This is a genomic window from Streptococcus sp. CCH8-H5 (genome assembly GCF_001556505.1).
Classification (GTDB): Bacteria; Bacillota; Bacilli; order Lactobacillales; family Streptococcaceae; genus Streptococcus.
This window is the reverse complement of sequence record NZ_LSIZ01000032.1, coordinates 115,343-325,831: the sequence shown is the minus strand read 5'-3', so window position 1 is coordinate 325,831 and position 210,489 is coordinate 115,343. Positions and strand designations below refer to the sequence as shown.

The window sequence follows — 210,489 nt, the reverse complement described above, 5'->3', positions numbered from 1 at the left end:
ACCAACGCATGAGGGAGTCAAAGTCCCTTGCCTTACCGCTTGGCTATACCCCAAAAGACTCTTATTATTCTACAGAAAAACTAGTTGGCTGTCAACACTTTTTTTAACTTTTTTCAAAAAAAGCAACCGGAAATACCGATTGCTAGGAGTTAGGAGATTTCATCATCTAAGCGAACTTAGATAGATGATATGAGGTCGCTTCAACCTCATATGAAAAAAGAAAAGTTTTAGGATGATTTCATTATATGTTTTGCTAGAAATAAAGTCAAAAGATTTGACTTGCAAAATCCGAGTAAGGGGTAAGAATTATGATAACTCTCCCTAGCCTCTAAATAACAAGGTTAGTTGATAACTTTATTCATCATCCTGTGAAACCAAATGATGTCTAAAGGCATAAACGACTGCCTGAGTACGGTCATCAACATTGAGTTTTCCTAGGATATTAGACACGTGGGTTTTAACGGTTTTCAATGAAATGAATAGCTCGTTAGCAATGGTCTGATTATCGTAACCCTTAGCCAAAAGTGCCAGGATATCACGTTCACGTGCCGTCAAGTCGTCGTGTAGGTCCGGATGGCTATCATGGTATTTAATCTTATTGTCCACCTCTGTTTCGATAGCTTCTTCACCACGGTAAACCTTACGGATACTATTGAGAATCTCTGCTGCACTGCTAGTTTTAAGCATATAACCTTTAGCACCAGCTTCAATGACTGGATAAATTTTTTCATTGTCCAAATAGCTAGTCAAAACCAAAATCTTGGCTTCTGGCCATTCTTTGAGCAATTCCAAAGTCGCTTGAACACCATCTAATTCAGGCATGACAAGGTCCATTACGACGACATCTGGACGAAGTTCCAGGGCAAGGTCAACACCTTCTCGGCCATTGCTCGCTTCTCCAACCACTTCGACATCTCCTTGGAGATTCAGGAAACTCTTAAGGCCCAAACGGACCATCTCATGGTCATCGACCAAAATCACATTTATCTTATTCGACATTGTCTTCTCCTCTTAATATCGGCACACGAACATCAATAGATGTTCCTTTACCTGTAGCAGATAGGAACTGCACAGTTCCCGCCATTTCATCGACACGCTCCTGGATATTTTTCAGTCCATAACTCATCTCGTCAGTCGACGCATTTAAATCATAACCAACACCATTATCCAACATTTTCAATTGAATTTCCTGACTATTTTGATAGAGATAAACCTCTATCTGGCTAGCCTTGGCGTGTTTAAGAGTATTAGAGATAAACTCTTGGGCAATCCTAAAAAGATTATTTTCAATACGCTTAGGCACTTTCTTAACCATATCCTTGTAGACGACATGGATATTGGATTTATCGGTTAATTCCTTAAGAATCATCTGCAAGCCTTCTTGCAAGGTCTTGTTCTCAAGCTCTGTCGGACGAAGATGCAAAAGCAAGACACGCATATCATTTTGAGCGTCCGTCAGCATGGCCTCAACCGCCTGAATTTGATTATGCAAATCTTCTTTACTTAGCTGGTCCGCCATCTGAGAGACACCAGAAAGAATCATACTAGCCGCAAAAAGCTCCTGACTAACGGTATCGTGAAGGTCACGAGCAATACGTCCTCGCTCCTTCTTAATAATATCACGGCTTTGAAGAGCTTGGGCATTCTCAGTTTTCTGCAAGTCCTTAGTCAATTTACGCATCTTATGAGATAAGCGCATCATATTCTTGTCTAACTCAATATCTCCCTGACGTTTGACTGGTTGATTATTGATAATGCGGCGCAAATCCTGATTGACTGATCGCATACTGTTATCATTGGCAATGGCCCAAAGAATATAAAGCAAAATGAGCAAACTCAGAACCACAAAAAACATGTTAAAAAGGAAATGGAAGACCTGAGACAGATTACCAAAAACCAATGAAAAGTTAAGGTTAAAGCTATCCATAACCACTAGGGTAACGCCAACCAGAACAACAACTGAATAAATCAGAATCAAAAATAGGTACTGTTTCTTCATTTGCGACGTACCTCCACTGGTCCAGCTCCCACATTGAGAATCAATTTCACTGTTCGATGAGCATGTTCATACTCCGCCCCCTGCAAGGTCAATCTTTCGTAACGGAGGTCGTACTCATCTTCATTGAAGAAGGTGACAGAGCTATAAATCGCTGATATATTGAGCTTGACGGAAACATCAATTGGTACCAAGATAGTCGTCGGACCATAAAGTTTCTGCAAAATCACAACATTATCTCGCCCCGAGACGATAACCTGGGTCAAATCAATCACATCTGTCCCAAAGAAACGGATGATATTGATATCATCAAAGTCATAGCGATCACTGACAGGTTCCATCCGAGTTCCAATCCACTGATTTCGCACAGCCTGAGGATCCAAGTCGTCTTCCTTGAATTGAATAAGAGCGTAGCGATTCTTTTTCTTGACCTGTGAAAAATGGTTAATCATGACATAGGCCACACCCACCAAAATCGCAAGCACCACATAGATATTCCACATGGAAACCAGAAAAAGTGAGATCAAACAGATGGTCAAGACAAAGTCACTTTTGGATTCCTTATTAAAAAAGCGAACCGCTAACAAGGTCAAAACCAGAATGAAAATAAAACTGGTAATATCATTATTAAAAATGGTAATCAGGCCCAGAGTCAAAAGCAGGGCTTCCACCACTAAGAAAAAATTAAATTTGGTCATAAGGACCTCTCAAATAAAAGTATACAGGCTTCATTCTATCAAATTTTAAGGCAATTGACAAAAAGACCCAGTTTGAGCATTGAGTAATCAAGATAGAAAAGGGGCAGAAGAAAGCAAAAAAGTGCCTCCATTACAGGAAACACAGTCTTTCATTCAAAAATCTTAATCGTCAGTATCGTCCATTTTGCTTCTTATCATTAGCACTGTACTTCTGATTTCCTCCAGTATGACACGCTGCTCTGCTAATTCTTTCTTAAGCTCGGCTAATTTTCGTTCAGTCTGACGACCTGACCGCACAAAAATATTATTAAGAGAGCTAGTTAACAACCCTAGAGTGGCAATCCCACTAAACATGAGAATAACAGCGACTGCCTTACCTACAAGCGTTTTAGGGACGATATCTCCATAACCAACCGTAGTCACCGTTGCTACAGACCACCAAATAGCATCTATAAAATTATGGTGTTCTACTCGGGCAATAACAGCACTACTGATAAGAATGATAATACTATTAACCGAAAGTAGAAAATAAAAGCCATTTCTGCGATTGATACGATTGGAAATATGCTTGAGCTTGCTACTCAAACCAATTAAACGTGAGAGTTTGGCCAACCTGGCAAAGCGTCCCACTCTTGAAAAACGGAGGAAGGTAAAGACTTCATTATAGGGAATAATAGCCAACAAGTCCAACACATGTGTTTTCACAAAGATTCGCTTACGAGGTGCTAAGGAGAAACGAATCGCATAATCAATGGCAAATATGAGCGTTATAGACTGATCTATCACTCTAAAAGGTCGCCTTCCAATTGAAATTAAGCCAACTAAATCAAAGATAACCAAGCCAATGGAAATCAAGGCCAGGACTGTTATGACAATATCGTAGGTAATGATATACCTTCTCAGTTTTCTACGGTTTCTCATAGCGTCTCTCCTATATGTGATGTCTTCATTATAAAAGAATCTCTGACCTCTGGCAAGCAGGCTTTTTAGGCTATCGACAAGATCTCTAGGTAGCAAAAAAGAGAGATTAAATAACCTCTCTTCATTATGTCTAAGTTTTTTAATCTATTGTAGTTCTGTGTGAGTAGCCTCTGTCGAGGTTTCAGTGCTTGAAGTTGTACTGTCAGTACTTGAGCTCGTTGATGACGAATGTGTCGTACTACTTGAGCTTGACTGAAGGTTTGAACTTGCTGTTGCAACCGAAACATAGAGAATCACTGTACCATCAACACTTGTACCAGCTTGTGGATCTTGATAAAGGACCTCCGTACTGCTAGGAACCTTATCCTTATCTAATTTGGCACCAGTATTATAGTCGTGGTACTCGATGCTACTACTTGAGATATTCTTACGATTCAAGGTTTGAATCGCTGTTGAAACCGTCAAACCAGTCACATCAGGCATGGTAACTGTCTTAGGAGTTGCCACACGGAACTTAATCTTAGCCTTACTATCCTTAGGATTGAAAGACTTGTTTTTCCCTGGACTTTGAGATAGGATTTCTCCCTCTTCAGCACTGTCGTCTTCGACATGCTGAATATCAATTTGGTCCTCAGAAACACCATAATTCGAAGTTAAGTCCTCAATGGCATCCTTATAGTTTTTACCCTTGTAGTCTTTCAAAGCGAAACCTTTACTACCAGAAGAAACATAGACATCAATGCTTGATCCTTCTTTTCGTGTGGTTCCAGCTGTAGGATCTGTCTTGATGACCTTACCCGTATCGACAGAGTCATCTTCCACTTCTTTGACTTCTCCTACCTTAAATCCAGCACCCTCAATTTTAGTCTGAGCTGTGGACAACTCCTGACCGACCACATTAGGTACTTGGACATTATCAGGATTGGTAAAGACTAAATAAGCAAAGATGATAATACCAATAAAGACAAGTCCTAGGAAAACCTTGAGTAAGGTTGAGAAGAAGTTCTTCTTTTTCTTCTTAGCTGGTGTCGTTTTTTTCCTTGGTTGTTTACTTGGAGCAGGTGTAGGCTCTGATGGTTCAGCAGCAACGGCTTTTTTCTCAGGACTTGCTGATGGAACTGGATCAACCTTCGGCAAGGTCTTGGTATCCGTCATATCATCAAAGACTATCTTGGCATCGCGTCGATGACTAGGATGCAAACTCGTTACCAAGTCACGACTCATTTCCAAAGTACTATTGTAACGATTTTCTAGTTTTTTGGCTGTTGCTCGAATAACCACGTTTTCCAAAGCTTGGGGAACGTTACGGTTCTCTGCCAAAATCGATGGTAGTGGTTTTTGGAAATGTTGGAGTGCAATGGTTACTGCACTATCGCCATCATAAGGAATATGACCTGTCAACATTTCAAAAAGCATAATACCCATAGCATAGATGTCACTTTGGATAGTCGCTTTAGATCCACGAGCCTGCTCTGGTGAGAGGTAGTGGACAGAACCCAACATAGAGTTTGTTTGAGTTAGACTAGTCTCTGCAAAGGCAACCGCAATTCCGAAGTCTGTGACCTTGGCTGTACCGTCCTTAGTTAAAAGAACGTTTTGCGGCTTAAGGTCACGGTGGATAATGCCCTTTTGATGGGCAAGAGTCATGGCGGAAAGGACCTCCCCCATGATACGCACAACATCTTGGTTAGAAAGTGGCGCATGGTCTTGAATGTATTTCTTCAAGTCCGAACCGTCCACATACTCCATCACCAAGAACTGCTGGCCGTCTTCTTCGCCAATATCTCGGATAGCAACGATATTAGGATGACTGAGTTCTGCCATGGCACGCGCTTCACGTTGGAAACGGGCCACAGCCACCTGATCAGTTTGGTAATTGGTACGAAGTACCTTAATAGCCACTTTTTCATTATCCAGAATCAGGTCATTAGCCAGATAAACATCCGCCATACCACCACGTCCGATAGATTTAAGGATTCGATAACGTCCAGCAAACAATTTGCCAACTTGGATCATTATCCTTCCTCACTTTCTACCTTAATGAGAGCAACGGTAATATTATCAAGACCACCTGCCTCATTGGCTGCAGCTACCAAACGACTCGTTTTTTCCTCGACGAAACCAGGACTGTTGACAATATGAACAATCTGTTCAATTGAAATCATATTAGTCAATCCATCTGAATTGGCCAAAATATAGTCTCCTGGTTCCAATTGTTGGACACCAAGGTCAGCCTCAATCGGAGCAGCTTGCCCAATAGATTGCGTAATGATATTACGTTGTGGGTGAGCCGCTGCTTCTTCTTCGGTCAACTGACCAGCCTTGATAAGAGCATTGACCAAAGAGTGGTCATTCGTCAATTGCTTATACTCACCATTACGGATAAGGGCAATACGTGAATCCCCAACATGGGCGAAAATCACAGCATTATCAACAAAGGCAAGAACCTCGATAGTTGTTCCCATTCCCTTATATTCTTCGTTTTGGCCAAGCTCATAGATTTTACGATTTTCTGCATCAATGGCAGCAATCATCCAATCACGAATTTGACTCAACTCACGAAAATCAGTGTTAATCCAGTCACGACCAAGGTCAGTCACTGACATCTCACTGGCAATATTTCCAGCACGGTGTCCACCCATTCCATCTGCAACAACGACAAGGGTAACACCAGCTTGGTTGACAAATTTATTAACAAAATCTTGGTTGTTTGACCGTTTTTGGCCAATGTCCGTTAATAATGATATTTCCATAGTTTTCTTTCTGACTTGCGTCAGCATTTCCTCCTCTGTAACCCTAAGCTTTTTTACGCAACTGTGCGATGAAAAAACCATCAGTTAGATACTGTTCGGGGGTAATTGCCAAACAGCCATTGACCACGATGTCTTTACATGGATGGTCTAAGGCAACTTGCTCAAAATCAGGATGGCTCTCAAGAAAGGCTTGAATCACCTCTTGATTTTCTTCTGCTATGATGGTGCAAGTACTATATGTTATTATACCACCTTTTCGTAGGGTTTGACAAACGCTGGATAGGATATCCAACTGCACAGCCTTAAGGGACTCAAAGTCTTGGAGATCCTTGTTATATTTGATATCGGGTTTCCGACGAATGAGCCCAATTCCCGAACAAGGTGCATCCACTAATATCTTGTCAAAACTATCAGCGGCGAAGACTTGATGCACCTGACTAGCATCCAGTTTCTGAGTCTTAACCTTATCAGCTAAGCCAAGACGTTGTGCATTTCCTTCGATAAGAGCAAGCTTATGATTATAGAGGTCAAGCGCCGTCACATGTCCACTCGTCAAATATGAGGCCATATGTACCGTCTTACCTCCAGGTGCCGCACAGGCATCCAGGATTTCTTCCTCACCTTGAATCCCTAAAGTTGGCGCAACCAGTTGACTGGTCTCATCCTGAATGGTCAACAAGCCCTCTTTAAAATAATCTGTCCCAGCAAAGTAACCTGAAGACTTAACAAGCCCGACTGGGGATAATACTGAACACTCAGCCCCAGTGGCCTCCGCAATCTCTTCCAAACGTGACGCATCCGTTACACGCACACTAGCCTTGTTTCTCACAAAAAGGCTTTGGAAAATAGCAAGGGCACGATCCTCTCCATACTGGTCGATAAGTTTTTTAACCAACCATACAGGTAGAGAATACTGAACAGAATAGCGTTTATTGACACGTTTGATTGTGCTTGGATCTGGCAAAGGCTGGCTAGATAGTTTACGAAGAACCGCATTCACCAGCTTCTCAGCCCCCTTTTTATTGCCACGATTTTTAGCAATAGAAACGGCATCATTAACCACCGCATGGGCTGGAATCTTATCTAAATAGGCCAACTGATAGAGGCTCAAAAGCAATAAGTCATAGACCCAAGGTTCAAGCTTGTCACGGTCCTCGATGACATGGGCTAGGACCCACTCCAACGTAATCTTACGAGCCACGGTCCCATAGACAATTTCCGTCACCAAGGCCTTGTCCTTGTCTGTCAGATGCGACTTACTCAGATGGGCATTGAGAGCAATATTTGAGTAAGCTCCTTCCTGGAAGACTTCTTCTAAGACTTCAAGTGCCTGTCCACGGGATGTTTTTTTCCAATCATTGGCCAAATGCATCACCTACTTCAAGATTGCGTCCGACCCCATTAAGGAAATCAGCAATAGCCATACGGGGTTTTCCTGCAGGCTGAACTGTCTTAAGTGAAATGGCTCCTTGACCAGTCGCAACTACCAAACTCTTCTTGGTCTTTTCAATGATATGACCAGCCTGTCCTTGACCTTCTGCCAAGTCCGCCTCATAAATTTTGAAACGTTTACCGTCAAGCAAGGTATGTGCCACAGGCCATGGGTACATGCCACGGATTTGATTGAAGATGTCACGAGCCGATTTATTCCAATCAAGACGCTCCTCTTCTGGGCTAATATTTGGCGAAAACGTTACCTGACTGGCATCTTGAGAAACAGGTTTGATTTCTCCAGCAATATAGGCAGGCAAGGTCTCAAGCAAAAGGTCGCGACCCAAGACGGCCAATTTTTCAAACATGGTACCAACATTATCCTCGTCAAGAATTGGCAAGGCCTTTTGGCTAACCATGTCACCAGCGTCCATTTCCTTAACCATTTCCATAATAGTCACACCAGCTTCTGCATCCCCATTGATAATAGCATAATGAATAGGTGCCCCACCACGGTATTTGGGCAAGAGAGAAGCGTGGACATTCACCGCAAAATCCATGCTATTAAGCAACTTGCTTGGTAAAAATTGTCCATAAGCTGCAGTAACAATCCCATCAGCACCAAGTGCCATCAATTGCGCCATTTCTTCTGACCCTGACAATTTTTCCGGTTGATAAATTGGCAAGTCATGCGCCAAGGCTACTTCCTTGACCGGTGTCATGCGAATTTCTTTTTTACGGCCGACAGCACGGTCTGGTTGCGTCACCACAGCAACAATATCGTAACGCTCATCTGTCAAAAGTCCTTCCAGCACAGTCGCTGAAAAGGCAGGCGTTCCCATAAATACTAATTTTGTCATATTCTTCCTTTTCTAGATTAGGTAAAATTCTGAGGTTCGTGATCGATAATCAAACGCAGGTCCTTGTTTTCAGGTTCCTGAGTCATGTCAAGGACCCTATTAAGCGTTTCTTCCAAGTTATCCTCAAAACGGTATTTGATAATAATCTGATAATGATAAAGGTTATGTGTTCGGGCAATAGGCTTAGGCGTTGGCCCTAGGAAGGTCACCTTGTCTGACAAGTGCTCTCTTAAATAAGCCATAACCTCATAGCTCTTGCGGACGACAAACTCTTCATCCTTGTGAGAAAGCGTGATTCCTACCGTATAAAAATATGGCGGATAGGCCAACTGACGTCGAATCCCCATCTCATAGGCATAGAAAGCTTCATAATCCTGTTGTTGCGCAAACCGAATGGCATAATGACTAGGATTATAGGTTTGAATAATAACTTCCCCTTCCTTGTCAGCACGACCAGCACGACCAGCCACCTGAGTCAAAAGCTGGAAGGTACGCTCAGCCGAACGAAAATCTGGTAAATTAAGCGATGTATCTGCATTCAAGACCCCTACCAAGGTGACATTGGGAAAATCCAAGCCCTTGGCAATCATCTGAGTCCCAAGCAAAATGTCAGCCTTGCCACTTCCAAAAGTCTCTAAGAGCTTCTCGTGAGCACCTTTCTTACGTGTCGTATCAACATCCATACGAATCACTCTGGCTTCTGGCAAAAGTTCCGTTAACTGGTCATAAGCCTTCTGTGTCCCAGTCCCATAATAGCGAATCTGACGACTCTGACAGTTAGGACAGACATGTGGTATTGCTTTTTGAAAATCACAATAGTGGCAATTCATGGTCTTGGTATCCATGTGCAAGGTCAGTGAAATATCACAATTTGGACAATCATCCACATAGCCACAGTCACGACACATGACAAAAGAAGAATACCCACGACGATTCAACATCAATACGACTTGTTCCTTACGTGCCAAACGTTCCCTGATTTTTTTCAAAAGAGGTGGTGTAAAATCACTCGCCTCTTGACGGCCCACAAAATCCTTGAAGTCCACCACTTCCACCTGAGGAATTTTAGCATTAGGATTAGCCCTTTGTGTCAACTCAAGAAAATGGTAAACCCCTTTCTGAGCTCTCGCCCGTGTCTCAATAGAGGGTGTTGCTGACCCAAGGACAAGCACAGCTCCATGACTCTTAGCCCTAAGCAAGGCAACATCTCTAGCATGATAGCGAGGATTGGATTCCTGCTTATAGGTCGCCTCATGTTCCTCATCGATAATGATAGCTCCGATATTGTCCAAAGGAGCAAAGATAGCCGAACGCGCTCCCACCACAACCTTAGCCTGACCAGATTTAACCTTACGCCACTCGTCAAATTTCTCACCGTCTGACAAGCCTGAATGCATAATCGCCACCAAGTCCCCAAAACGTGAAATGAAACGATTGGTCATTTGAGGTGTTAGGGAAATCTCTGGCACCAAGACAATGGCGGTTTTTTCCATAGCCAGGGTCCTCTCGATAAGATGCAGGTAGACCTCGGTCTTACCTGATCCCGTCACTCCTTCCAATAAGAAAGGTTTGCCACCTTGTCCAATTTGGTGCGTCATTTTTTCAACAGCATGTGCCTGTTGAGCATTGAGCTCGAGGAATTCCGTCTTCTCTACCTTTTCAAAGTAGCTATCGGCACGATTGACCTCAACTTCGGTGATGACCAAGGCACCAGCATCAATGAAAAACTTAACCACATCTCGTGAAAAAAGCTTGTGGAGATCCGTCAACTTTCCAGACCCACTCTTTTCTAGCAAGAAGTCTCGCAACTCCAATCGTTTCTTAGCCCTTTGCGAAATAGCCAAAGTCTCGAGAATACCCTTTTGAACACTATAGTGCTTCTCAGTCTTGATATTCTGCTTATCTTTAGCCAGGTAATCAACCGTTACACGCCCAGACTGGACCAGACGAGGAATGGCTTGACGTTGTACCTCTGACAACTGCGAGAAAAGAATATGATTCTGCCCTTGAAGGAGAGTCTCTTTTTCCTCTTCACCCAGTTTATCAGTTGCCATGATAACCTTATCGTACTGCGAATTAAGGAGACCAGGTAGCATTGACTTCAAGATGGAAATCTTATAAGAAAAGACCGTATGTCGCATCTGATCAGCCAAATCCAGCTGTTCCTGATTAAGCACTGGCTCATAATCTAAAAGCTCAGCGATGGGTTTTAGTTCAGGAAAATCTCTTAAATTTTCCTGCTCTTCCAAGCCAATAATAAAACCTTGAAGTAAACGATTTCCTTTACCAAAAGGCACATGAACCCGCATACCGATGGCGATTTGTTCTTGCATGGCTTCCGGTACCAGGTAACTATAAGGTCTGTCCGTCTGCATCAGAGGAACGTCGACAATAATATGTGCTACTAAAACCATAAATTTCCTCCTGTCACTTCCTTAAGACCAGTATCTTCCAAGCTCAAGAAAATATGAGCTGCCTATTATCGTCATAAAGAAGGAAGCTGAGACACTATGCCTCAGCTCCCCTCTCCTCATAAACCAAAGCAAGACTTTGATTTTAGATTTTATCGCCTTCTTCTTTTTCTTTAGCGATTTGTTCTTTGATTTTACGTTCTTCTTCCTCAGCAGCAAGACGTGCTTGAATCACTTTCAAACGTGCCAATTCACGTTTAGATTCTGGATCTGGGTGGATAGTCACATTACCAGATTCAATCTCTTCAAGGGCTTGAAGGGTTGGTTTTACTGACGTAAACTCTTGAGTTGGTTCAGCACCAGCGGCTAATTCATGGGCACGTTTGGCTTGCAAAATAACCAATGAATATTTTGAAGGCACTTTATCCAAAAGTTTGTCAATAGAGGGTTTCAACATCATAATTCTATACCTATTTCTAATTTATTTATCTGATAATTTCTTTTCTGAAATCATATTACGATAGCGACCAATCACACGGTCAACTCGGAAGTGTTCTGCTTCAATAACACGTTTGACACGCTCAGCAGCCAAAGGCACTTCGTCATTAACAATGGCATAATCGTATTCGCTCATAAGAGCAATTTCTTCACGCGCACGCTCGATACGTTGAGCAATAACTTCCTCAGAATCTGTCCCACGACCAACCAAACGTTCTTGAAGCTCGTTCAAATCCGGTGGTGTCAAAAAGATGAAGACAGCATCTGGGACCTTTTTCTTAACCTGAAGGGCACCTTGAACCTCGATTTCAAGGAAAACATCAATACCTTTATCCAAGGTTTCATTAACATAAGTCAAAGGTGTTCCGTAGTAGTTACCCACATACTCAGCATATTCCAACATTTGACCATTACGAATAAGCTCTTCAAATTCCTCACGCGAACGGAAGAAATAATCCTTTCCATCAACTTCACCAGGACGTTGAGCACGTGTGGTCATTGATACTGAGTATTCAAATTTGTGGTCAGGTGTTGAAAAAATCTCCTGACGAACAGTTCCTTTTCCGACACCAGAAGGCCCTGAAAAAACAATCAAAAGTCCACGTTCAGACATGTCTTCTCCTTAAACTAAGATTAAAAATCTTCTTATGACTCACCTTAAAAAAGAGAAAACAATCATCTCTTTTTTTGGCTTAGGGGTTGTTCAGTGATTAAGTTACAGCTCACTTTTCAGAGCATGCGTTTTTCCTTACTATTTTACCAATAAAAGCGACTTTTTTCAAGGTGAGGACACCATTAAAAAGAGTGAATTCCTTTTCTCAGTACTCACTCTTTTTTAAATACTCTTTTAAACCAAACCAGTCAAGAGACCTTGCATGAATTCTTCTGAATGGAACTCACCAATATCATCAATTTTCTCACCAAAACCAATTAACTTAACTGGAATATCCAACTCTTGGCGAATGGCTAGAACCACCCCACCCTTGGCACTACCATCCAACTTAGTCAAGACAAGACCTGTAAGAGGTGTAATTTTTGAAAATTCCTTAGCCTGACTAAGGGCATTTTGACCTGTTGAGGCATCCAAGGCCAAGAGGGTTTCATGAGGTGCTTCTGGAACCACACGTTTGATAATACGACCAATCTTTTCAAGCTCTGCCATAAGATTGTCTTTATTTTGCAAACGACCCGCAGTATCAATCATAAGGACGTCAACTCCCTCAGCAAGAGCCTTTTCCATACCGTCAAAGACCACTGAAGCTGGGTCAGCCTTCTCAGCACCAGTCACTACTGGCACATCAACACGACGCCCCCACTCAACCAACTGAGCGACAGCTCCCGCACGGAAGGTATCGGCAGCAACAAGCATAACTTTTTTGCCTGCTTCTTTGTATTTATGTGCCAACTTACCGATAGACGTTGTCTTACCAACACCGTTGACACCAACAAAAAGCATGACTGTCAAACCATCTTGGAAATTAATCTGCTCCTTGTAGACATCATCCTTCTCGTAGATATCCACAAGTTTTTCAATAATCAAGCGTTGCAAGTCCTCAGTCTTTTTGACATTCTCAAGCCGAGCTTCGTAGCGCAAGTCTTCCGTTAATTGCGTTGCAACATTAACACCAACGTCAGAAAGAATCAGCATTTCTTCCAATTCTTCGAAGAACTCCTCATCAACACGACGGAAATTCGCAAAGAATTCATTCAGGCGAGCAGCAAAACCAGTACGCGTCTTCTTGAGGGTACGGTTATATTTCTCTTGTTCTGTTTCAGTTTTTGAAGCCTGAACTTCTTCAGGTTTTTCCTCAACTTTACGGGTTTGAACGGCTTCAAAAGTGACAGTTTCACCTTTTTCTGCAGCAGCAGCTACTTGAGCCTTCTTAGCATAGTAATCAGCCATGACATCCGCAAAGTGGTTATCCACAGCAACTTGACTTTCTTCTGACTCTGAAACACCTTCTGCTTCGCTTGAAGCCTGATTATCAACAGAAAGTTCTTCGTCAGAAGACGCTACTTCACTTCCTTCTGTCACAGTAGAATCACTTGATTCAACAGATTCTGTGGATGAAATCTCTTCTACTTGAGTCTCTGACTCACTGAGCTGTTCTGTTTGACTCTCGCTTATCCCTTCACTTGTCGACAAGTCTTGATTATCAAGAGCCTCAGTTTCTGAAATTTCCTGATTTGCTACAGTTTTCTGTGACTGGTTTTCCTCTTGTCCAAATAATCGATCAAATAGACCCATTTGGTTCTCCTTATTTCTCTAGAATATATTTGTGGATGGCCTCAGCCACTCCAGATTCCTCATTAGTTTTTGTCGTTACTGCCTTAGCAACAGCCTTGACCTTGGGAACAGCATTCGCCATAGCCACGCCAAAACCAGCCCACTCCAGCATTGTCAAGTCGTTTTCCTCGTCTCCCATAGCCATGACCTGACTTTTATCCAGAGCAAGGTAATCAGTCAAGAGTCTCAAACCTACAGCCTTATGAACACCTTTAGGCATGACCTCTAGGATAATTTCACGAGACTTAAAGACCTCAAACGCTTGGTATAACTGGTCAGGTATTTTTTGAATTTGAGCATCCAAAAACGCTTCTTCACAGACCGTAACTACTTTATTATAGACGATATTTTCAGGAATGTCATCAATACTCTCCACATCAACGAAGGTCAAGGTAGGATTAGCCTGACGATAGAGAGAATGATTGCCTTTACTTGGCACACCATAGACAATGCCATCACTGATAACATCCATCGGGAGCTCCAGAGGCTCAAAAACAGCATAAATCTGCTTTAAATCTTCTCGACTCATCTCTTTCTTTATGAGGATATCCCCATTATTACGCTGAACCAAGCCACCATTGAAGGTCACACTATAGTGCTTATCATCCAACAAGCCCAAATCTTCCAAGATATGAGTAATAGCTGGCAGAGGACGACCAGTCGTAATGACCACATGACCCCCCTTAGCTTCTGCCGCCTTAAGAGCAGCTCTATTTTCAGCTGTTACTTGCTTATCCTTAGTAAAGAGGGTCCCATCTAGGTCCAAGGCCAACAATTTAATCTCAGACATCCGAACCTACCAATCCTTCCATGAAGTCAAAGACTGCACCATCATTATGGTGACCAATCACTTCGTCAGCCACTGCCTTAATCTCATCGCGGGCATTTTCCGTAGCAACCGCATGCCCAGCAAAGGTCAACATCTCCATATCATTGAGATTATCACCAAAGGCTACAACATCTGAAGCTTGACGCCCCAACTCTTGACAAAGATGGTAAAGACCAAAGCCCTTGTCCACACCTTTAAGGATAATATCCATAGAATCAAAGCCAGTTGTCACAGCTGTCATATCCTCAAAAATCGTGTTGAGGTAGTCACCACGTTCCATAATGGTATCCCCTTGGAACTTGGCAGTTACCTTGAAAATATCATCTGTGACCGCTTCAAGGTCTGTTACCATGACATTTTCATAGTAACGTTCCATGGCCTTAAGATAGGCTGGATCTGCATCGTTTGGTGCATAGGCACCTCGACGTCCAGACAAGAGAACCCCTTCACAAGTTGGCAAGGCTAAAGTCGTGTCTGCAATTTCTAAATAATCTTTAGGTTCTAGCTTGGACTCAAACAGGACTTCGCCCTTGTACTGAACCAAGGCCCCATTCTCCGCAATAATAGCAATGCGGTTCACAAAACCATCAAAAAGCTCCTCCAAGGCCAAGAGAGCTCGGCCAGAAGCTACTGTAAAAACGTAATCTTTAGCTTCACACGCATCCAAAAGGTTTTCCAAACGTGCCTTATCATAGGCACCAAGATGGTCTAGAAAGGTACCATCCATATCTGTTGCTAAAATTTTCAAAATAATCTCCCTTCAGGTCGAATATACTTACCCCTATTGTACCAAAAATAGGAATATAAGTTTGGGAAAAGCCAGAGAAATTAGAGAAAATATGGCATTTTACTTGCAAATTCAGTATTTTAGTTGTATCATTATGATAGTACAAAAATAATACTGTTATACTTTTAGAAAGGAGTCTCTTATGGCTTGGACATTTGATGAAAAATCGCCAATTTATCTCCAAATCGCCTATCGCGTCAAACTGAAGATAACTTCCAAGGAATTGAGTATGGGACAACAACTCCTACCCGTTAGAGAATTTGCTCAGGAAGCTGGGGTCAATCCTAACACTGTACAAAGAGCCTTCCAAGAACTTGAAAAAGAGGGGTTGGTCTACTCTGCCCGTACCTCTGGTCGCTTTGTTACCGAAGATGAGAAACTCATTGATCAAAAACGACACGAGATTGCCCAAAGTCTCATGAAAAACTTTGTCACTGAGATGACAGCCATTGGTTTTAGCTCACCTGAAATCAAGACCATCATCACTGACTACATCGAACAAACAGGAAAGGACTTATAGACCAATGACTGATATTGTAACTCTAACAAATCTCACCAAGACCTATAGTGGTATTCCAGCCCTTAGAGATGTGACCATGTCCATCCCGTCTGGTAAAATCATTGGTCTCTTAGGACCAAACGGTAGTGGTAAAACCACTCTCATCAAAATTTTGAACGGCCTCCTTCAACCGACTTCAGGTTTAGCAACTATTAATGGATTTCAGCCGTCACCTATCACTAAGGCACAAGTGGCTTATTTGCCTGACACAACCTATTTAGATGAAAGTAAGACAATACAGTACTACTTGGATTTCTTCCAAGATTTCTATGCTGACTTCCGTTATCCTCTTGCCTTGCAACTCTTGCAGGATTTAAAGCTCCAGCCTGATTTGCGCCTTAAGGACCTCTCAAAAGGTAACAAAGAAAAAGTTCAGTTGATTTTGGTTATGAGTCGTGAAGCTAAACTCTATCTCCTCGATGAACCTATCGGTGGAGTCGATCCTGCGTCACGTGACTACATTCTTAAAACCATCATCAACCAATACTCTGAAGATGCTTCTGTTATCATTTCAACCCATTTGATTGCAGATATTGAATCCGTCCTAGATGAAGTTGTCTTCTTAAAATACGGTCAGATTGAACTTCAGGGTGATGCTGATAATATCCGTCAAGCCCATGGCAAATCTATCGACAAACTCTTTAGAGAGATGTTCCACAACTAGGAGGTATGAGCATGTTTTGGAAATTAGTTAAATATGAATTACAATCGGTCCGTAAATGGTATCTTGGCATCTATGGTATTGCCATCCTACTCTCTATCCCCTTGGGTTTAATGCTTCGAAAATCTATTTTTGTAACTGAACAGAGCCACCAAGAACCTAGTCTACTCTTCTTTGCTTTCTTCACACTGATGGTTTTTGCTACCATTATCGTATGGGGAACCATTTATATAGCGACAATAGTCCTCATTGTCAGACGCTTTGCAAAGACTGTCTTTGGGAGAGAAGGTTATCTAACCAATACGCTCCCAGTTTCTGCCCACCAATTGATTTTATCTAAACTCTTGGTAGCCTTTATTTTAGATATCATTTCATCACTCGTTATACTCCTTTCGATTGGAATTATAGCTGCTTTCTGCCTTGATATGAAAGATATCCTACTAGCTACCAGCTACTTTGGCCAGATCCTAAAAGAGATAGGCGCTTTCTACCTCTTCATCCCTTCTACAATCTTGTCAATGATTGCTGGTATCCTTTTCTATTACCTCTGTATTAGTATCGGAAATCTCTTCAACACTAACAAAGTTCTTATGGGATTTGTCGCCTTTTTCGCCATTCAAGCTATCCTATTCTTTATTGGTTTCTTCTTTGGACTCGGTGCAGCCTTGACCGGAGATGCAACATATACTGCAATTAATAACTCGTCATATATCATTAGTCTAGTTCAATCTCTCATTCTCATCGCAGCAAGTTACTTTGGTACCTACTATATCATGACCAAACGCTTAAATTTAGACTAAAGAAAAACCGTGTTCCTTCTGGAACACGATTTTTTTTTTGCATTGAAAAGACTTATTTACTTTGTTCTTTACGATAAGTCTCGATTTCGGCCTTGTTACCCCAAACGAAGTGTCCTGGACGTACTTCAACCATTTCTGGTTTATCAACCGAATAGTCGTGTTGGTTTGGATCATAAACCTTCAAGACTTTCTTACGTTCCAAGATTGGGTCTGGAATAGGAACAGCAGACAAGAGTGACTTGGTGTAAGGGTGGATAGGATTGTTGTAGAGTTCTTCTGTCTCAGCAACTTCCACGATTGTCCCCTTATAGATAACAGCGATACGGTCAGAAATGAAACGGACCACTGACAAGTCATGAGCGATAAAGAGGTAGGTCAATCCCAACTCTTTTTGGAATTTCTTAAGCAAGTTCAAAACTTGGGCACGAACTGACACATCAAGGGCTGAGATGGGTTCGTCAGCGATAACCAAATCAGGCTGCATGACCAAGGAACGTGCAATCCCAATACGTTGACGTTGTCCCCCAGAAAATTCGTGAGGGTAACGTGTCAAGTGCTCCTCAAGAAGTCCCACTTCTTTGATGATTTCCTTGATTTTAGCTTTACGATCTTCCTCATCCTTATAGAGATGGAAGTTATGCAAACCCTCAGACAAGATATAATCAACTGTTGCACGTTCATTCAAACTAGCCGCAGGGTCTTGGAAAATCATCTGGATACGACGGATAAGGTCGTTTTTCTCAGAGTGAGACAAGTGTCCATTGATTTTCTTACCGTCAAAAATAATCTCACCATTACTTGTATCATTTAGACCAATAATGGCACGCCCGATAGTGGTTTTACCACTACCAGACTCACCAACGAGGGAAAAGGTTTCACCCTTGTTGATGAAAAAATTAGCATTGTGGACAGCAACGAATTTCTTGCTTCCTTCACCGAAGGAAATCTCCACATCTTTTACTTCAACTAACTTCTCAGGCATTGCCTTCCTCCTCATCTCCTAAATGTGCAAATCCCATATTAGCACGGATTTTTTCATGTAGATTTTGGATAACCGCAGGTTTTTCAACTTTTGGTGCATCCTCATGTAAGAGCCAGGTCTTAGCCCAGTGAGTATCTGAAACTTGGAATTGTGGTGCTTTTTCCTCGAAGTCAATCTGCATAGCATAGTCTGAACGCAAGGCAAAGGCATCCCCAACAACCGGTGTATAAAGTGATGGTGGTGTCCCTGGAATTGAGAAAAGCTCACCCTTATCATCAGCCAACTGTGGCAAGCTTGAAAGCAAGCTCCACGTGTATGGATGACAAGGCTCATAGAAAATTTCCTCAACAGTTGCGTATTCAATGATTTCACCAGCATACATAACAGCAACCTTATCAGCGATACTTGCTACCACACCAAGGTCATGGGTAATGAAAATCACTGAGAAACCGTACTCCTCTTTGAGTGATTTCAAGAGGTCGATGATTTGAGCTTGAATGGTCACATCAAGGGCAGTTGTTGGTTCGTCACAGATAAGGACATCCGGATGACAAGCCAAGGCAATGGCAATAACGATACGTTGACGCATCCCACCAGAGTATTGGAAAGGATACTCATTGAAACGTTTTTCAGCATCAGGAATACCAACCTTGTCCATGTAGTCAATGGCCATTTTTTTAGCTTCTTTGGCTGATTTTCCTTGGTGCTTGACAATGACTTCAACAATTTGGCTACCGATAGTCTTAATTGGGTCAAGACTGGTCATAGGATCTTGGAAGATAGTCGCAATCTTAGCCCCACGAATAGGTGCCCAATCTTGGTGACTCTTAAGTTTGGTCAAATCTTGGCCACGATAATCAATCGAACCGCTAGCTACACGACCATTTTCTTCAAGCATCCCTGTGAAAGTCTTAGTCAATACTGATTTACCTGAACCAGACTCACCAACCAAGGCTAAAACTTCACCTTCAACCAAATCAAGGGAAACTCCTCGAATGGCTGTCAAAACACGGTCACGAACGTCAAATTCCACGACGATATCGCGAGCCGATAATATTACATTTTTATTTTCTGTCATATTGGACTCCTATCTATGCGTACGTGGGTCGCTGGCATCCGCCAAGTTTTGACCGACAATAAAGAGAGCAAGGGAAACGAGAATCAAGGTAGTCAATGGAATCCAGAAGAGATAAGCATTGACTGTAACGTTCTGTGCATAGTCTGAAATCAAACGACCAAGACTAGGCGTCGTAACGGGAAGCCCCAAACCAAAGTATGAAAGGAAGGCTTCGTAAGAGATAAATCCTGGCAAAAGCTGACTAGCCATAGTTACGATAACTGACACAAGTTGTGGCATGATATTTTTAACCACAATCTTAGCAGTTGGCGTTCCCAGTGTACGAGAAGCCAAGTTGTACTCCAAATCACGGTAACGCATGATTTGAATACGAATGGTATAAGCAATACCAATCCAACCTGTGACAGTCATGGCAAAGATCATATTCCAGAAACCAGCACCCAATGAGTAAGTCAAGACGATAACTACAAGGAGGGCAGGAATATTTGAGATGATGTTGTAGATTTCCATCATAATCATATCGAAGGTCTTAGAAATCCCCCAAACAGCACCTACAAGCAAACCAATGACAACATTAAGGAAGGTAGCGATAACAGCAATAAGGATAGAATTACGAGCTCCAAACCAAACACTATCAAAGAGGGACTTACCATTACTGTCTGTACCGAACCAGTATTGAGCGTTTGGATGTACATAACGCAAACTGAAATCATTTACTTTTGAGACATCATTGAAGTCAAATTTAGAGAACATTGGATAGATGAAACTCATCAAAACGATGGCAATCAAGATACCCAACATTACTACTGTTGATTTCTTCTTGAAGAACTGACGCATCACCGATTTCCAGTAAGAATAGGCTGGTGCATCAATTGTTTCAGAGGCAAAATCATCGCGCTTTACAAATTGGAACTTACTTTTATCAATTGAAGCCATTATTTACCTCCTTTAGATGTCAATTTGATACGTGGGTCAATAATAGTCATAAGGATATCACCCACAAGCAATGAGAAGATGGTGAGGGCTGTGAAAATAAATACAAGACCCACAACCATAGCGTTATTTGAAGCACGGACAGAGTCAATCAACATTTTACCCATACCAGGGAAAGCGAAGATTGTTTCTGTCAAGGTTGCACCTGTGATAACTCCAACAATAGATGCTGGAACTCCTGAAATCAAGGAAACCATAGCATTCTTGAAAATGTGTTTGTTCGAAATTTCTTGTTCTGACAAACCTTTGGCACGTGCAAAACGAACGAAGTCTTGTGATTGCAAGTCAATCATGTAACGACGAATCCAAATCGCAAGACCTGGTGTTGACAAGAGACCGAGAATAACAGATGGCAAGACGTATGAACGCCAGTCACCCGCACCCAAGATAGGGAAGGAATCTGGAAGACCAATCTCAGAACCAATCAAACGAATGATATAAACCAAGGCGATGGTTGGTAGTGAAAGCAAGAAAGTCAAGACACCTGTTGATACACTATCAAAGAGGCTATTTTTAAAGCGTGCCATGTATGATCCCAATGGAATTGCCAAAGCATAAGACAAGACCAAACCAATCAAACCTGCAATGGCAGAACTTGTCACCATTGATGGGTATTGGTAGCGACTCTTGGTCGCTGTGTATGGGTCATTTCCATAGTAAGAACGATCTCTAGCATCAGCCTGACTTGGTGATTTATAAGTACGAGAGTAGATATCTACTGAAGATACCTTCTTACCAGTAGGGAAGTTGACCTCAGAACTTTGTGTTTGTCCTTGACCTTGGGTAATAACATCAAGAACACCTTGCTCAGCATAAGTTGGGTAAGATGTACCAAGGTTCATCTTAACAAAGTTTTGGTGAACAAATGGGAACTGACCGTTAAAGTAAAGCAAGTATTTATGCTTAGTCCCTGAACCAACAACTGACCAACCGATAGCTGGGTCATTTTCAATACGGATATAACGCTTCAAGTTTGGATTTGTTTTATCTTTAACCCATCCAGTATTGTCAAATTCAAAGAGGTGCGTATAGAAGCCAAACACACGTTCAAGTACTGGCACATCACGTGTCGCATAGAATTGTTTGCTTTGCTTGAACTGATGTAAACGCCAGCCACGTCCTAAACTATCCACATATTTTTGGTAGATAGCCTTATTTTCTTTTGTTGGCTTAGTGGTTACTGACTTATCAAGGGAGCTAGCTTTCTCCTGCAACTCCTTGGTGTCATAGTAATCAATATAACCCATACGTTCATAGATTGTATTTTCATAGTTAGCCTTAGAATCAGCTGTCTTAGCAATCTTGTTGTAGTTAGGGTCCTGTCTGAAAATCAGACGCCTCGGCACCATGGTATAGATAATCGTGTAGGTCAAGGCCGTCACGACAAATATTGACAATAGAGAACGGAGGGTTCTCAATAAAATATATTTTTTCATGTCTCTTCCTTTAATTCCAAAAGAACTTTCCCAATCTAATGAGAAAGTTCCATCGTCCTTTTATTTAACGTGTTTCTCAAGGTCTTTTTGAGCTTTTTCGTTGGACTTAGACTTTTCTTTAAGCCAGCTTTCGCGAGCTTTATCATAGTTTTTCTTAGTGACAACATCTTTTTGAGGTTCAAGGTACTTGAAGTATCTGTCAGAACCCTTAGGTCCTACTTGAGAGTAAGCACCTGAGAATGGTGTCAAACGAGCTACCATTGGAGCAGCGCCCTTGTTAACCATAAGTGGCATGAAGAGTGAGCTATCTTCCAACCAGGCTTGTGCCTCTGCATAACGTTCATAACGTACGTTGAGGTCGCTTGTTTCCTTAGCTGCATTATCAACCAAAGCATCAAAGTCTTTAAGACCTACTTGAGCTGCTGCTGCATTATTAGGATCGTCAAATCCCATGTAAGTTTTTGTGTTCTCACTAGCTGTTGTCTTGAAGATATCAAGGAATGTTGATGGGTCTTCGTAGTCAGGCGCCCAAGCAACTGAAATATTGATATCCCAGTCTTCTGCTGCTGCGTTAGCTGCATACAATGTGCTATTTAGAAGATCATCTTGAGACATTTGATGAATATCTACCACGACATTTTCTTTGCCAAGTGTCTTTTCAACAGATTGTTTCAAAGATTGTGCACGTGCAACCGTTGTTTTAGCCGCTTGGTCAACAGGAAGGTCCAAGTGAATTGGGAATTGAACACCATCTGCTTGAAGGGCTTCCTTGGCCTTATTAAATTCAGTCTTAGCCTTATCAGCGTTGAAGATACCATCTTGACTGTCTTTAAGGTTGACACCTGACCACTCATCACCATATGAAGCCATCTTTTCAGTTACCAAATCGCCAAATGACTTGTCACCAGCATAAACGAAGTCAGGTTTTACGAGTAGGTTACGAATCGCAAGGGCCGCACCCTTCTTACCATTAAGTTGTGCTGAATAAGCTGTACGGTCAATAGCGAAGTTAACTGATTGACGGAAGTCCTTGTTAAGAAGAGCCTTCTTAGTTGAGTCCTTCTCAGCATCTGTCTTCTTAGATGTATGGTTGTAAGACTGACGGTCAATGTTAACACCAGCACCAAGAACATCTGCAGAAGGTTGTGTATAGAAGATATTATCTTTATATTGTTTTTCTACTGAATCAAAGTTTGAGCTTGTTGGATATAGACGTGCTTGACTATAAGCTCCGTCAGTGAAATTACGGACAAGCGATTCTTGGTCAGAAGCGTCGTAGAAAGATAGTTTAACGCCGTCAAAGTGAACATTTTTCTTATCCCAATAGTTTTCATTTTTAGCCAACTCGATAGATGATTTAGCTGTCAATGACTTAAGGATATATGGACCATTATAAAGGATAGATGATGGATCTGTTGATTTACCAAAGCTATCCCCTTTTGACTTAAGAAACTCTTCATTTACAGGCCAGAAGAGAGAATAAGTCATCTTAGAATTCCAGTAAGGTTCTGGTTGTTTAAGTGTGTACTGAAGAGTGTAATCATCAAGAGCTTTAACGCCAACTTTAGAGAAGTCTTTATCAGTACCATTGAAATAATCAGCAAGACCTACTACAGAATCTTTTGCCAAGTAAATTGACTCTGTCTTTTTATCAGCAGCATGCTTAAGACCTGTTACGAAGTCTTTAGCTGTTACTTCTGCATACTCTTCACCATCTGAAGTGTACCATTTAACTCCCTTACGAAGTTTGTAAGTATAAGTCAAACCATCAGCTGAAACAGTCCAGTCCTTGGCAATAGAAGGTACCAAGTTACCATATTTATCATTTTCCAAAAGGCCATCGACACCATTTGTCACAGCATCAGTCGTTGAACCTTTATTGGAAATAAGGTAGTCCAATGTTTCAGGATCAGCAGTATAAACATAGTTATAAGTATTGCTTGAAGTGTTTGATTTTGATGAACAAGCCACTAAAACCCCAACACTTAGGAGGGAAACACCCGCAAGGGCCAACCATTTACTTTTTTTCATAAGCATTCTCCAAAAAATCTTTTTTTATATGCCTACATTATACCATAAAAAATAAGATGAGTACAATTTTCAGAATATTTTGTCTTATGCTGGCTTTCTCACAATTATACCCCTTATGAACACTAGGAATTAGCCCTTTTTTGACAAAAGGAAAAGGCAAACTGCCTTTTCCTCAAGATTATTATTTAACGTGTTTCTCAAGATCATTTTGAGCTTTTTCGTTAGATGCTTTCTTTTCTTTAAGCCATTTTTCACGACTTTGTTCATATTCTTTCTTAGTAACTACTTTTTCCTGTGGTTTCACATATTTGAAGTAGTCTGATGAGTTCTTATCACCCACCTGCATGCTAGCACCCGTAAATGGTGTCAAACGTGAGATAACTGGTGCTGCACCGTTACCAACAGTCAATGGAATGACAAGAGAGCTATCTTCCAACCAAGCTTGGGCTTGAGCATAACGGTCGTAACGAGCGTTGAGGTCTGTTGTTTCTGAAGCTGCTGAATCAAGCAAGGCGTCATAATCTTTAAGACCTACTTGAGCTGCGGCAGCATTGTTTGGATCATCATACCCCATGAAAGTCTTGGTATTTTCACTTGAAGTTGTCTTAAAGATATCAAGGTAAGTTGATGGGTCTTGATAGTCTGGACCCCAAATGACACCGTTTGAAATATCCCAGTCTTCTGCCGCTGCATTAGCCGCGTTAAGGGTTGCATTTTGTATGTCATCAGATGATAATTGGTTAACATCGATAACCACATTATCGCTACCCAATGATTGCTCAATGGTTTGTTTCAAAGATTGGGCCTGAGCAACATTGATTTTAGAACTTTGGTCAACAGGAAGGTCCAAGTGAATTGGGAATTGAACACCATCTGCTTGGAGAGTTTCCTTAGCTTTGGCAAACTCAGTCTTAGCTTTTTCAGCATTGTAGAGGCCATCTTGACCATCAGTAAAGTTGACACCTGACCATTCATCACCATAAGAGGACATTTTCTCTGTTACAAGATCTCCAAAGGTCTTATCACCTGCACTGACAAAATCAGAAGGAACAAAAAGGTTACGAAGAGCTAGAGCTGCACCATCTTTACCATTCATTTGTGATTGATAAGCCGTACGATCAATTGCGAAGTTGATTGATTGACGGAAGTCTTTGTTTAGAAGAGCCTTCTTAGTTGATGTCTTTTCAGCATCCGTCTTCTTGGCTGAGAATTTATAGCTTTGGCGGTCGATATTAACACCAATGGCTGATGTAGACGCACCTGGTGCAGTGTAATAAATGTTATCTTTATATTTCTTCTCTACAGAAGAATAGTTAGAACTCGTTGGGTAGACACGTGCAATGCTGAGACCGCCGTCAGAGAAACTACGTTCTTGTGATTCTTGATCCGATCCATCATAATATGACAATTTGATAGAGTCAAAATGCACGTTTTTCTTATCCCAATAATTCTCATTCTTAGTCAACTCGATAGATGATTTAGCTGTCAAAGATTTAAGAAGGAAAGGACCGTTATAGAGGATAGAGGTTGGGTCCGTTGACTTACCAAAATCTTTCCCTTTGTTCTTAAGAAAGTCTTCGTTAACTGGGAAGAGCAAACCATAGGTTGTCTTAGAGTTCCAGTATGGTTCCGGTTTTTTAAGTGTGTATTGCAGAGTGTAATCGTCGATTGCTTTAACGCCAACATTTGAGAAATCTTTATTGGCACCAGAAAGGTAGTCAGACAATCCAGCAATAGAATCTTGTACCAAATAGAGGGCTCCAGCTTTGGCATCAGCCGCATGCTTAAGACCAGTCACAAAGTCCTTAGCAGTCACATCAGCATACTCTTCACCATCTGAAGTATACCATTTAACACCCTTACGGATTTTATAAGTATAAGTCAAACCATCTTGAGACACAGACCAATCTTCAGCTACTGAAGGAACAAGGTTCCCATATTTATCAGCTTCCATAAGACCATCTACACCATTAGTTACAGCAGTCTTAGTTGGTCCAGTATTTGATGTAATATAATCCAAGGATTCTGGATCTGAGTTATAAATATAACTATAAGTCGTTCCACTAGTACTTGACTTAGAAGAACAAGCCGCTAAGGCACCAACACTTAGAAGGGCGACACCCGCAAGGGCTAACCATTTGCTTTTTTTCATAAGATTTCTCCAAAAAATAAAATTTTACTCTTTCATTATAGCATAAATAATCAAGAAAAACAGTCACTATCAGAATATTTTGCACAAGCAAAGTACATAATGAAACACGGCAAACTCAACAGTCCATTGTATTTCCTGGATTTCTAGCTACTTTAATCGATTTATTTTTAATCACCAGTCATGCATAAAACAAAAAGGCCTAACCCCTTGGTTAAACCTCTGTTTCTAAGTTAAAATTAGCCATTAAGAGCTTGAGCAGCTGTGATAATCGCCAAATTGTAAATATCTTCAGCACTAGCACCACGAGAAAGATCGTTTACTGGTTTATTAAGACCTTGTAAGATTGGTCCGATAGCTTCGAACATTCCCAAACGTTGGGCAATCTTATAGCCGATATTACCAGCCTGCAAGCCAGGGAAGACAAAGACATTAGCATGTCCTGCTACGTCACTATCTGGAGCCTTAATAGCTGCTGTTGCTGGAACAAATGCTGCATCGAACTGCAACTCCCCATCAATAGCCAAGTCAGGACGCATTTCTTTAGCAATATTTGTTGCTTGAACAACCCTGTCAACTTTTGGCGATTTAGCAGAACCTTTTGTTGAGAAGCTAAGCATGGCCACTTTAGGATCAATACCAAAAACTTTAGCTGTTTCAGCAGTATTAATTGCAATTTCTGCCAATTCTTGAGCATTTGGTTCAATATTGATAGCACAGTCAGCAAACATCAAGCGATGATCGGTATTTTCACGGTTCATAAGGAAGACACCTGATGTACGAGAAATACCAGGTTTTGTTTTGATAATTTGAAGGGCCGGACGTACCGTATCCGCTGTTGAGTGAATAGCACCTGAAACCATCCCATCAGCAAGACCAAGTTTAACTAGCATAACACCGAAATAGTTGACATCATGAAGCAACTTTTCCGCATCTTCCATTGTCGCTTTCCCTTTACGGATTTCAACAAATTTTTCCTTCATTTCCTCGAAATCTTCATAGGTTTCAGGATTAATAATTGTATAGTTAAAGTCTGCAAAACCAAGATCGTTCAAGATTTTGTGAACCTCTGCTGGGTCTCCCAAAATAATAGGATCAACCAATCCTTCAAATTTCAAACGGGCTGCTGCACGAACCACACGGTCGTCGTTACCCTCAGGGAAAACAATCTTAACACCTTTCCCTGAAATATGTTCACGAAGTTCACCAAATAGACTACGCATAAAAAAATTCCTCAATCAATCTTTTTTAGTTTGTAAGTTCATGATAACGGTTTCAAAATCATCTGTCAAGGAAGATGCATGGACCATCTCTTTTTTGGTAAAAGGATCAACAAATGCAAGACGGTGACAATGCAAGGCCTGGCGCTCAATACCATAGTCTAGAGAACCACCATAAAGATCATCTCCCAAAAGGGGAAGGCCTAAGTGGGCAAAGTGGACGCGAATCTGGTGAGTACGCCCAGTATGCAAATTGATATCAACCAGTTTAACCCTACCATAATCACCTACCAAACGATAACTAGTGTGGGCATATTTCCCCGACTTATGGACTCGACGTGTGATAATGGAATCGACATCACGCGCAATCGGGGCAATGATTTCTCCCTGCTTCTCAAGTTTGGTGTCACCTTCAACCAAGGCATAGTAATGTTTCTTGATAGACTTCTGTTGTAACTGTTTATCCATACGAGCATGGGCGTAACCATGCTTAGCAAACAGCATGAGACCAGAGGTATCCTTATCCAAACGTGTCACAATATGCACACGCTGGTTGGGATAATTATTGCTGACAAAATGATGTTTGACAAAATTAGCCATGGTATTATCGTGGTTAACACTTGGAATACTAGCATAGCCATAGGGTTTATTAATCACCAAGAAGTTATCATCCTCATAGACGATATCCAAGTCAAAAGGAATTGGCTTCAAGGTTTCATGCGGTGCCTCGTCAGGGATTTCAATGGCAACCACATCTCCTTCATGGACAGGATAAGTCGCAAACTGCTCCTCGCCATTGACCCAAATATGACCACCTTCAAACTTAATCTTGGCCAGAAGTCCTTTTGAAATATCATGCTCCTTCAAAAAAGTCTTAACTCGACAGGAACGCCCTACTGTAAACTCATATCTCATTCTTCCATGTCTCCAATAAAGGATTCACGTACGCGTTCCCAGAAACTTGTGTGGCTAGCACTAGCAACAAAAGAAATCTTTCGTTGGTCAATCGAAAATTCTACCTTTTTCACATTACGGTTGGTATAGGTTTTATTATCAACGGATAGAGTGTAGCTTCCCATTCGGGTAGGATAAACGGTAATCTTCTCGTGCTTGGGCACAATAAGGGGACTTCCTAAGGTCCGGTACACACGATTATTAAGACTGGCAATCTCTGTCAGTTGCAAGGCTTCAATAGTGGGATGAAGGACCGCACCACCCAAGGATTTATTGTAGGCCGTTGATCCTGTAGGCGTCGACACTGACAACCCATCTCCACGGAAGCTCTCAAACAAGACATCATTAAGGCAAACATCTGCTGCCATGGTTTTCTCATTACGCTTGATGGCTGCTTCATTGAGGGCAATCGACGTAAAAGAACGACCATCAGCCAGGGTCAATTTGACATTCAAAAGAGGGTAAGAAATCTTTGCACCACTATCTTTTCGAAGCGTCTCGATTAATTGATCCACTTCACTGTCCAAATAATCCGTATAAAAGCCTAAATGACCCGTGTGAATCCCTACAAAACGCACACGCGCAAGATCTTTTTCATACATATGAAAGGCCGATAGCAACATGCCATCACCACCAATTGAGATGACCACATCTGGATTTTTCTTGGTCAAATAAAAATCAGGATCATCTCGAAAGGCATTAAAAAGTTTCGAGGCAACACGCCTACTTTGGGGTTTGCCATTGGCAATAATAGCTACCTTCATCTCATCCGAAGAGGTCTTCATCTGTGTCATCACTATTTCCTACACTATCCTTCAAAGTTCTATTAATTGGATCAAAGAGCAACTGGGCTTCTCTAATATCATCACGTATCTTCCGCATTTCTTCGTCAAGCTCATAAGCCATGCGGGCCGTAGTTTCCAAGCGAAGTTTAATCTCCTCAGGAAAATTCCCCTGATACTTGTAATTAAGGGAATGTTCAATGGTGGCCCAAAAGTTCATGGCCAAAGTCCTAATCTGAATCTCTGCAAGAATCTCCTTACGACCATCTATGGTATCAACGGGATAAGAGATAATAACATGATAAGAGCGATAACCCGAATTTTTACGGTTTCTGATATAGTCTCGCTCTGAAACAATAGTCATATCACTACGATGACGAAGCAAAGCCAAAACCTCATCCACATCATCGACAAATTGGACCATGACTCGGAGACCAGCGATATCCTGCATATCTTGAGCCAAATTTTCAATCGAAAGGCCACGAAGGGCGATTTTCTCCTCAATAGAAGCCACTGACTTCACTCGTCCCGTCACAAACTCAATAGGCGAGTGACGATTTTGCTTACGAAATTGTTTACGAATGCCTCGGAGCTTGATTTTGAGCTCACCTACGGCCTGAATATAGGGGTCTAGAAATTCTTCCCAATCCATGGTCAAGATAGGACTCCTCCTTGTCAAAAGCTTTAGTTTTTTATAAAATAAATACAATCTGTTATATTATACCACATTTGAAAGCACAAGGGAGGACACACATGAACCATTTAGAGATAGAGTACAAGACTCTACTCACCAAAGACGAGTACAATCGTTTAGCGATGCTTTTCTCCCATGTGACACCTGTTACGCAAACAAACTACTACATCGACACTCCTCAGAGTGACATGAGAAATAAAAAGTTGTCTTTGCGTATTAGGACACTTCCCACTCATGGTGAGCTGACCTTGAAAATCCCTGAAAAAGTCGGGAACATGGAGTACAACGTTACCATGGATTGTGCGGATGCTAAGGCTTTGACTAAGTCGCTGGACTTTCCTGATTGTCAAATCAAATCCATTCTTTTAGAACGTGGGGTTAAACTAGAGGACCTAACCATCCTCGGACATTTGACCACAACTCGTCGTGAGTACCAGACCAACATCGGCCTCATGGCTCTTGATGTCAATGTCTATGCTGACAAGAAAGACTACGAGCTTGAACTAGAAGTTTCAGATGCTGAGAAAGGTAAAGACGACTTTGATGCCTTTCTTAAAGAAAATAACATTGACTTTAAGTATGCCAAGAGTAAGGTTGCACGCTTTGTAGCTACCCTCAAACGAGACAAAGACTAAAATTTAGACAAGGAGTTGGCTCCTTGTTTTTTATTTTAAACACATGTAGCTTCAAATACCACAAGTATTTAGAACTCCAGAGGGTAATAGATTTCTCTAAAAACGCATACATAGGAATTTTATCTAACAAAGGTTCGGTATTTTTCACTAATATCACACTTTGAAGGCTGAAATTTCTGCTTCTTTTTGCTAAAATAGAACTATCTTTAGTTTTATTACAATAGCCCTAACTGGGCTTAGCATCTTATTTTTTTAAAGGAGTCACCATCGTCATGGTACATCAAAAAGCAAACCCACAATTGAAATTGTTCTCGCTCAGCTCAAACCCAGAAATTGCTGAAAAAATTGCTGAGGCTACTGGATTGCCACTTGGTAAAGTATCTTCACGTCAATTTTCTGACGGTGAAATCATGATCAACATTGAAGAGTCTGTTCGTGGGGACGATATCTATATCATCCAATCTACTAGCAACCCTGTTAACGACCACCTTTGGGAATTGCTCATCATGATTGATGCCTGCAAACGTGCCAGTGCTAACTCTGTCAACGTTGTTATGCCTTACTTTGGTTATGCACGTCAAGACCGTATCGCTGCGTCACGTGAACCAATCACTGCTAAATTGATTGCCAATATGCTAGTTAAAGCTGGTGTCAATCGTCTCTTGACGCTTGACCTTCACGCTGTCCAAGTTCAAGGATTCTTCGATATCCCAGTAGATAACCTCTTCACAATGCCTTTGTTTGCTGAATACTACAACAAAAAAGGATTCACAGGAAGTGATGTTGTCGTTGTTAGCCCTAAAAACTCGGGTGTTAAACGTGCTCGTAGCTTGGCGGACTACCTTGATGCACCAATCGCTATCATTGACTACGCTCAAGATGATTCAGAACGTGAAGAAGGCTACATCATCGGTGAGGTTGAAGGAAAAACAGCAATCTTGGTTGATGATATCCTTAACACTGGTAAAACGTTTGCTGAAGCTGCTAAAATCCTTGAACGTGGTGGCGTTAAAGACATCTATGCAGTAGCTAGTCACGGTCTCTTTGCAGGAGGTGCTGCTGAAGTCCTCAACGCTGCTCCAATTAAAGAAATCTTGGTGACAGATTCAGTTGCAACTAAAGAAAATGTTCCTACAAATGTTAAATACATTTCAGCAAGTAAGCTAATCGCTAACGCTACTACTCGTATTTTCGAACGTCAACCACTTAGCCCACTCTTTGCTTACACTGCAAACGAGGACTAAGCTATGGTTTATTTGGACAATGCGGCAACAACTCCTTTAAATACTGCTGCTATTTCAGCTATGACACATGTCATGACTGAAACCTTTGGGAATCCATCCAGCCTCCATGCTTACGGTCGACAGGCTTCTAAGGAACTTCGTGAAGCCCGTGAAGAAATGGCCAAACACTTTGGAGTCCCTGCTCGTAAGCTTATTTTCACTTCTGGTGGGACTGAAGGAAACAATACAGCTATCAAAGGTTACGCCCTAGCCAATCAAGCTAAAGGTAAGCACCTGATTACAACTGCTATTGAACACCACTCTGTCCTTCACACCATGGCCTACTTGGAAGAGCGTTTTGGTTTTGAAGTAACCTATATTCAACCAGAAAACCAAGTCATTACTGCCCAACAAATCGCTGATGCCTTACGTGACGATACCATTCTGGTTTCTGTTATGTATGCCAATAATGAGACTGGCCAATTACTTCCTATTAAGGAAATTGGTGACTTGCTTGCCAATCACCAAGCTGCCTTCCACGTCGATGCCGTTCAGGTAGCAGGAAAACTTCCTATTCACCCAGAGGAACTTGGAGCCGATTTTCTCTCTATTAGTGCCCATAAATTCCACGGACCTAAAGGTGTCGGCTTGCTCTATCATAACGATTTGCATTTTGACAACCTACTCCACGGTGGTGAGCAAGAAGAAAAACGCCGTGCTAGCACTGAAAACCTGGTCGGGATTGCAGGTATGACCGCAGCTTACAAACAAGCTAGCGACCACTACCAAGACAATTACCAGCATGTTGAAACGATTCGTCAGGCCTTTCTAGATTCCCTTACCATTCCTTATGAAATCAATGGTGGAGGACCTAGCCTACCTCACGTCATCAACATCAGTTTTCCTGATAAGGAAAACGGCCCTCTCTTAACCTTGTTAGACCTAGCTGGCTTTGCTGTCTCAACAGGTTCTGCTTGTACTGCTGGAACTGTTGACCCTAGCCACGTCATCCAGGCCCTCTATGGCAAGGATTCTGACAAGCTAAAAACAGCCATTCGCATTAGTTTATCAGAGAAAAATACCGCTGAAGAACTCCAAGCCCTAGCAGAAAAACTTAATCAAATCATAGGAGACTAACATGGCATTTGAAAAAAGCATTCATTTGACTGACTGTAAGTACCGTTACACCATCAGTCCTAATGTCAAAAAATTCACTCTACGTGATACGACTTTTGTGCAAAATAAAATCGGAAACTACGAGTTGCACCGCCTTCTCGAAAAAGTGCCTAACTCAGGCGAAGGTTTCCCACTCAAAATCACTATTAACAAAGACTTGACCGGCTTCAAATTGTCTATCACAGACAAATCTGGCCTTCGTAACGTTAATATCTTTAAAAATGAAGATCACCACATCTTGCAAGAGAAATTCTACTTCTTGATGCAGAGTTTGGTTGATCGTAACGTTTTCGAGCAAGAAGAAGTCTAAATTTTTTCTTACTACATAGAAATAGCCTATCCATGTGATAGGTTTTTTATATCGCCTCATCTACACTATTTTGTTGCAATCTTCACAAACTTTTCTTAAAATATAAGAGAATTATACTAATTAAAGAAAGGAAAGCGATCAATGACATTTGAGAAAAACATCCCAAACGCCACTGCCAAACGTCTCTCTCTCTACTATCGTATTTTCAAACGATTCCATCGTGAAAATATCGACAAAGCAAGCTCTAAACAAATTGCTGAAGCGATTGGGATTGATCCTGCTACTGTTCGTCGTGACTTCTCCTATTTTGGTGAGCTAGGTCGCCGTGGTTTTGGTTATGACGTAAACAAACTGATGACATTTTTCGCTGAACTCCTTAATGACAATGCGACAACCAAGGTACTCCTCGTAGGTGTTGGCAATGTCGGGCGTGCCCTCCTCCACTACCGTTTTCAAGAGCGTAACCGCATGCAGCTGGTCATGGCTTTTGATACAGACGATAACGAATTGGTTGGAACTCAAACCGAGGACAAGATTCCTATCTATGGGATTTCCCAGATTAAGGACAAGATTGCCCAAGAAGATATCAAAACAGCCATCCTGACAGTGCCATCAGTTAAGGCCCAGGAGGTGGCTGATCTTTTGGTTGATGCTGGAATTGAAGGCATTCTCTGTTTCTCTCCGGTCAACCTCAATCTTCCACGCCATGTGGTAGTCCAATACGTAGACTTGACTAGCGAACTACAAACCCTACTCTATTTCATGAAAGAAGAAGAAAAATCAAGGAGAAACAATGACTAAACCAATTATCGGAATCACTGCCAATGTAAGGCCTAATCCAGCCCATGAAGACATCAACTGGTCCTATGCCCCATCTGGCTTTGTAGAAGGAGTTCAAAGAGCCGGTGGCCTAGCAATCCTACTACCAGTATCCGATCCTTCGGAAGCCAAGACCTACATCTCCATGATTGATAAGCTTATCCTGATCGGTGGACAAAACGTTGACCCTAAATTCTACAACGAAGAGAACCATGCCAGTGAAGATGACTTCTTCCTCGAACGAGATATCTTTGAAATGGCACTCATCGAGGAAGCCACTAAGCAGAAGAAACCCATCTTTTCAATCTGTCGCGGTACCCAACTCATGAATGTCGCACTAGGTGGTAGCCTCCATCAAGATATTGAAAATCACTGGCAAGACAAACCTTCTGATTACCTCTACCATGAGATGATTGTTGATGAGAACAGTAAGTTAGCAGAAATCTACGGACGTGGAACCTCTATCAACTCCTTCCACCATCAAAGTATCAAACACTTGGCCTCTGACCTTCGTGTCATTGCGCGTGATCCTGAGGACAACACAGTCGAAGCTGTTGAGTCAAATAGTCCAGACCTTCGCTTTCTTGGTGTACAATGGCACCCAGAGCTTCTCCTAGACAAACGTGAAGAAGACCTCAAACTCTTTGAATACGTCGTTAACGAACTTTAAAAGCAACTGAGACTACACTCAGTTGCTTTTCTCTTGTCTTTATCACATAGGTTCAACCTAAAGATCAAAATCCTCCCTCTCCTCACGAAAAGAATAATAGGTCGATTTGCCAACAATCAGATGATCAAGCAGACAAATTCCTAAATCATCACAGGAACGCTTAATCTTTTGTGTAAAATCAATATCATTTCGACTAGGATAGGCTTCCCCCGAAGGATGATTGTGAACCACAATCAAAGACGTTGCCATCAGATGACAGGCATAATGTAAAATCTCACGCGGCTCAGCAATCGAACGACGGACCCCACCAATAAAGACCGTCTTTTGCTGAATAATACGGTTCTGCGTATCCAAATAGATAGCCACCAGATGCTCCTGAGGCTTGTCCCCAATATCCAACATCATACGACGAGCCACCTGCTGACTGGACATAATCTGCTCAGAACGAGACAACTCAGCCTTCTCAATCCGCTTAGCCAACTCCACCATAGCCTTCAGTTCAATGGATTTCACACGCCCAATACCAGGAATCTCCTGAAGCTCATTCAAGGACAAACGAGACAAATCCGCCAAACTCGTCATCCCTTTTAAAATACGGTTAGCCATAGATAGGACCGACTCAGACCTAGTCCCAGTTCGCAGCACTATCGCCAACAGCTCTTGGTCAGACAACACCTCTGCTCCCTTCTGTAAGAGTCGTTCACGAGGCAAAAGCCCCGACTCCTCAGCTACAATACTATACATAAGAAAAAAACCTCCTACTTACTTATTCGTAAGTGGGAGGGGAAGTTAAACAGCTGAAGATTTTTTTAAACCTAATTTCTTTAACAAGGCTTTTCGATATGATGAAAATTTTTTCTTTAACGTCAGTGGTTCTGCTACCTGCGACATTTCAATAAGATGGAGCTTATAACGTTCTGCAAAAGATATTTTTTCAGAAGAAATAATTCGATAATCAATTCCTAGATCCCAAGCTTTTCGATAGAAAAGATAAAAAAGGGTATCCTCATCAAAGTCATAGAAAGCTTGCTTATCCTTAAGAATAATGTTTTTCAGAAAATCTTTTGACAGCCACATAAAACCTTGAAAAACATGAAGCGAATGATTGATTACTTTTCGACATTCGTTAGTTAATTTAACTGTCTGTTCTTGATTTAAAGTATCAATTGCATCCGTCCAATAGAGTTCTTTTGACAAATCAGCAAAAATAAGTCCAACCTCTGGAAAATGGTCAAAGATTGATACTACCTTCTCTTCATCTGATAGCATATCCACAAGAGCATGTCTTGTAGTTTCATCAACAAGTTTACCTTCATTTCCAAAGGCTTCTGTGTGGAAATGCCCAACAAAGTCATAATCACAAAGCTTAGAAGCCAAGGAAACCAAGGCATGATAATGATTATCAAACCGTTGTGAGATTATATGAAATCTATCTTTATCAAAACTATTTAATAAGGTATTCTCAACTTCATTTTTATCTAAATGACTTGATAAAGTGAAAAAATAGAAAGCAGATAACTTACTATCAAAAAATACTTTCAGTCTCTCAAGGTCGCTAATGTGCACATGGATAGCTATACGATACTTATGCTTGCTTAAGGTTTTAAAAGAAGGGCCAATAATTTTCTCATCTAAAATGACTAAACTGTCAGGGGAATGGTAACGATTTAGATGTGACTTAATTAGTGCTACTGGATATGTTGATAGGTTAGCAAGATAGTCTAAAAGTAACCTTCCCTTTTTTTCATTGTCGGTAAAAGCTTTTAGTTTAATGAATGGTACCTTATGCTCAAGGGTACTTATTGGTCTGTAGTAAGAAAAGTCAGGATGAATTAGATCTTCCGCCTCTGATTCAATGGTATTAAAGACAGCATCATAACGATAACCCGCCTCAGTAAGAACACTGGTAACCCTAGTTTCGTAATTGTCAATAACATCTTGAACATCAGTAAAAGTCTTTATAGAAGTCCAAAATTTCTGAAAGACTTCCGAAGCGACAACATGATTTTTGAAAGATATAAAATAACTTTGCAAATGCTCTTCGAAATATTTGGTCTTTCTAAAGTTCGTCATCCCCCAAAAGTCAACACTCTGTCGTTGTTCAAAGTCTTCAACTAGGTCAGACATATCCCAAAGAGGACCAAAGCAAGTGTCATTCATGAGTGTAACCGAATCAAAATCTGCTAACCGTTCGAATCCAACATGAGTCATACCATCTCTCCAGGCTGCAAAATCAAAGCCTAAATTCTCTCTCTGAATAACTTCAGCTATGCCAAGCTCTTTGAGAGTTAATTTTGCCGATTCCGTTAGTTGACTATTTGAAATCACAATAAGTTTAGAAAAAAGTGGTCGAAGTTGCTCCAATTGGTAGAGCACATGACCACTTAATTCGTCGTACTTATTATAATGAACATACAATAAGAGACGTTTCATTTATTCTTGAATCTCCCATTTTCCATTTCTCTGAACCATACCAGTTGCAGAATCTTTAGCAGACTTATCATCATCCTCGATATCTGTTCGATTTAAGAGAATAACTGGTGAGTTATCCGAATCAGCAAAAGCAATCATCTGGTCCTCATTATCTCTGACAGAAACCTGAAGCTTCAGCTTGATATTATTAAGATGAGCTAGGCTACACTTATAAGTGAGTGTCTTTCTTCCAGCACCACTTGTCTTATTGTCCATAGAATTGTCATTGTAAATCCAGATTCCACGGTCAATATCTGTCAATGAAAAGGCAATATAGGTCTCAATATCCTCATTGACATCATATGAAATCTCAAATGAAATATCTTGGTCAGGACTGATAATATTATCATTCAAGAGTTTCACTTGTAAATCAGTGATTTTAGGGTTTTCAACAACAACGTCGTCGTTTGAAACCTTTTGACCAGCAGCATTATCAAAACTATATTGGTTAGCAACTTCATCTGGATCACCAACCACTTTGACCAAACCATGTTCGATCAAAACTGCTTTATTACAGTACTTCTTAACCGCAGACATATCATGGGTAACCAAGATGGTTGTCTTACCAGATTGCTTACGTTCCATGAAATAATCATTACACTTACGCTGGAAAGCCTCGTCACCTACAGCTAAGACTTCATCCAAGATAAGGATATCCCCTTGAGCCTTGATAGCAACTGAGAAAGCCAAACGAACCTGCATACCACTTGAGTAGTTCTTCAACTTTTGATTCATGAAATCATGAAGTTCAGCAAAGTCAACAATGTCATCATACATGGCATCTACTTCTTCTGTTGAAAAACCAAGCATTGCACCATTCATATAGACATTCTCACGACCAGTTAGTTCTGGATTAAACCCAACCCCAAGCTCAATGAAAGATACCAACTTACCATCAATGGTAACCTTACCTTTTTCAGGAACATAAATCTCAGAAATAATTTTTAGAAGTGTTGATTTCCCAGAACCATTACGTCCAACAATTCCATAAAAATCACCTTTTCCAACTTCAAAAGAAATATCTTTCAAGACATGTTGTTCAGTATACCCTTTAATCCCTTTAAAGCGATTGACTAAAGTTGTTCTCAAACTCTGACTCGCCTCAGTTGGTAATTTAAAATACTTACTTACATGATCTACTTTTACAGCAATATTATTTGACATTATAGAATCTCCGCAAATCGTTTAGCATTTCGATTAAAGACAAGGAAACCAATGATAAAAATCACTACAGGAATCGCATAAGGAACAAAAGCAATCAATTTATTATTAATAATATCCCATCCTCTTGGATTAACTGGGTCAATGATAAAATGACGCATATCCTGTAAAATCTGAGCAATCGGATTAAGCATCATAATCTTTGCAACAAACTCTTGATTTCTTTGAAGAAGATAAGTGATTGAGTAGATAATTGGGCTCGCATACATACCAGCTTGAAGTACTACTTCCCAAACTGGACCAATATCACGATATTTAACAAAGAGTGCTGATAAAATAAAAGCAACTCCCATTGCCATCAATAGCACCTCAATGAATAGAGGAATGATAACCAATGTATTAAAACCAATCGGAACATGATTAATTAAAGCAAAAACGAAGACAACCACAAGGTTAATCAAAAAGTTAATCGCAGCTCCTAGCACAGATGAGATAACGATTGTTTGCTTTGGAAAGTTAAGCTTACGTAATAGGTCTCCTCGTGAAACAATGGAAAGCATCCCCATATTGGTAGCCTCCGTAAAAAAGCCCCAGAAGATCATAGCCAAAAGCAAGCCTACTGCATAGTGTGGTGTCCCATCATCAAATCTCAAGAAACGAACAAAGACAAGGTACATAATTGTAAACATCATCAAAGGTTTCAAAATAGACCAAAGATAACCGATGAAAGAACCTTGATAACGCAATTTAAAATCCGTTTTAATCAGTTCCTTAAGTAAAATCCTATTTTTCTGACTAAAGAAATTCATTTAGTCCTCCTTATACATGAATTTTGTCAAAATCAAACTCGTAAATACAATGGTATGAAAAGCCCTGTTTTTACGATAACCATATGTTTTCAAACGACGATAACGCTCTCTGAATCCTTGGTCCATAATGGTCACAAAGTTTTCAACCAACTCTCTATTTTCAGTATTCAATGGCAAAGAAAGAAGATTTTCCGCCTGATTCTGACTAGCCTTAATCAACTTCCAATATTTGTTGAACAAGGTCTGAGGGCGAATCCAATTCTGCATACGTTTTCGAAGTGTTCTAGCTCCCAAGACATTATCCGCATGCTGACGGTAAAGCTCTGTCGGCTGATCAATATAAACGAGATTACCAAATGCTGATGCTAATAAACCTAAGTACCAGTCATGCATCAGAAGCTCATTCATTTCCTCACCAGTCCATAATTCAGCCAGGGCATGATTGATTAAAGACACACCACCTGTAACAGTGTTTTCTGTCATTTCTTGAACCAATTCCGTATTGGCATGATCAGACTGAGTACGAATCATACTCTCATGAAGTACCTCTAAATCTTGATTCACAACCTTTAAATCCGTATATACCAAAAGGGGTTTATCAGATGGGTAGTGACTTGCTTTCTCAAGTTGAAGAGATAGCTTCTCAGGTAACCAAGTATCATCCTGGTCTGAGAAAAGATAGTAGTCAGATTCTTGATACTTCAGAAGCGTAAAGAAACTCTTTATTACACCTAAATTTTCAGTTTGATCAGGATTGATGAAAGTAATGCGATCATCTTCTAAAGCGAAACGTTTGATAATCTCTCTCGTTTTATCTTTAGAACCATCATCACGAATTAACAAGGTCCAATCAGTATAAGTTTGCTGCTGAATACTTTCAATTTGCTCCGCTAAAAAGTTCTCGCCATTATAAGTAGACATGAGAATAGTTACTTTCATGATAAAAATAGCTCCTCGTATTCACCCACGATTTTTTCCCAGGTGTAATTTTCTTTCATATTTGCTTTAGCAGCATTTCCCAAGTCCTCAAATGACACTTGACCATCTACAGAATCGATAAGCTGAGACAAATTCCCATCCTCTTTATTCCAATACAAGGCAGTCTCTTGAGCAACCTGATGGTTAAAGTCTACATTATAAATAAGGTTGAGGTCCGTTTGAGCCAAGGCCTCTAATAAGCCTGGATTCGTTCCACCTACTTCGTGTCCATGAATATAAGCAAAGGCTTGGTTGCGAATATACTTAAGCAAATCCTGATCATAGACAGTACCCACAAACTTCACACGTTTATCTTTATCAAATCCTGTAATCTGTCGTAGTTCATCAAAGTAAGCATTTCCTTCATGATTACAGATGATAACAAGATCACGCTCTGTAGAGGACTTCATAAATTCACGAATCGCAGTTTCGTAATTGTTTTCAGGAACAAATCGACCCAATATCAAATAGTAATCTTTTTCTTGAGTCTGCCATTTCTGATACCAATCTCGAACAGGGTCATCCTCAGCAGTTAAAGTCGTCTTAGATAAATCAGTTCCATAAGCAATGAAAGTCGTTCTAGCCCACGGATAGGTGTTTTGAATATAGGTCTCAATACCTCGGTTATCAGAAATAATCAAGTTCGCATACTTTGTCATCTCTTTTTCAGAGTATTTGAGATAGCTTTGAACAGGCTTAGACCACTTAGCACGTTTCCATTCCAAACCGTCAGGATTGACTAACAAAATCCCACCAACGGACTGAATTTTCTTGGCAAAATGAACAATGAAGGCACCAATGGTATTTCCTAAAATATAGAAAATTGGGGATTGAATTCCCTCTTTTTTAATAAGTTTCAAGCTATAATTGATAGCCATCATATCGTAAGCTATGACACGCGCAGGACCTAGCTTTGGAGGATTGACCGTAAAACAATCCGCACCTTTATAGTCAAAATGGTTGCCAGTACTTTCGTCAGATAAGCAAGCCACGTGATAACGTATAGCAGGTGATACCTTATAAGAAATCAATTTTTCAACAAATGTCTCGAAACCACCATATTGAGCAGGCAAACCTCTACTACCTATGATAAAAATATCCTTCAAAGTTTACCTCCATTCGTCACATCTCTCAAATACACAGAATTATACATAGTAGCTTTTATTATACCATTTTGGAAGGTATTTTGCATGATTGGACAGAAAGAGTAAAGCAAAAAGGCCCTTCGAAAATGGCCTTTTCATTCTTAATCATAGATAACGAGATTTTACCTTAATTCATCTTTTTAAGCTGAAATAATTTTTTTACAGCAGATTTCACACTCTTCGTTAGTGCTTTTCGGCTGTTGAGAAAATCTACATCTTTCTGATTTACTTTCTTATAACGCAATTCATCATCCTCAAGTTTTTCAGTAATATTAGCATAAACACTCTCCAGAGAGTATCTCTCTTTCAAACTAGGAACAGCTTGTACTGCTTCAAGTTTCTCTTGGTCAAATCCACCAAGGACCTCTGAAATCATGCTAGTTAAGGTATCCAAGTCACCCAAAGGGTAGATATGACCTTGCTCATTCATATACTCGAAGGCTGATTTATGTCCCGCATTATCTGATAAAATCGTTGGAATACCATTTAAAACAGATTCAACATAAACGAGACCAAATGTTTCCATACTAGATGGGAAAACAGCTAAATCCTTATCAGTAATCTCTGACCAAGGATCATCTAAATATCCCAAAAATGAAACATTTTTCAAATCGTGCTCTGCGATATAATCATCACAGAGTTGTTTATAATCCTCATCCCATGCGCCTAAAAATACAAGTTCAATTCCTGTTAGATTAAGCATATTATAAGCTTTAATCAACTCAAGCTGATTCTTTCTCTGAGTCAAGCGACCAACTGAAACGATACGATGGTGGTCGTTGGATTCAGTTCCCAGCCCTTCTTTAGGTTCAATTTGAGTATAAGGTGCAAAGGAATAAATCTTCCTATTTGGAAAATACTTTTGTAAATCCTCTGTCAACGCTCCTGTTACAGCAAAAATCTCATCAGAAAACTTGTCTATAAAGTCAAGTTTTTCTTTATAGTAACCAAATTCTCCCTCAGGAAATTCATGAATCAACCAAAAATGTTTGACCTTCTCATAAGTGGTAGCAAGTGCACCTTGAAAAACATTGACTGTATTACTAATAACAAGGTCTACCTTGTTATCTACAATAATATTTCGAATATCTTTGACATTCTTATTATAAGAATTCACTCGCAAAAAATGATTGCCCGGTGAACCACCTGGTGCTTCTTCCCACCACCATTTGACAGCCGAAAGACCATAGGTCTCAATTCCTGCTTTCTGAAGTTCTGCTTGATACTCCTCTTGAGATGGCACCTTGTAATCAGGGAAAACGTTTAACACACGATAACCTTTTTCCACAAGAAATTTCATAAGATTGACTATCGAAATTTCGGCACCATTATCCAGGGTTCCTGTCGGAGAAATAAATAAAATTGTTCTAGTCATAAATTATGCAAATACCCCCCAGTAATGGAAAAGAATCAAATACATAGCGACCAAGAAATTAGCAATTAAAGTCAGGGTTGCTATCTTCATTTTTTTCTGTCGAGATAAATCAATCTTAGCTGTGTTGGCGACTAGTGGCAACAAAAGAATGATAAATGGCGTGAAGTAACGACCTTGAGCACCAACAGATATATTAGCTCCCTGACCAAGAACAACTGGTGTCCACTGCATATACATTACTGTAACAGCAGCTAGAACCTCTAGTAGGAAGAGAATCCAGGATGCATTAGCAAAGTCTTTAGTAAAGAAATCCTTCTTACTTGACAAGAATAAAATTGTAAGAACGATGATATCAATAAAAATTAACCACAGTGGCATTTGTAAAGTAAGGTTACCAAGATAACCGAACATTCCAAGTGACAAGATACCATTCAAATTGTCATTCAACTCAGGATTAAAGAGCGTATTACGCAAAACTTCGCCATAATGACGTAGACCGCCCTGATTCTTCATTAAGAATTGCAGAACCACCACGACACCTACTACAAAGAGAAGGTAGAAGACTACTTTATATTTTGAAATAAAGGTCTTAATAGCTTGCACTGGACGATTTAGAAAGTCTAAGACACCTTCAAACTCAAAAGGAACAAACGGAATCAATCCCAACAATAAAACATTATTTGGCTTGGTTGCTAGAAGCAAAATCGCTAGACCTATCACCTGTATAAAATTACGATTGGTAAAACATTTAGAATAGGCAAGATTGGTGATAAAACCAAGAGCTAACATCACTTCCAAATAGTTCATCACATCATAAGAAAGTGATGAAGCTTGCTGAACCATAATAGGTAGCAACGAAATAAACATTAGGGCTGTTTTCCCATACTTAAAATAACGTATTAAAAAGTAAATTCCTAGTATATAGGCCAGTGCATTAAAGATACGCCCCATATAGATAATCATTCCAACTGTGGGACTAATCCAACTTCCAATCGTCATCCCTATCAACTGTGGAATAAAGGAGATTGTTTTTAAACTCACACCAAATTGAAAAGGTTCTTTACTCATATCAATCTTTTGAGCAAAAATCTGTTTATATTCCGCTAACTTAACCTTATCATTACTTGGAATCTCATCCATCCACTTAAAAGACGTTTTGGTTGGTTTATGGAAGGTCTCCCAAGTCATACGCGCGTGGTTTGTTTCATCTGGCACACGATTAATTGGAAATACAAACATAAATGAGAAAATAAAAATCGTCGCTAAGATGAAAAATAAATTTTCAACTTTTATTTGTTTAATTCTGTTCAAAATAAGTCACCATATCATCTTTCTTGCTTAAGGTACAGTTTTCAAGAACAGCCCGATAAGCAGCATCTGCAATTTTCTGTCTTAATTCTGGAGATAAAACCAAGGCTTCAAGCTTGTCAAACCACTCTTCATCGGTAGCCAACAATCCTGTTTCACCGTCAACAATGGCATCTGAGAAAGCTCCTATCTTGCTCGCAACTGTTGGTACCTTCACCAAGGCAGCTTCAATCCACTTAATCTCTGACTTCGCACGGTTAAAGATTGAATCCACAAGCGGTGCTAGATTAATATCAACCTCACTAATCAAGGCAGGCAGTTTGTCCCAGTCCACATAATCGTGAGTGACAATTTGATTTTCAAAGGGCTTCATATCTTCTGGAATATCAAGAATCCCGACAATATGTAATTGTACATTGCTATATTTTTTAAGCAATTGCTTAATAGCTGGCTTAATCAATTCAAAATTCTCATTATGACTAATTGAACCAGAGAAATAACCAATCTTAACAATGTCAGATGTTTGAGAGTAATCTTTAATATATTGACTACTAATAGCGATTAAGTCATCAGAAGCCAAGTTGCGATTAAGTAAAACCTTACTTTGGTACTTATACAACTCCTCCTGCAACTGATTAGTCGAAGTAATGGCACCATCACAGTTTTCTAGCATATAGCCATAATTTCGAACACCTGCATCATAGTTTCCTTTTTCAACCGAATTCAACCCTTGCGTATAACTTAATTGGTCTGTATAAACCGTATCAAAGACTAAATCATCAATATCAAAGAAGACAGGTTTTCCATATTCCTTAGCCAAATGACAGAGACGCAAAAGTTCAGGTGAGATTGGTGAACGGTAGATAATGATGTGACTAGCGTTTTGAGCCATCGATAGTTGGAAATCAGATAGGTTAACAACTTTGACTGCAAAACCATGCTTACGTAATTGTTCTGCCTTGTTCAAGACACGGTAACGGGTACATTGCGGAATAATATTTTCAACCCCATCGATCAATAGAATATATTGATCACGTGGAACCGCCTTAAATTTATTTACAATATCTTCCAAGATTGACACTGGGTAATCCGTTTCTTCTGCGACAAACTCTAACAAGTCAGGGACTTCCGAATCACGATCCAGACCTTGCCACAAGAACTGGTCTTCATCATAATTTTTCAGAGCCGTGTATTTCACCAAAGGACTACCTGCTTTGAGCATCTTAAGCGGGTGGATATACATGGCAGAATCTTCGTATTCTTGCACAACCGCATCATAACGATAACCTAAGTCAGCAAAATGCTTGGTAAAACGTGTCTCATGTCGACCAATAGCTTTATCACGAGAATCTGTATCCGTCAAGTGTGTCCAGTACTCATAAAAGTCATCATCGTTTAGCATGAGCTTTTCAATAACTAGGAAATAAGATTGAAGATGCTTAGGAATGTAGCCATAAGGATTCTCCTTAGTAACATCTTCTTGCTCTTCTCCAAAAGAAATTCCCCAGAAATCTAGCTGCTTGTCAGCCATTTTCTGGAATACTTGAGACAAATCTCTCATCGGACCAATGTTAGTATCATTCACCAAGAGGAGCTGGTCGTAATCTTTAAGCTTGTCTTTACCAAAGGCAAAAATCCCTTCTCTAAAGGCCGCAGTATCATATCCCTTGTTATCACGAGTCAAAACCTTACCGTAGGCCTCAAGGGTATTAATATCATCATCGTGAAGCTGTCCATTGACAACGACAATAACATCACCTACCAATGGAGCCAAGGCTTGTAAGAAACGTAATTTGTATTCTTGAAGACGAGCTTCAGACTCAAAAATAACATAAACCAACGCTTTCTTACCATTATGTGACAAGGCGGAGCGTTGACTATTTCTGAGACGTCGTAACTGGCGAACCTTAAGAGGTGTCATTCGACGACGTAACTGTATCACTTTGACTTTTAAAGCTCTCAAATAATTTTTAATAGCCTTTGGATTCTTCGCAATTACTCCTGCTGTCTTTATAGGTGTAATAAGGGCGTTACCTAAACGATATGACAGTGAACTTCGGATAAGCTCCATTTCTTTATGGGCATCCTTCAATTGCTTAGATTGTGTATACTTTCTTCGTTCAAGTTGATCACGTTCTTTTTTCAAGCGATTAACATAGTCTGTCACATCATCGTGATGTTTAAGCAAGCTATCCAACCGCTCTTCCAAAACCATGAGGTTCTCACAAACTGCCTTGTAAATTTCATGAGGAAGCTTATCAAGGTACTTCTCAAGAATGTCAAGATAGATTTCATAATGGTAGCGAACGGAGTCACGTCCAGAAATTGATCCTGTTTCAAAGACACGATAATTAAGCTTAGTGCTGGATTGATATACAGCTTTAGCACCGTTATTAATGATTAAGTTCAATAAAAAGTCATAATCTTCAAGCTTTTTACGATTTAACATCTCATCATAACGAGCATTTCCAATAATACTTCTACGAATCAAAGAACAGTTATCAATAAAACTAGCATTTAGAAAGGCAGTTAGGTCAAATTCACGGCTTTTAAGGTAGAACTCTTCTTTTTCTGGATTAAAAAGATCACAGTACGCAATATCAGCATTTGTTTCCGTCAACTTACTGTACAACTGTTCCACATAATCCGCATCGAGGTAGTTATCACTATCTACAAATAGCAAATAGTCACCTCTAATAAGCTCGAGTCCTAAATTTCGATTCTCTACTACCCCAAGATTTTCATGAGTTTCAAATCTCGTCTCACAAGGTGAATCCTTCAAAACCTCTTGGATAATTTGAGTTGAACTATCCGTCGAACCATCATCCAAAACGATTAATTCGATATTAGTATAGGTCTGATTAAAAACACTTCGCAGACACTGCTCAATATACTTTTCATGATTGTAACAAGTCACAACCACTGAGATTAAATTATTCATTTTTCCATCCATTTTGTTTAACAAAACATCAATTAGTACCTGAAAATTACTAATATTACTAAGCTTCAAAGATTGACTAAAGTAATAATCTTTGAAAGTGCATACCACTTTAATTATACTATAGTTTGGACAAAAAATCCCCCTACTACAGACAAAGAAAAAAGCAGAATTACTCTGCTTTGTGAGGATAAATACTACCCTTTACAATAGAACTTTGAAAATAATGTGACCAATTTCAAATGTTCTATCAGCCTAAATATCACAACATAAATCTTAGTCTGGATTCTCTCTCCCCTTACTGATTTTGAAAATGGTGTTAGTTTTGATCTAAAATTTTCTTTACGAATCCAATCCTGTATTCTCCTATGTTGTTCAACAAATTGCTTACTTGATGCAGCTTTCCCAGAAAAGAGTAAATACCAAATATAATATCGTTTGACATAATATTTTATATATTCAGAATCTCCTGCAACCTCTTTTAAACAACTTAAAAAATAAATTATATCAATTTCAGGGTTAAAACCTCTTTGCGAAGTATTTGAAATACTTCGTTCATTAAAGAACCAATTATACCCATTGTAATCAATTACCTTTATTTTATCAGTTAAATTATAGGCAGTTAAAGTAAAGATAACATCTTCACCAATTGGATAATCAAAAAACTGAATATTATTTTCCCTTAAAAATGAAGTGCGATAGATACGTGCCCAAGGTGCCACCACTATATATTTTGACCAATCAGTCTGAGATAGATCTTGTTGGAAAAGAATTTTATGTTCTTTGTTAACACGTTTATAGCCACCAATAACAATATCTAATTTTTCCTTTTCTATCGCCTTATAAAAACACTCTAAGTAATCTGGAGCAATAAAATCATCATTATCAATAAAGACTATGTATTCACCCTTTGCAAGGGCTATCCCTCGATTTCTAGTCTTAGCTACACCCTCATTTTCCTTATCTACAACCCTAATACCATCATTTTTTGAAGCATAGTTTTGAATTACTTCCAAAGAGTTGTCGGTAGAGCCATCATTTAAAATAATAATTTCATAATCCGAAAATGTTTGATCTAAAAGTGAATCAATACACTGACCGAGTCCTTCTTGTGCATTATAAACCGGAATAATTACTGAAATAGCTGGTTTAGACATTAATACTCCTCTTAAAATTTTACTATTACATTGTTTTATATATTCTCAATAGCTTTGGTAATAAAATGATTGATAATCTTAGACCTAATAATCTTGTAATCTTACCGGTTAAATTAAACGAACTATTCTTTATTTCATTTGAAAATTTCAAAAGATACTTGTATTTTTTTAACAGATACATAATCTCAGAATTTGAAATATATTGACTTACATATGGTAAGACTGAGATATATGAAATTGCAAAGTAAATATTTATCGCTTTACGAACATTATTCTTACATTCTCCAATATTCGTTAAACCTATATCTATACTTTTTAATATGTCATATACATTTTTTTCTTTAACCACATTAGTAATACTTCCAATTCGATTCTGCCTGTACTTATAAGATTCTATATTCAAAATAGAATATTTCGCAGTTAGTTTTAAAAGATATGAACAATATAAGCAATCCTCTGATAGGAATCCAACAGGAAAATCTAAAGTTTCCTCAACAAATAAATTTCTTCTGATACATTTGTTCCATGCTGGAGCCGTTAAAACACTATTCCTAACCAAGTCAATAACGTTTTCTTCAATATTTCCTGACTCTGGAACAGAGTTAAAATCAATTCTAGCACTCTCATCTTTTCCATAATACTTATCATAAGAAAAAATTACTACATCGCTTTTATAGGTATCAATATTTCTAGATAAGTTATCAAGGAACTCTAGATTACTCCAAAAATCATCACCATCAACAAAGAGTATAAACTCACCTTTAGAGTGTTTAATTCCAGTATTTCTAGCTGCAGATAATCCCCCATTGTCTTGATGAATTGTCCTTACCATTTTGTATTTAGAAGCTAACTTATCGCAAAGTTCTCCTGTCACGCCATCTGTAGAACCATCATCAATAATAAGGATTTCATAGTCTGATGCTTGAAATTTCTGATTTGCTAAGCTAGTAATACACTCTGATAAGTAATCTGCAACATTATAAGCAGCTACCACAATTGAAAATTTCATATTATTTTTTCTTTCTAAAAATAGTATAAGGACTCGTAATAAAATAAATTACTAACGATACAATTAACCATGAAATCATAGCACACAAAAAGGATAGTGAGGCACCCAATATTTCATATTTCAACACAAGTGTTCTTGCAGTCATTATCGAAACCAAGTAACCAACTACAAAAGAAATGATTAAATAGTGTTGTTTTCTAAATACTGTTAGAATGTTATCACACACAGTTGAGAAGGTACTAGCAACACCACCCATCAATAAAATTAAAAAGCTACTTTGATACTGTTTCAAATCTGTTCCATAAACTATATCTAATGCTGGAATAGCAATGAAAGCTCCAACTATATAGATGAGTGTACATGTACCTAATAAAATACGAAATAGATTATTTTTATACGTAATAAAATGAGAAATTTTCTTTTCTTCAAGAAACACTGCAAGTTGTGTAATCATTGGTCTTAGAAAAATAATCATTAAATTCATTGCAAATATCGGCGTAAATAAAATACTAAAGTCTCTTTGAACACCATTACCAATTAATCCCTTATTATAAATATCATTTAAAGCATACTTTGGTTGATTGTAAATTGAAACTAATAGAAATGCATTAATAAACAATGGTAGACAATCTTTAAATACATTAACAACTTTGCGCGGTTTTACATTTCTGAAATTTAAGATATGGAATAACCTTGAATTAGTATAATCAAATAAAGCAATAAAAAGAAATGAGCTTATTGTTTGCAATATTACTGACCACAAGAGATTTTTTGAAACAAGTAGAACTATAGCAAATACAACAGTAGAGATTGTATTTCTCAAAAACAATGATTTACCTGCAATATCTAATCGTTCTCTTTGTTGAAATAATCCTTGAAAAACGTCTGATAGAGCTTCACTCACTCGGAAAAAAGACACCCAAAATATTATACCTATATTTGCATGTGTATTAGGATTTAAAATGATATAACCAATCAAAAGTAGAACCATTAAAATATTTGAAACTATCCTAGCAATCAAGTAAGTATCAAAAGAATACTTTTCTTTGATATCTGTCGCCTGAAAATCTCTTACTTGAAAACTAGCTACAATCACAAATAAATTAGCAATAGCATATGCAAAACTATAGATATCTGCTGAAGCACTATCTAAAACACGAGTAACAATAAAAAGAAGGATTACGGAAACAGCTGCGGAAGACATACTACCAAGGATATTCCAGAAAAAAACTTTTTGGGGAGTTACATTTTTCAAGTACTTTACTCTCTTTCGATTAACAATATTCCACTTATTATATCATAAGATTTTTAGAGGAATGGAAAACATAATTACTTATAATATCTCTCTTTAAGTAGCATTTTAAGCTTCTAAGATATTACTACTGATTAGTCATTAGAATTTTGTGCTTTTACATACTGCCTCATTATTAATCGTGCTATCCATTTAGGCCAGAAAATTTCAAACGTCTCTAAATCTTCTTTCGAACGAGTGTTATCACTAATTGTTTTAGAAGTCTCTGATTCTTGATGAATACGATGACACATTAGCTCCTTCGGAACAAAAGAGAAGTAACCATTCATACTACCAATTTTATACCAAGCAACCCAATCCAAATTCCCTTTTAAATTCTCATCAAATTGGAAACCTTTGAGTTTATCAAGATTGTAGGTTACAGCAGGACAACATATAGCATTTCCAAATGCTAGAATTCGTCTTCTCCAAATTTTATTTGAGGATAATATATTTATTGCTTTCAACATGAAGGTTTTGATTTTCAAATTTGTTGTTTTAGCAATTTTTTGTCCATCTTTTTCCTCAAAGTAATCAGAATAAATAATTAGAGAATCTGGTACTTTACTTGCCTTCTCCATAATTTCTAGGGAGTAAGTAGGAAGATAGTAATCGTCTTGATGAGCAATAGTAGCATACTTCGTTTTAACGAAGGAAAGTGCATTGTTCCAATCTTTCCCTATTCCCCCTCCTACTTTAGAGTGGTAAGGAATATTATATTTCAAGCACAAGTTTTCAATATAATCACTAGGAGTCGACGTATACAAAATCACCTGAGATTTCAACTCTTGATTTACTAATGATAAAATACATTCCTCTAGGAATGGGCTATCTCCATAAGCACATATAACAAATGTATGTTGATTTTCTGAAGTCATTTGTCTCCTTTTTTATTTAAATAGTCATTAAGATATTTCATCCCTAACTAAAACGACTGTATAATCTCTTTTACTTATCTTTCCCTCTCAAGGCAATTGTTTGTACTAAGTTTTTGAACTTTGTATCAAGTTTAGATAAGCGAACTGTTAATTGATATTGATTAATCAGTAGAAGGAAAATGATAAAGAGGAAAATAAAGTTTACCGCCGAAACAATTCCTAATGCTCTCGCAATTATCTCAGCTAATTTTGGAAAGACACTAAATACAAGTAAAACTAGTGAAAAGAAAATCCAAAATAGTGAGTCATTAATTTGGACTTGAGATTTTCGAATCCCTCTAAGAATAAAGGTAACGGTTGCTAGAGATACAAAAATTAGAACAATTTGAAACCAAATAGTCATGGAGTCTAGCCTCTCTTTCTAAAGTTTTGAATAAGTAGGATTGACACAAACATATGAGTCATATATTTAATCGAACGAGAGAGAGTCAAATAACTTTCTCCCGCTTGTCTATCTTCCATTCTAACTTGTGCTTCCGCAACTTTTACACCATTACGGATGAGATAAGAAACGGTATCTGGCTCTGGACCATAGTTAATATTAAGTGCAAACTCTTTAATTAAATCTTCTGAGAACATTCTCATTCCTGAAGTTGGATCCTTGATTGTTTTACCAGTGGTAAGTTTGATGGCTGAACTTATCAAGATATTTCCTAACATTCGTAAAGAATTTGGTCGTTTCTCTGTAACAAATCTAGAACCAATAACTAAATCAAAGCCATCATTGATTTTCTCTTCCAAACTTTGAATATATTCAGGTAAGTGTTGACCATCAGCATCAAATTGCACCGCTTTTTTATAACCATGCTCATATGCATATCTTAAACCTGTTTGAAAAGCCCCAGCAAGACCGAGATTCACTGGCAAATCAACAATATTGTAATGATTCTCATGGCAAATTTGTGAAGTTTTATCACGGGAACCGTCATTGATAATAACGTAGTCATATTGAGGATAGTTTTGAATGATGTTGTTAACAACATTTTCAATTGAGCCTTCTTCGTTATAGGCTGGGATAATAATGAGTAAATCTGACATTTTTATACGTAGTTTCTCCTGAAAACTCTATTGAAAAAGGGCAGCCAAATATATTTCAGATTAATTCAACTGACCTTGGTTTTTATTTCACTTCTTGTTTGTAAAACTCTTTCAAAGCATCTTGCCATGTTGGGATGACAAATCCAGTAGCCTTAGCCTTAGCCAAACTCATTGTTGAGTTAAGAGGGCGTTTAGCTTTAGCTGGGAATTGACTTGAATCTACAGGCTTCACTTCAACATCAGTCTCTTTGAGGATTTCAACCGCAAAGTCGTACCAAGTTGTATCTTCTGCTGCATCATTTGACAGGTGATAGTAACCGTATTCCTTCCGGTTTTCAGCCAAATAAGTCATAAACTCTGCCAATGTACGTGTCCAAGTTGGACGACCATGTTGGTCATTAACAACTGTAAGTGTCTTGTGAGTCTTGGCAAGATTTTGCATGGTGAAGACAAAGTTCTTACCATAGTTACCGAACACCCAAGCTGTACGGATAATGTAGTAGCTTGAAACATGTTTTTCAACTAACTCTTCACCCATACGTTTTGTACGACCGTACTCTGTCTGTGGATCTGGTTTGTCATCAACTTCCCACTCTTGACCGACTGGTTTTTCACCATCGAAAACGTAGTCTGTTGAAATATAAACTAGCGTTGCACCATGTTTTTCAGCAGCCTTAGCGACATTTTCAGTACCTGTCACGTTGATAGCATAGTCAAGCTCTTTACCTTCATCTTCAGCAGCATCAACAGCTGTGTAAGCAGCACAGTGATAAACCAAGGTTGGTTTTACTTCCGCAAAAACTTCATCTACTTTGGCAGCATCTGTGATGTCCATTTCTGCCACATCTACTGCTACATATTCTTCGTTACGTTCGTCAAGAAGGTGACGAAGCTCAGTTCCGAGTTGACCATTTGCACCTGTTACTAGAATCATATTTTTCTCCTTGTAGTTTCCAATAATGTCAGTTTCATTTTAACAAAAAAAGCAGAAAAAATCTGCTTTCATCCTTAGTTTTTCCACGCAGGTGTAATCCCTAAGATAAATCCTCTATAGACAATTGTAATTAAATATAATATTAAAACACTGGATGTTGAAAAAATAGCAATATAATACTTAGCTTTTGGGGATATTTTAAAATTCATTTTCATTCCTAACCAGGACATCAATGGTATAAGAAAAATAATGTATGCATGTAAATATCTACCTGTCAGATCATCAAAAGAAAAATGTTCAGGATGTGAGCTATAAAAGCCTAAAAATATACCAAACCAATTTAATAGATAAACTATTAGACCAGCTAGAGCAGTAGGTAGTCTGTATCCACTCTTTTGAGTTGACATCATTACTAATACTAAACAAACAATCCAACAGATATTCACTATATCCGGAAGATTATCCTGAACTACAGAGAATAATGTTGCACCCCTCCCACCCATAGTTGCAACATTAAAGTAATTATTGAAAAATACTTTTATCAAATCGGGAATATTATAGACTCTGTGAACAAATAAAACAACTGTTAAGAATAATAAACTAGTTACAATTGCTAATAACACTCTTGATATTCTAGAACAACGTTTAAGTGCTGATAATATAGGATTATATACTATTGGAATCCCCAATAATACTGGTAAAGCAAAAATATAGTTAAGTTTTGTTAACAAAATCAATGCTATAGTCATTACTGTATAAACAACATCTTCTTTCCTTACATCTGATACTTTTTTTAACTGACTCAAATACAAGAAATTTGTCCCAAAGGCTGCTACAGCAAGAAACGCAAAGATATCATATGATGGACTAGCTATTTTTTGCATAAAAGGAACAGTAAATATCATCAAGAAAATCAGATGATCAAACTTAGCCCTTCTAAAAATTAGATACATTCCTCCCAAAAAGAAGATTAAATTAAATAATCTAGCAGAAAATAGCATTACACCATAACTTGGATAAACTATCCTTCCTATAAGTAAACCAATTGCGGGGATAAAATGCCCAACATCTATTTTTGATGTTAGATTTTGATCGGTTAAAACATTAAATTTAATTCCATCATTGGCAACACTTTTAATCTTTTCACCATAAAATTTTCTTATAGAAATTTGTTTAGGTTGGCTAATAGCAATAAGTTCAATTTCTCTTAATTTTTTTTCCGAGGTCTCCCTAGGAAATGTCTCGGAAAACATAGAATAACTTTTTGCCATATGGAAGCCTTCATCCCCATTTGAAAGAGGATAAGCTGCAAACAATGATATTAGACCAAACAAAAGAACAATTAACATAAAGGCGTTAATTGTTTTCTTTTTTTCACTCATTCCTTCACCCTTTTTCTTTAATAACATACACTGGCCGTTTCTTGGTTTCTAGGAAAATCTTTGAAATGTAGTTCCCGATGATTCCCAAGGCTAAGAGTTGGATTCCTCCGATAAAGAGGATGATTGAGACGAGGCTTGCCCAGCCTGCAACACTCCCACCTATAGTTAGTTTTCGGATAACGACAAAGACAATTCCAACCAAAGAGATTAAGAATGAGAAGGTTCCTGCCCATGTGGCAAGCTTCAACGGTACTTCTGAGAAGTTGATAAAGCCATCAAGTGAATAGCTCAATAGGCTCCAGAAAGACCATGAGGTTTCTCCTGCTACACGTTCACGATTTTCATAAGAGACGTAGGCCACATCAAAGCCGACCCAAGAAAAGAGCCCTTTTGAAAAGCGGTTCACTTCCTTGAGCTCAAGGATGGCATCAACGACTTGACGAGTCATCAAGCGGAAATCACGCGCCCCGTCTACCATTTCTGTGTCAGAAACTTTATTAATCAACCAATAAAAGGCCTTAGCAAAGAGTGAACGAATAGGTGGCTCACCCTTGCGGTCAGCACGTCGTGTCCCGACAACGTCGTAACCTTCTTGGATTTTGGCATACATCTCGATGAGAAGTTCAGGTGGATCCTGAAGATCGGCATCCATAACTGTGACGTAGTCGCCTTCAGCTGCTTCAAGGCCTGCAAGTAAGCCTGCTTCCTTCCCGAAATTACGAGAGAAAGAGAGATAGTGAACATTTTCAAATTGTTTTGAAACCTGTCTCAGAACTTCTAAGGTGCGATCTTTTGAACCGTCATTGACAAAATAATAGTTGAAAGTCAACTGATTGGTCATTTGTCGTTCAACTGCCTGACAAGCCTCTAAAAAAGGATGGATGGTCTCTTCCTCGTTATAACAAGGAACAACGATAGCCAGTGTTTTCATAAGCCTTCTCCTAACGAATACCTAGGGCGATACGGGCATAACGGCTCATTTTTTCGATAGTCCATGCTGGTGTCCAGACCAACTTGACCTCAGTCTTAGTGACTTCAGGCACTTCTTTCATAGCGTCATAAATTTGGTCTGTCAAAAGATCTGCCAAAGGACAGCCCATAGTCGTCAAGGTCATGTCGATTTCAGTATAGCCATCTTGCTGGAAACGAATATCGTAAATAAGGCCAAGATTGACAATATCAATCCCCAACTCTGGGTCAATGACCATTTCTAAGGCTTCCAAGATACGGTCTTTGATTTTTTCAATTTCTTCTTCAGTGTATTTTACTTCAGACATAGCTTTTCCTCCAAAATCAGGACCTAATAATCAGGCCCCTTCCATTTACTATCTTAGTCTTCAATAAAGTCTTTAAGTTGTTTACTACGGCTTGGGTGGCGCAATTTACGAAGGGCTTTAGCTTCAATCTGACGAATACGTTCACGAGTAACGTTGAAGACTTTACCAACATCTTCCAAAGTACGCATCTTCCCATCGTCAAGACCAAAACGGAGACGTAGAACGTTTTCTTCACGGTCTGTAAGGGTATCAAGCACTTCATCCAATTGTTCACGAAGAACCACACGAGTTGTGTAATCTACTGGATTTTCGATAACTTCATCCTCGATAAAGTCACCCAAATGGCTATCATCTTCTTCACCGATAGGTGTTTCAAGAGAAACTGGCTCTTGAGCAATCTTAAGGATTTCACGAACCTTATCTGGAGTCATATCCATACGTTCTGCAATTTGTTCAGGTGTTGGGTCTTGTCCCAACTCTTGCAAGAGGTTACGTTGTTCACGGACCAATTTATTGATAGTTTCAACCATGTGAACTGGGATACGGATGGTACGTGCTTGGTCTGCGATGGCACGAGTGATTGCTTGACGAATCCACCATGTCGCATAAGTTGAGAATTTGAAACCTTTAGAGTAGTCAAATTTATCAACGGCTTTCATAAGCCCCATATTACCTTCTTGAATCAAGTCCAAGAACTGCATACCACGTCCCACATAACGTTTAGCAATTGAGACTACCAAACGAAGGTTAGCTTCTGCCAAACGTTGTTTCGCTTCCAAGTCACCATTTTCAACAGCGATAGCCAATTCTTTTTCCTCTTCGTTACTCAAGAGAGGAACTACCCCAATCTCTTTGAGGTACATACGAACAGGGTCATTGACCTTAGCTGAGTTTGAACCAAGAAGCTCCTCGTCTGTCAATTCTTCTGGTTTTGGGGCTTCAACAACATATTTAGATGAAGGATTTCCGTCCTTATCAGTGATAGAGATACCACCGTCTGTCAAACGTTCCAAAAGGTCATCAATCCCATCAGCATCAAGAACAAATGGGATAACTAGTTTCTCTGTGACTTCATCATCAATTGCTGTACCAGCCTTTTTGTGGTTACGGATGAAATCAGCGACTTGAACGTTAAATGCTGTATTTTGTTTTTTCTTTGCCATGTGTTACTCCATATCTCGTTTTTGGTCGATGAGCATTTGCAGCGCTTCTACCGCTGCATCCACATCACCGTGGTTACTTGATTCTCTTATTTGTTTACTTTGCCTACGGAAGTCCTGTTCCCTCAGAAAATGATTTCTACGCTCTTCAATAGCCTGGACTTCCTCTAAACTGGTTTCAGGTGGCAAAATCTCCTCTAAAACCTGATAATAGGCTGTTTGCACCTCTTGAGAAAGTACAGACAAGGCCACCGTATCGATTTGACCATCTTGCTTCAGAATATGATAGAGCTCCTCTAACTCAGGTGTTTGGAAGAAAAACTCCTCTCTCATGCGATAGTCATTCAAAATCATCGGATGATTTAACATGCGATGGAAGAGTTGGTTTTCCGCTCGACGAAGGCCTGTAATCTTAGGTGTAGAAGGTAGTTTGACCGTCCCTCTGAATCCTGACGCTGAAGACTCATAAGCACTATTACTAGCAGCCGATAATTGAGCCGTCTGCTGATTCCTCATAGTCAATCGTTCGTTATTGACCGCTTGCTCGACTTGGAAAAAATCAAAGTCTGGCAGAAGGTCAGCCACCTTGGAAATGTAGGAATTTTGTGCCGTTACAGAAGGTGACTTGGCAATAATCTTAGCAATCTGCTCGACATAGGCAATCTCTGCTTGAAGATTGTCTACATTGGCAGGCTTGAGCTGTCCTATCCAAAATTCCACATCTGAAATGCGGGATTCGACCAAGAGTTTACCCAAAGCCTCTTCAGATGTTTTCTGTAGATATTCATCAGGGTCCATATTATCTGGAATTTTAACAATATCGACTTGAAAATCCGATAAAAGCTCAAGAGACTTGGCAATCGCATTTTGCCCAGCCTTATCACCATCATAGGTAAGAACAATTTTCTTGGTTAACTTACGAAGACGATTGACATGCTCAGGAGTCAAAGCCGTTCCCATAGAAGCCACTGCATTAACATGCCCAGCTCTATAGGCCGCAATAACATCCATGAACCCTTCCATCAGATAGACCTCATGGGTTTTCTGTATCACTGGCTTAGCCTGATTGAGGTGGTAGAGTTCATAGGACTTATTGAAAATACGAGTAGCCCTTGTATTTTTGTACTTGGCTTGTCCTTTTTCAATATCTTCCTTAGTCCAAACACGCCCTGAAAAACCGATGGTCTTTCCAAACTCATTTTTAAGCGGGAACATGATTCGATTTTTAAAGGTATCGAAAAGACGATTACTTTCAGAAAGATTAAAAAGACCTGATTCTGTCAGTACCTCTTCGTCATATTTTTTTGATACAGACTGATAGAGGTAATCTGGTTCGTCAGGGGCTAGACCAATCTGGAAGGTCTTAAGTAAATCGTCAGTCATGCCACGTTCATAGAGGTAGGCACGCGCTGCTTCTCCTATCTTAGTCGTCATCAAGACTGCGTGATAAAACTTCAGCGCATCCTCATGAAGATCATAGAAAGCTTGATTAGGAGAATTCTGCTGCTGAGCCTGTCTTGGTGCATCTATCGTAACTGCAATACCTAAGCGGTCTGCCAGAACCTTGACACTTTCTTGGAAAGAAATCTGACGATATTCTTCTAAAAATTTGAAGACATCGCCAGACTTGCCACAACCAAAGCAATGGTAAAACTGCCTATCCTCAATAACGTTGAATGAGGGAGTTTTTTCCTTATGGAAGGGGCATAAGCCAAGGTAATTACGACCTGCGCGATTAAGACTGACAACTTCACCAATCACGTCGACGATATTGGTACTACTCTTAATATCTTCTATTAAAGCTTTATCAATTACCATCTAATCGCCCCCTATCTTACCATAATTGCATTACCTCTAATTATAACACGATGAAAAATGAAAGTAAAATAAAATCGATTTTTTCATGAGCAAATCTCTTGTCAAGATTTACAAAATCAGATAAACTATTAGAAGTAAATAAAAGAAAGGATTCATTGTCAAAATGATTAAAGAACTTAAAGACTTTTTGTTCAAGGGTAACGTCCTTGACCTCGCTGTAGCCGTTGTTATGGGGGCTGCTTTCAACGCTATTATCACTTCACTTGTTGGTGATATCATCACACCACTTATCCTTAACCCAGTTGTTAAGGCCGCTAACGTTGAGAACCTTTCTAAATTGTCATGGAACGGTATCGCATACGGTAGCTTCTTGAGCGCAGTTATCAACTTCATCATCGTTGGTACTACTCTCTTCTTCGTTGTTAAAGCTGCTAGCAAAGCAACAGCTCTTAGCAAAAAAGAAGCTGAGGATGCTGCTGAAGCAGCAGGTCCATCACAAGAAGAATTGCTTGCTGAAATCCGCGATCTTCTTGCAAACAAATAATTTTTATTTGTTCAACTAAAGACATATGAAACTCAAGACGTCTGAAATCTCAGTCGTCTTATTTTTTGTATCTCAGGACTACTAACTGACTTGTTTATTCGATGAAAAGAAAAAAACTTGAGAAGACTCAAGCTTTTTTCTGTTAATTTCATTCTTAATTAGAATTTTTTACGTTTGCGAGCTGCCTCTGATTTACGTTTACGTTTTACAGAAGGTTTTTCGTAATGTTCACGTTTACGAGCCTCTTGAAGAGTACCAGCTTTAGTCACAGAACGTTTGAAACGACGAAGAGCGTCGTCAAGTGATTCGTTTTTACGTACTACTGTTTTTGACATTGAATTCACCTCCTCAAGATAATGTAACATTTTACACGTTCTATTCAAGTATACAAGACTCGTCTTTTTCTGTCAAGAAATATATTTTAAGTTTGAGTATTTTTGATATCAAGGCTATTTTCTAAATCTTATTGGAGACTATCTGAGGCTTTGCCATACAAAAAAACTAGAGGAATCATCCTCTAGCTTATCTTTTACTCAACTGCTGTGTATTTAGAAGCATCCTTGATGTACTCGTCGTAAGTACCGTTGGCTTTCATTTTCTTGATGACTTTGTTGACTGCTTCTTTCAATTTGTCATTGCCTTTAGCCATTGCAACTGCTTTAGCATCACCATCGTCAACTTTGAGGGCAACACTTGCCAAAGCCAAATCTGGATTTTGTGCCACGTAACCTTCTGCTACTGGTTTTTCAAGGTCAACAGCATCAACTTGGCCAGATTTAACCTCGTTAATGGCTTCACCCATTGCTGTAAGTGATACAACTGTTGAATCCTTCAATTGTTTCTTAGTAAGTCCTTCTTCGATAGTACCTTTTTGAACAGCTACTTTTTTACCTTTAAAAGCATCAAGGCTTGAGTAGGTAGATTCTTGATCTTTACGAACGATGATAGCATTTTGTGTTTCGTAGTAAGGATCTGAGAAATCGAAGGTTTTCTTACGTTCATCAGTCACTGAGATACCAGAGATGGCAATATCAGCCTTACCAGCTTGAAGGCTAGAAAGGACATTGTCAAAGCTCATTGTTGTCACTTCAAGTTTAACCCCAAGTTCATCAGCGATAGCTTGTGCCAATTTGATGTCTGAACCGACAACTTGGTCTTTACCGTCTACCAAAGTTTTGAACTCAAATGGTGCATAGTCTGGACTGACAGCCACGACAAGTTTTTTATTTTCTTTAATAGATTCGTAAGCGTCTTTTTTTGACCCACATGCTACCAAGGTAACAGCAGCAAGGAGAGCCATGGCTCCAAGGAATAGTTTTTTCATAAGAAACTCCTGTATAAATATAATTTTTGCTCGTTTATTTTACTTAAAATTAGTGGTATTGTCAACATTTATTAAGAAATTGCGACAGTTTTTCTAAGCCCTTTTGAAGGACTTCCTTATCACAACAATAACCGATGCGGACATGGGACTCCTTGTCAAAACGGTTCCCTGGAACCACAAGCACACCATAGTCCTGAAGAAGCTCTAAGGCAAAATCTTCGATAGGACGATTCACATCTAATTTGACGAAGGAAGTTGACACACTAGCAGGCCTAACCCAAGACGCCTTAGGCTCTTTGGCAATCCAGGCATCCATAAGGGCGAGATTTTCCTCTACAATCTGACGGTTGCGTTTCAAGATGGCCTCTTTATTTTCCAAGACAAGGGTAGCCACCATATCATCAAAGACTCCGGCACAAATCATCGTGTAGTCGCGGTAATCACGTAGAATGTCCGCCACCTCAGTGTTAGAAGCTACCCAACCCACACGAATACCGGGAATGGAATAGGTCTTTGAAAGACTGTTGACGGCAATGCCCTTTTCATACAAATCCACAATAGAAGGTGCAGGTTGGTCAAAACTGCGATAGACCTCATCTGAGAAGATATAGGCGTCTACTTCTTTAGCGATAGTCACAAGCTCCTCAAGGTAAGCAGTATCCATAAGGGCACCAGTAGGATTGTTGGCGTTGTTAATACAGATCATCTTGGTATTAGGACGAATCAGACGACGGAGTTGGTCCAAATCAGGCAACCAGCCCTTGTCTTCTTCAACCTCCCAGAGATCCACGTCTGCCCCTAGCGACTTAGGAATGTCATAGAGCTGCTGATAAGTTGGATACATGGAGATGACATGGTCCTCAGGCTCAATAAGCGCATAAAGAGCTAGCATCGTCGCTCCTGTAGCCCCATTAGTTTGGAGGATATTATCAACCGGCATGTCCTTGTATAAGCTAGACACTTGAGTTTTGAACTCTGGTGCCCCTTCAATCCAGCCGTAATCCATCTTTTTCTTTAGTAGTTGAGCAAAAAAGGCTTCCTTATCAAGGCCTGATAAGTCAAATAATTCTTCCATTGTGAGGGCCTTAATTGAAACTCCTGCGATATCATATATGGCAGACTTTTCATGGACATTCAGCCATTCTTCAACACCAAAACGTGGTAGCTTCATAGTTTCTCCTTGCTTTTCTTAAGCACTCTATACGATGTCATTTGTCTATTTTGACAGACTTACCTACTTTGATAATAACTGTTTTTAGCAGAGAATTCAATAAAAAATGGGGTATTCCCCCATTTAGATTTAAGAATTTTTGACGACTCCCCTTGAGTGAGCAAAGCCAACACCAAACGAGACTTTCCGCCGTTGATGAAAGCACCTGAAATTGACTCGTTTCAGGTGCTCAGAAGTTTTAAATTTACTTACTTTGTTTGTAGGTTGATGCTTCTTTTAACCATTGGTCAAATTTTCCAGAGTCTTTAGTCTCTTTGATGACGGCATTGATTTCTTTAAGCAAGTCATCTGACCCCTTACGTGTTGCGACTGCATAAGCATCTGAACCGTCTGACTTGAGGTTAAAGTTGGCAAGGGTTAAATCATCATTTTGAGCGATATAACCTTCTGCAATGGCCTTCTCAAGTACAACTGCTTGAAGCTGTCCTGACTTGAGTTCATTAATCATTTCGCCATTTGAAGTCAGTGATACTACACTTGCCTTAGAAATTTGTTTCTTAGCAACGGTTTCTTGAACAGAGCCTTTTTGCGTACCGACAGTTTGTTTTGCGAGACTATCAGTGCTTGTATAGTCATTTACCTTGTCTTTTTTGACAATCACTACATTTTCTGACGTATAGTAGCTGTCTGAAAAATCATAAACCTTCTTACGTTCGTCTGTCACCGAAATCCCTGCAATGGCAATATCGGCTTTACCACTTTGCACGTTAGCAAGAACATTATCAAAAGACATCACGGAAAATTCAACCTTTACACCGAGTTTTTCACCGATAGCTTTGGCCAACTCGATGTCTGCTCCAACTAGCGTATCTTTGCCGTTAACCAATGATTTGAACTCAAATGGTGCAAATTCTGATTCTGTTGCCACGACAATTTTCTTCTTTTCCTTAATCGTTTTGGGATTTACTCCCTGACTTCCGCTACAAGCAACTAGAAAGCAGGTAGCGACTAGAGCTGTAAGGATAAACCAAAATTTCTTCATATAATAACTCCTTATTTGCTAGAACTCTTAAGTGAAAGAGTGTAGGCATCTTGAACATAGCTGTCAATCTTACCTTCTTTTTTGAGTTTAGCGATAACCTTATTAACCTTTTCTTTTAGCTTATCGCTTCCTTTAGGCATCGCTACAGCATAGGCATCTTTTGAATCAGACTTGAGCGTGATGTCTGACACAGCTAGGTCGCTGTTTTGGTCTACATAACCTTTTGCAATGGCCTTTTCAAGAACTACTCCTTCAACTTGACCAGACTTCAATTCATTGATGGCTTCGCCAGGTTGCGCCAAGGATACCACATTAGCATCTGACAAGTTGGCTTTGGCGATATTTTCTTGAATAGAACCTTTTTGAACAGCTACAGATTTTTTAGCAAAATCACCTGTTTCTTTGTAAGTTCCTGTCGCATCTTTCTTGACAACAAGAACCGTTTCAGACTCATAGTAGGTATCTGAGAAATCAAAGATTTTCTGACGTTCCTTAGTGGCAGATATTCCGGAAATGGCGATGTCTGCTTTACCAGATTGAACATTTGCTAAGACATTATCAAAAGACATTTCAGAGAATTTGACTTTTACGCCAAGCTCATCTGCAATTGCCTTAGCAATTTCGACATCTGCCCCAACAATCGTATCCTTACCATTTTGAATTGTCTTAAATTCAAAAGGAGCAAAGTGAGGATTAAGAGCAACTGTCAATGTCCCTTTATCTTGTACCTTTTCCAAAGAGTCCTTCGACGAAGAACAAGCTGCTAAAGCTGTCAAAGCGAAAATCCCTGCAAATCCCAACAAAAGTTTTTTCCATGTTTTCATAATCAATCTCTTTTCTATATTTATTAACTTATGTAAGTATAATAATGTATTATTATGCATTTGTCAACGAAAAAATGGACTTTTATTGATTATAATTTTATTTTTATTAATATTGGCATTGCTATAAATCTTGTAATTCGTTTATTTTAAAGCCTTCTATCTGATTTTAAGACAAAAAAACTATTCATTCATTTGAATAAATAGTTCATTTTATTACCAAAATTCTCGGACGAAGTCATCTTCAAGGCGCTCCCGATAGAAAAGTTCTGAGAGATTGTCTTCTTCAAAGACACGTAGCAGATTGAGCATGTCATAAGCCAAGTCCATCTTAGGCACATCCTCCCTGGCAACCCAGCGAACTTCGCCCTCCTCTGTTGAATGGATTTCTCTTTCAAAATCTGAGGTCCTATAGAGGAAAACCAAGTACCGTTCGTTATCTGTCGTGTAAAAATGCTTCATACCAACTAATTTAGGGTTTTTGATGGTCAAGCCAGTTTCTTCTTTAACCTCACGGATAACTGATTCTACCAGACCTTCATGTGCTTCGATATGGCCACCGGGTAGGGCTGCTCCCGACCAGTAATAACGCTTTGGATCGCGGATTTGCATGACAATATTTCCACGGCCATCTTCGATGAGACACATATTAGTTAAAATAGTTGCTTGTGAACGTGACATATATTTCCTTTCTTACTTATATTGCCTAAGTGATGTAACTAGCCTTAATCCATACTCTTCAGCTCAAGAACCATATCACGGATTTGAGCCGCCAACTCGAAGTCAAGCAGTTCTGCCGCTTCGTGCATTTGCTTTTGAAGTTTCTTGATGGCTTCTTGGCGTTCTTTCTTGTTCATGGCACTGTAGTCCACAGTATCTTCTGCCACTTCTGCTTCATTAGCCTTGGTAATAGAAATAAGGTCACGAATTTCTTTCTTAATCGTTTGTGGAACAATGCCATGCTCCTTATTATAGGCCATCTGGATTTCACGACGACGAGCTGTTTCATCCATGGCCTTCTGCATAGACTCTGTAATCTTATCCGCATACATGATAACGTGCCCCTCACTATTTCGGGCAGCACGTCCGATTGTTTGGATAAGTCCACGTTCATTACGAAGGAAGCCTTCCTTATCAGCATCCAAAATAGCAACCAGACTAACTTCAGGAACGTCAATCCCCTCACGGAGAAGGTTAATACCGATAAGAACATCAAAGACACCCAAACGTAGGTCACGGATAATCTCAGTACGCTCTAGAGTCTTAATGTCAGAGTGCATGTATTTGACCTTGACACCCATTTCCTTGAGATAGTCAGTCAAGTCTTCAGCCATCTTCTTAGTCAAAGTGGTTACAAAGACACGCTCGCCTTTTTCAGTACGAGCATTGATTTCACCGAGGAGGTCATCCATTTGTCCCATGGTTGGACGAACTTCGACTTCTGGATCAAGAAGCCCTGTCGGACGGATAATTTGCTCAACGACAGTCTCAGTTTGCTCCATCTCATAGTCACCTGGAGTAGCAGACACATAGACAATCTGATGAACATGACTCTCAAATTCTTCACGTCGAAGGGGACGGTTATCAAGCGCCGATGGCAAACGGAAACCGTAATCAACCAACATCTTCTTACGAGCTTGGTCCCCGTTATACATTCCCTTAATCTGACCCATTGTCATGTGACTTTCATCAATCATGATGAGGAAATCTTCTGGGAAGAAATCAAGCAAGGTGAACGGTGGCTCGCCCTCTTTTCGCCCATCCATGTGTCGTGAGTAGTTTTCAACACCATTTGTGTAGCCCATCTCACGAAGCATTTCAACATCGTATTCTGTCCTTTGGCGGATACGTTGAGCCTCGATGAGCTTACCCTCAGCTTCAAATTGCTTAACCTGAGCTTCCATCTCTTCCATAATATTCTTGATGGCCTCTTCCATATGCTCTTCATTAGTCATAAAGTGAGTCGCCGGGAAAAGAACAAGGTGCTCGACTTCACCGAGATTGCGTCCTGTCAAACTCTCAATCTCACAAATGCGGTCAATCTCATCACCGAAAAATTCGACACGAAAGGCGTGCTCATCACGGCTGGCAGGAAAAATTTCGACCACATCGCCACGCACACGGAATTTCCCACGTTGGAAATCAATATCGTTTCGCTCAAACTGGATATCAACTAGGTCATTTAGCAGCTTGTCTCGAGAAATTTCTTGGCCTGGACGAAGACTAACTGCTGAATCAGCATATTCTTTAGGCGAACCCAAACCGTAAATACAAGAAACAGAAGCCACAACGATAACATCATTACGCTCAAGGAGGGCCGACGTTGCTGAGTGTCGTAGCTTATCAATTTCATCGTTTACAGAGCTATCTTTTTCGATATAGGTATCTGATGATGGTACATAGGCCTCTGGCTGATAGAAATCATAGTAGGAAACGAAGTATTCTACAGCATTGTCTGGGAAAAACTCCTTGAATTCTCCGTAAAGCTGACCTGCCAAAGTTTTATTGTGGGCGATAACCAAGGTTGGTTTATTCACGCGCTGGATGACCTGACTCATGGTATAGGTCTTACCTGTCCCTGTCGCTCCCTTTAGGATTTGAGCCTTCTCCCCACCTTCGATATTATCAACCAAGGTTTCGATGGCCTGAGGTTGGTCCCCAGAAGGTTCATATTTAGAAACCAAATGAAATTGGTTGTCTTCTTTTCTATCTATCATTGTTTTTCCTTTCATTTATGTAATCATTCATCTCTTGGTCGGAGAAAAATTCTCCACTACTGATGGGAATATGTATCATTCGTGTCTCAGCAACGTATTTGCGCTTTCTTCGTGTCTGATAACCGAGTTTTTTATCATATTTCAAGGCCGTTTTACTATCTTTGAAAAAAATGTATAAAACTCTATACCTCTTCCTTTCCCAAGACCTTATATTCCCGAAATCATAGATACGTTTTAGGATATAGTATATAGCTGATGAGTGTTTTGCATCATCCATTGGCGTTGACCAGTCCTTCATAACCAAGTCAATTTCAGACAGCGGAATCTCAAAGGTTACTCGTCCACATAACCTTCCATAATAAATAAAGGTATCATTGTTAATTTCCAATATTTTTTTATGACCTTTAAGTCTCACAATACCATCAACTAAGTTAGTCAGAGCATGAAGAAATATTAGTAAAACGAGGAAGGCAACACAGTTATCCACAAAATTCCCAAAACGATAATCATCTATAAGAAAACAACAGAATAAACCGATGGAAGCGATAAGAAGTATAAGTCCATAGACAATCTGTACCCAAATCATACCTCGCTCAATCTTAACTATCATCTCTTCCTCTTTTACAAACTTTACTTCTATTTTAACATAGAAGTAAAAAGACCGAGTCTTTAGAACTCAGCCTTAAAAGTTTTCTTTCTTTAATTGTAATCGAAGAATGATGATACCTACCACCAGAACCACACAGGTAACGATATTCCCTTCTAGGCCAAAGGTCCCACCTGACAACCAATCAGGTACACCTGACCTGGCCTGAAAGTGCAATAAGCTGCCACCCGCATTCTGTCCACTAACTGACACGCCAACTAGATTTCCTTGCGCAAAGTTCCAAGCACCGTGAAGGGCAGCGACCCCCCAAATATTATCTGTCTTGAGCATGTAAAGGGCCATGAGAACCCCTACTAAAACAATACTGATGAGAGACAAGGCGGTAACTCCTTGATTTCCCAAGTGTAGCATTGAAAAGAGAGAACTTGAAATAGCAATTCCCCAAGAAAGGTTCAATCTATTAGTCACCGTCTGAAGCAACCAACCACGTGTCACCAGTTCCTCGGTTCCACCTTGGATAAACCAGAAAGGTATTAGAGATAGTATGTATAAGAGGGTTTTCTGCGAAAAGTCTACCTTCACAAATTCTAAACCGCCTAGTAAATAAGTCCCAAGGAAACTAACTAACAAGAGTAAAGTCCCAAATCCCCAACCCTTAAGCAAGTTCAACCAAATATGACCCTTGAAAAATCCAAGTGTACGAATGGGACGTTTTTCAACAACTTTAACCCAGAAAAAGATAGCTAAGGCAGTAAAGGCAAAGGCTCCCAACTGAAAATACAAGGTTGAAAATATTTTATAGTAAATCGAATGTGTATCCTGGAACTGAATGTTGCCATTTAATACTAAGAACGAAAGAACAATAGCCATTGGAATTCCCACAACAATCCCTGATAGAAATCCACTTATAAGGAAATAACCAAAGGCAATAAAACAGGACAGCATAATCATAAGCCAACTTGGGACTTTATCATATAGGCTAGTATATTTCTCAAGCATACGTTTCTTCATTTTTTTAGCTCCTGTAACAAATCTTACATGTATTCGATTACAGTGTAACTAATTGACACAAGCTTGTCAAATTCTTCTAAAACTCTTCTCATATCTAACAAACTTTGTTATATTTCCTAACATCAAACTCTAAGAAGTTTGATAACAAGACCTTTTTTTGATAGAATAGGAAGGTATTTTATAAAGGAGACTTTTTATAATGAAGAAAAAACTTCTGACACTCTTCTTGAGTGTCATGTCAGTTTTCTTTGTTTTCGGAGCTAAGGTATCTGCCGAGACTATCTCAGTCGTTTCAGATACAGCCTATGCCCCATTTGAATTCAAAGATTCTGATCAGACCTACAAGGGTATCGACGTTGATATCATCAACGAAGTTGCCAAACGTAAAAATTGGGACGTTAACCAAACCTTCCCTGGTTTCGATGCAGCTGTCAATGCTGTTCAATCAGGCCAAGCTGACGCCCTTATGGCCGGTACTACTGTTACCGACGCACGTAAGAAGGTCTTTACTTTCTCAGACACTTATTACGACACCTCAATTGTTATCTACACACGTAGTAGCGATAAAGTCAGCGACTACAAACAATTGAAGGGTAAAACAGTCGGTGTTAAAAACGGTACCGCTTCTCAAACTTGGCTTGATAAAAATGCTAGCAAATATGGTTTCACTGTTAAAACTTTTGACACTAGCGACTTGATGAACAACAGCTTGGATTCTGGTTCTGTTGATGCAGCTATGGACGACACACCAGTTGTTAAATACGCTATTGGTCAAGGAAAAGACTACGCTATCAACATTAAGCCTGAATCTATCGGTAGCTTCGCTTTCGCTGTTAAAAAAGGTGGAAAACACGAAGATCTTATCAAAGATTTCAACGAAGCTCTTAAGGAAATGAAGAATGACGGCACCTACGACAAAATCATGAACAAATGGTTGGGTGACTCATCAAAATCTTCTTCATCAAAACCTTCAGCAGATCTTAAATTGACTGGTGATGCCAACGCAAAAGCCACTCCTGCTAAGGAAACCTACACTATCTCAATGGACTCATCTTTTGCTCCATTCGAATACCAAAATGGTTCAGGTAAATATGTAGGTATCGATGTCGATATCATCAATGCCATTGCTAAAAACCAAGGTTTCAATGTCAAATTGACAAACCCTGGTTTCGATGCATCACTTAATGCTGTACAATCTAGCCAAGCTGATGCCGTATTGGCTGGTATGACCATCACTGATGCTCGTAAACAAATCTTTGACTTCTCTGATCCTTACTACACATCAAACATTCGTTTGGCTGTAGCTAAAGGAAGTAAGGTTAAATCTTACAAGGATCTCAAAGGTAAGACTGTAGGAGCTAAAAATGGTACGTCATCTTACTCATGGTTGGAAGACCACGCTGGTGAATATGGCTTTACTGTTCGTGCTTACGATGAAGCTTCTACTATGTACGACAGCTTGAACTCTGGTTCAATCGATGCTCTTATGGATGATGAAGCCGTTCTTCTATACGCTATCCAACAAGGGCGTAACTTTACAACACCAATTGAAGGTATTGCTACTGGTGAAGTCGGCTTTGCTGTTAAAAAAGGTGCTAATCCTGAGTTGATTGAAATGTTCAACAATGGTTTGGCTGCTATCGTGAAAGATGGTACTTACGATAAGATTATCAATAAATACCTCGATAGCAACAAATCAAAAGAAGGAAGCACAAAAAAAGCTACCGATGAAACAACCATCGTAGGCTTGATTAAAAACAACTACAAACAACTTCTCCAAGGTCTTGGAATTACCCTTGGTTTGACCCTTCTTTCATTTGCTATTGCTATGATTATCGGTGTTATCTTCGGTATGATGGCAGTTGCACCAAACAAGACACTTCGTGTGATTTCACAAGTCTTTGTTGACGTGGTTCGTGGTATCCCATTGATGATCGTTGCAGCCTTCATCTATTGGGGTATTCCTAACTTGATTGAAAACATCACTGGTCACCAGTCACCAATCAATGACTTCGTGGCAGCAACAATCGCCCTCTCACTTAACGGTGGTGCTTACATTGCCGAAATTGTGCGTGGTGGTATCGAAGCTGTCCCAATTGGTCAGATGGAAGCTAGCCGAAGCTTGGGTGTCCCTTACAATACAACAATGCGTAAGGTTATCTTGCCACAGGCGGTTCGCTTGATGTTGCCAAACTTCATCAACCAATTTGTTATCTCATTGAAAGATACGACTATCGTATCAGCTATCGGTTTGGTTGAACTCTTCCAAACTGGTAAAATCATCATTGCTCGTAACTACCAATCATTCCGTATGTATGCGATCTTGGCCATCCTTTACTTGGTCATCATCACATGCTTGACGAAATTGGCTAAACGACTAGAAAAGAGACTTAAATAATGGCTGAATTGAAAATCGATGTGCAGGACTTGCACAAATCATACGGCGACAATGAAGTCCTTAAAGGCATTGACGCCAAATTCTACGAAGGTGACGTTGTATGTATCATCGGTCCTTCAGGTTCAGGTAAATCAACCTTCCTTCGTACCCTTAACCTACTTGAGACAGTGACATCTGGTAAAGTAGTCGTTGATGGCTATGAATTATCAGATCCTAAGACAGACCTTGACAAAGCCCGTGAAAATATCGGGATGGTCTTCCAACATTTCAACCTCTTCCCACACATGACAGTCCTTGAAAACGTAACATTTGCGCCTGTTGAACTTGGACGTATGAACAAGGAAGAAGCTGATAAATTAGCTATGGATCTTCTTGATCGTGTTGGACTTGCTGACAAAGCCGATGCTACACCTGATAGCTTGTCAGGTGGACAAAAACAACGTGTGGCAATTGCACGTGGTTTGGCAATGAATCCTGATATCATGCTCTTTGACGAACCTACTTCTGCCCTTGACCCCGAAATGGTCGGAGACGTTCTTAACGTTATGAAAGAATTGGCAGAGCAAGGTATGACCATGATTATCGTTACTCACGAAATGGGATTTGCCCGTCAGGTAGCCAACCGAGTAATCTTTACTGCGGACGGTGAGTTCCTCGAAGATGGTACGCCAGATCAAATCTTCGATAACCCACAACACCCACGTTTGAAAGATTTCTTGGACAAGGTTCTAAACGCTTAATCATCACAACAGTTACTCTTGCTAGAGTAGCTGTTTTTGATTACCAATTTGGATAAGAAAAAAACAGAGCAAGTGCTAGACTTGCTCTGTTTCTTCATTTAATTCAGGGTGTTTTGCTACTTCTTCCCTTGCCAAACGTTCACGCTCAAGACGGAGTTTTCGGTTAGGATTTAAGCGCGTAAAGAGTTCTTCAAGTTTCTTTGGATTCCAAACATCGGCCGCAGAAACAAAGTTCCCATCTTTATCCCTGAAGGATATCGGTTTATCTCCCATTGTAAACCTCTTATTTCAATATTTTTATATTTCACCGACTTTACGCAGTTAGTGAGGTTGATAGACAATCCGCCATAGCGGCTACCGTAGACTATCAAATGCTTGGCACTTAGAGAGTCTTTCATGGTCACGACACGAAGGAAAGTCGGTCGATTATACCGACTTTGCGCAGTTAGTGAGGTTGATAGGCAGATCGCCATAGCGGCTGCCGTAGACTATCAAGCGCTTGGCACTTGGAGAGTCTTTCAACGTCAATCCACAAACTCAAATTCGAAGTTCCCAATACGAACGATGTCGCCATCCTTAGCACCACGTTCACGAAGCGCTTCATCAACTCCCATACCACGCAATTGACGTGCAAATTTCATGATAGATTCGTCACGTTCCATGTTGGTCATAACAAAGAGTTTTTCAAGTTTCTCACCAGAAAGTACCCATGAGGCATCGTCATCACGGCTAATTTCAAATGGACGTTCATCCTCGTTAAAGCCGTAGTAAACTTCTTCTTGTTCCATATCATCTTCGCTATAAAGCAAGAATTCGTCTGTTTCATCAAGCAATTTTGCAGTAGCTTCTAAGAGATTTTCCAAACCTTGGTGAGCCAAACTTGAAATTGGGAAAATTTGTGGCAACTCATCGAATTCATCGTAGTTAGCAGCCAATTTTTCCTTAAACTCTTTCAAGTTTTCCTCAGCCTCAGGCATGTCCATCTTATTAGCCACAATAATTTGTGGGCGTTCCATCAAGCGTAAGTTGTAAGTTTCCAACTCTTTATTGATCTGAAGATAATCCTCGTAAGGATCACGCCCTTCACTCGCTGACATATCAATCACATGAAGGATAACACGTGTACGCTCAATGTGGCGAAGGAACTGCGTTCCCAAACCAACACCCTGACTAGCCCCCTCAATCAATCCTGGAAGGTCAGCCATAGCAAAGCTCTCACCTGACTTAGTACGGACCATTCCCAAGTTAGGAACAATTGTCGTAAAATGATAGGCACCAATCTTTGGTTTTGCTGCCGTTACCACACTGAGAATCGTTGATTTACCAACAGATGGGAAACCAACCAAACCAACATCAGCCAAAATCTTCAATTCCAATTGAAGTTCACGTTCTTCACCTGGTTCACCATTTTCAGCAATTTCAGGAGCGGGGTTACGAGGTGTTGCAAAACGGATATTTCCTCGGCCACCACGTCCACCATGAGCAATGACAAACTCTTGGCCATCTTCAACCAAATCAGTAATAACTTTGCCGGTCTCAGCATCACGAACTGTCGTACCTGGCGGGATGCTAACGATGAGGTCTTCAGCACCTCGACCGTGCATTCCCTTGGTCATCCCTTTTTCGCCATTCTTAGCCTTGAATTTACGGTTATAACGGAAATCCATAAGGGTACGCAGACCTTCGTCAACCTTGAAAATGACTGTGCCACCCTTACCACCGTCACCGCCCCAAGGACCGCCATTGGGTACATATTTCTCACGACGGAAAGCGACCATCCCGTCACCACCACGACCAGCTTTGACACTAATCTTGGCTGTATCTAAAAACATACTCATCTCTATATCTCTCTTTCTGATTCATGTGTCCTATATCAAGACATTCTCATATGAGACAATTTCTGACAGACACAAAAAAACGCTTGATAGCGTCTTAAAGGACAGCTGCGACTGCTTGGAAAATCAATGCCCCAACTGTTACTAATAGCATAATCAAAACGACCAATACTGTTAGACGTTCAAAAAATGATTTCTTACGTGGTCCGTTATCTCCAAATGCCACTTGAATTTACCTCGTTTTTTCTTCTATTATTTCACAATAATAGTAACAAAAATCTGCCCATTTCGCAACTCTTAACTAGCTTAAGCCAAAGGAATTCCAAAAACAGCTAAAGCTTCCAACTCCTCCTCGGTTAAACGTCGCCAAGCACCAAGTTCTAAATCATCTGGCAGACTTAAAGGCCCCATACTCATACGTTGTAACTCTGTCACTTCCTTACCACAAGCAGCTACCATACGCTTAACCTGATGGAATTTCCCCTCAGCAATGGTAATCTGAACCAAGCTAGTCCCAGCATCCCTATCTACGGATACAATCTCTAGTTTAGCTGGTTGGCAAGTGTGGTCTTTGAGTTCAATCCCTTTTTCAAAAGCTAGGATATCCTCCTGATCCATGATACCATCCACCTTGGCTTGATAAATCTTGTCCACATGTTTCTTTGGAGATAGCATGGCGTGAGCTAAGTCGCCATTATTGGTCAAAAGCAGGAGGCCGTGAGTATCAATATCCAAACGACCAACAGGAAAGACCTGCTTATGTCTTGCTGTGTCATCGAGTAAATCGAGCACTGTCTTGTGACAGGTATCCTCTGTTGCTGAAATGACCCCCTGAGGCTTATTTAAAAGATAGTAAACAAAGGTCTCATGTGTCAGCTCCTGACCCAAGTAAGCAATTCGGTCTTTATTCTCATCAATCTGAGCCTTAGGTGATGTCTCCACTTGACCATTTACAGTCACTTGCTTCTTTTTTAGAAAGGTCTTGACCTGACTACGACTCCCGACCCCACAGTCTACCAAAAACTTATCCAGACGCATCTAAACTTCCTCCTTTATTGGAATCCAAACTTCCATCTCATAGTCTTCAGCCTGACGATTTCCTGGGAGATAGACCTCTACAGTGGGCTGGTCAATCATTTCAAAATGGTTCTTAGCATAGTGAAAACTCTCCCAAACAGCTGCCATTGCAGGCCCTCTAAGTTTAAATACCGCATAAGTAGCTGGTGCTAGAGCAATCATTTCCATACTATCATCCTCACCAGCCAAGGCTGTTACATAAGTCTTGCGACCGCCATCATTGATCCGAATGCCATAGGTAGGAACAGCCAAATCATCTTGTTCTGCTAAAAAAGGTACCCAAAGGAAGTCTGTTGGCTTACCTAATTCCTCTCCTTCAAAAGCCATCCCTGAAAAACTCAAAAATCCCTTCCGAACAACCCTCACATCATAACGAACGGTTACTAAATCCAACTTTTGAATCACCTTTTTCAGTTTTGTCAGCTCAACTGGAACCTCGTCCGCTAGGACATAGGAAATCTTTTCTACAAATGCTTCTTTTTCGGCATTACCAGAGCCTATAGGAACCAAGACCCAATCTTCTGCTGTGACACTCTGATCTTCACAAAGATAGGTAAAGTGCTTGCCTCCTTCGTTAAAAGACACATCAGCTAAACGAAAAAGAGGTTCAGGCAAATCGACAACCACCATCTCAAGCCCCTTTGCCTTAAACAAGAGCTCTTGATCCCTTAAACGCACTTTCATAGCCAAGCTATCACTATCAATAGAAAAGCTGTTATCCAAGTCCATTACAGACTGAAAGAAGGCCTGGTGTAACCCTGAAAAAGTCCAGACAGCATGCCAACGACACATCATCTCATAATCATCAATGGTCACAAGAAGAGAGAGTTCCTGCTGATCTGACGCATAAGAATAGGCTTGAACGCTCAATTGGTCTGGTGTCAGGTAGTCATTAACAAAGACCGCAAAGTCATCCATGGTTTGAAAATCTGACATAAACGCTCCTTTTCTATTCCTCGACCGAGCCTGTCACATACATAGTAAATGTAGCCCTTGTAAGAATTTTCTCTTCCTGATTAGTAATGACAACTTCCACCACCTTAGTCGTCTTACCATTATGAACACACAATCCCTCAATCTTGAGTTGGTCAGACAAATGCCCTGCCTTGAGATAATTGATATTAGACTGAAGTGTCACCGCATAGTCACCTGTTGAAATGGCCACGAGCCCTGCGACCTGGTCACAAAGCGTAAACAGATATCCCCCATGAGCATTACCAAAATAATTCAGGGACTTCTCGACTACCTTAGTTGTCACGATAACATGTCCCGTTTCAAATAGTTCTTCTTGAAAATTCTCAAATACACGGATCTCATGTAGTTTGTCTTCCATAGCAAGCCCTCCTATCGTTGCTCATTCCACACCTAGTGAAATGACACGTCTTTATCTACTAGTATAACACGAAGTTCATAAAGGATAATAAGCTTATTTGGCTAAGCTAATATCAACCTTAATATCTTCACGAAAAAGCTTCTTCACTCGACAATAATTATCCACAAAAGCCAAGAGTTCTTGTTCATTTTCCAAAATCAGATCCTCAGGTAAATGAATGGCAAGTGTGAAATGCCCTTCTTCATAGTTGGAATCAACCTGAATAGCAAGCTCCTCAATTCCCTGATACTTGGCAAAATAACTCTGTAGACACATGGTCACACAAGAAGCCAAAGCAATATTCACCAGGCTCATAGGTGTTTCCCCATCTTCCGTATAGCCAAAAAGTTCCACAGGTGCTCCATACCCCTCTGAAAGTGAATGGAATCGTTTGTCACCTTTAATTGTTGTTTGATACATCATATCACCTCAATCTATTTTTTATTATTATAACAAAGAGAGGGCTAAGGACCGAGCTGAACGATTTGAAATATCTATCAAAAAAAACAGAAAGCGTAAGGGTTTTTAACTCTTATTTTCCAATAGATTAGTCTTGTACAACACTGAGATTACCAAGGAGTTACAGTTGAGTAAAAACGACTGGAAGCGCTTTTAAAATTTTATTTTTTCATTTAAAATGAATTTACTAAGAAAAAAGGGAGACTATTATGAAAACATTTTCTAAATTAACTTTAGCCTCTGTCTCAGTTCTTGCCTTGTTGACCTTAGCAGCATGTGGCAACTCTAAAGACAAAACTGACTCATCATCTTCAGCACCATCATCAAGCAAGGTGACCAAAGAATCTTCTTCAACTGATTCAAGTGCTTCAGTAAAAGTCAACAAAGATGGATCAACTGAAGTCAGCGACGGAAACGCTAACTCAGCAAAAACAAACGGCAATAACACTGTAGAAGCTAACGATAGCGAAGGTAACAGCGCAACAGTTGGTCAAGATGGTTCAGTCGATGTTAATAGCCAAGACGGTACAAACGTCAAAGTCGGATCAGACGGAACTGTCTCAATTGGTAACTAAATAAGATAAAAAAGGCTAGCTATTCTGCTAGTCTATTTTTTTAGATTTAGATTGATGTAAACGCTTCCTGAAAGTGTTATAATAGGCGTGGAAATCCAAATTCAGGAGGTGAGACAATGAAAAATAAAATCGTCTTGGGATGTTTGGCTGCAGCGACTTGTGAGATTCTCTTTGGGCTCAGTTTTATCTTTACCAAATCTATTACAGCACAGGTCAGTGACCTGGCTTTAATCTCTTGGCGTTTTGTCACAGCCTTCCTTTTTATTAACCTCTATTTTCTCATCAGTCGACGTCGGATAACAATTAACGGTAGAATTCTTAAACCTCTGACACGTATTGCCATCCTCAATCCGATTATCTATTTTATCTGTGAAACGATTGGCATTCGTATGACGACGGCTTCTGAAAGTGGAGCCTTTCTCGCCTGCATCCCAGTCGTTGCCCTTATCATGTCTAGCCTTATTTTAAAAGAATGGCCCAGCCGTTGGCAGGTGGTCGGTGTCATCACCACCCTCGTCGGTATCATCATGGCTGTCTTTGCTGCTGGCGGTTCTACCGACTTCTCCCTGGTGGGCTACTTGATTCTAGGTCTAGCAGTTGTCTCCTACGCCCTGTATTGCGTTGATGTTGAAAGGGCTAGTCAATTCAGTAGTCTTGAGATTACTTATTTTATGCTTGCCAGTGGTTGCCTGACATTTGGACTCTTTGCACTCAGCCAAGGCTTTCTAGCAGGCGATTTGAAAGAGCTCTTGCTACTCCCTGTGATCAATCCAAAATTCACTATCACCATCCTTTATCAAGGCTTGGGATGCAGTGTTCTGGGCTATCTTCTATCAAATTTTGCCATCGCAAATATCGGGGTTAACCGAACAGCATCCTTTATTGGGATTTCGACAATTATCTCAATTCTAGCGGCTGTCGTCGTCTTAGGAGAACCCTTCTCGTATTTACAAATTTTTGCAGGAATTTTAGTCGTCTTGGGCGTCTATGTGGCCAATAAAACCTAAAACTCTCGGGAATTAATCTTCCGAGAGTTTTTAGTCTTAATCAAGCTCTGTTTGGATTAACACGACGAGTTCTTCCTCATTAGGAATGCTGCTTACCGCAGTCGGCTCAGGTAAAGCCTTACCTCCATACCCCTTAATAATATGTGATAAGAACACAGACGCTTTTGTCATGGCAAGAGGTAAAGAATCTACCCTAATGCTACGACCAAAATCAGGAAAACTAATTTGATAACCTTCCTCAATCGTGTGAAAAATCGCTGGATATTCGTATAACATGTCTCTTCCCCCATTTCAATACTATACTCCTCTATGATAAGATGCGTTTGAAGAGAAGTCAACCAAAAATCGTTATAATAAAGGTATTGAAACCATTCGAAACAATACAGCTCTAAAACAAAGATAATCAAGTATGCATTTCAGCGGTAGTTTTGAAACCATTCGAAACAATACAGCAAAGTTAAAATAAGGCTTAGTCCGTATTCAACTTGAGAAAGTGGCACCGATTCGGTGCTTTTTTGATGCCCAAAAAGCCCATTGGAATAATCCAACGGACTCTTTTTATAGCTACTATTTCTTAACCCCATCCAAAATCTCAATCACCTTATACAAATCTGGTTCTGTGATTTGGTAAGGCGCTTGTTCACGGACAATTGGTTTAGCACAAAAGGCGATGCCGATGCCAGCTGCCTTAATCATAGGCAAATCATTAGCACCGTCACCCATAGCAATGGTTTGCGAGAGTTCGAGATCATTTTCTGCTGCCCAATCTTTGAGTTTGGCTACCTTGACATCTTTGGTGACAATGTCACCATAGACCTTACCAGTTAAGACACCGTCAACCACCTCTAGGTGATTAGCCTTAACATAATCGATTCCTGCTTCAACTGCTAGTCTATCCACAGTCTCATGGAAACCTCCAGAAACCAAGCCTACCTTAAAGCCACGGGCGTGGAGTTCATCTATAAGTTCCTTGGCCCCCTTGTTGAAATGAATACGGGCGTAGACCTTGTCAAATATACTCTCTGGCAATCCCTTGAGGGTCGCCACACGCTCATTCAAGGCCTGTCTAAAATCCAATTCTCCACGCATGGCACGCTCTGTGATTTCAGCAACCTTTTGACCAACGCCTGCTTCTTCTCCCAATAAATCAATAACTTCTTCTTGGACTAGCGTAGAATCTACGTCCATAACTAATAAACCTTTAACTTCTGACATAATTACCTCGATTCTTCGATGTCTATATAAGCCTTCACTAGATTTAATTCAAATATGAAATGAAAAACGAACCTTACAAAAAATTCTGGACCGTAGTCCAGAATCTTTCTCTTACATACGAATTTGTTCGCGTGTCTTCTCGTAAGATGATACAAAACGATCTGTCACACCTGGTTCAACTGTTTCCAAGGCATAAGAGATTTCTTCCAAAGATGCATCATAATCATGATCAACCTCAAACAATTTAAGTGCATGCTCAAAGCTACTTTGAACAGCAGGTTCGAACGAACGGTAGCGGTTTGAGTATTGCAAGAGTTGCTCAGTCAAGGTTGCATTTTGAACAACCAAGTAAGCAGTCTCTTCCAAATGATCAATGGCGTTTTTAGATGTTTCTGTCAAACGCATTACCGCATCAATATTAATACGGCCACGGCTGAGTTCGTCCATAAGGGCCTCAATTTGAGCACTAGTTGAGAAGAATACACTCAAGAAGGATTGAGGAATACCTGGCAGGTTACGTTTTTCCATGTAACGCTTGATAACATGCAATTTATTAACATAAACATCAAGCTCTTCACGTGCTTTAGCTTCGTTTATCTCAATAGCCTGAAGATTTTCAAAGACCTCAACCTGACCATTTTCAACAGCTGACAAGGTATTAAGACTCTTTTCAAAGATTTTCTCAAGTTCTGAGAATGGTTTCACCTGAGTTTCAAAGTTTTCAAGGGTTGGAAGAACAGCTGTCTCCACACCTGAAATATCAGATGCAAAGCTACGAACATCTGCCGCATATGTTTCATCGAAGATGTAAGTCAACATGAGACGCTCAAGCTCTTCTTGAAGTTTCTTGTTGTTTTCTTTAGCATGCTTGAGATAATCTGGCAAAATTTTCTTTTGACGCATAACAACCTTGTATGAGGCAATTTCACGTTCAAAAATGCTATACAAGTTGTCAATTTTTTCTTGAATCTCAGCGTTTTCTTCTTCCGCACGGTCTAAATCAAGAGAAACCAACTCACTTGAGTTTGAACGGATAGCTTCACGAATTTCTTGGAAGCGACGTTCGATATTTTTTTCAGGGAAGTGATAATTTTGCTCAATCAACTTGCGATAGCCAGATTCCAAATCATCCAACTGATCTGGGAAATCATCTTCCAACTTAGCTACAATAGCAGGAATCTTCTCTGAAATTTGACCCAATGCAATAGTGTGCTCTTCTGCACGATCCAAGATAGTAGATGCTTCAACAGGGTCACCTGATGAGTTAAGAGTCACGAATTCTGCAAACTCAGCTTCAATGTTTTTAAGCTGCTTATTGATTTCGGTCATGGTAGAACCGAAATTATCAGAGTTTTCCTCGATTGAGTTTTGCAACTCTTCATACAAGTCTAATGCATGCTTAACGCGAGCACTGTTCTTTTCTTCTTGTTCTTTCAAGGTTGAGAGCGCCTCACGGATAGACTTGATGTCTTCTTCCACAAGATCTAACTGACTCTCAATGTTATTGATTTCACCACTAGCCTTGAAGAAATGGAAGGTATCATTCATATTTTCAGCTTCGAAAATATGATTTTCAATATCTGCGAATGAATTTGTCGAGATATCAATCCATTTCTGATGCCATTCACGGAATGTTGTTTGACTTTGTCCAATCAAGTGAAGCTTTTTAACTTCTTCAATTTCTTCGTTAATTGGCAAGTCAAACAATTTTTGCTTGCGTTCTTCAAGCTGTGCAATCCGCGAATCATTTCGTTTTCTAATAAGAATACCGACTAAGTAAGCGATAATTACGAGCATAACTACCACTACAATCAGTAAAACAATTCCGCTAGACATAGTTTCTCCTTAATCGTCTATTATGTTCATAAATGTAGAATAACATTACGATTATATCATAGTTATTCTAGCATTGCACCCTTTTCTAAAAGAATATTAGATATCTAGAGTACTGTAAACGGCATTTTCTTCGATAAATTCGCGACGAGGTTCAACCTTGTCTCCCATCAGCATATCGAAAATCTTATCGGCCTCTGCAGCATCATCCACAGAAACACGTGCCATCAAACGATTTTCAGGGTCCATGGTAGTTTCCCAAAGTTGGTGGTCATCCATTTCACCCAAACCTTTATAACGTTGTACTGTAGGTTTTGAACGTCCCACACTGTAGTTTTCAAGAGCAGCACGCAATTTGTCTTCTTGATCGACACCAGGTTGGATGTATTCTTTAATCTCAGAACCAACCTTAACCCCATAAATTGGTGGTTGAGCAATGTAGACATAGCCTGCTTCCAAGACTGGACGCATAAAGCGGTAAATCAAAGTCAGAAGCAAAGTACGGATGTGGGCCCCATCGACATCGGCATCGGTCATGATTACCAACTTGTGGTAACGAGCCTTGCTGACATCAAATTCAGCTCCAAAACCTGTTCCCATAGCTGTGAAGAGAGAACGAATTTCTTCATTGGCTAGAATCTTATCCATGCTAGCCTTTTCAACGTTCAAAATCTTACCTCGAATTGGAAGAATAGCTTGGAATTCACGGTTACGACCTGATTTAGCAGATCCACCGGCTGAGTCCCCTTCGACAATGAAAAGTTCATTCATTTCAGCATTATTCGATGAACAGTCTGCCAACTTCCCTGGAAGGTTAGAAATTTCAAGACCTGACTTCTTACGTGTCACTTCACGGGCACGCTTAGCGGCGATACGGGCCTTAGAAGCCAAAATCCCTTTTTCAACAATCTTCTTAGCGATAGCAGGATTTTCCAAGAGGAAGCGACTCAAAGCTTCACTGAAGAGACGATTGGTAATCTTAACCACTTCAGAGTTTCCAAGCTTGGTTTTGGTTTGACCTTCAAACTGTGGGTTTGGATGTTTAACAGAGATGATAGCAGTCAAACCTTCACGAACATCATCCCCTGTCAAATTATCATCTTTTTCTTTGAGAATCTTATTCTGACGTGCATAGTCATTAATGACACGCGTTAAGGCTGTTCGGAAACCTTGTTCGTGAGTACCACCCTCATGGGTGTGAATGTTGTTAGCAAAACTCATTACCGTTTCATGATAGCCAGTCGTGTATTGCATAGCAACTTCAACCGAAATACCATCCATCTCACCATCAGTGTAGATAGGTTCATCAAAGATAACATCCTTGTTTTCATTGATGTATTTCACATAGGATGTGATACCACCTTCGTAGTGATAATGTTTCTCTTGTTTGAGACCTTCACGCTTATCTGTGATAGAGATACGGAGCCCCTTGTTCAAAAAGGCTAATTCTTGGATGCGTTTAGCCAATTTTCCAAAATCAAACTCGGTTGTCTCTTGGAAAATTTCTGGGTCTGGCGTAAAGTGAACAGTCGTACCATGTTTCTCTGTTTCACCAATTACTGCCAAATCTGCTACCACTACCCCACGTTTATACTCTTGGAAGTGGATATGGCCATTTTTATAAACCTTAACATCAAGTTGTGTTGAGAGGGCATTAACGACCGAAGAACCAACCCCATGCAAACCACCAGAGACCTTATAACCGCCTCCGCCGAATTTACCACCAGCGTGAAGTACTGTAAAGACAGTTTCTACCGCAGGACGGCCAGTTTTTTCTTGGATATCAACTGGAATACCACGACCATCATCGACAACCGTAATAGAATTGTCCGGCTCAATAAAGACTTGAATATGAGTGGCGAAACCAGCCAAGGCCTCATCGATTGAGTTATCGACAATCTCCCATACCAAATGATGCAACCCCTCTTTTGAGGTTGAGCCAATATACATACCTGGGCGCATACGTACCGCTTCAAGTCCCTCTAAGACTTGAATCTGGCTGGCATCATATTCTTGCGCTTTTTCTTCAAGATTTTTTAATTCATCAGTCATCTATGTCACAATCTCCAATAATGATTTATGGCCATCAACAAGCAAGGTATCCAGACCCGCTGCTTTTCCTGCCTCTATATCTATCTGGCGGTCACCAATGACCAAGCCGTGTTTAATATCGTATTTTTTAATTAAATAAAGGAAACTATCTGGACTCGGCTTTCTAGCAAAACCATTTTCAGAAGTTACAACCTCTGTAAAATAAGAGGCAATTTCTGCTTTATCAAGGATGTCTAGCACCAAGTGATTACGGTGGCTAACCAAAAAATTACGCCCACCCTCGGTCACAATCTTAGCTAGGACAGCCCTAGCACCTTCAAAAAGAACAGGTTCCTGTAAATGCTTGGCTTCCTCCTGCTTATATAGGGTTCGAAAATCAGCTATATCAGGCGCAAACATAGCAATGGCAGTGCTCGTTGATACCTTAAGGGCATCATAGACTGCTTGAGGTTCTGCTGTACGCTCAAACTGTTCTAAAGTTGCTAGAAAGGCTTGGGTTGATACCTGGTAATTATCCAATAAGGTACCACCCAAATCCCAGATATAATCTCCATAATTCATAACCTTAATTATAACATAAAAGGTCAGATTTTGCTTGCTTTTCACAGCTAAAAAGGCTTGGAAAACCTATCCAAACCTTAATTTTTTATTTCAGAATCAAACTCGCCACAATAGGACTAATAAAGACATATAGAATCCCTGTTACAGCGATTGAGAGACCACCCATGGCACCTGCAACCTGACCATATCTGAAGGCAGTTCCTGTACCTACAGCGTGTCCGGTTCCTCCTAGTGAAAGTCCGATAGCGACCGGGTCTTTAATCCCAATCATTTTTAGAAAGACAGGACCTAAGACAGAGGTTAAGATACCCGTAATAACAACTACAACCAAGGTTACCGTCGTAATCCCCTGCATTTTTTCCGAAATTCCCACAGCCATGGCAGTCGTAACAGACTTAGGAAAGAGCGAAATAGCCAAAAAATAATCCATTCCAAAAAGCTTAGCAATCAAGGCCGTGTATGTCGTATTTAGAACACAAGCAACCGTTGATCCAATTAGAATACTCTTATAGTGATGGCGCATGAGGTGTAGATTTTTATAAAAAGGAACTGCTAGCGCGACTGTTGAAGGAATAATCAAACTGTTAAGATAAGAGCCACCGACATAGTAATCCTTGTAGGAAATTCCTGTATAGTGCAAAATGACGATAATCAGGGCAGTCGATACAAGAAGAGGTGTCGTCAAAGGATTAGGGAAACGGCGATAAATCAATAGCCCTAATGTGTAAGCTAGTACAGAAAGTGTTAGCCCAAACAAGGGTGTGTTAAAAAAATTAGCCACGTTTAACCTCCTCGTAATCACCTTCAAAATGTTTTTTGATGAAACCGACGACTACTGCAATCACTACAATATTAAGAACCAAAGCTCCCATAATAATCAAAATAATAGGGACAATATTCGCTGAAATAGCATTCCAACGTTCCATAATACCGACACCTGCTGGCAAAAATAGAATAGTCATATTGGCAATTAAAAATTCTGCCACAGCATGTATATGACGTAGACGAATCCACTTAAGCTGAAGAGCAATCAGAAGCAAGAATAAGCCAATAATGCTTCCAGGAATAGGTAATTTGAAGAATGTTGACAGAGCTTCACCAATAACGGCAAACAAACAAATCAACATGAATTGAACGTAGTATTTCACAACTTGCCTCCTAGGTTTAATCACCTATTAGTCTACTCCTTTTTTTTTGAATATCAAGAGTTTTCAGTAAATTCTTTTGAAAATTTGAGAGCCATAAATCAGCCCCTTTGAATATAAAAAAATCCAACCTAAAGGCTGGACTCTATCACAGATGCCACCACCGAGAATTGAACTCGGAACGGAGCATTACCATTGCTCTATTATACCATTTAACTATAGCGGCAACTGTTTTAATCTTACCATATTTCTATTTACTGTGGCAAGATTTTTTGCTTATTTTTTATAAATTTAAGTCTTGATAAGGCGTACGGTAACCAACCTGTAAAACCTTACCATCTTTAATCAAGATAGGACGTTTAATCAACATACCATCTGAAGCTAAGAGTTCAACAGCTTCATCAAGAGATAGCGTTGGTAGCTTATCCTTTAATCCTAGAGATCGGTAGGATTGTCCACTCGTATTAAAGAATTTCTTAAGTTCTAAATCTGACCCTGCCAGAAGCTCTTTTAAAAACTGAGCCGAAGGTGGGTTTTCCTTAATATTAATAGATTTAACATCTAAACCTAATTGATTGAGTTCCGCCTTTGCCTTACGACAAGTGCTACATTTGGGATATTCATAAAAAGTGTACATGTTTTTCTCCTTTTTTCTAGCATAAAATATCTGTCTAAGACTTGTCAAACCTAATGCCTTCTAAATGAAGTAAAAAACGCTTAGCCTCTTCTCCTGCTGCATATTTTCCTATATGACCACTACTAGGAAGAACCCGATGACAAGGGACGAGAACCAACCATGGATTCTTACCAACAGCAGTTCCTACGGCCTGTGCCGATTGACATGAAATCACTTTCCCAATCTGACTATAGGTTCTACTCTGCCCCGCAGGAATGTCCTGTAAAGCTGACCAAACCTTTAACTGGAAGGAGGTCCCTCTATCTGCTAGAGGGAGGGTATCTGGACTTGGATTATTACCTTTAAAATAAGCCTCTAACCAAGCCCTCGTCATTTTCAAGATAGGATTTGAGGTGTCTACTAATTCCTCTTCCTTAATACCTGCCTGAAAATGCTTTTGTCCCTCCAACCAAATGCCATAAAGCGCTTGATCACTTGCCACCAAACACAAGCGTCCAATAGGAGATAAATAATACTGACGATAAAACATATATTTATTATAACAAAAAGACAGGAATTCCTTGTTCCTGTCAATTAACTCTTATTATTTACCTTTAATCAAACGCACACGAACGATATTGTCGCTAGCCTCAAACTTAGCAACCAATTCATCAATCTTAGACTTGTCTGTTTCATCAAGGTCAAGAAGTGTATAGGCATAGTCTCCCTTAGAACGGTTGATGATATTATCAATATTGATATTAAAATCAGAAACCGCTGTAGAGATACGAGCCACAATATTAGGCACGTTTTTATTAATCAAGGTGATACGGTATGGGGCACTCAAGGCCTGTTGCACACGTGGGAAGTTAACAGAGTTAACAATCTCACCTGTTTCCATGAAACGACGAATGGTTTGACCGGCCATAATCGCACAGTTAAGTTCTGCTTCACCTGTTGATCCTCCAACGTGTGGGAAGACAGTCACATGAGGTTTATTAAGTAGCTCTTCTGTACCAAAGTCGGTGATATAACGTTTAACCACACCTGTTTCCAAAGCATCAAAGAGGGCATCGTTATCTACCAACTCTGCACGGGCAAAGTTAATGATAGTTGTCCCTTTTTGCATAAGGTTAAAGGCATCCGCATTGAAAGTTCCTTTTGTGTCAGGTGTCAATGGAACGTGAACAGTGATATAATCACAGTTTTCAAAAATCTCTTTGAGATCAGAAACACGTCTTACATGGTGAGAAATATTCCAAGCTGCTTCAATAGAAACGTATGGATCGTAACCATAGACCTTCATACCCAAACGGTAAGCATCATTGGCAATACGTGCACCAATAGCACCAAGCCCGATAACACCAAGGGTCTTACCAGCAATCTCGCTACCAGCAAACTGTTTCTTCCCTGCTTCAATTTGTTTAGGAACATCGTCACCACTAAGTGTGTTAACCCAAGCATTGGCCGCAATATAGTCACGTGCTGAGAGTAAGATAGAGGCCAGAACAGCTTCTTTAACAGCGTTAGCATTGGCACCTGGAGTATTGAAGACAACAATTCCTTTTTCAGTTGCTTCGTCAACTGGAATATTGTTAGTTCCTGCACCAGCACGCGCAATAGCTTTCAAGTTGTCAGGGAAGACGGTATTATGGAGATTTTGACTACGAATGATGTAGGCATCTGGATTTTCCGCTAAATCACCATCAATTTGGAAATGATTTCCAAGTTCCTTCAAACCAATCTGGTTAATATTGTTATATGTTTTTACACTAAATACCATAATTTTATTCCTCTTAAATCAATGTATCCCGTGGTGAGCTGCTTCATCAACTTCTTGATAAAAGGCTTTCTCACGCTTGGTTTTGATTTTCTGATAAGCAAGACGTTCACCATCAATAGGGACCTTGCCACAATAGACATAGCCAAGTTTCTCCAAAATATGCTGCATGATAAGATTATTTTCATGCGTGTCGCAACGAAAATCATGAGCATCAGTTCCCTCAATAAGACCTTGAATAAAGGTTTGAGCGACTCTTTGACCCGTAACCTCAGTCAAAACAGCAACCCTATGGAAAGTAATGTAGCGCTTATTGTGATGTTTCCAGTCTCCATCATAGATTTTGTCGTAAGCAGGGTCTCCATCAGTAACCACCGCAGCATAAGAAACAATTTGACCATCAATGAGTCCTACATAGGCCTGTCCCTTAAGGACATCGTCGAAGATTGTTTCTTCAGTAGGGTAACCATCAGCTCCTTGCCATTGGGTGCTACCAGCTTCTACTAAAGCAGTTCTAGCACTCTCAATGACAGTCATAATAGCCCCAATTTCATTTGGAAAGGCTTGTCTAATTTCCATCTCTTTACCTAATTATTTATTTTCGGCTTCAAATTTCTTCATGAAGTCAATCAAATCAAGCACACCTTGACGTGGGAAAGCATTATAAACACTAGCACGCATACCACCTACTGAACGGTGTCCTTTGATATTCTTGAAACCAAGAGCATCTGCTTCTGCTACAAACTTAGCATCCGACTCTTTACTTGGTGTGACGAATGGAATGTTGCAGACAGATCGATCCTTGGCATCTTTGACAGGGTTTGTGTAGAAATCAGATGACTCAATGTAATCGTAGAGAAGACCTGATTTTTCGCGTTGAATTTCAGCCATCTTGTCTACGCCACCAATTTCATTTTTAACCCAGTCAAAGACGAGTTTTGAAATATAGATGTTGAAACATGGTGGTGTATTGTAAAGTGATCCTGCCTCAGCTTGAATACGGTAATCCAACATGGCAGACAATTGTGGCTGGTCATTTAGGAAGTCCTCACGAACGATAACTACTGTTACACCAGCTGGTCCAATATTTTTTTGAGCTCCAGCGTAGATAAGGGCAAAGTCCTCAACATTGTAGCGAGCAGCCAAAATATTTGAAGACATATCAGCTACAATTGGCACACCGTTAGTATCAGGCAAATCGTAGATAGCTGTACCCTCAATGGTATTATTCGTTGTCAAGTGAACATAGGCAGCTTCTGGATCAATTGTTGCTGGGTCAAAACTTGGGATGTGATCGTAAACAGTTTCTTCTGAAGAGGCCAAAAGAATTGGTTCGAAAGGAATGGTTTTTGAAAGTTTAACAGCTTCTGTATAAGCTTTTTTACCCCATGAACCACCTACAAGGTAGTAAGCTTTCTTACCTTGAGCGAGGTTAAGTGGGACCATTGTAAATTGTGTTGAAGCACCACCTTGCAAGAAAATAACCTTATAGTTATCAGGAATGGCCATGAGCTCACGAAGTGTCGCTTCCGCATCTTTAACGATCTTGTCAAATTCTGGAGAACGGTGGGACATTTCTAGCACGGACATACCGGAATCTTGATAGTTAAGCAATTCAGCCTGCGCTTTTTCAAGCACTGGTTTTGGTAATGTAGCAGGTCCTGCTGAGAAATTATAAATTGTCATAAAGACACCTCCAAAATTTTAATGGTCCCATTATAGCGAATTTTCTGAATATTGTAAAGTCCTAACAGTAAAAAACGAACGGAATTAACCGTTCATCTTTAAAAAGTTAGGTATTTTATGTATATTTTTATCAGCATTTGATTTTAGTATCCGTTTATTTCTGCTTAAGAAAATAAGCTGCTCCAATCAGATTAGCTCCATTATGATGATGACAGGCCACAATCTTCGGACGTTTAATAATTTTACCAATAAAGTCAATCTCATGGTGAACCTTATCAAACTGGCGGTTGACCTCCTCGATAAGAATAGGCTGGGCTGAAATACCACCTCCAATAACAAAGGTTTCCATATCAAAAATGGTTTGAAGATTCAAAATGGTAATGGCTAAGTTACGGCAATAGCTTTCAAAAAGTGGATAGACCATTTTATCTCCTACATTAATTGCCTCAAATGCGGCTAAACCATTCTTTAAGTCAGAGTTACCTAACACTTCATTAATTTTGGTAATTAAACCTACAGCTGACAGAGTCATGCCTCGCATCAATGAAGGCTCAACTTTTTCCATTTGAACTGGTAAAATAAAGGTCAACTCGCCCGCTTGAAAATGACTTCCTTGAAAAAGTTTACCATTAATTATAAGTCCACCACCAAGACCTGAACCCAAAACAAGGGCTGCACCATTGGTCACTCCTTGCAAATGACCTGTGGCTAGCTCTGCCAAGGCTGCCGCTTTACCATCATTAAGAGCCATTACAGGCAAATGGTACTTGGCTTCAAGGACCTCTTTAATACGAAAACCATGGAAAAATCTCAATAAGCCACCATGATAAATGACACCCTCCTCAGTATCAACCGTCCCAGGAACACTAATAGCAACACCTGATAGCTTGGCTTCAACTGAAGTGACTATATAATCAATAACATCAATAGCTTGGTCAAAGGTTTGTGGAGATGACTGCGTCGGCAGACTTTTTTCAATGGCAAACTCCTCCGAAACAAGTGCGGACTTCACCTGTGTTCCTCCAAAATCAATCGCTAAAATCGTCATAATCATCCTCCACAGATTGTTTTTCGTCATTATAGCATAAAATAGCTAATAGTAGAAAAAACGGTTTCAAAATGCTATCATAAACTTACAGAATTAGATAAAAGGAGTATCTCACATGACTAAATTTCTACACACTTGTGTCCGTGTCAAGGACCTAGAAGCCTCACTTAAATTTTATAAAGAAGCTCTTGGTTTCAAAGAAGCTCGTCGAAATGATTTTCCAGAATATAAGTTCACCCTTGTCTACTTGCAACTCGAAGATGATCCTGATTACGAGTTGGAATTAACCTACAATTATGACCACGAAGCCTATGATTTAGGAGATGGATACGGTCATATCGCTGTTGGTGTCGATGATTTAGAAGCTACACACCAAGCTCACAAAGAGGCTGGATACACTGTTACAGACCTCTCAGGTCTTCCTGGTAAACCAAAAATGTATTACTTTATCACTGATCCAGATGGCTATAAGATTGAAGTTATTCGTTTGGCTCAATTCCTAGAAAAATAAATCAAAAAAGTCAGATCGTATAGATCTGGCTTTTTTTGTGCTTAATTTTTATTATCTGCTTTCAAGGCTGACAAAATTTGGGTACGAATATCATCCACACCGTTTGGATTATTTGGCAAGAATAAGGTTTGATTTCCTTTCGCCGCAAAAGTATTAAGGGTATCCAAATATTGGTTAGTCAAGAGAATAGACATAATCTGCTCTTCAGACATCCCCACATTAGCCTCTTTTAGTTCTGCAATAGATTCAGCCAATCCATCAACAATAGCCTTACGTTGTTGGGCAATACCAACACCATGAAGACGATCTTTTTCAGCTTCGGCTTCGGCTGCTGTGACAATCTTGATCTTATCAGCTTCTGCCAATTCTTGGGCTGCTACACGCTTACGTTGGGCAGCATTGATTTCGTTCATAGACTGCTTAACTTCAGCATCTGGTTCAACTTTGGTAATCAAGGTCTTAACAATGATATAACCATAAGTTGTCATTTCTTCTGCTACTTGGTGTTGAACCTCAAGGGCAATCTCATCCTTTTTCTCAAAAAGCTCATCAAGCGTCAATTTAGGAACTGATGAACGAAGGGCGTCCTCAATGTATGATTTAATTTGAGCCTCTGGACGCATGAGTTTATAGTAAGCATCTGTAACATTTTGCTCATTTACACGATACTGAGTAGCCACATTCATCATAACAAAGACATTGTCCTTGGTCTTGGTTTCGACCACAATCTCACTTTGAAGCAAACGTAGTTGAATACGAGCTGCAATTTTATCGATACCAAATGGCAAACGCATATGGATACCACTCGTTGCGATTTTTTGATAGCGTCCAAAACGTTCAACGATAGCTACTGACTGTTGACGTACGACATAAAGCATACTGATGAGAATTCCCAAGATAATCAAGAATGAAATCAGTAAAAAGAGAAATGCTGCTTGCATGTTAAGTCCTCCAAAATAAACATTAAAAATTTCTTTGTTTTATTATAGCACAGTAATACAATTTTTCAAGAAAAATAGTATATCTTTTTCAAGCACTTGGACAATCAGAAAAGAGGCTGAAACACTAGCGTTTCAGCCTCTCGTATTTTTTTGACCGATTTTAGAAGCTAAAGGTCAAAAGGTAACTTTTTATTTACGATACATCTTAACTTGAAGGTAAATATCGTTATAAATTCCAAGCCATTTTTGACCTAGGTTATTATAGACTTCAAGGTTTTTAATGGTTGATTCTGATGGGTAAAAGGCCTTATCATCCGTAATACTCTTTGGAAGTAAGGCTTTGGCTGCCTCATTAGGTGTCGCATAACCGATATATTCAGCATTTTGCGCTGCATTTTCCGGTTTAAGCATGAAGTTAATAAAGGCATAGGCTTCCTTCTCATGCTTCACAGTTTTAGGAATCACTAGATTGTCAAACCAAAGATTTGAGCCTTCTGATGGGACAACGTAACGTAGGTCCTCATTTTTATCAAGCATCTCACTGGCTTCCCCTGAGAAGGTTACTCCAATAGCCGCATCACCTTGAACCATGTAGCCCTTCATCTCATCACCAACAATAGCTTTGATATTTGGTGTCAGACTATTAAGTTTAGTTTCAGCCAAACGTAATTCAGTCATATTCTTCGTATTCAAGCTATATCCCAGGCTATTAAGTGAGAAACCAAGGACTTCTCGCGCGCCATCAACCAGCATAATCTGGTTTCTGTATTCGGGTGACCAAAGATCGTTCCAGTGCTGAGGTGCTTTTTTCACCAATTTCGTATTATAGACGATTCCGACTGTCCCCCAAAAATAAGGGATAGAATAGTCATTATTAGGATCGAAACTAAGCCCCTTAAAACTTGAGCCAATCTGATCAAAGCCATGGATTTTAGATTTATCCAACTTCACCAAAAGGTCTTCCTTGACCATTTTATCAATGGTATAGTCTGACGGCACAGCAATGTCGTATGTCGTACCACCTTGCTTAATCTTAGTATACATAGCTTCGTTGGAATCAAAAGTTTCATACTGGACCTTGATTCCTGTTTCTTTAGTGAACTTGGTCAAAAGATCAGGATCAATATAATCACCCCAGTTATAAATAACAAGCTTGTCCGACACATTTCCTGTACGACTTTGCATGTAGGCAGAAATTCCCCAAAGGCAGAAAATAATTGCTAAAATCCCTGCCAGAAATTGATAGAGTTTACGCATCGTGCTCCTCCTTTCTCTCCTTGGTAATCATATAATATCCAATGACTAGAAGAATAGAGAACAAGAAGACAACCGTTGATAGGGCATTGATTTCCAAGGAAATCCCTTTACGGGCACGTGAGTATATTTCCACAGCAAGTGTTGAAAAACCATTCCCCGTAACAAAGAAGGTTACTGCGAAGTCATCCAAAGAATAGGTAAAGGCCATGAAATAACCAGCGATAATACCAGGTGTCAAGTATGGCAACATAACCTCACGTAACATCTGCCATTGGGTCGCACCCAGGTCATAAGCTGCATTCACCATGTCTCGATTCATTTCCTTGAGACGTGGTAAAACCATGAGAACCACAATTGGGATTGAGAAGGCAATGTGACTCAACAAAACCGATACAAAACCGAGTTGGAAACCAATCAAGGTGAAAAGAATCAAGAAACTCGCACCAATCATGACGTCCGGTGCAACCATGAGTACGTTATTTAGGGATAAAATCCCAGTCTGTTGCTTCTGTTTGCTCTCATAGATAAAGATAGACCCAAAGGTACCAATAATCGTCGCCAGAAGAGCACTAAGGAAAGCTAAAAAGAAGGTTTGAGCCAGAATTAACATAAGTCGGCTATCTGAAAACATGCTCTGGTAGTTATCCAGAGTAAAGCCAGTGAAGCTATTCATATCGCCACCACTATTGAAAGAATAGGCGATTAAATAGAAGATTGGCAAATAAAGGATAACAAAGACAAGAGCTAAATAGAGATTTGCAAATTTTTTCATTGACGTCTCTCCTTTGTTAACCACATGGTCGCAATCATGGCAGCAATAAGAACAACACCAATGGTTGCACCCATTCCCCAGTTTTGTGTCGTGAGGAAGTGCTGTTCAATAGCTGTCCCTAGGGTAATCACTCGGTTCCCACCAATCAAGCGTGTCAGCATAAAGAGGCTGAGACTAGGAATAAAGACAGACTGGACACCAGAGCGTACCCCATTGAGCGATAAAGGAAAAATAACCTTGGTAAAGGTCTGCCAATCATTTGCTCCCAAATCTTTACTCGCATTCACAATATTTTCATCCAAATCATCCAGTGCATTGAAAATCGGTAGAATCATAAAGGGGATTTCAATGTAGCTAGCCACGAAAATGAAGGAGAAATCCGTAAAGAGAATTTGCATGGGTGCAATCCCAAAGAAGCCGAGAAAGGCATTGATACCACCTTGTTGCCCAAAAATCCCCATAAAGGCATAGGCTTTCAGAAGGAGGTTGACCCAGGTTGGCAAAATGACCAACATCAACCAAAGTTGCTTATGTTTTAGTCTGGTTAAAAGATATGCCGTCGGATAAGAAATGAGAAGGGTTACCAGAGTAATGATGGCTGCATAAAGAACCGAGTTAAAGCTCATCCTTAAGTAAGTCCAACTGGAAAAGAAGGTACCATAATTGTCCAAAGTAAAGTTGCCACTGATATCAAAGAAAGACTGATAGAGTAGCATGAGCACTGGAGCAACCACGAAGAGTAGGAGCCAAAGGAGGTAAGGAACCGAGAAGAGGCTAGCTGTTTTCTTCATAGCGCTCCTCCTCAATGGCATTAATCAAGCCATCTTCATGCTCTTCCACTTCCACATATTCTTCAATACGAGCATCGAATTCTTCTTCTGTCTCATTAAGACGCATGATATGAATATCCTCAGGCGTAAAATCAAGACCGATAATCTCACCCTCAATCGCCTTACGGGTTGAATGAATCATCCATTCATTACCAAGATTGTCATAGGCAATGATTTCATAGTGTACCCCACGGAAGAGCTGAGTTTCCACGCGAACTTGCAATTTGCCTTCCTCAGGAAGTGTAATCTGTAAATCTTCAGGACGAATCACCACTTCGACAGGTTCATTAGGACGCATTCCTCCATCAACAGATTCAAAACGTTTCCCATTGAACTCAACCAAATAGTCCTCAATCATAACGCCTGGTAGGATGTTAGATTCTCCAATAAAGGTTGCAACGAAGTGATTGATCGGTTCGTCATAGATATCAACCGGAGTTCCTGATTGAACAATTTCACCATCATTCATAACAAAAATCCAGTCCGACATGGCCAAGGCCTCTTCCTGGTCGTGAGTGACAAAGACAAAAGTAATCCCTAAACGTTGTTGCAATTCGCGCAACTCGTATTGCATTTCAGTACGTAGTTTCAAATCCAGTGCTGACAAAGGTTCATCCAAAAGGACTACACGGGGTTGGTTAATAATCGCACGAGCAATAGCCACACGTTGACGTTGACCACCTGATAATTTTTGAATCGAGCGCTTTTGATAACCATTTAGTTGAACCATCTTTAAGGCTTCTTCTACACGCTCTTCAATTTCCTTTTTAGGCACCTTTTTCAATTTAAGGGCAAAAGCCACATTGTCAAAGACATTCATATGTGGAAAGAGGGCATAAGATTGGAAAACGGTGTGGACATCCCTTTTATTGATAGGAATATCATTGATACGTTTTCCATCCAAAAGGACGTCACCACTGGTCGCATCTAATAGACCTGCAATGATGTTCAAAATCGTTGATTTACCAGAACCAGAAGCCCCAAGAAGGGTATAGAACTTACCTTCTTCTAGTTCAAAGTTGATGTCTTTTAAAACTTGTGTGCCACTGTCTTCAAACACTTTTGAGACATTTCGAAAGGCAATAATCGGATTAGTCAATTGTCATAAATCCTCCATAGATAGCAAATATAGGGATAGGGTTTTATTAGTTTAATTCGTCGCCAATGATACGTACTTCAGGCTCTAGTGTAACACCTGAATTTTCCTTAACCTTAGCGATAACATCTGAGATAAGGTCTTCATAGTCTTTTGCTGTTCCTTGATCGACATTGACCATGAAACCAGCATGCTTAGTAGACACTTCAACACCGCCGATACGATGTCCTTTGAGGTTAGCTTCCATAATCAGCTGGCCTGCAAAGTGACCTGGTGGGCGTTTAAAGACCGAACCACATGAAGGGTATTCAAGAGGTTGTTTAAGCTCTCGCAAATGATTAAGACGATTCATCTCATTCTTGATTTGCTCGTAGTCTCCTGGTTTGAGGTTAAATTTAGCTGAAATAACCACTTCACCTGTTTCTTGGAGCACCGAACGACGATAACCAAAACGCATATCTCTTGCATCAATCGTACGAATATCTCCGTCTTTTGTAAGAACCTGAGCAGAAACCAAGATATGGGCAATCTCACCACCATAGGCACCCGCATTCATAAAGACGGCACCACCAACACTACCTGGAATCCCCGCTGCAAATTCAAAACCAGTCAAACTTTGGAAACGAGCCACCTTGGTTGTCGCAATCAAATTAGCCCCCGCTTCAGCTTCAATTTGATAACCATTAACTGCAATACCATTCAGTCTGTCAAACATAATCACAAAACCTCTGATACCACCGTCACGGACAATCAAATTACTGGCATTACCGAGCACCATCCAAGGAATGTCATGCTTATTAGCAAATTTGACAATACGAGAGAGTTCATAGCGGTTACGTGGAAAGGCCAAATAATCCGCTGGACCACCAACCTTGGTATATGTATAACGTTTTAAGGGTTCGTCGAAACGAATATCAATCCCCACTAAATCTTCTTTAAGTTCATCTAACATGTTATTTTCCATACTTTTTCTATACATTTATTTCTTTGTAGGTATCGTGATAGACTTCCCCATATTACTATCACTACCTAAAAATGAGTTAGTATTTTTCCCTAAAAATAAAAAGAAAAATACGGCAAAAAGCCAAGATTAATTATAGCAAAAAATCCCCATCTTGACGACAAGGAATTTCACGCAAAGCTAGTCCATAACTTCCAATTTACGGACATCACTAGTGTTTAATTGACTCAAATATTTTTTGTAGGCTTGGCCAGTTTTAGGGTCAACCAAATCATCTGCTATTTCTATCAAGGGAACCAAAACAAAAGCTCTCTGACTCATATAAGGATGGGGCACTTTAAGGTGCTCAGTCTCCCAGATTTCCTGCCCATATAGAAGAATATCAATATCTACTGTCCGAGGCCCCCAATGCTCATGACGAACGCGGTCAAGATTTTTTTCAATTTTCTGGCAATAACTTAATAAGGTTTCAGCCGGCAACTGAGTCTCTAAGAGCAAAGCAAGGTTCAAAAAATCAGCCTGTTCTGTCAGTCCCCAAGCAGCCGTTTCATAATAGGAAGATACTGCTTTAACCTCTGTCTCAGGTAAGTCATTCAAGGCCTCCACAGCTTTTTGGAGATAGTCCTGACGATCACCCATATTAGATCCCAAACTCAAATAAACTCTTGTCATCGGCTACGCTCCAATTCAATACCAACACTCTTATAATGCCCATTAATTGGTGGATTTTCCTTGGTAATTCGAACTTTAATAGATTGAATAGGTGCAAATTGTTCAAATAAATCCTCACAAATCGCACCCGCCAAACGCTCAATCAAAATGTACTTTTTATCTTCCACTTGTTTTTGCACGGCTTCGAAAACCAAACCATAGTGAACCGTATCATCTAGATTGTCACTCTGTGAAGCCCTAGTTAGATCAACAGTCAATTCCAAATCAACCACAAAAATTTGCCCTAGGGTCTGCTCCTCAGCAAAAGCCCCGTGATAACCATAAAAACGGCAACCATTTAAAATAATTTTATCCATAGTTTCTCCTTAAGACACTATACTCTTCCTTATTCTAACACAAAACAGTTGAAAAGTTGGTCTCTAATTAGTATGATATTTTAGACAGATCTGAAGTTAGTGCATTTACACTTTATGCAATCGATTGCATAAATCTTCTGATTTGGTAAAATATAGGCACAGGAGCTAAAAAGAGACTCCTGAATTATAAGCAAGACTATCTCAACTAATAAGGAAAAAAACTATGACAAATCAAACCGCAATGCAATATTTTGAATGGTATCTCCCAAGTGACGGTCAACACTGGAACAATTTGGCTGAAGATGCCCAACATTTAGCAGACCTAGGCATCAGCCACGTTTGGATGCCACCCGCTTTTAAAGCTACAAACAAAGATGATGTTGGTTACGGAGTCTATGACCTCTTTGACCTTGGAGAATTCGACCAAAAAGGAACAGTTCGCACCAAATACGGCCTCAAAGAAGAATATCTCAATGCTATCAACCAACTCAAAGAAGTTGGTATTGTACCTATGGCCGACGTTGTGCTTAATCACAAGGCGGCAGCGGATAAACTTGAGACCTTCGAAGTGGTCGAAGTTGACCCAGAAGACCGTACCCAAGAGATTAGCGAACCATTTGAAATCGAAGGCTGGACACATTTCACCTTTGACGGACGCAATAAAGCCTACAACGATTTTGAATGGCACTGGTACCACTTTAACGGAACTGACTTCGATGCCAAACGTAATAAAAGTGGTATCTATCTTATCCAAGGTGACAACAAAGGCTGGGCAGACAACGACTTGGTTGACAACGAAAATGGTAACTTCGACTACCTTATGTATGCCAACCTAGACTATAAACACCCTGAAGTTATTGAAAATATTTACGAATGGGCAGATTGGTTCGTTGAAACAACAGGCGTTCAAGGGTTCCGAATGGATGCTGTTAAGCACATTGATTCTTTCTTTATGCGCAATTTTATTCGCGATGTCAAAGAAAAACAAGGTCAGGATTTCTATGTCTTTGGTGAATTTTGGAATGGTAACGAGGAGGATAACAATACCTATCTTGAAAAGATTGAAAAACGTTTTGACCTCGTCGATGTTTCCCTCCACAACAATCTACACAACGCTAGCACAGCGGGAGCTGATTATGATTTAACAACAATTTTCGATCATTCCTTGGTCAAAAATCATCCTGAACATGCCGTGACCTTCGTAGACAACCACGACACTCAACGCGGACAAGCTCTAGAATCTACTGTTGAAGAATGGTTTAAACCAGCTGCTTACGCTCTCATCCTTCTCCGTGAAGACGGTCTTCCTTGCCTATTTTATGGTGACTACTATGGTATTGAGGGTGAATTTGCCCAAGAAAATTTCCAAGAGAGCCTAGATACCTTGCTCTACGCTCGTAAAGACCTAGCTTACGGTGAGCAAACAGACTACTTTGATGATCCAAACTGTATCGGGTGGACACGCTCTGGCAACGAAGATGGGGCTCCATTAGCTGTAACGATTTCTAATGATGCTGCTAACAGCAAGTCTATGGAAATTGGTAGTGATTGGGCTGGACAAGCCTTCTATGACATTCTTGGAAACTGCTCTGATACTGTAACCATTGACGAAGACGGATGGGGAGACTTCCCAGTTTCTGAAAAATCTGTCAGCGTTTGGACAATTCAAGACTAAGAAAAAAAGCTCAGTTGAACTGAGCTTTTTTTAGTATCATAAAATTCCTGAAATAGTCTTAACGATATCATGATTGACGTCAACATTATGTACACGGACAATCTGACATCCTTTGGTAACTGCATAGCCAGATAAGGCAGCTGTCCCCTGGTCGCGATCCTTAGCTTGAGTATTCCCACCTAGTAGGTAGTCCACAACTCGCTTACGAGAAATTCCAAAAAGAACAGGATAGCCCAAGGCAACGACCTTGTCCAAGCCTTTTAGCAGGTCAATATTGTGTTGGACATTTTTAGCAAATCCAAAGCCTGGATCAATCCAGATATTGTCCTTGGCCACACCTGCTTCCAAGGCAGCCTGGGCACGTTGACTGAGGAATGTACAGACATCTTCTGTGACATCATTGTATACTTCTTCTTTTTGATTATGCATAAGGATAATCGGCACATTCTTTTCAGCTGCTAAAGCTAACATCTGACCATCATAAAGTCCAGCCCAGACGTCATTTAGAATATCTGCACCTGCTTCAAGAGCAGCTCTAGCAGTGGCTGTCTTATAGGTATCAATACTGATGAGCACATCATATTTTGCCTTGATAGCCTGAATAACTGGAACGATACGAGCAACCTCTTCTTCCTCAGTAACAAATTCTGCCCCTGGTCTTGTAGATTCGCCACCGACATCGATAATAGCAGCCCCCTGGGCAATCATGCGCTCAACCTGAGCCAAGGCATCCTCTACTGTGTCAAAATCGCCACCATCTGAGAAAGAATCAGGGGTGACATTCAAGATTCCCATAATACAGGCCTTACCTGTAATCTCATGTTTACCGATAAACATCTTAACTCCTAAAAATCACGCATCAATGAAAGAATTTCCTTGCGTTCTTCACGGTCTTCTTTATAAAGGCCCTTAGCGACAGTTGTGATTGTCTTACTTCCTGGTTTCTTAATGCCTCGCATAGTCATGCACATGTGCTCTGCTTCAACCATGACAAAAACTCCTCGAGGATTCAGAGCTTCTTCAAGTGCTGTAGCAACTTGATCTGTAAGACGTTCTTGCAACTGCGGACGACGAGCAGCTACTTCAACCGCACGCGCTAATTTGGAAAGTCCTGTCACCTTGTCTCCACTTGGCAAATAAGCCACATGGGCCTTACCATAAAATGGAACCAAATGGTGCTCACACATAGAGTAAAAAGGAATATCCTTGACAAGGACAACTTCGTCATGAACTTCTGAAAAGACAGCTGTAAATTGATCCTTAGGATCTTCATTTAGACCTGAAAACATTTCAGCATACATCTTAGCCACACGTTTTGGTGTATCCAAAAGTCCCTCACGCTCAGGATTTTCACCTAGAGCTTCCAATAGTTGATAGACTGCTTGTTCTACTTTTTCTTGATTTGCCATAATTTCCTCTTGCAACGTTATAATACTATCTATTATACCTTATTTTGCTGGATTTTTCTTGCAAAAAATAAGATTTCCTAGCTACCTAAATCTCAAAAAAAGCGAAGACCACCTTTCATATAGAGGTTATCTTCGCTTATATTTTTTAGTCTTTCAAGTGGTAAGAATAAGATGAAACAACAATATTCTCACGCCATTTGAGATAATATTTCAATCGTAAACTCATTTGGTTGTGAAGCATGGTTTGCCATGATTTTTTAGGTACAAACTGAGGAATCATGACTGTCAGAGTCGCATTATCCTTCTCAGCTTGAGTGGCGACCTCGTCCACATACTGAATGGTTGACTGAGTGATTGAGCTATATGGTGATTGGATATGAACCATCTCAATTTCAGGGAAATATTTTTTAAACTCTTGTTCAGTTTCCTTGTCCTTGTTCTCTGTATCTTTAGTAGATACATGCATGGCGATAACCTTGTCACCAATAGAACGTGCATAGGAAATAGCTCCGATATTAGCCTTGGTAACATTCCCAACAAGGATAAGAACAATATTTCCTTGATAATGGTGTTCTTCTACCGCTCCATCAATACGCAACTGTTGAGCAACACCATTATAGTGTTTTTTAATCTTAAGGAACATCCACATCAAGATTGCAATAATCGGGAAGAATGGCCAGATATCTCCTAAACGGAAAAGGAAGAGAATGAGAACGATAGCATAACAAATGAGGGCACCTAAGATATTTGCTAAAGAGTGTTTCCAGAATCCCTTACCATATTCACGAATCCAATGGACAACCATCCCCGTTTGAGAAAGAGCAAATGGAATAAATACACCGATGGTGTAAAGCGGAATCAACCGTTCCGTATTTCCTCGGAAAATAAACAAAAGGGTAATGGCACCAATTGCAAGTGTCAAGATCCCATTAGAGTATCCCATACGTGCACCTTTTTCAAGATACATGTGAGGCATGTATTTATTTTTCGCCATATTAAAGGACAACATCGGAAAGGCTGAAAAACCTGTGTTAGCTGCTACTGCAAGAATCATAGCAGTAGAGAATTGGAAAATGTAAAATAGAATACTACCAATCCATGATTGACCAAGAATTTCTCTAGCCATTTGTGACAAGATAGTTACTCCTGCATGAGGTGTAATACCTGTCCACCAGTTGAGGAAGGTAATTCCCGCAAACATAGCCCCCAAAATGCTAGACATGATAAAGAGGGTTGAAGCTGCATTTTTGGCCTTAGGTTTTTGAAAGAAAGGCACCGCATTAGAGATGGCTTCTACCCCTGTCAAAGAGGCAGAACCTGAGGTAAAGGCCCTTAAAATAAGAATCAATGACACACCTGTAATGGGTTGTCCTAAATGTGCTGTGGCTGCGTAAGGCATATGACCAGTTAAAATTTGAAAGAAACCAAATCCCAACAAGAACAGCGTCGAAACAATGAAGAGATAAACCGGTATCATCAAAGATTTTGCCGACTCACGCATTCCCCTAAGATTCATAACCATCAAAACAAGCACCAAAATCATTGATATCTCAAGATTGAAAGGATGAAGGAAGGGAAGGGCTGAAGTAATGGCATCTGCACCTGAGGCCACTGAAACAGCAACTGTCAACATGTAATCGACCAAAAGACTGCCACCAGCTATCAAGCCAAACTTAGGAGACAGATTTTCCGTCGTTACCATATAGGCACCACCACCTTGGGGATAGGCCTTGATAACCTGTCTATAAGAGATGGTAAGGCTGGCCAAAAGGACGAGAACCAAAAGCCCAATAGGGATTGACCACCAAATAGCCGCACTAGATACAGCTGTCAGAACCAAGACGACTTGCTCTGGACCATAGGCGATAGATGAGAGTGCATCACTCGACAACATGGCCAGGGCCTGAATCTTGGACAATAAGTGTTCATCACCACTATCATCATGAGTTAAAGGTTCACCGATTAAAATGTTTTTCAGACGTTGAAACATTGCGATCTCCTTGCTTTTAAAACATACGATGGTTATTATACGCCCCTAAATGTCATCTTTCAAGTCTTAAACATCACTTGCCTGCTCTAAAACCCATTTTCTGACCTGAGAAATAAAGTATAGAGATCCCGTAATCACATAAAGTTTCTTATTGTCAGTCGTTACATGTTCTTTAATCCATGTTTTGAAATCTGGTACCTGCTTATAAACTTCTGGGTATTTATCTAATTTAACACTGTTTGGATAGTCAAAACTCGTTACAGTTAAGTCACCAACCGATTTTAGTTGAGCCAGCATACCATCAATAGGCTTAGTGTCAATAGCCGCAAAGAGAAGCTCAATCTCCTTATCTGCATGTTCTGATTGCAGCAAGTCAATCAAAACTTTAACACTCTCATTATTATGAGCACCATCAATCATGAGATTAGGTCTTAAAAATTCTGTTCGACCTCGCCAATTGGCATGAGCTAGTGCGTCCTTTATGAGTTTAGGAGTTACTTTAGGATAATCTTTTTGAAGCAATAAAGAAGCCATAATAGCTAAACTAGCATTTGCTACTTGATGTTGACCAGCCATGGCCAAGGCTATATCATCTAACCTTTGCTCCCCATAGGTAAAATCAAAGGAATGACTAGACCCTTCAGCTGTGAAATCTCTCCCCAATTCATAGGTCTTGGCCCCTTCTTCACGCGCCTTTTTCTCGAAAACATCTCTAACATCAGTACGGTCAGTCGCATAAATAAAAGGAGCCCCATTCTTCAAAACACCAACTTTTTCTGCTGCAATTTCAGCATGGGTATTTCCCAAAATAGCCTGATGGTCCAAACCAATCGAAGGGCAAAGAACTGCCAAAGGCTTAAATAGATTAGTCGAATCATGAAGGCCGCCCATTCCAGCTTCAATGAATGCGATATCAACAGGATGGACCTGACCAAAATAGAGGAACATCAGAACTGTGATAATTTCAAACTCTGTCGCATTTTCATGCTCTGTCTCTTTTGGTAGACGTTCAACCACAGGCTTCACACGACTAACCAAGTCAAGTAAGTCCTCTTCTGAAATCATCTGACCATTAAGAGAGATTCGTTCCTTGAAGTCAATAATATAGGGCGAGGTAAAGGTTCCAACTTCATAGCCTGCCTGGGTAAAAATTGTTTGTAGGGCATTGACTGTAGACCCTTTGCCGTTTGTTCCCACGATATGCACAGCCTTGAGATTATCTTGTGGATTTCCCAATTCTTTAAGCATCCAAGCCATACGCTCCAAGCCAGGCTTGATGCCAAATTTTAATTGTCCATGAATCCAATCCAATGCTTCCTGATAAGTCATAATTACTCCTTTTTTGGCTAATGCTTCAACTTAGTCATTAAACTGACCTTTAAACTAGATTCCTAGTTTTTCCTTGAGCTTAATGAGTTGACATTCTTATTATACCAAAGACTTCTAGTCTATAACCAAAATATGCAAAAAAGGCAACCCTAGGGTCACCTCTTAAGCTTTCTCTTTTTCGTCAATAACAAGACGAACTTTTTTACCTTGAGTAGGTACCGAATAGACAATCGCTCTTATCGCCGTAATAGTACGTCCTTTTTTCCCGATAACACGCCCAATATCGGCTGGGGCAAGATCAAGATGGTACTCCAAAAACTCAGGACCGTCAATGATTTTGATGGTCAACTGATCTGGTGAAGCAATTAAAGGTTTAACGATAGCGATAATAAGATTTTCAATGGTATCCATAGGCTAAAAAATTATTTTGAGAATTTTGATTCGTGGAATTTCTTCATAACGCCTTCTTTTGAAAGGATGTTACGAACTGTATCTGAAGGTTGTGCACCTTTAGACAACCACTCAAGAACACGCTCTTCTTTAAGTGTTACTTGGTTTTCTTCAACGAGTGGGTTGTAAGTACCAACTGTTTCGATGAAACGTCCATCACGTGGAGCACGTGAATCTGCAACGTTAATACGGTAGAAAGGTTTTTTCTTAGAACCCATACGAGTCAAACGGATTTTTACTGCCATTTTTAATATCTCTTTTCTTTAGTTTTTTTATTATGGTGAGGGCTCTTATCGCCCCTCGACCTTAACTAGTATACCATATAATTTTTATGTGTCAAGAAAAAAACTTGACAGACTTGAATTTTCTACAAAAAAAAATTAGAGTTTGACTCTAACTTCCTTTTAGACTATTTCTTAGTTGTGGTCTTATGATTTTTTTCATAAGCTACTTTTGCTTCAGCATATTGAGCTTCTAAACTCTTAGCCGCTGCCTTTGACACTTTCTCATAAGTATCACGACTAGTCAACTTGCCATCCTCGTTGTATGTAGAAACAACCAAGGTATCTTTATTTACAGTATAAGACTTGGTGCGTTTTCCTTTACGGTAGAGTCGGTAGTTATCTACGTTATCCGAGATATAGTAATCTACTAGATTCTTATCTGCATTTGGATAAAGTTGCGAGACAACTTTAGTCAACTCACGCTTAAATTCTGAAACTTCTTTAGTATAGGTAATAGATTTATTCCACTGATCAACAACTTGATATTCCTTCAAATAATCTGAAGCTGTAAAAGTAGGCTGCTCCTCCTCACCTTTTTTATAGAAGTAAGAATGCGTTTGTAAATTATTAGAATGATCAACTTTAAGGAAAGAGACGTAAATTTCATCTTTATCTTCATGTTCTTTCAGAGCATTGGTTAACTTACCAGAATTTTCGTCCAAGACCTTAGACGATTTTAATTCCCAAGTTCCCTCAATGTTCCCCGAAGCATTACGCCAAAAACCGTATACACCACCGACAAGCAACATCAAAACAACAGCAACAAGACTAGAAATCAAGGCTCCTTTGCCCCAATTTTTGGCCTTTTGCGACTTTTGATTAGCGTTTTGAATCGTTTCTAGAAGACGAACCTGACTTTCCAATCTCTTTTCCAACTTGGCAACTGTCTGTTCTTCCTTAGATTTAGCTTTGGCAGCTAGCTTTTCGGCTTTTTTCTTATCACGAGCAGCTTGACGAGCAATCTTCTTAGCTGCCTTTTCTTCCTTACGATCAAGTTTTGTCAAATCCTCAGATAATCCAAGATGCTGTGCTTGGTTACTGAAAACTGGAATAGCTTGATTAGGTTCATTCGAGGTATTAACAGAATGATTTCCTGCATCTGGACGAGTTGGCGCATAACTTGCCAAACGTTCCTTAGCCTCTGCGACGCGTTTGCGCTGTTCCTCTTCCTTTTGAATATCCTCAGCCTGACGGCCCGACTGAATGGTTCTTACTTGACCAACAGTCTCTTGAGATAGGGCCTTTCTCTTTTCCTGGGCCGCATTTGCCATAGCTTCTTGCGCGTTGTCACGCTCTTTCTGAGACTGAGCTAGGGCTCTGGCGGTTGCGGTTCCTTCTTCAAACTGTTGGTCAGCTGCTGATTCACCTTGATCAGCTACTTGGTTAGCCTCTGTACCTTCAGAGAGAACAAACTCTCCTCGTTCCAAGGCCTCTTTGAAGTCGATTGGTCTTGGTTTTCGGCCATTAACAGCCTCAAAGTACTCTAACCATTCGTCTTTCAACATAATAAATCCCCCTGAATTAAAAAACACATGATTAACTTCCCTATTTTACCATACTTTTTAACATAAAAATAGGGATTAACAAGAATTCTAAAAATTCTTATTAAGTCCCCATTAATTTTCTTTTGGTGTAATAGACAATAACTGGACAAAACGGTGTTGTGCTGATTCCGTTTCAAGCGTGACGTTGTCGTATCTGAAGAGAATCTCCTCGATATTTGCTAAGCCCAAACCACGACCTGTTCCTTTCGTTGAAAATCCTCTTTGTTTCAAAGGAGCTACATCAATAGAAGCTTCCTTAGTTGAATTTTCAACAACAATAACTGATTGATTTTCCATCTTAAAGATAGCAATAGATAATTTTGGTTTATCTGCTAATACAGTAGCTTCAATAGCATTATCACAAAGAATTGATATGATTGTAATCAAGTCGAGTGGACGCATATCTGTGAAGAAGACCCCCTCTTCAACCTCCACATGACATTGAATACCTTTATCAAAAGCCTCAGCCACTTTAGATGATAAAAGACTCTTAAGTGGCATATTGGTCACACGAGTTAATTTTGCCAAATCAAACTTTTGCTGCTTCAAATCTGATGCCGAATCTTTCAAGACACTATCATAAATCATCTTGATTTGATCGATGTCTTTCATCTGGATGGCTTCATTAAGCGAAATCATAACATTAGTATAGTCGTGACGGAAACTGCGTAGCGTTTCGTAAAGACTTTCGACCTGCTCAGAATACTTCTCTAAATCATCCAAGTGACGTCGATTTTCTTTTCTACGCTCATTTTCAAAGAATTCATCTGCATATTTATTAACCTTGTAAACAGCATAAAAAATAGCTACAAACCCCACTAAGGTTATCACATGTCCAGCATAGTACAAGGCAAAAAATCGCGAGGCCACGACGACAGAATAGTTCAAAATCACATAGCCAATCAAGATAAAGTTAGTGAAAAACATAATCCGACCAAATTTACGATCTCGCTCTAAGACCCTCAAATATTTAAAATCAATGTTAAGGAGCTTGGATAGAGCGACAAATGTTGGAATAATTAAAAGGTCAAAGAAAATGAAATAAAGATAACTTCTGTTTAGAAAATCCGATGTGATGCCGAACCCTGGCATCAGGAAGTAGGCATAACCATTAAAAATCAACAGATAGAGAACTAGAGGATAGAAGGCATAAAAAGCCAACATATTGGTGGTTCTCTCCTTGCCATAGAAATAGGCATAGAAAAGAAGGTAGAAGGGTGTCATAAAGGACAAACCGACATTATATGACATCCCCAGTATTCCCCCTATACATTCAACCAGGAACGCAATAGGAAGGATTATACGTGGTACCTTGACCAAGCTGGTCCTTTCGTAAATCCACTGTATGACAATGAAATGCAAAAGATATTCTAATGCAATTTGCAAATTGAGCATCATTTAATGGTTAGCCACCTCCTTCTAGTCATCTCTAAATATACGGCAAAAAGCCATAACACTATTCTATCACAATTCCTGATAATAGATGAGATAAAATTAAATAATTATCTCGAATTTCAGAAAACTTTCAATAATGATTAGAGAAGAAGGGGAAAATCTAAGACCTAACGATTTTTCAAACGTTCCAAAAGTTCCTTTTTACGTGTCCGCGATAGGAGGCATGACTCATTTTCCTCAAAGAAGACCATATTAGCTGTACGATCCACACTTGTCACATTATTCACATTGACAACAAAAGAGCGGTGCGTTTGGAAGAAAATATCATCCAATTTTGCTACTTCTGCAATTTTCCCATAGAATTCCACTAGGTTTGACTTGGTATGAGCGATTAACTTATGTGGCACAGGGGCTGTCTCAATGTATAAAATATCATCATAAGGAATATTAACATCATTTTTATCCGTTTTAACAGTTAGACTCTGTGCCTTGGTTTCTTGCTCAACCTGTGAATAAGCAAAATCTAAAAGTTCTACTAAAGCTCTCTTAAGATCCACATCTTCCATGGATTTATCGACAAAATCTAGAGCTTGAATCTTATAACGGAAGGTCAAGGGCATAAACTCCGAGTAAGCTGTAACAAAGGCAATTTGTGCTTTCAAGTCTTCCTTACGGATTTCAAGCCCAATATCTAGTCCCTGCTTAGTTTGATTTTTAAGGTCAATATCCAAAAGATAAACCATGGATTTACCCGAACCTCTATCAGCATCTAACAATTCCTGACCCTGTTCATAAAAAGTAATCCCATCAACAACGGCCTTCGACTCCTCAACTGCTTCGTCCAATAAACGACCAACACGATGACGCTGCAAGGCATCATCTTCAAGGACGATAATAGAAAGCATCTTATATCCCTCTTTCTTTCTAATATACTTTAATATACCTATCTAATATTTTATCATAATTAATTGGATAATATTCCTTTTTTTACAGCATAAAGTCTTTTTATCTCACCTAATTTCATTTATAAAACAATTGTTATCTCATTGTCACTTTATATTCATTTTTAGGTGTTATCATGAGAACTGTTTTTGTTTTAAATTAAAAAGGAGAAAGTTATGTTACATTCTTTTAAAACGCAAGGGACTAAGACAAGGACCTTGTTGACCCTTGCAACTGTCGGTATCATTAGTGCTTTTCTTGTAGGAAGTCCTCAGCATGCCTCTGCGGATCAAACCTATGTTTCAGATCCTAATCAAACTCTGACATTTTCCGAACTTGAAACAGGTACAACTACAAATACCATCGCTCAAACAGGTGTTTCTACTGAAACACCTACTACTGTGACTACTATATCACATACCTCTGTGGATGATCTTCATACACATGAAAATGACTATGAACAAACTCCCACAAACACTCCAACTTTTGAGGAATTGAAACAAAATAGTCAAACAGCTAGCAGTACTGTCGACAGCCAGACTGGAAGCAAAACCTATGAGACTAGAATTCCGACAAATACAGATAGCAATCATAAGGCTGTAGAAAACCAGTCTGAACCAAAGACAGAAACTGTCGCTCAAGCACAAACCTGGTCAAAAGATGGTGCCACATGGGTTTCAACAGAAATTAATAATGGTAATGTTCATAAGATTCTATCTACTTATATTCCAAAACCATTAACACCTTCTACAAAACCAACGACAACAGCTACACCAAAACCTAAACAATCAACTCCTGCTGTTAGTCAACCTAAGAAACCAACGACTGTTGTAAACAAACCAGCGACTTCTACAACGACACAACCTAAGAAGCCAACAACGACTGTCACTAAACCAACAACTCCTAAAGCTACTCCTATCCAACCTGCTAAATCAGTGGACCGAGTTGCTCAAGTATGGCAAAAGAATAACGAACTCGTAAAAGAGAATTACGATACTCCTCACTGGTCAAGTAAGGAAGCGACGGTTTTCATCAATGCTAAAAATCCTGAAATCGTGAACGCCTACAAACAGGCTATCACTTCTTGGAATAACACTGGTGCCTTTAATTTCTTGCTCACTAACGATAAACAAAAAGCCAACATCATTGCTGATGAACGTTATGAAGGTAATGTGGCAGCTCCTCTTGGAGTTACCTACTCTACTTACTACCTCCAACTAAGCAATATAGTAATGCTACTGTTTACTTGAACACCTTCCATGTTCAAAACAAGTATTACCAAAAGAACGGTGGGAAACTCCTTAACACTGCGCAACACGAATTAGGCCACTCAATTGGACTTGAGCACAACAGTGCTGTTGCCTCTGTAATGGAACCTAAAGGTGGTAAGACAAGTATCCAACCAGTTGATATTAACAATGTTAAGAAGCTCTATAGCAAGATTTAAGTTCTTACACCATCACTATAATTTATAAGCAGACCTATCAGGTTCTGTTTTTTTTATACAAGTGAGATGACCATTCAAGACCAGAAAATGACTGTTCATGATTTTTTCTTACATATTTTAAAGATATGTAAAGTTTTCTCCATTTTTTTTGGTAAAATAGAAAATGTAAAGAGAGACCGGATGAGTTAGAAAACTCAACTTTGTTAGTTTTTGCTCATTATTCTCATAAACAGAATAAAAATAGTCTAGGAACCCTTCTTAACATTTATACCTATCTTCCCCAAACACTTTTCCCCATTCCTAGATTATCAGATCTCTCACAAGAAAAGCGTCTAGCTCACCCGGCTAGACCTTTTTTCTTTTTCCATACTTTTGCTATAATAGAGCCATACCGTTTGAAAGGAACTCATAAAATGACTATAGATCAGCAACTTCTTTGCTACAAACGTTTACCAAACTGGACAGCTACAACACTTCCGGAAATGGTGACGCAAAAACACAATACTAAGGTGGGAACTTGGGCTAAATTGACCATTCTATCGGGATCTCTTCACTTCTACGAATTAGACGAAGAGGGAGAGGTTACTGCAGAGCATCTCTTTACCCCCGAGACAGAGATTCCTTTTGTTGAACCACAAGCTTGGCATCGCATCGCTGCTGCTTCAGATGATTTGGAATGCTATCTTTCTTTTTACTGTAAACCCGAAGACTACATGGCTAAAAAGTATGATACTAAGGCCCACTCCGAGGTTCTTGAAGCAGTCCAATCTGGCCATATCAAACCTGGTCGTACCCTTGACCTAGGCTGTGGTCACGGTCGTAACGCTCTTTATTTGGCATCTCTTGGGCATGATGTTACAGCCGTTGATGTTAATAACGAAGCTACACAACGCATCCAAATGATTGCAGATGAGGAAAATTACAATGTTAGAGCTGGCTACTACGATATCAATGCTGCTGCTCTTCCTGAGTCTGAGACCTTTGACTTCATCCTATCAACAGTAGTCTTTATGTTCCTTGATCCCGATCAAATTTCGGCTATTATCAAGAATATACAAGAGCGTACTGTCGTTGGTGGTTACAATCTAATTGTCTGTGCCATGGATACCGAGGAACACCCTTGTACCATGCCTTTCCCATTTACATTTGAAGAGGGGGAGTTGAAAAATTATTATAGTGACTGGGAGTTAGTCAAGTATAATGAAAATCTTGGTCACCTTCACCGTTTGGATGAATATGGCAATCCCATCGCCCTTCAATTTGCAACCATGTTAGCTAAGAAGGTTAAATAAGAGCGAATGACTGTAGAAGAGCTGAACACAGCTTGACTTGTCTTCAAAGTAAAAACTAGGAACCCAGTCGGATTCCTAGTTTTTTAATTGTTTACAATGTCTGCATATCCTGATTTAAGGTCTGCATTTTCTGTTTCTTTGACATAATAGACACCACCATTGGTAGTTGGTGAATAAAGCACAAAGGGAGTCCCATCTTTTTTAATGGTGAAGAAATAACGGTGAACAGATACATTTTCCCATCTCTCGTAAACGGAAACAATGGTATACTCAGAACTGCTATTACCATTTGCAGCATAAGTAGCATCCACAGTCTGGTTATGGTCCGACATCCAACGGATAGGCAAGGAAGAGGCTTCATTGGTAATTTCTTTGTATCCAGGCTGATTCATCTGATTGCCCCAAGAAACCATCAAACTAGCAAGTTGACTAGCTTTGTCATTGGTCCAACGTGGATTTTCAGTATAGGCTTCCTTGGCATGGTTAGCGTCAGGTGTATCAATACTTGCACTACTAGATTCACTTGTCTTCGTATTTTCGATTGATGACGTACTTGACTTGGCATTAGCCTTATCTGTCGATGAGAATATCGAGCTAGCCACTGTAGCAGACGACTTAGTCTGTTTGACGTTCTTCATTGAACTAGAGACTAGAGTCAAGCCAATACCAACGACGATCGCTACTAGAGCCCCCAGAAGAATATAGATATAATTATAATTTTTCGAGATTCCAATAAGGCCAGACTGATAAGCTAATTGTAGTTCATCAGGTTTCGGTTTACGCCCTTGAACTTGCTCAAAACGATTTATCCATTCTGCTTCTGATAGCTTTCGCATAATTTCCCTCTTCTCTTTATCAATCATCTTCCATCCTATCATAGAACAGGGATGATGACAATAGTAGAGAGAACTTGAGGCTTACCTTCAACCTATTATCCTTTATTTTCAAAATAACTACGAACAATCGGCGCCACTTCTTCACCATAAAGTTTAATAGCCTTTAGAACATCCTCATGTGGCATAGAACCAATTGGGAGATGAAGCATGAAGCGATTTAGCTGTAAATCCTCAACAATACGAATGATTTTTTGAGCAACGTGAGTGGAGTCCCCAACGAACATGGCTCCGTTTGGTCCAACACTAGCATAGTACTGCTTTTTAGTCATTTCAGACCAATGTGGGCGATCCTTAACAATGTTATCCACCGTTTGTTTCGTTGGATAAAAATAATTTTCTATCGCTTGGAAATTATTTTCTTCAATCCATCCCCAAGAATGAGCGGCCACCTTAAGTTGTTCATCCGAATAACCATTTCGAGCACCAATTCCCTTATAAACCTCAACTAATTTTGCAAAGGCCTTTGGATTTCCTCCAATTGTAGCATAGGCAATTGGCAGACCTTTTTCCGCAATTTGAATGGTCGACTCAATGTGACCACCTGTCGCTACCCATACCGGAAAATCATCTTGGACTGCTCGCGGATACACAGGACGATTGTCAACAGATTGAGTATGCTTACCTTGCCAAGTTAAATTCGTTTGCTTTTTGACTTCCAGAAGCATGTCTAGTTTTTCATTGAAAAGTTCATCATAGTCTGACAGGTCATAGCCAAAAAGTGGGAAACTCTCAACAAAAGAGCCTCTACCTGCCATGATTTCTGCACGACCATTTGACAGAGCATCGATAGTTGCATACTGCTGATAGACACGAACAGAATCAATAGATGACAAGATGTTTACTGCACTAGATAAACGAATCTTCTTGGTATTAACAGCACCTGCTGCCAGAACAATTTCCGGTGCCGACACCGCAAAATCTTCACGGTGATGCTCTCCAATCGCATAAATATCTAGTCCAACCTGATCCGCCAATTCAATTTCTTCAACAAGCTCTCGAAAACGTTGGGCATGAGAGATAGCTTTTCCAGTCGATTCTAGGAGGGTTGTTTCTCCAAAAGTTGAAATGCCAAGTTCAATCGTCATAAATCTTTCCTCCAGTAATTCTTTTATTTGTTATGAGAATACATTATGACTAGTTAGTGATAATTACAAATAAAAAAACCTAAGACTCTATTTTCCAAGAAAAGTTAATAGGGTTAGGCAGAAAAGTAAAACTAAAACACCCACAACTAGTAGGAGACCAATCTTATAGCCTAGGGGATTTTTGGGATTTAAACTAATTCCAAGGCCATACCTACGGAGGACAAATAAGGGTTCTGAGGGAGATTGCTTAAGGTTGTAGCCTAAGAGAGACCTTAAGTAAAATAAAAAGAAGACACTCACCCCTGGAAAAATGACAAATGGAAGAATAATTCGCTGTGACAGACTAGTCATGATTGTAAGAAAGACTTGTATCAACAAGAGAGCCCAAAACAAATAATAAATGTACGATTGCTTTTTCATTAATATGTACCTCTCAATCTAAGATAAGTATACTCCTCCTAACTTCTCATATCAAACCCATAACTCGCCTGACACCTTATTTTCTGCTACAATAGAAAGGAAAGATTCAAAAAAGGAAACTGTACACATGAAATTAATTTCTTGGAATATTGATTCCCTAAACGCCGCTCTTACTAGTGATTCTGCACGCGCTCAATTATCACGTGCTGTTATCGACACTTTAGTCGCTGAAAATGCAGATATCATTGCTATTCAAGAGACAAAACTGTCTGCTAAAGGGCCGACTAAAAAACATCTGCAAATCTTGGAAGACTACTTCCCTAACTATGACAATACTTGGCGTTCATCTGTTGAACCTGCCCGTAAAGGTTATGCTGGAACCATGTTCTTGTATAAAAAAGAATTGACACCAGTCATTACTTATCCTGAAATTGGAGCACCTTCAACCATGGACTGTGAAGGGCGCATCATCACTCTTGAATTTGGCAATTTCTTTGTGACACAGGTCTACACACCAAATGCTGGTGATGGCCTCAAACGTCTGCTTGAACGTCAAATATGGGATGAAAAATATGCGGATTACCTAGCTGAATTGGACGCTCAGAAACCCGTTCTTGCGACTGGTGACTATAATGTTGCCCACAAGGAAATCGACTTGGCTAACCCTTCAAGTAATCGTCGTTCACCTGGTTTTACAGATGAAGAACGTGCTGGCTTCACTAACCTCCTTGCCAAAGGATTCACAGATACCTACCGTCACCTCAATGGCGACGTTACAGGAGCCTACACTTGGTGGGCTCAACGTAGCAAAACATCTAAAATCAACAATACAGGCTGGAGAATCGACTACTGGTTGACTTCAAATCGTATTGCCGATAAGGTCACAAAGTCAGACATGATTGACTCTGGGAAGCGCCAAGACCACACACCTATTGTCTTAGAGATTGATTTATAAAGTATCTCTAGACATAAATCACAAAAAGAGTAGACCTGCTACTCTTTTACTATGCCCAATAATTAAGGAGAAATATGAAAACCAAACTTAACACCACTCAAAAGCTCGTTCTGTCAGCTATAATGATGGCCCTTTATATCGCTATCCTCTTTGCTTCACAAGCCGTTTCCTTTGGTGCGGTTCAGATGCGTCTGGCCACTGCTTTATATGGATTAACTTATATCTTTCCATTTTTGGTATTCCCTATCAGCATAGCCAATGCTATTGGTAACTCTTTTGGCGGATTGGGATTGATTGACGTGGTCGGTGGCTTCTTTGCTAGCTTTTTAACAACCGGTAGCATCTACCTCATCCGTAAAGCTAAGTTATCTAGCTGGTTTATCATTCTTCCAATCCTACTCATTCCTGCCTTAGTGGTACCAATCTGGCTTAGCGCCTTACTCAAACTTCCTTATTTTGCTCTCGTTATTAATCTCCTCTTAGGACAATTAGTGCCTTCAATCTTGGGGGCTGTACTGGTACGAGAGTTAACTAAGCGAGGATACAAAGACTGACAGACAAAAGTATCTCTGCAAATTGCAGAGATACTTTTTTTAGTAATGATATGCTTTTTCGTAAGCTTCTTTTGGTGTCAGTTTATCACCAGAGATAAGCAAACGGTAGTCAACATTAGTAGGATCTTTCTGATACTCATCAACCCAATCTTGATTCATTTCGAGGTAAAGATTATAAGTTCCCAACTCAGTCGAAACAGTACCTATCTTGTAAAAATCTTTATAACGCTTTTGGTTATCCGTTTTTTTCAATTTTTCATATCGATAATAGGTTCTGGCAAAGTCAGTGAACTGGTATTCTTTCTTATCTTTTCCAGAGCCAGTTGTGACTTCAATGGTGCCCTTGTTATTAGTTAAATGTAAATCATAATCATAATCATTGTGACTATTCACTTGGAAGACACCTGAAGTGATGTCACTGTCATCAGAGAATGTCTGAATATCAGCGAACTTAGCAGCCTGCCATGAAGTAGGGACTCCTTCATATTCACCATCGCTCTGTAGACCTAGAAGTGACCAATAATGACCGAGATAGAAGGTATTAGACTTCTCACGATCTGTCACCAGTTCACCTACCATCTTAAGGTTTTCAGCACCCAGACGGTATGGGTTAGAGAGATAACCAAAGACTGGGAAGAAATAAATGATGACTGTAAAGGTCAAAAGAGTCTTCATATTAATCTTATTGATAGCCCAGAAGAAATAAGCAGCTGAGAACAAGAGAGCGTAAACTGCACCATAGCTAAACTTATGCGCATGGGCAATCAAAAGCAAAATGAAGAAAATAGGTTGGATAGGACGAATCTTATGATAGATGATAGAGAAAACGTCCTCCTTGTCTTCCTCAGATTTGAAAATCAAGGACAAGACAATAGTCAAGAGTACAAAGAAGGCGCCAAACCCGAAACCAACATCGTTTGGACGGAAGAAGTAAGCCAAGATGGACATGTCCATTACCAATAGCCAGACAGATGCAAATTTGATCATGTTGTTACCAAATTTTTCAGCTGTTTGACTAGGTGCCTTCAAAGGTACCTCAAAGGCTTGTGCAAGTGCTCTCTCTTTGGCCTGGCGTTCGGCCTCAATGGTCGCTTTCATTTCCTTAGTACGACGTTCCTTTTGGAACAAATGGGCAACCTTGGTCGGTTCATCTTGTCTCGACTTGGTAATGCTCAAAAAGAGCAAATATTGCATAGCAAAGATGAGAGCTGTGTTCCCACCGTATTCTAGGAAGGAACCATCCCAAATACTAGAAACAACTGCAAAAACGATATAACCTCCAATTGAGATTAAAACCGTCAAAAGCAAATGAATCCAACGATAGCGGTAAGTGTATTTATCAGTTGTATCTCGTCTCAAAAACGTGTCACGTGGGTAAAGATACCAGATAACGAAGATAAGTTCAATGGCCTGAACTGCTGTTAGAAAACCAACATAGTTGAAGCCAAAAACGGCTGCTACCACATTGATGAGATAGGAAATAATAGCCAAAACTCGCAGACTGGTGCGCTTAGACAAGAGTCCAATACTCATCAGGGTGATAGTTGAGAAGGCAGAAAAACCAGCGCCCATCTTATTATCAAAGATAAACACATTGACAAAGGCAAAAATCAAGATTCCTAGAAGAGTTAAGACTTGTTTCTGCATTTCTTTTTTCTTTTCTTTCATATTTTCCCTCCTTATGAAAATGATAACGCTTCCGTATTCCTATTTTAACACATTTATACTATTTTTGTCAGATTTGAAAAGACATTCGGATAATCGAATGCCTTTTTTATTAATTATCCATTGCTTCAATCTTAAGGAAAACAAAATCTCCATCAAAGCGTTGAATATACTTTTGAAAGCCTAATAAACTAAAGGTTTCAATCTCATAACGGACCTGATCAACACCATCACTAGTGCTTTCCTCTAGCAGTTTAAGTTTTGGAATATCGGATTCCAAGACATCACGGTAAAGTCCTTTATACTCAAAGATAATTCGAGCCCACTCGTTCCCAGAAAGCATTGAGAAAGCCTGGTAACGCACCTGCTCATCTGTAATAAGACGGGCTTGTTGTTCAGGACTGAGCGTGAAGGCGACGTCATTTTCAGATTTGTGAATGGTTTGGAAACGATCAACACGGAAATAACGGATTTCAGAGAACTGATAATCACAAGTAAAGTTATCATCCAGTTTGTAAGAAATACAGTAGAAATAATGGTTATCAAAAATGACTGAAATTGGAAAAACCTTATATTCCTCCACTTTTTCTCCTGGCTTACGGTAACTAAAAGACAAAGGACGTTGGTCCACAATGGCATCGAAAATGGCAGAAATAGCCGGTAAGAGTGACTTATCTTGATCCTGATAAATCTTAAGTTCTTGATAACTATCTAGTTCTAGCTCAGTCAATCGCTTGATACGTCTGCGCTCCTTGTCGTCTACAGCCCTCTCAACAAAGATGTTGATAATTTCTGCTACTTCATCCTTTCGAAGGGCACGACTCTCTAAAAGAATCTTAGATAGGATAACTGCCTGATTGTATTTTAGGTTACCATAGCCCTGTTCATACTGTGCATGATAGGAACCGTATTTTCTGGAATACTTAACCTTCATATTTGGACGTAACTCAGTCAAATTTTCCTTGAGTTCACTCACGTCCTCTTTAAGTGTACGCTCACTTATGCCAAAGCGAGCTAGGTAGTCCGTTTTTGAAATGTCATTTCCCTTTTCCAATTCAGACATAAAATACAAGAGACGTTTGGTTTTTGATGCTGTCATTATAAAATCCCCCTTTATAATCAAACCTCTTATTACTAAAAAATTGCTGTCTAGTTATTCATTATCATAGATAGTCATCCCTAGTAGCGACGAGCCACAGAATTATAGCTCAAATAATAGTCCTTTTTCTTTTCGTTATACTCAAAAGATAGTCTTAACAATTGTGCTTTCTCAATAGGTCTATTCTGATCAGTGTAATCAAGATCAACTGACTTATGTATGATTCCTGATGAATGGACGTTGATACTTCTCTAGGACCTTTTTGCCTGGGAATTTTCCCTCACTACCTCAGACAAGGATGTTACTGGACCCAGATAATCTTGGTCTTTAGTACGTAAGCTATTTATCTGCTCTTCCGTCCAATTACTGCTATAATTATCAACCTCAGTGACGCCATCAAGGGGATAAGTCGCTATTCCACCATCACAGACAAAGCGTCCCTTTTCGTCCTTCACAAAAGAGAGATCACTATACTCATTGCCATCTCCACGGTCATATCTCACCTTGAGACCACTAGACTCCATCTCGACATAATTGCCCTTACCATGACTTTTAATAATCGAACGTAAGGTATCCGCCTTGGGTTTCAGATTTTCAAAATCTTCTTCCGTCCAGTTATAAATCGCAGACTCATCTGCGTAATCTTTGGGATCATCGCTATCAGGTTTATCCTCATCAAGATCTGACTGAGACACCTGCTGAATCAACCTGTATTTTTTTATAGCCCCTCGATAGACAGAACCACCTAAAGTGGCAAAGAAGGATAGCACAATCAAGCCAACCACGATTGCGGTGAAGAGAAATCTACCTAGCTTCTGTCCCATTCTAAAGAGAATGGTAGCAAGGACAAAACATGCCACAATTACAGCCAGATACACAATTATCGGCTTATACTTCCAAGATAAGAAGACCGAGCCCCAGCTCACACTTAAGAGTATCAGTGGTAGAGCAAGAGTCAAAAAGAAATATCGCTTCGCAGCTTTTTCCTCCTGAAAAGCAGATTCAAACTCTGGCCCTTTATTATTAAAAGCCGACTCGAAAGCCTGATCACCATTCTTTAGATGATCATCACTTAAATAATGTTCATTCTCTTTATTAAACTTCTACTCCTCTAAATATTCTATATAACAATTTCCCAGTTTTTTCTATTGTAACAAATGAAAGCGTCATTTTCTACAAATATACTTAAAAAGCAACCTATCTTAGGTTGCTTAAAGGTTTAACATTAGTCATTCTCAATTTTTTCAGCTTCTGTACTGAATTTTTGTGCGATGGCTTCAAGAGCTAATTCATCTGTATCTGGAAGAGTGATGGCATCATCAGAAATCTCATCAATATTTGCATAAAATTCAATATGATTCTTCAGATTTTGGAGATGAATTGGTGCATCACCACCGTATTCGCCATCGAGGTTAATCATCATACGATCATCACTTAAAGGCTCAATATACAGCGAGCTCGTTTTGATATAGGAAATTCTCTTGTCATAGATGTGTTTACCACCTTGGAGAATTTGACGAATGAGGTCAACCAATTCAAAGAGGTTAGCTGTCTTAACCATGATTAGAGTAAATTTACCATCATCCAGTTTAGCATCTGGGGCAATCGTTTCAAAGCCACCAACTGAATTGGTCAAGGCAACGAAAATCATGGAAAGACCACCTTCAAAGACACCCTCATCATGCGTAATACGAACAGGAACCTTCTTAACTTGTGGTAGCAACTCTGCCCCCTTAACAAGGTAGGCCAAATAACCAAGTACTGTCTTTAAGCGACTAGGTACACTATAGGTTAGTTCCGTAAAGGAACCAGCAGCCGCAATATTGATGAAGTATTTGTCATCATAGGCACGGCCAATATCCATCTGAAGGGTCTGATTTTTAGCGATAACCTTGGCTGCTTCAACAGGGTTTCCTCTTGGAATCTTCAAGGCGCGTGCAAAGTCATTTGTCGTTCCCGTTGGAATAACCGCCATTTGTGGGCGTTTTTTAAGCGGGGCAATCCCAGAAACAACCTCATTGATTGTACCATCGCCACCAGCAGCAATAACTAAGTCAAAGCCTGCTTTGGCCGCACGAGTGGCCTCATTTTTTGCTGAGTTCTCATCTGGTGTTGTTTGAAAGGCTGACGCTTCAAAGCCAGCACCTTCCAGAATATCCAAGACCTCGGCAACATTTTTTTTCATAATTTCTTGTCCAGATGTTGGATTATAAATTAAGCGGGCACGTTTTTGTTTCATATTGAACTCCTATAAATCTAGCAACCAAGCCTCATCTTTTACTTCAATTCCTAGGCTTTGTGCTTTTTCCAACTTACTTCCGGCATCACTACCAGCAACTACTAAATCTGTTTTCTTAGAGACAGAACCTGTCACCTTAGCACCCAGAGCTTCTAGTTTTGCCTTTGCTTCACTACGTTTAAGATGCTCCAATTTTCCTGTCAAAACAACTGTCTTACCAGATAAGATAGCATCATCTGTCACCTTTTGTCCAAGATAGGACAAATTAACGCCATAGGATTCCAGTTCTTTCATAAGAACTTGAGCCTCCTCCTTAGCAAAATAGCGCTGGATGGACTTGGCAATAACCTCTCCTAAACCATCTACAGCAGCAATAGCCTCGACATCTGCACTGGCTAACTCTTGTATACTGCCAAAAGCTTCTAGCAACTGCTTACTAACTTTGGCGCCAACATGACGAATACCCAAGCCATAGAGCAATTTCTCTGCAGAATTTTCTTTTGATGCTTGAATGGCTGCGTAAAGTTTTTCAGCCGACTTTTCCTTGAAACCTTCCAATTGAAGGAAATCCTGACTGTTCAAGCCATAGATATCAGCCACATCTTTAACCAATTCAGCTTTAAAGAGCTTTTCAACCACTGAAGGTCCCATACCTGCGATGTTCATGGCATCTCGAGAGGCAAAATGGATGAGGCCTTCCTTGATCTGAGCAGGGCAAGAAGGATTGATACAACGTAGGGCAACTTCATCTTCAAAATGTAAAAGACCACTGCCACAAGATGGACATTGAGTCGGTACTTCCATCGGCTCCTGTGTCGTACGTTTACTCTCTACTACACGAAGTACAGCAGGGATAATATCACCAGCTTTGTAGACAATTACGGTATCACCGATACGAATGTCTTTTTCGGCAATGTAATCTACATTATGAAGGGTGGCTCGACTAACCGTTGTCCCCGCTAATTGCACTGGAGTCAAATTAGCAGTCGGCGTTACTACACCCGTACGACCTACCTGCCAGTCCACTGAGAGAAGCTCTGCTTCCTTTTCCTCAGCCGGGAATTTATAAGCAATAGCCCAACGTGGCGCCTTGACTGTAAAACCGAGTTCTTCTTGCATAGCCAAACTATTGACTTTGATGACAACACCATCAATGTCATAGGCCAAGTGATCACGATCTTCTCCAACAGCTTGAATAAAGTCCCAAATCTCATCCATCGATGATGTGACAATGCGTCGTGGATTAACAGAGAAACCGAGTTCTGCCACTTCATTTAAGACATCATTTTGTGTGAGACGCTCCGTTGGACTAGCTTCCTGATAAAGGAAAGTCGCCAAACGACGCTCTGCAACCACTTTGGTATCTAATTGACGAAGAGTTCCTGCTGCAGCATTACGTGGATTGGCAAATTCGGCCTCACCATTTTCCTGGCGTTGGATGTTGATGCGTTCAAACTCAGCCCGTGGCAGGTAACACTCCCCACGCACCGTAATATTAAGAGGTTGGTCCAACTTCAGAGGAATATCTGAGATACGCTTGACATTTTCAGTGATATTTTCACCTACAGAACCATCACCACGTGTCGCACCTACCTGAAGAATACCATCCACATAGGTCAACGAGATAGAAAGCCCATCGATTTTGAGTTCAGCCATATAATCAGCATTAGGAAATTCGTCCTTAACCCTCTTATCAAAGGCATCTAGCTCTTCTCGTGAAAAAGCATCCTGCAAACTATAAAGCGGATACTCATGTTGATATTTTTCAAAACCATCAAGTACCAGCCCTCCCACACGATGTGTTGGACTATCTGCTTGGACAAGTTCTGGATGTTCAGCCTCCAAAGCTACAAGCTCACGATAAAGCTTATCATACTCGGAATCTGACACTGATGGATTATCTTCCGTATAATACTCTTTTGCATACTGGTTAAGTTTAACAACCAGCTCTTTCATTCGTTTTTCCATAGGAACATTTTAACATAAAAGCAGAAAAAAACGCCTTTACAGACGTTAATTTAGGAAACAAAATCAATAACTTTGGCCAATTTCTTAATAAGAATTGCACCAACTAAGAGAGAAGCCAATTCTCCCATAGCAACAGTGAACCAAGTTGCCCAAAATGGTGCCTGAGTAACCAAGGTCAACTCAGCCGCAATTGTCACCATGAAGAATGAGAAGTAAAAGGCAAAGTAAACATGAGCCTTGTCAAAAAGTCCACCTAAAATATCTTGGTTCTTAAATCGGTCGAAGAAATAAACACCTGAACCGACAAAGACCAGGGTCGAGAGACTTCCGACAACCACATCAATCATGTTAAAGCTAAAGAAATTAGCAATCACACAGCCCAAAGTCACGGCAATGATATACTTGCGATTATAAAATCCTAAAAGATTGAACATTTCTGCAATTCGGAACTGGTAGGGACCATACGAAATTAAGTTAAAAGGTGGCATAACAGTCAAGACTACATAAAGAGCTGCCACAATAGCAATATGTGTTAAATCACGAACAGTTTGTTTTTTCATTTTTCCTCCATAATCATTATTTTTTTATTATCTACAAAGGATAATATTCCCGTCAAAAGAGCCTGGATCTCACCAAGCTCTCTTTATCATCTAGGAATCAGCCTCATCTTTTTTGTGTTTTTTGCTGTCACTACCATCTCCAGAAAAGCTCTGAATAATAGTAATCACATCTCCTCTTCTACTTTTCAGTTCACCTTGTCTAAGCTCTTGATAGGTCGCATTAAAGACGGCCCCCAAAATCAAAATCCTGGCCAAGAAGATGAACCAAAGCATGAAGACGAAAATCATAATGGATCCAAATAACTTGATATCAACTAATCGACTCAAGGTACGAATCACATAAGTTCCAAACAAGTTGCTTAAATAGCCAATCACTAAAGTCGTAAAGATAGTCCCTGGCATAACATAGCGGATTTTTCGAATCTTCACATTCGGAAGCACAAAATAAAGCACCATCATTCCCAGGAAGACAACTGCAATACTCAGAGGCTGGATACTATTTAAAATAAACTGAGTCATCTTGGAACCAATAGGATAGGTCTGTGTAATAACTCTAAGGACCGACTGAATAATCGTAGACAGCATTAGTGCAAAGGTGAGCAGGAACAAGATGACCAGACTCATGAAACCACCAACAATGTGACTAATAAAGACATCACGGTGTTCTGAAGCACCATATACCTTGTTAATCGCCTTTTGAAGAGAAGACAAGGACTTAATCATTGTCCAGAATCCCGTCAAAGAGGCAACTCCCAACAACTGTCCAGAAGGTGTCGAGAAGATATCCTGAACAACGTTGGCTGCAGGTGCATAAAACTGCTTAGGAAGGTGCTCATTCATAAACTTCAAGAGATCAGTCGTATCAATATTCAGATAGGGAAAGACATTTGCCGCAATGACAATAAGCGGAAAAACCGTCAAAATGAGGTAGTAAGCCACTGCGATAGTTGAAATATCAATCTCTGCACTACGATAATGCATAAGATAAACCTGCAAAGGGCGCCATTGGAGTTTATCCAATAGACGGGCCATTAAGCCTTGTCGTTTCATATTAGTAAGTTCTTTCTTCGCCTTGAGAAGTCAAAATTACTGGACCACCCTTAGTGATAACAAATTGGTGCTCATATTGACAAGAAAGTCCACCGTCAAGAGTTTTGTGAGCCCAACCCGTTTCAAGGTCAGTATCGATTTCCCAAGTACCAGTGTTAATCATTGGCTCGATAGTCAAAACCATTCCTTCTTTGAGACGGAGACCTCGTCCAGCCACCCCATAGTTTGGCACCATTGGTTCTTCGTGCATTGTTGGCCCAACTCCGTGTCCAACCAAATCACGAACAACACCGTAACCACGACTTTCAGCATATTCTTGGATAGCTGCACCGATATCACCGATACGGTTACCGACTACCGCTTGTTCAATGCCAAGGTACATAGCCTCACGTGTTACTTCCATAAGTTTTTTAACTTCGTCAGATGGCGTTCCAATCGCATAAGCCCAACATGAGTCAGCCAAACCGCCAGAATATGATTCCGTGTATTTTTTAACCTGAGCAACATTGTCAAAATCCAATTTTGACACATCAAGGACTGACTTATCGATAGGTTCTGACAAGACCATATCAACCTTCAAGAGGTCACCATCTTTCAAAATATAGTGACGTGGAAAGGCATGTGCCACTTCGTCATTAAGGCCACAGCATGTCGCATAAGGGTAATCCATAATGCTTCCCTCAACCCCAATCTGAAGGGGAAGGACATTCTCTTCTTTACAACGACGACGCACATACTCTTCCACTTCCCACATGTCTACTCCTGGTTTCAAGAGGTCACGTAGACCAATGTGAATGCTAGCAAGAAAATCCCCTGCCCTATCCATTGCTTCAATTTCACGTGCTGATTTTAATGTAATCATTGTTTTCTCCGTTTTCTTTATATCTTTTATTTTTAGTTACTAAGTTTTCTTAACCACAACGACTGATTTGCAGACGGTATGATTTCCGTGAGTAACCATAAGGTCCAGATGGGCTCTACGTCTGGTTTCAGCGATAATACTTGGTGTAATCGTCACCTTATCATCGATCTGAGCTGCCTGAAGAAAGTAAAACATCATCTCTTCAATCACAAGACCATTTTGTTCCTGCTTTTCCATGATACGATAGACAACCTCTTTAACCATCTCTGCAAGAACACCCTGAGTGAGGTTTCCAGAATTGTCAATCATAGTGGGCTCGACCTCAAAGCTGAAAGCATGCTTGTCCTGGTTTAGGTTAGCTATCATTTGATCGCTAAAGGTGTGCAAGTTGCCACGATTATTGTCCTGAAGTTCTTCCAAAACCTGACGACGCGTGATAACACCTAGATAGTGTTTTTCTTCATCCACAACAGGAATGATATCAAAGTCTTCAAAAATCATCTTTTGGGCAACAGTTGCCAAACTAGTCTCAAGTCGTGTCACCGTCGGCTTTGTCATGATTGCCTTAAGCATGGTCGTCGGTTGCTGATTAGACACATCCCGCATGGTCACAATCCCAATCACTTTTTCAGACTCAGATAAAATTGGAAAACGTACCAAGTTGGTCCGTTTAACCAAATTCTGAAAATCCCTGACTGTCATTTCTGGAGTCATGTAGTTGTAGTCTTCTCGTCTGGTATAGACTTGAGCTACAGTCTTGATGTCTGTTTTGATACGGACATTCGAAAGTGCCTGGTTAATCATGGTTGCCACGGTAAAAGTATCGTAAGTTGTTACCATGACTGGAAATTGCTTCAAACGTGAAAGCTCTTTAACCCTATCGGAAACCTGAAAGCCACCCGTCACTAGAATAGCATTATTGTGTTCTAGGGCAAGCAATTGAATATCCTCACGGTCCCCAACAATAAGAAGATCTCCTTTGGTTAGATAACGGGTGATATTCTCAATAGTCATGGCTCCGATATAGAACTTACTGAAGACACGTTCCAGACCTTCGTGACCAGAGATAACCTCAGACTCTGTAATCTCCGCAATCTCCGCAAAGGTCAGCTTATCAAGGCGAACCTGGACTTTCTTTTCAATTCGAACTGTCCCACTCCGAGGACGTGTCTCAACCAACCCTCGATTTTCAGCTTCTTTGATTGCTCGATAGGCAGTTCCATCAGAAACCTGTAAGTGATTCGAAATACTACGCACACTAACACGCTTACCGATAGGTAAGGCCTCTAGATAATCTAGAATTTCTTGATGTTTACTCACAGTTCTCCTCCTTCTCAAAGCGGAGATAATCACGCATGGTACGGGTGTATCGGTCTGCTCCCTTAAAATGGGACACAAGTTTAAAGCCAGACTTCTCTGCTACACGAGTCGATGCCTTATTTTCCAAGTGGGCAATAAGAATAATACGATCCATTCCCATAGCTGTCAAAGCCAAATTTGACAGACAAGTAACTGCCTCTGTCATTAAGCCTCTACCCCAGTATGAGGCATTCAAAAAATAGCCAAGCTCTGCAGTCCGTTTCTGGACATCTATCTTTTCAAAACGAACGACGCCAATCATCTTTTCTAACTCTTTATCTACAATAGCCCATACACCTAGAGGCTCCTTCATGAAGTAATGAACCAAAAGGCAATCCGTTTCATGCTGTGTTTGAGTGGCAGGAAAGAAAAATTGTAGATTCTTAGGATTTGATACAATTTCGTGTAAATCAAAACGATCCAAAAAGATGAGTGGTCTAAAAGAAAGGCGCTCCGACTCAAAGAAGGCAAAAGCACCCAGACTAGTCCAAATATCCATGATAGTATTATAACACAGTTTTAGAAATGGAAAAAGGCTCAACCACTAGGGGTTGAACCTTAGACTTAATCTTCAATCAAACGAATATCTGCACCAAGGTCAGAAAGTTTCTCAATGATATTTGAATACCCACGAAGAATAAACTCAATATTGGTAATTTCAGTTTGACCTTCTGCCATAAGACCTGCCGTAACAAGCGCAGCACCTGCACGCAAATCACTGGCTTTTACTGGCGCACCTGAGAGTTGCGTTGGACCATTGTAAACAATTTGTCCACCGAGTACCTGAATATCAGCACCCATACGAGCCAATTCAGGAACGTGGTTCACACGCTTCTCATAAATCGTATCAATAATTTTTCCTCGACCACTTGCTTTCAACAACAATGGTGTCATCGGTTGTTGTAAATCCGTCGCAAAACCTGGATAAGGCGATGTCTTAATGTCAATAGGTTTTAAATCACCTTGCTCTTCAACAAAGATGGCATCTTCTTCAACTGTCATACGAACACCCATTGCTTCAAGTTTAGCAATAAAACTTTCAAGGTGTTCATAAAGAACATTTTTAACCTTAATTCCCTTACCGATAGCCGCGGCCATAGCAATATAGGAACCCGCTTCAATACGGTCTGGAATAACCTGGTGACGAGTGCCATGTAAGCTTTCTACACCGTCAATCGTGATCACTTCTGTACCAGCACCACGTACTCGCGCACCCATATTATTCAAAAGTGTTGCCACATCAATAATCTCAGGTTCACGCGCTGCATTTTCAATGACCGTACGACCGTCAGCCTTAGCCGCTGCCAACATGGTATTAATCGTCGCTCCAACACTGACCGTATCCATGTAGATATGAGCACCCTTAATGCGTTGACCAGCATCAGTCGCAATACGCATAGATTCGTCTTCATAGGAAATGCTAGCACCCATCGCTTCAAAAGCCTTAAGGTGAAGGTCAATAGGACGTGGTCCCAAATCACAGCCACCAGGCAAACCTACTGTTGCTTGACCGTAACGTCCAAGCAAGCTACCGTAGAAATAGTAAGAAGCACGAAGACTGTTAATCTTACCAAATGGCATTGGCATATCCTTAACGCCTCGTGGATCAATTTCGAGTGTTTCGCCATCACGCTTAACAGAACCACCCATTACTTCTATAATTTCAATTAGGTTATCGACGTCGCTGATTGCTGGTACCCCGTCAAGGGTAACCACTCCATCAGATAAAATGATGGCTGGAATCAATGCAACAACTGAATTTTTAGCACCTGATACTGTAACTTCTCCCTGAAGTTTCTTACCACCATTGATGATAATTTTACGCATACTGTTCAATCTTTCTTATACTGGAATATTAGCTTTTACATTCTACCATAGATTGAGGTGCATGACAAATTAAGAACTCTAACAATTATCGGACAGTTTCACTTGACCATTTAAACCAGCCCTTAAAACGGATGGCTCCGTCTTTATCTGTTCGTAAAATTTTAATGTGGCGTTGCTTAAAACGTTCTATTGTTTCATCATTTGGATGTTTATAACGATTGTTCTCACCAGCTGAAACAAGTGCAAGGGAGGGGTGCAGCTGGTCCAAAAAAGCTTCAGACGAAGAACCTTTTGAACCGTGGTGTCCAGCTTTGAGTACGCTTGCCCTTAAAGTTGGATAGCTAGCCATCAGTTCCTCCTCTCCTTCTTTTTCCAAATCACCGGTAAACAGAAAACTGCTTCCTAATAGCTTTCCGTAAAGAACTATCGAATCATTGTTACCACCATCACCAATTTTATTGGGATAAAGAACCTGTAGATTACTTCCCATCATAGGTAATTTGTCGCCAGCCTTTAGAGTGTGAACTGGGCATTTTATAGTCCGAAGTCTTTTAACAAAGCTAGACTTAGTCAAAGCCCCCTGACTGACACAGATTTCCTTAATCTTAAAACACTTGGCCACTTCTTCCAAATCACCAATATGGTCTGTGTCCGTATGCGTCAGGACCAGATAATCAATTTGAGACACTCCTCTAGCCTGTAGATAGGGAATCAAGGTTTTCTCCGCATTGCTCGTCTGGCTAGACTCTTGCCATTTTTCCTTAGTTCCAAACGTCACCTTGCCACCCACATCAATTAGGATGGTATCGCCTTTCATACTCCTCAGAAAAATACTATCTCCCTGACCAACGTCAACCACAGTCACCTCATTGGTTAAAGGATGTTTGACCCAGACCATCAAAAGCCCAAAAATCATCAAAAGGCAAATCCTAAACTGAGGCTTTTTCCAAAAATCAAAGAGCAAAATCAATACAGCTATCATCAAGCCAAACTGAAACAAACTAGGTTTCCCTAAAATCAAAGGTTGACCTATCCAGGATTGTATCCAAGTCAAAAAGGACTCCATCCATTCAAAAAGTGGGTTGATTTGAGAAAAGATTACCAGTCCTGAGAGGGCAAAGAATACTGTCAATACAGGCAAGAGAAAGCTATCAAATACAATTGAAAAGATTGCAGTCAGAATCAAACTAACTGGTTGAAAAGTCCCATAATAGTAGGTTAAAAAGGGCAAAATCCCAAGACTCAATACCAAGCTCGTATAGATTGATTTCTTTAAAGATGACAAGTCCTCAAAATCAAACAAACACAACAAGAAGGCATAGGAACAACTTAATACACCTCCCACTGTTAAGAGAAAACGAGGTAACAAGAGAAACAATAGAAGCAAGGTTATTCCCATATTGTCCAGTTTTTTAATACCAAACTCAGCCAGCAAACTTTGAACCAAGGCACGTAGGACTGAAGCTGTCCATCCTGTCATTAGGCCATAACATAAGGAAAAAGGCAGCAAGACGATAAATAGATAATCTTTAGGAAGACCTAAGCGTAGGAGACCGTAGCGAAACCATCCCAGAAAAAAGCCCACTTGCATCCCCGAAAGTGCGAATAGATGAATAATACCTAAACTTGTGTAAAGCTGGCTCTGCTCATCGAACTCCTTATCCAAATACCCAAAGAGCAGGCCTGTCATATAGTGTCTCATAGGACTGGGAAAGTTCGTCTGGATATGAACCAAAGCCCTCCTCCTCAGTTGATGGAAAAAAGCTAGGGGAGATAGAGATTTTTGAGGTACCACTTGGTCCAAGCGCTCAATCTGAGCGATTCGATAAATACCTTGACTGGCTAGATAAGATTGATAATTAAACCCTTGAAAATTACGTTGACCAGTTGCTGTGGTTAACGTAATTTTCCCTTTTAATACTAGCGTTTGACTAGTAGTCTTGAAAAAATGCTGCTCCTTCTCAGATTTGAGTCGGTAAAAGACCTGATAGGTTTGTCCCTTTGCCTTACCGATAGCGGATAATTGCTCACCATTAACCGATAGCGTATCAGCAACCAGAGTCACCTGATTGATTTCAGCAGGGGCTTGTTTATCTTGTATGCTAGCTCTATGATGCAAGAATAAAAAGTAGACCAAAAAGAAACTACCTACAAGTCCCACCAACTTTAGGGCTGTCTTATTCTTACAATGATGCTTCAAAAAACAGACCATCAGAAAGACAAAAGTCCCAATAGCATAAACATTAGTGATAAAAATCGTAAAATAAAGGGCAGCTATTAAAAGAGACAAGGAAAAAAGACTGATTGGCGCTTTTTTAAGCCACATAGATGGACTCTCTGATTTTATCTAACGTTTTATCACCAATTCCTGAAACATTTTTCAGGTCATCTACGGACTGAAAGCCGCCATGACTTTCGCGATAGGCGATGATATCCTCTGCTCGCTTAGCTCCAATTCCAGAAATGGTTTGCAATTCCTCTGCAGTCGCTGTATTTAAGTTAATTTTCCCATCCTTAGCATTAGTTTGCCCTCCCTTGTCAGACACCTGACTAGTTCCTGATTGACCAAGGACAGAAAGGTTTTCATCCTTAGTTGCCACATAGATAACCTCTTCGTCTGACAAGCTTGCGGCTAAATTAATACTCTTAGCATCCGCATCCTCAGTCATTCCTCCAGCGACCTTGATGGCATCAGTTACCCTAGCGCTTGCTTTTAAGGTATAAACACCTGGATTAGCCACAGCCCCCTTAACATCCACTGTTACTTTTGACTTATCCTTTTCACTTTCTTCAGTCTTTGACTGAGAAGACACTTCAGTAAGTGATTTTGACCCTTCTTTGGATGAGGAGGTTGACAATGTTGTCACATCTGTATAAGACGTCTCCGCCTCCATGCTGTTGCCGGCACCACAAGTCATCCATAGAAAGAAGCAAAAAATCACCATCAGTACAGCGATGACACTCACAAACAAACGATTATCTTTGACATAGGCTAGAATCTTTTCCTTCACGCTATTCTCCTTAATTGATATATTTTCTTTCTTATTCGTAAAAAATTTAAAAAATATATCAAAAAGTAAAAAAACTCCATCAGATCTATGTCTGATAGAGTTTTTAGCTTATTTCTGAGTTTCTTTGGCACGGTGTTTTTCAGGATTCCAAACAAAGCTAGCTACATATGAGAAAACCATGGTCAAAAGTACCGCAATGATAGCCACAATACCGAGAGGTACTCGGTAAATATAAGTCAAAGGATTGGGTTTCTTGCCTGTTTGATAGCTCAAAGCTTCCTCATCAAGGCGATCAAATTCAGACTGGATACGACGAGCAACCTCTTGGATATTTTCGTCATTCAAACGCTTCAAATCTGAAATATCAATGGGATTACCATAGTTCATATCCACACGTTCACCTGTCAAGAGCCCCTTGAGTTCACGAGGTCCTTGATAGACAACCGGCATAATCTTAACCTTAGCCATCTTAGCGATAACTGCAACCCCACCCTTAACATCAGATGAATGGCGGCTACCACTTGGGAACATAATCAAACTACGGTTACTCTTCTTAAGCATGTTAACAGGGTACTTGATAGCTTCTTGACCAGGATTTTCACGGTCAATTGGGAAGGCTCCACACATACGGATCCACCAACCAAAGATACGACTCTTGAAGAGTTCTTTCTTAGCCATGAAAATAAACTGCTTAGGACGGGCTGAAAAAGCCATATAAACAGGGTCCCACCAAGTTCTGTGCGGAGCAACCAAGATATAGTTTTCATCCTTGTTCAATAATTTATCGCGATTGTGGTAATGGGCATTACCATTGATAATCCAAAGAAGGAAGACAACAAGCCCACGTAAATAAGCGTAAAACACGTTTTTACCTCTTTTTCTACAAGTTTTTTACTATTATACCAAAAAAGGAGCTCTTTTTTCACCGAATTTCTTTGTAAAAGTCTTGAAAATGGTGTGGCACTTTCTAATAGTTTGAGCTATAATGTAACTATGAAAAAAAGTATTGAGATTATAGGGAAAAATCGAAAGGCACTTAATCTTTGCCTCATTATTGCAAACTTGGCTGTTCTGGCTATCCTAGGCTTTGTCCTATTCCAACGCCATAACACGAAATCTGAACAAGTAGCCAAGGCTGAAAAGACTGAACAAGTCGCTAATAGCACAAGCTCATCTTCAGAAAAAGCTAAAGAAGATGATGAAACACAACTCAAGAAAGGTAGTAACCACAGCATTGCAGCTTCTGACTATGCTTACGATGTTACTGCTGTGAATAACACTATTCGAGGCCAGTCTCAGGATATCGACGACAAGGTAGTCTTTTTAACATTTGACGATGGGATTGATCCAACACTGACCCCACAAGTCATGAGTATTTTGAAAGAATACGGTGTTCACGCCACATTCTTCCACATTGGTTACACCATTACACAAGAAAATGCGGACATCCTCAAACGCCAAATTACAGAAGGACATGCGATTGCCAACCATAGCCTCAGCCATAACTTTAATCTCCTTTATCCAGGACGTGTTCCTAATCAAAGTCAGATTGTTTCTGAGGTTAACCAAACCATGGCTAATTTCCAAGCCATCCTAGGTAAAGACTTCAAGACAAGAATCTTCCGTTATCCTGGTGGTCATATGTCATGGCAAGGTTTAGAAAGTACTGACCAAGCTCTCGCCAAGGAAGGTGTCCAGTGGATTGACTGGAACATGCTTTGTGGTGATGCAGAACCAGCCTCTGTTCGCCCAACGACATCTGAAACCATGATGGCCTACTTGGATGGTTCACAAAAATATTTCCCTGAGAGTCATGTTAAGGTTGTGCTTATGCACGACACTGCTGGTAAGGAGCTCACAGTTCAGACCCTTCCACAAATTATCGAATACTTCAAAGATCAAGGTTACACCTTTGGTGTCCTAGAGTAATCACTCACAACAGTTCCTTTGGGAGCTGTTTTTTGTTACAATAAAAGCTATGACAAACCCAATTTTAAAAGATGGAGAACGCATTGACCAACTCTTCTCCACAGATGTAAAAATCATTCAAAATAAGGAGGTCTTCAGCTATTCTATCGACAGTGTCCTCCTCTCGCGATTCCCAAAAATTCCAAAGAAGGGGTTAATCGTCGACCTCTGTTCGGGAAATGGTGCCGTTGGCCTCTTTGCTAGTACACGAACTGAAGCACCAATTACCTTGGTTGAGCTACAAGAACGCTTGGCTGACATGGCTAAACGTTCCGTCACTCTTAACCAACTAGAGGACCAGGTGACCGTTGTTAATGACGACCTGAAAAATTTGCTTGACCATGCTCCACGATCTCAGGTGGACCTTATTCTCTGTAACCCACCCTACTTTAAGGCGACAGAAACGTCCAAGAAGAATCTGTCCGAGCACTACCTCTTGGCCCGTCACGAAATCACAACCAATCTAGAGGAAATTTGCCAGGTCGCTCGTCATGCCCTCAAATCCAATGGACGCATTGCCATGGTACATCGCCCAGATCGTTTTTTGGATATCATCGACACCATGCGCCAGTATAATCTAGCACCTAAACGCATCCAGTTTATCTATCCTAAGATGGGACGTGAGGCAAATATGCTCCTGATTGAAGCCATTAAAGACGGCTCGACAGATGGCTTGAAAATCCTTCCACCACTCTTTGTGCATAAGGAAAATGGCGATTATACTGACGAAATTTATGAGATTTACTTTGGAAAAAAGACTGAGGGTGAGTCCTAAACGATGACAGAAAAGGATAGCAAGGCCTACATGTATGTGGTTGAGTGTGCTGATGGCACCCTCTATACAGGCTACACCACAGATGTCGAACGCCGCCTCAAAACCCATAACTCAGGCAAGGGCGCTAAGTATACCAGAGCTCGCCTACCAGTTAAACTCCTCTACTCAGAAGCCTTCGCTAGCAAGCCTGAAGCCATGAGCGCCGAAGCACTCTTTAAGAAAAAAAGCCGAGAGAAAAAACTAGCCTATATCAAAGAACACACGGAAAAATAACCGTGTGTTTTTTTGAATTTACTTGAGACTACTACTTCTACTTTCTAATAATAACTATTTTACACTTAAAATGTTTGCGCTTTCATAAAAAAATACTATAATTAGGAACTTTGAAAAAGTTCGCTGACGTCCGCACTCACCTAAGGGAAGTCTCAAAAAATAGGTATATAAAAAAACGCTCTATTTTCATAGAGCGTTTTCATTGTTTATTTATCACCCTTGTTACGGATAACAAAGCCGTTTTTCTTCTCGCTTGAGGTACGGTGTGGGCGTTTGTTGCCATGGTTTTCGAAGTCACGGCTATTCTTCTTAGACTTGCGTTTGAAGTCACGACGGCCACCGTCTCGGTCATCGCGGTTACGGTCGCCACGGTATCCACCACGACGGTTGTTATCGCGACCACGGTTGCTACGGCCACCTTTGCCGCCTTTACCACCAAAACCACCACCTGATGGTTTGAATGGCAATGGTTTTTCACGAGCAATTTCCACTTCTGGCATTGTCTCTGGGTCTTGAACGGTCAAGCTCAAGATGTAAAGTGCCAATTCTTCAGGAGTGAATTCTTGAGCCAATTTAACCGCATCACCTTTGAACTTGTCAAAGTTAGAACGGATAGCTTCATCCGCAAAGTCACGTTCGATTTTCTTAAGGGCAACTTTCTTCTTAGCTTGGAAGGCTTCTTGAGCTGTTGGTGGCTTAAGACCTTTCATGCGTTTCTTAGTCAAGTTTTCGATAATTCCCAAGTAACCCATTTCATTTGGTGCTACGAAAGTAATAGATTGACCTGATTGGCCTGCACGTCCTGTACGTCCAATACGGTGAACGTAGCTTTCTGGATCTTGTGGAATATCGTAGTTGTAGACGTGAGTGACACCTGAAATGTCAAGACCACGCGCTGCAACGTCTGTCGCAACCAAAATATCGATTTGGTCGTTCTTGAAGTCACGGATAACACGAAGACGCTTATTTTGGTCAAGGTCACCGTGGATACCTTCTGCACGGAAACCACGAAGTTTCAAACCACGTGTCAACTCATCCACACGACGTTTGGTACGTCCAAAGACAATTGACAATTCTGGTTGGTCAACGTCCATAAGGCGGGTCATGGTATCAAACTTCTCTTGTTCCTTCACTCGGATAAAGTATTGGTCAACGTTAACATTTGTTAATTCTTTAGCCTTGATTTTCACATGCTCAGGATCTTTCATGAACTGCACACCAATACGTTTGATGGCATCAGGCATAGTTGCTGAGAAAAGAAGGGTTTGACGTTCTTCTGGTACTCGGCTAATGATAGCTTCAATATCTTCAAGGAAGCCCATGTTAAGCATTTCATCAGCTTCATCCAAAATTAAAGTCTCGATATTATTGAGTTTCAGAGCTTTACGTTTGATAAGGTCAAGGAGACGACCTGGTGTCCCTACAACAATGTGGGCACCTGAACGGAGGGCCTTAATTTGTTTCTCAATACTAGAGCCACCGTAGACTGAGCGAACCTTAACGCCCTTATCACGGCCAAAACGGAAAAGCTCTTCTTGAGATTGCACTGCCAACTCACGTGTTGGGGCAATCACAAGGGCTTGGATTGTATTTTCTTCTGTACGAATTTTATCTAGGGTCGGCAAACCAAAGGCAGCTGTTTTACCAGTACCAGTTTGGGCCTGACCGATAACATCCTTACCTTCAAGAGCCAGTGGAATCGTCAACTCTTGGATAGGTGATGGCTTTTCAAAACCGGCAGCTACAACAGCTGATTGGATGTCTTCTGATAGGTTTAAATCTGTAAATTTCAAAGTATTCTTCTTTCTATTTGAAGGCGGTGCGAAGCCACCTTATGAGACTTGGTTGTGTAGTATGTTAACTACCTGTATTTAATAGTCGTTTATTTTAACAACTCATCTAGTCTATCATATTTAAGAATAAAAAGACAGTGAATAACGTTTTAAAACCGCCTCCAATTTGAGAAGACGGTTTCAGCCACTAATTATTATTTATGGACCAACCAACGCAAGTAGCGGGCCAAGACCAAACAAAGAATCGCACTACCGATAATGATGAAAATCCAGGCTAGACTGACAGTCATAAACGGTAGAGGAACATTCATCCCAAAGAAACCGGTAATAACGGCAAGCACTCCCAAGAGTACCTCAATAATGGTCAGATTGCTCAAGTTGTTGTTCAGGTTGTTGTTTAGGATATTGTTATAAGAACCTGATAATTGCTGTAAGACCTTAGAAATGAGGTCCGTCATGGCTACTAACTGTCTAGCTTCAATCATGGCATCATCAAACTGTTCTTTTTCGACCTCATTGAGACGACGATAAATGGCGTGCCCCTTGATGTGTTCCAATAGAAGACGGTTTTGTGTGGCTGCAGCCACCAAATAGACCATGCCTGTTTCCAAATCTGAAAGGTCGTAAAGATTCTTACTTGTCGTTGTCTGTCTTAGGCGTCGACTAACCTCATCCTTTTGCTGATCCAAACGTTCAATGACGGGATAGTAGGCATTTGAAATCATCTCAAGTCCTGCAAAGAGCAATTTGTAGATAGACAAATCCTCATGGTTATCCACATAATCTTGCATCTTGCTTATCACATAAGCGTTATCCTCGTTACTAATGGTCACCAAACGTGTATCTTGAACAATAAAGGTCAGAGGAATGGTTTCATAGTGTTCCTTGTCCTTTTCAAGCGCCAGAACATTATAGATAAAGGTGATTGTCCCAGTCTCACGGTTGTAATCCATGTGGGCTCGTTCATTTTTATCCAAGGCATACTCTATGGTTTCCTGATCAATATCATACTTGGTATAAAGATAGGATTGCTCAGAAATAATATCTGAGTCAATATTAATCCAGTGACGCTTATAACCCAGTTCTTTTTCAATAAACATTTTTCTTCCTCATTACTCAAGCACTGCTGCTGCCAAAGCTTGTTGGATTTCAAATACATTATTATCACTCTTAAATTGAAGGACCTCTGCAGGCTCCAGTGCTGATGAAATCCAAATCTTAAGTTCAGCATCTAGGTCAAAGTGGCCCGAGCTCTCTACAGTGAAACGAGAGATTGAGTGATAAGGGATAGACTTGTAAGAAGTCTTCTTCCCTGTAACACCTTGTTTATCGACTAAAATCAAGCGCTTCTCTGTAAAGACAATCAAGTCACGAACAAGGACATAAGCTAACTCCACCTGTTCACCTGGAATTAAGATGCCCTCCAATTGGCGCTCAACCTTATCATTATCTTTTTTAGATGCATTGCCAAGCAGTCCTGAAAAAAGTCCCATAGTTATTTCTCCTTTTTTATTGTAAAGATAATCCTTGCTTTAACTATACCACAATTTTAGGATTTCAGACACTTGCAGAAATGGGTTTCTGGTAGTACAATTAAGGAGTCACAAGAGGAGCAATTGCTGAGAATGGCTAGCTTGAATTTTTTCTTCAAGACTTGCCTAAACTCTTACCACCTGATCAGGTTAGAACCTGCGTAGGGATGTGTCTCAAAATAGATTGAAATAGAAGAACTTCTATGACAACGTTTTGATGTGGCAAAAATAGCCAATCAAGACGATTGGTATAGGAGGTTTTTTTATGTCGAAAACAAGTATTCGACCAATGATTGAGGTTGCCCTTTTTGCAACCATTGCTTATATCCTGGACCTAGTTACTCAACCCATGTCACTAGGCCCTTGGATTTCCCTTTCCTTTAAGATGGTGCCCATCTTTCTCCTCAGTTTTCGCTGGGGCTTAAAAGCTGGTGCTATGGGCGGTCTTATCTGGGGGCTACTTCAAGTTGTTACAGGGCAAGCCGCCGGTGGTTGGCTAACCTTAACACAAGGTTTTCTGGAATACTTTGTCGCCTTTAGTCTGATTGGTATCAGTGGTGTGGTCAAACCAGCCCTTGATAAAGCCATTAAACAAGACAATAAAGTCAAGTCTCTGATGCTTATCACTTGGGGGATTCTGCTTGGTAGCTTTGCTCGTTACCTCATTCACTTTATAGCCGGTGTCATCTTTTGGGGAAGTTATGCCCCTAAGGGACAAAGCCCTTATCTCTATTCACTCATTGTCAATAGCTCATCTTTCCTAGGAGAAACATTGGCCAGCCTCATTGTTTTCTTCGCCCTACAACGATTCCTAGGCATATTACTCAATACAGAAAAATAAAAGAAACCATAGGACAGTCTTTAGTGGCAGTCCTATGGTTTTTTGTGTGTTTATAAAAAACAGCAATCATTGCCTATTCACAGTAATAACCTCACTTTTGTTTTCCTGTATTTTATGTTAAGATACAAAAAAATATATATTCCCATATATGCAAACTGGAGGCTTCCATGAAAAAATTTGGAGCAATTTTTAAAAAATTTCGTAAATCAAGAGGGATACGATTAAAAGATGTCGCAAAAGCTGGTATCTCGACATCTCAACTGTCTCGTTTTGAAAAAGGACAGACAGACTTAACCATTACAAAGTTTATGTTAATATTAGACGAGATTAATATGCCTATTGACGAATTCATGTATGCTGTCCATGATTTTCATCGTGATGATCTGAATGAGCTATTGTCAAAAATTCAACTTTTTGTATCAACTCATGATATCGATGGATTAAAGAAGTTACTTAATTATCAATTAGAATCAGAACCTAAACGAGAGAAATTTCATCACATTAATACTATTTTATTAAAAATTCGCTTGCAAGATTTATCTGGAGAAAGCTACTATACGCAACAGGACCTAGCTGATTTAACCGATTATCTATTTAGTGTCGAGTACTGGGGGTATTATGAATTATTGATTTTTGCAAATACCTTAGATGTGTTGAACCATGAGACTCTTATGGTTTTGGCAAAGGAGATGTCTAGAAGGTCTGATTTTTACAAAGAGATTCCTAATAATCGACGCATGATATCAACCATGTTATTAAATGTTTATATTACATGCATAGAAAGAGAAGAACTCATTGATGCACTGTATTTTGAAAAACAATTAAACCAATGCTTTTTTATCGAGACTGAAATTTATGAACGATTGGTTTTTCAATATGCACAAAATTATTATCAATATAAAAAAGAAGGAAATAATCAGTCCATTATCGAAATGAAAAAATATATTGGGGCCATGAAATTGGCAGGGAGCGAGCATATTGCAAAGACTTATGAAGCACATTTGAAAAAATTGATAGAGGAAAACAGTTAGAAAGCATATATGGGAATTTATTAAATAAGATTATTATTCTTGTAAAATTATTTTGTTTAAAGAATATGTGAATCCAATTTCATTTCCAGATTTGGTAACCAATATGGAGAAACGATATGTCTAAATCCTTTCTGAAATTACTTCTCTCTCAATTATTTGCTAACTTAGCTGACATTTTTCTCAGGGTATCTCTCATTGCAAATATCTACGTCATTACAAAATCCGTTATTGCGACCTCAATGGTTCCGATTCTAATCGGATTATCAGCTTTCGTGGCAAGTCTTCTAGTGCCATTGGTGACTAAAAAACTAGCTCTAAATAGAGTTCTTTCATTCACTCAATGTGGAAAGACTTTTTTATTAGCAATACTCCTTGTAATGCTCTTTAAGGCTCAATTTGTTCCAGCCTTAGGAATGTATATCTTTGTTGTCGCTATTTCTATCTTAGATGGCTTTGCGTCGCCCGTATCTTTTGCCATGATTCCTAGATATGCCACAAATTTGGGAAAGGCAAATGCTGCCTTATCAATGAGTGGTGAGGGAGTGCAATTGATTGGTTGGGGACTAGGAGGACTCCTTTACGCTTCGGTTGGCCTATTTTCTACAATGTTGATAGTCCTATTTCTTTATCTTCTTTCTACTTCTGTGATGCTCTTTCTCCCACAGGCTAAAATAGAGCAGTTAGAGGCGGAGACTAATCTGGATACTCTAGTAAAAGGATGGAAGTTAGTTGCAAAAAATCCTAAATTAAAGTTATTTGTCCAAGCAAATTTATTAGAGGACTTCTCCAATACAATCTGGGTGTCATCTGTAATCCTTGTTTTTGTAACCGAGGTGTTAAAACAAACTGAAAGTTACTGGGGCTACTCAAATACAGCCTATTCCCTTGGTATCATTTTAGGTGGAATAATTGTCTACAAACTATCCGAAAAGTTTTTAGCTCATAAGTGGAAAAGTATTCTCTTTCCACTCTTAGCAATGGCGACCATCACAGCCAGTATCCTCTTTTTTTCAAACACACAAACATTTTTAATTTTCTCAAGTTTAATCGGCTTCTTTTCTCAGTTAAAAGAAGTCCCTGAAAGTGTCTTTCTTCAAGAAACTGTGGATGAAAATCAGTTAGTACATGTTTATTCTGTATTTGAAGTCATTTCAACCCTTGCTTTTTCAGTTTTCGTCTTTCTGATGAGTTCTATTACTGAAAGTTTTGGAATTACAACAAGTTTCTGGCTATCAACAATTTGCATACTTTTAGAAGCTGGCTTGATTTATCATAATCGTAATTATCTAAAGTAATTAATCATAGGTATACTTGATAACTATTAGGTTTATAAAAAATATAGGACTATCTGATTAGATAGTCCTATATTTTGTGTTGTTTTAGAGATGTGACGTAGATATCATTATTAAGATGTTACGACACGAAGTCAGACGAATCGATATTATTCGTCTGACGTAGTTAGTGAGACGGCTAGCTAGCCACAAGATAGTGGCTAGCGTCAAAAGATGAACGATTTAAAATCGTCATCTTTTGTGCCGTATTACATCTTCTCTTCCAATGTTACATCTGGATATTTGTCCGCAAACCAACGGAGGGCAAAGTCATTTTCAAAGAGGAAGACTGGTTGGTCAAAGCGGTCTTTGGCCAAGATATTTCGGCTTGATGACATGCGTTCATCAAGGTCCTCAGGTTGGATCCAACGCACAGTCTTTTTACCCATTGGTGTCATAACAACTTCGGCATTGTATTCATTTTCCATACGGTGCTTGAAGACTTCAAACTGAAGTTGACCAACGGCACCAAGCATGTATTCGCCTGTTTGGTAGTTAGTATAGAGCTGGATGGCTCCTTCTTGCACCAATTGTTCAATTCCTTTGTGGAAGGACTTCTGTTTCATGACGTTTTTAGCAGAAACCTTCATGAACAACTCTGGCGTAAAGGTTGGTAGTGGTTCAAATTCAAATTTGTTTTTACCTACAGTAAGGGTATCACCAACCTGATAAGTTCCTGTATCGTAAACCCCAATAATGTCTCCTGCCACGGCATTTTCGACATTTTCACGAGACTCAGCCATAAACTGAGTAACGTTAGAGAGCTTAGCTCCTTTACCAGTACGGGTTAAGTTAACACTCATACCACGCTCGAATTCACCAGACACGATACGAACAAAGGCAATACGGTCACGGTGACGTGGGTCCATGTTGGCTTGGATTTTGAAAACAAAGCCAGAGAAGTCCTTGTTAAGAGGATCAATCTCGTCACCATCAACTGTCTTGTGGCCATGTGGTTCTGGCGCAAATTTGAGGAAGGTATCGAGGAAGGTTTGAACTCCAAAGTTTGTAAGGGCAGAACCGAAGAAGACCGGCGTCAATTCACCAGCTAAAATAGCTTCTTCAGAGAATTCATTACCCGCTTCTGTCAAGAGTTCGATATCTTCTTTAGCTTGCTCATAGAATGGGTTGTTGGCAAAAAGGGTATCACCATCTTCAATCTTGGCAAAGCGCTCGTCACCCTTGTAAAGCTCCAAGCGTTCGTTATAGAGGTCATAAAGTCCTTCGAAGGCTTTCCCCATACCGATAGGCCAGTTCATTGGGTAGCTGGCAATACCAAGCACTTCTTCCAACTCTTCCAAGAGGTCAAGTGGCTCACGTCCATCACGGTCCAATTTGTTCATGAAGGTGAAGACAGGAATACCACGGTGTTTGACAACTTCGAAAAGTTTTTTGGTTTGGGCCTCGATACCTTTGGCTGAGTCAACGACCATGACGGCAGCGTCAACCGCCATAAGGGTACGGTAAGTATCTTCTGAGAAGTCCTCGTGCCCTGGGGTATCAAGGATATTGACACGTTTGCCGGCATAGTCAAACTGCATCACAGATGAGGTTACTGAGATACCACGTTGTTTCTCGATATCCATCCAGTCTGATTTAGCGAAGTTTCCGGTTTTCTTACCTTTTACGGTACCAGCTTCACGGATTTCACCCCCAAAGTAAAGTAATTGTTCAGTGATTGTTGTTTTACCAGCATCGGGGTGAGAGATGATGGCAAAAGTACGGCGTTTTTTGATTTCGTCTTGAATGCTCATAGTTTTCTTTCTTCTTTGAAAATAATCTTTTTGTTACTTTTCCTTAGTGGTATGGATGTCAGCAGCTTCTTTGTAAATCTCAGAAATTCCATGTCCCAGAGCTACTAATAGCAATAGGGTTTTTACCAGAACGAAAAGCAAGATCGTTGTAGCACTTCTTTCAGAAAATTTCTGTCTTTTGAAAGCTACATTTGTTGTCAAGGCTTGCGATAATTCTCGCAGGCACAGCTCTTTTATTATATCCAAATTACAGTGTGAAAGCAATTCTGAAAGCGTTTTGTGTTAGAATAAAACAAATAAATTGACAAAGCACGCTATCAACTTTCTGATAGCGTGTTTCTTCATTTATTTAATATTTCTCTTCAAAATGCTCCAGACCTTTTTTCATGATTATCATGAGAATAATCAGAGCTCCTGAAACGGCAAGGTATTTGACAAATAAGGGAGTTCCCATAATAAATGGCGTGTGTTTAAGCATGCCATAGTTTCCACCGATAGTCTGATTAACTATTACCAAAGCTAGATTTAGTAAAAAGGTAGCCACGACAATCAGCCGCTTGCTGATGGGATGAGTTTTATAACTATTAAATAATGCATTCAGGCTATTGACAAGTAGGGCATAGTGGCCAATTAGGAAAGAAAAGCCTGTGATATGTGGAAACTCATAGGGATCAAATACTGGATAAATCAATGCACAGTAAGTCCCGACAACTCCCATAATAGCGAAATAGCTCTTTATTCTACTATTTTTCAGGAGGAGAACAGCAAACATGGCCATGCGGCAATGGTAAAGGGGCAGACTAATGTAAAGTGGAAAGCCCTGCCAGAGGTACCAAGTATAGAGGGCAAAGAGTTGAATGGCTTGGATAGTGAGAAAGGTCCAACGCCATATCTTATTCTTATACCAACGCCAACTCAAGTAACTCAGAAGTACCATCGCCAAAAGCATAAGCAAAAAATAGGGCAAAGGTATCTGAGGTGGATGAGTTTGGGTGGTTGTCAAAAAATTCTTCATTCTCTTCTCCTGCTGAAATTACTATGCCTGCTATTATATCAAATTTCAGGGTAAAGCAAAAACCTGCTTTAGAGAGCAGGTTAGAGAACTTAATTCTTAGCTTGTAATTCTTCCACGACCTTGGCTAGGTTCATAGAGTTAGAGCCCTTGAGCAAGATTTGATCGTGCTCGCCTAGGCTTTCTTTGATTTGCTTAACCATAGCGTCAAATTGGTCTTCATCAGCTGTCTTCTTGAAATAATAGACATGACCAAGTGGGAACATTTGGCTAGCAAGTTGTGACAATTCTGCAATGTCTTCACCGTAGAAAACCACCGTATCAATAGCATCCGGTGTCAGGCTTAGAATCATCTGTGTGTGAAGTTGCACAGACTGTTCACCGAGTTCTTTCATATCGGCTAAGACAGCGATTTTCTTTCCTCCTTCATTCTTAGGAATGGCTGAGAAGGTCTCCAAAATGAGCTTCATGGCTGTTGGATTGGCATTGTAGACGTCGGAAAGAATATCAGCACCATTGGCTGCTTTTTTCCATTCGGTACGGTTCTTTGTAAGCTGCAAGTTAGCAAGAGCTGAGAGGATATTTTCCTCAGTTACACCCAAGTGTTTAGCGACATAGGCAGCAACCATGGCATTTGTGGCATTGTATTTTCCAGTGACTGGCAAGGTAACTTGTCCGTCTAGGAAGTTTGTTGAGAAGGTGAGGTGGTCTTTGAACTCTGTCAACTCAGAGACCGTAAGCTCCGCACTATCCCCAAAGCGTACCACTTCAAGATTGATTGGCAAGAATGGATCGACGATAGGATCACTAGGTACAAGCAAGAGGCTACCATCAGGCATACCGTCTTGCATTTGCATTTTACCTTGAGCAATCTTGTCACGGCTACCAAAGAATTCCAAATGAGCCTCTCCGATTAAGGTAACAACAGCTGTTTTTGGCTTCGCCAAGGTTGACAAGAGGTGAATGTCTCCCATGTGGTCTTGCCCCATCTCAAGGACGATTTTCTCCGTATCATCAGGCATGTGTAGGGCAGTATAAGGAAGACCAATCTCATTGTTGTAATTACCTTGGGTCTTGTAAGTACGATAGGTTGTGGCCAAGATATCATGAATCATGTCCTTGGTCGTTGTCTTGCCGTTAGAACCAGTCACCGCAATAACGTCAACACCGGTCTTTTCAAGATAGTAGGCAGCTAGTTTTTGGAAGGCTTCAAGAGCATCATCAACTAGGATATAGGCTTGATCAGCCGATAATTCTTTTTCTGTGAATGTCGCTAGAGCACCATTGTCAAAGGCTGCTTGGATAAAATCATGTCCATCACGTGCACCTTTGAGCGGCAAAAAGAGGTCGCCCGCTGTAATCTTACGGCTATCAAACTCAATCTGGTTAATGGCAACATCTTCATAGGCTGTGACATCATTTTTAGCGCCAACAACCTTGGCAATTTCATGGAGTGTCAGTTTCATCTTAAAATCCTCTGTTTTATTTTTACAAGTCTGACAAGAAATAAGATTTTCTTGCCCGCAATCACTCCCAATTATATCACAAATCAGGCTAGCTTTTGCTTGGGAGATGAATTTGTTACAATGGTTGATGAGAGGATTAGGTATGACAAAGAAAAAATTAATCACTCTCTCTAAAGGAGAGGAAAATATAAATAGCGACTGCCAAAGTATTGAGGAACCTAAAGGATGGCGCTTTGATTGGAGAAAGTTCATCATACTAGAACCAACAGCTGAATTGATTATTTTAGTGCTGATTGCACTGCTATGGGGTGGCTTTTATTACTACAAGCACTATACGGTCAATGAAGATAACATTTATGGTCTCTGGCAGTCTGATCATCATAAGTTAGCGATTTCCTATAAGCATATTCGGAAACGAGGAAATATCGACTGGCAAGTCGTACAGGATGGTAAGTATATTATCTATGCTGCTAGAACTCGCCCAGTCAAACGGCTTAATGACGGAACTCTTCACATGGAGCTCTACACTGTGGAAGGCTACCTGACAGACCTACCCACCAAGGACGGCTTCAGCTATATGGATTTCTATCTTCGCAAAAACAATTATCTTACCTATGATGGCGAGTCCTACAAGCGTATCAATTCTGGAAACAAGTCCATCACTTGGAAAGATGGTTCCACCAGCCCTTATGGTGAACGGAAAACAACTATAGATGAGGTTTTTGAAGCCCTCTATTTGATACTTATGGGGATTTGCTCAGTTCTTATCATTATAGAGGCTCGGCAAAAGAGGAGAGAAAAACTAAGTGAGACACCAATCAAAAAGAAAATACGCTGACCGAAAGAAACTCAACCGAAAATATCATTCACAAAAAGCATATCGAAAAGAACAAAAACGTAAAACGGGATGGCGAGCACGCTGGGATAAATTTACAGACCGTCTAGTCAATGTGTTTATGATATGTTTCCTACTCATGATACCGATTTTCATCGTCCATATGATTTTCTTTGACGATGGGGTTTATAAAGATGGTATCTACGGTCTGTGGCAATCTGAAAATCATCAGCTTGCCATATCCTACGAAAGAGGGCGCAAAGGAAGTAAGCGTGATTGGGATATTGTTCAAGATGGAAATGTCCTCATTAAAAATGCACGCATCGATGATATTAAACGCTTCGAGGATGGTACCCTCTACATTGAAGTTTACGCTGAGGAACGCCTGCTTTCAGACCTCCCCGCTAAAAACGGCCTTAACTATTTGAATATGTACGTTCGTAAAGACAATTACCTGACCTATAATGGTGAATCTTACAAACTGATTGATGATGAAAACAAGAGCATTACCTGGAAAGATGGTTCAAAATCCCCTTACGGTCAACGAATAACCTTGTTTGATCGTCTGGAACCTTATATCGTATTTGGAATGTTTGGAAGCTTGCTTATATATGTCCTTTTCGTTGAATGGAAAATCAAAAGAAAATATAAAAAGGAAAAATAGGTTAAATGAGGCATCAAATAAAGAAAAAATATAGTGATCAACAGGAAATTGATAGAAAAGATCATTCACAAAATGAATATCGAAGAACACAAAAGTACAAAACTGGATGGCGAGCACGTTGGGGTAAATTCAAAGACCGTTTAGTCAAGATTTTGAGGATTTGTTTTCTATTCATGGTACCTATAGTCACCATCTATCTTAGATGCTTTTATGATGGTATCAGTGAAAATAGTATCTACGGGCTATGGCAGTCTGAAAATCACAAGCTTGCTATTTCCTATAACGAAGGAGGAAAAAGTCGTAAGTACGATTGGGAAATTATACAAGATGGAAAACTCCTTATCAAAAATGCTCGAACTCAGAAAATTAAAGGTCTTAAAGATGGAACCATCTACATTGAAGTTTACGCCAAGGAAAGTCTGTTCTCAGACCTTCCCACAAAGAACGGCCATAACTATTTGAATATGTATGTACGGAAGGATCATTATTTGACTTATAATGGTGAGTCCTACAAAAGGATTGATGATAGGGACAAAACCATTACTTGGAAAGATGGCTCTACCTCGGTCTATGGTGAACGCAAAACTTTTTTTGATTATATTGAACCATTTCTTTTTTGGGGAATGATGGGAGCCCTTTTCTTGTCATGTATTGTCATTTGTTGGAGAAACATAAAAAGCAAAAAGTGAGAAAAAAATCACCCTAAAACAAGTAAAACCACCCCTGCTGCTAGCTGAGCTAGATAGCCACGGGGTGGTTGTTTTATTCTCATTAAGCAAGACTTGCCTCTTACGAAGGCTGTCAGTCTTATTTCACTTCGCCACCTTCAACCACGAGGTCATCAGCTTTAGCTGCATCACCGTAAGTTGGACGAAGTGTTTTTTCATAATCTTTGTGGAAGAAATTCTCTTTACCAAGTTTCTTAATGTCTTTATTGATAAAGTCAAGGAGTTCTTTGTTACCTTTTTGAACGGCTGGGGCAATGGTATCTGGGTTACCAAGTGATGTGATTCCTACTTCATAACCTTTATTTTCTAGAGCCCAAGCAAGAACTTCTGTATTATCAGTTGAGAAGGCATCGCCACGACCATCAAGGAGGGCTTGGTAAGCATCGCTATATTGGTCATACTTTTGCAATTTGATATTTGGGTAGTTCTTTTCAAAGTAAGTTTCAGCAGTTGTTCCCTTAGTAACAATCAAAGTCTTACCTTCAAGCTCTTTAACGTCCTTAATGACCTTGTCTTTAGGTGACACCACACCGATTGAGACTTTCATGTAAGGAAGGGCAAAGTCCACTTGTTTCTTACGTTCATCAGTTACTGTAAAGTTGGCAAGGGTAATATCTACCTTGTTTGAAATCAAGAATTCTGCACGGTTGGCCGCATCTACTGAGACGTATTTAGGTTTAACACCCAAATCTTTGGCCAAACGGTTCCCAAGTTCAATATCGTAACCTTGGTAAGCACCCTTGTTATCTACATAACCGAAAGGTTTCTTGTCCGCAAAGACGGCGATACGGAGTTCACCACTCTTCTTAATTTCTTCGATGGTACGTGCTTTGGCTGTTGATTTACCAGAGCTACTGTTACTTGAGCAAGCAGTCACTGCCACCAAGGCAAAGACGAGGGCTAATAGGGCAAAAATTTTCTTTGTTAATTTCATAAATATCTCCTAAAATATTATATTTTCACTAAAAACAATGGGTTACAAATAGGCACCAAACTGACTGAAATCAAAGACATTGAGGAACTCTTGAGCTCGCTGTGTCTTTGGATGATTGAAGAATTCTTCAGCAGTACCTTCCTCAGCGATGACTCCCTTATCCATAAAGATAATACGGTCAGCGATGGCACGCGCAAACTGAAGCTCATGGGTCACAATCAACATGGTCCGTCCTTCTTGAGCGAGGTCATTGATCAATTCCAGAACCTCACGAACCATCTCAGGGTCAAGCGACGCCGTCACCTCGTCAAAGAGGATAACTTCAGGATGCATGAGCAGGGAACGGACAATGGCCACACGCTGCTTTTGACCACCTGACAGTTGTCGTGCGAAGCTATGCTTCTTGTCCAGAAGTCCCACACGGTCCAAAAGTTTCTCAGCCTCCGCAATGACTTCTTCCTTATTACGCCCCTGAGCTTTGACCGGCCCCAAAATCAGATTTTGCAGGATGTCCAAATGTGGAAAGAGGTCATAACTTTGAAAGACCATTCCGATTTTCTGACGAATCAGATGAAAATCCTTCTTACTGCCAGTGATAGACTTGCCATCCAGGAGAATATCGCCTCCTTGAATGGTCTCCAAGCCATTGATGCAACGTAGCAAGGTCGATTTCCCACAACCTGAGGAACCCAAGATAACAACGACTTCACCTTGTTTAATATCCAAGGAGATGCCTTTGAGAATCTCATTGTCCCCAAAGGACTTTTTCAAATCCTTGATTTGTAAAATGCTTTCTGTCATCTTAATTCCTCCAACGATTTTCAAGATAAGTAGACAGCTTAGATACTGGGTAACAAATGGCAAAATAAAGAATCAAAATCGTGCCATAAATCCAGAAAGAAGCTGTTGGAATAGTCAGACGGTTACTGTCGATAATCTGCTGACCAACCTTGGTCACCTCAACCACGCCAATCAAAACCACCAAGGACGTAGTCTTAATCATCCGTGTCACCAGGTTAATAGCCTGAGGCAACAAGCGACGCAAGACTTGTGGAATAATCACATAGGTATAAAGTTGCCCATTGGTCAAGCCAAGGGCCCTTCCGCTCTCAAACTGGTGTCTAGGTAGCGACGTGATTGACCCACGCACCAAATCACCCATCTCAGCCGTTCCCCAAAGGGTAAAGACGATAATAGCCGATAGCTCGCCTGAGATATTGATGTTAAAGTTCCTAGCCAGACCAAAATAAACAATAAAGAGCAAGACCAACTGGGGCATGATACGAATAAATTCCAGATAAATACGTGACAAGAAACGAATAATCTTAGACTTCGAAGTCATGACAATCCCAAAAAGTGTTCCTAGTAAAAGGGACAGAAGAACCGAGACGATGGAAATTCCAATAGTTACGCCTAAACCTTGTAAGATACGTAGGAAATTATTCCCCTGAAGAAGAACCTGAAAGCCCGAATCCTGCATAGCGTAACCTCCTTTCAATCCAACTAAAGACTAGAGAAATCGGCAGCAACATCAAGAGATAAGCCACCACCAACATGCCTAGAGCCACATCCGTTTCGTAGTAAAGACCAATCAAATCCTTGGCCACATACATCAGATCCGCCAAGGCTACCGCTGAGAATACTGACGTTTCCTTGATAAGGAAGATGACGTTAGCACTAAATGACGGAAGCGCCACAGCCACTGCCTGAGGAAGGACCACATAGCGAAAGACTTGGAATGGCGTCAAACCAATAGACAACCCCACTTCATGCTGGGTCTGACTAACAGCCTCTAGGCCACTTCGGAAGGACTCCGCCATATAGGAACCACCCAAGAAAATCAAACCTACCACAGCACAAGCCTCTGACGATAGAACCAAACCTATACGAGGCAAGCCAAAGTAGAGAAAGAAAAGCTGAATCAAGAGCGGCGTATTACGAGATAACTCAATATAAGCCGTCGAAAGCTGACTCAAAATCGGCACTCGGTAATGACGAATAACACTCACCACCAAGCCCAAAAGGAAGGAACCAAGAATCCCCAGAACGGCAATATGTAAAGTTAAAAAGAATGCCTTCTGATAAAAGGGCAAATACTGTTGAACAATGGACCAGTCCAAAACTTACCTCCTCATTTAAGATACAAAAGGCGTGTAAAATTTCGTCAACACTTGCTGACTGCCATCTACTTCTAGCCCTTTGACCTTCACTCGCCTCTAATAATCATCGCGATACGCAAATCTTCATCAAACACGAACGAGTTGCTTTATTTCATTTGAAACGTTAGATTTATTCTACCACCTGTTAGATTATTTGGATAATATGTATTTTTTATCGAGGTGATAAAGAAAAGATATAAATAAAATCTGGATTTCTGTAAAGAAAAAAACACCTCAGTCTCAGAGATTTCTCCAAGACTAAGATGTTTGTGTTCTAAATCATATTTCTTAAATCAAATGGCTTTCACGTTTATCAAACATTTCTTGTCCCAAGTCTACCAATTCCTTGATAAGGTCTGAGTAAGAAAGTCCCATATTTTCCCAAAGAAGTGGGTACATTGACCATTGGGTGAAACCTGGCATGGTGTTGAGCTCGTTAAGGTAGATGGCTCCATCCTCTGTCAGGAAGAAATCACAGCGGGCAAGACCACAACCACCGAGAGCACGGAAGGCCTTAGCCGCATAGGCACGCATTTGTGTCATGACTTCTGCAGGCACGTGAGCTGGGATGTCCATGGTAATCTTATTGTCAATGTACTTGGCTTGGTAGTCATAGAAAGCCACATCTTTGACTACTTCACCTGGATCAGTCGTTTTGACATTTGTATTGCCAAGGATACCAACCTCGATTTCTCGGGCAACCACACCTTGCTCAATCAAGATACGACTATCATATTTGAGAGCCAAATCAATCGCTGCACGAAGCTCTGCTTCATTTTCAGCTTTAGAAATCCCAACAGATGACCCCATGTTAGCAGGTTTGACAAACACTGGGAAGGTCAATTTTTCAAGCGTTTCAGCTACTGCTACTTCCAAATCTTCACCCTCGATGAAGACTGTGTAGGCAACCTGAGGCACACCAGCAACTTCAAGAATATGCTTGGTCATAATCTTGTCCATAGCCACACTTGAAGAAAGAACATTAGTACCCACATATGGCAATTTGAGGGTTTCGAGGAAACCTTGGATAGAACCATCCTCACCCATAGGACCATGAAGAACTGGGAATACCACAGCGCCTTCTTCATAAATATCGCTTGGTTTGATAGCCTGACTAGCCACAACTGTGTCATTAGTCATGAGCTTCTCGTCATCACCTGGTATTTCTGTAAATTCTTGTGTTTTAATAAAATCACCAGACTGAGTGATAAAGTAGGTTTTAACCTCAAATGCGCTGTAATCCACCGCACGCATAACACTCTCAGCTGAGAGCACAGACACTTCACGTTCTGCTGAACGTCCACCGTAGAGAAGGATAAGGGTTTGTTTAGACATAGGTATACCGTTTTCTTTTCTTGATTTTCTAGTCTCAATTTTGAGAACATAATTACTTTAATCATATCACAAAAGGAAGGGATTTTCAAAAAGATTATGGGCAGAAAAAAACAGCCTAAGAGCTGTTATTTTCCTGTCTTAAATTTCGTCACCAAGCTCGAACTTAGTGCCTTTGAGGGCACGTTTGAGAGACCACTTCCATGGTTTCCCTTCAATAGTGACTTGTTTGTTTTCGAGGTCAACTTGAACCTTGTCTACGCCTTTGACAGCAGAGAGTTTTTCGGTAACGGTGTTAACACAGCCTTGGCATTTCATTCCTGTAATGTTATATGTTTTTGTCATTTTTCTTTCTTCCTTTTCTTTAAATTGTTTTTTGATACACGTCTTAATTGATAGAGGGCATAAGCAATCGACACTTAGACTTTGCGACGTTTGAGGCGCAGAGCATTGAGGACGACTGAGACAGAGCTAAAGCTCATAGCCAGTCCTGCTATCATTGGGTCAAGAAGCGGGCCACCAAAGAGGTGGAGGACACCCATGGCCACTGGGATAGACAGGATATTGTAGATAAAGGCCCAGAAGAGGTTCTCTTTAATCGTTGTGATAGTTGCTTGACTAATTTTCAGAGCCTTAACGACATCCATGAGGTTTGGTTTCATAAGGACCATATCGGCACTTTCCATGGCAATATCTGTCCCTGAACCCATGGCAATACCGATATCAGCAGTCGCAAGGGCTGGGGCATCATTGATACCATCACCAACCATGATGACTGATTTTCCTTCTGCCTGAAGGTCGCTAATCACCCTAGATTTCTCTTGCGGAAGCACTTGACTGATAACACGCTTGATACCAACCTTTTGAGCGATGGCTTGGGCTGTTTGGTCATTATCACCAGTCAACATGATGACTTCCTTGCCCATTTGATGAAGAGCTGCCACCATATCAGCACTATCTGCTTTAACCTGATCAGCTACACCAAAAAGTCCGATTAACTTACTATCTTCAGCTAGGAAAATTGGTGTCTGACCATCAGCTGTCAAGCTTTGGAAATCAGCTTGTGCTGAAGTCAAGTCGACTTTTTCATCAGCCATAAGGGTTTGATTCCCAGCTAGATAAGTTTTTCCTGCATAGCTTGCAGTTAGTCCTCGTCCAGTCAAACTTGAGAAATTGTCCATCTCCAACAAGTCCAAGTTAGCATTTTCTGCTGCCACAAGGATGGCTTGACCCAAAGGGTGTTCGGACTTGGCTTCCAAGGATGCCAAAAGTTGCAAGGCTGCTCCGCTATTGCCATAAGAATAGCTAGAAACGAGCTGAGGTTTACCCTGAGTAATGGTTCCTGTCTTGTCAAAAACGAGGACATCAGCCTTATGAGCTAACTCGAGCACATCTCCACGCTTGTAGAGAATACCGTGTTCAGCACCAAGTCCTGTACCAACCATGATGGCTGTCGGTGTCGCAAGTCCCAATGCACATGGACAAGCAATAACCAAGACGCTGACTGCTACAGTCATAGCGAAGGTAAAGGTTTGTCCCATGATAAAGTACCAGAAGAGACCTGAAACAAGGGCGATAGCCATGACAACGGGAACAAAGACCGCTGACACCTGATCGGCAATCTTGGCAATAGGAGCCTTGGTTTGTTGGGCATCCTCAACCAATTTGATGATTTGGGAAAGCAAGGTGTCCTTACCAATCTTTTCCGCCTCATAAATCAGACTACCTTGACCATTAATAGAACCTGCAAATACTGGTTTACCAGCAGATTTTTCAATAGGAAGTGACTCACCTGTAAGCATACTCTCATCAATAGCAGAGCTACCAGAAATTACCTGACCATCCACGGCTATCTTTTCCCCAGGTTTGACCAAAATATGGTCACCAAGAACAACCTTATCCACAGGAAGCTTGACTTCCTTACCTTCACGAAGGACAGTTGCTTCCTTGGCTGACAAGTGCATAAGTTTCTTAATAGCTTCTGAAGTTCGACCCTTAGAGAGGGTTTCAAAATACTTACCTAGAGTAATCAGGGTCAAGATAACGGCCACTGACTCGAAATAAAGTTGGTGGACGTGATGGGCATGCCCCAAAGAAATGTGGTAAGTACCATAGAGACTATAAAGAAAGGCTGCCGATGTTGCCAAGGCTACCAAGGCATCCATATTAGGGTGACCCTTGGCCAAGGTACGAAAACCATTACTATAGAAGGAACGGCCCAGCCACATGACGGGCACTGTCAAAACTAGCAAAACCAAGGCATAAGTCAAGGCTGCATGATGAGGAGACAAGAAGTTTGGCACAGGTAGACCGACCATTGGACCCATAGCTAGATAAAAGAGGGGAACGGTGAAGATTGATGACCAAACGAGACGCTCACGCACCTTGTGAATCTTGTCTTCTTCACGTTCTTCCTGACTTTTAGCTGTCTCTGGATTGTAGACTTCAGCCTCATAACCAGCGTCAGCCACAGCTTTTTCAATAGCTTCTGGACTAACCTTATCCCCAGCATAATCCACAGACATTTTTTCGGTGGTTAGGTTGACCACAGCCTTGTCCACACCATCCAACTTATTAACAGCATTTTCAACATTGGCTACACAGGATGCACAGGTCATCCCATTAACCACAAAGGTTTCTTTTGCCATTCCTATATCACCTCCATATGATGCCCACAAGCACATTGGCCAGGCACACAGTCACAAACCACCTGATCCACAAGTTCTTTTGCTGCAAGCAAGGCCTGTAACTTATCCACATCGGCTTGGGTCATCGGCGTCTTTGCCATGAGTTGACCCAACAAATCGCTATGTTTGGTCAAACAAATCTTGTCAAAAACAGCTTCTAAAGCCTGAAAATTCGCCTCATCTTCCCCCAAGCTAGCTTGATAGATAAACCCTCGTCCTTGACGCTGACTGGTTAGATAACCCTTGTCCGCCAAACGTCCAATCAAGGTCTTTACTGTCGAAGCCGACCAGTCTAGCTTCTTAGATAGAATTGCTATAATCTCTGAAGAAGTCGCTTGCCCCTTAGCCCAGAGCACTCGCATGACTTCCCATTCCGCAGATGAAATTGTCAGCATGATAGTTCCTTTCTGAATGTTATTATTTGTTTACGTTTGTAGATTTATTTTAACACTATCGCAAAAGTGTGTCAAGAGTTTTTTGTCTACATTTGTAGATTTATTTTAAAAAAACAAACACCTCCTAAGAGGTGCCTCACTTTACTAAGATAAAATTGAGTTGACAAGGCTACGGCCAAAATCCCTGCCTTCAACATACAAAAATTTAAACATGCCAGGGTAAATAAAAGCCAAACAAATAATCATAAAGAGTATTGCTAGAGCTTTCTTGTGTGATAGAAAGAATGAAAAAATATAATCAATCATGTTCAGTGATGCCCTCTCTTCCTTTCTTTTTAGTTATAAAATCATTCTATAGCTTCCAAAAAGAAAAAAATAGTGACATAGATGTCACTAAACAGGCTTATTCATTCCATACGAGATTTAACCCTCAGCTTAAGCCCTTGTAGAGATATAAGACACCAACCACAAGGAAAATCAGTGCATAGTGATTCTCTCCACGATAGAAAAATAGTAAGGCTCCTATTAAGAAACAGACTCCTAGTATTACCCTTAATGATACTTTCATTTGTCTACCTCCTTTCTATAAGTGGGATGAAAATAAAAACCAGAGATAAATTTAATTGCCACTATTCACCCATAGTATAATACTGGAAACTAAGAAAATCAAATCATCCCCAAGAATGTTTTTGATAAAAAACACTCCCCATTTCTGGAGAGCATCATCTTCTATTTTTCAAAATGTGAACCGAATGTAACAAATTCTGCGACTTCTTTTTCCTTACCGTCGTGAAGGTCACGGACAATTTTTGATCCTACGATAACACCGTCTGATACAGCGTTAAAGCGTTTGATGTCGTCCTCTGTTGACACACCAAAACCTGTGAGAACTGGAATGTCTGCATGGGCAGTCAAGTTAGCCAAGTGTTTGTCAAGGTCATCACGGTAATTACCAGTCTTACCTGTGACACCATTGATGGCAACGGCGTAGATAAAGCCTTCTGCACCATCAATCAACTGTTTCTGACGGTCAATACCTGTAGTCAAGCTCACCAAAGGCACGAGAGCAATATCACTATCTTTCAAATAAGGGGTAATAAAGTCAGCGTGTTCGTCTGGCAAATCAGGAATAATGAGCCCCTTGACAGATGTCTCTGCAAGATCCTTAACAAAGGCTTCAATACCATATTGATAAACTGGATTGATGTAGGTCATGATAACCAAAGGCACCTGTGTTTTTTGTTCTTGGAGCTTCTTGATGATAGCTGTTAAAGTCACATCTTTAGCCAAACTACGTTGTCCTGCTAGTTCAATAACGGGACCATCGGCCACAGGGTCTGACCATGGAATACCCACCTCAATAGCTGAGACACCACTATTTTCCAAGAGAGCTATGGTCTCAAAGAGTCCGTCTAGACCTTTAGCATGGTCACCCGCCATGATGTAAGGTACGAAAATACCGCGTTTACTGTCTTTGATAGCTTGTAGGTGTTTTGTTAGTGTTTTTGTCATGGTTTATTTCCCTTCTGCTTCAGCTTCGAAACGTTCTTTAACCTGCATAACGTCCTTGTCCCCACGACCTGAGAGGCAGACGATAAGGCTTTGGTCTGGCGACATCTTAGCTGCCACTTTTTGCGCAAGTGCAATGGCATGGCTAGACTCAAGAGCTGGGATAATACCTTCTAAACGTGACAGAAGTTTGAAGCCTTCAAGAGCTTCTTCGTCTGTGATAGAGTCGTAAGTTGCACGTCCAATTTCGTTGAAATAACAGTGCTCAGGACCAACCCCTGGGTAATCCAGACCAGCTGAGATAGAGAAGGCTTCCATGATTTGACCGTGAGCATCTTGGAGAACATCCATAAGCGCTCCATGAAGGATACCTGGACGGCCTTTGGCAAAGGTTGCGGCATGTTTTTCAGTATCAAGCCCCAAACCAGAAGCTTCAGCACCATACATAGCTACTGATTTATTATTAACAAATGGGTAGAACATACCGATAGCATTTGAACCACCACCGATACAAGCCATTACAGCATCAGGCAATTTACCGCCAGAAATCTCTGCATATTGGCGTTTGGCTTCACGACCAATGACAGATTGGAAGTCACGAACAATTTCTGGGAATGGTGCAGGACCAAGGGCAGATCCCATGATGTAGTGCGTATCCTCGATACCTGCAACCCAAGCACGAAGGGCTGCATTTACAGCATCCTTAAGCACGCGCGAACCATCTGTCACGCTAAATACCTTGGCACCAAGCAATTCCATACGGAAAACGTTAAGCGCCTGACGTTTAACATCTTCTTCACCCATATAGATCGTACAGTCCATATCAAAAAGGGCTGCGGCTGTCGCTGTTGCAACACCGTGTTGACCTGCACCCGTTTCAGCGATGATTTTCTTCTTGCCCATACGTTTGGCAAGCAAAACTTGACCAAGGGCATTATTAATCTTGTGGGCACCTGTGTGGTTAAGGTCCTCACGTTTAAGATAAATTTGCGCTCCACCAATATGATCGGTCAAACGTTTGGCGTGGTAAAGAGGTGTTTCACGTCCCACATAGTTTTTGAGAAGGTCATCCAATTCCGCTTGGAAACTTGGATCTTCCTTGGCTTCACGATAGGCCTTGTCCAATTCAATAACGGCTGTCATCAGCGTTTCTGGAACGAACTGACCACCGAATTTTCCGTAAAATCCTTTTGCATCAGGTTGTTGATATGTCATGCTTTCACTCTTTCTATAAATGCTTTAATCTTGTCTAAATCTTTGTGACCATCTGTTTCGACACCTGAGGACACATCTAAGGCATAGGGCTGGAAAGTTTCCTTGGCCTCTGCCACATTGTCCACAGTCAAGCCACCAGCGATGAAATAGTACTGCTCAATCTGCTTGTCAGCCAAAAGCTGCCAGTCAAAGGTCTGGCCACTACCAGCAATGGGAGCATCAAAGAGAAGATAATCCGCCTGGCTCTTGACTTGAGAATCGCTATCCGAAATCTGAATAGCTCGAATAACTGGTACTGAAATCTTTGGAATCAGGTCTTCATCAAAAGCTCCATGAATCTGAACGATATCTAAGGGAACCTGACCAATTGCTTCTTCCAGTTCTTCAAGACTTGGTGAGACAAAGACACCGACGATTTTTGTCTGGCCTGTCACCCCTTTAGCTAGCTCGTGAGCTTGTTCAAGACTCACTTGACGCGTGCTCTTGGCGAACACAAAGCCAATGTAGTCAGCACCAGCTTCAACTGCAGTTGCTACCGCTTCTGGTGTCGATAGTCCACAAATTTTAACCTTTGTCAATTTGCAACTCCTTGACCTTTTCAGCCACATTTTCAGCTGTCATAAGGGCAGTTCCTACTAGAATCCCATTAAAATATGGGGCAACTAAGGCAGCATCCTGACCTGTAAAAATAGCCGACTCAGAAATATAAACAGGCTTGTCCTTGAAATGCGTTGATAACTCAAGACTGGTGTTGATATCTGTCTCAAAAGTGACCAAATTACGGTTGTTAACGCCGATAATCTCAGCACCAATACGATGAGCAACTTCCAATTCTGGCAGATTATGCGTTTCAACCAAGACTTCCAAGCCAAGGCTTGTCGCAAAATCGTAGAGCTCCTTGAGGCGAGCCTCTGGCAAGGCCGCTATAATCAAGAGAATGACTGTCGCACCCGAATTACGACTACGCACAATCTGTTTCTCATCAATAATGAAGTCCTTAGCCAAGGTTGGAATAGCCACCTGTGACGAAATTTCTTTCAAATAGGAAATATCCCCCTTGAAGAAAACCTCATCCGTCAAAACAGAAATCATGGCTGCCCCATTTTCTTCATAGGTCTTGGCCTGAGCCACAATATCCACATCTAGGTTAATATCACCCATGCTTGGACTGGCTTTTTTCACTTCAGAAATAATTTGAAGCTTGTTTTGATTTGACTTGAGAAAATCATAAAGACGATAGGTCTGACGTAAGGGCTGCAAGTCTTCCATGACCAACTGGGCCACTTCTTTTTCTTTTTGTTCTAAGATTGTTGGGAGAAAGGCTTTACTCATACTTGTACCTCTTGGAGTTGGCGAAGTTTTTCTAGGGCTGAGCCATCCGCAATCAATTGACGAGCAAGCTCAACACCTTCCTTAATAGTCTCAACCTTACCATTGGCAAAGAAGCCGAGACCTGCATTAAGCACTGTTGTTTCAAGATAAGGACTAGCTTCATTTTTCAAGACACTAAGGAGAATCTCTGCATTTTCCTTGGCATCGCCACCTGTGATGTCAGACAACTCAACCTTTTCCATACCCAAATCTTCATAAGTGAAAGTGTGTTGGCTGATGTGACCATCTTCCAAAAGGGTGTAGGTGTTAGTGCCATAGAGGGCAGCTTCGTCCATATTGTCAGGACCTGTGATAATAACCGCACGTTTACGTCCCAACTGTTGAATAGCATTAGCAACAATTTCTTGTAATTCCACACGATAGAGCCCCATGAGTTGCGTCTCAAGGTCAAGCGGATTAGCCAGTGGCCCAACCAAGTTCATAATCGTTGGAATCCCAAGAGCTTGGCGGGCTGGACCGATAAAACGCATAGCTGGATGCATGGTTTGAGCAAAGATAAAGGCCAAACCAACCTCGTCAAGTGCTTTAGATAGGGTTTCTGGTGATGCCGCAACGTTGATTCCAAGGGCTTCAAGCACGTCAGCTGAACCAGATTTAGAGGAAATCGAACGGTTACCAGCCTTGGCCATACGAATACCGCCTGCTGCTAGAACAAAGCAAACAGTAGTCGAAATGTTGAAGCTATAAGACTGGTCCCCACCAGTTCCACAGTTACACATAGCATCTGTGAAAGTCTCAGGCAAGACAGTCGCATGTGATTTGAGGGCACGCACAATACCTGTGATTTCGTCTGCTGTTTCCCCCTTAGTCTTAAGCCCCATAAGGAAGGCAGCAATTTGGCTTTCTGAGACTTCATTTTTGAGAATGCGCTCAAAGACTGCTTGGACTTGATCTTGAGACAAGTCTTGGCGGTTTGAGATTTGTAGGAATATTTCTTTCATATCTGTTTTCCTTTTAAAAACTGTTCAATGTTTTCTGATGCACGCGAGAGATTTTGAGCGTAGACAAATCTAGTCCAAAGACTGTCCAACTAGCCTGCAACGATTTTTACGAAATTTTCAACCATCTTAAGCCCATCTGGACTTCCGATGCTTTCTGGGTGGTATTGTAAACCGTAAATAGGTAGCTCCTTATGTTGAATGGCCATGATTTCTTGATCATCAGTTGTGATAGCTGTCACATCAAAGCCCTCTGGCATTTGGTCAACAACGATGGAATGGTAACGCATGATTGGGACATCATTGTCGATATCCTTGAAAATAGGCGATGGCGTTTCAAAAGTGATGTTACTTTGTTTTCCATGCATGACATTTTTAGCCAAGCCAAGTTTACCACCAAAAGTTTCCGCAATAGCCTGATGCCCCAAGCAAATTCCCATCATCGGTTTTTTACCAGCGAAATCCTTAATCAAGGCTTCCATTTTACCCGCATCAGCTGGCCAACCTGGACCCGGTGAAAAGACTAGCCCGTCAGCTTTTTCCGCCTCTTCATAGAGGTTCTCATCATCGTTACGCAAGACCTTTACCTCTGTAAATGTCCCTAGGTATTGTGCCAAATTATAGGTAAAAGAGTCATAGTTATCAACTAATAAAATCATTGGGCATCTCCTATTCTTGTCATAGCTTTCGCCTTGTTAATCGTTTCGTAAAATTCATTTTCAGGAACACTATCATAAACAACACCTGCACCTGCTTGAACATAGGCTTTTTGATTTTTGAGAATCATGGTACGGATGGCAATGGCAAAGTCCATATCTCCTGTCGCAGATAGATAACCAATAGCTCCCGCATAAATACCACGTTTTTCCTGCTCAAGCTCATAGATACGACGCATGGCACGAATCTTAGGTGCTCCTGATACGGTTCCAGCTGGTAGGGTTGATTTTAGCGCATCTAGTGCTGTCAATCCCGGCAAGAGTTGTCCCTTAACCACACTGGTAAGATGCATCACATAGCGGAAATACTCAACCTCCATATACTTGGTCACCTTGACCGTACCATTCTTGGCAATCTTACCAATATCATTACGTCCCAAGTCAACCAACATACGGTGTTCCGCAGTTTCTTTGACATCATGTGAGAGTTCATCTGCCAAAGCAGCGTCTTCCGCCTCATTAGTACCACGAGGGCGAGTTCCAGCAATCGGATTGGTTACCACCTCTCCATTTTTCACTGAAACCAAACTCTCTGGGCTGGCACCAATCACCTGATAATCTCCAAAATCGTAGAAATAAAGATAGTTTGATGGGTTGGTCACACGCAAGTTACGGTAATAATCCAAAGGATCTCCCTCAAAGTCCGCCGAAAAGCGTTGGCTAAGCACACATTGGAACATATCTCCCTCACGAATAAGTTTCTTGGCCTTAGCCACCATATCCATGAAGACTTCTTTTTCGATATGATTTGAAAATTGCAAGGCTTGCAAGGCCTGAGGTGTAAACTCGTTTGGCGCCTGAGTCTGGAGATTGGTTACCACCTGACCAAGAGCTTGACGCACCGCATCGTTGTCACGACCAGAGTAGATATTGTCTTCAACCACATATACCTTTTCCTTCTTGTGGTCAAAAATCAAATAAGACTCATAGATGAAGAAATGCATATCAGGTGTTCCAATCGTATCTTCTGGAATCTCACCGATATTTTCATAGAGACCAATCATGTCATAGCCTGCAAACCCGATAGCACCACCTGCGAAAGGTAGGTCAGACTTGATGCCCTTGACTGTTACTTGGTCCAAGTATTCGAAAGGATCTTGATCAATCGCCTTACCATTTTCATAAAGAACACCATCCTTGAAGGTCACTTCAAAGACCGGATTGTAGGCAACAATAGAAAAACGTGCATTTTCCTTCTCACGAGGAATAGATTCAAGGATAACCTTGTGTTCCCCTTGAACACGCATATAAGCCAAGATTGGTGTTAAGGTATCGGCTGGTAAAATTTTTCTCATAATATTTCCTTTCAAACTGGTTTATCGAGAGTAATAAGACTGATGCAAGGCTCCTTTTATAGGATGTATTGGCACCATATTATTCTTTGTTCACTTTCTCTTCCAAAGCAATAAATGCTTTAATCATGCTTCTCCAAACACTTTCAGCCACATCTGGAGATAAGCCAAGCTCTAGTGCCTCCTTACGACGGTTTGCTATCACTTGGGCAACACGATCACTAGCCTGGACAGCAACCTTGTCTCCCTTGGGCTTAAGTCGTCCTGCCTTTTCCACAAGTATTTGACGTTGGGCCAGTAGTCGAAGCAACTGTCTATCAATATTATCAATATCAATTCGAATATCGCTTAATGCATCCATAAATACCCAACCTTTCATTGAATAATGAAATAACACTTCTTTAAATATAAAAGTAAACAAAAAACCTCACAGAGAAAAACTCTGTGAGGGCATTAAATCTAGTTTAACACGGTACCACCTCAGTTAATGGTCTCAAAAAAACGACCATCATCTCTATCTCCTCTAACAAGGAGTTGCACGGTAAGGGGTGCCAACCGAGAAGAATATGTGTTACCTTCTCATTATCATCCAATCAGCCCAATGTTCGCTCATCTCGATTACCTACTCACAATCACCGCAGGCTCCCTGAAAATCTAAGACCAGTTACTTTCTGATTTACTAACTATTGTACTCCTTTTTAGAGGGATGTCAAGAATTTTCTGTTAATTTTGACAATTCCTCCCTTATAAGATTCGTCTATACCTAATTCAGAGAGTGAGGTAGTCTTATCACCACACTTTACAAAATAAAAAAGCCCCAAAAGGGACTTCTTGGTTTGATAAACAACGGCAGGGTGACAGTCCTGCATCTCTTTCAGACCCGAAGGTGCGGCGGCTGCCTCTTCCGCCCTCGTTGTTACTTCTTACTTATATTATATCACATTTTCTTAGCTCTACCAGCATTTAGATAATTTTTCAGCTTAGAATCTTTAATCACAAACATGGTACGGACATTAAGTTTATCACATAATCTGACCGCTACCAGAACATTACCATCAATACGTTTTATATATTCCAAGGACTGGCCATTAGGATGGCGACCGATATAGTCCGGATGAGCAATAATCTCTGGAATACGTTCATAGGTAGCATCAAAATCACTGAATTCCTGGCGATGTTTTTCCATATGCTTCTTACGTTGTGCAGACAGCGTGATTTCTTCACCAGGCTTGTAGTCCAAATCAAAAGCTTTAATGACTTTTGGCGTCAAGTGCCCTACTGTTTTCATGCCTCTATTGTACCATACCTCATACACATCAAGGCCTTTCCTACTGTTGAGGTATCAAAAAACTCAAGCCTGTTACCAAGCTCGAGTTTTGACTTATGCTTTTTGGAAAGCACCTTGTTTGTAGCTAATCCAGAAGAAAAGCGGTGTACAGATAGCCATTGCTACCAGATAGATTGGTAAGGTGTAGCTATTAAGTGTCGAAATTTCAATTACATCTCGAAGATAATAAGAGCTGATTAGGAAACCAAAGACTGAGTAAATAATCAAGGCCACACGTCCTTTATTCAAGGGGATACAAGCACGAATAACGGCAAGGACACCCGTTGATCCCATCATATAGTAAGACAGCGTCAGCATGTCCGTATTGCTCATGCCAAGATAGACCTGAGATAGATGGAAAATAAGAACACTGATAACCAGCATTAAGGCATTAGGAATAGATAACTGGAGCGAACGTCTGAGGAAATGTTTCTCAACAGGTCGAATATTACGTTCGAAGGTCAAAATAAATGGTGGAAGACCCTCGATAAATTGCCCCGCCAAAGTCATCTGAACCTGAATGAATGGGAAGACCAAGAGGTACTCTGCCTTTCCAAAAACAATACTGGCAATACAGATAAGTCCCAAAAGGAAGGAATAGACCGTTTTGATGAGGAAAATAGGTGCAATGTGGGCAATATTATTAACCACACGACGTCCCTCAAATAGAATTTCAGGAATATCCTTAAACTCAGAATCCATAAGCACCAAGTTGGCAATCTGACGTGTAGCGGGATCCCCTTCAGCCATAACAATCGAACAGTCCGCTTCACGTAGTGCCAAGATATCGTTGACACCGTCACCAGTCATAGCTGTGGTATGCCCATTGGCATTAAGCGTTTGGATTAACAACTTCTTCTGATGTGGAGATACGCGGCCAAAGATTGCCGTATCTTCAGCCAAAGCCTCCAACTCCTCATCACTGACCTTAGAACAGTCAATATAGCTTTGATAATTCGCAAAACCAGCCTGGTGGGCAATATGAGAAACCGTCACAGGATTGTCACCAGAAATAATCTTCAGCGTCACATCTTCTGAACGTAGGTATTCTAAAGTTTCTGCAGCATCCTCACGAATAGGATCGGCAATTTCAAGTAAAGTCAAGGCTTCAACGTCATTCGGCAAACTCATGGTCTCTGTATCAACCGCTGACTGACTCCATGCCAAAATCAAAACACGAGAACCACGAGCCTGAGCCTGATCGACTGCTTTTGGATTTTCCTTAAGAAGCATCTCAGGTGCTCCCAAAAAGAGAGTTCCTACCCCGTCAATGCTCATAGCACCCCATTTACGATCACTTGAAAATGGAATAATATCCCCTACCTGATAGTGATGCTCCAGACCTTCATAGGCATTCCGAATCGCCTGAGCCGTTGCATTGTTATCCTTGCTATGCTGCATGTAAGCCGCAAGCAAGCGCTCCAACTCCTCTTTAGTGAAACGTTCTGACAGTAGTTTCAGACCCTTAACGGTCATCTTTCCTTGTGTAATCGTCCCTGTCTTATCTAAACAAAGCACATCGACACGCGCCAAGGTTTCGACAGAGTACATCTCCTGCACCAGGATATGCTTCATTCCAAGCTTAATAACGGCCGTTAAAAGAGAGGTGATTGTCAAAAGGGCGATCCCCTTAGGCAATATTCCCAGAAGGGCTGTCGAACTGGTAACTACCGACTCTTGAAGAGAGAGTTGTTTAATCAAGTAAGCCTCGAAAAAGAGAGCGAGCCCAAACGGTATCACAATCTTGCCCGTAAACTTGGCAATCTTGTCCATGTTATAGAGGATACGTGACACGATTGGCTTATGCGTCTTGGCCTCTAGCATGAGCTTATTGGCGTAATTGTCCTCGGCTACGTTAATAACCATAGCATAAACCTGACCACTCACAAGATAAGACCCCGAGAGCAACTCCTTACCATCCTTCTTGAGAATAAGGTCACTCTCACCTGTCAGCATAGCCTCATTGAGCTCAGCCATCCCATCAACAACCACGGCATCACTAGGCACCTGCTCACCCGCAGACAAGAGCATGATATCATCCAAGACAATATCCTGAGGATTAATAGAAGTAACCTCGCCATCACGCACCACACGGATCTGATCCTTATTCATGAGATTGAGCTTATCAATCATGCGACGGGCACGCAACTCTGTCATCATCCCCGTAAAGGCATTAAGCACAATGATTCCGAAGAAAAAAAGATTCGACCAAGCCTGAACAGCAATCAAGGCCACAAAAATAGCAAAATTGAGCATATTAAAGGAGTTAAAGACATTACGTCTAAAAATCTCCCAGTTGCTGGAGCCAGTTTTTGCTTTAAAATGATTTGTTTTACCGGCATCTATCCGCCGCTTGACCTCCACCTGCGTCAAGCCTTGTAACTGTTTTTTCATAACTTTCATAGTAGCATAAAAATGAGGTGTTTTCAAAGGTTAGCCGTCATGGATAGCCAGGAAATAGACCTATTATATCGAACCACTCTCCCAACTATTTCACTCAACCTAAACTACTTTCAAATAGCAAAGGCAAGAGTTCCTACAAAACACTTCTATGCTATCTTATTCTCTAATTAAACCTACTTTGATAAATTAAATTAAACAACCACTGAAGATTGATAAAGGGTTTTGTTTGAACCTTCATAATTGGGGAAAAATCTTCCCTAATCTCTCGTTTAATTTGTGATTCATTAACTTTAGTTCTTTTTGCTTCTTCTGAAAAATAACTGACGTCCTCAAATCTAAACGTACTGTCAAAACCGATAGTCATATTATCTTTATCATATAAAAAACTTCCTAAGCTTTTTGTTAAATAAGATTTGCTTTTAGTATTTATAATAGCATTTGTTCCATCATCGTCGTATCGAATACCATCAATCTCCGGCGTATAAATCCATCCCATATTCTCTACCAACATAACTAGATCTGGCTCCGTCCCCACCTTATGAGGGATATGCTGAGCATAATAAACAGAGTGGTATTTTAAATTAAAAAAAGTAAATAGGCTCATTCCTAAGACTGTATACAGCCCTATAATTAGTCCTACAAAGAGCCCTAAAATATTTCTTTTTTGCATTGTCATCTTCTCTTTCCTTTTCTACAACCAAACAATCTCTTGATCGGATTAACAACAAACCATTGTACACTATTTTTAACAAGTCTCATAATTTAAGGATTGGTAGCTTTGTAACTGATCTAACATTTTTATGAACAAGAAAAAATCAAGTCTTAACAAATTCCTCCAATACTTCTCCTCACTTTGTTAATCAAGCTAAACATGGTATAATAGTTAAGATTTTTATACTACTTATTTCTGGGCAGAAGTGGGCAGTAAAATTTAAGAAACAGGGGCTAAACCCTTGGTATGAAAGGAATCTAGAAAATATTATGATGAACATGCAAAACATGATGAAGCAAGCTCAAAAGCTTCAGAAACAAATGGAAAAAAGCCAAGCTGAGTTGGCTGCTACAACCTTCACTGGAAAATCAGCACAAGACTTGGTAGTTGCTGAATTAACTGGTGACAAAAAAGTAGTTAACATCACTTTCGCTGATGCTGTCGTAGATCCTGATGATGTGGAAACACTCCAAGATATGACTGTTCAAGCACTTAACAATGCTCTTGAACAAATTGACGAAGCGACTAAAAAATCAATGGGTGCCTTTGCAGGTAAATTGCCATTCTAAAAAACGAAAAGGAATCTCACGGTTCCTTTTTCTATATACTCATCTAGCAACTCAGTCATAACATACAAAAGACTTGGACAAGAAATCCAAGTCTTTTTGTGTTAGTCATATAAAAATTTTATTCTTCAACCAAAGCAAGACCTGACTGTGCGTCTTCTTCGTTTGCCAATTTATAGCGATTCTTTTGACCTAAGTAGATACTCGCTGAATCCAATGAACTTTCTAAAGTAGGGTAATTCACATCCTCATTCGCTGTTTGGGAAGGTACAGGTCCTGAGATTAATAGTTCATCATCATTCTTGACATAAATCTGATATTCTCCAACCTCGCTAGTTTGAGCTAAAATCTCATTCAACAAGTCTGGGTCAAGCGTTTGAGCTACTCCATCAACCACTTGATTAGAGTCTTGCTTATGCTCCGACGAATCCACTACCTCGGTGATAACGATGTAGTCAGGAGTTTCCTCATCTGTAGTCTTAGATTCTTCAGTTTCTGGCTGTTTTTGTCCAGGTGTTTCTTGCTTCTTCGTATTCTGAGCTTGCCCATCATGATTCTTCAAGTCCTCATCACTAACGGTTTGAACCTTAGTCATATTGGCATCTAAATCAAGTTTAGGAGTTTCTTTGACGTCAGCCGAGGCCCCACTGGTACCCATGAATAGAGCCAGAATCCCCAAAGTAGCAATCAAGCTGATTATTGCTTTGCCGATAAAACCATTATCTTTGTTCTTAATCATAAATCCCTCACTATTTATTTGGTTAGCTCTAACTGGCTAACAAGGCGTCCTATTTACTGCTGTAGGAGGTAAAAGGTTGGTTGAGCTGTTTGACCAACCCTTCACCCAGATAATAATCTTAGCATGCAACCCCCTTGATTTCAAGCGTTTCTTTAATTTTTAAGCATTTTAAACAAATGACAACTTCATGTCTTAAAATTGGTGCTAATCTATTATCAGATTAGCTTTTTTACGCTATGCAAATGGTAATTTCTTTAAGTAGTACTTAGGGAAATAATAGTTGTTTTTTAGACAGATTCTTCAGAAAGCACTTTTGCTGACTTATCTCCAAAAAAATTTTATCGGATAAGAAAATTTTGTCAAAACACTTTAAATGTAACTATAAAAAAGAATTCTTGAGACAGGAAGTCGAATTCTCAATATCCTAAAATAAGATTAGGAACTAGAATTCCTCTATTAGTCAAAAGAATGCCACAACAAAAGGATTGAAGGGTAACTTTATGGAACACCCCATAATAAATAACTAATCCTAAAGATGCACATCTCTCATTTAGATATATATTTTTAAGGTGTTTACAACTTCTTTAAAAATAACTAACACACAAAAAATCATTACGAAAAGCCCTCTATTTCCCCATAAATAACTTTCCCCATATAGAAAATGTATCCTCCAAATTCAAAAAAAATGTCCGTATTCTGGATACGTCATTGCTAGAAACTATGAAAAAACTCTTTATCTATCATCAACTTTGACGGAAAACTAGATTCCCTTTGGCACCCCTATGATGAAGTATTTACCGACCTAAACTCTCCGATAATTATGGAAATTGAAAAAAATAGTATATCCACTCCGTAAAAGACTAAAAATAACCTAACTTTATAACTATTTCACCAAATCTTCACCTTACTCAAAGCTCATTTGAAATAGTATTTTCTCATATGTAAGCGCTTCGTCCACATTTCTGTCACATGTAAGAAGAACTTCTCTACTTTTAAACCTTTTTTTCCCTCAAAACCTAGATATTCCAAGGAAAATCCGTTACAATAGAGTACGGAAAGATAGGTAATTATCAGCATCATTATTTTCGTATGAAAGGGAAATTCATGGCTTATATTCAAATGAAGCATAGCTATAAACGCTATAAAACCGGTGATCTGGAAATTATCGCAAACAACGACGTAAGCTTTGATATCGAAAAAGGGGAGCTTGTCGTTATTCTTGGTGCCTCTGGCGCTGGGAAATCAACCGTTCTTAACATCTTGGGTGGTATGGACACCAATGACGAAGGCCGCGTCATTATTGATGGTAAGCATATCTCTGAATACACAGCCAAAGAACTTACAACCTATCGTCGTGAGGACGTTGGCTTTGTGTTCCAATTTTACAACTTAGTTTCTAACCTTACGGCCAGGGAAAACGTCGAACTAGCATCTGAAATCGTTCCAAACGCTAAAGATGCTACTCAAACACTCGTCGAAGTCGGTTTGGGAGACCGCTTAGACAACTTCCCATCACAACTATCTGGTGGGGAGCAACAACGTGTCGCTATTGCACGCGCCGTTGCCAAAAATCCAAAGATTCTTCTTTGTGATGAACCAACAGGGGCTCTGGATTATCAAACAGGAAAACAAATCCTGACCCTCCTTCAAGAAATGGCTCGCAAACAGGGAACAACTGTTATTATCGTTACCCATAATGCTTCTCTAGCTCCAATTGCCGATCGTGTCATTCGAATGCACGATGCCAAGATTAAGAGTGTGGAACTTAATCCTAATCCACAAAAAATCGAGGACTTGGAATACTAGAAAGGAGCAACGTCATGAAAAAAACAACTTATTGGAAAGATGTTTGGCGAACCTTTGTAGCTTCTAAAGGGCGTATGCTCTCTATTGCCTTACTTATGGCACTGGGATCCTTTGCCTTGATTGGTCTTAAAGTAACTTCTCCTAATATGAAGAAAACTGGGGAACACTTCTTCAAGACGCATCAAACAGCTGACTTGAGCTTAATCAGTACTTACAGTATCAACCAAACCGATCAGGACCTTCTCAATACAATTAAAAAGAAAAATGTAGACATCGAGTATGGTTATTTCAAAGATGCTGTCGTCAAGGGAACGAATACGGCATTTCGTATCTTCTCTAAACCTAAGAAAATCTCCACTTACGACCTTATTGAGGGGAAACTTCCTACCAAGGACGGGGAAATCGCTCTTTCCTCAACTTATAAAGAAGAATATAGCGTTGGAGATAAGATTAACTTTTCTGAGCCAGTAGATAGCTCAGGGCAAAAACAGTTAAAGGAACAAACATATACCATTACTGGTTTTGTTAATTCCTCTGAACTTCTCTCTAGGAACCGTCTTGGTAATGCCAGCGCTGGTACGGGGAAACTAGATGGCTACGCCATTGTTCCAGAGACGAACTTCACCTCTAATGATTACATGATTGCCCGCATCCGCTACAAGGATTTGGAAAATGTTAGTCCTTTTAGTGAAGAATACGCAAATAAGATTTCTGAACGAAAGGCTGAACTTAAGAAACTCTTTAAAGATGAACCTGAGAAACGCCTAACTGAGATCAAGTCTCAGTCTCAAGCTCAAATTACTCAAGCTAAACAAGAACTTGAAACAGCCCTCGCACAGACCCAGCAAATGGCTACAAGCAACGCTGCTGAAGCTGCTAGTGTCAAAGAAGCTACTACCAAGATTGAAGCCAAGCAAAAAGAACTCGAAGAAAGTCAAGCAATGGTTGATAATTTACCAGCGCCCAGCTATCAATTCTACTCACGTCGAGAGATTCCGGGTTCCGAGGGATATGTTGCTTATGAAAGTAATATTAACATCATTCACGATGTGAGTAACATCTTCCCTGTCGCTCTCTACTTTATGGCAGCTTTGGTTACCTTTGTAACCATGGGACGCTTTGTTGAAGAAGAGCGTGGTAAGGCTGGTATTTTCAACGCCCTAGGCTACAGTAATTCGCGAATTATCCATAAATTCGTCATTTATGGTTTGATAACGAGTATTACTGGTACAACCGCAGGTGTTATTACCGGTCATACACTACTTCCGATTCTAATTCACAACACTTATAAGAGCGATTTGCAGCTTCCTGCTTTTGAATTGCACTTCTACTTAGGACTTACCCTTGTGGCCTTCCTTTTAGGTCTCTTATCTGCTGTGCTACCTGCCTTTGTGGTTGCCAAGAAAGAGCTCTGGGAAAAACCTTCCCAACTCCTCCTTCCAAAACCACCTCGAGCAGGAGCTAAGATTGTCCTAGAGCGCATCACACCGCTTTGGAAACGTCTCAGCTTTACGGAAAAAGTTACCATGCGTAATATTTTCCGCTATAAGCAACGGATGTTTATGACCCTCTTTGGTGTCGCAGGTTCTATTGCACTTCTCTTCGCAGGTTTAGGAATTCGATCTTCTGTATCTAACCTTAACCAGCAACAGTTTGAAGACATCATTCACTATGATATGATTGTTGCCAAGCAACCAAATGCGTCAAGTGCTCTGGATGAGGAACTCACTAAACTCCTCGATAGCAAAGACGTCAAAGAATACTTGAATGTCCATTTTGAAACCTTGCAAAAAATTGCCGGTACCAATAAGGACACCCAAGAAATCTCAACTCTTGTCTTCAACGACCGTGACGAAAAACTCATTGACAGTTACGTTAGCTTACACGACCGAGACCGCAATAAGACTCTAAAGCTATCTAATGACGGAGCAATTATCTCTGAAAAAATGGCAAAACTTCTAAACCTCAAGGTCGGAGATACCATTACTGTGCAAAACAGTCAGGATGAATCTGTCAAGATTAAGATAGCTGGTATCACTGAAATGTACATGGGGCATTTCCTCTTTATGAATGCTAGCTACTACCAAAAGGCTTTTGGGACACCTTCAGTGAACAACGCCAACCTTGTTACTCTCGCTGAACCAACTAAGCAAAATGTTGAAAATATGGCAGCCAAATTCATCAACTTGCCAAATGTTTACGGTGTTGTTCAAAACAACAATCTTAAACTGCAAATCAGCACTATGGTCAATTCATTGACACAGGTTATTGGTATTTTGATTACGGTTTCCATTCTCCTTGCTGTGGTTGTTCTCTATAACCTAACTAACATCAACGTTTCAGAACGTATCCACGAACTTTCAACCGTTAAGGTTCTTGGTTTCTACAATAATGAAGTATCCCTCTACATCTATCGTGAAACTATTTACCTGTCTATCATCGGTATCTTCGTAGGGTTTGGTCTTGGACAAGCACTCCACCAATATATGGTAAGCATCATTCCGCCAGATCGTATCATGTTTGATCCATCGATCGGATTGGCTACTTACCTTCTACCAGCTGTTCTTATCGGCTTCATTCTTATTATCCTTGGCTTCGTCGTTAACAAACGCCTTGCCAAACTAAATATGCTCGAAGCTCTAAGTTCAGTTGAATAAGCTAAAAACGCCTGAGAAGTAATTCTCAAGCGTTTTTTTATATTCGATAAATTTATTTCGTTTTAGTCTTAGCCAACTCCAAACAGTAGGTCTTAACATGACAATGAGGACAAGTCAGTTTTCGAGTCCTTGGTGTATGTCCGGCAAGAGCAAACTCTTTAAAACTTGGATCAAAGGTCCTATGACAATTAGGACAGAGGTATTCGAACTGCTTTCTATAGTGAAACACCACTAAATTTGTGGCTATGATAAATGCGGGGCAGACAACAAACAAACCTCTCGGATCCTTAAAATAATAAATAACTATCAGTAGACCTATCAGATAAAGAAGGGAGATTAGAACGACACTCCCATACATTCTCAACTGCAAATTTCGCCATGATTTTTGATTTTCCATAAGACGTGAAATGTCTGACAAATCTTCTAGTGAAAGTTGACGCCACTTAGCAGTTGCTTTTTGCAAGTGACGGGCACGTTTTAGTTTGACCTCTATTTCCTCTGAAGACTTTTCCAAGCTCTCGATTTGATCTGTCAACAAAAGCTCTAAAACCTGTTCCCTATTCTCCTCTTGCAAGAGTTTCTTGATTTGTTTGATTGAGAAGTCCAAATCTCTTAAGAAACAAATGACTTGCAGGCGTTCCAAGTCTGAGTCGTGATAGATTCTCCGACCACCTTCTGTGACTTCAGATGGCGTCAAAATACCACGTTGATTATAGTACTGGACAGTCCTAACAGACACTTCTGCTGCCTTAGCCAACTCTCCTGTTGAAAACTGCGACATCTCAGTCACCTCCTTTTAAGATTTTCTATCAAAGGAGGTCCTCCACCACCTTTGATACCTAGATTCTACCTTATAACGCAAGGTAATATGCAAGCCCTAACCCTAGAGGATTTTCTTTTCTTACAGAAAAAGTTAGCTATCACTCTTTACACCCTTTACAGCTTCTGTAAAGCCCTAGTCGAAAAGGCCACCCAAACCTAAGGCAGCAAAAGGATTGTTACTGACTTCTTCCTGTTGCTCCAAGAGTTTGGCATTCTCATCTAATTCGAGAAACTTCTCGTAAATCTGTGCGGTCATACGAGCATCCTCCAAGCTGTTATGACCGTGTCCCTTGATTCCAAAGAAATCTGCCACACTAGTCAACTTGAGGTTAACAATACCGTTCAAATCAGAAGCACGACGGTCAAAGGCCTCATCGAAAACATCTAAAGCATATTGCTCTTCCAAATCTAAACCATTTTCAGCTAGAATAGGCAAATCTGATTTAAGAGCATTGTAGCCAATAAGTGGAGTGTCACCAACAAATGATTTAAAATCCGCCAGAACAGACTCTAGCTTTGGTGCCTTGGCAATCTTATCCGCTGTAATTCCAGTCAAACCATTGATAAAGGATTGCAAAGGAACATCCGAATAGACGAAAGAATCAAACTGGTCCACTTCCTCATGCTGGTTCAGCTTAACAGCCGATACTTGGATAATATGGCTAACACCATCCACTGTGTTAAACTCCAAATCAAAGGCAATATAAGTTTCTAAATTTTCCATTTTAATCTCCTACAATAGTTAAAGCTGAGACTGAGTCCCAGCTTCTTTTTTATTTTCCAAATAGACGTCCAAAGAAACCTTTTTTAGAAGCTTCTTCTTGTTTGGTCTGGATTTCTTCCACTTGGGCCTTGGCTTCGTCAACCTCAACCTTAGCCTCATCAAGTTCCAGTTTAAGCTCTTCCTTGTCCTTCATTGCAGTCAAGGTCAATTGCTGCTGTTGATCAATTTGCTTGTCCTTTTCGGCGATTTGAACGTCTTTAACACGCAATTGGTCATCCATGTTAGACAACTGCTCGTCCTTAGCCTTCAACTGAGCATAGAGACGGGCAATCTCAGAGTTTTTCTCGTCTACAAGAATCTCCAACAACTCACGTTGTTTTGTTTCTTCATCGATTGGTTCATCGTCAAAGATGGTTTTCTTGTAAATTTCCTCCAACTTAATCAAGCCACTGCGTTTAACGACAGTAACCCCTTTAGCATTTTTTTCTAGATCTTCTTCTGGAAGTTGTTTGACACGATTATTGACTGCTTGACGACTAACACCAAGGATTTCAGCAATCTCGCTGACTGTCTTTTCAATACTCATAATAGCCTCATTTTCTCTTGAAATGTCTTACTATGAGAATATCACAATCACTCCTTTCTGTCAATTTGACTAGTTATTCTGGATATCTGAAGGACTTTTTTCCTTTCACTCTTCAAACAATTTACTTGATAGGAAGCTAGGCTTTTGGTAAACTATGTGTGGGTATAAATGTATATAGAAGGAAAGTCTTTGACTTAAACAATCGGTACTTCCAAATTGGGTTTGGTCGGTATCAGATCTGTTGTATCTAGGAATGGTGGGAACAATTCCACAAGGTTTGGGATTTTCATTCTTGCTCCAATTTTTGATGGTATTCGAGCAACCTTGGTTGCAAAACGACTTGATATTGAAGCATAAATCACATTATCTTCAACGGTTTGACTGTTGGAGTTTTTTTATTGTTACTTTACTCGCTTACTAAAGCCTCATATTGCCATCCGAGATTGAAAAAAGCCCTAAATTATGCCATAATAAACAAAAGCAAAATAGAAAGAATGAGTCCTATGAAAAACTTCCGTGATGATATTAAGGTCAATGATTTGGCCCAGCCCTTCTTAGAGCCAATCGTCGAACAAATGACCACTGTATTCGATCCTGAGATTGAGCTAGACATTTACAACCTTGGTTTGATTTATGAAATCACTGTCGATGAAAATGGCCACTGCTACTTCCTTATGACCTTTACTGATACTGGTTGTGGCTGTGAAGAGACTATGCCTTATGAAATCGCTGAAAAGCTAAAATCCATTGACGGTATTAACTCTGTCAAGGTGGAAACCACTTATTCACCAGTCTGGAAGATGACACGCATCAGTCGTTATGGACGTATCGCTCTTGGTATCTCACCTCGAGGCGGAAAATAAAAGGAAAACCGATTGGACATTTCCAACCGGTTTTTACTAGAGTAACAACAGACAAACCATTACTTGTCATCATACTGCCAACAACTGTCTCAGGATTTAATATCAAAAAATCACATCGAACAAATGTCCGGTGTGATTTTGTTTTATATCATATCATTAGGCTTTACCTGATTTATCCATGTTCCAGAAGTCGGTAACGGCACCACGTGACGCTGAAGAAACGATGTGGGCGTATTTACCGAGGACACCACGGCTATAAAGTGGTGGCAACTCAGTTTCGGCTTTACGTTTCGCCAACTCTTCGTCTGAAACGTGCATCGTAATTTCTTTGGTATCTTGGTCAACTGTAACCATATCACCTGTACGGAGGTAGGCAATAGGTCCACCAACCTGAGCTTCAGGAGCAATGTGACCAACAACGAGTCCGTAAGTACCACCTGAGAAACGTCCATCTGTCAAGAGGGCAACCTTGTCCCCTTGACCTTTACCAACGATCATTGAAGACAATGACAACATTTCTGGCATACCAGGACCACCCTTAGGACCTACAAAACGTACAACAACTACGTCGCCATCAACGATTTCATCAGAAAGAACTGCTTCGATGGCATCTTCTTCTGAGTCAAATACTTTAGCAGGACCAGTGATGTTACGAACTTTAACCCCTGATACTTTGGCAACCGCACCTTCTGGAGCCAAGTTACCTTTCAAGATAATCAATGGACCATCAGCACGTTTAGGATTTTCAAGCGGCATGATGACTTTTTGACCTGGTGTCAAATCATCGAAGGCTTCCAAGTTTTCTGCAACAGTCTTACCAGTACATGTGATACGATCACCGTGAAGGAAACCATTCTTAAGAAGGTACTTCATAACGGCTGGTACACCACCAACATTGTAAAGATCTTGGAAGACATATTGACCTGAAGGTTTCAAGTCAGCCAAGTGAGGCACACGCTCTTGGAAATCGTTGAAATCTTCAAGTGTCAAATCAACGTTAGCTGCATGAGCAATAGCGAGCAAGTGAAGTGTCGCATTTGTTGAACCACCAAGTGCCATTGTGACAGTGATGGCATCTTCAAAGGCTTCACGTGTCAAGATATCTGATGGCTTAAGACCTAGTTCAAGCATCTTAACAACTGCACGACCTGCTTCTTCGATATCTGCTTTCTTCTCAGCTGATTCTGCAGGATGAGATGATGATCCTGGAAGGCTCATCCCCATTACTTCGATTGCTGTCGCCATTGTGTTGGCAGTATACATACCACCACAACCGCCAGGACCAGGGCAGGCATTACATTCAAGATCTTTAACCTCTTCTGCGGTCATATCACCGTGGTTCCATTTACCGATACCTTCGAAAACAGAAACCAAGTCGATATCCTTACCGTTAAGGTTACCTGGTGCAATGGTACCACCATAGGCAAAAATCGCTGGAATATCCATGTTAGCAATGGCAATCATAGAACCAGGCATGTTCTTATCACAACCACCAATAGCAACAAAGGCATCGACGTTGTGACCACCCATAGCTGCTTCGATTGAGTCAGCGATGATATCACGAGATGTCAATGAGAAACGCATTCCTGGTGTCCCCATGGCAATACCATCTGCAACAGTAATCGTACCAAATTGAACTGGCCAAGCACCCGCTTCTTTAACACCTTCTTTGGCAATTTGACCAAAACCGTGCAAGTGGATATTACATGGTGTGTTCTCAGCCCAAGTTGAGATAACCCCAACAATAGGCTTTTCAAAACTATCATCCGTCATCCCAGTCGCACGAAGCATGGCACGGTTAGGTGATTTAACCATGCTATCGTAGACAGATGAACGGTGTTTCATGTTATTTTCAGACACGATATTTTCCTCCATAGTTAATAACTATTCTAATTTAAACTTCTACTCCTATTCTAACATAAATTATCTAAAAAAACTGACCATTTACAAACTATTCTCCCTTTTTAAATTATGCTAAAATAAAGGCATGAAACATTTTGATACTATCGTTATTGGTGGGGGTCCTGCTGGCATGATGGCGACTATTGCCTCAGCCTTCTATGGCCAACAAACCCTTCTGATTGAAAAAAATAAACGTCTCGGAAAGAAGCTGGCTGGTACTGGTGGTGGACGTTGTAATGTTACTAACAACGGGACTTTAGACGATCTTCTAGCAGGTATTCCAGGTAATGGCCGTTTCCTCTATAGCGTCTTTTCACAGTTTGATAACCACGATATCATTGCTTTTTTCGAGGACAATGGTGTCAAACTCAAGGTTGAGGATCACGGACGTGTCTTCCCTAAGACAGATAAATCTCGGACCATCATCCAAGCTCTGGAAAATAAAATTCAGGAACTTGGTGCTAGCATCCTCACCAATACAGAAGTTGTCTCCGTCAAAAAGGTTGATGAGCAATTCCAAGTTAAGTCTTCAGACCAAACTTTTACCAGTGATAAACTCATCGTTACAACTGGAGGAAAATCTTATCCATCGACTGGTTCAACTGGTTTTGGACATGATATTGCCCGTCATTTTAAGCTCCAAGTCACTGATCTTGAAGCTGCGGAAAGTCCACTCCTAACCGACTTCCCCCACAAGGCCTTACAAGGAATTTCTCTTGATGATGTCACTCTATCCTATGGCAAGCACAAGATTACCCATGACCTTCTCTTCACCCATTTTGGCCTATCTGGCCCAGCTGCCCTACGTCTTTCCAGTTTTGTCAAGGGTGGTGAGATAGCTCATCTGGACTTTCTTCCCAACCAAAGCCAAGAAAATCTCAAGGCTTACTTTGAGGAAAATCGCGAGAAATCTGTCAAAAACACCCTCAAAGTTCTTGTACCTGAGCGTGTCGCTGAATTCCTAGCAGAAGACAAGGCTGATAGCAAGGTTAAACAACTGCATCCCAAAGACTTGGAAAACATTATCAGTCAGCTTAAGGGCATGGAAATTCCAATCACAGGTAAAATGTCACTTGCCAAATCCTTTGTGACTAAAGGTGGCGTTGACCTTAAGGAAATTAATCCCAAGACTCTAGAAAGTAAAAAAGTCCCTCACCTACACTTTGCAGGAGAGGTCCTTGACATCAATGCCCATACTGGTGGCTTTAACATTACTAGCGCCCTCTGTACCGGTTGGGTAGCAGGGATTCAGAGCCCTTGGGACTAAGGATTGAGTCCTCCTATCATAAAAAGCTGTTAAAACCATCTTCTTTTTAATTACTATACCTAAAAAGTGTCCCTTCTAAAACGGAAGGGACACTTTGTCTATTTCTCAAAGGAGAGGAGGGGATTCGAACCCCCGAGCCCCGTTAAGGACTACACGCTTTCCAAGCGTGCGCACTCGGCCTCTATGCGACCTCTCCACATCAAACGATTAGCCATCAATAGGCTAATCGTTATTTTTAATCAAGTTTTCAATAATTAATCTTTAAACTGAGCCTCTACTCGGTAGATGACCTGACCTTTTTCTGAGAACTTACGCTCGTACTCAGTCATGACGTTGCCCTCATAATCACTTGCATGAAGGTCCAACCAAACTTTGTTGATAACCATTCCATACTGTGAAAAGCTCGCCAAACTGTATTCGAAAAGTCCACGGTTGTCTGTCTTAAAGTGAATCTCTCCGTTTTTAGGCAAAATTTGCTTATAAGTATCTAGGAAAGTCTTGTAAGTTAGACGACGTTTCTCATGACGGCTCTTAGGCCATGGATCTGAGAAATTCAGATACATCATATCCACTTCGCCATCTTCAAAATAATTGGTCAAAGCTGAACCATCCACGCGCAAGAGCTTGACATTTTCAGCACCAGAAGCCAAGACCTTATCCAAGGCATAGCTCAAAACAGACAACTGAATATCAATACCAATGTAGTTGATGTCAGGGTTTTGTTGGGCCATACCAGTAATGAAGGCCCCTTTACCAGATCCTACCTCGATATGGATAGGATTATCATTACCAAAAAGCTCATGCCACTTACCTTTAGCAGCTTCCGGCTCAAGAATAACGTACTGAGGATGGTTAGCTAGGTGTTCCTCTGCACCTTTACGTTTTCTAACTCGCATGTCTACTTTCTAATATCTGTGCAAGGTCTCTCTGAATTTACGAAGTTCATAAATCTCTCGGTTGGCATGTTCCATATCACGACTATCAAAGAATTTTGAAATCTGTGTCAAATATGAAAATTGCCCATACCAGTAAATCTTGTCCATCACAAGGTCATTGTTCTTATAGCCATAATATGACAACCACTGTGGCCAATGTGCCAATGGAATATAATGGCTGAGGATCTGTGCCACATCATACATACGATCTGTTAGACGTACAGAATCCCAATCAACCAAATAAATCAATCCTGAGGTTGTGATGACAAAGTTACTATGACGAGCATCTCCGTGAACAATTGTTGCAATCTCTGCACGAAACTCTGGAAGATGACGTTTCAAATCTCTAACAACGTCTTGAAGGAAGCCATTCTCACGCAATTGGTAAGCAGCATTTTCTTCCCACTCGTGTAGAAGATCAAAAGGATTTTCAATATGATAATCCAACTGCAAAAGTTGATTAACCAAGTGTTTAGAGCGGTGCAAATTACCAAGAATTTGGATAATCTGTTTACTGTTCATGTCATGTTTGGTCAAAATACGACCATCAAGCCACTCCTGTGCACTCATCATGTCACCATTTCCCAGACGCTTAGCCCACAAGAGCTGTGGTGCAATCTGTTCCTTGGCAAGAGCTGCCAAGATTGGTGTTGTATTCATCTTCACAAAGACGCGATCTCCGTTTGGGTAAGTTCCCATATAGGCCTTACCACTATTTCCTTTGAGAGGAGTCAGGCTCAAATCTTTATCTGTTGATGTCACCTAGGCATCTCCTTTTTCTTTAGTCATTCGTTTCTATTTTAACTTATTTAATAGGTGTTAGTCAATCATCTTCTTAAGCTTGGCTGGTAGGTAAACAAGGCTCAAAACTAGCATAATTCCAACCAAAATCAGGCTAAACTTAAGATCGAAGAGGCAAATAGCCTGGACCAGAGTCAGCACAAGTACAATCTGAGTAATCAAGTGCTTAAGATTGCTCACCTGCATGTCTTTTCCAACTGGCATAAGGTTAGCCATTCTCTGATAAGCAAAGTGTGATTTTAGCGCTGTGAGCTGGAAGAGCAAGAGGTAGTCAAAAACAACCACAAGCACCATAGCCAGCCATTTTTCAGGAACCAAAAAGATAACTAAAAGCGTTAGGGCAAAAAGGCGTAGGCTAAGGGCAAAGTAATCTCCAGAACGCAAGAAGGCTCTTAGGTAAAGATTATACCAGGTATTTTCCTTGTCTTTCTTTGTACGTTTGAGAATACCATCCAAATAGGCACGACGTTTAACACTCGACGTAATCCCTTTAACATTGGTAAAGAGTGAAAAGAACTTCAAGATCGATTGTTGACGCTTATTTTCTCCTGCAATAGCTTCAGTCCAATTCAGTCCAGACTGCTTATAAAAAGGTTGAGCCTTTTTCTGGAAAATAACATACTTAAGAATAGCCATAGCCACAGCTACAAGGATAACTCCCCAAACTGGAAGTCCCAAGGCTAAAAAGAGAGGAATAACCAAAATAAAAATCAGGGTTTGTACGATTACCCAAAATCTAAAAGCACGCCCCGTTGCCTTCTTAACATGGTCTAGCACCTCTTCTTCCTTAACCAAAAGGTAGTGCTTGTCCGCAGGTTCTAGATAAGTCGCAATATTCCCCCAGAAAGGTAATAACAGACAAAGCACAAGCAGGCCAAGAATGATTGCCCACGGATTTTTTGGAAAATGCTTCAGCAACTGGCTATACTGAACCAAGACAAAACCTAGCAGAAAGAGAAGAACCAAGATAAAGTGATCATTAAAGACGTAGCGGCTATACTTAGCACAGCGGGCATTGAATCGCTTGCTACGCTCCTTAAATAGCTTAGCTATCATGACAATTCTCCCTTAGTTAACTGCATGTAAATATCGTTAAGACTGGCACTACTGTCACCAAATGTCTCACGAAGCTCTTCAAGGGTCCCCTGTGCCAAGACTTGACCGTGATGCAAGATGACAAAACGTTCACACATTTTCTCAGCCGAATCCAAAACGTGAGTCGACATGAGAATAGCCTTACCATTCGCTTTTTCCTCAGCCAAAAGCTCAATCAAGTCCGAAATCGCCAAGGGATCCAAACCTAGGAAGGGCTCATCAACAATGAGAAGACTTGGACCAACAATAAAGGCACAGATAATCATGACCTTCTGCTTCATTCCCTTTGAAAACTGAGTCGGGAACCAATCTAACTTTTCATCTAAGCGAAAGAGTTTGAGGTACTTGTCCGCACGTGCCATCCCCTCAGTCACATCAAGACCATAGGCCATCAACACCGTTTCCAAATGTTCACGAAGCGTCAACTCTTCATAGAGACTTGGCGTTTCAGGAATATAGCCAATCTTCTGACGATAGCTAGCTGGATCTTGTTGAATAGTTAACCCATCAATAGCAATCTGTCCCCCATAAGGTGTTAAGAGACCAATAATCTCGTTAATTGTTGTTGATTTCCCAGCACCATTAAGACCAATGAGACCAACCAATTCACCATCAGCCACCTCAAAAGTCACATCTTTTAGGACGGGAATATTAGCGTAACCACCCGTCACCTTTTCTAATTTAAGCATTATCTTTTCTCTCTTTGGTATGATATAATCTATTATAACAAAAACTCATGGAAAGGTCGTTATTATGGATAATTGTATTTTCTGTAAAATTATATCTGGAGAAATCCCTTCATCAAAAGTCTACGAGGACGACAAGGTTCTAGCCTTCCTCGATATTTCACAAGCTACAAAAGGACATACCTTGGTTATTCCTAAAGAGCACGTTCGTAACATCTTAGAAATGTCTGCTGAGACTGCTGAGACTGTCTTTAGCCGTGTTCCAAAAATTGCTCGTGCCGTGCAAAAAGCAACTAGAGCAATCGGCATGAATATCCTTAATAACAACGAAGAAGTTGCTGGACAAACCGTCTTCCACGCTCATATTCATCTCGTTCCTCGTTACGGTGCAGACGATGGTATCCACATGGGATTTGACGAACACGAACCAGACTTCGCTGCCCTGGCTGACCTTGCTGACAGCATCGCTAAAGAGGTAACAGAATGAAAATTGGACGCTTTCTAGCTCTTGGAGCCCTCGCCTACGGTGCCTACTACGCCTATAAACGACGTGAAGACATCAAAGAGGAAATCCTAGACCTCAACCAATCACGAGAAAATATCTCCTACGATTTGGACAATATCAAACGCAACCTTGACATCATCAAGGAACAAAACCTGGTACTTGCTGACATCAAACAAGACCTCAACTATAAAACACGTGTCTTCAAGAAAGACCTCGAACCCCGACTCAATATCATCCAAGAACGCTTGCAAAAGTATCAAGGTGATGATAAAGAATAAAGGTAAGTAGCCTGTGCTACTTACCTTTTTTATCAATGATGAAAACTTATAAAAAGTTTATGGATAGTGTAATAGTCACTCAATGTTCCTTTTTTTCACAACAGAAAGTACCATTCAATAATAAAAGGCACCACTAATCAGATTAAAGAGAACGCTACTAAACCTATTTTCATATAATTACTATTTCTTTTTTAAAGCATTAATAATAGAACATGTTGCTGATTTCGTTAAGCCTTGATTTTTAGGATGTGTCCTTAAATAGGAATGGACTTTGGTACCAGTATCTGAACGTGTGTAACCATTTGTATTAACAATCTTATTACTTAACAGTTTATCCAATAAATCCATTCTGCATCTCCTCACAATTAGTAATTAAAATTTATACTAAATGAATTCATTGTATCATAGTTACCATTCTGTATATTAGCAGTCCACCCAATATTTTCACCGCTCTTCATTTTATGCTTATAGTAGTTTGCTTTTTTTGCTTTTTCGTCTGATTCCTCAACTTTCTGTCCTGGATTAACTGCAACAAATTCTGATATAGATACTGACTGCTTTCCTTTCGGATCGATACTAGATTGTGACGAACTAAATGGTGTTGCTTCAATACTATTGTTAATTACAATAGTTGATTCAATATTAATTTCTTTATCCGTTAAGTTATCAATAATAATATTTCCACCAGTTCTTGTTATTTTAATATTTTTATCACTATATAGTTCTTCCGTTTTTGCTACTTTTTTTTTCGAACCCGTAATACTTTGTCCTACTTTTGACGTATTATTGCCATTAGTAGAATTTTCATTCGAAGAATCTCTAATAGCCAAAAAAATTATTAACAATGTAAATATAAATCCAAAAACTGCAAGTACATAAACGCTAACATTAAAAATTTACTTTAACATATCTTTTCCTTACCTTTATTTTTGAGTTTCAATTGTCACTTTTGCCTCGTGGTCCAAAGATTTAATCATTGTAGAGTAGTACTTCTCGGCTGACTCCTTTAATAATTTTTTATTGTCCTTTATAAAACCTTGTTGTTCCTTATTTGAAAAACCTTCTGCAACAGCCTCACCAGTATCTATGTCTTTAGTCGAATAACTAAGAATCCCTCCACTAGTATCGTAGAGTGTATAAGGTTTGTCTTTATCTAATTCAACACCAATAACTTCAAATTTGGGTAATGTAACTTGATAATTATGATTACCATTATCTTTAATGGTTACATCATTCTTAATACCGAATTTTGCCGTATTTTGCCGTATAATTTAGAATAATGAGTGCTTTCTTTTCTGAACCAGGTATTACAAAGTTACTACCAAATAACTTTGTATTATTTTCTATTGACTTAACTTTTTGAATAGATGCATTGAGTAAAACTAACTCACTGACCTTTTCCAAAGATTTTACATTTACTATGATTTCTGTCTTTGGTTTTTGATTACCAGATGACTCACTCCCTTTATATACGCTAAGAAAAATGAATCCTACGACAATCACTAATAAAATCGCTAAAATACCATATATTATCTTTTTCATACTTTTTTCCTATTAACTCATTTCTTCAAAAACAACTGGATTAACAATCCTGCAATCACAATACCAGCTGCAATTAGGGGGTTCAACATTGCTATTCCTACAAGAAGTAGAATAGCCAAAATCCATAAAACTACTTTTAACATTATTTCTCCTTATCAAATAACAAAAGATTGTAATATTAAGCCCAAGAAATCACTAACTAAAATTTAATTTTACACAAAAATTATATAGCGATATGAATGCGTTGTCAACGCTTTCTTGAAAATAGAATATATTTTTAACTATTTATCATATTATCATAATTTAAACAATTTTATCTCATTTTATATTTAAGAATAAATATAAAAGTCACAGCTATACACAAAACAAGACTTTCCGCTGTGCTAAAAGTAAGAGAAGTCCTATTGCTTCTCTCACTCGGAAGATTTGAGACCCAGACTCAAATCTTAGGAATGGAATTCCGTTAGGAAGTCGCTTCCGTCCGTAGCACCCAAGGAAAGTCTTAAATAAAAAAGAAAAAAAGCAGAGATGTCTACTAACATCTCTGCTTCATAAATAGGATTAGGAGGTTTTATGCTTTTTATTTAGCATCTTTTTCTTTGATAACCAAGACACCATCTTCCATATCAGCTTCTAGGTGTTTAGCATCAAGGTTATCCAAGTGGAAGTCTGTGACTTTGTCACGGATTTGTTGTTCAACCACACGACGGAGTGGACGAACACCCATGACTTCGTCGTAGCCTTCTTCAGTCATGTATTCTTTAGCAGCTTCGCTAACTGCCAAGTCAATGTCTTTCTTAGAAAGCGTCTTGTTAACTTCAACCAACATAAGGTCGACAATCTTAGAAAGATCTTCTTTGCTCAAGTGTGAGAATTCGATGACAGCATTGAAACGGTTAAGGAATTCTGGACGGAAGTAAGGTTTCAAACGATCCATAAGTTCTGGTTTATCAGCATCTTCTGTCAAGTTAGCTTCGTAACCAAAGCCTGCGTTTGAAGTTGCGATAATCACAGTATTCTTGAAGTTTACAGTGTTACCTTGACCATCTGTCAAACGACCATCGTCCAAAACTTGGAGGAGAAGGGTGATGACTTGAGGGTCAGCCTTTTCAATTTCGTCGAGAAGAACGATTGAGTATGGGTTACGGCGAACACGTTCTGTCAAAGTATTGCTATTGTCATCATAACCAACATAACCAGCTGTTGTACCAATCAATTTAGAAACGGCTGTGCGGTCGCTGTATTCTGACATGTCCAAACGGATAATGGCATCTTTGGTTCCGAACATATCAAGAGCCAATTGTTTAGCCAACTCAGTTTTACCAACACCAGTAGGTCCTACAAAGAGGAAGCTACCGATTGGACGGTTACCTTCGTCAAATCCTGCACGGTTACGACGGATGGCACGTGCCACTGCTTCAACGGCTTTATCTTGACCGATAACTTTAGTTTGCAAACGGTGGCCCATATCTTTCAAACGTTCGATATCAGTTGCTCCCATTTGCGATACTGGGATACCAGTCATACGTTCTACAGATTCAGCCACATCGTTAACAGTTGCAGTGACTTTAAGGTCTGCTGTGTGGTTAGCAATTTTCTTTTCAAGTTCTTCAATGCGAACTTTAGCATTTAGAGCTGCTTCGTAGTCTTCTTTGGCAGCTGCAGCTTCTTGTTTAGCTTTTTCTTCTTCGATTTCATGTTCAACAGCATTCACATCAGTCACTGGGTGTTGAGCAGCCAAGTGAGCCGCTGTTACATCGACAAGGTCGATAGCCTTATCTGGCAAGCTACGTTGTGGAATGTATTGGACAGAGAAATCTACTGCTGCTTTCAAGACATCATCTGGCAAGATAACATTGTGGTGTTTTTCATAAAGATCACGGATACCTTGGAGAATCTTGAAGGTATCTTCAGCAGAAGGAGCATTAACCTTAACTTCGTTGAAACGACGAGCAAGAGCAGCGTTCTTCAAGATAGTGTTACGGTATTCATCCTGAGTTGTTGCACCAATCACTGTCAATTCACCACGTGAAAGAGCAGGTTTCAAGATATCAGCAAGACCTTTAGACCCTTGGCCATCGCCAGTGCTTCCGGCACCAAGAATTTGGTGGATTTCATCGAAGAAGAGGATAATATTTCCAGCTTCTTTGACTTCATTTACCAAGTTTTGAATGTTTTCTTCAAAGCTACCACGGTATTGCGTACCAGCTTCAAGTCCAGAAATATCAATTGAGATGATTTCTTTGTTCTTGATAGCAGCTGGGACATCACCATTAACGATAGCTTGAGCCAAACCTTCAACTACAGCTGTTTTACCAACACCAGCGTCCCCGACAAGGACTGGGTTATTCTTGGTACGACGAGCCAAGATTTCGCAAGCTTCTTGGATTTCTTTGTTACGTCCGATAACAGGATCCAATTTACCTTCGCGAGCTTCTTCAGTCAAGTTACGACCAAGTTTAGCAAGAATACCATCTTGTTTAGGTCCTTTACCTTGATGTTGAGTTGGGTTCACTGCTTCACCTTCATTACTAGGCAATTGACCTGTTTGACGGTAGATAGCAAATTCTTCAGGTGTCACTTCACGACCGTTAATCATGTAGCGACGGTTTTCTGAACGGTAACCACCCATGTTCCCCATCAATTGATTGAAAAGATCGTCCATATTGTTAAAGTTGTTGTTCATATAATTACCTCGTTTTGTGTTTTCTTGTGAAATTTTTTAAATGTTATTTTTTATGTTAATGTGTAAGTTTTGACTTTTACTGACCAAAACCCTAAAAATTTTTAGTAGCTTCAACTACTCTTCTAATAATTTCAGGTTTTGCTCTTGGTAGGAGACCGAGAACTTTCACAGTCTTAAATAAATTGTCATTTAGCATAAGAGCCACCTTCTTTCTGTGAATCTCTCAATATAGCTAACTTCCAAGCCTCTTTCAAAACTATGAAGAGTTTCGACGAAAGAAACTTGTACATTAAGGAATCCTTTTTCCTTATAGTTTTATCATATACCTTTCATTTGATCAGGTCAAGAATTTAGTTTTGACTTTTACTGACCTTTCAGATGAAAATTTTTGCAAACTAGCTGCAATCCTTTTTTATTGGTATATGGGCTATTTACACAGCCTTCATAAGGATTTCATTTCCTTATGTTTATATTGTACAACATTGGTCAGTAATAGTCAATAGTTTTTTTGACTTTTTTTGACCTTTGTTATCATTTTTTTGTAGCCAAGCTATAATTACCTTTTTAGAAGGAACTAACCCACGCTACAAGACTTATAAGGAAGATAAATCCTTATGTGACTATCATACACTATTAGTCAGTAAAGGTCAATAGCTTTATTTGATCTTTTTTGACCTTTTTAAGAATATTTTCCGAAAAGTAAAAAAGCCTACTAGAGGTAGACCTTCTATAAAACTATTTTACTCTAATTGGTATGCGTCCGAAGTTTTGTTGAGAAAGCTCGGGATTACCTAATTGATAAACATTATCCGCTTGTTGTGTAAGCATATCCCAAGGCTCCCTTCCAATCCGAGCCACTATATCCACAGACTTTTTCACAGATTTGAGATGAGCCTGCCCTTTTTGAGAAAATCCAAGCACATGAATAGATTCAGGCAAAGGATTATCCACAGCTCCAACTAGGATATAGGTCAAAATACGACGTACCCGTGCTTTTGTATAGCGTTTAGTCGCCACCTTATCCACTAGTTCCTCCACAGAAGAAACCTCACGAATAGCAGTCTTTAAACGACTGGCAATCTCTTCATTCACCTGGAAAACACTAGTCAAATCGGGATTTGTAAAAATCTGATAAACCAGCAATTGGAAATAATTATCCCAAGAGACCTGTGGAGAAGTCTGAAAAAGTTTGCTATTGGGCATGAACTTATCCACAAAATCACTATCTTGCTTGTGGAGACGAAGACTGGTCGCTGAGGCGTAAGATACTTCCTTGTCTGAGGAATGATAGCCGGCTCCTTGTCTCTGGATAGGATTCAGGTTTATGTCCTTACCAGCACAAGCTTTGGCATAGGCTAATCCTAGGATATGGTTGGGGGTATTGCCAGTAAAGTCCACACCAGCAAACTTTTCCCACATTTTTTGCGTCTTCTGTGGATAAGACAAATCACTCGGCAAACTCTCCACAAAGGCTTCCATTTCCTCAGACTTTTCAGAATAAACATCTGCTATATTCTGATAATCTAGAACTTCTTCCGTGCCAAAGGTAAGGCTATCAATTCCCAGTCGAGATAAGATATCCACGGCTCCAGCAGCAAAATAATCGGCAGACTGGACTGATGTCAGGAAGGGCAACTCAACCACGAGGTCTGCTCCATTTTCCAAAGCCATCTGAGCCCTAGTCCACTTATCCACAATAGCTGGCTCACCTCGCTGGACAAAATTCCCAGACATGGCAACAATTTTTACGCCTTCAGCCTGATCCAAGAGATACTTGTGGCCGTTATGAAAAGGATTGAACTCAGCAATAATACCTGTAACTGTCATTTTATACCCTTTGTCTGTTAAATTGAATCTATTATATTCTGTAGACTCCGTTTTTGAGTGGTTGTTTCCTCAACGAATTTAATTGACCATTCTTTTAAGTAATTGTGTCTACTAAAATACCAGCCATTTACCCACTTATTTATCAAACATTTTTCATCATCTGTCAACATGTTATAATTTTTTCTTTCACCTATCTTCCAATTAGATACTATACTAGCCTCTAATTTTTTTATACTTTCAAAATCACTTATTGACAAAATATTTACGCCTATGTTATCAAATATTAAAAATTGCAAAGTGAAGTAGAAGTAAACTTCATTTGTTAGTGAAAATCCTAATACAGATTTACTTCCTCTGCTGCCTTTGTCACAGATAAAGTATTTAAAACATGTACTAATTCTCTCTGCGATATCTCCCATTCTCCTATACTTTTCATCTATACTTTCTATAATTGGAATACATAAATTTTTGAAAGTTCTTTCTTTCTGTATCGTGAAAAGTGCATTCATAAAAGTTCTGTGGGAACTAATATTATTTCTATCTGCTTCAGACCACTTAACTAATATCTGTCTTTGAAGTTTATCATCTAGTTGATTAATACCTACTGCAGCAAAGTATTCTTGGAAAGAACGATGAGAGAACTTTAAACTAACACCTTCTTGAAGCATCATGCAAGCACTGTGAGTCGCATCATAAACTATATCATTCGTCTTTAATTCAAAGTTATTTTTTAAACAATATTTAGTAATTATATCATCAAGTGTAGTTCTATCGAAATCTACTTTCCCATCAAAGAATGTTTTCAAACCAATGTATGCTAATATATTTCGAAATTCCTCAGGGGTTAATTTTGCTTTTAGTTCTCTTTTGTATCCTGATTTAGATGCATCATGTCTTTGGTACAATGTATAAAAGGCCTGATTGTAAAAATCAGTTAAATTATTTGGAATAGAAGCCCCAGCTTCATAAGTCATTAACATAATCGTTAACAGGAGTGGGATAGAGGCAAAAGATTTATGAGTATCATATAAATGACCATTTAATTCTTTATGAAAACGTTTTTTTACTTTTTCATCATACTTCAGTTTATTGATTAAAGCTAGTGCCTGTACCTTATCCATTTTACTAATTTCATACTCAATAAATTGATTCCATCCTATAAATTCCTCAGACGGTCTTGAAGATAAAACATACCGATTTTCATTGTATAAAGTTACAAACTCTTTAATCTCTCTATCTAACCACGAACGTTTTGACGGATTTACTTCATCTAATCCGTCAAAAATTATTGTATATCTTCCAGCATTTAAAGTCACCTCAAAATATTGCTTTTCTAAATCTAAATGATGGCTTCGAATCTCATGATAAATAAAATCAATTAACCTGTTGTCCAAAAACTCAAAATCATTAAGAGATTTTAACTCAATAAAAATTGGAATTGATGTAGCTTGTTGTATTTGGTCGATAAAAATATGTTTTACAAGCATTGATTTACCAATCCCACCAGTTCCTGTCAAAATAATATTAGACGACTTATTAAAAATCTGCTCAGTATTATCAGTTTCTAGCTTTTCTAAATCAGCGCTATTCAAATAAACATGTTCATAGAAATCATATATAAACTTACCTTCGTTTTTATAAAGCAATGTTTTAACTTTAGAATATTTATCATAAGTAAATTTTAAATAATTCTGATAAACAACACCTAACTCCTCTTCTGTTTTAAACTGTAAGTCCTTATAAATTTGCTTTAACTTTTGATAAATTTTGGGTATATTGGTAATCACTTCTTTTTCAATAATTTCACCAAATGGTACTGGTATACTCATTTTTCCTTACCTCCTAAGCATAAGATTAACAATATTTTATTTACTTCTGTGCCACAAAGAACCAACGTGCACTAGTTTCAGTAGGTTCCTTATCCTCGAAATCGGCGTAAAGCTTGAAGGATTTGAAGCCAGCCTGCTCCAGCAAGATATCATAAGTCAAGACCTCATAGGTACGCTCCTCATGCACCTCATCATGACGGCTAAAGCTCCCATCTTCCTCTTGAACAAAGAAGGTCAATTCATGGACGATAGAATGCGGAGCCGCATCCTCGTAAGTATCCCAAAGCATAGCAAAGTCTTCTGCATTTTCATGATAGGAATAGCCAGGGAAAACCTCATCTGTCTGGTAGGTCGAATGCACATCAAAGATAAAGACACCATCTTCATTAAGTGCATTGTAAACCTCTTTGAAGACGTCCCCAACCTCTACTTCGTCTTGCATATAGCAGATTGAGTCTGAATAACAGGTCACAAAATCATACTTGCCAGCTTGTGATAAATCCAGCATGTTGCCTTCAATAAAATCGATTTTCTGCTTGGCAGAAGACGCACGCTTCTCCGCAATCTTCAACATATCAGCACTCAAATCAAGTCCAGTGACATCAAAACCAGCTTGAGAAAAACGTACCGATTGAATCCCTGTTCCACAAGCCAATTCAAGCAATTTCTTTTTGTCCTTAGTCTTTGGCAAATGACGGAGGGAAAAATCCGTCCACAAATCGTAAAGACTGTCATCCATAACAGCGTCATAGACCGCCGCAAAAGTTTCATAAGTAGCCATAAATCAAGATACAAAGAGCGTCAAAAGCACAGAGAAAATAGGAAAATTTCTGCCGTATCGCCAGTACAAAGAAAGTTTATCTTTATCTCACAGCTTTTAGCTCGTGTTCAGTTGACAAATTAACTAAACACGAGGCCCTATCCTTTCTTTCCATTAGATTTTCAATTAAGCAACAAAACCCAGTTGTCGCCAACTGAGTTCAATTTCTTATGCCAAATAAGCTGACACATCCACCATTGGTGCTTCATGCCAGAGTTTTTCGAGGTTATAGTGTGCACGCTCATCTTCTGTAAAGATGTGAACAACGACGTCGTTAAGATCCAAAAGAATCCAACCACCCTTATTGTCACCTTCCATGTGACTAGCGTCCACACCAGCTTCTTTAACTTTCTCACGAATGTTGTCCGCAATAGCTTCCAACTGACGGCTATTCATGGCACTCAAAATAACAAAGTAATCTGTTAGGCTAGTAAGACCATACAAATCTAGGGCAACGATGTCTTCAGCTCGCTTTTCATCAGCAGCTTTGACAACCAATTCAAGTAATTCTTCTTTAGTCAATGATATTCTCCAGTAATTTGTTATTAATCTTTTAAGTAATGCACAAAAGCATTATAGGTTTCCAAGGTTTGTGGGAAAATCGGTAAGGCCTGATGAGCCAAGTGTTCCACGGTATGAACTGCCTCAAAAGCAACGGCCTTATCCAAGGATTGCTCTGCTACTTGTCTAGCTTCCTCTACCAAAGGGAAATTACGGTTATGCTCAATATAATCAGCCACATAGACAATCTTATCTAGGGTTGACATTTCATGGCTTCCGACGGTATGGATTTCAATACTGCGTAGAATTTCGGGGTCAGTCAATCCCAAATCTTCTTGGATTTTGTAAATCCCAACCATGCCATGCCAGACATTATTCCCCCAATTTTTCAATTCAGGATCAAGCTTATATTTATCAATAAGCCCCAAGAATTCCTGATCTGGAAGTTCCTTGGCATAATCATGAAGCAAACCAGCCAATCCGGCTTTCTCAGTATCATATCCGTACTTTTCAGCAAGAGCAATAGCAGCTCGCTCAACACCCAGAACATGATTGAAGCGTTTAGGGCTCATGACCGCTCGAACTTTTTCAAGAAGTTCTTCACGAGAATAGTCTAGGTATTTTTCATAGGTCATTTATAGAGCCCCGCTTTCTTGATGTAGGCAAGTACAGACTGTGGCACCATAAAGTTAGGTGTGCGATCCTTCTTAATGTAGGCTCTGACTGCACTTGAACTAATATCCATAAGGGGCACATCCACCCAAATAACTGGGTAAGAGGTTCCAGCCTTATACTTAGGACGCTGAACACCAACAAATTGGACCATCTCGATAAGTTCATCAATTCGATGCCACTTAGGTAGGTATTCGACCATATCCGCTCCAATAATAAAGTAATAATCCGTATCAGGATTAGCCTCTGTCAAGAGCTTCATGGTGTCATAGGTATAGCTGATTCCCTTACGTTCCAACTCAATGGTTTCGATGTCCAATCCTTCGATACCGTTAATAGCCAACATAAGCATATTAAGGCGGTGTTTTTCATCAATGGTCTCTTTTTTATCGACATGAGGTGGCTCATATTCAGGCATGAGAAGAACTTCATCGAGGCCCAACTGCTGACGCACCTGATCAGCAACAACCAAGTGGGCATTATGAACAGGATTGAAATTTCCACCTAATATTCCCACTTGCTTACGGCCTGTATCTTTGATTTCTTCCTCTAGTTGAACCTTTGTAAATGGGGTTACGAGATCTAGTGCCATGTACGCCTCCTCTTTTTCAAGCATTATACAACTGTCTTAAGGCTAGCTTTAATGCTTCAAAAGTGTTCCTATACCTTAGTTTGTCCTTCACCAAGCAAAGTCGGCAACTATTTTTGGATTGCTTTGACCTTTGGTGACAACTTACGATTTTCTTTTTTAGCTGATTCTTTATAGAGAATCAAGATACGTCCAATCTTAAGGACTGTATCACAGCCAATTTCTTCTTCCAAGATTTCAGCAACCTCATGAATATCTTCCATAGTATTTTGGAGTAGGGTTACTTTAATCAATTCACGGGCATCAAGAGCGTTACGAACGCTAGTTTTGATGTGGTCGTTAAGACCATTTTTCCCGATTTGTACAATAGGTTTAAGGGTGTGTGCTTCCGATTTGAGGAAGGCACGTTGTTTTGATGTTAATGACATGTTTATTCCTTTTAATTTTTTTGCTGTTTTTCTTAGGTGATACGGACGCTAGCAAACCTTCGGTTTCATAGCTAATTTTTGAACCTAGGGTCTCAAAAATTCCGAATCCAAGTCACATTTTATGTTACTTGGACTATCACTGCGAAAAATACATCGTTTGCTCATGACGTAAATCTAGGCAAACCTCATGTTCATTGAAAAGACTCTTTTTATACTTTTAACTACTTAATTAAGTTTAAATAATCGCTTTTCGTACGACAACGCCAACACCTTCTGGTGCCCAAGCAGCAACGATGGTTGGTTGGGCAGCTTTTCCTTGGACACGGATCCATCCTAATCCTGAGAAGACAATGTCTGTCTTATCTTTGACAGTGAACTCGTGACGGACAAGTTTCGGAAAATCGGCAAGATCCTTTGGCCCAGGAGGCATGAGGAGACTTCCAACATGCTTATCATAGAAGGCATCTGCGCCTTCAAGTTTGGTACGATGTAGCTTCAAGTTATTATCAAAGAAGGCTGTAAAACCTTGCTTATTCCCATCAATAAAGTCAAAACGTCCAAGACCGCCTAGGAATAGGCTTTGTCCTGCATTTAACTGGTAAGTTTTTGGCTTAATTTCCTTCTTAGGACTAACATACTTGAGATCCTTCGCTGACAGATAGTGTGCCATCTGGTGTCGGTGAATAATTCCTGGTGTATCAAAAATATAGCTACCGTCATCCAAAGGGATTTCAATCTTATCAAGGGTCGTTCCTGGAAAACGAGAGGTTGTGATAACATCTTTATCACCAGTAATTTCTTTGATAATGGCATTGATTAAGGTTGATTTACCAACATTCGTCACACCAACAACATAGACATCACGACCCTTACGGAGGTTTTCAATACGTTGGATTAGCTCTTTAATGGCGTGGTGATTTTGGGCAGACGTCAACATGACATCCACCGGACGCATCCCTTCTTCGTGGGCACGTTCTGTCAACCATTGGGTTACCTTACCATCTTTAACAGATTTAGGCAGGATATCCTTTTTATTTCCAACCAAGAGCACATCATTACCCGAAACAAAGCGTGATAAGCCTGGTATGATTGATCCATTAAAATCAAAAATATCAACGACATTGACAACGAGGGCATCACTATCACCAACTTCATGAAGCAATTTTAAAAATTCATCATCTGTGATGTGGACGTCCACAATCTCATTGTAATGACGAAGACGGAAACAGCGTTGGCAGTATAACTCACCTGTTTCTTCGGCCTTTTTAATAGAGCTAGCAGGTGTGAAACCTGCTTTTTCTTTATCTTCTGTTTGAATTTGGGCTCCACACCCAATACAAAATAATTCTTCCATTAAATTCCTTTGTTGAAGGTCATTGGACCATATGCTTTTTCAATCTTTTTCCACATGCGACGTTCACGCCAACGGTTAAACTTGGTTACCCAAGCATCTGATTTCACCAAAGGCTTAACCAAAATCGATCGAATTCCAGCTCTGTGGCTAGCTCTGATGTCAGTCATTAGCTGGTCTCCCACCATAACGACCTCGTCTCGGTTAAAGTGGTAACGCTCAATCGCTTCATTAATGCCTTTAGTGAAAGGCTTCATGGCACGACTCACGAAATCCACATGGAAATTGGCAACCGCACGTTCAACACGTTCATATTTATTGTTAGAGACCACAACTACCGGAATATCAGCCTCTGTCATCTCATCCAACCAAGCACGTAGCTCAGGAGTCCCATCAGGGTTGTTCCAAGCAATCAAGGTATTGTCCAAATCGACCAAGACGGCACGAATACCGTGTTCACGTAGCTGGTCAGGTTTCAAATCATAAACAGCCTCCACCATAAAATGGGGCCTATAATCGTCTATAGTCATTTTCTCTCCAAAATGTTAGTTTACCTCTTATTCTACCATATTTTTAAGGTTTATGTGTGAGACTTAAGTCCTATTTTTTAAGAACATCCTTTACAGAACAATAAAGAAAAGAGCCACGATCACTCAGGCTCCAATCTTATCTTTGAATTTTTTCTTGTTTTTTAAGGGCAACTAAATTCTTAAGCGATATGATGATAACAGCAAGAACAATTAAAAACATTCCAACCACATCAATGGCAAAGAAGCGGTCCCCCATAATTAATACGGTCAAAATGACCGACGCTATAGGTTCTACCGAAGCCAAGAGACTCCCTTTGACAGCTCCAACCATGGTTGTCCCCTTAAGGAAAACGGTGTAAGCAAAGACTGTCCCAATGAAGACCAACCCAAAGAGTGCTAGAAGATTTCCACTAGTCAAGGGTAGCTCGTACTTCCAGGCTTGGATAACAATCGGAAAGATTAAACCACCAATCAACAGACCTAAACCAATGACAATCAAACTTCCCCATTTTTCAATAGCCTTAGCAGGCAGTAAGATATAAAGTGCATAGGTCACCGCCGAAAAGAGACCCCAGAACAAGCCCAGAGGTGTAATCGCCAGCTCCCTTATCTGACCATGCGTTGCGATGGTAAAGGTTCCCACAATAGCCATGATAATCGCCACTAGCTCTGCTGCTGTTGGGAACCTACGATATTTTGCACATACAAAAGCCAGGATGATAACTGGGGTGACATACTGCAAGACCGTCGCTGTCCCAGCATTAGTGTATTGAATAGCACTAAGATAGGCGTACTGATTTAGTACCAGACCAAAGAGCGCAAATAAGGCGATACTTACTAAGGTTTTTCTATCTTTAATAGCTTGTACTAATTTGTCTCGCTGCCTAAAAAAGACCGAAGCCGTTAGTAAAATACCAGACAGAAGCAAACGTAAACTCGTCAAAAGATTGACATTAACCCCATGAGCCATCAAGTATTGACCAGAAACCCCTGAGACTCCCCAGGCAATCCCAGCAGTTATGACCATCAGACTACCTTTTAATTGTTTAGACATGTGTTTTCCTCGATTATGATAATGCCTATTTATTATAACACAGGGAGTTGTGAGCCAGGCGATAACTTCAGAAAAATTAAACTGTTTTTCTTGAAGAATTTTCCAGCCACCAACCGACAATCCAGCCAAGGACTAAAAGATAATTCTCAAAAGCTCCAACAGCATTAACAGAGTGATGGTATTGAAGATAGCTAAGGAAATGATTGGTTCCAATACCTAGGCCTCCTAGAATCAAAGCAATCAGAACTGCTCTCAGATAAAACCAATCGTACTTTAGGTTAACGGCAAGGAGGATGACCAGAACCGCCACATTCCAAATACCAATCTCCCTCTGCCATCCAACTGAAATACCGTAACCCGAATGACTTCCCATATAGGTTGGGAAGAATAGCTGAAAAATAATAGCACCAGTCATGGCTAGGATGACAAGGATAAATAGGACTCTTAAGAATTTGTTCATAGGGTTGCTCCTGTTTAAAATATTCTTTATTGAATATCACTAGTATAACAAAAAAGACCTTAACAAACGTTAAGATCTTTAATCATAAATTAAGCTTCTTGTTCTTCTTTTAACAATTTCTTATCGTAAACACGGATGAATGGGAAGTAAACAAGGAAGGCAGCAACTGCACAGACAAGAGCAACCACAACCGCACGGAGGTCTGCAGTTCCTAAGAAGGCTCCGATTCCAACTGGCGTTGGCCATGGAACTTGTGCAATAACAGGATTAATCAAATGTAATGCATTAACAAAGTAGTAAATAGTAGCTGTAACCATTGGCGCCAAGATAAATGGAATTGCTAATGCTGGATTATAGATAATTGGCAAACCAAAAATCAAAGGTTCATTAATGTTGAACAATGCTGGAACAACTGAGGCACGTCCAATCGCTTTTAGTTGCTCTGACTTAGCAGCAAAAGCAATGTATAGACAAAGGCCAAGAGTTGCACCTGATCCACCAGCGATAACAAACATGTTAGAAAATTCACCAGCTACAGCATAGTGTCCACCAGCAGCATTTTCTGCCATGTTAGCAAGTGCGATCGGGTTAACGAAAGCAAAGATAATGTTCGCGCCATGAATCCCCACAATCCAGAGAAGTTGAGTTAAAAGATAAATAATCATTAATCCAATCCATGAGTTAGTTAGGTTAGCAACAAACCCAAATGGAATAGCAATAACTTTAAAGATGTCAGTTCCCAGCGCTACGAGTGCACCATTAATAAAGATAACTACAAATGCAACGACGAATCCTGGAATCAAGGCTGTAAATCCACGTGAAACTCCTTCTGGAACAGCTTCAGGCATTTTAATAACCCAATTACGTTTTACACATGTACGATAAATAAGGACTGTCACAATAGCCATGATAATAGCTGTGAAAATACCAGTAGTACCAAAGCGAGTAACTCCATTACCCATTGCCCAACCGTCAACAACGACTGCACCTTCTTTTAGGCTACCTACAGCCTTCATCATTCCACCGTCAAAAATGATTTGTGGAACTGTCATAATGAAAGCCATGAGCGCAAGAAGAGCACCGTTAAGAGGATTCATATTTAGTTCTTCTTCTTCTGCATAGATTTTGGTTAACTCATAAGCAAGTGAGAGAACAAAGTAAAGTGAGAGAGAACCCATAGTAGCATAGTTAGCAACCATGTATAGAGAAGTAAACTTATCAAATGAAGCTGAGAAAATATCAGCTACAATTGGCCAGAATGAGAAGGCTTGTGGCAAAATACTAAATACCAAGAACATTGAGCCAACAATAGTAAATGGTACAGCTGCCATACCTGCTGCCGTGATTGCACGTACAACTTTAAACTGAGCAAGTTTCCCCATTGGTCCCATGACATGATTTTCAAGGAAACCAAATAATCCGTTTTGTTGATCCATAATCGGACCTCCTTAATAATAATTATAAATTTATTTCAATAGTTATCCTTTTTCAAGGTGCTATAAGGTCACAGAACTCTTTTCTAACTGGATAAAGCGTTGATAAGCCTTATCTTTACGTTCATATATTTCTTGAATTCTTTTAAGATTTAACAAGCATAGGCCAAAACCTAGTAAAAGAATAACGAAAACGAAGAAACGTGCAGCTTGATTATTTTCAAAAATTGGGAAAAGAGTTGTGAACAAACTCGTCCAAGTTAGAACAAGTAGTCCCATCTGAATAACTGCCTGTGAGCGAATAAACATCTGAGTCACCTTCAAACGTTCATCACGCTTGCCATACAATCGAAACTGCTCAACAGTAGCCAAAATCGCTAATACAATTAATGTAATAGGGAGAACAATAACAAAAGAAGGACGAATAAATTGATTCAAAAGCCAATAAATATTGCCAAAAAAGAAGAGTGCTATTGTATAACGTAGAAGAAGATAGCGATTAAAGAAAGTATTTTTTAATGCTGTCTCCCGACGTTGACGCTCGATTTCTAGTTGTTCTTTTTTTGTCATTGTCTTCCTCCTTGTTTAACTATATATGCTTAGCCAACCTTTCTATGAAGAACCAGCATTTCTTTTGCCACTTCCAATAGAGTCATTGTAGTCATTAAATGGTCTTGAGCATGCACCATAATAATTTCAATCTTGATTTCCACACCACTTGCATAGTCTTGCAAAAGTTTTGTTTGTGCATGGTGTGCTTCTAAAATTTCTTCATTTGAATGGTCTAACTTAGCTTCCGCTTCGTCAAAACGTCCTTCTCGCATATCAGCAAACGCTTCATGAATTTCTGTTCTAGCAGTGCCTGAATGAAGAATAATTTCAAAGGCTGCAACCTGTAGTTCTTCTTGATTCATATGAACCTCCTATGTTATTTTTTCAAAAATTGTAATAAAATCTTCAAAATCCTTGCAATTGATTAATTGCTTTTGTAAGTCATCATTTTCTGTTAAGGAAACTATTTTCTTCGTCACATCCTTCAACCCATCATTACCATATAATGATGGTGATAAAAGAAAAACAAGTTGAATATGTGAACTTTGATTATCCCAAGATATAGGTTCTTGACAGATAGCAACTGAGACTTTAACTTCTTTCCCCAATGGTCTAATGGGATGTGGAACTGCAACTCTTTGGGAAAAGACGACAGAACTTAAGTCCTCACGCTGTTTAATTTCGTAAAGTAAAGATTGTTTGAAATCATCTGATTCACCGACAGATAGACCTTCAGCCATTTCTTCCAATAGTCGTGTTTTATCGCATTTCGTCCATACAAAGAAGTTATCTTGACTAAAGTATTGTTTAAAATTATCGTCTTTAATCCGAGCTACTTCTGAACGATTTCCAATTCTCGAAACTTGCATCTGGTCCATAGCCTGACGGATCTGAGATATTTCTTCGGTTTTAAGAAAAACACTCACTGTAAAAACTGGTATCTGAAAGTAAAGGTTTGATAAATCAACAGCCGATACAATAAAATCAATACCGTCTATTTTTTCTTGGTTCAACTCATAGTAACCTATGACATCAACCACCTCTATACGATTCCCAAGCTCAGATTCAAGACGATTTTTAAGCATTTGAGCAGCTCCAAATCCTGTCGCACAAATCGCCAATACTGAAAATTTATGGTTTTCTTTTCGACGTTCGATAGCAGCCAAGAAATGAAGACAGACATAAACTATTTCATCGTCAGATATAGTAGCCTGTGAAAAAGCTTCCATATTTGCAAGAATTTCCTTGGTCATGAAGAATACATCACTATAATTCTGTTTAACCTCATCTACCAATGGATTACTAAGATTAATATGACTGGCTAAACGTACCTGTAAGGTCATCAAATGAGTTATAAGGCTCTCAATAAGCTGAAAATCCGAAGAAAAGTGATATATATCATCTAACCCTAAGGTTTTAAAGCTTTGGACCACCGAGTCTCTCAGTGCCTCTTTAGAAAACTCTGTTTGATTGTTTTGGGGTAACTGACTTTTAGCTAACAGATGTAGGGTAATATAATCAATCTCTTGAACTGGAAATTCCTGATTGGTTACACTACTGACTCTTGAAAGAATCCTCTTAGCAACCTGGCGTTCAATGTCATTGTCTACCATCTGACAGTCTAAGTTACTAATTTCAAAACCAGACTTGATACGACCTATTGCTAATGCTATATGAACAACTAAATTTTGTAAGACAAAATCCGATAACTTCAGATTAGCTTCCTGACATTCTTCTAAAACAATCTTTGCCAACTCCTCTAATGGAAGATTTTGGTCAAAAAAATTTGACTTCACATAAGTATGCAATGCTTTAAAAAACTGATTTTCCAAGAAATAACTCATAATAAAGCGACGTTTGTCACGTTCTTCACCAGAAACATAGACACCTTTATTCGCTCTACTCTCTATAGTTAAGCTATAGTCAGCTAGCATCTGGCGAATCTTTTTAAAATCATTAGATAAAGTTGATCGACTAACATATAGCTCCTCAACTAAATCATCAAAAAGAACCGGAACCTGTTCAAACAAGAGCTTATTTAAAATGAAGGCTAGACGATCATCACCTTGAGACATAGACGTTTTTGTACTATAATCGTTGCCTAATTCATAGATTAGACGAAAGGTTTGGCAAACTTCTTGACTTTCAAAAATTAGTCGATAGCCTTGTCCTTGTTTTGACACTAACCTAACACCTTGGAGATTTAAGGTTTGATCAATTGATTTCAAGTGATTACGTACAGTTCTATCCGAACAGGACAAGTATTCAGCAAGTTCCTTACTTGTAACATAACGTTCCCTGTGCTTTAACAAGAATTGAAGGATGCCTTTTTCTCTAGTATTTGACACTCTCATATCCTCCTAAAAATGATATTCTCACCTTCCATTATAGGATATTTTCACACCTTAAATTCTTTTTATTGAGCATAAGTCATATTATGAATCATTTATAATTTAGTTAATAGATAATATTAATCAAACCTTGTTATTAACATTATTTCTTTATCAAAGATTAGATGTTTTCTACAATTAAATTAGCCATTTTTTCAATTCCCATTGGAATTGGAATATAAGCTTGCGGTGGAATTTGAACAACTGGTTTTCCGACTTTAGCACCTGCTTCTTCAAACTGTTTAAAATACATTTTTGTTTGAGGACTTACAAGGTACAAATCAAACTCTGATGCTGCAATAGCTTTTCCGCCTTCAGTAGCACTAATAGCGTCAACCTCTATATCCTGACCTTTTCCCTTTAGAAACTCCGTTGTTTTCTTCGCCATGAGTGATGAAGACATTCCTGCCGCACAAATAATCAACGCTTTTGCCATAAGATTTTCTCCTTTAATCTAATCCCATCAAATTGATACCTGATTGGGTTATTTCTTATTTACACTTTAATTATAAAGTAAAGCGCTTACAATTACCATTGCTGATTTTTCCTCAACGATACGGAAAATAATTATTTGTACTTCAATTTATAAATCAAAATAATACCAGATAGCAAGAACGAAACACTATTAGCCAAAATCAAAGGTAAGTCACCAATATGAAGGCCATGGGCAAGCCACAAAGCAATACCAATAACCTGCATAACATACATCCCTAAGGCAATTGATTCAGTATCTTTTGTTTTTACCACACGCACAACTTGTGGTAAAAAGGCAAATGTTGTTAAAATTGCTGCAATGCTACCAATTATATTTATTCTCCTATGTTTACTAAAGAAGCTGGGAATACGCCCAGCTTCTTAATTTTATTCTACCGTTGCACCATTAGATGCAATAACTTCTTTATACCAATTAAATGATTTCTTCGGTGATCGTTCATAACTTCCCTGTCCATCATCATCTTTATCCACATAGATAAATCCGTAACGTTTCCTCATCTCACCGGTACCGGCTGAAACCAGGTCAATACAGCCCCAAGGTGTATAGCCCATTAAATCAACGCCATCTTCAACTACAGCTTTTTTCATTTCACGAATATGGGCACCTAGGTAATCAATTCGATAATCATCATGAACCATGCCATCTGCTTCAACTTGGTCTATGGCACCAAAACCATTTTCAACAATAAAAAGTGGTAGATGATAGTGATCAGTAAACCAGTTTAATGCATAACGTAAGCCCTCTGGGTCAATTTGCCACTCCCACTCAGATGCCTGAACATAATTATTTTTGACCAAATCTTCCGTTTCAAGATAATCGAAATGAGGATTATTCTCACGATGAGAATCGATAGCAAAAGACATATAGTAACTAAATCCAATATAGTCTACTGTTCCTCCAAGTAAATCCTCTTTATCTTGATCTGTAAAATCAACTGAAATTCCTTTACGTTCCCAATACTTGAGAATGTGTTCAGGATATTTACCAAAAACATGTACGTCAGTAAAGTAATAACGTTTTTGCATAGCCTTCATGGCCATTAAAATGTCTTTAGGATTACAAGTTGCAGGATAAATAGGACACATCGCAATCATACAACCAATTTGAAAGTCTGGATTGATTTCATGGCCAATTTTTACTGCTCGAGCAGAGGCTACTAACTCATAGTGTGCTGCTTGATACATAATAGCTTCTCGGTCGTCACCTTCCTCGTATACAATACCTGAGTTCGTAAATGGTGCAAAATCTTCCTGGTAATTGGCCTGATTGTTGATTTCATTGAAGGTCATCCAGTATTTAACTTTATCTTTATAACGTTTGAATACGACTTCTGCAAAGCGAACAAAGAAATCAATCAATTTGCGATTTTTCCACCCACCATATTCTGTAACCAAATGATAAGGCATCTCAAAATGGGATAAAGTAATTACAGGTTCAATTCCATGCTTCAAGCACTCATCAAAAAGATCATCATAAAACTGCAACCCTTCTTCATTGGGCTCTAATTCATCACCCTTTGGGAAAATACGTGTCCAAGCAATTGATGTTCGGAAGCACTTAAATCCCATTTCAGCAAAAAGCGCTATATCTCCTTTGTAACGATGGTAAAAATCTATGGCCTCATGATTTGGATAATATTTACCTTCCAAAACACCCGGTGTAATTTCACGGGCAACTCCATGGCGACCAGCTGTCATGACATCAGCAACACTGATACCCTTACCACCTTCTTGCCATCCACCTTCAAGTTGATGAGCAGCTACAGCACCACCCCACAAAAATCCATCTTTAAAAGTAGTCATCGTTTTTCCTCCTGACTTTGATACTTCTATTATAAACTTCACAAGCGACAATGAAAACGCATTCTTTTTCCATAATACTACGGAAAGTAACAGATTATTTTTTATTTGAAAACGTTTTATAAAAGGAGTATACTATGTCCCATAAGGAGGCAATATTATGAATTTCATACAGTTTTTAATTGCTTTTGCAGGACTTGTTGTTGGAGTTAGTGCTGTTGCTATGCTCTTCTGGTACTTAAGTAAGGCTTTAAAGAAAAACGTCATTGTACGTGACGATAACACCTTTACTATCGTTCATCTTAAGGAGCTAGATCAATACCCTGACTTACTTAAGAATACCGATTTTAAGAAAATGGGAGACTGGACAGCTCATGATAATGGACAGGAATTCCGAGGTACTTCTAATGTCTCTAAAGAAAAACTTCGCCAATGGATTATTGATAAATATCATTTAAAAGCTCATCAAGTTATTGTCACTGTTCCTGAAGAAATGAAGGTTGCTTCAGCTCTTCCTCATTTCTAAAGTCACTTAGTCTTTTTCAAAAACTCCTAACGAGTCGATTCGTAGGAGTTTTTGTATACCCTGCAAAGAAAAAACCAACCTTTCGGCTGGTTGTTTATCTATTACTCTTCTTTCAACTTAGCCAATTCTTGAGCAAGTAGCTTGAGGGCTACTTGTGGGTTGGCTTGGCCTTTGGTTGCTTTCATGAGGAAGCCGGTGAAGGCCTTGTCAGCGTTACGTTTACCTGACTTGAAGTCGGCTACGGCTGCTTCATTGTCTGCAAAGACTTGGTGGATGATTGGGATCAAGACTTCAGGATCTGAAATCTGTACCAAACCAGCTTTTTCAACGTATTCACGCGCACCGCCACCGTTTTTCGCCAAGTGAACGAAGACTTTCTTGGCAATCTTAGATGAAATGGTTCCATCTTCGATGATGGCAATCATTTCGACCAAGTTTTCTGGTGTCAACTTGATTTCTTCAAGCGTTTTGCCTTCTGCGTTCAAGAATTGCGCGACTTCACCTTGGAGCCAGTTAGACACTTGTTTGGCATCTCCACCAAGGGCTACAGCTGCTTCAAAGAAGTCAGAAGTAACTTTCGTCGCTGTCAATTGGTTGGCATCATAGTCAGACAAACCAAGCTCTGCCACGTAGCGAGCACGACGGTCTTTTGGAAACTCTGGCAACTCAGTACGCATTTCCTCAATCCACTCATCTGAGATCTCAAACAATGGAAGGTCTGGTTCTGGGAAGTAACGGTAATCCGCTGCTCCTTCTTTGACACGCATAAGGATAGTACTCTTGTTGGCTTCATCGTAACGGCGTGTTTCTTGACGAATGACACCACCTGAACGCAAGATTTTCGCTTGGCGTTGCACTTCGTATTCAAGACCTTTACGGACGTTTGAGAAAGAGTTCAAGTTTTTCAACTCAGTCTTGGTACCAAATTCCTCTTGACCATATGGGCGAAGGGAAATGTTGGCATCTACACGCATAGATCCTTCTTCCATCTTGACGTCTGAAATACCTGTGTACTGGATGACTTCTTTCAAAGCTGTCAAATAAGCGTAGGCTTCTTCTGGAGAACGCATGTCCGCTTCAGATACGATTTCAATCAATGGAACCCCTTGACGGTTAAGGTCTACGTAAGAGAATCCATCTGTTCCGTGCGTGTTCTTACCGGCATCTTCTTCCAAGTGGGCACGTTCAATCCCGATTTTCTTAGTTGAGCCGTCTTCCAATTGCACTTCAATCCAACCGTTGTAACCGATTGGCTCGTCAAATTGCGAAATTTGGTAGGCCTTTGGATTATCAGGGTAGAAATAGTTCTTACGGTCAAAGTGCATGTGCTGATGGATATCCATATTCAGCGCCAAAGCAGCCTTGATACCAGCATCTACAACACCCTTGTTCAAGACAGGAAGCACCCCTGGGAAAGACCAGTCAATCACATTGGTATTGGCATTTTGCTCGTTCCCAAAGTGGGCAGAGGTTGGTGAGAAAATTTTTGAGTTTGTATTCAATTCAACGTGGACTTCAAGTCCGATGACTGTTTCAAAATTCATTAATTGTCACCTCCGAAAATAAGGGGTTGTTGCTTGTGGTAATCCGTCGTTGCTTCAAAGGCAGCTGCAGCTTGGTAGATTGTTTCTTCAGAATACTTAGGACCAATCAACTGCAAACCAACTGGAAGACCTTGCGCAAAACCTGCAGGAATCGAAATCCCTGGAAGACCTGCCAAGTTGACTGGAATGGTCAAGAGGTCAGCCAGGTACATGGCAACCGGATCATGGTTGAGCGAATCCAAATCAAAGGCCACGCTTGGAGCTGTTGGACCAAGGATAAGGTCGTAATCCGCAAAGACTTTTTCGAAGTCTTGGATAATGAGGGTACGGACTTGACCAGCTTTCTTGTAGTAAGCATCGTAGTAACCAGATGACAAACTAAAGGTACCAAGCATGATACGGCGTTTGACCTCATCGCCAAAGCCTTGGCTACGAGTGTTCACGTAGATATCATCCAAGTTTTTAGCATCTTCCGCACGGAAACCATAGCGAATACCGTCGAAACGCTGCAAGTTTGAAGAAGCTTCAGATGAAGCGATGATGTAGTAAACGGCAACCCCGTATTTAGAGTGAGGCAAGCTGACTTCTTCGACAGTTGCTCCCAATTTTTCAAAGTGTTTGGCCGCATTAAGGATGGTTTCTTTGACTTCTGGGTCGATCCCTTCACCGAGGTATTCCTTAGGAAGGGCAATCTTCATCCCTTTAATGTCTTGACCAATCTTAGAAGTAAAGTCTGCTACACGAACAGGTGCAGAAGTTGAGTCCTTGGCATCTTCGCTGGCAATGACATTGAGCAATTGGGCATTTTCCTTAACCGTTGGTGAGAAAGTACCAATTTGGTCAAGTGAGCTACCAAAAGCAATGAGACCAAAGCGTGAAACTGTTCCATAAGTAGGTTTGAGACCAACAATCCCGTTAAAAGCAGCCGGTTGACGGATGGAACCACCTGTATCTGAACCAAGAGACAAACGGACTTGACCTGAAGCTACAGCTGCAGCAGAACCACTTGAAGATCCACCAGGCACCTTGCTGTGGTCCCAAGCGTTTTTAGTCGCGCCATAGTAAGATGTTTCACCAGATCCACCCATGGCAAATTCATCCATGTTGGTCTTCCCGATGACAATCATATCTTTGGCTTTGGCATTGGCAACAGCTGTCGCATCAAAGATTGGCTCGTAGTTATAGAGCATTTTTGATGCCACAGTGGTCAAGATGCCATCTGTTGAGATATTGTCTTTGACTGCGAGTGGAATACCTGACAAGAGGTTGTCTGCATCGATTCCTTTTTCATCAATGGCCTTAGCTTGTGCAAGGGCAGCTTCTTCAGCCACCGTTACAAAGGCATTGACTGCTTCTTCACGCGCCTTGATATCATCAAGCGTCGCTTGTGTCAATTCCGTTGCCGAGATTTCCTTAGAGACAAGGAGGTCGTGCAACTCTTCAATGGTTTTATTGTTGAATGACATTAGGCATCTCCTCCATCTTCTAGGATAGCTGGTACCTTGATGTAGTAGTTATCTTTTTCAGGTACATTTTTAAACAAGCGGTCACGGTCAGTCCCTTTTTCAGCAACATCCGGACGCAATACGGTCTTGCGATCAGCCATGGTCGTTGTTGGGGCAACACCTGTTGTGTCCACTTCTTCCAACAATTCCACCATGTCGACAATTTTAGACAAGGTTGTCGCAAACTCAGCAGTCTCTTCTGGGGAGAATTTCAATTTTGAAAGATTGGCAACGTGGGTTACCTCTTCTTGCGTAATTTTCATCTTGCTTCCTTTCGTGAAATGATGATTTTTCAATACGTTCTATTTTACCATAATTAGGCCTATTTTGCTTGGAGGATAAAAAAACTGTAGTAACTTTTTTGTCACTACAGTTTACAGAGATAGAGCTTTTTCAAAACACTTATCGTATGGCTATCAAGAGCTTTCTCCAATCCTCTAGGATTTCTGGTTTCAAATACTATTTTGCCAGGTTATATGAGGCTTGGTGCATAGACTCAAGATCACTTTCTAAGGCAAATACAATCTTGTCAGCCATCTGAGAAACGAGTAGGTCCTCATCCAAAGTCTCGCTATAAGGGACCAGATAGCCATTCTCACCATCTTTGATGAAAGTTGGATTGCCATAACGAGCATCAAAACCAACCAAGGCTAGACCTGCTCCCACCGCTTCCATCAGAGTCAAGCCAAAGGTCTCCCACTGAGAGGTGGTGACATAAAGTTCATACTGTGGGTAAACTTCACGCAAATCCGCATGACCCCGAAGTTGGATGAAGTCACCTGCCCCAAGAGTATCAATCAGATCTTGTAGATTCTCTTGCTCGCCACCTTTACCGTAGATGTCATTAGTCGAGAACTCACACCCTATTCTACAGAGGCACCGTTACTTGCGATAACTTCTTTGTACCAGTTAAATGATTTCTTCTTAGAGCGTTTAAGACTACCATTACCATCGTTATCTCGGTCCACATAGATGAAGCCATAACGTTTCTTCATTTCACCAGTTCCAGCAGAAACAAGGTCGATACAGCCCCAGGTTGTGTAGCCCCAAAGCTCTACACCATCTTCATTAATAGCATCACGCATAGCCTTGATGTGGGCTGCCAAGTAGTCGATACGGTAATCGTCTTCAACATAACCATTTTCATCTGGCGTATCCACAGCACCAAGCCCATTTTCAACGATAAACATCGGTTTTTGGTAACGATCCCAAATAGCATTGAGCGTAATACGAAGGCCTAGTGGGTCAATTTGCCAGCCCCACTCTGAAGCTTCCAAATAGGGATTTTTAATAGAGGCAAAGATATTTCCAGCAGTCTTTTCATTAACTTCTGGATCACCTGAAGCCACACGACTTGCATAGTAAGAGAAGGAAATAAAATCAACAGTATGCTCTTTAAGAAGGGCCAAATCTTCTTCCGTCATCTCAAGCTCAATGCCATCACGTTCCCACTGTTTCTTAGCATAATTTGGATACTCTCCACGAGCTTGAACATCAGTAAAGAAATAGCTACTACGGTCTTCTTGCATAGCTGCCCAGTAGTCACGTGGATGGGCTGTATTTGGATAATATTGACCTGCTGCCAACATACAACCGACCTTATTTTCAGGGTCAATCTCATGAGCCAATTTCGTCACCATAGCTGAGGCTACCAACTCATGGTGAGCAGCCTGATATTTAACCTGCTCCTCATTCTCACCCTCTTCAAAGCAGAGTCCTGCTCCCATAAATGGGGCATGGAGAATCATGTTGATTTCATTGAAAGTGAGCCAGTACTTAACCAAACCTTTAAAGCGTGTGAAAAGGGTACGGCAAAGATTTTCATAGAAGCCAAGCATCTTACGATTACGCCATCCTCCATACTCGGTAATCAAGTGCATTGGACAATCAAAGTGTGTGATCGTCACCAAAGGTTCAATACCATGCTTGTGACATTCCTTGAAGAGGTCCTCGTAAAAGGCAAGCCCAGCTTCATTTGGCTCAGCCTCATCACCCTTAGGAAAAATACGTGACCAAGCAATAGAAAGACGATAGGTCTTAAAGCCCATTTCACCAAAGAGAGCAATATCTTCCTTGTAACGGTGGTACATATCGATACTTTCCTTGGCCGGATAAAAATAACCATCCTCAAAATCAAACATCTTGCGACGTCCAGTGATAATGGAAAGGCGATCCTCACCAATTGGTACCACGTCAACATTGGCTAAACCACGCCCATCAGCATCATAGGCACCTTCACATTGGTTGGCTGCTGTCGCTCCACCCCACAAAAATCCATCAGGAAAAGTTAATTTTTTAGTCATTATTCTACCTCCTATATATTTCGACTTAATATGGTAATAGTATACAATAGCCTGTAATCGTTTTCTTATAGTAAACTACGAAAAACTGATACTATCCTATGATTTTAGACAAAAAATTGAGAGTAGGACAGATTCCCACTCTCAATCCTCTCTCCATTATGACAATGATAAAAAAAGAGTAAGAACTAACTCTTACTCCACAATTGTTGCTCCAAGAACATTTTTAAAATGTCCAATAGCAAAGTCATGAGCTTCAGGTGTCAAGGAGGCTGTTGCACTCTCTACCACCTCGATATCATAGCCCAAATTATAAGCATCAATGGCCGTATGTAACACACAAATATCTGTTAAAACTCCCGTCAAAACAACTGTCGTCACACGACGCTCACGTAAACGAATATCTAAATCCGTTCCGGAAAAGGCTGAATAGTGTCGCTTGTCCATCCAAAAGACACGATGGTCGTCCTTGATGGCATCATATACACTAGCTAACTTACCATAAAGTTCTCGCCCAGATGTCCCTGCAATATTGTGAGGTGGAAAGAGTTTAGTCTCAGGATGGAAGGTATCTCCTTCATCATGTCGATCCATGGCAACAAAGATATAATCCCCATTGTCATAGGCTTCTTGAGTTACCTGAGCAATACGATCTTCAATGGCTTGGGCAGGCTTACCAGCCGTCAACTTCCCATCATCTGCCACAAAATCATAAGAGTAATCAATTGATATCAATGCCTTTGTCATGCTACTATCTCCTTTTAAAAAAAGTGGGGCAGGTCCTCCTACCTCACTCTCTTTCAGTATTCTTCTTATTCGTATTCTTTCAGTTTGTCGTAGATACCTTCGTTAAGGACTTTAAGATAAGTCCCTTTCATACCGAGTGAACGGCTCTCAATAATACCAGCTGATTCCAACTTACGAAGGGCATTAACGATAACTGAACGCGTAATTCCGATACGGTCAGCGATAACAGACGCTGTCAAGCGGCCTTCCAAACCGTCCAATTCATTCAAGATAGCTGAAACCGCCTTGATTTCTGAGTAAGACAAGGTATTAATAGCCATGTTAATAGCTGTTTGTTTACGAATCGTTTCTTCCAAATTCTCTGTTTGAAGGTTCAACAATTGCAAACCAACTACCGTAGAGGCAATCTCAACCAAGATAAGATCTTCATCCACAAAATCATGGTCGTTACGCCAAATGATGAAAGAACCAAGACGCATACCACCACCATAGATTGGGGCAATTGTAGTCAAACCATCTGGGAAGTCATCTTTTGACTCCACTGGGAAAATGGTCAAGTCACTGTCAATACCAATGTTTTCTTGAGTATCATAAACACGGCTGATACCACGTGTGTATTCTTCTGGAAGTTGTTTAGCTTCAAAAAACTCTTCCACACGATCATTGTTGGTTTTGTACTTCATGGCAAAACCAAGGAGAGCACCACCACCATTAACGATAGCAGCGTTACAATCAATGATATCCGCCAATTGAGCAGCCATGTTGTTGTATGGAAGATCTCCTTCCAAGCTGTCTACTGAGCGTTGCAAGATAGATGTAATTTTACGTGTTTTAGCCAGCAAATTTGCCATATTTATTGTCTTCACTTTCTATTGTAGTCATAATAATATCAAGCCTTGTACTAATCTTCTGCGTCAAGACTCACTAGCCCTATCATTATAGCACACTTAACCCAGAAATTGCAAACAATTGTCTGAAAATTATTTATTATTCTACTATTCATTATATTAAGTATATTATGGCATTTTTAGGAAGAATGTTCAGATTTTGCTCAAATATATCCCCCTTTTAGAAACAATAAAAACCGGACAAGCCTTATTGTCCAGTTTTTTAAGGAATTAGCGCTTGTAATATGACAAGACTCGTTCGATTTTATTACCGAGATCAGCCAACTCTTCCACTCGAGGAAGATAGACAATACGGAAGTGATCTGGTTCATTCCAGTTAAAGCCTTTACCTGGAACTAGGAGAACCTTCTCCTTCTTCAAGAGACGAAGACAGAATTCTTCATCATCTTCAATATCATACATGTTACGGTCAATCCTAGGGAAGATGTAAAGCCCTGCATCTGGCTTAACAGCTGATAGCCCTGGAATAGCGTTTACGGTATTCGTGATAAACTCACGTTGTTCATAGATACGCCCTCCAGGAATCAAGAGCTCATCAACGGATTGGTAGCCACCAAGTGAAGTCTGAATAACGTGTTGAGA

Annotated in this window: 208 protein-coding genes, 2 tRNA genes, 2 pseudogenes and 1 riboswitch (1 of these 213 running past the window's edge); of the genes and pseudogenes, 38 read left to right on the top strand and 174 right to left on the bottom strand. The window is 40.1% G+C overall.

Annotated features, from left to right (window positions below; genetic code table 11):
- Positions 1 to 354: 354 nt before the first annotated feature.
- The 14 genes from AX663_RS03235 to AX663_RS03170 form a co-directional block, all read right to left on the bottom strand.
- Entirely contained in the window at positions 355 to 999 is a 645-nt protein-coding gene (locus tag AX663_RS03235) for a response regulator transcription factor (protein ID WP_002891417.1), read from the bottom strand.
- Positions 989 to 1,999, bottom strand: coding sequence for a sensor histidine kinase (locus tag AX663_RS03230; protein ID WP_002891418.1), 1,011 nt, complete (start codon positions 1,997 to 1,999; stop codon positions 989 to 991). The genes AX663_RS03235 and AX663_RS03230 overlap by 11 nt, the downstream gene beginning before the upstream one ends.
- Positions 1,996 to 2,694 (bottom strand): cell wall-active antibiotics response protein LiaF, encoded by a 699-nt coding sequence (gene liaF / locus AX663_RS03225; RefSeq protein WP_037603001.1) that lies wholly within the window; start codon positions 2,692 to 2,694, stop codon positions 1,996 to 1,998. The genes AX663_RS03230 and liaF overlap by 4 nt, the downstream gene beginning before the upstream one ends.
- Positions 2,695 to 2,856: 162 nt before the next feature.
- Entirely contained in the window at positions 2,857 to 3,615 is a 759-nt protein-coding gene (locus AX663_RS03220; protein WP_060972670.1) for a potassium channel family protein, read from the bottom strand.
- A gap of 144 nt (positions 3,616 to 3,759) precedes the next feature.
- Entirely contained in the window at positions 3,760 to 5,631 is a 1,872-nt protein-coding gene (gene pknB, locus AX663_RS03215) for a Stk1 family PASTA domain-containing Ser/Thr kinase (RefSeq protein ID WP_060972669.1), read from the bottom strand.
- A complete protein-coding gene (locus AX663_RS03210) occupies positions 5,631 to 6,368 on the bottom strand; it encodes a Stp1/IreP family PP2C-type Ser/Thr phosphatase (protein ID WP_060972668.1) in 738 nt (245 codons plus the stop codon). The genes pknB and AX663_RS03210 overlap by 1 nt, the downstream gene beginning before the upstream one ends.
- Positions 6,369 to 6,411: 43 nt before the next feature.
- On the bottom strand, positions 6,412 to 7,734 hold the full coding sequence (gene rsmB / locus AX663_RS03205) for a 16S rRNA (cytosine(967)-C(5))-methyltransferase RsmB (RefSeq protein WP_060972683.1): 1,323 nt from the start codon (positions 7,732 to 7,734) through the stop codon (positions 6,412 to 6,414).
- Positions 7,724 to 8,659 carry a methionyl-tRNA formyltransferase gene (gene fmt / locus AX663_RS03200; protein ID WP_060972667.1) on the bottom strand — a complete coding sequence of 312 codons (936 nt, stop codon included), beginning with the start codon at positions 8,657 to 8,659 and terminating at the stop codon, positions 7,724 to 7,726. The genes rsmB and fmt overlap by 11 nt, the downstream gene beginning before the upstream one ends.
- Positions 8,660 to 8,676: 17 nt before the next feature.
- Entirely contained in the window at positions 8,677 to 11,073 is a 2,397-nt protein-coding gene (locus AX663_RS03195) for a primosomal protein N' (RefSeq protein ID WP_060972666.1), read from the bottom strand.
- 142 nt (positions 11,074 to 11,215) lie between these two features.
- Positions 11,216 to 11,530: a DNA-directed RNA polymerase subunit omega gene (rpoZ, locus tag AX663_RS03190; protein ID WP_002886855.1), complete on the bottom strand. Its 315-nt coding sequence runs from the start codon at positions 11,528 to 11,530 to the stop codon at positions 11,216 to 11,218.
- Positions 11,531 to 11,551: 21 nt separating this feature from the next.
- Positions 11,552 to 12,181 carry a guanylate kinase gene (gene gmk / locus AX663_RS03185; protein WP_002884259.1) on the bottom strand — a complete coding sequence of 210 codons (630 nt, stop codon included), beginning with the start codon at positions 12,179 to 12,181 and terminating at the stop codon, positions 11,552 to 11,554.
- Between the two features lie 234 nt (positions 12,182 to 12,415).
- A complete protein-coding gene (gene ftsY, locus AX663_RS03180; protein ID WP_002891427.1) occupies positions 12,416 to 13,816 on the bottom strand; it encodes a signal recognition particle-docking protein FtsY in 1,401 nt (466 codons plus the stop codon).
- Between the two features lie 10 nt (positions 13,817 to 13,826).
- Positions 13,827 to 14,645: a Cof-type HAD-IIB family hydrolase gene (locus AX663_RS03175; RefSeq protein ID WP_060972665.1), complete on the bottom strand. Its 819-nt coding sequence runs from the start codon at positions 14,643 to 14,645 to the stop codon at positions 13,827 to 13,829.
- On the bottom strand, positions 14,638 to 15,432 hold the full coding sequence (locus AX663_RS03170; protein WP_060972664.1) for a Cof-type HAD-IIB family hydrolase: 795 nt from the start codon (positions 15,430 to 15,432) through the stop codon (positions 14,638 to 14,640). The genes AX663_RS03175 and AX663_RS03170 overlap by 8 nt, the downstream gene beginning before the upstream one ends.
- Positions 15,433 to 15,613: 181 nt before the next feature.
- Between AX663_RS03170 and AX663_RS03165 the strand changes: the two genes are divergently transcribed.
- The 3 genes from AX663_RS03165 to AX663_RS03155 are packed head-to-tail and all read left to right on the top strand — an operon-like array spanning position 15,614 to position 17,491.
- Positions 15,614 to 15,991, top strand: a complete 378-nt coding sequence (locus AX663_RS03165; RefSeq protein WP_002891430.1) for a GntR family transcriptional regulator — start codon at positions 15,614 to 15,616, stop codon at positions 15,989 to 15,991.
- 4 nt (positions 15,992 to 15,995) lie between these two features.
- Positions 15,996 to 16,694, top strand: coding sequence for an ABC transporter ATP-binding protein (locus tag AX663_RS03160; protein WP_060972663.1), 699 nt, complete (start codon positions 15,996 to 15,998; stop codon positions 16,692 to 16,694).
- Positions 16,695 to 16,705: 11 nt separating this feature from the next.
- Complete coding sequence (locus AX663_RS03155) at positions 16,706 to 17,491, top strand: hypothetical protein (RefSeq protein WP_021143813.1); 786 nt, start codon at positions 16,706 to 16,708, stop codon at positions 17,489 to 17,491.
- 52 nt (positions 17,492 to 17,543) lie between these two features.
- Here AX663_RS03155 and AX663_RS03150 read toward each other — a convergent pair whose 3' ends face one another.
- The 10 genes from AX663_RS03150 to AX663_RS03105 form a co-directional block, all read right to left on the bottom strand.
- Complete coding sequence (locus AX663_RS03150; RefSeq protein WP_049527675.1) at positions 17,544 to 18,473, bottom strand: ATP-binding cassette domain-containing protein; 930 nt, start codon at positions 18,471 to 18,473, stop codon at positions 17,544 to 17,546.
- Positions 18,466 to 19,551, bottom strand: coding sequence for an ABC transporter ATP-binding protein (locus AX663_RS03145; RefSeq protein ID WP_060972662.1), 1,086 nt, complete (start codon positions 19,549 to 19,551; stop codon positions 18,466 to 18,468). The genes AX663_RS03150 and AX663_RS03145 overlap by 8 nt, the downstream gene beginning before the upstream one ends.
- A gap of 9 nt (positions 19,552 to 19,560) precedes the next feature.
- The gene (oppC, locus tag AX663_RS03140; protein ID WP_002886846.1) at positions 19,561 to 20,487 is read right to left on the bottom strand and encodes an oligopeptide ABC transporter permease OppC; all 927 of its coding nucleotides are present in this window, start codon (positions 20,485 to 20,487) and stop codon (positions 19,561 to 19,563) included.
- Entirely contained in the window at positions 20,487 to 21,980 is a 1,494-nt protein-coding gene (locus AX663_RS03135) for an ABC transporter permease (protein ID WP_060972661.1), read from the bottom strand. The genes oppC and AX663_RS03135 overlap by 1 nt, the downstream gene beginning before the upstream one ends.
- A 60-nt stretch (positions 21,981 to 22,040) precedes the next feature.
- Positions 22,041 to 24,011 (bottom strand): peptide ABC transporter substrate-binding protein, encoded by a 1,971-nt coding sequence (locus tag AX663_RS03130; protein ID WP_002886844.1) that lies wholly within the window; start codon positions 24,009 to 24,011, stop codon positions 22,041 to 22,043.
- A gap of 181 nt (positions 24,012 to 24,192) precedes the next feature.
- The gene (locus AX663_RS03125) at positions 24,193 to 26,163 is read right to left on the bottom strand and encodes a peptide ABC transporter substrate-binding protein (protein ID WP_060972660.1); all 1,971 of its coding nucleotides are present in this window, start codon (positions 26,161 to 26,163) and stop codon (positions 24,193 to 24,195) included.
- A gap of 236 nt (positions 26,164 to 26,399) precedes the next feature.
- On the bottom strand, positions 26,400 to 27,383 hold the full coding sequence (pta, locus tag AX663_RS03120) for a phosphate acetyltransferase (protein WP_037601729.1): 984 nt from the start codon (positions 27,381 to 27,383) through the stop codon (positions 26,400 to 26,402).
- Positions 27,384 to 27,398: 15 nt separating this feature from the next.
- Positions 27,399 to 28,295, bottom strand: a complete 897-nt coding sequence (locus AX663_RS03115) for an RluA family pseudouridine synthase (RefSeq protein WP_060972659.1) — start codon at positions 28,293 to 28,295, stop codon at positions 27,399 to 27,401.
- On the bottom strand, positions 28,292 to 29,128 hold the full coding sequence (locus AX663_RS03110; RefSeq protein WP_060972658.1) for an NAD kinase: 837 nt from the start codon (positions 29,126 to 29,128) through the stop codon (positions 28,292 to 28,294). Before AX663_RS03110 ends, AX663_RS03115 begins: the two co-directional genes overlap by 4 nt.
- Positions 29,100 to 29,774 (bottom strand): GTP pyrophosphokinase, encoded by a 675-nt coding sequence (locus AX663_RS03105; protein ID WP_014634828.1) that lies wholly within the window; start codon positions 29,772 to 29,774, stop codon positions 29,100 to 29,102. The genes AX663_RS03110 and AX663_RS03105 overlap by 29 nt, the downstream gene beginning before the upstream one ends.
- 95 nt (positions 29,775 to 29,869) lie before the next feature.
- Between AX663_RS03105 and AX663_RS03100 the strand changes: the two genes are divergently transcribed.
- From AX663_RS03100 to AX663_RS03075, 6 genes are all read left to right on the top strand, one after another.
- The gene (locus AX663_RS03100; RefSeq protein ID WP_002886838.1) at positions 29,870 to 30,445 is read left to right on the top strand and encodes a CYTH domain-containing protein; all 576 of its coding nucleotides are present in this window, start codon (positions 29,870 to 29,872) and stop codon (positions 30,443 to 30,445) included.
- A 272-nt stretch (positions 30,446 to 30,717) separates the two neighbouring features.
- Entirely contained in the window at positions 30,718 to 31,689 is a 972-nt protein-coding gene (locus tag AX663_RS03095) for a ribose-phosphate diphosphokinase (protein WP_048673708.1), read from the top strand.
- A 3-nt stretch (positions 31,690 to 31,692) separates the two neighbouring features.
- On the top strand, positions 31,693 to 32,805 hold the full coding sequence (locus AX663_RS03090) for a cysteine desulfurase family protein (RefSeq protein ID WP_060972657.1): 1,113 nt from the start codon (positions 31,693 to 31,695) through the stop codon (positions 32,803 to 32,805).
- A gap of 1 nt (position 32,806) precedes the next feature.
- A complete protein-coding gene (locus AX663_RS03085; RefSeq protein WP_002884733.1) occupies positions 32,807 to 33,154 on the top strand; it encodes a DUF1831 domain-containing protein in 348 nt (115 codons plus the stop codon).
- A 141-nt stretch (positions 33,155 to 33,295) separates the two neighbouring features.
- Positions 33,296 to 33,955, top strand: a complete 660-nt coding sequence (locus AX663_RS03080) for a redox-sensing transcriptional repressor Rex (protein WP_002884205.1) — start codon at positions 33,296 to 33,298, stop codon at positions 33,953 to 33,955.
- Complete coding sequence (locus tag AX663_RS03075; protein WP_037601715.1) at positions 33,948 to 34,643, top strand: gamma-glutamyl-gamma-aminobutyrate hydrolase family protein; 696 nt, start codon at positions 33,948 to 33,950, stop codon at positions 34,641 to 34,643. The genes AX663_RS03080 and AX663_RS03075 overlap by 8 nt, the downstream gene beginning before the upstream one ends.
- Before the next feature lie 57 nt (positions 34,644 to 34,700).
- Here the strand turns inward: AX663_RS03075 and radC are convergent, their stop codons facing one another.
- The 21 genes from radC to dnaG all read right to left on the bottom strand — a co-directional run bounded on the left by radC (position 34,701) and on the right by dnaG (position 58,833).
- Positions 34,701 to 35,387, bottom strand: coding sequence for a RadC family protein (radC, locus tag AX663_RS03070; protein ID WP_060972656.1), 687 nt, complete (start codon positions 35,385 to 35,387; stop codon positions 34,701 to 34,703).
- Between the two features lie 45 nt (positions 35,388 to 35,432).
- The gene (locus AX663_RS03065) at positions 35,433 to 37,076 is read right to left on the bottom strand and encodes a rhamnan synthesis F family protein (RefSeq protein ID WP_060972655.1); all 1,644 of its coding nucleotides are present in this window, start codon (positions 37,074 to 37,076) and stop codon (positions 35,433 to 35,435) included.
- Complete coding sequence (locus AX663_RS03060) at positions 37,077 to 38,279, bottom strand: ABC transporter ATP-binding protein (RefSeq protein WP_060972654.1); 1,203 nt, start codon at positions 38,277 to 38,279, stop codon at positions 37,077 to 37,079.
- Complete coding sequence (locus tag AX663_RS03055) at positions 38,279 to 39,085, bottom strand: ABC transporter permease (RefSeq protein ID WP_049554133.1); 807 nt, start codon at positions 39,083 to 39,085, stop codon at positions 38,279 to 38,281. The genes AX663_RS03060 and AX663_RS03055 overlap by 1 nt, the downstream gene beginning before the upstream one ends.
- Positions 39,086 to 40,024 (bottom strand): glycosyltransferase family 2 protein, encoded by a 939-nt coding sequence (locus AX663_RS03050; protein WP_060972653.1) that lies wholly within the window; start codon positions 40,022 to 40,024, stop codon positions 39,086 to 39,088.
- Positions 40,021 to 41,169: a beta 1-4 rhamnosyltransferase Cps2T gene (cps2T, locus tag AX663_RS03045; RefSeq protein ID WP_060972652.1), complete on the bottom strand. Its 1,149-nt coding sequence runs from the start codon at positions 41,167 to 41,169 to the stop codon at positions 40,021 to 40,023. Before cps2T ends, AX663_RS03050 begins: the two co-directional genes overlap by 4 nt.
- Before the next feature lie 166 nt (positions 41,170 to 41,335).
- Entirely contained in the window at positions 41,336 to 42,583 is a 1,248-nt protein-coding gene (locus AX663_RS03040) for a glycosyltransferase family 4 protein (RefSeq protein WP_060972651.1), read from the bottom strand.
- A 3-nt stretch (positions 42,584 to 42,586) separates the two neighbouring features.
- Positions 42,587 to 43,894 (bottom strand): DUF2142 domain-containing protein, encoded by a 1,308-nt coding sequence (locus AX663_RS03035; protein ID WP_060972650.1) that lies wholly within the window; start codon positions 43,892 to 43,894, stop codon positions 42,587 to 42,589.
- Positions 43,881 to 46,832: a rhamnan synthesis F family protein gene (locus AX663_RS03030; protein WP_060972682.1), complete on the bottom strand. Its 2,952-nt coding sequence runs from the start codon at positions 46,830 to 46,832 to the stop codon at positions 43,881 to 43,883. The genes AX663_RS03035 and AX663_RS03030 overlap by 14 nt, the downstream gene beginning before the upstream one ends.
- A gap of 194 nt (positions 46,833 to 47,026) precedes the next feature.
- The gene (locus AX663_RS03025; RefSeq protein ID WP_060972649.1) at positions 47,027 to 47,986 is read right to left on the bottom strand and encodes a glycosyltransferase family 2 protein; all 960 of its coding nucleotides are present in this window, start codon (positions 47,984 to 47,986) and stop codon (positions 47,027 to 47,029) included.
- 25 nt (positions 47,987 to 48,011) lie between these two features.
- Complete coding sequence (locus AX663_RS03020; RefSeq protein ID WP_060972648.1) at positions 48,012 to 48,995, bottom strand: glycosyltransferase family 2 protein; 984 nt, start codon at positions 48,993 to 48,995, stop codon at positions 48,012 to 48,014.
- A 1-nt stretch (position 48,996) separates the two neighbouring features.
- A complete protein-coding gene (locus AX663_RS03015; protein ID WP_060972647.1) occupies positions 48,997 to 50,250 on the bottom strand; it encodes an oligosaccharide flippase family protein in 1,254 nt (417 codons plus the stop codon).
- Between the two features lie 131 nt (positions 50,251 to 50,381).
- Entirely contained in the window at positions 50,382 to 51,164 is a 783-nt protein-coding gene (locus tag AX663_RS03010; RefSeq protein ID WP_060972646.1) for a glycosyltransferase family A protein, read from the bottom strand.
- Between the two features lie 70 nt (positions 51,165 to 51,234).
- Positions 51,235 to 51,567 (bottom strand): DUF2304 domain-containing protein, encoded by a 333-nt coding sequence (locus AX663_RS03005; RefSeq protein ID WP_011227433.1) that lies wholly within the window; start codon positions 51,565 to 51,567, stop codon positions 51,235 to 51,237.
- 5 nt (positions 51,568 to 51,572) lie between these two features.
- Complete coding sequence (locus tag AX663_RS03000; RefSeq protein ID WP_171968083.1) at positions 51,573 to 52,268, bottom strand: glycosyltransferase family 2 protein; 696 nt, start codon at positions 52,266 to 52,268, stop codon at positions 51,573 to 51,575.
- Positions 52,269 to 52,344: 76 nt separating this feature from the next.
- Positions 52,345 to 53,196, bottom strand: a complete 852-nt coding sequence (rfbD, locus tag AX663_RS02995) for a dTDP-4-dehydrorhamnose reductase (RefSeq protein WP_060972644.1) — start codon at positions 53,194 to 53,196, stop codon at positions 52,345 to 52,347.
- Positions 53,197 to 53,270: 74 nt separating this feature from the next.
- Positions 53,271 to 54,605 (bottom strand): DUF2142 domain-containing protein, encoded by a 1,335-nt coding sequence (locus AX663_RS02990; RefSeq protein WP_227071900.1) that lies wholly within the window; start codon positions 54,603 to 54,605, stop codon positions 53,271 to 53,273.
- A complete protein-coding gene (locus tag AX663_RS02985) occupies positions 54,583 to 55,509 on the bottom strand; it encodes a glycosyltransferase family 2 protein (RefSeq protein ID WP_060972642.1) in 927 nt (308 codons plus the stop codon). Before AX663_RS02985 ends, AX663_RS02990 begins: the two co-directional genes overlap by 23 nt.
- Before the next feature lie 10 nt (positions 55,510 to 55,519).
- Entirely contained in the window at positions 55,520 to 55,855 is a 336-nt protein-coding gene (locus AX663_RS02980) for a metal-sulfur cluster assembly factor (protein WP_002891474.1), read from the bottom strand.
- Between the two features lie 53 nt (positions 55,856 to 55,908).
- The gene (gene rpoD / locus AX663_RS02975; protein WP_002884252.1) at positions 55,909 to 57,018 is read right to left on the bottom strand and encodes an RNA polymerase sigma factor RpoD; all 1,110 of its coding nucleotides are present in this window, start codon (positions 57,016 to 57,018) and stop codon (positions 55,909 to 55,911) included.
- A 3-nt stretch (positions 57,019 to 57,021) separates the two neighbouring features.
- Positions 57,022 to 58,833, bottom strand: coding sequence for a DNA primase (dnaG, locus tag AX663_RS02970; RefSeq protein WP_060972641.1), 1,812 nt, complete (start codon positions 58,831 to 58,833; stop codon positions 57,022 to 57,024).
- Between the two features lie 163 nt (positions 58,834 to 58,996).
- Here dnaG and mscL point away from each other — a divergent pair, with 163 nt between their 5' ends.
- Positions 58,997 to 59,377: a large conductance mechanosensitive channel protein MscL gene (mscL, locus tag AX663_RS02965; protein WP_002884705.1), complete on the top strand. Its 381-nt coding sequence runs from the start codon at positions 58,997 to 58,999 to the stop codon at positions 59,375 to 59,377.
- Between the two features lie 158 nt (positions 59,378 to 59,535).
- Here the strand turns inward: mscL and rpsU are convergent, their stop codons facing one another.
- The 9 genes from rpsU to AX663_RS02920 all read right to left on the bottom strand — a co-directional run bounded on the left by rpsU (position 59,536) and on the right by AX663_RS02920 (position 68,070).
- Positions 59,536 to 59,712, bottom strand: a complete 177-nt coding sequence (gene rpsU, locus AX663_RS02960) for a 30S ribosomal protein S21 (protein ID WP_002884573.1) — start codon at positions 59,710 to 59,712, stop codon at positions 59,536 to 59,538.
- 194 nt (positions 59,713 to 59,906) lie between these two features.
- Positions 59,907 to 60,701 (bottom strand): transporter substrate-binding domain-containing protein, encoded by a 795-nt coding sequence (locus AX663_RS02955; protein WP_002891479.1) that lies wholly within the window; start codon positions 60,699 to 60,701, stop codon positions 59,907 to 59,909.
- A gap of 61 nt (positions 60,702 to 60,762) precedes the next feature.
- Complete coding sequence (locus AX663_RS02950) at positions 60,763 to 61,872, bottom strand: aminotransferase (RefSeq protein ID WP_060972640.1); 1,110 nt, start codon at positions 61,870 to 61,872, stop codon at positions 60,763 to 60,765.
- Between the two features lie 244 nt (positions 61,873 to 62,116).
- Positions 62,117 to 62,914: a transporter substrate-binding domain-containing protein gene (locus AX663_RS02945; RefSeq protein ID WP_002891481.1), complete on the bottom strand. Its 798-nt coding sequence runs from the start codon at positions 62,912 to 62,914 to the stop codon at positions 62,117 to 62,119.
- A gap of 11 nt (positions 62,915 to 62,925) precedes the next feature.
- Positions 62,926 to 63,738 (bottom strand): transporter substrate-binding domain-containing protein, encoded by an 813-nt coding sequence (locus AX663_RS02940; protein WP_060972639.1) that lies wholly within the window; start codon positions 63,736 to 63,738, stop codon positions 62,926 to 62,928.
- A 213-nt stretch (positions 63,739 to 63,951) separates the two neighbouring features.
- Positions 63,952 to 64,416 (bottom strand): 8-oxo-dGTP diphosphatase, encoded by a 465-nt coding sequence (locus AX663_RS02935; RefSeq protein ID WP_060972638.1) that lies wholly within the window; start codon positions 64,414 to 64,416, stop codon positions 63,952 to 63,954.
- Between the two features lie 44 nt (positions 64,417 to 64,460).
- The gene (uvrB, locus tag AX663_RS02930) at positions 64,461 to 66,452 is read right to left on the bottom strand and encodes an excinuclease ABC subunit UvrB (RefSeq protein WP_037598320.1); all 1,992 of its coding nucleotides are present in this window, start codon (positions 66,450 to 66,452) and stop codon (positions 64,461 to 64,463) included.
- Positions 66,442 to 67,062 carry a hypothetical protein gene (locus tag AX663_RS02925; RefSeq protein WP_002891486.1) on the bottom strand — a complete coding sequence of 207 codons (621 nt, stop codon included), beginning with the start codon at positions 67,060 to 67,062 and terminating at the stop codon, positions 66,442 to 66,444. The genes uvrB and AX663_RS02925 overlap by 11 nt, the downstream gene beginning before the upstream one ends.
- Before the next feature lie 72 nt (positions 67,063 to 67,134).
- Entirely contained in the window at positions 67,135 to 68,070 is a 936-nt protein-coding gene (locus AX663_RS02920) for a CPBP family intramembrane glutamic endopeptidase (protein WP_060972637.1), read from the bottom strand.
- A 199-nt stretch (positions 68,071 to 68,269) separates the two neighbouring features.
- Between AX663_RS02920 and AX663_RS02915 the strand changes: the two genes are divergently transcribed.
- Both AX663_RS02915 and AX663_RS02910 read left to right on the top strand, forming a co-directional pair.
- Complete coding sequence (locus tag AX663_RS02915) at positions 68,270 to 70,468, top strand: ABC transporter substrate-binding protein/permease (protein ID WP_048673755.1); 2,199 nt, start codon at positions 68,270 to 68,272, stop codon at positions 70,466 to 70,468.
- Complete coding sequence (locus AX663_RS02910; RefSeq protein WP_060972636.1) at positions 70,468 to 71,208, top strand: amino acid ABC transporter ATP-binding protein; 741 nt, start codon at positions 70,468 to 70,470, stop codon at positions 71,206 to 71,208. The genes AX663_RS02915 and AX663_RS02910 overlap by 1 nt, the downstream gene beginning before the upstream one ends.
- A 75-nt stretch (positions 71,209 to 71,283) precedes the next feature.
- On the opposite strand, the gene AX663_RS02905 is transcribed toward AX663_RS02910, so the two are convergent.
- The 7 genes from AX663_RS02905 to AX663_RS02880 form a co-directional block, all read right to left on the bottom strand.
- Positions 71,284 to 71,481, bottom strand: coding sequence for a hypothetical protein (locus AX663_RS02905; RefSeq protein ID WP_060972635.1), 198 nt, complete (start codon positions 71,479 to 71,481; stop codon positions 71,284 to 71,286).
- 251 nt (positions 71,482 to 71,732) lie between these two features.
- A complete protein-coding gene (obgE, locus tag AX663_RS02900; RefSeq protein ID WP_060972634.1) occupies positions 71,733 to 73,046 on the bottom strand; it encodes a GTPase ObgE in 1,314 nt (437 codons plus the stop codon).
- Positions 73,047 to 73,140: 94 nt separating this feature from the next.
- Positions 73,141 to 73,269, bottom strand: a complete 129-nt coding sequence (locus AX663_RS10265) for a DUF4044 domain-containing protein (protein ID WP_002884629.1) — start codon at positions 73,267 to 73,269, stop codon at positions 73,141 to 73,143.
- 80 nt (positions 73,270 to 73,349) lie between these two features.
- A complete protein-coding gene (locus tag AX663_RS02895; RefSeq protein ID WP_060972633.1) occupies positions 73,350 to 74,081 on the bottom strand; it encodes a pseudouridine synthase in 732 nt (243 codons plus the stop codon).
- Positions 74,082 to 75,056, bottom strand: a complete 975-nt coding sequence (locus tag AX663_RS02890) for a GyrI-like domain-containing protein (RefSeq protein ID WP_060972632.1) — start codon at positions 75,054 to 75,056, stop codon at positions 74,082 to 74,084.
- A gap of 13 nt (positions 75,057 to 75,069) precedes the next feature.
- Positions 75,070 to 75,453 carry a PaaI family thioesterase gene (locus tag AX663_RS02885; RefSeq protein ID WP_022496322.1) on the bottom strand — a complete coding sequence of 128 codons (384 nt, stop codon included), beginning with the start codon at positions 75,451 to 75,453 and terminating at the stop codon, positions 75,070 to 75,072.
- 93 nt (positions 75,454 to 75,546) lie between these two features.
- Entirely contained in the window at positions 75,547 to 75,912 is a 366-nt protein-coding gene (locus AX663_RS02880; protein ID WP_060972631.1) for an OsmC family protein, read from the bottom strand.
- Positions 75,913 to 76,160: 248 nt separating this feature from the next.
- Here AX663_RS02880 and AX663_RS02875 point away from each other — a divergent pair, with 248 nt between their 5' ends.
- A complete protein-coding gene (locus tag AX663_RS02875; RefSeq protein ID WP_060972630.1) occupies positions 76,161 to 76,526 on the top strand; it encodes a hypothetical protein in 366 nt (121 codons plus the stop codon).
- Positions 76,527 to 76,642: 116 nt separating this feature from the next.
- The gene (locus tag AX663_RS02870; protein ID WP_060972629.1) at positions 76,643 to 77,533 is read left to right on the top strand and encodes a DMT family transporter; all 891 of its coding nucleotides are present in this window, start codon (positions 76,643 to 76,645) and stop codon (positions 77,531 to 77,533) included.
- 36 nt (positions 77,534 to 77,569) lie between these two features.
- Here the strand turns inward: AX663_RS02870 and AX663_RS02865 are convergent, their stop codons facing one another.
- From AX663_RS02865 to AX663_RS02800, 14 genes are all read right to left on the bottom strand, one after another.
- Positions 77,570 to 77,809: a hypothetical protein gene (locus tag AX663_RS02865; RefSeq protein ID WP_060972628.1), complete on the bottom strand. Its 240-nt coding sequence runs from the start codon at positions 77,807 to 77,809 to the stop codon at positions 77,570 to 77,572.
- A 291-nt stretch (positions 77,810 to 78,100) separates the two neighbouring features.
- The gene (serB, locus tag AX663_RS02860; RefSeq protein ID WP_060972627.1) at positions 78,101 to 78,748 is read right to left on the bottom strand and encodes a phosphoserine phosphatase SerB; all 648 of its coding nucleotides are present in this window, start codon (positions 78,746 to 78,748) and stop codon (positions 78,101 to 78,103) included.
- A 111-nt stretch (positions 78,749 to 78,859) separates the two neighbouring features.
- On the bottom strand, positions 78,860 to 80,584 hold the full coding sequence (gene ezrA / locus AX663_RS02855) for a septation ring formation regulator EzrA (RefSeq protein WP_060972626.1): 1,725 nt from the start codon (positions 80,582 to 80,584) through the stop codon (positions 78,860 to 78,862).
- A 96-nt stretch (positions 80,585 to 80,680) separates the two neighbouring features.
- Positions 80,681 to 82,633 carry a DNA topoisomerase (ATP-hydrolyzing) subunit B gene (gene gyrB, locus AX663_RS02850; protein WP_060972625.1) on the bottom strand — a complete coding sequence of 651 codons (1,953 nt, stop codon included), beginning with the start codon at positions 82,631 to 82,633 and terminating at the stop codon, positions 80,681 to 80,683.
- Entirely contained in the window at positions 82,634 to 83,194 is a 561-nt protein-coding gene (locus AX663_RS02845; protein ID WP_060972624.1) for an HAD-IA family hydrolase, read from the bottom strand.
- Positions 83,195 to 83,279: 85 nt separating this feature from the next.
- Entirely contained in the window at positions 83,280 to 83,975 is a 696-nt protein-coding gene (locus tag AX663_RS02840; RefSeq protein ID WP_037598330.1) for an LrgB family protein, read from the bottom strand.
- Positions 83,968 to 84,342, bottom strand: coding sequence for a CidA/LrgA family protein (locus AX663_RS02835; RefSeq protein ID WP_037598332.1), 375 nt, complete (start codon positions 84,340 to 84,342; stop codon positions 83,968 to 83,970). The genes AX663_RS02840 and AX663_RS02835 overlap by 8 nt, the downstream gene beginning before the upstream one ends.
- Positions 84,343 to 84,494: 152 nt before the next feature.
- Positions 84,495 to 84,565, bottom strand: a tRNA-Thr gene (locus tag AX663_RS02830).
- A 57-nt stretch (positions 84,566 to 84,622) separates the two neighbouring features.
- Positions 84,623 to 84,976 (bottom strand): arsenate reductase family protein, encoded by a 354-nt coding sequence (locus tag AX663_RS02825; RefSeq protein WP_037598335.1) that lies wholly within the window; start codon positions 84,974 to 84,976, stop codon positions 84,623 to 84,625.
- Between the two features lie 34 nt (positions 84,977 to 85,010).
- Complete coding sequence (locus AX663_RS02820) at positions 85,011 to 85,505, bottom strand: methylated-DNA--[protein]-cysteine S-methyltransferase (protein ID WP_002891512.1); 495 nt, start codon at positions 85,503 to 85,505, stop codon at positions 85,011 to 85,013.
- A 54-nt stretch (positions 85,506 to 85,559) separates the two neighbouring features.
- The gene (locus AX663_RS02815; protein ID WP_060972623.1) at positions 85,560 to 86,738 is read right to left on the bottom strand and encodes a 3-phosphoglycerate dehydrogenase family protein; all 1,179 of its coding nucleotides are present in this window, start codon (positions 86,736 to 86,738) and stop codon (positions 85,560 to 85,562) included.
- A gap of 18 nt (positions 86,739 to 86,756) precedes the next feature.
- Positions 86,757 to 87,314: a GNAT family acetyltransferase gene (locus AX663_RS02810; protein ID WP_060972622.1), complete on the bottom strand. Its 558-nt coding sequence runs from the start codon at positions 87,312 to 87,314 to the stop codon at positions 86,757 to 86,759.
- 12 nt (positions 87,315 to 87,326) lie between these two features.
- Positions 87,327 to 88,421: a 3-phosphoserine/phosphohydroxythreonine transaminase gene (gene serC, locus AX663_RS02805; protein WP_060972621.1), complete on the bottom strand. Its 1,095-nt coding sequence runs from the start codon at positions 88,419 to 88,421 to the stop codon at positions 87,327 to 87,329.
- Between the two features lie 154 nt (positions 88,422 to 88,575).
- The gene (locus tag AX663_RS02800) at positions 88,576 to 89,469 is read right to left on the bottom strand and encodes an ROK family protein (RefSeq protein WP_060972620.1); all 894 of its coding nucleotides are present in this window, start codon (positions 89,467 to 89,469) and stop codon (positions 88,576 to 88,578) included.
- Between the two features lie 115 nt (positions 89,470 to 89,584).
- Between AX663_RS02800 and gloA the strand changes: the two genes are divergently transcribed.
- Positions 89,585 to 89,980: a lactoylglutathione lyase gene (gene gloA, locus AX663_RS02795; protein WP_002891517.1), complete on the top strand. Its 396-nt coding sequence runs from the start codon at positions 89,585 to 89,587 to the stop codon at positions 89,978 to 89,980.
- A 41-nt stretch (positions 89,981 to 90,021) separates the two neighbouring features.
- On the opposite strand, the gene AX663_RS02790 is transcribed toward gloA, so the two are convergent.
- The 8 genes from AX663_RS02790 to folB form a co-directional block, all read right to left on the bottom strand.
- On the bottom strand, positions 90,022 to 90,921 hold the full coding sequence (locus AX663_RS02790; RefSeq protein WP_002891518.1) for an SPFH domain-containing protein: 900 nt from the start codon (positions 90,919 to 90,921) through the stop codon (positions 90,022 to 90,024).
- Positions 90,922 to 91,110: 189 nt separating this feature from the next.
- Positions 91,111 to 92,178, bottom strand: coding sequence for an ABC transporter substrate-binding protein (locus tag AX663_RS02785; RefSeq protein ID WP_060972619.1), 1,068 nt, complete (start codon positions 92,176 to 92,178; stop codon positions 91,111 to 91,113).
- The gene (locus AX663_RS02780; RefSeq protein WP_037598343.1) at positions 92,171 to 92,950 is read right to left on the bottom strand and encodes an ABC transporter permease; all 780 of its coding nucleotides are present in this window, start codon (positions 92,948 to 92,950) and stop codon (positions 92,171 to 92,173) included. Before AX663_RS02780 ends, AX663_RS02785 begins: the two co-directional genes overlap by 8 nt.
- Positions 92,947 to 93,741 carry an ABC transporter permease gene (locus tag AX663_RS02775; RefSeq protein WP_048673786.1) on the bottom strand — a complete coding sequence of 265 codons (795 nt, stop codon included), beginning with the start codon at positions 93,739 to 93,741 and terminating at the stop codon, positions 92,947 to 92,949. The genes AX663_RS02780 and AX663_RS02775 overlap by 4 nt, the downstream gene beginning before the upstream one ends.
- Positions 93,725 to 94,879 (bottom strand): ABC transporter ATP-binding protein, encoded by a 1,155-nt coding sequence (locus AX663_RS02770; protein WP_002884517.1) that lies wholly within the window; start codon positions 94,877 to 94,879, stop codon positions 93,725 to 93,727. Before AX663_RS02770 ends, AX663_RS02775 begins: the two co-directional genes overlap by 17 nt.
- A 46-nt stretch (positions 94,880 to 94,925) precedes the next feature.
- Positions 94,926 to 95,828 (bottom strand): UDP-N-acetylmuramate dehydrogenase, encoded by a 903-nt coding sequence (gene murB, locus AX663_RS02765; RefSeq protein WP_060972618.1) that lies wholly within the window; start codon positions 95,826 to 95,828, stop codon positions 94,926 to 94,928.
- Between the two features lie 189 nt (positions 95,829 to 96,017).
- A complete protein-coding gene (gene folK, locus AX663_RS02760) occupies positions 96,018 to 96,509 on the bottom strand; it encodes a 2-amino-4-hydroxy-6-hydroxymethyldihydropteridine diphosphokinase (RefSeq protein WP_060972617.1) in 492 nt (163 codons plus the stop codon).
- Complete coding sequence (gene folB / locus AX663_RS02755) at positions 96,506 to 96,865, bottom strand: dihydroneopterin aldolase (RefSeq protein WP_060972616.1); 360 nt, start codon at positions 96,863 to 96,865, stop codon at positions 96,506 to 96,508. The genes folK and folB overlap by 4 nt, the downstream gene beginning before the upstream one ends.
- 223 nt (positions 96,866 to 97,088) lie before the next feature.
- On the opposite strand from folB, the gene AX663_RS02750 reads away from it, so the two are divergent.
- On the top strand, positions 97,089 to 98,540 hold the full coding sequence (locus tag AX663_RS02750) for an alpha-amylase (protein ID WP_013991013.1): 1,452 nt from the start codon (positions 97,089 to 97,091) through the stop codon (positions 98,538 to 98,540).
- A gap of 36 nt (positions 98,541 to 98,576) precedes the next feature.
- Here AX663_RS02750 and folP read toward each other — a convergent pair whose 3' ends face one another.
- From folP to AX663_RS02705, 9 genes are all read right to left on the bottom strand, one after another.
- Positions 98,577 to 99,377: a dihydropteroate synthase gene (gene folP / locus AX663_RS02745; protein ID WP_060972615.1), complete on the bottom strand. Its 801-nt coding sequence runs from the start codon at positions 99,375 to 99,377 to the stop codon at positions 98,577 to 98,579.
- An 8-nt stretch (positions 99,378 to 99,385) separates the two neighbouring features.
- Positions 99,386 to 99,949: a GTP cyclohydrolase I FolE gene (folE, locus tag AX663_RS02740; RefSeq protein WP_002884345.1), complete on the bottom strand. Its 564-nt coding sequence runs from the start codon at positions 99,947 to 99,949 to the stop codon at positions 99,386 to 99,388.
- 145 nt (positions 99,950 to 100,094) lie between these two features.
- Positions 100,095 to 101,939, bottom strand: coding sequence for an APC family permease (locus AX663_RS02735; protein WP_002891530.1), 1,845 nt, complete (start codon positions 101,937 to 101,939; stop codon positions 100,095 to 100,097).
- Positions 101,940 to 102,005: 66 nt separating this feature from the next.
- A complete protein-coding gene (locus tag AX663_RS02730; protein WP_037601596.1) occupies positions 102,006 to 103,268 on the bottom strand; it encodes a bifunctional folylpolyglutamate synthase/dihydrofolate synthase in 1,263 nt (420 codons plus the stop codon).
- A gap of 162 nt (positions 103,269 to 103,430) precedes the next feature.
- Entirely contained in the window at positions 103,431 to 103,679 is a 249-nt protein-coding gene (locus tag AX663_RS02725) for a KH domain-containing protein (protein ID WP_002884680.1), read from the bottom strand.
- Between the two features lie 11 nt (positions 103,680 to 103,690).
- Positions 103,691 to 103,963: a 30S ribosomal protein S16 gene (gene rpsP, locus AX663_RS02720; RefSeq protein ID WP_002884675.1), complete on the bottom strand. Its 273-nt coding sequence runs from the start codon at positions 103,961 to 103,963 to the stop codon at positions 103,691 to 103,693.
- Between the two features lie 164 nt (positions 103,964 to 104,127).
- Positions 104,128 to 105,507, bottom strand: a complete 1,380-nt coding sequence (locus AX663_RS02715) for a hypothetical protein (protein ID WP_037598350.1) — start codon at positions 105,505 to 105,507, stop codon at positions 104,128 to 104,130.
- Between the two features lie 111 nt (positions 105,508 to 105,618).
- On the bottom strand, positions 105,619 to 106,797 hold the full coding sequence (locus tag AX663_RS02710) for a sensor histidine kinase (protein ID WP_037598353.1): 1,179 nt from the start codon (positions 106,795 to 106,797) through the stop codon (positions 105,619 to 105,621).
- Between the two features lie 311 nt (positions 106,798 to 107,108).
- Entirely contained in the window at positions 107,109 to 107,846 is a 738-nt protein-coding gene (locus tag AX663_RS02705) for a LytR/AlgR family response regulator transcription factor (RefSeq protein WP_021143758.1), read from the bottom strand.
- A 213-nt stretch (positions 107,847 to 108,059) separates the two neighbouring features.
- On the opposite strand from AX663_RS02705, the gene AX663_RS02700 reads away from it, so the two are divergent.
- The 3 genes from AX663_RS02700 to tehB all read left to right on the top strand — a co-directional run bounded on the left by AX663_RS02700 (position 108,060) and on the right by tehB (position 110,622).
- Positions 108,060 to 109,133: a peptidase gene (locus AX663_RS02700; RefSeq protein ID WP_231724205.1), complete on the top strand. Its 1,074-nt coding sequence runs from the start codon at positions 108,060 to 108,062 to the stop codon at positions 109,131 to 109,133.
- The gene (locus AX663_RS10920; protein WP_231724204.1) at positions 109,130 to 109,330 is read left to right on the top strand and encodes a matrixin family metalloprotease; all 201 of its coding nucleotides are present in this window, start codon (positions 109,130 to 109,132) and stop codon (positions 109,328 to 109,330) included. Before AX663_RS02700 ends, AX663_RS10920 begins: the two co-directional genes overlap by 4 nt.
- A 413-nt stretch (positions 109,331 to 109,743) precedes the next feature.
- Positions 109,744 to 110,622 (top strand): SAM-dependent methyltransferase TehB, encoded by an 879-nt coding sequence (gene tehB, locus AX663_RS02695; protein ID WP_048673803.1) that lies wholly within the window; start codon positions 109,744 to 109,746, stop codon positions 110,620 to 110,622.
- An 83-nt stretch (positions 110,623 to 110,705) separates the two neighbouring features.
- Here the strand turns inward: tehB and AX663_RS02690 are convergent, their stop codons facing one another.
- Positions 110,706 to 111,458: a DUF4767 domain-containing protein gene (locus AX663_RS02690; RefSeq protein WP_060972614.1), complete on the bottom strand. Its 753-nt coding sequence runs from the start codon at positions 111,456 to 111,458 to the stop codon at positions 110,706 to 110,708.
- A gap of 95 nt (positions 111,459 to 111,553) precedes the next feature.
- Positions 111,554 to 112,603 (bottom strand): LLM class flavin-dependent oxidoreductase, encoded by a 1,050-nt coding sequence (locus tag AX663_RS02685; protein WP_060972613.1) that lies wholly within the window; start codon positions 112,601 to 112,603, stop codon positions 111,554 to 111,556.
- 547 nt (positions 112,604 to 113,150) lie between these two features.
- On the opposite strand from AX663_RS02685, the gene AX663_RS02675 reads away from it, so the two are divergent.
- Together AX663_RS02675 and AX663_RS02670 are read left to right on the top strand one after the other, a co-directional pair.
- On the top strand, positions 113,151 to 113,978 hold the full coding sequence (locus tag AX663_RS02675; protein WP_060972611.1) for an exodeoxyribonuclease III: 828 nt from the start codon (positions 113,151 to 113,153) through the stop codon (positions 113,976 to 113,978).
- 74 nt (positions 113,979 to 114,052) lie between these two features.
- Positions 114,053 to 114,532 carry a QueT transporter family protein gene (locus tag AX663_RS02670; RefSeq protein WP_060972610.1) on the top strand — a complete coding sequence of 160 codons (480 nt, stop codon included), beginning with the start codon at positions 114,053 to 114,055 and terminating at the stop codon, positions 114,530 to 114,532.
- Positions 114,533 to 114,571: 39 nt separating this feature from the next.
- Here AX663_RS02670 and AX663_RS02665 read toward each other — a convergent pair whose 3' ends face one another.
- The 14 genes from AX663_RS02665 to AX663_RS02600 all read right to left on the bottom strand — a co-directional run bounded on the left by AX663_RS02665 (position 114,572) and on the right by AX663_RS02600 (position 131,036).
- Positions 114,572 to 116,200, bottom strand: coding sequence for a hypothetical protein (locus tag AX663_RS02665; RefSeq protein ID WP_060972609.1), 1,629 nt, complete (start codon positions 116,198 to 116,200; stop codon positions 114,572 to 114,574).
- Between the two features lie 109 nt (positions 116,201 to 116,309).
- The gene (locus AX663_RS02660) at positions 116,310 to 117,296 is read right to left on the bottom strand and encodes a helix-turn-helix transcriptional regulator (protein WP_060972608.1); all 987 of its coding nucleotides are present in this window, start codon (positions 117,294 to 117,296) and stop codon (positions 116,310 to 116,312) included.
- A 251-nt stretch (positions 117,297 to 117,547) separates the two neighbouring features.
- Entirely contained in the window at positions 117,548 to 118,120 is a 573-nt protein-coding gene (locus AX663_RS10915; protein WP_231724203.1) for a hypothetical protein, read from the bottom strand.
- A gap of 401 nt (positions 118,121 to 118,521) precedes the next feature.
- A complete protein-coding gene (locus AX663_RS02650) occupies positions 118,522 to 119,535 on the bottom strand; it encodes a diacylglycerol kinase (RefSeq protein ID WP_021143749.1) in 1,014 nt (337 codons plus the stop codon).
- Between the two features lie 9 nt (positions 119,536 to 119,544).
- The gene (gene ligA / locus AX663_RS02645) at positions 119,545 to 121,503 is read right to left on the bottom strand and encodes an NAD-dependent DNA ligase LigA (RefSeq protein WP_060972607.1); all 1,959 of its coding nucleotides are present in this window, start codon (positions 121,501 to 121,503) and stop codon (positions 119,545 to 119,547) included.
- Positions 121,504 to 121,553: 50 nt separating this feature from the next.
- Positions 121,554 to 122,063, bottom strand: coding sequence for a QueT transporter family protein (locus AX663_RS02640; protein ID WP_060972606.1), 510 nt, complete (start codon positions 122,061 to 122,063; stop codon positions 121,554 to 121,556).
- A gap of 90 nt (positions 122,064 to 122,153) precedes the next feature.
- Positions 122,154 to 123,113, bottom strand: coding sequence for a YihY/virulence factor BrkB family protein (locus AX663_RS02635; RefSeq protein ID WP_060972605.1), 960 nt, complete (start codon positions 123,111 to 123,113; stop codon positions 122,154 to 122,156).
- Between the two features lies 1 nt (position 123,114).
- Positions 123,115 to 123,975: a methionyl aminopeptidase gene (locus tag AX663_RS02630; RefSeq protein ID WP_060972604.1), complete on the bottom strand. Its 861-nt coding sequence runs from the start codon at positions 123,973 to 123,975 to the stop codon at positions 123,115 to 123,117.
- 39 nt (positions 123,976 to 124,014) lie between these two features.
- On the bottom strand, positions 124,015 to 125,295 hold the full coding sequence (gene spxR, locus AX663_RS02625) for a CBS-HotDog domain-containing transcription factor SpxR (RefSeq protein WP_022496137.1): 1,281 nt from the start codon (positions 125,293 to 125,295) through the stop codon (positions 124,015 to 124,017).
- A complete protein-coding gene (locus AX663_RS02620; RefSeq protein WP_060972603.1) occupies positions 125,288 to 125,833 on the bottom strand; it encodes a GNAT family N-acetyltransferase in 546 nt (181 codons plus the stop codon). Before AX663_RS02620 ends, spxR begins: the two co-directional genes overlap by 8 nt.
- A 65-nt stretch (positions 125,834 to 125,898) precedes the next feature.
- The gene (locus tag AX663_RS02615) at positions 125,899 to 127,161 is read right to left on the bottom strand and encodes a UDP-N-acetylglucosamine 1-carboxyvinyltransferase (RefSeq protein ID WP_060972602.1); all 1,263 of its coding nucleotides are present in this window, start codon (positions 127,159 to 127,161) and stop codon (positions 125,899 to 125,901) included.
- 85 nt (positions 127,162 to 127,246) lie between these two features.
- The gene (locus tag AX663_RS02610; protein WP_060972601.1) at positions 127,247 to 129,487 is read right to left on the bottom strand and encodes a DNA internalization-related competence protein ComEC/Rec2; all 2,241 of its coding nucleotides are present in this window, start codon (positions 129,485 to 129,487) and stop codon (positions 127,247 to 127,249) included.
- Entirely contained in the window at positions 129,477 to 130,172 is a 696-nt protein-coding gene (locus AX663_RS02605; protein ID WP_049545585.1) for a helix-hairpin-helix domain-containing protein, read from the bottom strand. Before AX663_RS02605 ends, AX663_RS02610 begins: the two co-directional genes overlap by 11 nt.
- Positions 130,173 to 130,280: 108 nt before the next feature.
- Positions 130,281 to 131,036 carry a lysophospholipid acyltransferase family protein gene (locus tag AX663_RS02600; protein WP_049545586.1) on the bottom strand — a complete coding sequence of 252 codons (756 nt, stop codon included), beginning with the start codon at positions 131,034 to 131,036 and terminating at the stop codon, positions 130,281 to 130,283.
- Between the two features lie 129 nt (positions 131,037 to 131,165).
- Between AX663_RS02600 and AX663_RS02595 the strand changes: the two genes are divergently transcribed.
- Genes AX663_RS02595 through AX663_RS02585 form a run of 3 tightly spaced genes read left to right on the top strand, consistent with a single transcriptional unit; the run spans position 131,166 to position 133,188 of the window.
- A complete protein-coding gene (locus AX663_RS02595; RefSeq protein WP_049545587.1) occupies positions 131,166 to 132,101 on the top strand; it encodes a polysaccharide deacetylase family protein in 936 nt (311 codons plus the stop codon).
- 49 nt (positions 132,102 to 132,150) lie between these two features.
- On the top strand, positions 132,151 to 132,915 hold the full coding sequence (locus AX663_RS02590; RefSeq protein WP_049545588.1) for a tRNA1(Val) (adenine(37)-N6)-methyltransferase: 765 nt from the start codon (positions 132,151 to 132,153) through the stop codon (positions 132,913 to 132,915).
- 3 nt (positions 132,916 to 132,918) lie between these two features.
- Complete coding sequence (locus AX663_RS02585; RefSeq protein WP_008535312.1) at positions 132,919 to 133,188, top strand: GIY-YIG nuclease family protein; 270 nt, start codon at positions 132,919 to 132,921, stop codon at positions 133,186 to 133,188.
- A gap of 206 nt (positions 133,189 to 133,394) precedes the next feature.
- Here AX663_RS02585 and AX663_RS02580 read toward each other — a convergent pair whose 3' ends face one another.
- The 3 genes from AX663_RS02580 to AX663_RS02570 all read right to left on the bottom strand — a co-directional run bounded on the left by AX663_RS02580 (position 133,395) and on the right by AX663_RS02570 (position 136,474).
- A complete protein-coding gene (locus tag AX663_RS02580; protein WP_049545589.1) occupies positions 133,395 to 134,981 on the bottom strand; it encodes a DEAD/DEAH box helicase in 1,587 nt (528 codons plus the stop codon).
- A 194-nt stretch (positions 134,982 to 135,175) separates the two neighbouring features.
- Complete coding sequence (locus tag AX663_RS02575) at positions 135,176 to 136,081, bottom strand: magnesium transporter CorA family protein (RefSeq protein ID WP_049545590.1); 906 nt, start codon at positions 136,079 to 136,081, stop codon at positions 135,176 to 135,178.
- A gap of 12 nt (positions 136,082 to 136,093) precedes the next feature.
- Complete coding sequence (locus AX663_RS02570) at positions 136,094 to 136,474, bottom strand: PH domain-containing protein (protein WP_021152428.1); 381 nt, start codon at positions 136,472 to 136,474, stop codon at positions 136,094 to 136,096.
- A gap of 103 nt (positions 136,475 to 136,577) precedes the next feature.
- A riboswitch (TPP riboswitch) is annotated at positions 136,578 to 136,698 on the top strand.
- An 80-nt stretch (positions 136,699 to 136,778) separates the two neighbouring features.
- Here AX663_RS02570 and thiT point away from each other — a divergent pair.
- The 3 genes from thiT (at position 136,779) to AX663_RS02555 (ending at position 139,680) form a co-directional block, all read left to right on the top strand.
- Positions 136,779 to 137,354, top strand: a complete 576-nt coding sequence (thiT, locus tag AX663_RS02565) for an energy-coupled thiamine transporter ThiT (RefSeq protein ID WP_060972600.1) — start codon at positions 136,779 to 136,781, stop codon at positions 137,352 to 137,354.
- 167 nt (positions 137,355 to 137,521) lie between these two features.
- Positions 137,522 to 138,385 (top strand): helix-turn-helix domain-containing protein, encoded by an 864-nt coding sequence (locus AX663_RS02560; protein WP_060972599.1) that lies wholly within the window; start codon positions 137,522 to 137,524, stop codon positions 138,383 to 138,385.
- A 116-nt stretch (positions 138,386 to 138,501) separates the two neighbouring features.
- Complete coding sequence (locus tag AX663_RS02555; RefSeq protein ID WP_060972598.1) at positions 138,502 to 139,680, top strand: ryptide export MFS transporter; 1,179 nt, start codon at positions 138,502 to 138,504, stop codon at positions 139,678 to 139,680.
- Positions 139,681 to 139,925: 245 nt separating this feature from the next.
- Here the strand turns inward: AX663_RS02555 and AX663_RS02550 are convergent, their stop codons facing one another.
- The 3 genes from AX663_RS02550 to AX663_RS02540 all read right to left on the bottom strand — a co-directional run bounded on the left by AX663_RS02550 (position 139,926) and on the right by AX663_RS02540 (position 143,948).
- Complete coding sequence (locus AX663_RS02550) at positions 139,926 to 141,470, bottom strand: peptide chain release factor 3 (RefSeq protein ID WP_002884210.1); 1,545 nt, start codon at positions 141,468 to 141,470, stop codon at positions 139,926 to 139,928.
- 349 nt (positions 141,471 to 141,819) lie between these two features.
- Complete coding sequence (locus tag AX663_RS02545; RefSeq protein WP_049528338.1) at positions 141,820 to 142,485, bottom strand: YwaF family protein; 666 nt, start codon at positions 142,483 to 142,485, stop codon at positions 141,820 to 141,822.
- 89 nt (positions 142,486 to 142,574) lie between these two features.
- Positions 142,575 to 143,948 (bottom strand): UDP-N-acetylmuramoyl-tripeptide--D-alanyl-D-alanine ligase, encoded by a 1,374-nt coding sequence (locus tag AX663_RS02540; protein ID WP_049528340.1) that lies wholly within the window; start codon positions 143,946 to 143,948, stop codon positions 142,575 to 142,577.
- Between the two features lie 142 nt (positions 143,949 to 144,090).
- Here AX663_RS02540 and AX663_RS02535 point away from each other — a divergent pair, with 142 nt between their 5' ends.
- From AX663_RS02535 to AX663_RS02525, 3 genes are all read left to right on the top strand, one after another.
- Positions 144,091 to 144,786, top strand: a complete 696-nt coding sequence (locus AX663_RS02535; RefSeq protein ID WP_231724202.1) for a hypothetical protein — start codon at positions 144,091 to 144,093, stop codon at positions 144,784 to 144,786.
- The gene (locus AX663_RS02530; protein WP_002884728.1) at positions 144,755 to 145,447 is read left to right on the top strand and encodes a hypothetical protein; all 693 of its coding nucleotides are present in this window, start codon (positions 144,755 to 144,757) and stop codon (positions 145,445 to 145,447) included. Before AX663_RS02535 ends, AX663_RS02530 begins: the two co-directional genes overlap by 32 nt.
- A gap of 173 nt (positions 145,448 to 145,620) precedes the next feature.
- On the top strand, positions 145,621 to 146,136 hold the full coding sequence (locus AX663_RS02525) for a hypothetical protein (protein ID WP_371212473.1): 516 nt from the start codon (positions 145,621 to 145,623) through the stop codon (positions 146,134 to 146,136).
- 118 nt (positions 146,137 to 146,254) lie between these two features.
- On the opposite strand, the gene AX663_RS02520 is transcribed toward AX663_RS02525, so the two are convergent.
- From AX663_RS02520 to AX663_RS02430, 19 genes are all read right to left on the bottom strand, one after another.
- Complete coding sequence (locus AX663_RS02520) at positions 146,255 to 147,109, bottom strand: cysteine ABC transporter substrate-binding protein (RefSeq protein WP_002884332.1); 855 nt, start codon at positions 147,107 to 147,109, stop codon at positions 146,255 to 146,257.
- Positions 147,110 to 147,151: 42 nt separating this feature from the next.
- Positions 147,152 to 147,910: an amino acid ABC transporter ATP-binding protein gene (locus AX663_RS02515; protein ID WP_002884697.1), complete on the bottom strand. Its 759-nt coding sequence runs from the start codon at positions 147,908 to 147,910 to the stop codon at positions 147,152 to 147,154.
- Between the two features lies 1 nt (position 147,911).
- Positions 147,912 to 148,589 (bottom strand): amino acid ABC transporter permease, encoded by a 678-nt coding sequence (locus AX663_RS02510; RefSeq protein WP_022496121.1) that lies wholly within the window; start codon positions 148,587 to 148,589, stop codon positions 147,912 to 147,914.
- Positions 148,549 to 149,229, bottom strand: coding sequence for an amino acid ABC transporter permease (locus AX663_RS02505; protein WP_002884251.1), 681 nt, complete (start codon positions 149,227 to 149,229; stop codon positions 148,549 to 148,551). Before AX663_RS02505 ends, AX663_RS02510 begins: the two co-directional genes overlap by 41 nt.
- Positions 149,230 to 149,556: 327 nt before the next feature.
- Positions 149,557 to 150,603, bottom strand: coding sequence for a D-alanine--D-alanine ligase (locus AX663_RS02500; RefSeq protein WP_060972597.1), 1,047 nt, complete (start codon positions 150,601 to 150,603; stop codon positions 149,557 to 149,559).
- 138 nt (positions 150,604 to 150,741) lie between these two features.
- A complete protein-coding gene (gene copZ, locus AX663_RS02495; RefSeq protein WP_002891592.1) occupies positions 150,742 to 150,945 on the bottom strand; it encodes a copper chaperone CopZ in 204 nt (67 codons plus the stop codon).
- Positions 150,946 to 151,019: 74 nt separating this feature from the next.
- Positions 151,020 to 153,248 (bottom strand): heavy metal translocating P-type ATPase, encoded by a 2,229-nt coding sequence (locus tag AX663_RS02490; RefSeq protein ID WP_060972596.1) that lies wholly within the window; start codon positions 153,246 to 153,248, stop codon positions 151,020 to 151,022.
- Between the two features lie 2 nt (positions 153,249 to 153,250).
- Complete coding sequence (locus tag AX663_RS02485; RefSeq protein WP_060972595.1) at positions 153,251 to 153,682, bottom strand: CopY/TcrY family copper transport repressor; 432 nt, start codon at positions 153,680 to 153,682, stop codon at positions 153,251 to 153,253.
- A 729-nt stretch (positions 153,683 to 154,411) separates the two neighbouring features.
- Entirely contained in the window at positions 154,412 to 155,194 is a 783-nt protein-coding gene (gene trpA, locus AX663_RS02480; protein WP_060972594.1) for a tryptophan synthase subunit alpha, read from the bottom strand.
- A gap of 3 nt (positions 155,195 to 155,197) precedes the next feature.
- Positions 155,198 to 156,406: a tryptophan synthase subunit beta gene (trpB, locus tag AX663_RS02475; protein ID WP_060972593.1), complete on the bottom strand. Its 1,209-nt coding sequence runs from the start codon at positions 156,404 to 156,406 to the stop codon at positions 155,198 to 155,200.
- Positions 156,403 to 156,984, bottom strand: a complete 582-nt coding sequence (locus AX663_RS02470; protein ID WP_060972592.1) for a phosphoribosylanthranilate isomerase — start codon at positions 156,982 to 156,984, stop codon at positions 156,403 to 156,405. Before AX663_RS02470 ends, trpB begins: the two co-directional genes overlap by 4 nt.
- Positions 156,971 to 157,738 (bottom strand): indole-3-glycerol phosphate synthase TrpC, encoded by a 768-nt coding sequence (gene trpC, locus AX663_RS02465; RefSeq protein WP_060972591.1) that lies wholly within the window; start codon positions 157,736 to 157,738, stop codon positions 156,971 to 156,973. The genes AX663_RS02470 and trpC overlap by 14 nt, the downstream gene beginning before the upstream one ends.
- Positions 157,735 to 158,739 carry an anthranilate phosphoribosyltransferase gene (gene trpD / locus AX663_RS02460; RefSeq protein ID WP_060972590.1) on the bottom strand — a complete coding sequence of 335 codons (1,005 nt, stop codon included), beginning with the start codon at positions 158,737 to 158,739 and terminating at the stop codon, positions 157,735 to 157,737. The genes trpC and trpD overlap by 4 nt, the downstream gene beginning before the upstream one ends.
- 89 nt (positions 158,740 to 158,828) lie before the next feature.
- Positions 158,829 to 159,395: an aminodeoxychorismate/anthranilate synthase component II gene (locus AX663_RS02455; protein WP_002884711.1), complete on the bottom strand. Its 567-nt coding sequence runs from the start codon at positions 159,393 to 159,395 to the stop codon at positions 158,829 to 158,831.
- A complete protein-coding gene (gene trpE, locus AX663_RS02450) occupies positions 159,392 to 160,747 on the bottom strand; it encodes an anthranilate synthase component I (RefSeq protein WP_060972589.1) in 1,356 nt (451 codons plus the stop codon). Before trpE ends, AX663_RS02455 begins: the two co-directional genes overlap by 4 nt.
- Before the next feature lie 79 nt (positions 160,748 to 160,826).
- Positions 160,827 to 161,105, bottom strand: a complete 279-nt coding sequence (locus AX663_RS02445; RefSeq protein ID WP_004183228.1) for a chorismate mutase — start codon at positions 161,103 to 161,105, stop codon at positions 160,827 to 160,829.
- A 576-nt stretch (positions 161,106 to 161,681) separates the two neighbouring features.
- Positions 161,682 to 162,032: a PBECR3 domain-containing polyvalent protein gene (locus tag AX663_RS02440; RefSeq protein WP_014634923.1), complete on the bottom strand. Its 351-nt coding sequence runs from the start codon at positions 162,030 to 162,032 to the stop codon at positions 161,682 to 161,684.
- 93 nt (positions 162,033 to 162,125) lie between these two features.
- On the bottom strand, positions 162,126 to 164,474 hold the full coding sequence (locus AX663_RS02435; protein WP_060972588.1) for an HAD-IC family P-type ATPase: 2,349 nt from the start codon (positions 164,472 to 164,474) through the stop codon (positions 162,126 to 162,128).
- Positions 164,475 to 164,637: 163 nt separating this feature from the next.
- Entirely contained in the window at positions 164,638 to 165,144 is a 507-nt protein-coding gene (locus AX663_RS02430; protein WP_060972680.1) for a hypothetical protein, read from the bottom strand.
- 311 nt (positions 165,145 to 165,455) lie between these two features.
- On the opposite strand from AX663_RS02430, the gene AX663_RS02425 reads away from it, so the two are divergent.
- Entirely contained in the window at positions 165,456 to 165,755 is a 300-nt protein-coding gene (locus AX663_RS02425) for a YbaB/EbfC family nucleoid-associated protein (RefSeq protein ID WP_021143723.1), read from the top strand.
- A 118-nt stretch (positions 165,756 to 165,873) separates the two neighbouring features.
- Here the strand turns inward: AX663_RS02425 and AX663_RS02420 are convergent, their stop codons facing one another.
- Positions 165,874 to 166,491 (bottom strand): hypothetical protein, encoded by a 618-nt coding sequence (locus AX663_RS02420; RefSeq protein ID WP_049546044.1) that lies wholly within the window; start codon positions 166,489 to 166,491, stop codon positions 165,874 to 165,876.
- A 1,104-nt stretch (positions 166,492 to 167,595) separates the two neighbouring features.
- Between AX663_RS02420 and AX663_RS02415 the strand changes: the two genes are divergently transcribed.
- Positions 167,596 to 168,297, top strand: coding sequence for an ABC transporter ATP-binding protein (locus AX663_RS02415; protein WP_060972587.1), 702 nt, complete (start codon positions 167,596 to 167,598; stop codon positions 168,295 to 168,297).
- Positions 168,298 to 168,311: 14 nt separating this feature from the next.
- Entirely contained in the window at positions 168,312 to 170,954 is a 2,643-nt protein-coding gene (locus tag AX663_RS02410) for an FtsX-like permease family protein (RefSeq protein ID WP_060972586.1), read from the top strand.
- A 52-nt stretch (positions 170,955 to 171,006) separates the two neighbouring features.
- On the opposite strand, the gene AX663_RS02405 is transcribed toward AX663_RS02410, so the two are convergent.
- The 3 genes from AX663_RS02405 to AX663_RS02395 form a co-directional block, all read right to left on the bottom strand.
- The gene (locus tag AX663_RS02405) at positions 171,007 to 171,735 is read right to left on the bottom strand and encodes a MerR family transcriptional regulator (RefSeq protein WP_060972585.1); all 729 of its coding nucleotides are present in this window, start codon (positions 171,733 to 171,735) and stop codon (positions 171,007 to 171,009) included.
- 174 nt (positions 171,736 to 171,909) lie between these two features.
- Positions 171,910 to 172,500 (bottom strand): 3'-5' exonuclease, encoded by a 591-nt coding sequence (locus tag AX663_RS02400; protein ID WP_002891650.1) that lies wholly within the window; start codon positions 172,498 to 172,500, stop codon positions 171,910 to 171,912.
- Between the two features lie 49 nt (positions 172,501 to 172,549).
- Positions 172,550 to 173,086, bottom strand: coding sequence for a DUF536 domain-containing protein (locus AX663_RS02395; RefSeq protein ID WP_002884601.1), 537 nt, complete (start codon positions 173,084 to 173,086; stop codon positions 172,550 to 172,552).
- A gap of 503 nt (positions 173,087 to 173,589) precedes the next feature.
- Between AX663_RS02395 and AX663_RS02390 the strand changes: the two genes are divergently transcribed.
- The gene (locus AX663_RS02390) at positions 173,590 to 173,949 is read left to right on the top strand and encodes a metal-sulfur cluster assembly factor (protein WP_037598415.1); all 360 of its coding nucleotides are present in this window, start codon (positions 173,590 to 173,592) and stop codon (positions 173,947 to 173,949) included.
- A gap of 156 nt (positions 173,950 to 174,105) precedes the next feature.
- Here AX663_RS02390 and ilvD read toward each other — a convergent pair whose 3' ends face one another.
- A complete protein-coding gene (gene ilvD, locus AX663_RS02385) occupies positions 174,106 to 175,824 on the bottom strand; it encodes a dihydroxy-acid dehydratase (RefSeq protein WP_142236628.1) in 1,719 nt (572 codons plus the stop codon).
- A 112-nt stretch (positions 175,825 to 175,936) separates the two neighbouring features.
- Here ilvD and AX663_RS02380 point away from each other — a divergent pair, with 112 nt between their 5' ends.
- Positions 175,937 to 177,118 carry an NAD(P)/FAD-dependent oxidoreductase gene (locus tag AX663_RS02380; RefSeq protein ID WP_060972584.1) on the top strand — a complete coding sequence of 394 codons (1,182 nt, stop codon included), beginning with the start codon at positions 175,937 to 175,939 and terminating at the stop codon, positions 177,116 to 177,118.
- 109 nt (positions 177,119 to 177,227) lie between these two features.
- On the opposite strand, the gene AX663_RS02375 is transcribed toward AX663_RS02380, so the two are convergent.
- The 5 genes from AX663_RS02375 to AX663_RS02355 form a co-directional block, all read right to left on the bottom strand.
- Positions 177,228 to 177,314: transfer RNA gene (locus AX663_RS02375), tRNA-Ser, on the bottom strand.
- 58 nt (positions 177,315 to 177,372) lie between these two features.
- Positions 177,373 to 178,014, bottom strand: a complete 642-nt coding sequence (trmB, locus tag AX663_RS02370; RefSeq protein ID WP_060972583.1) for a tRNA (guanosine(46)-N7)-methyltransferase TrmB — start codon at positions 178,012 to 178,014, stop codon at positions 177,373 to 177,375.
- Between the two features lie 9 nt (positions 178,015 to 178,023).
- Entirely contained in the window at positions 178,024 to 178,815 is a 792-nt protein-coding gene (ccrZ, locus tag AX663_RS02365; protein WP_002884270.1) for a cell cycle regulator CcrZ, read from the bottom strand.
- 57 nt (positions 178,816 to 178,872) lie between these two features.
- Positions 178,873 to 179,907, bottom strand: coding sequence for an ABC transporter permease (locus AX663_RS02360; RefSeq protein WP_410532096.1), 1,035 nt, complete (start codon positions 179,905 to 179,907; stop codon positions 178,873 to 178,875).
- The gene (locus tag AX663_RS02355; RefSeq protein ID WP_060972581.1) at positions 179,907 to 180,638 is read right to left on the bottom strand and encodes an ABC transporter ATP-binding protein; all 732 of its coding nucleotides are present in this window, start codon (positions 180,636 to 180,638) and stop codon (positions 179,907 to 179,909) included. The genes AX663_RS02360 and AX663_RS02355 overlap by 1 nt, the downstream gene beginning before the upstream one ends.
- A gap of 64 nt (positions 180,639 to 180,702) precedes the next feature.
- On the opposite strand from AX663_RS02355, the gene AX663_RS02350 reads away from it, so the two are divergent.
- Complete coding sequence (locus AX663_RS02350) at positions 180,703 to 181,122, top strand: HIT family protein (RefSeq protein WP_037599159.1); 420 nt, start codon at positions 180,703 to 180,705, stop codon at positions 181,120 to 181,122.
- Entirely contained in the window at positions 181,119 to 181,418 is a 300-nt protein-coding gene (locus AX663_RS02345; protein ID WP_060972580.1) for a hypothetical protein, read from the top strand. Before AX663_RS02350 ends, AX663_RS02345 begins: the two co-directional genes overlap by 4 nt.
- 180 nt (positions 181,419 to 181,598) lie before the next feature.
- Here AX663_RS02345 and AX663_RS10735 read toward each other — a convergent pair whose 3' ends face one another.
- The 23 genes and pseudogenes from AX663_RS10735 to AX663_RS02240 all read right to left on the bottom strand — a co-directional run bounded on the left by AX663_RS10735 (position 181,599) and on the right by AX663_RS02240 (position 202,380).
- Positions 181,599 to 181,766 carry a hypothetical protein gene (locus AX663_RS10735; RefSeq protein WP_192573950.1) on the bottom strand — a complete coding sequence of 56 codons (168 nt, stop codon included), beginning with the start codon at positions 181,764 to 181,766 and terminating at the stop codon, positions 181,599 to 181,601.
- A 17-nt stretch (positions 181,767 to 181,783) separates the two neighbouring features.
- Positions 181,784 to 182,248 (bottom strand): hypothetical protein, encoded by a 465-nt coding sequence (locus AX663_RS02340; RefSeq protein ID WP_231724201.1) that lies wholly within the window; start codon positions 182,246 to 182,248, stop codon positions 181,784 to 181,786.
- Positions 182,249 to 182,341: 93 nt separating this feature from the next.
- A pseudogene (locus tag AX663_RS11035) lies at positions 182,342 to 182,960 on the bottom strand (DUF4230 domain-containing protein).
- Between the two features lie 17 nt (positions 182,961 to 182,977).
- Positions 182,978 to 183,103, bottom strand: a complete 126-nt coding sequence (locus tag AX663_RS11000) for a hypothetical protein (protein WP_002884447.1) — start codon at positions 183,101 to 183,103, stop codon at positions 182,978 to 182,980.
- Positions 183,104 to 183,540: 437 nt separating this feature from the next.
- Positions 183,541 to 185,646 (bottom strand): AAA family ATPase, encoded by a 2,106-nt coding sequence (locus tag AX663_RS02330; protein ID WP_014634941.1) that lies wholly within the window; start codon positions 185,644 to 185,646, stop codon positions 183,541 to 183,543.
- A gap of 735 nt (positions 185,647 to 186,381) precedes the next feature.
- Positions 186,382 to 187,473 (bottom strand): nucleotidyltransferase, encoded by a 1,092-nt coding sequence (locus AX663_RS02325; protein ID WP_060972579.1) that lies wholly within the window; start codon positions 187,471 to 187,473, stop codon positions 186,382 to 186,384.
- 17 nt (positions 187,474 to 187,490) lie between these two features.
- Positions 187,491 to 189,302: an NACHT domain-containing protein gene (locus tag AX663_RS02320; protein ID WP_060972578.1), complete on the bottom strand. Its 1,812-nt coding sequence runs from the start codon at positions 189,300 to 189,302 to the stop codon at positions 187,491 to 187,493.
- A 40-nt stretch (positions 189,303 to 189,342) separates the two neighbouring features.
- Positions 189,343 to 190,083 (bottom strand): class I SAM-dependent DNA methyltransferase, encoded by a 741-nt coding sequence (locus AX663_RS02315; RefSeq protein ID WP_013991077.1) that lies wholly within the window; start codon positions 190,081 to 190,083, stop codon positions 189,343 to 189,345.
- A gap of 207 nt (positions 190,084 to 190,290) precedes the next feature.
- Complete coding sequence (gene rsfS / locus AX663_RS02310; RefSeq protein ID WP_060972577.1) at positions 190,291 to 190,644, bottom strand: ribosome silencing factor; 354 nt, start codon at positions 190,642 to 190,644, stop codon at positions 190,291 to 190,293.
- A 23-nt stretch (positions 190,645 to 190,667) separates the two neighbouring features.
- On the bottom strand, positions 190,668 to 191,258 hold the full coding sequence (gene yqeK / locus AX663_RS02305) for a bis(5'-nucleosyl)-tetraphosphatase (symmetrical) YqeK (protein ID WP_060972576.1): 591 nt from the start codon (positions 191,256 to 191,258) through the stop codon (positions 190,668 to 190,670).
- Positions 191,255 to 191,887: a nicotinate-nucleotide adenylyltransferase gene (locus tag AX663_RS02300; RefSeq protein ID WP_002884372.1), complete on the bottom strand. Its 633-nt coding sequence runs from the start codon at positions 191,885 to 191,887 to the stop codon at positions 191,255 to 191,257. Before AX663_RS02300 ends, yqeK begins: the two co-directional genes overlap by 4 nt.
- A 107-nt stretch (positions 191,888 to 191,994) precedes the next feature.
- A complete protein-coding gene (gene yhbY, locus AX663_RS02295) occupies positions 191,995 to 192,312 on the bottom strand; it encodes a ribosome assembly RNA-binding protein YhbY (RefSeq protein ID WP_002884193.1) in 318 nt (105 codons plus the stop codon).
- Between the two features lie 235 nt (positions 192,313 to 192,547).
- Positions 192,548 to 193,666 (bottom strand): ribosome biogenesis GTPase YqeH, encoded by a 1,119-nt coding sequence (yqeH, locus tag AX663_RS02290; RefSeq protein ID WP_060972575.1) that lies wholly within the window; start codon positions 193,664 to 193,666, stop codon positions 192,548 to 192,550.
- Positions 193,666 to 194,193: a YqeG family HAD IIIA-type phosphatase gene (locus AX663_RS02285; protein ID WP_002891674.1), complete on the bottom strand. Its 528-nt coding sequence runs from the start codon at positions 194,191 to 194,193 to the stop codon at positions 193,666 to 193,668. Before AX663_RS02285 ends, yqeH begins: the two co-directional genes overlap by 1 nt.
- 136 nt (positions 194,194 to 194,329) lie before the next feature.
- Positions 194,330 to 195,247 (bottom strand): DMT family transporter, encoded by a 918-nt coding sequence (locus tag AX663_RS02280; RefSeq protein WP_060972574.1) that lies wholly within the window; start codon positions 195,245 to 195,247, stop codon positions 194,330 to 194,332.
- A 76-nt stretch (positions 195,248 to 195,323) separates the two neighbouring features.
- The gene (locus AX663_RS02275) at positions 195,324 to 195,707 is read right to left on the bottom strand and encodes a hypothetical protein (protein WP_060972573.1); all 384 of its coding nucleotides are present in this window, start codon (positions 195,705 to 195,707) and stop codon (positions 195,324 to 195,326) included.
- An 89-nt stretch (positions 195,708 to 195,796) separates the two neighbouring features.
- Positions 195,797 to 197,143, bottom strand: a complete 1,347-nt coding sequence (gene celB, locus AX663_RS02270) for a PTS cellobiose transporter subunit IIC (protein ID WP_037599149.1) — start codon at positions 197,141 to 197,143, stop codon at positions 195,797 to 195,799.
- Between the two features lie 60 nt (positions 197,144 to 197,203).
- On the bottom strand, positions 197,204 to 197,710 hold the full coding sequence (locus AX663_RS02265) for a hypothetical protein (protein ID WP_004183299.1): 507 nt from the start codon (positions 197,708 to 197,710) through the stop codon (positions 197,204 to 197,206).
- A 29-nt stretch (positions 197,711 to 197,739) separates the two neighbouring features.
- Complete coding sequence (locus AX663_RS02260; protein ID WP_003096270.1) at positions 197,740 to 198,054, bottom strand: PTS cellobiose transporter subunit IIA; 315 nt, start codon at positions 198,052 to 198,054, stop codon at positions 197,740 to 197,742.
- Between the two features lie 9 nt (positions 198,055 to 198,063).
- The gene (locus AX663_RS02255) at positions 198,064 to 200,046 is read right to left on the bottom strand and encodes a BglG family transcription antiterminator (protein WP_155123762.1); all 1,983 of its coding nucleotides are present in this window, start codon (positions 200,044 to 200,046) and stop codon (positions 198,064 to 198,066) included.
- Between the two features lie 157 nt (positions 200,047 to 200,203).
- On the bottom strand, positions 200,204 to 200,518 hold the full coding sequence (locus tag AX663_RS02250; RefSeq protein WP_003096262.1) for a PTS cellobiose transporter subunit IIB: 315 nt from the start codon (positions 200,516 to 200,518) through the stop codon (positions 200,204 to 200,206).
- A 131-nt stretch (positions 200,519 to 200,649) separates the two neighbouring features.
- A complete protein-coding gene (locus AX663_RS02245; RefSeq protein WP_004183305.1) occupies positions 200,650 to 200,889 on the bottom strand; it encodes a SemiSWEET transporter in 240 nt (79 codons plus the stop codon).
- A gap of 54 nt (positions 200,890 to 200,943) precedes the next feature.
- Positions 200,944 to 202,380: a 6-phospho-beta-glucosidase gene (locus tag AX663_RS02240; protein WP_037599147.1), complete on the bottom strand. Its 1,437-nt coding sequence runs from the start codon at positions 202,378 to 202,380 to the stop codon at positions 200,944 to 200,946.
- Between the two features lie 157 nt (positions 202,381 to 202,537).
- Here AX663_RS02240 and AX663_RS02235 point away from each other — a divergent pair, with 157 nt between their 5' ends.
- Positions 202,538 to 202,903: a hypothetical protein gene (locus AX663_RS02235; protein WP_037599146.1), complete on the top strand. Its 366-nt coding sequence runs from the start codon at positions 202,538 to 202,540 to the stop codon at positions 202,901 to 202,903.
- Between the two features lie 101 nt (positions 202,904 to 203,004).
- Here AX663_RS02235 and gatB read toward each other — a convergent pair whose 3' ends face one another.
- From gatB to AX663_RS02195, 8 genes and pseudogenes are all read right to left on the bottom strand, one after another.
- Positions 203,005 to 204,447, bottom strand: coding sequence for an Asp-tRNA(Asn)/Glu-tRNA(Gln) amidotransferase subunit GatB (gene gatB / locus AX663_RS02230; protein ID WP_003018306.1), 1,443 nt, complete (start codon positions 204,445 to 204,447; stop codon positions 203,005 to 203,007).
- Positions 204,447 to 205,913, bottom strand: coding sequence for an Asp-tRNA(Asn)/Glu-tRNA(Gln) amidotransferase subunit GatA (gene gatA, locus AX663_RS02225; protein ID WP_060972571.1), 1,467 nt, complete (start codon positions 205,911 to 205,913; stop codon positions 204,447 to 204,449). The genes gatB and gatA overlap by 1 nt, the downstream gene beginning before the upstream one ends.
- Complete coding sequence (gatC, locus tag AX663_RS02220) at positions 205,913 to 206,215, bottom strand: Asp-tRNA(Asn)/Glu-tRNA(Gln) amidotransferase subunit GatC (RefSeq protein WP_002884769.1); 303 nt, start codon at positions 206,213 to 206,215, stop codon at positions 205,913 to 205,915. The genes gatA and gatC overlap by 1 nt, the downstream gene beginning before the upstream one ends.
- 196 nt (positions 206,216 to 206,411) lie before the next feature.
- Positions 206,412 to 206,795, bottom strand: a pseudogene (locus tag AX663_RS10260) (glycosyltransferase); the annotation flags it as partial.
- A gap of 20 nt (positions 206,796 to 206,815) precedes the next feature.
- Positions 206,816 to 208,255, bottom strand: a complete 1,440-nt coding sequence (locus tag AX663_RS02210; protein WP_060972570.1) for a 6-phospho-beta-glucosidase — start codon at positions 208,253 to 208,255, stop codon at positions 206,816 to 206,818.
- Positions 208,256 to 208,447: 192 nt separating this feature from the next.
- Positions 208,448 to 208,999, bottom strand: a complete 552-nt coding sequence (locus AX663_RS02205) for a cysteine hydrolase family protein (RefSeq protein WP_014634960.1) — start codon at positions 208,997 to 208,999, stop codon at positions 208,448 to 208,450.
- 65 nt (positions 209,000 to 209,064) lie between these two features.
- Entirely contained in the window at positions 209,065 to 209,850 is a 786-nt protein-coding gene (gene codY, locus AX663_RS02200) for a GTP-sensing pleiotropic transcriptional regulator CodY (protein ID WP_002884784.1), read from the bottom strand.
- 267 nt (positions 209,851 to 210,117) lie between these two features.
- A protein-coding gene (locus AX663_RS02195; RefSeq protein ID WP_004183315.1) for a pyridoxal phosphate-dependent aminotransferase crosses the window boundary here: on the bottom strand, positions 210,118 to 210,489 show its end. Its footprint extends 843 nt past the window's final position; 372 of the gene's 1,215 nt are visible here — the last part of the coding sequence; the start codon falls outside the window, past its right edge; its stop codon occupies positions 210,118 to 210,120.

Excerpts from the sequence above, each read along its gene's own strand:
- AX663_RS03235 (WP_002891417.1), bottom strand. The coding sequence starts at position 999 with ATGTCGAATAAGATAAATGTGATTTTGGTCGATGACCATGAGATGGTC.
- AX663_RS03230 (WP_002891418.1), bottom strand. The coding sequence starts at position 1,999 with ATGAAGAAACAGTACCTATTTTTGATTCTGATTTATTCAGTTGTTGTT.
- liaF (WP_037603001.1), bottom strand. The coding sequence starts at position 2,694 with ATGACCAAATTTAATTTTTTCTTAGTGGTGGAAGCCCTGCTTTTGACT.
- AX663_RS03220 (WP_060972670.1), bottom strand. The coding sequence starts at position 3,615 with ATGAGAAACCGTAGAAAACTGAGAAGGTATATCATTACCTACGATATT.
- pknB (WP_060972669.1), bottom strand. The coding sequence starts at position 5,631 with ATGATCCAAGTTGGCAAATTGTTTGCTGGACGTTATCGAATCCTTAAA.
- AX663_RS03210 (WP_060972668.1), bottom strand. The coding sequence starts at position 6,368 with ATGGAAATATCATTATTAACGGACATTGGCCAAAAACGGTCAAACAAC.
- fmt (WP_060972667.1), bottom strand. The coding sequence starts at position 8,659 with ATGACAAAATTAGTATTTATGGGAACGCCTGCCTTTTCAGCGACTGTG.
- AX663_RS03195 (WP_060972666.1), bottom strand. The coding sequence starts at position 11,073 with ATGGTTTTAGTAGCACATATTATTGTCGACGTTCCTCTGATGCAGACG.
- rpoZ (WP_002886855.1), bottom strand. The coding sequence starts at position 11,530 with ATGATGTTGAAACCCTCTATTGACAAACTTTTGGATAAAGTGCCTTCA.
- gmk (WP_002884259.1), bottom strand. The coding sequence starts at position 12,181 with ATGTCTGAACGTGGACTTTTGATTGTTTTTTCAGGGCCTTCTGGTGTC.
- ftsY (WP_002891427.1), bottom strand. The coding sequence starts at position 13,816 with ATGGGTCTATTTGATCGATTATTTGGACAAGAGGAAAACCAGTCACAG.
- AX663_RS03175 (WP_060972665.1), bottom strand. The coding sequence starts at position 14,645 with ATGTCTGAGATTAAATTGTTGGCCTTGGACCTAGATGGGACCCTCTTT.
- AX663_RS03165 (WP_002891430.1), top strand. The coding sequence starts at position 15,614 with ATGGCTTGGACATTTGATGAAAAATCGCCAATTTATCTCCAAATCGCC.
- AX663_RS03160 (WP_060972663.1), top strand. The coding sequence starts at position 15,996 with ATGACTGATATTGTAACTCTAACAAATCTCACCAAGACCTATAGTGGT.
- AX663_RS03155 (WP_021143813.1), top strand. The coding sequence starts at position 16,706 with ATGTTTTGGAAATTAGTTAAATATGAATTACAATCGGTCCGTAAATGG.
- AX663_RS03150 (WP_049527675.1), bottom strand. The coding sequence starts at position 18,473 with ATGCCTGAGAAGTTAGTTGAAGTAAAAGATGTGGAGATTTCCTTCGGT.
- AX663_RS03145 (WP_060972662.1), bottom strand. The coding sequence starts at position 19,551 with ATGACAGAAAATAAAAATGTAATATTATCGGCTCGCGATATCGTCGTG.
- oppC (WP_002886846.1), bottom strand. The coding sequence starts at position 20,487 with ATGGCTTCAATTGATAAAAGTAAGTTCCAATTTGTAAAGCGCGATGAT.
- AX663_RS03135 (WP_060972661.1), bottom strand. The coding sequence starts at position 21,980 with ATGAAAAAATATATTTTATTGAGAACCCTCCGTTCTCTATTGTCAATA.
- AX663_RS03130 (WP_002886844.1), bottom strand. The coding sequence starts at position 24,011 with ATGAAAAAAAGTAAATGGTTGGCCCTTGCGGGTGTTTCCCTCCTAAGT.
- AX663_RS03125 (WP_060972660.1), bottom strand. The coding sequence starts at position 26,163 with ATGAAAAAAAGCAAATGGTTAGCCCTTGCGGGTGTCGCCCTTCTAAGT.
- pta (WP_037601729.1), bottom strand. The coding sequence starts at position 27,383 with ATGCGTAGTCTATTTGGTGAACTTCGTGAACATATTTCAGGGAAAGGT.
- AX663_RS03115 (WP_060972659.1), bottom strand. The coding sequence starts at position 28,295 with ATGAGATATGAGTTTACAGTAGGGCGTTCCTGTCGAGTTAAGACTTTT.
- AX663_RS03110 (WP_060972658.1), bottom strand. The coding sequence starts at position 29,128 with ATGACACAGATGAAGACCTCTTCGGATGAGATGAAGGTAGCTATTATT.
- AX663_RS03100 (WP_002886838.1), top strand. The coding sequence starts at position 29,870 with ATGAACCATTTAGAGATAGAGTACAAGACTCTACTCACCAAAGACGAG.
- AX663_RS03095 (WP_048673708.1), top strand. The coding sequence starts at position 30,718 with ATGGTACATCAAAAAGCAAACCCACAATTGAAATTGTTCTCGCTCAGC.
- AX663_RS03090 (WP_060972657.1), top strand. The coding sequence starts at position 31,693 with ATGGTTTATTTGGACAATGCGGCAACAACTCCTTTAAATACTGCTGCT.
- AX663_RS03085 (WP_002884733.1), top strand. The coding sequence starts at position 32,807 with ATGGCATTTGAAAAAAGCATTCATTTGACTGACTGTAAGTACCGTTAC.
- AX663_RS03080 (WP_002884205.1), top strand. The coding sequence starts at position 33,296 with ATGACATTTGAGAAAAACATCCCAAACGCCACTGCCAAACGTCTCTCT.
- AX663_RS03075 (WP_037601715.1), top strand. The coding sequence starts at position 33,948 with ATGACTAAACCAATTATCGGAATCACTGCCAATGTAAGGCCTAATCCA.
- radC (WP_060972656.1), bottom strand. The coding sequence starts at position 35,387 with ATGTATAGTATTGTAGCTGAGGAGTCGGGGCTTTTGCCTCGTGAACGA.
- AX663_RS03065 (WP_060972655.1), bottom strand. The coding sequence starts at position 37,076 with ATGAAACGTCTCTTATTGTATGTTCATTATAATAAGTACGACGAATTA.
- AX663_RS03060 (WP_060972654.1), bottom strand. The coding sequence starts at position 38,279 with ATGTCAAATAATATTGCTGTAAAAGTAGATCATGTAAGTAAGTATTTT.
- AX663_RS03055 (WP_049554133.1), bottom strand. The coding sequence starts at position 39,085 with ATGAATTTCTTTAGTCAGAAAAATAGGATTTTACTTAAGGAACTGATT.
- AX663_RS03050 (WP_060972653.1), bottom strand. The coding sequence starts at position 40,024 with ATGAAAGTAACTATTCTCATGTCTACTTATAATGGCGAGAACTTTTTA.
- AX663_RS03040 (WP_060972651.1), bottom strand. The coding sequence starts at position 42,583 with ATGACTAGAACAATTTTATTTATTTCTCCGACAGGAACCCTGGATAAT.
- AX663_RS03030 (WP_060972682.1), bottom strand. The coding sequence starts at position 46,832 with ATGAATAATTTAATCTCAGTGGTTGTGACTTGTTACAATCATGAAAAG.
- AX663_RS03025 (WP_060972649.1), bottom strand. The coding sequence starts at position 47,986 with ATGTCTAAACCAGCTATTTCAGTAATTATTCCGGTTTATAATGCACAA.
- AX663_RS03020 (WP_060972648.1), bottom strand. The coding sequence starts at position 48,995 with ATGAAATTTTCAATTGTGGTAGCTGCTTATAATGTTGCAGATTACTTA.
- AX663_RS03010 (WP_060972646.1), bottom strand. The coding sequence starts at position 51,164 with ATGACTTCAGAAAATCAACATACATTTGTTATATGTGCTTATGGAGAT.
- AX663_RS03005 (WP_011227433.1), bottom strand. The coding sequence starts at position 51,567 with ATGACTATTTGGTTTCAAATTGTTCTAATTTTTGTATCTCTAGCAACC.
- rfbD (WP_060972644.1), bottom strand. The coding sequence starts at position 53,196 with ATGATTCTAGTAACAGGTGCAAATGGTCAACTCGGAACTGAGCTTCGT.
- AX663_RS02990 (WP_227071900.1), bottom strand. The coding sequence starts at position 54,605 with ATGTTATTAAAGAAAAAGGGTGAAGGAATGAGTGAAAAAAAGAAAACA.
- AX663_RS02985 (WP_060972642.1), bottom strand. The coding sequence starts at position 55,509 with ATGAAAACACTGGCTATCGTTGTTCCTTGTTATAACGAGGAAGAGACC.
- AX663_RS02980 (WP_002891474.1), bottom strand. The coding sequence starts at position 55,855 with ATGTCTGAAGTAAAATACACTGAAGAAGAAATTGAAAAAATCAAAGAC.
- rpoD (WP_002884252.1), bottom strand. The coding sequence starts at position 57,018 with ATGGCAAAGAAAAAACAAAATACAGCATTTAACGTTCAAGTCGCTGAT.
- dnaG (WP_060972641.1), bottom strand. The coding sequence starts at position 58,833 with ATGGTAATTGATAAAGCTTTAATAGAAGATATTAAGAGTAGTACCAAT.
- mscL (WP_002884705.1), top strand. The coding sequence starts at position 58,997 with ATGATTAAAGAACTTAAAGACTTTTTGTTCAAGGGTAACGTCCTTGAC.
- rpsU (WP_002884573.1), bottom strand. The coding sequence starts at position 59,712 with ATGTCAAAAACAGTAGTACGTAAAAACGAATCACTTGACGACGCTCTT.
- AX663_RS02955 (WP_002891479.1), bottom strand. The coding sequence starts at position 60,701 with ATGAAAAAACTATTCCTTGGAGCCATGGCTCTCCTTGCTGCTGTTACC.
- AX663_RS02950 (WP_060972640.1), bottom strand. The coding sequence starts at position 61,872 with ATGAAGCTACCACGTTTTGGTGTTGAAGAATGGCTGAATGTCCATGAA.
- AX663_RS02945 (WP_002891481.1), bottom strand. The coding sequence starts at position 62,914 with ATGAAGAAATTTTGGTTTATCCTTACAGCTCTAGTCGCTACCTGCTTT.
- AX663_RS02940 (WP_060972639.1), bottom strand. The coding sequence starts at position 63,738 with ATGAAAACATGGAAAAAACTTTTGTTGGGATTTGCAGGGATTTTCGCT.
- AX663_RS02935 (WP_060972638.1), bottom strand. The coding sequence starts at position 64,416 with ATGTCACGTTCACAAGCAACTATTTTAACTAATATGTGTCTCATCGAA.
- uvrB (WP_037598320.1), bottom strand. The coding sequence starts at position 66,452 with ATGATAGATAGAAAAGAAGACAACCAATTTCATTTGGTTTCTAAATAT.
- AX663_RS02925 (WP_002891486.1), bottom strand. The coding sequence starts at position 67,062 with ATGATAGTTAAGATTGAGCGAGGTATGATTTGGGTACAGATTGTCTAT.
- AX663_RS02920 (WP_060972637.1), bottom strand. The coding sequence starts at position 68,070 with ATGAAGAAACGTATGCTTGAGAAATATACTAGCCTATATGATAAAGTC.
- AX663_RS02915 (WP_048673755.1), top strand. The coding sequence starts at position 68,270 with ATGAAGAAAAAACTTCTGACACTCTTCTTGAGTGTCATGTCAGTTTTC.
- AX663_RS02910 (WP_060972636.1), top strand. The coding sequence starts at position 70,468 with ATGGCTGAATTGAAAATCGATGTGCAGGACTTGCACAAATCATACGGC.
- AX663_RS02905 (WP_060972635.1), bottom strand. The coding sequence starts at position 71,481 with ATGGGAGATAAACCGATATCCTTCAGGGATAAAGATGGGAACTTTGTT.
- obgE (WP_060972634.1), bottom strand. The coding sequence starts at position 73,046 with ATGAGTATGTTTTTAGATACAGCCAAGATTAGTGTCAAAGCTGGTCGT.
- AX663_RS02895 (WP_060972633.1), bottom strand. The coding sequence starts at position 74,081 with ATGCGTCTGGATAAGTTTTTGGTAGACTGTGGGGTCGGGAGTCGTAGT.
- AX663_RS02890 (WP_060972632.1), bottom strand. The coding sequence starts at position 75,056 with ATGTCAGATTTTCAAACCATGGATGACTTTGCGGTCTTTGTTAATGAC.
- AX663_RS02885 (WP_022496322.1), bottom strand. The coding sequence starts at position 75,453 with ATGGAAGACAAACTACATGAGATCCGTGTATTTGAGAATTTTCAAGAA.
- AX663_RS02880 (WP_060972631.1), bottom strand. The coding sequence starts at position 75,912 with ATGTATCAAACAACAATTAAAGGTGACAAACGATTCCATTCACTTTCA.
- AX663_RS02875 (WP_060972630.1), top strand. The coding sequence starts at position 76,161 with ATGAAAACATTTTCTAAATTAACTTTAGCCTCTGTCTCAGTTCTTGCC.
- AX663_RS02870 (WP_060972629.1), top strand. The coding sequence starts at position 76,643 with ATGAAAAATAAAATCGTCTTGGGATGTTTGGCTGCAGCGACTTGTGAG.
- AX663_RS02865 (WP_060972628.1), bottom strand. The coding sequence starts at position 77,809 with ATGTTATACGAATATCCAGCGATTTTTCACACGATTGAGGAAGGTTAT.
- serB (WP_060972627.1), bottom strand. The coding sequence starts at position 78,748 with ATGTCAGAAGTTAAAGGTTTATTAGTTATGGACGTAGATTCTACGCTA.
- ezrA (WP_060972626.1), bottom strand. The coding sequence starts at position 80,584 with ATGTCTAGCGGAATTGTTTTACTGATTGTAGTGGTAGTTATGCTCGTA.
- gyrB (WP_060972625.1), bottom strand. The coding sequence starts at position 82,633 with ATGACTGATGAATTAAAAAATCTTGAAGAAAAAGCGCAAGAATATGAT.
- AX663_RS02845 (WP_060972624.1), bottom strand. The coding sequence starts at position 83,194 with ATGAATTATGGAGATTATATCTGGGATTTGGGTGGTACCTTATTGGAT.
- AX663_RS02825 (WP_037598335.1), bottom strand. The coding sequence starts at position 84,976 with ATGTACACTTTTTATGAATATCCCAAATGTAGCACTTGTCGTAAGGCA.
- AX663_RS02820 (WP_002891512.1), bottom strand. The coding sequence starts at position 85,505 with ATGTTTTATCGTCAGTATTATTTATCTCCTATTGGACGCTTGTGTTTG.
- AX663_RS02815 (WP_060972623.1), bottom strand. The coding sequence starts at position 86,738 with ATGGTATTTAGTGTAAAAACATATAACAATATTAACCAGATTGGTTTG.
- AX663_RS02810 (WP_060972622.1), bottom strand. The coding sequence starts at position 87,314 with ATGGAAATTAGACAAGCCTTTCCAAATGAAATTGGGGCTATTATGACT.
- serC (WP_060972621.1), bottom strand. The coding sequence starts at position 88,421 with ATGACAATTTATAATTTCTCAGCAGGACCTGCTACATTACCAAAACCA.
- AX663_RS02800 (WP_060972620.1), bottom strand. The coding sequence starts at position 89,469 with ATGACGATTTTAGCGATTGATTTTGGAGGAACACAGGTGAAGTCCGCA.
- gloA (WP_002891517.1), top strand. The coding sequence starts at position 89,585 with ATGACTAAATTTCTACACACTTGTGTCCGTGTCAAGGACCTAGAAGCC.
- AX663_RS02790 (WP_002891518.1), bottom strand. The coding sequence starts at position 90,921 with ATGCAAGCAGCATTTCTCTTTTTACTGATTTCATTCTTGATTATCTTG.
- AX663_RS02785 (WP_060972619.1), bottom strand. The coding sequence starts at position 92,178 with ATGCGTAAACTCTATCAATTTCTGGCAGGGATTTTAGCAATTATTTTC.
- AX663_RS02780 (WP_037598343.1), bottom strand. The coding sequence starts at position 92,950 with ATGAAAAAATTTGCAAATCTCTATTTAGCTCTTGTCTTTGTTATCCTT.
- AX663_RS02775 (WP_048673786.1), bottom strand. The coding sequence starts at position 93,741 with ATGAAGAAAACAGCTAGCCTCTTCTCGGTTCCTTACCTCCTTTGGCTC.
- murB (WP_060972618.1), bottom strand. The coding sequence starts at position 95,828 with ATGTTAGATGAACTTAAAGAAGATTTAGTGGGGATTGATATTCGTTTC.
- folK (WP_060972617.1), bottom strand. The coding sequence starts at position 96,509 with ATGACAAGAGTTTATTTGAGTTTGGGATCTAATATGGGTGATCGTCAG.
- folB (WP_060972616.1), bottom strand. The coding sequence starts at position 96,865 with ATGGATAAAATTATTTTAAATGGTTGCCGTTTTTATGGTTATCACGGG.
- AX663_RS02750 (WP_013991013.1), top strand. The coding sequence starts at position 97,089 with ATGACAAATCAAACCGCAATGCAATATTTTGAATGGTATCTCCCAAGT.
- folP (WP_060972615.1), bottom strand. The coding sequence starts at position 99,377 with ATGTTTATCGGTAAACATGAGATTACAGGTAAGGCCTGTATTATGGGA.
- folE (WP_002884345.1), bottom strand. The coding sequence starts at position 99,949 with ATGGCAAATCAAGAAAAAGTAGAACAAGCAGTCTATCAACTATTGGAA.
- AX663_RS02735 (WP_002891530.1), bottom strand. The coding sequence starts at position 101,939 with ATGTTTCAACGTCTGAAAAACATTTTAATCGGTGAACCTTTAACTCAT.
- AX663_RS02730 (WP_037601596.1), bottom strand. The coding sequence starts at position 103,268 with ATGACTTATCAGGAAGCATTGGATTGGATTCATGGACAATTAAAATTT.
- AX663_RS02725 (WP_002884680.1), bottom strand. The coding sequence starts at position 103,679 with ATGGATACCATTGAAAATCTTATTATCGCTATCGTTAAACCTTTAATT.
- rpsP (WP_002884675.1), bottom strand. The coding sequence starts at position 103,963 with ATGGCAGTAAAAATCCGTTTGACTCGTATGGGTTCTAAGAAAAAACCT.
- AX663_RS02715 (WP_037598350.1), bottom strand. The coding sequence starts at position 105,507 with ATGTTGAAAGACGAATGGTTAGAGTACTTTGAGGCTGTTAATGGCCGA.
- AX663_RS02710 (WP_037598353.1), bottom strand. The coding sequence starts at position 106,797 with ATGTCATATAATGTCGGTTTGTCCTTTATGACACCCTTCTACCTTCTT.
- AX663_RS02705 (WP_021143758.1), bottom strand. The coding sequence starts at position 107,846 with ATGCTTTCTATTATCGTCCTTGAAGATGATGCCTTGCAGCGTCATCGT.
- AX663_RS02700 (WP_231724205.1), top strand. The coding sequence starts at position 108,060 with ATGTTACATTCTTTTAAAACGCAAGGGACTAAGACAAGGACCTTGTTG.
- tehB (WP_048673803.1), top strand. The coding sequence starts at position 109,744 with ATGACTATAGATCAGCAACTTCTTTGCTACAAACGTTTACCAAACTGG.
- AX663_RS02690 (WP_060972614.1), bottom strand. The coding sequence starts at position 111,458 with ATGCGAAAGCTATCAGAAGCAGAATGGATAAATCGTTTTGAGCAAGTT.
- AX663_RS02685 (WP_060972613.1), bottom strand. The coding sequence starts at position 112,603 with ATGACGATTGAACTTGGCATTTCAACTTTTGGAGAAACAACCCTCCTA.
- AX663_RS02675 (WP_060972611.1), top strand. The coding sequence starts at position 113,151 with ATGAAATTAATTTCTTGGAATATTGATTCCCTAAACGCCGCTCTTACT.
- AX663_RS02670 (WP_060972610.1), top strand. The coding sequence starts at position 114,053 with ATGAAAACCAAACTTAACACCACTCAAAAGCTCGTTCTGTCAGCTATA.
- AX663_RS02665 (WP_060972609.1), bottom strand. The coding sequence starts at position 116,200 with ATGAAAGAAAAGAAAAAAGAAATGCAGAAACAAGTCTTAACTCTTCTA.
- AX663_RS02660 (WP_060972608.1), bottom strand. The coding sequence starts at position 117,296 with ATGACAGCATCAAAAACCAAACGTCTCTTGTATTTTATGTCTGAATTG.
- AX663_RS10915 (WP_231724203.1), bottom strand. The coding sequence starts at position 118,120 with ATGGGACAGAAGCTAGGTAGATTTCTCTTCACCGCAATCGTGGTTGGC.
- AX663_RS02650 (WP_021143749.1), bottom strand. The coding sequence starts at position 119,535 with ATGAAACAAAAACGTGCCCGCTTAATTTATAATCCAACATCTGGACAA.
- ligA (WP_060972607.1), bottom strand. The coding sequence starts at position 121,503 with ATGGAAAAACGAATGAAAGAGCTGGTTGTTAAACTTAACCAGTATGCA.
- AX663_RS02640 (WP_060972606.1), bottom strand. The coding sequence starts at position 122,063 with ATGAAAAAACAAACTGTTCGTGATTTAACACATATTGCTATTGTGGCA.
- AX663_RS02635 (WP_060972605.1), bottom strand. The coding sequence starts at position 123,113 with ATGAAACGACAAGGCTTAATGGCCCGTCTATTGGATAAACTCCAATGG.
- AX663_RS02630 (WP_060972604.1), bottom strand. The coding sequence starts at position 123,975 with ATGATTACATTAAAATCAGCACGTGAAATTGAAGCAATGGATAGGGCA.
- AX663_RS02620 (WP_060972603.1), bottom strand. The coding sequence starts at position 125,833 with ATGGATATTTGGACTAGTCTGGGTGCTTTTGCCTTCTTTGAGTCGGAG.
- AX663_RS02615 (WP_060972602.1), bottom strand. The coding sequence starts at position 127,161 with ATGCGTAAAATTATCATCAATGGTGGTAAGAAACTTCAGGGAGAAGTT.
- AX663_RS02610 (WP_060972601.1), bottom strand. The coding sequence starts at position 129,487 with ATGTGGCTTAAAAAAGCGCCAATCAGTCTTTTTTCCTTGTCTCTTTTA.
- AX663_RS02595 (WP_049545587.1), top strand. The coding sequence starts at position 131,166 with ATGAAAAAAAGTATTGAGATTATAGGGAAAAATCGAAAGGCACTTAAT.
- AX663_RS02590 (WP_049545588.1), top strand. The coding sequence starts at position 132,151 with ATGACAAACCCAATTTTAAAAGATGGAGAACGCATTGACCAACTCTTC.
- AX663_RS02585 (WP_008535312.1), top strand. The coding sequence starts at position 132,919 with ATGACAGAAAAGGATAGCAAGGCCTACATGTATGTGGTTGAGTGTGCT.
- AX663_RS02575 (WP_049545590.1), bottom strand. The coding sequence starts at position 136,081 with ATGTTTATTGAAAAAGAACTGGGTTATAAGCGTCACTGGATTAATATT.
- AX663_RS02570 (WP_021152428.1), bottom strand. The coding sequence starts at position 136,474 with ATGGGACTTTTTTCAGGACTGCTTGGCAATGCATCTAAAAAAGATAAT.
- thiT (WP_060972600.1), top strand. The coding sequence starts at position 136,779 with ATGTCGAAAACAAGTATTCGACCAATGATTGAGGTTGCCCTTTTTGCA.
- AX663_RS02560 (WP_060972599.1), top strand. The coding sequence starts at position 137,522 with ATGAAAAAATTTGGAGCAATTTTTAAAAAATTTCGTAAATCAAGAGGG.
- AX663_RS02555 (WP_060972598.1), top strand. The coding sequence starts at position 138,502 with ATGTCTAAATCCTTTCTGAAATTACTTCTCTCTCAATTATTTGCTAAC.
- AX663_RS02550 (WP_002884210.1), bottom strand. The coding sequence starts at position 141,470 with ATGAGCATTCAAGACGAAATCAAAAAACGCCGTACTTTTGCCATCATC.
- AX663_RS02545 (WP_049528338.1), bottom strand. The coding sequence starts at position 142,485 with ATGAAGAATTTTTTGACAACCACCCAAACTCATCCACCTCAGATACCT.
- AX663_RS02540 (WP_049528340.1), bottom strand. The coding sequence starts at position 143,948 with ATGAAACTGACACTCCATGAAATTGCCAAGGTTGTTGGCGCTAAAAAT.
- AX663_RS02535 (WP_231724202.1), top strand. The coding sequence starts at position 144,091 with ATGACAAAGAAAAAATTAATCACTCTCTCTAAAGGAGAGGAAAATATA.
- AX663_RS02525 (WP_371212473.1), top strand. The coding sequence starts at position 145,621 with ATGGTACCTATAGTCACCATCTATCTTAGATGCTTTTATGATGGTATC.
- AX663_RS02520 (WP_002884332.1), bottom strand. The coding sequence starts at position 147,109 with ATGAAATTAACAAAGAAAATTTTTGCCCTATTAGCCCTCGTCTTTGCC.
- AX663_RS02515 (WP_002884697.1), bottom strand. The coding sequence starts at position 147,910 with ATGACAGAAAGCATTTTACAAATCAAGGATTTGAAAAAGTCCTTTGGG.
- AX663_RS02510 (WP_022496121.1), bottom strand. The coding sequence starts at position 148,589 with ATGCAGGATTCGGGCTTTCAGGTTCTTCTTCAGGGGAATAATTTCCTA.
- AX663_RS02500 (WP_060972597.1), bottom strand. The coding sequence starts at position 150,603 with ATGTCTAAACAAACCCTTATCCTTCTCTACGGTGGACGTTCAGCAGAA.
- copZ (WP_002891592.1), bottom strand. The coding sequence starts at position 150,945 with ATGACAAAAACATATAACATTACAGGAATGAAATGCCAAGGCTGTGTT.
- AX663_RS02490 (WP_060972596.1), bottom strand. The coding sequence starts at position 153,248 with ATGGCAAAAGAAACCTTTGTGGTTAATGGGATGACCTGTGCATCCTGT.
- AX663_RS02485 (WP_060972595.1), bottom strand. The coding sequence starts at position 153,682 with ATGCTGACAATTTCATCTGCGGAATGGGAAGTCATGCGAGTGCTCTGG.
- trpA (WP_060972594.1), bottom strand. The coding sequence starts at position 155,194 with ATGACAAAAACACTAACAAAACACCTACAAGCTATCAAAGACAGTAAA.
- trpB (WP_060972593.1), bottom strand. The coding sequence starts at position 156,406 with ATGACATATCAACAACCTGATGCAAAAGGATTTTACGGAAAATTCGGT.
- trpC (WP_060972591.1), bottom strand. The coding sequence starts at position 157,738 with ATGAGTAAAGCCTTTCTCCCAACAATCTTAGAACAAAAAGAAAAAGAA.
- trpD (WP_060972590.1), bottom strand. The coding sequence starts at position 158,739 with ATGAAAGAAATATTCCTACAAATCTCAAACCGCCAAGACTTGTCTCAA.
- AX663_RS02455 (WP_002884711.1), bottom strand. The coding sequence starts at position 159,395 with ATGATTTTATTAGTTGATAACTATGACTCTTTTACCTATAATTTGGCA.
- trpE (WP_060972589.1), bottom strand. The coding sequence starts at position 160,747 with ATGAGAAAAATTTTACCAGCCGATACCTTAACACCAATCTTGGCTTAT.
- AX663_RS02445 (WP_004183228.1), bottom strand. The coding sequence starts at position 161,105 with ATGGATGCATTAAGCGATATTCGAATTGATATTGATAATATTGATAGA.
- AX663_RS02440 (WP_014634923.1), bottom strand. The coding sequence starts at position 162,032 with ATGAAAACAGTAGGGCACTTGACGCCAAAAGTCATTAAAGCTTTTGAT.
- AX663_RS02435 (WP_060972588.1), bottom strand. The coding sequence starts at position 164,474 with ATGAAAGTTATGAAAAAACAGTTACAAGGCTTGACGCAGGTGGAGGTC.
- AX663_RS02430 (WP_060972680.1), bottom strand. The coding sequence starts at position 165,144 with ATGCAAAAAAGAAATATTTTAGGGCTCTTTGTAGGACTAATTATAGGG.
- AX663_RS02425 (WP_021143723.1), top strand. The coding sequence starts at position 165,456 with ATGATGAACATGCAAAACATGATGAAGCAAGCTCAAAAGCTTCAGAAA.
- AX663_RS02420 (WP_049546044.1), bottom strand. The coding sequence starts at position 166,491 with ATGATTAAGAACAAAGATAATGGTTTTATCGGCAAAGCAATAATCAGC.
- AX663_RS02415 (WP_060972587.1), top strand. The coding sequence starts at position 167,596 with ATGGCTTATATTCAAATGAAGCATAGCTATAAACGCTATAAAACCGGT.
- AX663_RS02410 (WP_060972586.1), top strand. The coding sequence starts at position 168,312 with ATGAAAAAAACAACTTATTGGAAAGATGTTTGGCGAACCTTTGTAGCT.
- AX663_RS02405 (WP_060972585.1), bottom strand. The coding sequence starts at position 171,735 with ATGTCGCAGTTTTCAACAGGAGAGTTGGCTAAGGCAGCAGAAGTGTCT.
- AX663_RS02400 (WP_002891650.1), bottom strand. The coding sequence starts at position 172,500 with ATGGAAAATTTAGAAACTTATATTGCCTTTGATTTGGAGTTTAACACA.
- AX663_RS02395 (WP_002884601.1), bottom strand. The coding sequence starts at position 173,086 with ATGAGTATTGAAAAGACAGTCAGCGAGATTGCTGAAATCCTTGGTGTT.
- AX663_RS02390 (WP_037598415.1), top strand. The coding sequence starts at position 173,590 with ATGAAAAACTTCCGTGATGATATTAAGGTCAATGATTTGGCCCAGCCC.
- ilvD (WP_142236628.1), bottom strand. The coding sequence starts at position 175,824 with ATGGAGGAAAATATCGTGTCTGAAAATAACATGAAACACCGTTCATCT.
- AX663_RS02380 (WP_060972584.1), top strand. The coding sequence starts at position 175,937 with ATGAAACATTTTGATACTATCGTTATTGGTGGGGGTCCTGCTGGCATG.
- trmB (WP_060972583.1), bottom strand. The coding sequence starts at position 178,014 with ATGCGAGTTAGAAAACGTAAAGGTGCAGAGGAACACCTAGCTAACCAT.
- AX663_RS02355 (WP_060972581.1), bottom strand. The coding sequence starts at position 180,638 with ATGCTTAAATTAGAAAAGGTGACGGGTGGTTACGCTAATATTCCCGTC.
- AX663_RS02350 (WP_037599159.1), top strand. The coding sequence starts at position 180,703 with ATGGATAATTGTATTTTCTGTAAAATTATATCTGGAGAAATCCCTTCA.
- AX663_RS02345 (WP_060972580.1), top strand. The coding sequence starts at position 181,119 with ATGAAAATTGGACGCTTTCTAGCTCTTGGAGCCCTCGCCTACGGTGCC.
- AX663_RS10735 (WP_192573950.1), bottom strand. The coding sequence starts at position 181,766 with ATGGATTTATTGGATAAACTGTTAAGTAATAAGATTGTTAATACAAAT.
- AX663_RS11000 (WP_002884447.1), bottom strand. The coding sequence starts at position 183,103 with ATGTTAAAAGTAGTTTTATGGATTTTGGCTATTCTACTTCTTGTAGGA.
- AX663_RS02330 (WP_014634941.1), bottom strand. The coding sequence starts at position 185,646 with ATGAACAACAACTTTAACAATATGGACGATCTTTTCAATCAATTGATG.
- AX663_RS02325 (WP_060972579.1), bottom strand. The coding sequence starts at position 187,473 with ATGACAGTTACAGGTATTATTGCTGAGTTCAATCCTTTTCATAACGGC.
- AX663_RS02320 (WP_060972578.1), bottom strand. The coding sequence starts at position 189,302 with ATGAGTATACCAGTACCATTTGGTGAAATTATTGAAAAAGAAGTGATT.
- AX663_RS02315 (WP_013991077.1), bottom strand. The coding sequence starts at position 190,083 with ATGGCTACTTATGAAACTTTTGCGGCGGTCTATGACGCTGTTATGGAT.
- yqeK (WP_060972576.1), bottom strand. The coding sequence starts at position 191,258 with ATGACCTATGAAAAATACCTAGACTATTCTCGTGAAGAACTTCTTGAA.
- AX663_RS02300 (WP_002884372.1), bottom strand. The coding sequence starts at position 191,887 with ATGGCACTAGATCTCGTAACCCCATTTACAAAGGTTCAACTAGAGGAA.
- yhbY (WP_002884193.1), bottom strand. The coding sequence starts at position 192,312 with ATGTCATTAACATCAAAACAACGTGCCTTCCTCAAATCGGAAGCACAC.
- yqeH (WP_060972575.1), bottom strand. The coding sequence starts at position 193,666 with ATGGAAGAATTATTTTGTATTGGGTGTGGAGCCCAAATTCAAACAGAA.
- AX663_RS02285 (WP_002891674.1), bottom strand. The coding sequence starts at position 194,193 with ATGACTATAGACGATTATAGGCCCCATTTTATGGTGGAGGCTGTTTAT.
- AX663_RS02280 (WP_060972574.1), bottom strand. The coding sequence starts at position 195,247 with ATGTCTAAACAATTAAAAGGTAGTCTGATGGTCATAACTGCTGGGATT.
- AX663_RS02275 (WP_060972573.1), bottom strand. The coding sequence starts at position 195,707 with ATGAACAAATTCTTAAGAGTCCTATTTATCCTTGTCATCCTAGCCATG.
- celB (WP_037599149.1), bottom strand. The coding sequence starts at position 197,143 with ATGGATCAACAAAACGGATTATTTGGTTTCCTTGAAAATCATGTCATG.
- AX663_RS02265 (WP_004183299.1), bottom strand. The coding sequence starts at position 197,710 with ATGACAAAAAAAGAACAACTAGAAATCGAGCGTCAACGTCGGGAGACA.
- AX663_RS02260 (WP_003096270.1), bottom strand. The coding sequence starts at position 198,054 with ATGAATCAAGAAGAACTACAGGTTGCAGCCTTTGAAATTATTCTTCAT.
- AX663_RS02255 (WP_155123762.1), bottom strand. The coding sequence starts at position 200,046 with ATGAGAGTGTCAAATACTAGAGAAAAAGGCATCCTTCAATTCTTGTTA.
- AX663_RS02250 (WP_003096262.1), bottom strand. The coding sequence starts at position 200,518 with ATGGCAAAAGCGTTGATTATTTGTGCGGCAGGAATGTCTTCATCACTC.
- AX663_RS02240 (WP_037599147.1), bottom strand. The coding sequence starts at position 202,380 with ATGACTACTTTTAAAGATGGATTTTTGTGGGGTGGTGCTGTAGCTGCT.
- AX663_RS02235 (WP_037599146.1), top strand. The coding sequence starts at position 202,538 with ATGAATTTCATACAGTTTTTAATTGCTTTTGCAGGACTTGTTGTTGGA.
- gatB (WP_003018306.1), bottom strand. The coding sequence starts at position 204,447 with ATGAATTTTGAAACAGTCATCGGACTTGAAGTCCACGTTGAATTGAAT.
- gatA (WP_060972571.1), bottom strand. The coding sequence starts at position 205,913 with ATGTCATTCAACAATAAAACCATTGAAGAGTTGCACGACCTCCTTGTC.
- gatC (WP_002884769.1), bottom strand. The coding sequence starts at position 206,215 with ATGAAAATTACGCAAGAAGAGGTAACCCACGTTGCCAATCTTTCAAAA.
- AX663_RS02210 (WP_060972570.1), bottom strand. The coding sequence starts at position 208,255 with ATGACTAAAAAATTAACTTTTCCTGATGGATTTTTGTGGGGTGGAGCG.
- AX663_RS02205 (WP_014634960.1), bottom strand. The coding sequence starts at position 208,999 with ATGACAAAGGCATTGATATCAATTGATTACTCTTATGATTTTGTGGCA.
- codY (WP_002884784.1), bottom strand. The coding sequence starts at position 209,850 with ATGGCAAATTTGCTGGCTAAAACACGTAAAATTACATCTATCTTGCAA.